Consider the following 164,689-nt stretch of genomic DNA (forward strand, 5'->3'; position numbering starts at 1 on the left):
TGGACCCGCGTGTCGAGGACGGCGGACACGGGAACCACCCGTCCCTACATGTCGGAAGGCACCGCCCGGTTATTCCAGCTGCCCTACATCGACGACGTCTTCAGATGATGGGGCGGTCGCCGAAACGGGCTGGTCGTAGTCGGTCAGCGTGAGATCGCCGGGCCCGTCCCCACCTTGCGTGACGACCCTGAGGATGTAGGGCTTGTCCTCCGTGGCGACGTAGGTGTCCGTGGTGGCCCCGTCCTCTTCCTTGGTCAACGTGATCGCTGGTTTGCCGTCGACCTCGGCTTCCCTCCCCTTGCTCACCCCGTCCCTGACGTACGTCTCGAGCTCCTGGACCAGGGCATTGATGTCGCAGAACTCGGCCATATCACCAGCGCCCTCTGTTCCAGGAGGCACCTTGAGCCAGCGGCCGTCGAGCAAATTGATCAGCTCTTGGGCGTCGACCCCTTCCTCTTCCGCGATCTTGGTCCAGAAGGCGTCGTCACCGTTCACGTACGTGATATCCCCGATGATGACGAGCCGACCAGTTCCACCGTTGATGCCCACCGTGCCTGCGCAGTCGCCTTCCTTGTCCACGGCGAAATCGATGCGGATCTCCTCCTGGTCGCTGCGCCCCGAGCCCTCTATCCGGAGGGAGTCCGCGCCCTTGGTGGCGTCGATCGCTTTTTCCGCGATCTCTTCAGGGGGGAGATCCTCGACGTTGTTCGGGTCCTGCTGGGTGCTGACGGCCGTGAGTCCAGCCATCACAAGCACGGTGGTGCAGGCTGCTGCCGCGACTCTCGACAGACGCCGATGCTGGGGAGCCATGGCTGTCTCCTGTCGTCGATCTGCCCCTTACTCCACGATGTGACCGGCCTCCGTACGGGTGCAACAGGAGGTGCGGAAGGTACCGAGGGAGCGGCACCGACCGGCGCCGGGTGTGAGGTGTCGAGCACCGGCCGTGACAGGTGGCCGAGAGTTTGAGCTGCGCAAGTGGCGGATCCTGCCGGTCATCTCCCGCAAGGCGCCCCGAAGATCCATCGGCCGGGAACTCCTGACACACCCCTGGTGAACTCCCGGACGCCTCTCCACCCGCCGCACTAGGGTGCGGCGGGTGACCGCCGAAAACCCCCGGACCCCCCAGAGCCCCGCGACCACCGAGTACGCCGACTTCCTCGCCGCCACCCGTACCTCGTACGACGCCATCGCCCCCGCCTACACGGAGGCCTTCTCCGACTGGCCGGCCGACAGCCACCCCCTGGACCGCTCCCTGGTGACCGCCTTCGCAGAACTGGCCCGCGAGCACGCCCCGGCCCCGGTCGCCGATCTCGGCAGCGGCCCGGGGTCCGTCACCGCCCACCTCGACGGCCTCGGCATACCGGTCTTCGGTGTCGATCTGTCGCCCCGGATGGTGACCTTGGCCCGCCGGGCGCATCCCGAACTCCGGTTCCATGTGGGCTCGATGACTTCACTGGACCTGCCGGAGGAGACGCTGAGCGGGATCCTGGCCCTCTACTCGATCATCCACATCCCGAACGATCACTTGACCGCGACCTTCGCCGAGTTCCACCGCGCCCTGAAGCCCGGTGCCCCGGTGCTGCTGGCGTTCCAGACCGGAGACACCGAGGACCGCCTGCACATGACCGAGCGCTTCGGCCAGGAGATCGCGCTCGACTACCACTGGCACACCCCGAACACCGTGACCGACGCCCTGACCAAGGCCGGCCTCCAGCTCCGGGCCCGCGTCCTGCGTGAGCCGGAGGGCGAGGAGAGGCGGCCTCGGGCGTTTCTGCTGGCGCGCAGGGCGGCGTAAGGGCGAACTTGACGCCATGTCCATCAGGCGTCGGTGGATGAGCTCGCACCAGACACGCTGCGCAAGCCATCGACAGGGCGCTCCGCGAGCTCTCCTACACGTCCTCCCTGTCAGCTGGGCCAGGTTGGCAGACGTAGGGACGAGTTCACGTCATATCCCAAAGCCTCGGCGGGAGCTCCTGGGCCCGTGTCAGTGCGATCAGTTACGGTCGGATTCGCACACGCGATGATCAATGCGAACGGCATCGCGAGCACGGCCTGAACGGGGAGGTTCACGGGGGATGGGCTACGTTCTGCCCGGTTGGCTGGACGAGATCCTGGACTTCATCGGGATCAACTGGCCGAACGTCGACGAGGACGACTACCGCGAGATGGCGGACGCGATGCGGCACGGCGTTCCTCGACTCCGAGGCCCAACTGGAGCACTTTCGAACGCTCTTCCGTAAGGTGAAGGAAGCGTCACTCTCCCCGGGACAGTCACGTGACCTCATCCACCAGTTGGCCAAGGAAATGTGAGGACCGGCATGACCAGCCCCACCCAGTGGAAGAAGTCGTCCTACTCCGGTGGCGGAGAAGGCAACGACTGCGTCGAGATAGCGAACTGCCCCCACCGCATATCCGTCCGCGACTCCAAGGTTCCGGCCGGGGCAGCCCTTACCTTTCCCGCCTCGGCCTTCAGCGTCTTCATCGAAGCCCTGAAGCCGCCTTCAGCCAAGTGATCACACGGCCGTAACCGCCGACAGCCGAGTGACATCCCGAGCCGTCCCCGTAACCCCCGACAAAAACCCCTGCGCCCGAGGCGAAGCATTCTCCGTCAGCCAAGCCGGATCGATGTCACACACCGCGACCCGCACCTCAGTACCGGTCAGCGCCAGCGGCAACGTATGCACGACCGTCGACGGGAAGCTCAGGATCGTCCGGCCGATGGGCCCGCGCCGCGCGATCAGCTCCAGGGGCAGATCCGGCCGTACGACCTCCAGCCCCGTCTCCACCGCGAGCCGGTGCAGTTTCTCCGCGCTCTCCCTCCGATGGGCGAAGTAGCGGGTGGCGCCGTGGGTCTTGGCCAGGGAGCTGACGGCCTCCAGGTAGCGGTCGCCGTCCACCACGCCCGTCTCGACCAGCGACGTACCCACCATGTCCGCGCCCTTGGTGATGCGGGGCGGGCCGAAGCGGTCGCGGGTCCAGGCGAAGGTGTTGGCGGTGACCGTGACGCCGTCCGGGGTCTGCTCCATCGGCATGGACGAGAAGATCTCGACCGTCCGCCGCTCGCTCGGCGTCAGACGCTTGCGGGCCGCCGACGACACCGGGGCGAAGACCAGGTCGCGCGGGCCGGGGCGGCCGCCCTTGCGGTGCCAGCGGACCAGGCGTTCGCCGCGGGCGAGCTGGGCGACGAACTCCATCGTGGCCGTGCCGTCGTCGACCACGACCAGGTCGCGGGCCTTGGTGATGGTCAGGAGGAGCTGGACGTAGCGGGAGAAGGGGTCGCCCAGGACTATCCGGGCCGCACGGCGGAGCAGACCCGCCAGGCCGCCGATCGTCTGGAAGGGGGCCGCCGCGCCGCCCCGCGCCTCCTCCCAGCGCACCTCGTGCCCGTCGTCGCGGGCCAGCTCGGCCATCCGGCGCAGCTGGCCGCGGGTCATGGGGTCGATCGGGGACAGGACGACGAGGGTGAGTCCCGCACCGTCGGTGTGCTGGTGGGTGTGCGCCCACTCCAGCACGTTCAGGAGCTGTACCGGGCTCTCGACGAAGGCGAGAGTGTGGGGGCCGGTGTTCCCGGCGCGGGTGCTCATCGACGTACGACCGTCCCGTCGTAAGGCGCTCATGCGGCGCTCGTATTCAGAAGTCGCTAGAACCGGCTCCGAGTCCGAGCGCCCGCACTGGGAGCACTCGGACCCGGATTCAGCAAGGTCTGTCAGGTCTGTCTCAGACCGAGACCGGCTCGCCCGCCGCCGCGGCGATCTCCGCCTCGGCGACCACACCGGCGACGCGGCGCAGCTTCTTCATCGGGCCGAGCTCCGAGTCGTAGACCTGCTTGACGCCGTTACCGAGGGAGGCCTCGATGGTGCGGATGTCGCGGACGAGGCGGGTCAGGCCCTGCGGCTCGACCGAGGCGGCCTGGTCCGAACCCCACATCGCGCGGTCCAGGGTGATGTGACGCTCGACGAAGGTCGCCCCGAGCGCGACCGCGGCGAGGGTGGTCTGCAGGCCCGTCTCGTGGCCGGAGTAGCCGATCGGGACGTTCGGGAACTCCTTCTCCAGCGTGTTGATCACGCGGAGGTTGAGCTCCTCGGCCTTCGCGGGGTACGTCGAGGTGGCGTGGCACATGAGGATGTTGTCCGAGCCGAGGACCTCGACCGCGTGGCGGATCTGCTTCGGCGTCGACATGCCGGTCGACAGAATCACGGCCCGACCCGTCGCACGCAGGGCGCGCAGCAGCTCGTCGTCGGTGAGGGAGGCCGAGGCGACCTTGTGGGCGGGGACGTCGAACTTCTCCAGGAAGGCGACGGCCTCGGTGTCCCACGGGGAGGCGAACCAGTCGATGTTCTTGCTCTTGCAGTACTCGTCGATCTGGCGGTATTCGTCCTCACCGAACTCCACGCGGTGGCGGTAGTCGATGTAGGTCATCCGGCCCCAGGGGGTGTCGCGCTCGATGTCCCACTGGTCGCGCGGGGTGCAGATCTCGGGGGTGCGCTTCTGGAACTTGACGGCGTCACAGCCGGCCTCGGCGGCCACGTCGATGAGCTTGAAGGCGTTCTCCAGCTCACCGTTGTGGTTGATGCCGATCTCGCCGCAAATGTAGACGGGCTTGCCCGGGCCGACCTCACGCGAACCGAACGAGCGCAGACGGGAGTAGGTGCTCATGGCAGAAGATGTCCTTACTTGCTGAGGGAGTCGAGAGAGGGGCCGAGGATCCAGCTGGCGATCTCTCGGATCGCGCCGTCGCCACCGGGGGTGGCGGTGACCGCGCGTGCGGCGCCGCGCACGACGTCGTGGGCGCTCGCGACCGCCACGGGCCAGCCCACGAGGGCGAAGCACGGGAGGTCGTTGACGTCGTTGCCGACGTAGAGCACGCGCTCAGGCGCGATGCCCTGCTCCTCGCACCACTGCTTGAGGGCGAGGTCCTTCCGGTCGATGCCGTGCAGCACGGGAATCTGCAGCTTCCGCGCGCGGGCGGCGACGACCGGGTTCTGCTCCGTGGACAGGATCAGCATCTTGAGCCTGCTCTTGCGCAGGGCCGCGATACCGAGGCCGTCTCCGCGGTGCACGGAGACGAACTCCTTTCCATCGGCATCGATCAGCACCCTGTCGTCTGTCTGGGTGCCGTCGAAGTCCAGTACGACCGCGTCGATGTCGTCGACGGTCGGGAGGGCGCCGGGTCGGTCCGCGTCGAACAGCGGCGCCAGCGCGCGGGCGCGGGCCAGGTCGTGCGGATCGTCGATCTCCAGGACCCGGGCGGGGTCGGTGCGCACCAGTTCGGTGCGGCCGAAGAAGCGGTGCTTGTGCTCGCGGAAGCCGCCGGCGGCCATCGCGTAGGCGGCGCCGGTCTCCAGGAAGTCCTGGGGGCGGTCCTGGCGGCGCGGGCGGAAGGACTTGTCGTGGTTGACGCCGTAGCCGCCGGTGGTGGCCGCGCGCTCGGACTCCGCGGCGGTCGCGTCGTCGTCGCCGTGGCGCCATACGAATCCGTGGAAGGGCGCGACGGTCAGGGAGGTGTCGGCGCCGTTGGCGACGATGGCCTTGACGACGCCGTCGATGTCCTCGCGGACGATGAACGGGCTGGTGCACTGCACGAGCAGGACCACGTCCACCGGCGCGCCGTGCTGCGCCTCGTGGGCGTCCATGGCGTGCAGTACGGCGGCCTCGGACGTGGCGGTGTCACCGGCGATGGCGGCGGGGCGCAGCACGACCTCGGCGCCGGCCTGCCGGGCGGCGGCGGCGATGCCCTGGTCGTCGGTGGAGACGACGACGTCCGTCACCAGACGGCTGGCCCGGCACTCGCGCACCGCCCGGGCCACCAGCGGTACGCCGCCGACGGGCATGAGGTTCTTCGCGGGCACGCCCTTGGAGCCGCCGCGCGCGGGGATCACGGCGAGCACGCGGGGCACCGAAGTGCCTTGACCTGCTTCCGGGTTGGACATGGGCTCCACTCCTTGGGCTCCTTGGAAAGGCTTCGGGGCGCGTCCCGGCGCCCCGGTCGGGTCGCTCACAGCTCCCCCATCCGCCGGATGACAGGGGCCACGCGCTGCACGCCGTGGCGGTAGGCGCCGCGTGCCGCCCGGCGCACTATCTGGCGGACCGGGCCGGGCTCCTTGTCATGGGCGGGGGCGCCGGGCAGCGGGCTGCCGTCCGGGCCGAGGTGGTGGCGGGCGAGGATGCCGGGCAGATAGCCGGGCGCGGTGGCCGGCGTGTAGTACGGCGTGAGGGCGGGCAGCCCGCCGGGCCGGTCCAGCAGCTTGGCGATGCGCTGGCGGGCGGCGTCGAAGGCCGTGGCGTACGAGCCGTCGGCGCAGACGCCCTGCCGGGACACCCACTCCTCGTCGGCCGTCGGGCTGTGCCCCTCGTCGAGCTGGTCCCAGGAGGCGAGGCAGCCGGAGCCCACGAAGTGGTGGTTGCCGAGCACCTCGCGCACGCCGAGGTCGCTGAGGACGACGGTGGGGATACGGCGGTGCAGCGACTCCAGCGCCGCCGTGGAGCTGATGGTGACCAGCAGGTCGGTGCGGTCGAGGACCTCGCCCATGTTCCCGTAGACCAGCTTGAAGTTGGCCGGCGGGTCGAGCGGCTGGACCAGCTTCTGGTACGGCAGCTCCTCGATGTGCGTGGTGTGTTCGCCCGGCTTGGACCGCAGCTTGAGGAGGACCTCGCGCTCGGGGTGCTTGCGGGCGTGCTGGATCAGCCGGTTCAGCAGGTACGTACGGTCCTTGCGGCTGTCCGGCACGGAGGGCTGGGCGGCGAAGACGACCGTGTACGGGTCGTGCGCACCGGTGTAGGGCTCCCCGCCTAGGAACGGCAGCGCCACCTCGGTCACGGACGAGGAGTCGGCGCCGACCCCCTCGTAGACCGCGCGGAAGCGCTCGGCGTCCTGACGGGAGTTGGCGAGGACGAGGTCCGCGCCGTGCCGCAGCAGCAGGCCGTCGGCGAGCTTCTCGTAGACGACGCCGACATAGCCGGTGACGACGACGGGCCGCTCCGGGCGTTCCTCCCAGACCCGTTTCAGCCCGTGCAGCATGGCCTGCACGCCCCCGCCGACGAGCGCGAGGACCAGGACGTCGTACGACTCCTGCGCCATGGTCCGCAGGAACTCGACGGCGGTCACCTCACGCAGGGAGTCGGCGTGGACGCCGACTTCCTGGAGCTGACGGGCTGTGGGGGTGGCCCGGCCACGCAGGAGGTATCCGTCCAGACGGATGTCCGAATTCTCCGGAGCGATACGGTTCGCGGTGAGCGCGCCCCATTTCCACCGGGTGTCGGAATCCGCGAGTACGGCCACTCGCCGGGTCTTCGTCACACTTGCTGGCACGTCGACGACGCTAGGAAGCGATTTCAAGGTTCCGCCCAACCAGAATGCAACAAACGGTTAACAGCACATCGACTAACGACGAATCGAGGCCAGAAGTCGTTGAAAAACAGCCTGGTTCACTGCATCGCCACGTGTCGTTCACCTGACATCAAGCTGCGAGTAAAGACGGATGCCGGACCGACCCCTAACGTCCCTCACGTGGTCAAGCTCTCCGTCATCGTGCCGTTCTACAACGTGCAGCAATACGCGCCAGACACCCTGAAGAGCCTGCGGGCGAACACACGTGGGGATTTCGAGTTCATTCTCGTCGACGACTGCTCGACGGACGGGACTCCGGACATCCTCGCGCGCGCGGAGCGCGAGCTGCCGGGTGCGGTGGTCGTCAGACACGAGCAGAACGGAGGGCTGGCCACCGCGCGGAACACGGGCATCGACAAGGCGCGCGGCGAGTACCTGACGTTCCTGGACGGCGACGACTGGCTGGCGCCCGGCTACTTCCCGCAACTCCTCGCCGCCATCGAGGAGTTGGGCTGCGACTTCGTCCGTACCGACCATGTGCAGTGCACCGGTCGGGCGCGCAGCATCCACCGGGTGCCGCACGGCCGGCGCTGGACGGTGATGAACCCGCGCGAGGCGATCCTGCCCGCCGACCGGTCGACGTCCGTGGACTACGCGTACGCGTGGGCGGGCATCTACCACCGCCGTCTGGTCGACCGCGGAATCCTGCACTTCACGCACGGGTTGCGCACCGCCGAGGACCGGCCGTGGATCTGGAAGCTGCACCGGGAGGCGGAATCCTTCGCCGCGGTGGGTCTGCTCGGTGTCTACTACCGGCGCGGAGTGGCGTCCTCGCTCACCCAGATCGGTGACGTACGACAGCTGGATTTCATTCGCGCGTTCGACCAGGTAATCGAGGAAACGGCGGCTGACCCCCAGGCCGATAAACTGCTTCCGAAAGCCGTGCGTACTTATTGCGCGATCATGGCTCATCATCTCGGACAAATCGAGAGGTTCGAACCCGCCGTGGCTCGAAAACTGCGCTCGTTGAGCGCCGCCGCCCTGAAAAGAATGCCGCAGGACGTGCTCGCGGAGGTCATGGACTCGATGGACGCGCAGCGAGCGGCCCGACTGCGGCGGGTGCGCCGCAGGGCGGTCGGGGCCCGGACGGTGGCCGCCTGATGCCTCGCACCACCCAGATCTTCTGCGCCTCGACGCTGTACGGCGCCGCGACCCTGGCCGCCGCGCTGGACGCCGGGCTCTTCGAACCGGCCGACCGCCGGCTGCTGCTGGTCACCAACAACGCGACCAACCCGGAGATCACCCCGTCCGTCGATGCGATGCCGGGCTTCGCCCAACTGCGCGAGCGCTTCGACGAGGTGCTGTCCTGGAACGAGACCATCTCCCCGTTCCATCCCAGTGGCTGGTCCCCGCGCGAGAACGACATCCCCATGTGGGAGCGGTACGTACGGCTGCTGTGGAATCTCGGCGACGACGAGATCCAGCTGGCCGTCGAGTCCGTCCAGGTCAATCCGGCGCTCGCGCTGTGCCAGTTGTTCACCGGCGCTCCCGTCGACGTCTACGCGGACGGCCTCATAAGCTATGGCCCCACGCGCGACAAGATCGACCCGCTGGTCGGCACCCGTGTCGGCCGGCTGCTGCACCTCGATCTCGTCCCGGGCCTCACCCCGCTGCTGCTCACCGAGTTCGGCGTCCCGTCCGAACTGGTGCCGTCCGAGGCGTTCCTGAAGGTGCTCGGCGAACTCGCCGAGGCGGAGACCGGGTTGCCCACCGCCGCCCCGGACGCCGACGACCGGCCCGCCCTGCTGCTCGGCCAGTACCTCTCCGCGCTCGGCATCCTCACCGACGCCGAGGAGGAGGACCTGCACCTCAAGATGGTGCGCGGCGCCGTCGCGCTCGGCCATCGCAGGCTCGTTTTCAAGCCGCACCCCGTCGCGCCGGCCCGCTGGTCGAAGCTGCTGGAGGACGAGGCGGGCAAGCTGGGCGCCGAACTCACCCTCCTCGACCGGCCCGTACTCGCCGAGGTGGCCTTCCAGCGGCTGCGGCCCGCGCTGGTCGTCGGCTGCTTCTCGACCGGGCTGTTCACCGCCGCCGGTCTGTACGGCCTCCCGGTCGCGCGGGTCGGCACCGACACCGTGCTGGCCCACCTCACGCCGTACCAGAACAGCAACCGCGTGCCGTTGACCATCGTCGACGCGCTGCTGCCGGACATCGCGGACGCCGCCGCGGTGAACGCCTGGGCGATGCCCTCGCGCGAGCGGGTGGACGAACTGGCCGCGCTGCTGGGGGCGGTCGGCTTCGCGATGCAGCCCAAGATCTACCCCGGGCTGCGTGGCACGGCCGAGGCCTACCTCACCAAGCACCTGAACCCGCACACCTGGCGCTACTTCAAGCGCAAGCGCCTGACCTCGCTGGCCCTGCCCGGCGCCGTACCCGCCCAGCTCTCCTTCATCCCGCGTAACGCGACCGTGCGCCGACTGGCGCGCCGGGCGCGGGCACTGAAGCAGGTGGCCGCCCGGAAGTAGCCAGAGACAAGGGGTGGTTGTTCATCCATGTGACACCTTTGCGCTCCCTGAGCGTCAGCCGTCACTCACCTTTCACCCGTCCGAGGGACATAGCGTTCGGTCGTCGTATTAAACGGCAACAGCCGTCACGTACGACTGAACGCACCTCGAGACTCCCAGTGGAAGGGCCCCAGGATGAGCGCGGCTGACCAGGCCACGGCACCGCCGGCACCCCCGGCACCCCGGCTGAACCAGGTCCTCGCCGAACGGCCCCCCGTCCGCCCACGGGGAGCAAGTCGGCTGCGCGCCCTGGACGGTCTGCGGCTCATGGCGGCGCTGATGGTGTGCATGTACCACTTCACCGGCAAGAACGGCGAAGTCGAGTCCTCCTGGCACCAGTCCCCCGGGGGCATGTTCCCGACGCTGTCGCAGTTCTCCACCTACGGCAGCCTGGGCGTGCAGTTCTTCTTCGTCATCAGCGGGTTCGTGATCTGCATGAGCAGCTGGGGCCGCAGCCTCGGCGACTTCTTCCGCTCCCGGATCTCCCGCCTCTACCCGGCGTACTGGGTGGCCATCGTCATGGTCACCGGCGCCGCGGTGCTGCTGCCGGTCGTCGTCCACCCGGTCCGGCCGGACGAGTTGCTGGTCAACCTCACGATGATGCAGCAGCCGCTGGGTGTGCCGCGGGTCCTGGGTGTGTGCTGGACGCTGTGGGTGGAGCTGAAGTTCTACGTCCTCTTCGCGCTGTTCGTGATCTGGAAGGGCGTCACCTACAAGCGGGTGGTCACCTTCTGCATCCTGTGGACGCTGGCCGGCGCCTTCGCCCGGGTCGCCGACAACCCGCTCACCGACGAGCTGGTGATGCGCGACCACGCCCCGTTCTTCATCGGCGGTCTCGCGCTGTACCTGATCCACCGCTTCGGCAGCGACCTGCTGCTGTGGGGGATCGTCGGCATGGCCTTCCTGCTGGGCCAGCGCTACTCGGTCACGGCGCTGTGGCACCCCGGGGCGCAGGGCGACTTCCACCGCAATCCGTACGTCATCCAGGCCATCGTCTTCCTCGCCTTCGCCGCCGTCGCGGTGGTGGCGCTGGGCTGGATGAGCTGGGCCAACTGGCGCTGGCTGACGGTGGCGGGGGCGCTGACGTACCCCTTCTACCTGATCCACGAGCACCTGGGCTGGTTCTTCATCCGCGTGCTGCACCGGGGTCTCGGACTGGGCTCCTACACGACGCTCGCCCTGTCCGTGCTGAGCCTGCTGGGGCTGGCCTATCTGATGAACCGGTTCGTGGAGAAGCCGTTCGGGCCGAAGTTGAAGCGGGCGTTGACGCTCCGCTAGGAGGGCCGTGATTCGGCTGCGGGCCGGTGGGGGCTGGTCGCGCAGTTCCCCGCGCCCCAAGCGGTTGGCGCGTCACCCCAGCCGGGGAGACGCGCCAACCGCGTTTTCGGAACCGTCCGCTACTTCCGCGTCGTCTGCCGCAGCTGCCGCACGGCCTTCCGCACCGCCGGGTGCCTGCGCAGCGCCTCCGCACGGACCGGGCTGCCGCCGGGGAGGCGGAGGCTGGTGAGGCGGCGGCGCTTGAAGTAGCCCTGGTACTGGGCCAGGTTGGCGCCGAGCCAGGCGGTCACCTCGTCGCGCAGGGCGTGGTGCTTGCGGGACTGCATGCAGTAGCCGACGCTGCGCACCAGCGGGGCCAAGTCCTCGGCCATCCCGGCGAGTTCGAGCGGGGAGCCGAGCTCGGCCTGCTCGGCGTCGGGCAGAGCCGCGTCGATGATGGTCAGCGGGATGCGGTTGCTGTTCTCGTACGGGGTGATGCGTTCGAGGAGCAGGTCGGTGCCGACGCGGGCGACCGGGATGCCGTAGAAGGCGGCGGCGGTCATCAGGGCCGTCGAGAAGCAACCGATCACGAGCTTCGGCTTCAGGAAGGCGAAGACGGTCTCGGCGAGGACGGGCTCGTTCAGCACCGTGAGGTTGACGCCGAGTTCCGCCGCAACCGCCTCGAGGGACTCGTTGAAGACGGCCGGCGCGCTCGGGTGCGGCTTGAACAGCACGTCCTGGTGGCCGGCCCGGGCGGCGGCGCGCAGGAAGCGGATGTGCAGCTGCTCCTCTTCGTCCTGGGTGATCAGGTCGATGGCCGAGAGGTACTGGCCGAGGAGGACGGCGGTGGGCGGGTTGTCGGCCGGGAGGCGCTCGGCGAGGATGCCGGCGCCGGACTCGCCGATCTGGGCGAGGACGTCGACGATCGCTTCGTTCGGAACGGCCTCGGGCGTGACGCCGTACTCGGCCAGGAGCATGGGCGTAAGGCCCGGCACCAGGTCGAGGTGCAGGACGCGCTTGATGCGGCTGCTCATGCCGTGCGGGATGCGGTTGCGGGTGGGGCCGTAGCTCATCAGGCCGTCCGCGTACACATGGATGGGGCTGTCCGCGAAGATGTCCGCGACCGCACGGGAGGGGTTGGCCTGGATGGACTCACAGGCGATCTCGACGGGCTCGTCGCCCAGGTTCCAGGCGAGGCGTACGGCCTTCTCCCACAGCAGGGTGTCCTGACCGCGGGGCGACCAGCCGGCCGGGTGGTGCGGGGAGATGAAGTCGTTCCAGGAGCGCACCTCGTCGAACTCGGGGCGCAGCTTCTCGAAGCCGGCCATGCGGTCCAGCGGGGTGCCGACCTCGGGGATGGCGGCGGTGTTGCTGACGACGAGGATGCGGCGGACGCCCTCGCGCGGGCCGAACCGGCCGGCCCGGATGGCGGCGGTGACGGTCGCGGCCGCGTACTGCGTGGCCGAGAAGAAGATCTGGATCATGCCGCCACTCCCTTCATGCCACCCCGTATCCGGCGCAGCATGTACACGCGTTCCTCGCCCATCCCGACGAGGGCCTCTTCCAGCTCGTCCTCCGACATCCTGCCCAGCGCCTCGGCGGCCATCTGCTTCAACCTGGCGGCGATGCTGCGTTCGAACCGGCCGCGGCTGAGCAGCTGGTGGGCGATGACGACGCAGTAGTTGCGCAGCGCCTTCTTGCGCAGCTTGCCCACCTCGGGGTCGTCGGCGAGCTCGGCGAGGACCAGGTCGAAGGAGCGGAAGAAGTCCAGCTGGCGGACGTCACCGATCTGGGTGAGCGAGCTGGCCACGCCCCGGCGGTAGAAGACGCCGCGCAGGCTGGCGACGGCGTAGGAGTCGGCCCTGCGGTGCAGGTCCCAGATCCAGGGGCGGTCCTCGGCGGTCTTCAGTCCGTCGTGGAAGCGCAGCATGCCCTGGTCGAGGAGGCGGCGGTGGTAGACACCGGCCCAGGCGTAGGGGTAGTCGACCATGGTCGTGTCGTCGACCGGGAGGATCGAGGTGCGCGGGTCGAGGGGGGTGTGGCGGCGGCCCTCGGGGGCCCGGTGCACGGTCCGTTCGATGCCCGTCACCTGGACGTGGTCGGTGCGTACGAAGTCGACGTCGAACCGCTCGATGGCGTCCACCAGATCCGCGAGATAGCCCGGAGCCAGCCAGTCGTCGCCGTCGAGGAAGGTGAGGTAGCGGCCCTCCGAGGCGTCGATGCCGGTGTTGCGCGCGGTGGCGAGGCCGCCGTTCTGCTCGTGCCGTATCACCCGGCTGTTCTTGAGTCTCTTCGTCAGCGTCAGCAGCGCTTCGTACGTCTTGTCCTTGGTGGACCGGTCCTCGACGAAGATGAACTCGAAGTCGTCCCGTTCGTTGGTGACCAGGCTGGTCACGGTCTCGGGTACGTACGACTCGATGTTGTAGCAGGGGACGATCACGGACAGTGTCGGGGGGCGGTTGGTCACGCGTACACCTGGGCTCTCTCCGGGGCGGATCCCTGCGACCGTAGGAGATGTTCGACGCCGGATCTCAACTCCCTGCCAACTACCAGGTGAACGAAAGGTAACCGGACGGCGCCCCCTTCTCCGCGGCCACCCGACCGCCATCTGAAGCGCTTATGATCCCCGCTCGGGTGTTCGATACGACTCGACGAACCCGGGGGGAATGTGTGCACACGACCGTTTTCCACAGCGCGGACCTGCCGCAGACCGAGCGACCGGCCCGCTTCGACGACTTCCTGCTCCACAGCGACCATCCGATGCGGGTCACGGAGACGGACCCGGAACCCTTCCAGGCCACGGCACGGGCGCTCGACCTCGGTCCGGTGAACATCGTGGAGCTGACCTGCTCGCCGTCCCTGGTGCGGCGCACCCCGGCGATGATCCGGCAGGCGGACCCGGAACTGTGCTCGGTCGTCTTCCCGCGGCACGGCGCGCTGGTGGTGGCCCAGGCCGGGCGCGAGGCCCTGCTGGGCGAGCGGGATCTCGTGCTCTACGACAGCTCGCGGCCGTTCAGCGTGCGGATGACCGGCCGGGGACCGGTCACGCTGGTGCGCGCACACGTCCCCCGCTCCCTGCTGCCGCTGTCCGCCCGCCACACCGACCGGCTGCTCGGGACCCGCTTACCCGGCCGGGAGGGCGTGGGCGCGCTGCTCACCCACTTCCTCGGCGACCTGGCCGCCGACCGGCTCCCCCGCACCGGCGCCGATATCGACCGGCTGAGCGCGGTGACCCTGGACCTGCTGGCCGCCACGCTCGCCCACCATCTGGACTCCCGCCCGCGGCTGCCGGACGAGTCCCGTCGAAGAACCCTGCTGCTGAGCGTCGAGGCCTTCGTCCAGGACCACCTGTCGGACCCGGATCTCTCACCCCGGGACATCGCCGCCGCCCACCACATCTCCGTCAGCTATCTGCACCGCCTCTTCCGGAGCCGCGACACCACCGTCACGGAGCTGATCCGCCACCGGCGCCTGGAGCGGGCCCGCCGTGCGCTCACGGACCCCGGGCTGCGGGATGTGCCACTGCACCGCATCGCGACCGACTGCGGATTCCGGGAGCACGCGGCCTTCACCCGTGCCTTCAACGCCGCGTACGGCATGCCGCCACGGGACTGGCGCCGCCAGGCCCTCCGGGCGCCTCGTGGCTGAGGGCCGGGACACCGTGGGAGGACTCATCCGGGGATACGGCCGACCCGCCGTCTCCATCCGGCAACACGTCCGGCTCGTCGAGCTCGGGGCGGCATCGGTGTGGTCGGTGACCTGCCCTCCGCTGTATTCCCGGGCCCTCGCGCCGGTCCGGCGGACGGCCACCCGCCAGTTCCACCTGGTCCTGCTCCTGGAGGGCGAGGCGGCGATCGTCCACGACGGGCGCGAAACGCCCCTGCGTGCGGGCGACTTCCACTTCGACGACCACTTACGACCGCTGCAGCTGCGCTCCGGCCCGATCCGGGCCGTCGGCATCGGGATCCCCGAGGCGCTGCTCCCCCTGCCCCCGGAGGAGGCGGACCGGATGCCGGGCCGCCTGATCACGGGCCGTACGGGTGCGGGCGCCCTCCTGGCCCGGCTGCTCACCCAGCTGACGGAGGACACCGGCACCTTCCAGCCCGCGGACGGACCGCGCCTGGGAACGGTCCTGGGCAACATGGTGGCGGCACTGCTGGCCCACTCCCCCGACGACGGTGACTGCGCCCCGCCGGAGACCCCGAGCCGGACGTTGCCCCCACGCATCAGGGGGTTCATCCAACGCCGCCTGTCCGACCCGGAGTTGACCCCGCGCGCCGTCGCCGCCGCGCACGGCATCTCGCTCAGCTATCTGCACCGCCTCTTCGAGGAGGAGAGCGAGACCGTCGCCGCGTACATCCGCCGCCGACGCCTGGAACGCGCCCGCTTCGACCTCGCCGACCCGGCCCAGGCGGCCACACCGGTCCACGCCATCGCCGCACGCTGGGGCTTCGCCCGGGCCACCGACTTCACCCGGGCCTTCCGGGCGGCGTACGGCATCCCGCCGACGGACTTCCGGCGGCACGCCGGCGTCCTCGGTGGACGGAATGCCACATGAGTGTGCTCTGAGCGCCAACGTCTCAACTGCCGCAGCCAGCAATGCTGTTGCTCGGTTCACTTCCCGCTCTTGAGAGAGAGGTTCGTGATGAAGAAGCTGCGACTTGCCACCGTCACCGCACTCAGCACGCTGGCTGTGGGAGCCGGCATGATCTTCCCGTCATCCGCACAGGCCGCCACCTACTGGACGTTCAAGAACGAGCGGTTCGGCACGTGCCTGACCGCCGGGGACAGCGGAACGGCGTACGCCACCCTCTGCCAGGGCTGGAACCGGCAGCAGTGGGACTGGGTCGGCGACGGGCCGGGCAACTTCATGCAGCTCAAGAACCGTGAGACCGGCAAGTGCCTGGTGACCGACAACAAGTCGGACGTCAACGCCGTCTGGCTGGGCACATGCAACGCCGTCAATGGCCAGTGGTGGTACTACGCCGCCGACACGCAGGGCATTTTCAACAACCTCGGCGGGCCCAACGACGGCCACCTCAGAACGAGCAACAACCCGGACGCGGTCTACGCCACCGACGCCGGCCAGGAGCCGGCCTCCTACTACACCTGGACCGGCACTCACAACTGAACACCGCTCAACTGACCCCGCACCGCGCCTCGATCCCCGCGATCACGAGGGCAAGCCCCTCTTCGAAGTGCCGGTCGTAGTCAGCGAAGATCTCCGCGCCCGCCTGAGCCGACAAGGGAAAGTCGGCCATCAGGCGGGCGCGTTCGGCTACGTCGTACCCTTCCCGGCGCTCGCCCGCCATGGGCTCGACGCCCTGCTCCTCGGTGACGAAGCCGAGGGTGTAGAAGTACGTCGTCGAGGTCGCGCGGACCGCGTCGGCGAGGGCGAAGCCGGCGGCCGTGAAGAGGCGCAGGTTGGCCTCCATCTGCTCGGCGTGCTCGATGCCGGTGAAGCGTGAGCCGCTGAAGACCTTCGCGCCGTCGCGGTAGCCGAGCAGCGCCGCGCGCAGCCCGCGGTTGGACTTGAGCAGCCGCTCCTGCCAGGTGTCGGCGGGGTCGAGGGGCGTCCCCGCGACCATCCGGCGGTACATCTCGGTCGCCATTTCGTCGAGCAGCGCCTGTTTGTCCTTGAAGTGCCAATACAGGGCCGGCGCCTTGACGTCCAGCTCCTTGGCGATGGCGCGCAGCGTCAGGCCGTCCAGACCGACCTCGTTCAGCAGCTTGAGGGCGGTGTCGGCGACGCGATTGCGGTCGAGGGGCGCTCGGCGTTCCGTGTTCACACTTGACAGCTTAACGGCGTTAAGGGCACGCTCATAGCCATCGGCACTTAACAGCGTTAAGGAGAATCACCCGATGAGTCCCACAAACACCGATATCGACGTCCTGATCGTCGGCGCGGGCCCGACCGGCCTCGCCCTCGGTGTCGACCTGGCCCGGCGCGGGGTGGACGCGCTGGTCGTGGAGCGGACCGAGGGGCTCTTCCCGGGCTCACGCGGCAAGGGCATCCAGCCGCGCACGATGGAGGTCTTCGACGACCTGGGCGTGCTGGACGCGATCCGCGCGGCCGGGGGCGGCTACCCGGTCGGCATGATCTGGCAGGACGGCAAACAGGTCGGCGAGCACCAGATGTTCGACCCGGCCGAGGCGACGGAGGACTCGCCGTACACCGAGCCGTGGATGGTGCCGCAGTGGCGGACCCAGGAGATCCTGTTCGCGCGGCTGACCGAGCTGGGCGGCAAGGTCGCCTTCGGCCGGGAGGTCGTGGGGATCACGCAGGACGAGGACGGGGTGACGGTCGGCTTCGCAGCCGGCGAGAGCGTCCGCGCGCGGTATGTCGTCGCGGCCGACGGGGGCCGTTCGGCGGTACGGCGAGGTCTCGGCATCGGCATGACCGGGGTGACGGTCGACCCGCACCCGATGCTGGTCGCGGACGTACGCCTGACCGGCCTGGACCGCGACCACTGGCACGTCTTCCCGCCGCACGGCGAGACCGACGGCTTCATGGCGATCTGCCCGCTCGCGGGCACGCGGGACTTCCAGATCGCCGCCCAGTTCCCGGAGGGCACGGCGGTGGACCTGTCCCTGGACGGCATCCGCAAGGTCGTCGCCGCCCGCTCGCACCTCGATGCCGACGCCGTGACCGAGGTCCGCTGGGCCTCGGACTTCCGCCCGCGGGCGGCTCTGGCGGACCGGTTCCGGGACGGGCGGGTGTTCCTCGCCGGGGACGCGGCGCATGTCCACTCACCGGCCGGGGGCCAGGGCCTCAACACCAGCGTCCAGGACGCCTACAACCTGGGCTGGAAGCTGGGCGCGGTGCTGACGGGCGGTGCACCGACGACACTCCTCGACACCTACGAGGAGGAACGGCGCCCGATCGCCGCGGACATGCTCGGCCTGTCGACCAGCGTCCACCGCGGGGAGACCCGACGCGGCGAGGCGACCCGCCAACTGGGTCTGGGGTACCGGGAGTCGTCACTAACGGAGGAGACGCGTACGGCGCCGGGTCAGGTACGAGCGGGCGACCGCGCACCTGACGGGACGCTGGGCGAGGTACGGCTGTTCGACGCTTTCCGGGGACCGCACTGGACGCTGGTGGCGGTGGAGGTGGAGGTGCCCGAGGTGCCGGAGACGGTAGGGGTGGTCCGGGGGCGGGCGCAGGAGTCGTACGGCTCCGGGCTGTTCCTGGTACGACCGGACGGCTACGTGGGGTGGGCCGCGGACCGGGCAACCGGGCTCATGGGCTACCTGGGCCGGTTCGGGCTTCGCTAGTCGTCGCCGTCGAGGAGGGTGTCGACGGAGAGGTCGAGGGTGACGCCGACGGATTCGGGGACGGGGACGGTCTGGCCTCGCTTGAAGCGGGCGGGGTCGGGGTATTTGCCGTCGGCGGGGCCTTCGTAGAGGAGGACCTCGTCGTGTTTGCGGTCGGCGATGAGGTAGACGGGAAGGCCGGCCTGGGCGTAGCACTCGACCTTGGGGCCGAGGTCGTCCGACCAGTTCGAGGACGTCACTTCCACGACCATGCGGAAGACGTTCGGCGCGTAGTAGTTCTTCGTGACATGGGCGTCGCGGAAGTCCGGGTCGACGACGGAAAAGTCAGGGATCGCGAAGTCCTCCGGCGATGTAGGCAGCCAGAGCCCGACGCCCTGGACCCACTCGTATCCCGCCTCCACGAGCCCCGCCCGATCGAATGCCCTGCCCAGTTTCGTCAGCGCCAGCGCGTGCGAACCATCCGGCGGCGGTGTCACCGTGAGCCTCCCCTGGAGAATCTCCACGCGGTGGCCAGGCAGTGCACGGGCAAGCTGGTCGGCAGCCTCGCCCAGGGTCAGCTCCTGCTGCAGTACGGCCATGGCGTCCTCCTTGTCGGGGCCCACTCTGCAATGAGCGTAACCGGCGACGAGAGGACTCATCCGATGATCACCCATAGGGAGTAACTTCCCAGCTCAGAAAGCATCGCTCGGCACGTAAGTCCCCCAAACCTCCCGCAACGCGCCGCACACCTCCCCCACCGTCGCCCGAGCCCGCAACGCCTCCCTCATCGGGTACAGGACGTTGTCCTCCCCCTCGGCCGCCTTCTGCAGCGCGGCCAGGGCCGCGTCCACCGCCGGTTGGTCGCGCCCGGCGCGGAGCTCGGCCAGCCGCTCCGCCTGCCGGGCCTCGATCGCCGGGTCCACCCGCAGCGGCTCGTACGGCTCCTCCTCGTCCAGCCGGAAGCGGTTGACGCCGACCACGACGCGCTCGCCGGAGTCGGTCTCCTGGGCGATCCGGTACGCGCTGCGCTCGATCTCGCCCTTCTGGAAGCCGTGCTCGATGGCCGACACCGCGCCGCCGAGGTCCTCGACCCTCCGCATCAGCTCGACCGCCGCCGCCTCGACGTCGTCGGTCATCCGCTCGATGGCGTAGGAGCCGGCGAAGGGGTCGACCGTCGCCGTCACGTCCGTCTCGTACGCCAGCACCTGCTGGGTGCGCAACGCCAACCGCGCGCTCTTGTCCGTCGGGAGCGCGATCGCCTCGTCGAAGGAGTTGGTGTGCAGGGACTGGGTGCCACCGAACACCGCCGCCAGGCCCTGAACGGCCACGCGCACCAGGTTCACCTCCGGCTGCTGGGCCGTCAGTTGGACACCGGCCGTCTGCGTGTGGAAGCGGAGCATCAGGGACTTGGGGTTCTGCGCGCCGAACTCGTCCCGCATCACCCGGGCCCAGATCCTGCGCGCCGCGCGGAACTTGGCGACCTCCTCCAGGAGCGTCGTACGGGCCACGAAGAAGAAGGACAGGCGGGGCGCGAAGTCGTCGACGTCCATACCGGCCGCCACCGCCGTGCGGACGTACTCGATGCCGTCGGCGAGGGTGAAGGCGATCTCCTGCACGGGGGACGCGCCCGCCTCGGCCATGTGGTAGCCGGAGATCGAGATCGTGTTCCACTTCGGGATCTCGGCCCGGCAGTACTTGAAGATGTCGGCGATCAGCCGGAGCGACGGCTTGGGCGGGAAGATGTACGTCCCGCGCGCGATGTACTCCTTCAGCACGTCGTTCTGGATCGTGCCGGTGAGCTGGTCGGCACGCACGCCCTGCTCCTCCGCGACCAGCTGGTAGAGGAGCAGCAGCAGGGCCGCGGGGGCGTTGATCGTCATCGACGTCGACACCTTGTCCAGCGGGATCCCGCCGAACAGCACCCGCATGTCGTCGATCGAGTCGATCGCCACGCCCACCTTGCCCACCTCGCCGTGCGCGATGGGCGCGTCGGAGTCGTGGCCCATCTGGGTGGGCAGGTCGAAGGCGACGGAGAGGCCCGTCGTGCCGTGGGCGATCAGCCGGCGGTAGCGGGCGTTGGACTCCGTCGCGGTGCCGAAACCGGCGTACTGGCGCATCGTCCAGGGGCGGCCGGTGTACATCGTGGGGTAGACGCCGCGGGTGAAGGGATACGAGCCGGGCTCGCCCAGCTGCGCCGAGGCGTCCCAGCCGGTCAGCGTGTCCGGCCCGTAGACCGGCTCGATGGGCAGTCCGGACTCCGACTCACGCGTCATGGTGGGTGCCTCCGCGTTGGTGTGCTTGCTGCCCGCCTGATGTGCCCTCGTCTCCAACCATGCCCCGTGGTTCGCAACCGGTCACGCGCGGGGAACATCTCAGGTGATGTCCGGCCGGTCGAGGGTGACCGCGGTGAGACGACGGGGGTCGGGATGCGTACCAAGGGCATGCGGAGATCATCTGCGGTACTCGCCTCGGGCGCCGTGCTCGCGGTGCTGTGCGGCTGTACGGTGCAGGCCTCCGGCGAGGAGCACCGCTCGCCGATCCGCGTCGAGCTGCCGAGCGGCACGCCGTCCCCGAAGAGCGCCCCGCCCGACGACAAGCCGAGCGCCGAGCCCACGCCTCCGCCACCCGCCGTGCTGTGGCAGCGGGGCGACGAGGGCCGCGACATCCGCGAGCTGCAGGCCCGCCTGCGGCAGATCGCCTGGCTCTTCGACGGGCCGACCGGGACGTACGACGACCTGACCGAGCAGGCGGTCCGGGGCTTCCAGGGCAAGCGGGGGCTGCCGAAGACCGGGAAGACCGACGAGGTCACCTGGCAGCGGCTGCTGAAGATGACGCGCGAGCCCGGCAAGTGGGACCTGTACCTGATGGGCGGGCAGCCGGCCGATGCGCCGGACGCGCGGTGCCTGACCGGTCGGGTGCTGTGCATCAGCAAGGAGAGCCGGACGCTGCGCTGGATGATCGACGGGCGGTCGGTCCTGACGGTGCCGGTGCGGTTCGGATCGGAGTACACACCGACGCGGGAAGGTGTGTTCAGCGTCTACTGGAAGTCACGGCACCATGTGTCGACGCTCTATGACTCGCCGATGCCGTACGCGATGTTCTTCAGCGGCGGCCAGGCGGTGCACTACTCGTCCGACTTCGCGGCCACGGGTTACGCCGGGGCCTCGCACGGCTGCGTCAACGTGGCGGACGAGCGGGCCATCGCGGAGATGTTCGCCCAGGTGAGGACCGGCGACAAGGTCGTCGTCCACTGGTGAGGGCAGGCCCTTGGGCGCAGGGCGCGGAGGGAAGTGGGGCGCGGGCGGGACCGGGGGAACGTGTCCCGCCCGCGCCGATGCACGAGCCGCAGGTACGGGGGGAACCCCGGCTCTGTGCGACGGCCGATGACCAGTCGGCTCACTCAGTTCAGCGCCACGACGGCTGAAAACGTCACTCGTAGCGCCAACTTTTTCGCCGCGATTTTCTCCGGGGAGCAAAACCGCAGGTCAGAGGCAGGTCAGAGACGTGTTCACGGCGTGTGACAGGAGTGGTGGACGTTGGCTCCGGTCAGCGGGCGGTGACGATCGCGCAGGAGCCGAGCGCAGCGGCGCCTGCCGCAAGCAGGACTACGACGAGGCGGGCCGTCCAGTTGTCCTTCTCGATGGCGACTCGGATCGTGCGCCAGAATTCCCGTCCCATGAGGCCTCCCTGATCCCGCGCGGGTTTGGACGCCCAGGACCAGTCGGCTCATCGATGACAGCGCTCAGACAGCGAAAAGAGTCACACCCGAGCCGCAGGTCCGCTCAGAGCGCCCTGAACGACGGACTCGGCACCAGGGGCGTGGGCAGCTGGACGCGGTCCGGCAGGAGGTCGGCCACGAGGGACGGGGCTTCTGTGGGGCCGTTCGTGCGGTGGCCGTTGTCGCGGCTCCTGTCGCGCGAACGGTCCTTGTCGCCCTTGCCCTTGTCTCTGCCCTTGCCGCCGTCCTGGCCGTCGTCGTCGCCTCGGCCCTTGCCGTCGTCCTCGTCGCGGCCGTCGTCGCCCTCGCGCTCGTCCCCCTGGGCACGGGTGCTCTCGCCGGCGCCGGTCAGCACGGTCTTGCAGTACGTCCACAGGCGTTTGGAACTGCCCGCCGCGCCCTCCAGGGCACGTCGGCGGTCGCGGGGCAGCTCCCTGCCGTCGCGCAGGTCGCGGCAGGCCTTGACGACCGTCCGCCAGCCGCCCGCCGGCTTGTCCCGGTCCGCGTCGGCGGTCTCGCGGTCCGCGGCGGGGCCACCGGGTGCGGAGCCCCGCGTGGCGCCGGGGGCGGTGGGGGCGTTCGAGGTGCCGTCGGGTGTGGGATCGTCCTGCGCGCCGATCTCCGGCGAGGGCGAGACGAGGGGACGCTCCGGCGGCGCCGCCTCCGAGACCGTGGCGGCGGGGCGGCCCGGCTCGTCTCCGCCGAACGGCGTCCGCAGCACTCCGGTTCCGGCCGCGACCGCGACTCCGCCGACCATGCCAACGGCCAGCGCGGCGGCGAGGCCGAGCCGCAGGGGACGGCCCCAGCGGGGGCGCCGGGCGGCGTGGCCGGGGGCACCGATCCGGATCAGCCCGGCGTCGGTGACCTGGGCGGCAGCGGAACCGGAGCCTTCGCCGACGGTCGCACGGGCGTCGTCCCGGTTCGCGCGCGCCGCGCGGAAGGCCGCCAACGCGGCGTCCTCTCCGGGGAGTTCCGCGCTGCTCAGCGGGGGTTCGGCGGTCAGCGCCTCAAGCGTCTTGGCGAGCTGTTCGGCCTGGTCTCGATGGGCCGCGTCGACAGCTTCGAGTGACTCTCCGCGCAGCAATCGCTCCGCCGTTTCGCGGTCCAGCCACCTGTACTGCTCGTCGGCCATCACACATCCTTCTGCGTCCGCGAACGCATATGCGTCACACTCGCAGACGTCACCGCACGGTCGCGGGGGTCTCGCTGGGGAGGCAGGGCGTCGAGCACCCCGGCCGATTCCGGATCGTCGCCGAGCAGCTCGGCCAGCCGCTTCAGACCCCGGTGCGCGGCGGTCCGTACGGCGCCCGGCCGCTTGCCGAGCGTCTCCGCTGCCGTCTTGGCGTCGAGCCCCACCACCACGCGCAGGACGACCGCTTCGGCCTGGTCCTGCGGCAGCCGTGCGATGAGGGAGAGGGTGCCGTCGGTGGCCAGGGCCTCCATGGCCTCGCCGGCGGTGTCGGACTCGGCGGCCTTCCCGGTCAGCTCCGTCTCGTCGCCGCCGATCGCGGGGCGGCGGCCGCGCATGCGTATGTGGTCCAGCGCACGGTTGCGGGCTATCCGGGCGGCCCAGCCACGGAAGCGGTCCGCGTCCCCGCTGAACCGCTCCAGGTCACGCGCTATCTGCAGCCACGCCTCCGACGCGACGTCCTCGGCGTCGGGATCGCCGACCAGCGTCCGTACGTACCCGAGCAGCCGCGGGTGCACGGAGCGGTACACAGTCCGGAACGCGGTCTCGTCCCCGTCCTGTGCCGCAAGCACCGCGGCGGTCAGCTCCGCGTCGTCCCCCAGCACTGGATGCCCCTTTTGCGCCTACACCGGCGCCGCTCTCGCGGACCCGGTTCTCGCCGTTGTGGTTGCTCAATGGATGGTTGCGGTTCCAGGACCGCTGGTCATGCGGTGGTCTCGTCTCCTCCGCCGTCGGCGCGAAAGGCACGTTACGGCCTGAAACCGCTGCTCGTCCATGTCCGTACAACATGCAACTACCTGGGAATCCGCGAAGTGGCCTCCCGGGTGTGACAGAAAACGCAGTCATGACGCTGTAGAAAGTACGGGCCGCCGCGCGGCCCGTGCCGCGCGACGGCCGGGGCCTCTCCTGTGGGGGGTGGCGGCCCCGGCCGTCTCCGCGGTCCACCTCTCCGACCGGCCACGATGCGCGGCACCGCCATTCGAGAACGCCGCGGACCCGCGCGCGTTCGGCGCGATGGGGATTGAGCGGGTGTACCAGAGGTCGGCAGGCCTTGCGGAACGCCTCCAGCGCCTGGTCAAGATCATGCATGTCGGGTGAACAAACACCTCTCCGCGCCCCCTACGGCCGCCCCGGCGCCCCCGCACGCAACCCGTCCATGACGATGTCCAGAAGCCGGGTGGCCCGAGCACGCCAGTCCCCCGTGGGGTCGACCTGGAAAAGGCCGGCGATGGCCAGGATGAAGTCGTCGGCGGTCACCCCGGGGCGGATGGTGCCGGCCTCATGGTTGGCGTCGAGCAGCAGCTCGATCGCGCCGACGACGAGCGAGTAGCCCGGCTTGGCAGGGCCGCCCGTCGCGCTGGTGGCCTGGCGCAGCGCGTCCGCCAGGCCGACGTTGGTGGCGGCGTAGCGGGCCAGGCTGTCCATCCATGCGCGCAGGGCGTCGTCGGGCTCCCGGGTCTTGAGCAAGTCCTCCGCGCTGTCGACGAGCTGCCGCACCTCGTGGCGGTGCACCTCCAGGACCAGCGCCTCACGGTCGGGGAAGTTGCGGTAGAAGGTGCCCTGCCCGACGCCCGCCTTCTTCGCGATCGCGCTGAGCGGGACGTCCGGGGAGCGCGAGAGTTCGGCCAGCGCGACCTCCAGGATGCGTTCGCGATTGCGCTGGGCGTCCGAGCGCTGCGGCGCGCCACCGCCCGGCCCCACGCGTCCTGCCGCCGACCCCATGCCCGCACCTCCCTGCCGAACCGGGACAGCCGGCCGCCGAATTCGCCCGTACCGGACTCCTGTCCGGTTGAACTCACTCTAGCGGGCGCCATACGGCCGGAGTGAGAGGCCGATGGCGCCGTGAGCCAGTGGCCGTCGCCTCGCCCGGGAGTCGCCCGCGGCCTCAGTTCTTCTTCTCGGCGTTCTCGGTGCTCTCGGCTTTCGCCGTGTTCTCGGCGCTCTTGCCGGACCCGCTCTCGCCGCTCCGGTCCTGGCCGTTCTCCGCCGGACCGCTCTCACCCTGACCGTTCTCCGCCGGACCGTTCTCGGCCTGACCGTTCCCGGCCGAACCGCTCCCGTCGGACTTCCCTTCCGCCCCGCTCTTCGCCGCCGCCAGCCGCTCGGCACAGTACGCGGCCACCTTGTCGGCGCCGCCCGCCTCCGTGACCAGCCGCTGCCAGGCCGTCGAGTCCAGCGCCTGGCCGCGGCCCGCCACCTGGTCGTAGGCGCGGCACTTGGCCTCGGTGTCCTGGGCGGTCGCCGGGTGGCCGGGCTTGCCCGATGCGGTGCCGGACGCGCCGGCGGAGGGGTCGGTGGCCGGTCCGCCGAGGGTGCCGGCCGTCGGGGTGGGCCTGCCCTTGCGGTCGGAGGCGTCGGGCGTGTCCGACGAGCCGATCGCCGCGTAGGCCACGCCGCCGAGCGTGAGGCTCGCGGCGAACAGGGAGAGCGCCGTCTTCACCGAGTGGGCCGGTCGCCATTGCCCACGGGGCCGCCAGTCGTCCCGGCGCCGGGTGCGCGCCCGGTGTGCGCCGGCGTCCCGGGCGGCCCGGAACGCGGCCACGGCACGCTGCTCGCCCTCCGTGTCCACGGGGTGCCCGCGCAGCACGGCGGCGGACAGCAACGCCTCCAGCCCACCACCGCTCCGCTGTTCACCCATGTCCGTTTCCCGCTCCTGTCCGATCCTGTCCGACCTGGCCTGTATGGGGATTGCGTGATGCACATGTCGTACGTGATCTACGTAACCCGCGTGACGGCTGCGCCGGTTTCGGCTCGCCTGCTCGTAGAGCCTGTACGTCTCTCACGCCCCATACGACTCACCGTTCACACCGCCTCGCCTCACCGAGGCGCCGATGTGCCGCCCTCGCCACCGCCGTCGCCCGCACTGTTCATTTCGATTCCCCCAGCGTCCGGGGGCCTTCATCCGTCACACCCGGGACGCCCAACTGCTTGGCCAGCCGCTTCAGCCCCCGGTGCGCGGCCGTCCGTACCGCGCCCGGGCGCTTACCGAGGACGCGTGCCGCGGTGGGGCCGTCGAGGCCGACGACCACCCGGAGCAGCACGGCCTCGGCCTGGTCCCGCGGCAGTCCGCTGACCAGCTCCAGGGCCAGCTCGGTGGAGATCAACTCCAGCGCCTGGTCGTGCGTGCTGTGCGGGCCGGGCAGGTCCAGTACGTCCTGTTCCAGCGCCGACGACCGCGGCCGTACCTTCTGCCTACGCAGATGGTCCAGCGCCCGGTGCCGGGCGATGGTCGCGGTCCAGCCCCGGAACCCGGCACCGTCGCCCTTGAACCGGCCGAGGTCCCGGGCGATCTCCAGCCAGGCGTCGGACGCCACGTCCTCCGCGTCGTCCCCGACCAGCCCGCGCAGGTACCCGAGCAGTCCCGGCTGCACCAGCCGGTACGCGGTCGCGAAGGCGATCTCGTCACCTTCCTGGGCCCGCGCGACGGCCGCGCCCAATTCCCCGTCGTATGCCTGCCCGCGACGGGGCTCCCCTCCGTGACCCAAGAACTGTCCTCGTCCGTACCGGTTCGTGACGATTCCGCACCTTGCGGCTCGCCCGCTCTGGCGACGCCCCTCCACGCTCAACAGCGCCCGGCCTCACAGAAGTGTCACAGGGCGGCCGTACGACACCCCGGCCCCGGCCCGCACCCCGCGACAGCGGGCGCACCTGCGGCGACCGCATACAACCATTGCGCCCGATCGGGAGTCAGAGACGCCGCCACCTGTGCACAGCCCCACCACAGGAGTGGCATACGATGCGCCCGTTCCGCATAAGGTTTGCATAAGGGGATGTACACGTCATGTCAATGCGCAGCCGATACCGCTCCGTTCGCGGCATTTCCACCGTCGTAGCCCTGCTCGCGATCGGCGCGGTGGGGTGCTCGGACGTCTCGGACGCCGTCGACAGCGCCAAGGACGGCGCGAAGAAGGTGGCCCGCCAGCGTTCGGTGTTCTCGCTGGCCATCGGGGACTGCTACAACCCGAACAACAAGGGCGAGGGCACGGAGGTGCTCGTCGAGATCGTGCCCTGCGCCGAGGCGCACACGGGTCAGGTCGTCGGCGATTTCAAGATCGACGAGGGGACGAAGTACCCCGGTGACGACGCGATCTCGGCCATCGCCGACGAGCGCTGCCCGGCCGAGGCGGAGAAGCTCGCCCCGGACACCTGGGCGCTCCCCAAGGGTGTCGCCGTCTTCTACTACACCCCGACCCAGGAGAGCTGGGCGACCGGCGACCGCGCCGTGACCTGCACGTACACCAAGGAATCGGGCACGTTCACCGGCGAGTTGAACGCGAGGTCCTTCAAGGCCGAGCAGACCGCGTACCTGAAGGGTTCGAACGCCGTCTACGAAGCGCTGTGGGTGAACCAGCCCGCGAAGGACACCGTCGAGGCCGACCTGCCCGGTTACAAGGCACAGGCCAAGGCCGTCGCCGCCGCCCTGGACGCGCACCTCAAGGGCCTGAAGGGCATCGAGGGCGCGGAGGTCGGCAAGCTCCGCGAGCAGCTGACGAAGACGGCCGGGCAGTGGAAGACGGCCGCGAACGCCGCCGACGCCGACGCGTTCTACATCGCCTACGACCCGGCCTTCACCGGCATCGACCCGAACAAGACGGTCGCCGCCCGCAAGGAACTGGGCCTGGCCACCACCGTCCCGGCGGACGACGCCGAGGTCTGGGCGGGCTGACGCCCCCTCCGGCCCCGCGGGGCCACGCTCCTTCCGGCAGGTGGGGCCGGGTCCGCCAAGGACCCGGCCCCACCTCCTCGTTGGGTGACAGTTCCCGGGACTCGTGCGCTGTCTGTAGGTGCCACCTGTGTGACAGGTGTTGCGACCGTGACCATTTCCTAGGGGTGGGACAGTTGAGTCCTCGCAGGACCCATGCGTACAAACCGCTCGGCCTCAAGAGACGTGCGTGGCTGACCGTCGGAGCCGTCGTGCTGAGCGCCGCGGGCGTCGTGACGTACGCCATCGCGGACCCGTCCGCGCCGGCCGACGCCGAGCCGGACGGCCGCAAGCCGTCGATCCACACGCTCAAGCTCAAGGACCGCGGCTCCGGCCGCAGGGGCCTGACCAGGCAGGGCACCGACCGCTTCAGCGCGGTCGTGCTGACCTGGAACGACCCCGAGGCGAAGGCCAAGGGGACGCCCGAGGTGCGCACGCGGGACATCGAGACCGGCGCGTGGTCCGGCTGGCAGAAGGTGACGGTCGAGCCGAGCCAGGCGGACGGCGCCGAGGGCGAACGGGCGGCCCTGCGCGGCGGTACGGAGTCGGTGTGGACCGGCGACTCCGACGGCATCGAGGTGCGCGTCGTGAACGCGGACGGCACCGAGGCGGGCGGCCAGCCGGCCGGCATGGACGTCAAGCTGCTCGACCCGGGCACGGACCCGGAGGGCGCGATACGCCCGGCCGCGTTCGTGGCGGAGGAGACCACGACGCCGGCCACGGAGCCCCCGGTACCGACGGAGACCGGCACGCCGACGGAGACCGGCACGCCGACGGAGACGGTCACGCCGACCGACACGGCCGCACCGACCGACTCCCCGACGCCCACGGACACCCCGACGGTGACCGAGACGCCCACCGCGTCCACGTCCCCGACCGCCTCGCCGACCGCCTCCCCCACGCCGACCCCCACGGTCCCCGCACCCCGGCCCTCGACGGTCGTCAAGCCGCCGGTCATCACGCAGGCCGAGTGGGGCGCGTCGACGGACTACGACGGCACACCGGAGTACGGCACCGAGATCAAGGCCGCCGTCGTCCACCACACCGGCGTCGACACCGACAACACCCTGTCCTGCGCCGAGTCCGCGGCCCGGCTGCGCACCATCCAGCAGGCGCACATCAGCCAGGGCTACTTCGACATCGGCTACAACTTCGTCGTCGACCGGTGCGGCCAGATCTTCGAGGGCCGCAGCGGCGGCACGGACCTGCCGGTGATCGGCGCCCATGACGCCGGGTTCAACACCAACACGGTCGGCATCTCGTACATCGGCAACTTCGAGAAGGCCACGCCCAGCCGCGCCGGCCTGGACGCCATCGCGCGGATCGTGGCCTGGAAGTTCGGGATGTACGGCGTCGACCCGACCGGCAAGGTCACGCTGACCTCCGGCGTGGACCAGGGCTACAGCGGCAACAAGATCCCCAAGGGCACGTCCGTCACGCTGCCCCGGGTCTTCGGCCACCGGGACACCAACTCCACGGCCTGCCCCGGCGCGGGCCTCTACGCCAAGCTCAGCCAGATCGCCCAGGTCGCCAAGACCCCGGGCATCTCGCACGCGTTGGCCACCTCGGACGTCAACCGGGACGGCGTCACCGACCTGGTCACCGGCACGCCCCGCGCGCTGAGCAACGGCGGCACCGTCACCGTCGTCCCGGGCGGCATCGACGGCCCGGTCACCGCCTCGAAGCGGACGCTCACCCAGAACAGCACCGGCGTCCCCGGCTCCCACGAGTCCGGCGACAACTTCGGCGCGGCCACGGCATGGGGCGACGTCAACGGCGACGGCTACGCCGACCTCGCGATCGGCGCGCCCGGCGAGGACGACACCAGCGGCAACGCCGACCGCGGCTCGGTCACGGTGCTGTACGGCCCGGGGCTCGACTCCGGCTTCACGTACACCACTTCGGGCAGTGTCACGGCGGCCGGCGCCAAGCTCGGCTCGACGGTCGCCGTCGGTGACTTCAACGGCGACGGCAAGGCGGACGTGTTCGCGGCCGGCACCGGCAAGGGCGGCAACTTCAGCGCCCGGCTGACCGGCGGCGCCACGGCCACCGGCACGCTCACCACGGCCACCGGCTCGGTCGCCTACCTGGACGCCGCGACCGGCGACTTCAACCGGGACGGCTACGCGGACGTCGCCCTCAACTACCGCGACACGGGCGGCATCGGCCGCGTGCTCCGCTTCGCGGGCTCGGCGACCGGCCTCACCAAGGCCGGGGTCATCTCCGTCAAGGGCGGCCGTTCCCTCGCCGCGGGCGACGTCAACGGCAACGGCTACGACGACATCGTCATCGGCCAGCCGGTCGCGTCCGAGTCGGGCGGTCTCTCCGGCGGCCAGATCACCATGGTCCCCGGCACGTCGACGGGCTTCACCACCACCGGCATGACGACGATCCACCAGGACACGGCGAACGTCGCCGGCGGCAACGAGTCCGGCGACCTGTTCGGCGCCTCCGTCTCGGTCGGCGACTACAACGCCGACGGCTTCGCCGACGCCCTCACCGGCGTCCCCGGCGAGGACTTCCCGCGCTCCGGCGTGAACCAGTCCAACGCGGGTGACGCACTCCTGGCCAAGGGCACGTCGACCGGCCTGACCGGCACCGGCTCCATCCGCCTCTCGCAGGACACGTCCGGTGTCCCCGGCGCCGCGGAGACCGGCGACCTGTTCGGCTCCGCCGTCTCGCTGACCGACCTGTCGGGCTACGGCCGCGCGGACCTGACGTTCGGCGCGGAGGGCGAGGACGGCACGGACGGCATCGTCCTGTACGTCCCGAGCAACAGCACGGGCCTCGGCTACACCCAGGCGGTCATCTACAGCAAGACCACGCTGGGCACCCCGACCGACGCCCACCTGGGCCAGACGCTGACGCCGTAATCCGGCGAGCACACCTGACCCGGCCGGGACCCCGCCCATTCACGGGGTCCCGGCCGGATCATGTCTCCTGCGGCGCCCCACCGGCACGCCCTACCCCCACGACTGGCCGTGGGTCGCGTCCCGGCACAGCAACCGCAGTGATCCGTCGCCCGCGAAGGTCCGCCGCGCCTCGTCGATCGGGTCCCACAGCCTGCCGTCGGGCGTACGGATCCAGTGGTCGCCGCCCGACGCCCACCACTCGGCGCCGGCCTGACGGACGATCACCTCACCGGCGTACGCACCGAGACCGCGCAGAGTGGTCTCCACGGCGGCGTACGGAGTTCCCTCGTCGCGCAGACTGTCGATCATCCGGTCGACCCGCCACAGGCTCTGCGCCGAGTAGTCGAGCCGCAGCCGCGCTCCCTCGCGCATCATGGCCACCGCGTCCGCCGCCCATCGCACCGGCTTCGCCGCAGCTGAGGGCCTGGTCTCCGCTTGAGTCGTCACATCCTGGAGAGCGTGGACGAACGCCTTTTCGTCACCCGGAATCGGCGGCTTCCCGGGACCGGTGCAGGACCGCCCCACCTCGCCCCCACGACAGTCACAGGACTCCCGCAGGAACCAGGTTTACGCGGCAGCCCACGTTGACGCGAGGGTGACACTTCGCCGCTCCCGTGCGCTCCAGTCACTGATGAGCATGTACTTCCATCTCCGCGCGGTGCCGCCCTCGGCCCTGCGCAACAGCGCGACCTGGTTCCAGCGCCTGTTCGAGGACGACTGGGACACCGTGCGGGAGCGGATCGGCCGGCATCGCGAGGAGGTGCTGGACAAGCGGTACGGCGAGTTCGAGCTCCTCTACTCCGGCATCCCCCCGAACCAAGCACCGGACGGCCCTTGCACCCAAGTGGTCCTCGGCGGCCGCCCGGTGACCGCCACCGACACCTCCCTGCCACCGTTCCGGCTGCTCACCGCGTCCCAGGTGACCGGGGTCGCCGGGTTCCTCAGGGCGGCCGACTTCGACGGCCTGTGGCGGCACGCGCGCGTGCGGCTGCTCCAGCCGTACGACGTACCGGACCCGGAACCCGAGGTGCGCGGCCTCTTCGCGGCGACGCACCGCGACCTGACCGCCTTCTACACGCGGACGGCCGAGTACGGCGACGCGGTGGTGAAGTGGCCGGTGCCGTGACAGCGAGAGAAGAGCGGGAGGAGATCCGGGCGCCACGAAGGAACTCCGGGCATCACGGAAGAAGATCCGGGCGCCACGGAAGCAGATCCGTCCGTCAGCCCTTCCCGCGGGCCCGCCGCGACACCACCGCCCGCAGCACCCGCCGCCCCTCCGTCGACACCTCGAGCGCCCGGCGCAGCCCGCCCGCGCCATGTCCGGCGAGGATTTCCAGCACGCTGACCTGACGGCGCAGTTCGGCGGCGACCAGCGGCGACATGCCCTCCGCTCGGCCCGCGACGGGTGCCCCACCCGCTCGCACGGAGTTGAGCGCCTGGGTCGGGGCGGCCGCCGAGGACGCGTCGCCCGCCGCGGGGTCGAGCAGCCGGTGTATCTGCAGCGAGGCGACCGAGCAGGCGTCGGCCCAGATCCTCGCCTCGGCGGCCGACCGGACGGCCGGGGCGGCGGCCAGCATCCGCCGGGCGAGCAGCGCGGCCTCGTCCTCGATGTCCTCGTCGTCCATGATCTCCGCGATGCCCAGCTTGGAGCGCGCCTGCTCCAGCAGCCCGCCCCAGGCGGCCGGGTCGCCGCCCGCCGCGAGGTTCGCCCACAGCGGCCGCAGCACCTCGTCGTCGCCGCCCAGCAGCGGCACACAGCGATCCAAACAAGCCAACCCGCTGGTGGCCAGTCCGCGTTCGTCGGCCTGAGCGATCAGTTCCACCAGGCTCATCCACGCCTCCCTAAGCGGGTCATTCACGAGGGTCGGGGTCCCCGCACAGGCCCCTGGCGAGCACCTTCCTAACGGAGCCCGCACTTCCCCTTACTGCGTGCGACGGCCCGTGAGTGTCACAGCGGCACGACTCCGAGCCGGTCGAGCAACCGGAAGAAGAGGTTTTCGGCCAAAGGGTCCGCATCAGCGGTGAGTACGTCGACGACCGACTCGGCGTTCACCTCGTGCCCGGCCTCGGCGGCCCAGGCAACGGCCCGCGCGGCGGCGTCAGGAGGTTCGAGGAAGTAGTCCTCCAGCGTGAGCCCCTCGTCCCCGGCGCCGAGGTACCCGGCCATCGTGGACCGGGCCAGACACGTCGTCCACACCCCGCTCTCCGGCGCCGCCGCCTCCACGACCACGGAGGCACTGTCCATGACGTACCCGAAGAGGGCGGGCGCGCCGGTCTCGCGGGCCAGGTCGTTCATGTTGCCGACCTCGCCGTCCCCGCTCGGGTACTCCCACACCTGCCAGCCGCCCGGCGCGGAGTCGCGCAGGGCCATGCCCTCGGCGCCGGCCAGCGCGTCCAGCTCCGCCAGCGGCCGCTCCGCGCGGCCCACGACGAAGTACCCCCAGTAGCCCATCCCGTTCCCCCTGGCTGTTCGGTTCGGCTCGGGCCGAATACACCACAGTCGTACGAGGGTTCGCAGCCTTATGGGCCAATCCACAGCCCGATCCGCAGCTCAACCCAGCTTGTCCGCGAGTGCCCTGAACTGCGCCCAGGACAACTCCGGCGTCCCCGGGTCCCACAGTTTCTGGGTCAGCGCCCGCAGCGGCATCCGGATCCCGGCGGCGACCTGCGCCTGCGTCTGCGAGTTCGCGAGATCGCACCACACCGCGAAGGACCCGCCCAGGATCTGGTCGTCGTACGTCGCCGGCACGGCCGTAGTCCCGCGCAGGACCCGCGGCGTCCACTGCTCGTAGATCCGCTGACCCGTCGGATAGACGAAAGTCTGCGGCTGCCCGAGCACGTAGTAGAGGAACTCGTCGTTGTAGTTGATCACCAGCCGCCCCTCGCGCAGGTACTCCACCGGCGTCCGGGCCCCGATCTCCTTGCCGGTCCAGTACGCCACCCGGATGTCCTTGTCCGGCCGGACGGACGTGTCCCGGAAGAACCCGTCGTTCCACGCCCGCGGCGTGCGGTCATGGGCGCGGACGGTGGCGGCGCGGTCGTTGAGCCATCCGGTGGCGAGGTCGGCGACCGTGCCGCCGGAGCCGTAGGCCGCCCGGGCTGCGGTGGCGAGCTGCGGGTAGGAGGCCTCGGGGTTCGAGACGACCAGGGCCTGGTACTCGTCGCCGCCGAGGTGCCACTGGCTCCCCGGGAAGAGGCCGGCGTACTCGTTCAGCAGATCGTCGACGATCTCGGCGGACTCGGCCTTGGAGATGTCGATGGCACCCCGCGTAGCGACCCCGTTCACGTTGCGCAGTTGCAGATCGGGGTGCGCGGCGATGACGGCCCCCAGATGGCCGGGCGAGTCGATCTCGGGCACGACGGTGATGTGCCGGCTCTCCGCGAGCTCGACGATCTTCCTGACCTGCGCCTTGGTCAGATGCTGCTGCGACACGATCTCGGGATGCGAGGTGGACTCGATACGGAACCCCTGGTCGTCCGAGAAGTGCAGCCCCAGCTCGTTGAACTTCAGGTCCCCGAGCTCCCGCACCCGGTCCTCGATCCAGTCCGCGGTGAAGTGCTTGCGGGCGATGTCGAGCATGAACCCGCGCACCGGCTTGGCGGGCTCGTCGCGCACGACGCCCTCCGGGGCCGCACCCGCACCCTGCACCTCCTGCTTCAGCGTCCGCGTCCCGTAGAAGACCCCCGCCTCGCCCGGCCCGCTGATCGCCACGCGCCCGTCGCGCACGGTCATGGTGTACGACTCCGGGTCCGCGCCCTTGGCGCCGCCGAGGGCCAGCCGCACGTCCCCGGCGCGCGAGTCCTCCTTCTCGCCCGCATACGTCAGCCCCAGCTCACCGGCGATGAGCCGCCCCTCGTCGGCGAGCCTCGCGTCGCTCACGACGACCCGCTCCCCGCTCGCAGGACGCCAGCCGGGCCCCCGGGCGGCGGTGTGGGAACTCACGGCCGGGATCGTCTGGGGAGCCTTTGAGAGCGGATACGACCGAGTGGGTGACGGAGTGGGCGCGGCCGGTTTTCTCGGGGCGGCCGGCGAGGCGGCCTCGGAGGTCCCCGGGGCGGACCGCCGCTGCTCGGACCCGCCCGGCGCTCCGTCGTCGCCGGTGGCCAGGAGCCCGAGGCTCACCCCGGCCCCGACCGTCACGAGGACCACCGCGACGATCAGCACCCAGGTCTGCTTCAGCGCCCTCTTCGCCGGTGCCCGGCGCCTGTGCTTGTGCTGGATCACCTCGCCAACGTAACTCCGTTGCCACGTTCGGGCGTCCACAGGACGTTCCGAAACTCTCCCGTTCGGCTGAAATTCGGGCATCCGTCAGACACGTCACGGCCACTCTCGATAACGTGAGCGCCACTCCTTTCCCAAATTCCCCTGCCGAAACCCACGTGACGCCCACACACCTTCCTGGCCGAGTCGCCATACCGTCGCTCCCCGAGCAGACGCGCACTCCACCGTCCCCGAACGCGCTGGAGTCCTTCAACACCGCTCCCACAGCCGAGGTCCACCAGACCCTCCTGACCTGCCTGCACAGCCCCCGCTGGGCCGACCGGCTCGCCGGCCACCGCCCCTACCCGGACCTGGACGCCCTCCTGGCAGCGTCGGACGAGGCCGCGTACGACTTGACTCCCGGGGATCTGGCAGAGGCCCTGGCAGCAGAAACGTTGCCGGTACTGCCGGAGGGGATCTACGGAGCGGCCCACATGGCACTCAATGCGGCGAATGCGGCATACGAGGCCAAGTTCGGCCATGCATTCATCATCTGCGTGGACGACCTGCCACCGGCAGAGGCCCTGGACCAGGTCCTACACGCCATCCGATCTCGATTGGCGAACGATCCGGACGACGAACGCGTAGTGACGGCAGAGGAACTCCGGCGCCTGGCGAAGGGACGGCTGACGCACGCCCTCAGGGGCGCGGGGCTGTAGTCGATTTGCGGCTCCGCCGCGCGGGCGCGACCAGCCCAACGGCGCCGCACCCGGCAACCAACAGGACACCCCACCCCATTAGCCGCCAATCACCCATCCGCGTGCCAGTTTGATCACACCGCCCGCCCCCCGCTCAGCCCAGCGGCAGCGCATCGCTACGATGCTGGGGGCCGGTGGACCGTACCCGGCCGGGCCCGACCGACAGCACAAGCCGGCGCGGCCCCAATCCCCGCTCCCGGAGGAACTTCCGTGCCGGCTGGAACGCTGTACCGCGGCCGGGAAGGAATGTGGTCCTGGGTGGCTCACCGAGTCACCGGCGTCCTCATTTTCTTCTTCCTGTTCGTTCACGTGCTGGACACCGCACTCGTCCGCGTCTCTCCCGAGGACTACGACAAGGTCGTAGCCACGTACAAGACGCCGATCGTCGCGCTGCTGGAGTACGGCCTCGTCGCCGCCATCCTCTTCCACGCACTCAACGGGCTCCGCGTCATCGCCGTCGACTTCTGGTCGAAGGGCCCGCGCTACCAGAAGCAGATGCTCTGGTCCGTCGTCGGCCTGTGGGTCGTGCTGATGCTCGGGGCCATCTACCCCGTCCTCGGCCACGCCGCTCGTGAAGTGTTCGGGAGCTGACGCGCATGTCCACCACTGAATCCACCGCGACCGGTATCGGCCCCGTCGAGGGCGAGTCCCTCTACAACGTCGACAACCCGGCCCCCCTCATCGAGGCCCCGCGCAAGCGCACCAAGAAGACCCCCAGGTCCACCCGGGGCAACTTCGAGATGGCCGCCTGGCTGTTCATGCGCCTGTCCGGCATCGTGCTCGTCGTCCTGGTCATCGGCCACCTGCTGATCCAGCTGGTGCTGGACGGCGGCGTGTCGAAGATCGGCTTCGCCTTCGTGGCCGGCCGCTGGGCGAGCCCGTTCTGGCAGGTCTGGGACCTGCTCATGCTGTGGCTCGCGATGCTGCACGGCGCCAACGGCCTGCGCACGGTCATCAACGACTACGCGGAGCGCGCGAACACCCGGCTGTGGCTGAAGGGCCTGCTCTACACCGCCACGGTGTTCACCATCCTGCTGGGCACGCTGGTGATCTTCACCTTCGACCCGAACATCCGCTAGGCACGGGGCTGAGGTAACCGACCATGAAGATCCACAAGTACGACACCGTCATCGTCGGCGCCGGTGGCGCGGGCATGCGCGCGGCCATCGAGTCGACGAAGCGCAGCCGCACCGCCGTGCTGACCAAGCTGTACCCCACCCGCTCCCACACGGGCGCCGCGCAGGGTGGCATGGCCGCCGCGCTGGCCAACGTGGAGGAGGACAACTGGGAGTGGCACACCTTCGACACGGTCAAGGGCGGTGACTACCTGGTCGACCAGGACGCCGCCGAGATCCTGGCGAAGGAGGCCATCGACGCCGTCCTCGACCTGGAGAAGATGGGCCTGCCGTTCAACCGCACCCCGAACGGCACCATCGACCAGCGCCGCTTCGGCGGTCACTCGCGCAACCACGGCGAGGCCCCGGTCCGCCGGTCCTGCTACGCCGCGGACCGCACCGGCCACATGATCCTCCAGACGCTGTACCAGAACTGCGTCAAGGAGGGCGTGGAGTTCTTCAACGAGTTCTACGTCCTGGACCAGCTGATCACCGAGGTCGACGGCGTCAAGAAGTCGGCGGGCGTCGTGGCGTACGAACTCGCCACCGGCGAGATCCACGTCTTCCAGGCGAAGGCCGTGATCTACGCCTCCGGCGGCACCGGCAAGTTCTTCAAGGTGACGTCGAACGCGCACACGCTGACCGGTGACGGCCAGGCGGCGGTCTACCGTCGCGGGCTGCCGCTGGAGGACATGGAGTTCTTCCAGTTCCACCCGACCGGCATCTGGCGCATGGGCATCCTGCTGACGGAGGGCGCCCGTGGTGAGGGCGGCATCCTCCGCAACAAGGACGGCGAGCGCTTCATGGAGAAGTACGCGCCGGTCATGAAGGACCTCGCGTCCCGTGACGTCGTGTCCCGCTCCATCTACACGGAGATCCGCGAGGGCCGCGGCTGTGGCCCCGAGGGCGACCACGTCTACCTGGACCTCACGCACCTCCCGCCGGAGCAGCTGGACGCCAAGCTGCCCGACATCACCGAGTTCGCCCGCACCTACCTGGGCATCGAGCCGTACACGGACCCGATCCCGATCCAGCCCACCGCGCACTACGCCATGGGCGGCATCCCGACCAACGTCGAGGGTGAGGTCCTTCTCGACAACACGACGGTGGTCCCGGGCCTGTACGCGGCCGGCGAGGTCGCCTGCGTCTCGGTGCACGGCGCGAACCGTCTCGGCACCAACTCGCTGCTGGACATCAACGTGTTCGGTCGCCGGGCGGGCATCGCGGCGGCGGAGTACAGCCAGAAGGCGGAGTACGTCGAGCTGCCGGAGAACCCGGCCCAGCTGGTGATCGACCAGGTGGAGCACCTGCGCTCCTCGACCGGCACCGAGCGGGTGGCGACGCTCCGCAAGGAGCTGCAGGAGACCATGGACGCGAACGTCATGGTGTTCCGCACGGAGCAGACGATCAAGACGGCGGTCGAGAAGATCGCGGAGCTCCGCGAGCGCTACAAGAACGTCTCGGTCCAGGACAAGGGCAAGCGGTTCAACACGGACCTGCTGGAGGCCATCGAGCTCGGCAACCTGCTCGACCTGGCCGAGGTCATGGCGGTCTCCGCGCTGGCCCGCAAGGAGTCCCGCGGCGGTCACTACCGCGAGGACTACCCGAACCGCGACGACGTCAACTTCATGCGCCACACCATGGCGTACCGCGAGGTGGGCGACGACGGCGCCGAGTCCATCCGTCTCGACTACAAGCCGGTCGTCCAGACCCGCTACCAGCCGATGGAGCGTAAGTACTGATGGCTACCCCTGTTCTGGACAAGGTGGAGGCAGAGTCCGCCGCGTCCCCGTACATCACGGTCACCTTCCGGGTCCGCCGCTTCAACCCGGAGGTCTCGGCGGAGGCGACCTGGGAAGACTTCCAGCTGGAGATCGACCCGAAGGAGCGCGTCCTCGACGGTCTGCACAAGATCAAGTGGGACCTGGACGGCACGCTGACCTTCCGCCGCTCCTGCGCCCACGGCATCTGCGGCTCGGACGCGATGAGGATCAACGGCAAGAACCGTCTTGCCTGCAAGACCCTCATCAAGGACATCAACCCCGAGAAGCCGATCACGGTCGAGCCCATCAAGGGCCTCACGGTCCTGAAGGACCTCGTGGTCGACATGGAGCCGTTCTTCCAGGCCTACCGGGACGTCATGCCCTTCCTCATCACGAAGGACACGAACGAGCCCACCCGCGAGCGCCTCCAGACCGCCGAGGACCGCGAGCGCTTCGACGACACGACGAAGTGCATCCTCTGCGCCGCCTGCACGTCCTCGTGCCCGGTCTTCTGGAACGACGGCCAGTACTTCGGCCCGGCCGCCATCGTCAACGCGCACCGCTTCATCTTCGACTCGCGCGACGAGGCCGGCGAGCAGCGCCTGGAGATCCTCAACGACAAGGACGGCGTCTGGCGCTGCCGGACGACCTTCAACTGCACGGACGCCTGCCCGCGCGGTATCGAGGTCACGAAGGCGATCGCCGAGGTGAAGAAGGCGCTGATCACGCGCCGGTTCTGAGGTCGTGTTCGGTACGGCTGTTCCGTACGGCTGTGAGGGCCCCGTTTCCGCTGGAGACGGGGCCTTTTGCGTGCGAGCACACGTTCGGGTGAACGTGATCGTGAAGGACGGGCGGGTGTTGTCCGGCCTACGATGATGGTCTCGGCACCAGCCCACAGGAGGCACGCAATGTCCGCTGCATCCGTCGAGCGGCCCCACGAGGCCCGTCCGCTGATCGCGCAGGCCAATCGGCTCATGGACCGCAATCCGGGCTACCGCGTCGAGATCATCGGAGGCCAGATCCTCGTGTCCCCGCCCCCCGACGGACCGCACGCCGCAGCCCTGACAGACCTCATGCTGCCCTTCATCTCCGCCGGCCTCCACGGCCCGGAATCGAAGGTCGTCCAGGGTGTCGGTCTCTGGCTGCCGGTCGGCACCGAGGACTATGCGATCCCCGATCTCTCGCTGGTCGACGCCGACTACCAGGACCACTACATCGAGAACAACTGCTACGACCCCGTCTGCTTCCGCCTGGTCCTGGAAGTCACCTCCAGCAACTACCGCGCCGACCTGCGTACCAAGGTCACCGCATATGCGGAGGCGAAGATCCCCGTCTATGTCATCGTCGACCGCAAGCATCAACGCCTGCACGTCCTCACCGAGCCCGCAGGGGACACATACGAGAACCACCGTCCCCACGTCCCCGGCGAGATCGTCGCCCTCCCCGACTCCATCGGAGCCAAGGTCACCCTGGACGTGACGGAGATCTTGAAGGCGGGCCGGCCGGCTACAACTGACTCAGAATCGTCGGGTCCGTGATCTTCAGGTCGTCGGCCAGCATCATCGCCTTGCTGAGGATCACCGCCAGCATCCGGTCGCCCTCGTACGGCAGGTAACCCGTCTGCGGGGCCGCGGGGTTGGACTTGGGGACGATGCACAGGTACTGGTCGTTCGGGGTCATGAGGATGTTGCCCGAGCCGAGGTGGATCTTGTACGTGTGGCGTGTGCCCTTCACATGCAGGAAGCGGCCCTCGATCGTGCATCGGTCGGCGATCGCCAGCCTCGGTATCAGGCGTTCGAGGAGGGCCCGGCGGGTCTCCGCGCTCGCGCCGAGCTCACCGAAGCCGTACGACGTCCAGTACTCCCGGAAGCGGCCACCGGGGCCGCCGTCCTGCCAGGTCGGGTCGTTGCCGACGCTCGCCACTCCGACGAACAGGTCGACGTCGCGCAGGACTTCGGACAGGACCAGGGGCGGGACGTCCGTCAGGGGCAGCGGGTCGACCGGGTCGACTCCGCCGCGCAGCCACATGCGGTACTCACCGCCGCAGCAGTGCGCCGAGTTCTGCGGGGCGTCGATCGGGTAGAAGCGGACCTGGTCGGTACGCAGCCGCAGGAAGCTGCCGGATTCGGTGATGTCCTCGTAGTTCTCGCCGCTGTCGCCCGCGATCCAGTACTCGGCGCGCAGGCCCCATTGAGGCAACTCCCGGACGGCGGGCGGCGCCTCGTCGTCGACGGCCAGGCGCAGCTTGTTGTGCCAGCCCCGGATCGCGGCCAGGGAGTGGAACTGGTGCTGGCGCAGGACGTGCGCCGCGAAGCGGTTGGAGTACGTCCCCGTCGTGCGCTCGGCGTCCGTCAGCAGGTACACCTCGCGGTGGGCCTGCTTGAAGGGCTGGGTGATGCCGTGCCGCTCCAGCCAGTCGCGCCACGCGACGATCTGGGCGGGTTCGTGGCCGACCGGGTGCCACAGCTCGACGTGCGTGCCCTCCGTCACCGGTGCGTCGGCCAGGGTGCGCAGCTCGCCGTCCGCGTACCCCACCGTCGTACCGTCGACCGTCCACAGGAGCCGGCGGGCGAGCGTGCCGACCAGCGGGTGGTCGAGGTAGCGCTCGCGCCAGGCGGGGTACGGCCAGGTGCGGCGGGCCAGGAACTGGCGGTCCAGGCGCTCGCTCTGCGCCGAGAGCATCTTGTCGATGTCCTTGACCGCACCCTTGAGTTCCTTGAGCTCGTCGGCGTGATCGCGTCGTACGGCGGCGGGCACGCTCTTCACCGCCTTGCCGTTCGCGTTGCACCAGCTCAACACGGCCTTGGGGCCGCGGACTTCGAGCAACGCCGTGACCTCGCCGAGCCGGTGCTCGGCGCGGCCGACCTCCGTCAGGCCGTACGCCGGTACGGCGAGTTCCTCGATCTCCTCGCGGCTCAGGCCCATCGCCTCCGCCCTGGCGTCCAGGCCGCTGTTCAGCAGCTTGAGCGTGCCCTTGAAGGTGACGCGGGTGGCGAGGCGGGCCAGTTCGGCGAGGGCGGCCTCACCGTCGATACGGGCCAGGGCGTTGACGGCGGCGTTGGCGACCTTGGGGTTCACCGGGCCGAGGCCCGCGACCTTGCGCAGGGCGGTCTCGACGAGGGCGCCCAGGGTGCGGGCGGTATCGGGGTGCGGGGGAAGGAGGGAGAGCAGCCAGGCGAGGCCGCGCAGGGCGTCGGCGTTGTACGGGTCGAAGACGGCGTTGACGTCCGGGCCGTAGCGCTGCTCCAGCAGCGGGCGGGTGCGCGGCCTGCCCACCAGCCGCAGCCAGGACAGCAGCCGCTCCCGCACCTCGTCGGCGCCGAGTGGCTCGATCAGCGCGCGGCCGGTCTTGTCCCACTTCGCGGAAGGTCGGGCGGCGGTCGCGGTGGCCGCGTGGGCGAGCAGTCGACGCCAGTCGTCGCCGAGCTCGTCCGCCTCGGCGAGGGCCCGGTCTGCCCATGCCTCGCCGGGGTTCACGACGGGGTCGTGCAGCCGTGCGACCAGCGCTCCCAGCTGTTTCCCGCCGTTCCACAGCACCAGGGACGAGCGGCGGACCACGGCGACGAACTCGCCGGGCAGTTCCCGCCCGTCGGCGTGCTCCAGTTCGGCGAGCCTGATGAGCTGATGGGTGTTGTAGTGCACGTCCTGCTCCGCGGCCAGGCGGATCAGCGCGGCCCGGGTGTCTGGCCGCTGCGTCTCGGCGGTCGGCTGCGTCCTCCCGATGTTGGCGAGCAGAACCACGATGCTGCGGCGCGCGGGCGCGCCTGGCTCCACCTCGTGGTAGCGGGTGGTCAGCCGGTGCACGAGCTCCGACTGGAACCGGTCGTCCGCGGCCACGGCCGCGTCGAGGACTTTGCGGCCCTCCCTGCCCCAGTGGTCGTAGACCATCTCGGCGAGCGCGAGCAGTTCGGGGACGAGGCCGTCGGCTTCCTCGGCGGCGATCAGGTCGAGGGCGGCGCGGACCCGGCGGGCGTGCTCGGGGGTCGACTCGGCCATCAGCCACCCACCAGGGCCACGAGCTTGAGAAACGTGATCTCGGTACCGAGCGCGAGGTCGATCTCCTCGTCGAGGTCGGTGACCTGACGGTCCCCCACGAGCACGAGGAAGCCGTTGCCGCCGAAGGCCTTCAACGCCAGCTCGGTCTGCGTCTCGGGGTCTATCCGGCGGGCCGTGCGCATCGCGTACCCGTTGAGCACGCGCTCGGCGTCCTGCGGCTGCACGAGGCCCTGGAAGACCTCCGGCGTGCGCGCGTTGTACTCGGCGACCTCCTGGAAGACCCGGCGCCGGATCAACTCACGCACGGTGAGCCGCTCCTCGGCGATCTCCAGCCCCCAGCCGTCGCTGCGGCTCCCGCTTGTCGTCTCGTCGACGAACTTCACGAATCCCATGCCGACGACAGTACGAGCCACCACTGACAATCACCGGATCCGGTCGATCATCCCCTTACCCTGACGGTATGTCAGATGATGAGTCGTACGAGCTGCTCGGGTTCGACAATCTGCTGCTGCCGGTCGGCGACCTCGGCGAGGCCGTCCGGTTCTACGAGCTCGCCGGGTTCGTGGTCGGGTTCCGGCTCGACGAGGCCGGGATCGCGCTGCTGAAGGTCGGGGGCGAGACGCCCGGGATTCTGCTGCGGCACGAGGAGACGCTGGGCCACCGGTCGCCTCCCTGGCTCTGCCCGCGGGTCTGGCTGGAGGTGCCGGACGCGCGGGCGGCGGCGCGGGCGTTGGCCGGGGTGGGCATCATGCCGCTCGACGAGCCCTTCTCCGGGGCCACCGGATGGACCGTCGAGATCGCCGATCCCTGGGGGAACGTCATCGGGCTCACGGACTACTCCAAGCGGCCGGCGCTCGGGCGCAGGCCCTGACCGGGGCCGGGGCGGGGACTGCGCCGGAGGTCGGGACGGAGGCCGCGGCGGAGGCGTGACGGAGGCCTCACGCAATTGAGTTGAACACGTTCAAAGTCAGGGTCTACAGTCATCCCTGTCAGCATTTTGAACGTGTTCAAGAAGGGGGAGGCCATGGACCGCACGGTCATCGCCTACGTCATCTACCTGGTCGTCAGCATCGCCCTCACCGTCTGGGTGGCCCGCACACTCAGCCGCAACGGACGGATCTTCCTCGCCGACGTGCTGCGCGGGAACGAGAAGCTCGCCGACGCCGTGAACCACCTTCTGGTGGTCGGCTTCTACCTCGTCAACCTCGGCTTCGTCTCGCTGTACCTGAGCGACGACGACACCGTCCTCGACACCCGCGGGGTCTTCGAGGCCCTGTCGACCAAGCTCGGCGTGGTGCTGCTGGTGCTCGGCGTGATGCACCTGGGCAACGTCTACGTGCTCAACAAGATCCGTCGGCGCGGCGTGATGGAGCGGGAGCAGGTGCCTCCGGTCGCTCCGCAGGACTGGGTCGCTCCGTCGGCCGGGGCGTGACCCGATGGCCGGCAAGACGGACGCCGTCGCGGCCGACAGGATCCACGCCCCGAGCACCCCGGTCCGCCGGCTGACCGTCCTCTACGACACCCGGTGCTCCCTGTGCACCTTCGTGCGCGACTGGCTGGCCAGGCAGCCCCAGTTGGTGCCGCTGGAGCTGGTGCCGGCCGGGTCCGAGGAGGCCCGGCGGCGCCACCCCGACCTCGACCACGGCGCCACGCTCGACGACATCACCGTCGTCGGCGACGCCGGGCAGGTCTACCGGGGCTCCACCGCCTGGATCGTCACCCTGTGGGCCCTGCGCGAACACCGGCCGCTCGCCCATCGCCTCAGCACTCCCTCGGGGGCGCGGCTCGCCAAGGGGGCCGCGCTCGCCGCCGCCAAGTGGCGTGGGGCACCGTGGCCACAGGGGGCACAGGGGGCACAGGGGGCACAGGGTGGCGGGTCGCAGTGGGGCGGGCGGGTCTATCACAGCGCGGAGGGGTGGTCGTACGACCCGAGTCAGGGCTGGACGTACACCCCGCCCGGTTGCGACGGCAGCACCTGTGCCAACCCGTCCTGAACGGCCCGCTTTCGGACTCCGTTTTGGCATGCGCCCTTCCAAAACGGTGCCGGGGTTGGCACGCTGCCTCCCGGTTCTCCACTTCTCCGCACTCGCACCGACTGTCTGTCAGCCGGGCGGCCCACCCGGTCGCCCGGTCCCCCCATCGCAGAAGGAGTACGCGTGAGAGGCACAGTCCGCATACCCCGCCCCGTCCTCGGCGCCCTGGTCGGCGTCACCGCGCTGCTCACGGCCGGCGCCCTGGTCACTCCCGCGAGCGCCGCGCCCAGGTCCGACAGTTCGACCGCCGTCAGCTCCGTCTCGGCCGGCGCGCAGCAGCAGGCCCGTGACTTCTGGACAGCCGAGCGCATGCGTGCGGCGACCCCGCTCGACCTGGTAGGCGTCAACGGCCACTTCGACGGCGGCTCGGCGCCCCTCAAGGGCACGGCGACCACCGTCGCGCCCACCTCCCCGGCCGCGAAGGTCGGCAAGGCCGTCGCAGATGTCGGCGTGCTGGCCTTCCCGAACAGCGGCGGTCAGTGGACCGGCGGCGGCTCGGTCGTGTCCACGGCGGGCCGGGTGTTCTTCAGCTACCAGGGACGTACGGCGTCCTGTTCCGGCAACGCCGTCACCAGCGCCAACAAGAGCACCGTCATCACGGCGGGCCACTGCGTGAAGCTGGAGGGCGCCTGGCACACCAACTGGGTCTTCGTGCCCGGCTACCACGACGGGCAGGCCCCGTACGGCCGGTGGACCGCGTCGAAGACGCTCTCCACACCGCAGTGGACGGCGAGCGAGGACATCAACTACGACGTCGGCGCCGCCGTCGTCGCCCCGCTGGACGGCAAGCTGCTGACGGACGTCGTCGGCGGGCAGGGGCTGGCCTTCAACACCGGCTACAACCTGCGCATGTACGCGTTCGGCTTCCCGGCCGCCGCCCCGTACGACGGCGAGAAGTTCATCTACTGCAGCGGCACCACCAACCGCGACTTCCTGCTGTCCAACGATCACGGCATGAACTGCAACATGACCGGCGGCTCCAGCGGCGGCCCCTGGTTCACCCAGTTCAACGAGTCCACGGGGACCGGCCTGCTGTCCTCGGTGAACAGCTTCAAGTACAACTTCCTGCCGAACCGGATGTACGGCCCGTACTTCGGTGCCGACGCCCAGAACCTGTACCAGACGGCACAGGCCTCCTGACGATCGGCGCAAACGCCACTCGTTAGGCTCTGTTTCCGTGTCCTCGAAGAACGACAGCCCTGAACAGGGCGATACGCCCACCAAGTCCGAGCAGACCCGTGCGCTGATCCTGGAGACCGCCATGAGGCTGTTCCAGGAGCGGGGCTACGACAAGACGACGATGCGGGCGATCGCCCAGGAGGCCGGGGTCTCCGTCGGCAACGCGTACTACTACTTCGCGGGCAAGGAACACCTGATCCAGGGCTTCTACGACCGGATCGCCGCCGAGCACAGGGCGGCGATCCGGGACGTCCTGGCCCGGGAGACCGAGCTGGAGGCGCGGCTCGCGGGCGTACTGAAGGTGTGGCTGGACATCGCCACGCCCTATCACGAGTTCGCGGTGCAGTTCTTCAAGAACGCCGCCGATCCCGACAGCCCGCTCAGCCCCTTCTCCGCCGAGTCGGAGCACGCGCGCGTGGAGGCCATCGACATCCATCGGGAGGTGCTGGCGGGCGCGACGAAGACCAAGGTGCCCGAGGAGCTCCGGGACGTCCTGCCCGAGCTGATGTGGCTCTCCCAGATGGGGCTCGTCCTGTACTGGGTCTTCGACCGCACCGAGGGGCGCGAGCGCAGCTACCGGCTCGCCGAGCGGGGCGCCCGGCTGACCGCGCGGGGCGTCTCGCTGGCGCGGTTCCGGGTGCTGCGGCCGCTGGTGCGCGAGGTGCACGACCTGTTCACGGACTTCCTGCCAGGGATGACGAACGCCATTCCGGATCCGGCGAAGGGGCGCACGCCGAAGGACGAGCGCCCCTGAAACCGCCTTCCGCGGGCGTCAGTTGACCGCGTCGACCTCACCCTCGGCCAGCTCCACGTCGTACACCAGCGGCCCCTCCGTCACGACCACCTGCCCCGCCCGGGAGCCGTACGACTCGGCGCTGGTCGCCAGCAGATACGCGCCCGGCGCCGGCACCGAGACGATGTACGAGCCGTCGGCCAGCGATGTCACCCGGTCCAGCTGGCGCCCGCCCTTCGTCAGCAGCGTCACCGCCGCGCCGTCGATCGGATCGCCGTCGGCGGTGCGGACGAAGCCGTGGACGACCGAGGACCTTCCCGCCGCGGCGACCGGCTCCTCCTCGTCCACCGCCGCCGCCGGCTCCTCCTTCGGCTCGACCGCCAGATGCGGCAGCCGCTTCTCCAGCCAGTCCGGCAGCCACCAGTTGGAGTTGCCGAGCATGTGCATCGCGGCCGGCACCAGGGCCGTACGCAGGATGAAGGCGTCCAGGGCGACGGCCGCCGCGAGGCCGATGCCCGCCATCGCGCCCTCCATGTCGCCGCTCAGCACGAACGCGCTGAACACACAGATCATGATCAGGGCCGCGGAGTTGATGACCCGGCTGGTCTCCGCGAGGCCGACGCGCACCGCGCGCGCGTTGTCCCTCGTATGCACCCACTCCTCGTGCATCCGGCTCACCAGGAACACCTGGTAGTCCATGGAGAGGCCGAACAGCAGGGACAGCATGATGACCGGCAGGAACGACGTGATCGGTCCCTCCTTGCCGACGCCGATCAGCTCCGTGCCCCAGCCCCACTGGAAGATCGCCACCAGGACGCCGAAGGACGCGGCCGCCGCGATGAGGTTCATCAGCGCGGCCGTCAGCGGAACCACCAGCGAGCGGAAGGCCACCAGCAGGAGCAGGAAGCCGAGCGCGATGATCGTCACGATGAAGTAGGGCAGACGCTCACCGGTCACGGACGCGAAGTCCTTGAAGACCGCCGTCACCCCGCCCACATGGGCCTCGGCGCCCGACTGCGGGATCACGTCGTCGCGCAGGCGGTCGATCAGCCGGTCCGTCTGCTCGGACTGAGGTGAAGTCGTCGGTACGACCTGGATGACGGTGACGTCGTTCGCGGGCGGTGCGGCGGCCACCTGGGCGACGCCTTCGGTCGAGCGGATCGTGTCGACCAGGCCGGCGGGGGCGTCGCCCTCGACGACCACCTGGAGCGGGCCGTTGAAGCCGGGGCCGAAGCCCTCGGCGAGCAGGTCGTAGGCCTGGCGGGTGGTCTGCGACTCCTGGTGGTTGCCCTGGTCGGTGGCGCCTAGGCGGAGCGACAGCACGGGGATCGCGAGGAGCGCCATGACGACGACGGCCAGCGCGGCGACCGGGCGCGGGCGCCTTTGGACGTACGACGACCAGCGCGCCGCGAGTCCGCTCGCCTCCGCCGGCTCCGGTCCCGTCGCGGCGAGCCGGCGCCGCTGCCGGCGGCTGAGCACCCGCATACCGAGCAGGCCCAGGAGGGCGGGCAGCAGGGTGATCGCGGCCAGCACGCTCAGGACGACGGTGAGCGAGGTCGCGACGACCACGCCGTCCAGGAACCGCATGTTCATCACCAGCATTCCGGCGAGCGCGATGCACACCGTGCCGCCCGCGAACAGCACCGCGCGGCCTGAGGTGTTGAGGGCGGTCACCGCCGACTCCTCCGGCTTCATGCCGCGCAGGATGCCGCGCCGGTGCCGGGTGACGATGAACAGGGCGTAGTCGATGCCGACGCCGAGGCCGATCAGCGAGCCGAGCAGCGGGGCGACCTCGGGCACGTCCGTGACATGGCTGAGCAGCATCGTGCCGATCAGACCGGTGCCGACGCCCGCGATCGCCACGACGATCGGCAGCAGCATCGCGAAGAGCGAGCCGAACGCGAGGAACAGCACGACCGCCGCCGCCAGGATGCCGACCGCCTCCGCCGTGCCCTGCGGGGGCTCCTGGGTGCGGGCGATGGCCTGGCCGCCCAGCTCGACCTGGAGTCCGTCGCGTTCGGCGGCCCGGGCCGTGTCGACGACGTCCTCGATCAGCTCCTTGGGGACGCCGTTCGCCTGCTCGGTGAAGGTGATCTGGGCGTAGGCGATCCGCCCGTCCCGGCTGATCTGCGCGGCCCCTTGTTCCACGTACGGGTCGGTGACCTCGCCGACCCCCTTCATCCGCCCGATCTCCTCCAGCGCGGGTTCGATCCGGGACCGTACCGACTCGTCCCGCACGCTCCCCTCGTCCGCCTTCCACACCACCGTGTCGGTGTCGCCCGCGCGCTCCGGGAAGGCCTTCTCCATCAGGTCGTACGCGGTCGTGGAGTCCGTGTTCGGGAGGGAGAAGACGTTCGCGTAGTTCGTGCCGGCGGCCGAACTCGCCGCGCCCAGGCCGAACAGCGCCCCCACCCACAGCAACAGGACCACCAGCCGGTGCCGATAGCACCACCGTGCCAATGCCGCCACGCTCAACGCTCCTTATTCGGTTCGGTCGGTCCCCCAGGTCCTGGGCAACAGGATTGGCGGCGCCGCGCGGGCGTGGCAGGCGACGGCCATGACTCTCAAGGAACTCCAAAGCGGACTCTCAAGGAACTCCAAAGCTGCCGACCCACCCGACTGTCAGTGGCCCCGCCGATACTGGGGGCATGACGACGGCTTCTGGCACCGTGCTGGTCGTGGAGGACGAGGAGAGCATCGCGGACGTCCTCGCGATCGCCCTGCGCTACCACCGCTTCGAGGTCATGATCGCGGGCACGGTCCGCGAGGCGCTCGCCCTCGCCGAGCGCACCCGACCCGATGTGGCGCTGCTCGACGTCATGCTCCCGGACGGCGACGGCCGCGCCCTCGGGCGCGAACTGCGCGAGCGGCGCCCCGACCTGGCGCTCGTGTTCCTCACCGCACGCGACGCGCCCGCCGAGATCGTCGGCGCCCTCGGCTTCGGCGACGACTACATCACCAAGCCGTTCGACGTCGATGTGGTCATCGCCCGGATCACGGCCGTCCTGCGCCGCACCCGCCCGGCCGACGTCCTGCCGCAGCGCCCGCCGCTCAGATACGGCGACCTGGAGCTGGACGACACGACGTACTCGGTGCGCCGCGCGGGCTGCACCGTCGAACTCACCCCGACCGAGTACGCGTTGCTGCGCTTCCTGGTGCGCAACGGCGGCCGGATCGTGCCCAAGGAGCAACTCCTGCGCCACGTCTGGCAGTACGAGCACGCCCCGCCCGAGTCAACGGTCGTCGAGACCTACATCAGCTATCTGCGGCGCAAGCTGGACGCCCTGGGCCCGCCGGTGATCACCACGCGGCGTGGCGTCGGATACGGGCTGGCATGAAGGTCTCAAGGATCTTCGACGTCTGCCGTCGGCGCGGAATCCACTCGCTGCGCGGCAAGCTGACGCTGGCGAACGTGGCGCTGCTGGCCGTCGGCATCGTCGTCGCGACCGCGGTCAGCCTGATGACCGCGCGGTTCTATCTGCTCGACAAGGTCGACAGCGAACTGAAGAGCGCCCGCACCACGCTGGGGAACGCCGGGTTCACGCTGCGGCAGATCGAGTCGCTGAGCGAACTCGGCGTCGCGATGGACAAGTTCACCGGCGGCGGCGCCACGGACACGGATCCGCTGCCGAGCCCGTCCATGGTGTACGTGGCGGTCAACTCCGCCGGGCGGCCCGTGGCCCTGGGCCCGCTGGAGCCGACAGCCCGCCAGCACGCGCTCGCCGCCGCCGCGCAGGACCCGCATGCCCTCGCCGCCGCCGAGGAGCCGCAGGACGTACGGGTCGAGGGTGACCGCTACCGGATGGTCGGCGCCCGGCTGTCCGACGGCACCGTCGTGCTGATCGCCGTCCCGACCGAGGGCCTGCACGAGGGCATGGGCAAGGCACTGAAGATGGACCTGGCCGTCGGCACCCTGCTGCTGGCGCTGCTCGGCTGTCTGACCATGCTCAGCGTACGCCGCCGGATGCGGCCGCTGGAGGACATGGTGGAGACCTCGTCGGCGATCGCCGAGGGCGATCTGACCCGGCGCGTCCCCTCCAGCCGTGACCCCACCCTGGAGGTCGAGCAGCTCCGGGTCGCCCTCAACTCCATGCTCCACCAGGTGGAGTCGGCGTACCGCACGCGCGAGCGCAGCGCGGCCCAGCTGCGCCGCTTCGTCGGCGACGCCTCGCACGAGCTGCGCACCCCGCTGTCCGCGATACGCGGCTACCTCCAGCTGTACGACAAGGGGATGCTGACGGAGCCGGCCGAGCGCAAGCGGGCCTGGGACCGGATGAACGGCGAGGTCGACCGCATGGGCCGCCTCGTCGACGAGCTGCTCACCCTCGCCCGTCTCGACCAGCGGCCCGAACTGCGCTTCCGCAACGTCGACTTGAGCCGCCTGGTGCGAGACGCCGCCGAGGACCTGCGGGTCCAGCAGCCGGAGCGGCCCCTCACGGTCGGCGCGGACGGCACGCTGCTCGTGCGGGCCGACGAGTCGGGGCTGCGCCAGGTGCTGGGCAACCTGCTGAGCAACGTCCGCACGCACACGCCCGCCGATGTGCCGGTGCGGCTGGGGGTGGAGCGGGCGGACGGCGTCGTACGGCTGTGTGTCGAGGACAAGGGGCCGGGGCTGTGCGAGGAGGACGCGGCACGCGTCTTCGACCGGTTCTTCCGGGCCGGCGGGGGTGCGGGCAGCGGGCTGGGGATGGCGATCGTGCAGGGGGTGGTGCAGGCGCACGGTGGGGAGGTCGCGGTGCGGACGGCGCCGGGCGAGGGGCTGGCGGTGACGGTGACGCTGCCGACGGGGGCGGCTTTACGGTCGTAACCGCTTCGCCGTGGCTCAGCTGTCGGCCGAGGCGTTGGCGAGGATCAGCACCCACACGGTCTTGCCGTGCCGTCCCCGGCTCCACACGCCCCACGCCGCGGCCAGGTGCTCCACCAGGTGCAGGCCTCGGCCGGTCTCCTCCCACTCCTCCACCGCCCGTAACCGTGGCTCCAGCCGGCCCTCGTCCGACACCTCGATCAGGCAGGACCCGTCGGCGAGCGCGGTCACGGCGACCTCGAACTCGCGCTCCAGGAGGGGGCCGTGGCGTACGACGTTGGTGGCCAGCTCGGAGACGAGCAGCACCGCGTCCTCCAGCGCCGGATCCCGTGGCCCGTGCCCCCAGTCGGCCAGGTGGTCCCGGACCCGGTGCCGGGCGAGACCGACGGACGCCGGGTGCCGGGGCAGCCGAAAAGCGTTGCGTCTCAACACGTTTGCCCCTCACCCCGCGCACACCTTCATCACATGGTGCAGCGCCGAGCGGCACCCTGGCATCACCGCAGGGAATGTCAAGGCCGCGAGAACGCGTCAGATCCAGGTGAGGCGCTAGATCCAGGTGAGACGCCAGAGCCGGAAGACACCGGTGCCGTCGGACAGATACTGGCCGCCGCCGACGTCCTCACTGGTGACGACGTACTCCTTGGCCTGCCACAGCGGGATGACCGGGACATCACGGGCGACCGTCTCCTGCACCGCGCGGAAGTCCCGCGTGGCCTCGCTGCGGTCGGCGTACTGCTGGCTGGCCGTGATGAGTTGGTCCACGGTCCTGTTGCTGTAGCCGGTGTTCATGGTGCTGCCGGTGCCGACGAGCGGGCCGCCGTAGGTGTCCGGGTCGGGGAAGTCGGCCACCCAGCCGACGGCGTACGCGTCGAGCTTGCCGCCCGCCCAGCGCTTCTGGAAGTCGGTCCACTCGTAGCCCTTGACCGTCACCTTGAACAGACCGCCCGCCTCCAACTGCCGCTTGAGCTCCGTGGCTTCCTCGGCGCTCGCGGCGCCGCGACCGGTGGCGTAGCCGTAGGTGAAGCGGACGGGCAGGCTCACGCCGGCCTCGGTGAGCAGGGCGCGCGCCTTGGCGGTGCTGAGCTTGGGATAGGCGTCGAAGAACGAAGTCGTGTGGCCGGTGATGCCGGTCGGGATCAGCGAGTACAGCGGGTCGACGGTCCCCTTGTACGTCGTGGCCGCCAGCCGCTCGCGGTCGATCAGCCAGGCCATGGCCTGCCGGACCCGGACGTCGTGCAGGGGTGAGCCCTTACGGGTGTTGAGGTACAGGTTGCGGATCTCGGAGCTGTCGGCCTCGGACACGCGCTGGCCGGGGTCGGCGGCGTTCAGGCCGGCGAGGACCTCGGGCGGCAGCGTGCGGGTGGCGACGTCGATCCGCTTCGCCTTCCAGGCGCTGTCGAGGGCGTCGGCGTCCGAGTAGTAACGCAGTTCGACGGGACGGCCGGTGCCGCCGAGGGCGCCCTTGTAGTGCGTGTTGGGGGCGAGGACGGCCTTCTCGTTCTTCGTGTACGTGGTGAGGGTGTACGGGCCGGTGCCGTCGACAGCGTTGTCGGTGCGCAGCCGATTGGCCGGATACGTCTCGCGGTCGACGATGGAGCCCGCCCCGGTGGCCACCTTGAGCGGGAACGTGGCGTCGGGCGACGTCAGATGGAAGGTGATCACACGTCCGCTCACGCTCACCGAGCGGAGCGTGTCCAGCAGGGAGGACGGACCGACCGCCGACTTGATCCGCTTGACCCGGTCGAAGGAGTACTTGACGTCCTGGGCGGTCATGGCGCGCCCGCTCGGGAAGGTGAGCCCGTCGCGCAGCTCGCATCGATAGGTACTCAGGTCGGTGCCGGAGAAGCCGCAGCTCTGCGCCGCGTCCGGAACGGGCGTGACGCCGCCCGGCTCGAAGGTCAACAGGGACTGGAAGACGTTGTTGAACAGCGCCCAGGAGCCCGCGTCGTAGGCGCCGGCCGGGTCGAGCGAGGTGACGGCGTCCGTCGTGCCGACCGTGACGGTCCTGTCCTGGTCGTCCCTCGACGGCAACAACTGCCAGCCGCCCACTCCCACGGCCGCCAGGACGAGCAGCGTCGCGAGAATCCGCATGCGAACCGAACGCACGGGTGCCCTCTCCCCAGGCCCTCGAAGGGCCCCCGCATGAGCAATGGATTGCGCCACTCCCCTTAGTGGCGCGCACACCTAATCACACGTGTTTCAGCAGGGGGAAGGGGATTCGGGCGACATGGGAAAGAACTTACCTACGGGCGTTTCCAGCAGGTTTCACAGGCTGTTCACAGAGACTGCGAGGCCTGTGCCGGGGCCCGTATCGCCGCCTGTCCCATCAGGCCTGACGGGACGCCAGCTCGATCACCGTGATGTCCGACTCGGCGCCCACGCGCGTCGGCGGGCCCCAGGCGCCCGCGCCCCGGCTCACATACAACTGGGTGTCGCCGTAGCGCTCCAGCCCGGCCAGGGTCGGGTTCGCCAGGTCCGCGATGAAGTTGCCGGGCCAGAGCTGGCCGCCGTGGGTGTGGCCGGAGAGCTGGAGGTCGACGCCGTGGTCGACGGCGTCATGGATCTGGACCGGCTGGTGGGCGAGGAGCACGCATGCGCGTGCCCTGTCCCGGTCGCCGAGGGCCTTGGTGAAGTCAGGGCCCTGGCCCTCGCTCTCGCCCGCGATGTCGTTGACACCGGCCAGATCGAAGTGGGGCAGTTCGGTGCGGGCGTTCTCCAGCGGGCGCAGGCCCAGGCGGCGTACCTCCTCGACCCACTGCTCGGCTCCCGAGAAGTACTCGTGGTTGCCGGTGACGAAGAACGCCCCGTGTCTCGCCCGGAGGCCGGCGAGCGGGGCCGCCGCCGGGCCGAGGTCCTTCACGCTGCCGTCCACCAGGTCGCCGACCACCGCGATGAGGTCGGGCTGGGTGCCGTTGATCGTGTCGACGACCTTCTGGGCGAAGCCCCGGCCCAGGACCGGGCCCAGATGGACGTCGCTGACGACCGCGATCCGGTAACCGTGCGCCGCGCGCGGGAGCTTGGCCAGCGGGACGGTGACCCGCTTCACCTTCGGACCGCGCAGCACGCCGTACGTGCCGTAGCCGACCGTGCCGACGGCGGCCGCGGCCGCGGCACCGGCGACGACTCGGGAGACGAAGAGGCGGCGGGTGGGGGTGGCGAGGGGGCGGGACGGGTCTGCGGAGTCAGGGGCGGGGGTGGTGGCCGGCGCCTGTTCGGGTGCGGACGCCCGGGACGCCGGGGGCGGGTCGGTGGTGAGAGCCGTGGACGGGCCCGACGCGGACAGGAGTGTCCGGTTCTCGGCCGACTTGGTGGCGGACGCCGTGGCGGGAGTCGTGGCGGTCGAGGCGACGGATGCCGAGGTGAGGGACGTGTCCGCGGTCACCCCCGCCGCCAACGGCTCCCGTACGGCTTCCGCGGCGCGCGCCCTGCGTTCGAGCCACCGCCGCAGCAGGGGTCGTACGACCTCGCCGGCCGCCACACCCAGCAGCAGGTATATCGACAGGGCCAGCCACAGGAAGCCCGGCCAGGCGAGGACCTGCTGGAGCCAGAAGGGCGCGCCTCCGCGTTCGGCGACCAAGGCCCCGATCGTCAGTGCCCAGCCGCCGGCGATCACCACCATGCCCGCGCGGCGCACGAACCCGGGACCACGGGTCGTGTCGCGGACCAGCCGACGCCACAGCCACCAGTTGCCCGCCACCAGGACGGACAGCACGAGCAGTGCGACAAGCACGAAGACGATGACCACGCCGACGTTCCCTTTCCTTTGCGTGCTGAGTGAACGCCCGGCGCCCTGGCCGAGTTCCTATGTCGTCCGGCGCAATGCGCGCACTCCACGCAACCCGATGACCCCGACGACCGTCCCCAATACGAAGGAGACGACAGCCAGCAGCAGGTGCACCCAGAAGTACGCCGTCGGGTGACCGTCGTCGAACGCGAGCCCGCTGCTGTCCTTGATCAGGTTTTTGACGAAAGTGACCCAGATGACCCAGCTCCACACCCCGAAGGCGAGCAGGAACCAGGAGACGGGGCGGCTGAGCTTCATAGGTCCAGTATCACCGTCGCGTGTCCGGTTCTCCGATTGGGGTGGGGGCCGAAGCGGGACTTCCATGGGAACGGCATGTACGTTCTCGCTCGTGCCCGCACCCAAGAAGACCGCCAGGCGCTCCCTGCTGGTCACTTCCGCCGTCCTGTCGTCCCTCGCACTGACCGCGCCCGTCTCCCATGCGGCCCCCGAGCCGTCACCGAGTACGAGCCCGTCGGCCACTCCCCCGGCGAACATGTCGACCGTGGGTGGCGAGCGGCTCGGACAGCCCGGCACGCAGGTGAATCTGGCGGGCGGAGTCCCCGTCCTGCCCAAGGACCTGACCGCCCGCTCCTGGGTCGTCGCCGACGCCGAGTCCGGCGAGGTGCTCGCCGCGCACAACGCGCACTGGCGGCTGGCGCCCGCGAGCACCATGAAGATGCTGTTCGCCGACACGGTGCTGCCGAAGTTCCCGAAGACCATGGAGCACGAGGTCGTCCCGTCCGATCTGGCGGACATCGGTGCCGGCTCCAGCATGGTCGGGATAAAGGAGGGCGAGACGTACTCCGTCCACGACCTGTGGCTCGGGGTCTTCCTGCGCTCCGGCAACGACGCCGTGCACGTCCTGTCGAAGATGAACCAGGGGATCAAGAACACCGTCAAGGAGATGAACGAGCACGCCGAGGAGCTGCAGGCCCTCGACACGCACGCGATGTCCCCCGACGGTTACGACGAGCCGGGCCAGGTCTCGTCGGCGTACGACCTCACCCTGATCGCCCGCTCCGGACTGCAGAAGAAGGACTTCCGCGAGTACTGCTCGACCGTCAGCGCCAAGTTCCCGGGCGAGACGAAGAAGAACAAGAAGGGCAAGTCGGTCCGCGAGACCTTCGAGATCCAGAACACCAACCGGCTGCTGGCCGGTGACAGCGACGTGCCCGTCTACCAGGGCATCGCGGGCGTCAAGAACGGCAACACCACGAACGCCGGCGCCACCTTCACCGGCGTGGCCGAACGGGGCGGCAAGGTGCTGCTCGTCACGGTCATGAACCCGGAGAAGAGCGAGCACAACGAGGTCTACAAGGAGACCGCGAGGCTCTTCGACTGGGGCTTCAAGGCGGCCGGCAAGGTCCAGCCGGTGGGTGAGCTGGTGCCGCCGAAGAGCGCGGCGCAGTCCAGCGCGCAGCCGGGCGCGAACGACTCCGGGGAGGCCGGTGGCAGCGGTGACGGCCAGGGATCCTCGAAGTCGGCGGTGGGTGCATCGGCCTCGGGCGGCTCGACCGGCGTCGGGGTCGCGCTCGGGATCACCGGCGGGGTGCTGGTGCTGCTCGCGGCGGGCGCGTTCCTGATCAACCGCCGCTGGCCGCTGCCCGACCTGGTGCGTCGTCGGGGCCGTTCCTGACGCCGGGTCCTTCGGACTCGCCGGCCGACTCCTCGGATTCGTCGGCGAGTTCGGTCTCCTTGCTCTGCGTCGCCGTCCAGGCGGCGCAGAACACGACCAGCTTCGCGGTGAAGTTGATCCACAGCAGCAGGGCGACCGGCACGCCGAACGCGCCGTACATGCTCTTCGTGGCCACGCCCTGCATATAGCCGCTGAGCAGCAGTTTCAGCAGTTCGAACCCGACCGCGCCGATCAGCGCGGCGACCACCAGCCGACGGCGCGGCGGCTCGACGCCGGGCAGCAGGGTCAGGACGTACAGCAGGAGCAGGAAGTCGGCGAGTACGGCGACGAGGAACGCGGCGACGCGCAGCAGGATCCCGCCCCAGCCGCCCTCGTCGATACCGAGCTGCCGGGTGATCCAGCCGACCATGGCGGACGCGGCCGTGGAGGCCGCGAACGTCACGAGCACGGCGCCACCGAAGCCGACCAGGATGCCCGCGTCCTTGGCCTTGCGCAGGACGGGGTTCTCCTCGTCGTCGGGCAGCTCCCACACGGCACGCAGACACTCGCGCATGTTGCCGACCCAGCTGACGCCGGTGAACAGCAGGGTGACGCCGGCGATGAGACCGATGGTGCCGGCGTTCTGGACCAGGGCGTCGATGTTGAGCTGGTCGGCGATGCCGGGTACCTGGTCGGTGAGCTTGTCCTCCAGCTTGTCCTGCTGCTCCTGGCTGAGCGTCGAGGCGGCGATCGCGGCGGCCAGCGTCAGCAGGGGGAAGAGCGCGATGAAGCTGATGAAGGTCATCGCGGCGGCCAGCCGTGTCCACTTCACCCGGTCCAGGCGCTCGTACGACCGCCACGCGTGCGTGGCCATCAGCCGGGTCACCGCGGGCCCGACGCCGGGGAGTTTTTTCAGCCAGTCCATGATCCGACTCTGCCCTCCGTTCGGAAGACCAATGTCCGGGTGCCCCAAAACCTCAGGACAGTAGCCAGCGCCATACCGATTCCGGCTCCGGAGACGGTGTCCGCACGCTGGGAGGTGAGGCCGAGGCCGTAGTGGCTCACGGTGAGACACAGCAGCTGTACGGCAGCCCCGGCGACGTTCACCGCGAGGAAGACGGCGCAGGGGCGCAGGCCCCTCGGCTGCGTGTGGCGATAGGTGCCGAGGGCGTTCCCGGCGTAGGCGACCGCACATCCGGCGACGAAGGAGAGCGCCTTGGCGGTGAGGGGGTCGAGGGCGGCGGGGCCGCGGAGACAGGTGAAGAGGGCGAGGTCCACGGCGTAGGCGAGCAGACCGACGGTGGCGAAGCCGAGGAGTTCGCGGCGGGTGGCTGTCGGGCCGGTGGTTGTCGGGCCGGTGCTCCCCCGGCTGCGCCACACGCGCGTGCCGACCCCCCTCCCCCAGCTCCGCCACACGGGCGCGCCTACCAATTGGCCACCGCCAACCCGTACATCGCGAGCCACACCACCCCGATGACGGCGAGCGCGCGGTCGCGCAGAACGACGTCCTCGGGTTCGCCCGCCGTGCCGCGGTCGGCGAAGACGGCGTAGCGCAGGATCGCGAGGATGAAGGCGACCATGGACAGCTGGCGCCAGGGCAGCATGCCGGTGTGCGGGACGCCGCCCTCCTCCATGGCCCACAGGCAGTATCCGAGGACGGCGACCCCGGCCGCCAGCTGCCAGACGAAGCGCAGATAGCCGGTGGTGTACTCGGTGAGCAACGCGCGCGTGGCGCCCGCCTTCCCGGCCATCTGCACGGCCTCGGAGTAGCGCTTGGCCGACACCATGAACAGCGCCCCGAACCCGGTCGTGATCAGGAACCAGCGCGACAGGGGGATGCCGAGGGCGAGCCCGCCGACCATCGCGCGCATCAGGAACCCGGTCGTGACGACGGCGAGGTCGACGACCAGGACGTGCTTGAGGCTGACGCAGTACGCCAGTTGCATGCCGATGTACGCCGCGAGCAGGGCCGCGACGGCGGGCGAGGTCAGCCAGGCCGCTACGGCCGGCGCGAGGACGGCGAGAGCGCCTCCGACGACGTACGCGACGGGCACGGGCACCTGTCCGGCGGCGACCGGGCGGCGACGCTTGGTGGGGTGGGCGCGGTCGGCCTCGACGTCGCGGGCGTCGTTGATCAGATAGACGGCGGCGGCACAGGCGGTGAAGAGGGCGAAGACGAGCGCGAGTTGGGTCAGGGCGTGGATCGAGAAGAGTCGGCCGGCGGCGGCCGGGGCGGCGATGACCAGGATGTTCTTGACCCACTGCTTGGGGCGCGCCGTCCTGAGGAGGCCGTTCAGAAGTGCGGGGAGGCCGCCTCTGCGGGGTGGTGGCACGGCCTGCCGTGGGGGCGTGCGCTGCTCGTGGAGCGCCGCCGGCCCGGTCTGGGCGGCACTCGTGGCGGGCGCGATCTCAGGCATGGGCGCCCCCTCTCCTCATCCAGCCCGCCCCTGCGCACGCCGCCAGCGCCCCCAGGGCCGCGCCTGCCGCCACGTCCGAGGGGTAGTGCACGCCGACGACCAGGCGCGACACGCACATCGCGGCGGCCAGCGGAGGGATCGCGTACGCGCCGAGCGCACCGTAGGCGACGGCTGCCGCCGCGGCGGAGGTCGCGTGGGAGCTCGGGAAGGAGTGCCGGCCGGCGGTCCGCACAAGGGGCTCGACATGCGCCGGACGTGGGCGGCGCACCACCCTTTTCACCGCCATGCTGACGAGGTGCGCACCCGCGGTGAGCGCCGTGCCCCGCAACCAGGCGCCGCGCCGCCCACCGTCCACGGCGGCCCCCGCGAGACCCGCCGCCAGCCACAGCGCGCCGTGCTCGCCGGCCCAGGAGAGGGCTCGCGCGGCGGAGGCGACGCGTGGATCACGGCCGCGGGCATGGAACGCCGAAAGGATGCGGCAGTCCGCGCCCCGAAGGGTTCGGTGGTCCTTGTCGTCGAGGTGGTCCATGTGGACTCACTGTTCACGTCACCGACGCAAGAACTACGGCAATATTGAACGACATCCCATTAATCACCCATTTCGGGGAGAACCTGAATGTTTCATAACTAACCGCCCGTAAATGGGCGCTACGGTCGCCGACATGCCTGCCGACACCGTCTCCGTCACGGGATGGGGCCGCACCGCCCCCACCACCGCCCGTCTGATCCGCCCACGGACGTACGAGGAGGCCGCTGCTGCCGTCCGGGGCTGCGGGGCCCGCGGAGGCATCCCCAGGGGCCTGGGGCGGGCGTACGGGGATGCGGCGCAGAACGCCGGGGGCGCGGTGTTCGACATGACGGGCCTGGACCGCATCCACGCCATCGACGCCGACGGCGGCACCGTGCTGTGCGACGCGGGGGTCTCGCTGCACCGGCTGATGGAGGTGTTGCTCCCGCTCGGCTGGTTCGTGCCGGTGACGCCCGGCACCCGCTATGTGACGGTCGGCGGCGCGATCGGAGCCGACATCCACGGCAAGAACCACCACGTCTCGGGTTCCTTCTCCCGCCATGTCCTGTCGCTGGAACTGCTGACCGCCGACGGCGAGATCCGCAGGGTCCGGCGCGGGACGCCCCTGTTCGACGCGACCACCGGCGGCATGGGCCTGACCGGCGTGATCCTGACCGCGACGGTCCAACTCCAGCCGGTGGAGACCTCGCTGATGTCGGTCGACACGGAGCGCGCGCGGGACCTCGACGACCTGATGGCCCGCCTGGTCGCCACCGACGACCACTACCGCTACTCGGTCGCGTGGATCGACCTGCTGGCACACGGCGCGGCGACCGGGCGGGCGGTCCTCACCCGCGGCGACCACGCGCCCCTGGAGGCGCTGCGCGAAAGCACGCGCGCGCGTAGGGACCCGCTCGCCTTCCGCCCCTCCCACCTGCCGGCCGCGCCCGCCTTCCTCCCGGAAGGCCTGCTGAGCCGCCGTACCGTGAGCTGGTTCAACGAGCTCTGGTACCGCAAGGCCCCACGCGCGCGTACCGGCGAACTGCAGAAGCTCGCCACCTTCTTCCACCCGCTGGACGGCGTCCCCCACTGGAACCGGATCTACGGCCAAGGCGGCTTCGTGCAGTACCAGTTCGTCGTCGGACGCGGCCAGGAGGAGACGCTGCGCCGGATCGTGCTGCGCATCTCCGAGCACCGCTGCCCGTCCTTCCTGGCTGTCCTCAAGCGCTTCGGGGACGCCGACCCCGGCTGGCTCTCCTTCCCCGTACCCGGCTGGACGCTGGCCCTGGACATTCCGGCCGCCCTCCCCGGCCTCGCCGCCCTCCTCGACGCGCTGGACGAGGAGGTGGCCACGGCCGGCGGACGCGTCTACCTCGCCAAGGACTCCCGGCTGCGGCCCGAGCTGCTCGCCGCGATGTACCCACGCCTGACCGACTTCCGCGCCCTGCGCGCCGAGATCGACCCACGCGGCGTGTTCGTGTCGGACCTGGCCCGCCGCCTCGGCCTGTAGAACCCGCCCGCCCAGCCCTTAGCCCCCGCCATCAGATCCCTCGGACTCTCGGATCTCTCGAACTCTCAGATCTCTCGGACTCTTCAGATCTCTAGGAGTTGTCGTGAAGGACGCCTTCGGCATCCCCCAGTCCCTGCTCGTCCTCGGCGGTACGTCCGAGATCGCGCTGGCCACCGTGCGCCGCCTGATCGCGCGCCGTACCCGCACCGTCTGGCTGGCGGGCCGCCCGTCACCCGCCCTGGAGCGGTCCGCGGCCGATCTGCGCGCCCTGGGAGCCGATGTGCGCACCGTGGCCTTCGACGCGCTGGACCCCGAGTCCCACGAGACGGTGCTCGGCAAGGTCTTCGCGGAGGGCGACATCGACATGGTGCTGCTCGCCTTCGGAGTCCTCGGCGACCAGGCACGCGACGAGCGCCGGCCGCTGGACGCCGTGCGGGTCGCCCAGACCAACTACACGGGCGCCGTGTCGGCGAGCCTGGTCAGCGCGAGCGCCCTCCAGTCCCAGGGCCACGGCTCGCTCGTCGTGCTCTCCTCCGTCGCCGGCGAGCGCGCCCGCCGCGCCAACTTCATCTACGGCTCCAGCAAGGCCGGCCTCGACGCCTTCTGCCAGGGCCTGGGCGACGCGCTGCACGGCACCGGCGTCCACGTCATGGTCGTACGCCCCGGATTCGTACGGTCGAAAATGACCGTAGGTCTGGAGGAGACCCCACTCGCGACCACCCCCGAGGCGGTCGCGACGGCGATCGAACTGGGCCTGCGCCGACGCTCGGAGACGGTGTGGGTGCCGGGCGCGCTCCGGCTGGTGATGTCGGCACTGCGGCACGTGCCGCGGGCGGCGTTCCGCCGCCTACCGATCTAGGGACGGCGTTGCGGTAGCGCCCCAAAGGGGCGCGGGGAACTGCGCGACCAGCCACAACGGGCGCCGCAGACGACCGACAACACGCGCGGCACCTCCGTAGTCGCGACCAAACCGGCGGAGCTAACTCGCGGGGATGGACCCACGCTCCGCATGCCCCGGCTGCGGCGGCACCACCGACCCCCCGAAGGCGAAGTCCCTCAGCTTGCGCCACACGCCGTCGGCGCCCTGTTCGTAGAGGGCGAAACCGGTGCAGGGCCAGCCGGCCTCGTAGTCGGCGAGTTCCTCGAAGGCGCGGTCCATCGACGCGTCGTCGATGCCGTGCGCGACCGTGACGTGCGGGTGGTACGGGAACTGCAGTTCGCGCGCCACGGGCCCGGAGGCGTCGCGGACCTGCTTCTGCAACCAGGTGCAGGCTTCGGCGCCCTCGACGACCTGGACGAAGACGACCGGCGAGAGGGGCCGGAAGGTGCCGGTGCCGGACAGCCGCATCGGGAAGGGGCGGCCGGCCGCCGCGACCTCGACGAGATGCACCTCGATCGCGGGCAGTGACGCGGAGTCGACCTCTGTCGGCGGCAGCAGCGTGACATGCGTGGGAATGCCGTGAGCCGCGGCGTCGCCGAAGCCCGCGCGCCGCTCCTGGAGCAGGCTGCCGTGAGGCTCCGGGACCGCGATCGACACACCGATCGTTACGGTCCCCACGTCGTCTCCTGTCGTCATGTCGGTGGGCTCGTGCCCGGTTGGTAAGCGTGAGTGACCGCCGATGCGGCCACTCGGCTATCGACTGTACGGCCACGGCTGTGCTGCGGGCAGGCGCAACCGTAGTGATGTGCAGCGCTATGCGGTGGTACGGCCGTGTTCCAGCCGTGTGCCGTGGTGCGGGCTCAGTGCTTGGCGGGCAGGAAGCCCACCTTGTCGTACGCCTGGGAGAGCGTCTCCGCAGCGACGGCGCGCGCCTTCTCCGCGCCCTTGGCCAGGATCGAGTCCAGCGTCTCCGGGTCGTCCAGATACTGCTGGGTGCGCTCCCGGAAGGGCGTCACGAACTCGACCACAACCTCGGCGAGGTCCGTCTTGAGCGCACCGTAGCCCTTGCCCTCGTACTTCTGCTCCAGTTCCGCGATTCCCGTCCCCGTGAGGGTCGCGTAGATGGCGAGCAGGTTGCTGACACCGGGCTTGTTCTCGGTGTCGTAGCGGATGACGGTGTCGGTGTCCGTGACCGCGCTCTTGACCTTCTTGGCGGTGGCCTTGGGCTCGTCGAGCAGGTTGATGAGGCCCTTCGGCGTGGACGCCGACTTGCTCATCTTGATCGACGGGTCCTGGAGGTCGTAGATCTTCGCCGTCTCCTTGAGGATGTACGGCTTCGGGACGGTGAAGGTCTGGCCGAAACGGCCGTTGAAGCGCTCGGCGAGATCGCGGGTGAGCTCGATGTGCTGACGCTGGTCCCCGCCGACCGGGACCTCGTTGGCCTGGTACAGCAGGATGTCCGCCACCTGCAGGATCGGGTACGTGAACAGGCCGACCGACGCCCGCTCCGCGCCCTGCTTGGCGGACTTGTCCTTGAACTGGGTCATGCGGGACGCCTCGCCGAAGCCGGTGAGGCAGTTCATGATCCAGGCGAGCTGGGCGTGCTCCGGGACATGGCTCTGGACGAAGAGCGTGCAGCGCTCGGGGTCGAGTCCGGCCGCGAGGAGCTGGGCGACGGCCAGGCGGGTGTTGGCACGCAGGTCCGCCGGGTCCTGCGGGAGCGTGATCGCGTGCAGGTCGACGACCATGTAGAACGCGTCGTGGGTCTCCTGCAGAGCCACCCACTGGCGGACGGCGCCGAGGTAGTTGCCGAGGTGGAACGAGCCTGCGGTGGGCTGGATTCCGGAGAGCACGCGGGGTCGGTCAGAGGCCATGCTCACCATTCTCTCAGGTCCCGGGGGCCGGTCCGGAACTGGTCGGAAACAGATGGGAACCGATCCGTCTCCGGCGGTGTAACAAAGGTGTGAGGACGCGGGAGGGGGGCCGCATCGTCGATGAGGCCGCGGTGATCGCACGCGTACGCGCCGGAGAGCCGGAGGCGTATGCGCAGCTGGTGCGGGCCCATACGGGCATCGCGCTCAGGGCGGCCGCTGCGCTCGGGGCGGGTGCGGACGCGGAGGACGTGGTGCAGCAGGCCTTCGTCAAGGCGTACTGCTCGCTGGGCCGGTTCAAGGACGGCGCGGCGTTCAAGCCGTGGCTGTTGGCGATCGTGGCCAATGAGACCAGGAACACAGTGCGTACGGCGGCCCGCCAGCGCACGCTCGCCGGCCGCGAGGCGGCGTTCGTGGAGGCGGAGCCGCTGATACCGGAATCGGCGGACCCGGCGGTGGCCGCTCTGGAGATAGAGCGCCGCGCCGCACTCCAGGCCGCGCTGGAGAAGCTGAGCGAGGAGCACCGCCTGGTCGTCACCTACCGCTATCTCCTGGAGATGGACGAGTCCGAGACGGCCCAGGCCCTGGGCTGGCCCCGGGGCACGGTGAAGTCCCGGCTGAACCGCGCGCTGCGGAAGCTGGGGCGCCTGCTGCCGGACTTTCAGCCTCGGGAGGGGGGTGAGATGAGTGATGAGCGTGGGTGACGAAGGGATGCCGTACGACGGCGACGGACGGACGCCGCTCAACGGCGACGGGCTCGGGGCGCACGGCGGGGACGGACGGCGTGCGTACGACCGCGACGGCACCAAGGGCGGCGAAGGCGCCGATCGGAACGACACCCCTGGCCGGGGTGCGGGCGCCGGAGGTCGCGGTAGGCACGGCGGCGGAGGCGGAACCGGTGATCGCGATCGGCGTTCGGAACCCGCGCGGCTGCCCGAGGAGCTGCGGGCACTCGGCCGCTCGCTGGACCCACCGGGGGCGGTGGACGGCGCCGAGACGATGGTCGAGCGGGTGCTCGCGCAGCTACTCGCCGAGCACGCGTCTGTTCCGCCGGCCGAGCCGCCGGGCGTCTCGGAGCGTCTGCGGGCGGTGCGGCGCTGGACGCGCCTGCGGTGGCGGTCGCTGACCGCGGCGCTGTGCGGCCTGCTTACGGTGCTCGTGCTCACGCCCCCGGTGCGGGCGGCGGTCCTCGACTGGTTCGGCTTCGCCGGAGTCGAGGTGCGGTACGACCCGTCGGCGGTCCCCTCACCCGGCGCTGAGGTGCCCGGCTGCGGCCACTCGGTGTCGCTCGGGCAGGCCGAGCGCCGGGCCGACTTCGAGCCGCTGGTGCCTGAGGAACTCGGCATGCCGGAGACGGCTGCCGTGACGGGCGAGCCACGGGGACGGTTCGCGGTGAGCCTGTGCTGGCGCGAGGACGGGCGCACGATACGGCTGGACGAGCGCCGAGCCAGCCTGGACATCGGCTTCGCCAAGACCGTGCGCGAACCGCCGCAATGGATCTCCCTGGGCACGGACGACTCGGACGGCGGCTCACCCGACCCCGCCCTGTGGTTCGCCCGGCCGCACCTGCTGACGTTATGGCTGGTGGACGCGGGCGGGGAGCGTTACACGCGTGAGGAGCGCACTGCCGGGCCGACGCTGCTGTGGACCAGCAGGGCCGGCGGCGAGACCGTGACGCTGCGGCTGGAAGGGGTGGCGTCGAAGGAGCGGGCGGTGGAGATCGCGCGGTCGCTGGAGAGGGCGTCCGAGGTGTCCTCGGAGTAGTCCGAGGCCGGCGGCGTGGACCCGCTGGAAGCACCCTCGGAGTATCGGATCGGAACAGTCGGTGGAGCCCTCGGAGCAGCCGGCCCGGACATAGCGGGACCGGGGTGGGAACCCAAGCGGGCCGGGCGGTGTACCAGAAGTGACACGCGGCTCGGGGACGGGCCGCACGGGGATCGCTGGGCTTGGGGGTTCGGATGGGACGACATGGGGTCGGCTGCTGGGGAGCCAGGTGGCGCCGGCAGGGACAGGGTGTCGGCTGCTCGGGAGATCGCTCGCGTGAGCACGACGCGTCGCGTGGCCCCGGGGCCGGTTGGAGGCACGGGTGGTGTCGTGAACTGGCGGCGCTGACAGGGACGTTGGCGGCGACCCTCGCCCTCCTGGTCTGGGGCGCGGCACCCGCGTCGGCCGGCGGACCGACGAGCGTGCTCCTGGTCTCGCCGGAGAGCACGCAGACGGCCTCGCTGTACTACTCCGACAAGGAGTACAGCGAACTGGGACGGCTGCTCGGCACACCGGGCACGGGCACGCGCGACAAGCCGCCCGAGGCCGACCTGACGGCAGCCCGCCAGGTCAATGTCACCTGGCTGATCCATGACGTGACGCCTTGGCGCCTCGACCGTGTCTTCCCGGTCGACGACGGGCGGGACGTCTGGATACACACGGCGGCCAACCTGGACAGGACGACGAACGGCACCTGGCACCGCGCCGATCACCCGACCCAGCTGCGCGCCCTGCTCAAGAAGCTGGGCCTGATGGGCCAGGCCTCGGCCGGGGGCAGCGCGGCGATCTTCCCGCAGGCCACGGAGGCGGCCGACGCGTCGCCGGGCCGACCGACGCGGTCGGGCGACGGAACCGACTGGTGGTGGGCACTGCCGGGCGCGGCGGCAGGGGCGGTGCTTGCGCTGGCCCTGCGTCCCTACGCCGCCCGCCTGCCGCTGGACCGACTGCGGGGCGAGCCGGGGCCGAGGCAGGAGCTACGCGATGTGTGAGGGCCGGCTCAGGGGACGGTACAGGCCGGTGGGGACGTGAGGGCTGATGAGACATGGAGGGGGACTGATGCGGGCACGACGCCCAAGGCGGAAAAGAGTGGGAAAGGCTCGGCTCCCCTTGCTCGTGCCGGTGTCGGCGGCGCTGGCCCTGTCCGGGCTGTCTGGGCTCTCCGGGCTCTCCGGACTCTCCGGGACGGTGACGGCCGTGGCAGCCGCGGCAGCAGCGCCCGCAGCGCCCACCCAAGGCCGGGACGTCCCGGACGTGGCGGTGGTCGTCGCGGGCGGCACGGGACGGACGACGGCGTTGCACTCCGGCGAGCCGACGTTCGCCCGCCTGTGGCAGCTGTTGCAGCCGACGTACGTCGGGACGGAGCGGGTGCCGGAAGACTGGGTCGAGGGGCGCCATCCGCCGATGCGGATCACGGTGATCTGGGGGCTGACCGGAGTCGGTGGCTGGCCGCAGACGGACCGGCCTCCGGGAGGGGACGTGGCCATCCAGCGGGAGGACCAGTTGTTCGTGGCCCAGGACGGCACACCATGGGTGCGGTCGGATCTCGCGCCGGAGGTGGAGGACGACGACATCCGCTGGCACCGGGCGCCGCGCTCCGTCTTCGAGCGGCTGAACCTGGCGAGGCTGCTCGGAGAGACGGAGGGCGGGGTAGTCGAGAACACTGCCGCCGGGGGTTGGCCCGGCCCGGCGCTGGATGACGCCGGGTGGGCGGTGGCTGGGTTGGCCGCCGGGTTCGCGACAGGCATCGGTGGCACGCTCCTGATACGCCGCGCGGCGGCCCGGCCGGAAGCCGGACCGCCGCGGGAGGAGCCACGACAGGTGTTGATCGACCTGGACGGGTGAGGGCTGCGGAGGCGTCGGCGCTTGGCGTCGACGACGGCCAAGGCCTCAGCCCAGGTCGACCTCCGGGTACAGCGGGAAGCCGGCCACGAGGTCGGTGGCGCGGTGGGAGATCTCGTCGGCGATCTTCGGGTCGAGGACGTGAGCGGCCTTGGAAGGGGCGCCCGACTTGGTCGTGCCCGCCTCGGTGGTGGTGAGGACGCGGTCGATGAGGGCGGCGACCTCGTCCATCTCGGCGGTGCCCAGGCCACGGGTGGTCAGGGCGGGGGTGCCGATGCGGATGCCGGAGGTGTACCAGGCGCCGTTGGGGTCGGCGGGGATGGAGTTGCGGTTGGTGACGATGCCGGACTCGAGGAGCGCGGCCTCGGCCTGGCGGCCGGTGAGGCCGTAGGAGGAGGCGACGTCGATCAGGTTCAGGTGGTTGTCGGTGCCGCCGGTCACGAGGGTCGCGCCCCGGCGCATGAGGCCTTCGGCCAGCGCGCGGGAGTTGTCGACGATGCGCTGGGCGTAGTCCTGGAAGGCGGGCTGACGGGCCTCGGCGAGGGCGACGGCCTTGGCGGCCATGACGTGCGGGAGCGGGCCGCCGAGGACCATCGGGCAGCCGCGGTCGACCTGGTCCTTGAGGGAGTCGTCGCACAGGACCATGCCGCCGCGCGGGCCGCGCAGCGACTTGTGGGTGGTGGTGGTGACGATCTGGGCGTGCGGGACCGGGTCGAAGTCGCCGGTGAGGACCTTGCCGGCGACGAGACCCGCGAAGTGGGCCATGTCGACCATGAGCGTGGCGCCGACCTCGTCGGCGATCTCGCGCATGATCCGGAAGTTCACGAGACGGGGGTACGCGGAGTAGCCGGCGACGATGATGAGCGGCTTGAACTCGCGGGCGGAGGCGCGCAGGGCGTCGTAGTCGATGAGGCCGGTGGCCGGGTCGGTGCCGTAGGAGCGCTGGTCGAACATCTTGCCGGAGATGTTCGGGCGGAAGCCGTGGGTGAGGTGGCCGCCGGCGTCCAGGGACATGCCGAGCATGCGCTGGTTGCCGAAGGCGCGGCGCAGTTCCGCCCAGTCGGCCTCGGAGAGGTCGTTGACCTGGCGGACGCCGGCCTTCTCCAGAGCGGGGGTCTCGACGCGGGCGGCGAGGACGGCCCAGAAGGCGACGAGGTTGGCGTCGATGCCGGAGTGCGGCTGGACGTAGGCGTGGCGGGCGCCGAAGAGCTCCTTGGCGTGCTCCGCGGCGAGGGACTCGACGGTGTCCACGTTGCGACAGCCGGCGTAGAAGCGGCGGCCGACGGTGCCCTCGGCGTACTTGTCGCTGAACCAGTTGCCCATCGCCAGGAGGGTGGCCGGGGAGGCGTAGTTCTCGGAGGCGATCAGTTTGAGCATCTCGCGCTGGTCGGCGACCTCCTGGCCGATGGCATCGGCCACGCGCGGCTCGACGGCGCGGATCACGTCGAGGGCGGAACGGAAGGCGGTGGACTCGTTGGAGAGGGGCTCGGCAGACATGGGGACCTCCGGACGTCGTGTGCAGCGTTCACGGTACGGCCCAGGCGCACGGCACTCGGTGCTGGACAAAAGGGTCCAGTGGGCCGCTCCCCGATGGTCGGTCCCATCCCAGCGCGCCAGTCACGGCCCGTCGATCAGCCTACCGGGCGCGCCGACGGAGCATGGTCCCGCGTCCACCATCCGAGCAACGATAGGAAGGGGCCGCAAAACACTCGATAGGCCAGAAATGGACAGTGGCCACGAGCCTCGTGACCGGCGGAGCGCGAGCCCTCGTGGTGGCGGAAACGGAGAGCCCCGTGAGTACGTCGAGCACCACCGAATCCCTGATCGCCGCGGCCGACGCGCACAGCGCGCACACCTATCACCCGTTGCCGGTCGTGGTGGCGACGGCGGACGGGGCCTGGATGACGGATGTGGAGGGGCGGCGGTATCTGGATCTGTTGGCCGGATATTCGGCGCTCAACTTCGGGCACGGCAACCGGCGGATCGTGGAGGCGGCGAAGGCGCAGTTGGAGCGGGTGACGCTGACGTCGCGGGCGTTTCATCACGACCGGTTCGCGGCGTTCTGCGAGCAGCTCGCCGAGCTGTGCGGGATGGAGATGGTGCTGCCGATGAACACGGGGACGGAGGCGGTGGAGACGGCGGTGAAGACCGCCCGGAAGTGGGGGTACCGGGTCAAGGGCGTACCGGCGGAGATGGCGAAGGTCGTGGTCGCGGGGAACAACTTCCACGGCCGTACGACGACGGTCATCAGCTTCTCCACCGACCCGGAGGCACGGGCGGACTTCGGGCCGTACACGCCGGGCTTCGAGATCGTGCCGTACGGGGATCTGACGGCGATGCGGGAGGCGTTGACGGAGAACACGGTCGCCGTGTTGCTGGAGCCGATCCAGGGCGAGGCGGGGGTTCTCGTCCCCCCGGCGGGTTATCTGCCGGCGGTGCGGGAGCTGACGCGGGAGCGGAACGTGCTGTTCGTGGCGGACGAGATCCAGTCGGGGCTGGGGCGCACGGGACGTACCTTCGCGTGCGAACACGAGGGTGTCGTGCCGGATGTGTATGTGCTCGGGAAGGCGCTCGGGGGCGGGGTCGTGCCGGTGTCGGCGGTGGTGTCCAGCGCCGCGGTGCTCGGGGTGTTCCGGCCCGGGGAGCACGGGTCGACGTTCGGCGGGAATCCGCTGGCCTGTGCGGTGGCGCTGGAGGTGATCGCGATGCTGCGGACGGGCGAGTTCCAGGCGCGGGCGACGGAGCTGGGCGGGCATCTGCACCGGGAGCTGGGGGCGTTGACCGGGACCGGGCGGGTGACGGCGGTGCGCGGGCGTGGGCTGTGGGCGGGGATCGACATCGCCCGGGCGTTCGGCACCGGGCGGGAGGTGTCCGAGAAGCTGATGGAGCGGGGTGTGCTGGTGAAGGACACCCTCCCCCACAGCCTCAGGGGCACGGGAGGCGCCCCGGCGGCGACGATCCGTATCGCGCCGCCCCTGGTGATCGGGAAGGAGGACCTGGACTGGGGGCTCGCCCAGTTGCGGGACGTGCTCGGGGTGTGACTCGGGACGGTCACCGACGTGGCGTTGCGCTGGGGTTTTGCGCATCTGGGGCGGTTCACCGGGCACCACTGGCAGATGTTCGGGGAGACCCCGCCTTCCCTGTACGGCCGTTACAGGATCACGTGCGGCAGAAAACGTGCGTACTCGTCCGTGATCAGGCCGGAAGACTCGCGGATGCCCAGACCCGCCGACTCGTCCTCGACGACCCAGGCGCCGAGGACGACGTGGTTGCCGTCGAAGGCGGGGAGGGGCGCCAACTGCTGGTAGCAGCAGGGCTCTTCGCGGACCACCGGTTCGGCGCCGGGTTCATGGATCGTCACGCCTGCGCCCTCCCGGCCCAGCAGGGGCTTGGCGACGTAGCCGGTCGTGCTCGCCAGCTCGCGTGGTCCGTCGAGATGAGCGGGGAGGAGGTTCGGGTGGTCCGGGTAGAGCTCCCAGAGGATGGCGAGGAGGGCCTTGTTGCTGAGGAGCATCTTCCAGGCGGGCTCGATCCAGAGGGTCGTGCCCGTGCCGCCGCCGTTGTCGAGGGTGCCGAGGACGTGGTCGGAGAAGCGGTCGGTGGTGAGCCACTCCCAGGGGTAGAGCTTGAAGCAGCTGCGGATGAAGCGGAGTCTGGTATCGACGAAGCGGCCGGAGAGACGGTCGAAGCCGATCTCCTCCATGGAGATCCAGCCGGTGTCCAGGCCGGCCTGTTCCGCGGTCTCCTTGAGATAGGCGACCGTCATCATGTCCTCGCCGAGTTCGTCGGCGGAGGAGTACGCGAAGTAGAGGGGGCCGCCGGGCGGGAGCAGGGCGGACTGTTTCTTCCAGGCTGCGATGAGGCGTTCGTGGAGGGAGTTCCACTGGTCGGCGCCGGGAAAGCGTTCCTCCATCCAGAACCACTGGGGCGAGGCGGCCTCGACCAGTGAGGTGGGGGTGTCGGCGTTGTACTCCAGGAGCTTGGCCGGGCCGGTGCCGTCGTAGCGGAGGTCGAAGCGGCCGTAGAGGGAGGGGAGTTCGGCGCGGCGGCGCCAGGCCTCGGCGACCGCGTCCGCGACGCGCGGGTCGGTGATGCCGAGGTCGGCGAAGCGGTTCTCGGCGACGATGTGTCCGGCCGCCGTCAGGCACATACCGTGGAGTTCCTCGACGACCTCCTCCAGCGCCTCGACCTCCGCCAGGGAGAAGACGTAGTGGGCGCTCTCGTCCCAGTACGGGCGCAGGGAGTTGTCGGGGTGGCGGGTGAGGGGGTAGATGAGCCCCTGTTCCTCGACGGTCTGCTGCCAGCCGGGGCGGGGCTCGATCGTGCGGCGTTCCATATCCGGTGTCCTGCTCAGCCGCCGCTGCTGCCCGAACCCGAGCAGCCGAAGCCGCCTCGGTCGACGGCCTCACTGCGGCTGAAGGTGCCGTAGTCGGCGCGGCCGCCGTCGATGTCGGCGTCGTAGTACCAGGAGGCGTCGGAGCTGCTGCCTGAGCCGGTCTTCTTGCGGCTCTTGCCGTAGGAGGAGCTGGAGGTGCTGGAGCCGGAACTGCAGTTCTTGTCGGCGATGACCTTGTAGCCCTCGTAGGTGTAGCTGTCGCGGTCCACGCAGCGGCGGTCGGGTTCCGAGCCGCAGGAGGTGAGGGCCGCGGCGATGACTCCCATGCCGCCGAGTACGACCGTGCTGGAGCGCAGCCGCCGTCGCGATTCCGCCATGTGTGTCTCCCCCGATGAGCCGGTTGTCGCCGGTGATCCCGTTTCTTGTCCGGCGGACAGCCTAGAGATCGTTGAGAGTGCGACTGTCGGCGGGGCTGATCTTCTCCCGCTCACCTACAGTCGCTTTGTGCTCATTGGGATGGTGTGTGCGCTTGGTGCGGCGGTCTGTTTCGGTACGGCCACCGTCCTGCAGGCGATGGCCGCGCGGGTGGCGAGCGCTCAGGGCGGTCGGGGCGGCGAGGCGGGGGTGTTGCTGCGGGCGCTGCGCCAGTGGCGGTATCTGGCGGGGCTCGCCCTGGACGGGCTCGGCTTTCTGCTGCAGGTCGTAGCTCTGCGGTCGCTGCCCATCTACGCCGTCGGGGCGGCGTTGGCGTCCGCTCTCGCGGTGACCGCGGTGGTCTCGGCCCGGTTGCTGCATGTGCGGTTGCGGCGGAGTGAGTGGGGCGCGGTGGGGGTGGTGTGTGCCGGGCTGGCGATGCTCGGGCTCGCTTCCGGGCCGGAGGGGGATCTGGAGGGGTCGGACGCGCTGCGGTTCTCGATGCTCGGGGCGGCTCTGGTGGTGCTGGGCGTGGGGCTGGCGGGCGGGCGGTTGCCGGAGCGGGGGCGGGGGCTGGTGCTCGGACTGGCGGCCGGGTTCGGGTTCGGGGTGGTGGAGGTGGCGGTGCGGCTGATCGACTCGCTCGCGGTGTCGGAGCTGGTGGGGAATCCGGCGACGTATGCGCTGCTGTTGGGGGGCGGGGCGGCGTTTCTGGCGCTGACGTCGGCGTTGCAGCGGGGGTCGGTGACCACGGCTACGGCGGGGCTGGTGATCGGGGAGACGATCGGGCCGGCCGTGGTGGGGGTGGTCTGGTTGGGGGATCGTACGCGGGAGGGGTTGGAGTGGTTGGCGGTGCTGGGGTTTGCGGTGGCGGTGGCGGGGGCGTTGGCGTTGGCGCGGTTCGGGGAGCTGCCGCAGGAGCCTCGGCCTCCGGCCGACCCCGGGATTTCCCCTAGGTCGTCCCGGAGGTCCGGGGCCTGACCGGTTCCCTAGCGTTCCGTTGTACGGCCGGAGGGGCCGGCCGGAGCAGGGGAAACAGGGGGTAGTCATGGGACCGAACGACGCGCAGGTCGTGCGGGTGTTCAGCCGTGAGCCGGGCTCGCCGATCTCGGATGTGACGCTGGATCCCGGTCAGAACGGCGAGATCGTGCTGGAGGCCGAGGCCGGCCGGACCCTGCACCAGAACGGGGGAAGGTACACGGTGACACTCGTCGTGCGTGACCTCAGCGACGGCAGCGCGATTCCCGTCACCGGGGCCACGGTGGTGCGGGGGAACTTCCTGGACGCCAACTGGCCGGGACTGGCGGCCCGCTTCACGTTCGCCATGAGCGACGTCACGCTCAAGGCGCACGCGGGGAGCATCGCGCAGGCATACGGCTCGGTGGTGTACGGCACCGGCGAGCCGGGCGCGACCTTCGCCCTCAGCCAGCCGTTCCAGATCCTGCCGCAGTAGTACCGACCCGGCCCACGAGTTCCACCCGCGACCGAATGCCCAGCTTGGCGTAGGCATGGCTCAGGTGGTACTCGACGGTCTTGGCACTGAGGACCAGCTCGCGGGCGATCTGACGGTTGGTCAGCCCGGTCGCCGCGAGCTGGGCCACGGCGTGTTCCTGCGGTGTGAGCCGCGCCCGGGCCCACGGGGCGGCGGTGCCGTCGGAGGCGACGCCGCAGGCGGCCAGCTCCCGGTCGCAGCTCTGGAGGAAGGGCACGGCGCCCAGCTCCGCGAAGATCGTCCGCGCCGACCGCAGGTGCTCCAGGGCGGGGGTGCGGCGCCCGGCACGGCGCAGAAAGGCACCGAAGTCGAGTTCGGTGCGGGCCCGTTCGAAGGGCCGGCCGACGCGGGAGGCGCGCTCCAGGGCTTCGGTGAAGGCGTCCAGGGCGTGCTTCGGCTCGCGGCGAGCCGCATACAGCGTGCCGCGCATCCGGCAGACGGCCGCCAGCGTCGAGGCACGCGCACGGTGTTCGGCACGCCGCTCCAGCGCGTTCAGGACCTCCTCGGCCTCGTCCGGGCGGCCCGCGGCGACGAGGGCGTCGACCAGTAGATCCCGCCAGGGGACCAGCGCCGGCTCGGCGGTGAAGTCGAGTTCCTCGTGGACGAGGAGGAGCCGCAGCTGCTCGACGGCGGCCGTGTGGTCGCCTCGGACGAAGGCGAGGAAGGCGTGGCCGTAGGCCACGAAGACCTCCAGCATCGCGGACTCCTGGACCACGGGGTTGCCGCGTGCGATCCGCAGGTGCCGCGCGGCACCGTCGTAGTCGCCCCGGGCGGCGAGCGGGAGCGCGGCCTCGGCGTGCACGACGGGGGCCATCCACCGCTGGCCGAGGTCCGCGGCGACCGAGGACGCCGCCTCCCAGCGCAGCATCGCCAAGTCCCATGCCCCGCCGAGGTATTCGGCCTTCGCCAGCAGGGCCAGGGCGATCACCCGCAGGGGCACGGGCCCGTGCCGGGCGAGTTCCACGGCCTGCTCCAGATCGCTGCGCGCCTGGGCGGTGCGGTCCGTGTACGCGTACAACACGCCCCTGCCCATGAGGAGTTCGATGTCCCGCGGCGCCACGAGGGGAGCCTCGGGCAGTCCTTCGGCCAGGTGGAACGCCTCGTCGTAGGCGCCCAGGTGGGCGAGGGCGGCCAGGTGCACGAAGCGCAGCGTCCCTCCGGAGCGGGCCCGGCCGTCGGCGTCCCGGGCCCGCTCCGCCCACCGGCCCACCTGGGAGGCACGGCCGCTCATCATGTGGACCATCACGTACTGTTCCGCGATCCGCGCCTCCAGTCCGGGATCCGCGCCGGGCGCGCGCAGCCGCCACGCCTCGTCCAGCAGCGTCCGGGCCTGTGTGATGTGCCCGGCGACAAGCGCGAGATGGCCGCGGGCGCAGCAGCGCAGGGCCTCATCGGTCGCCTCCGGGAGGACGCTCGCGACGCCCCGGGCCTCCTCTTCCCTGCCGTCGAACAGGTAGGCCTCCACGGCCTCGCAGTCCAGACGTCCCCGGTCCGCGGGCCGGGTGGCCAGCCGGGCCGCGTAGCGCAGTAGCGGCGCGGCCTCCACCCAGCGGCCTGCCGCGCCGCGTCGCCGGGCGCAGTCGGCGAGTTCGGCCGCCAGCCGGTCGTCGGGGCCGGGGGCGGCGAGTACCCGGTGGTGCAGTCGGGTGAACTCGTCGTCCGCGGCCTCGGCGGCACCGGTGTGCAGGACCGTGCGGCGTACCGGGCCCAGCCCGTGATAGACGGCGGCGCGGACCAGCGGGTGGGTGAACGCGATGCCCATCACCCCCTCGTACGGCAGCTCCTGGAGCAACCCGTGGTCCAGGGCCTCCCCGAGGGCGGCCAACGGGTCGGCGGCCTCCGCGAGACGGGCGGCCCGGGCCAGGGTGCAGTGGGTGCCGAGCACGGCGGCGGCACGCACCAGGTCACGGGCGGGCGGGCCGCAGCGGGCGAGCCGGTCGCGGACCAGGCGGGTGTACGACTGCGGGGCGGGCAGCGTGGTCTCGGTGGACCTCAGCGCCGCCGCGGGCACCTCCTCGAACAGGGCCCGGCAGTGCAGCGGATTGCCGTGGGTGTGGGTGTGCAGCCGCTGAAGGGCGGCCGGCGGCAGTGGCTCGGCCAGGAACCGCGCGCCGAGCCCGACGAGGTCCGGTAACGCGAGGCCGCCCAGCCGCAGCCGCACGGCGGTGTCGTCGGTGAGGATCCGACGCAGTCCCTCGGGCACCCTCCGGTCGTCGACGTCCCGCAGGGCGAGCAGGCACAGGACGCGGTCGGCGCCCAGTCGGCGCAGGGCGAAGGTGAGGGCGTGCAGGGAGGGGGCGTCCGCCCAGTGCGCGTCGTCCACGACCAGCACGACAGGGTGCTCGCGCTGCAGCTCGCCGAGGGGTTCGAGGAGAGCGGCCCCGGCGGTGAGGGGATCGGCGTGCACGGGCCGGCCGAGAAGCTGGGTCAGCACCCCGTAGGGCAGGGCCGCCTCGTTCTCCTCGCCGGCCGCCGTCAGCACGCAGCCTCGCACGGTGTCGGTGACGAAGCGCCTGACGAGCGCCGTCTTGCCGATACCGGCCGGCCCTTCGACGACGACCAGCCGAGGCCGTCCCGCGGCCGCCTCCTCGTACTGCCGGCACAGCTCGGCGAGTTCGTCCGTCCGTCCCAGGAACGCCGCCCCGTTGCCGCGTCCCCCGGGCATGGCAGCGTCCATGGCAGCCCCTCCCCCGAGGTCACCGCCCGGCGCACAGCGGCGACTTCCCTGAGGCGTCACCGGAGGTGAGCCATGGGCGGTGTCCCTACATCGACTCGGGTCCAGCATCCATACCGCCGGGCGGTAACGCGGTGAAAGCCGAGGAAATACGACGGGAGGGCAGGTTTCGCCCGCACTCGCGCCGACTCCGGCACGAGACGTGGTACGCGCGGAGGCGGGCGCCGGACGAGCCGCTGACGTACCTCCTGCCGATCAGGTCCTGGACCGGCGCTGCGCTCCTGGACCAGCGCTACGGCAGCACCCGGCACAACGCCTCCAACGCCCCCGCCCACGCATGATCCGGCGGCGTCCCGTACCCCACCACCAGCGCGTCCATGCGCTCCGTCGTCGTGGACTCGTGGCGGAAGGCGGTGAGGCCGTGGAGGGCCAGGCCCTGCCAGGTGGCTGCCTGGACCACGGACTGTTCCGTGCCGGGTGGGAGGCGGAGGAGGACGTGGAGGCCGGCCGCGATGCCGGTGACGTTGAGGTGGGGGGCGTGGGTGGCGAGGGCCCGGACCAGGGCGTCGCGTCGGCGGCGGTAGCGCAGGCGGGCGGCGCGGACGTGGCGGTCGTAGGCGCCGGACGTGAGGAACTCCGCCAGGGTCAGCTGGTCCAGCGCGCCGCAGGTGTCCACGTGGCCCTTCGCCGCCGTCACCTCCTCCACCAGCGTCGGCGGCAGCACCATCCAGGCGAGGCGCAGGGCGGGGGCGAGGGACTTGCTGGCGGTGCCCAGGTAGACGACGTGGTCGGGGTCCAGGCCTTGGAGCGCGCCGACGGGCTGGCGGTCGTAGCGGAACTCGCCGTCGTAGTCGTCCTCCAGGACCAGGCCGCCGGTGCTGCTCGCCCAGTCCACCACCGTCGCCCGGCGGTCGCGGTGCAGGGGCATGCCCATGGGGAACTGGTGGGCGGGGGTGAGGAGGACTGCCGCTTCGTCCGTCAACTCCCCCGGGTCCGTGCCGAGTTCGTCGAAGGGGAGAGGGGTCGTGGTCAGGTCCGCCGCCGTCAGTTGGTTCCAGTGCGGTGGCAGGCCGTACGACTCCACCGCCACCGTCTCCGCGCCGCGCGCCCGCAGCACCCTGCCGAGCAGGTGCAGACCGTGCCCGAATCCCGCGCACACCACGATGCGCTCGGGGTCGGCGCGTACACCCCGCGCGCGGGAGAGGTAGCCGGCGAGGGCGGTGCGCAGTTCGGCCCGGCCGCGCGGGTCGCCGTAGCCGAAGACCTCGTGCGGGGCGGCGAGGAGGGCGCGGCGGGCCGCCTTGAGCCACTCCGTGCGGGGGAAGGAGGCGAGGTCCGGGGAGCCGGGGAGCAGGTCGTAGGCGGGGCGGGGACGGGGGCGGTGCGGGCGGGGTGGGGCGGTGACGTAGGGGGTGGTGGAGAGGGTGGCGGAGGTACGGGGTGAGCCCATCCCCCTCTCCGCCACCCGCGTCCCCGACCCCTGGCGGGCCGTGAGCCAGCCCTCGGCGACCAGGTCGGTGTAGGCCTCGGCGACCGTGTTGCGGGCGATGCCCAGGTCGGCGGCGAGGGAGCGGGAGGACGGGAGTCGGGTGCCCGGGGCGAGGCGGCCGGTGCGGACGGCGTCGCGCAGGGCGTCGGTCAGGCCCCGGCGCAGGCCCGGACCGGCCGGTTCCAGGTGGAGGTCGATGCCCAAAGTGGCCCAAGGTTTCGGCATGAAAGTGGACCATACTCCTGGGCTGCTTCGCTCCTAGGGTCGAGATCATGACGACGACAACGACAGCGACGACGGCAGCTGCCACAACCCAGACCACCGCCGCCGTGGAGTACGCCCCCGAACACCCCGCCCGGCTGAACTGGGCCGCACACGCCCCCGAGGTCTACCGGGCGATGATCCGGCTCGACGCGGCCGCCCGGAAGGGGCTGGAGGCCAAGCTGTACGAGCTGGTGAAGATCCGCGCCTCGCAGCTCAACCACTGCGCGTTCTGCCTCGACATGCACACCAAGGACGCGCTCGCTGCGGGCGAGAGCGTCGAGCGGATCGTGCAGCTCAGCGCCTGGGAGGAGTCCGCGCACTTCTACACCCCCAAGGAGCTCGCGGCGATCGAGCTGACGGAGGCCGTGACCGTGCTGACGGACGGGTTCGTGCCCGACGAGGTGTACGCGAAGGCCGCCGCACACTTCGAGGAGGCCGAGCTGGCGCAGCTCATCGCCGCGATCACGGTGATCAACGCGTGGAACCGGTTCGGCGTGACCTGCCGTATGGCACCGGGCCACTACCAGCCGGGGCAGCACGCGTGACCGTCCGCACCCGGCTGCTCGACCCGGCGGTCGGCCAGGCCATGTCCAGGCTCAGCGCGACCGCCAAGAAGGGCCTCGGCGACCCGGCCCTCGCCGAGCTCGTGGTGATCCGCGCCTCGCAGCTCAACCACTGCGCGTTCTGCCTGGACATGCACCTCGACCTCGCCCGCGAGCACGGTGTCAGCGAGGCGCAGCTCGACCTGCTGGCCGCCTGGGAGGAGGCCGAGGACGTCTTCGACGAGCGGGAACGGGCCGCGCTCGCGCTGACCGAGGCGGTTACGGTCCTGACGGACGGGTTCGTGCCCGACGAGGTGTACGCGCGTGCCGCCGCGCACTTCGACGACGTTCGACTCGCCCATCTGATCGGGCTGATCGTCGCCATCAACAGCTGGAACCGGGTGATGGTCGGCCGACGTATTCCACCAGGGGGACATACAGCGTGACCCAGCCCGTGACCGAGACCGTGACCGTGACCGAGACCGTGACCAAGGTCGACACCTTCCGCGCACTCCACCGACGCCGCTCCCCCGACGACCCGCTCGTCCTGCCCGGCCCCTGGGACGCCGCCAGCGCCCGCGTCTTCGTCGAGGCCGGGTTCCCGGCGCTCGCCACGCCCAGCGCGGGGGTCGCCGCCTGTCTCGGGTACGAGGACGGGCAGACCCCGGCGGACGAGATGTTCGCGGCGGTCACGCGGATCGTCCGGGCCGTCGACGTGCCGGTGTCAGCGGACATCGAGGGCGGGTACGGGATCGCGCCCAAGGAACTCGTGGAGCGGCTGTTGGAGACGGGCGCCGTGGGCTGCAACCTGGAGGACTCCGCGGACGGGGTCCTCAAGGAGCCGCGCGCGCACGCCGAGTGGCTGGCCGAGGTGCGGCAGGCCGCCGGCGACCGGCTCGTCGTCAACGCCCGCATCGACACCTACATCCGGGGTGGCGCCGATCCCGGCGTCCGGGGCGGATCCGACCCCAAGCGGGCCGCCGAACAGGCCATCGAGCGGGCCGCGTTGTACGTCGCCGCGGGCGCCGACTGCGTGTATCCGATCGGCGCCCCCGTCGACGTACTGCCCCTGCTGCGGTCCGGGATCCAGGGGCCGATCAATGTGCACGGCACGGTCGCGGACGGCCCCTCGCCCACCGAACTCGGTGAACTCGGGGCCACCCGGATCACGTTCGGGCCGCAGCTCCAGCGCAGCGCCGCTCAGGCGCTGCGGGACATCGCGGCCGACCTCGCGAAGTGACCGTCAGGACAGCCACGCCTTCCACGTGGACTCGTGGCTGTCCGCCCACTTCTTCGCCGCCTCGTCGGGCGACAGCTTCTGCTCGGCGATCATCAGGGAGACCTCGTTCTGGTCCTCGGTCGTCCACTTGAAGTTCTTCAGCAGGGCCGCCGCCTCGCCGCCGTTCTTGGCGAAGTCCGCGTTGAGGTACTTCTGCAGCGAGGTGTGCGGGTAGGCGCAGGCGACCTTCTCGGGGTCGGCGTCGCAGCCCTCCTTGTACTCCGGCAGCTTCACCTCGGTCATCGGGACCTTCTTGAACAGCCACTGGGGCTCGTACCAGTAGGTCAGGAAGGGCTTCTTCTCCTTGGCGAACTGCTTGATCTGCGTGATCTGCGCCGCCTCCGAACCGGCGAACACCACCTGGTAGTCCAGGTCCAGGTTGCTCACCAGCGCCTTGTCGTTGGTGACGTAGGAGGGCGAGCCGTCCATCAGCTGGCCCTTGCCACCGGACTCGGCGGTACGCATCCGGTCGGCGTACTTGTTCAGGTTCTTCCAGTCGGTGACGTCCGGGTGCTCCTTGGCGAAGTACGTCGGGACGTACCAGCCGATGTGCCCGGTGACCCCGAGGTCGCCGCCGGGCACGATCGTCTTCTTGTCCTTGACGTACCGCTGCTCCTCCTCCGGGTGGCCCCAGTCCTCCAGGAGGGCGTCGACCCGGCCCTGACTGAGCGCGTCCCAGGCGGGCACCTCGTCGATCTGGACGGTGTCGACGCGGTAGCCGAGCTCCTTCTCCAGCAGGTACTGGGCGACGGCCACGTTGGCCTGCGCGCCGACCCAGGACTGCACGGACAGTGTCACGGTCTTGGCGCCCTGGGCGTTCGCGTACGGCGAGGCCTGCTTGGTCATGTCGGCGGCGCCGCAGCCGGTCAGCAGGGCCAGCGAGGACACGCCGGCCACTACGGCAGACGTACGGATACGGATACCGATACGCATACGCATGTCACGCTCCCTTCTTCGCGCGGCGTTCCGTCGGTTGCGTCACCCGGTCCAGCATCAGGCCGAGGCAGACGATCGCCGCGCCGGCCACCAGCCCGGTCGCCAGGTCGCCCTGGGCGAGGCCGAAGACAACCTCGTAGCCGAGCGCGCCACCGCCGACCAGGCCGCCGATGATGACGACGGCGAGGACCAGGACCACGCCCTGGTTGACGGCGAGCAGCAACGCCGGGCGGGCGAGCGGGAGTTGGACCTGGCGCAGCTGCTGGGCGGGGGTCGCGCCGAGCGAGCGGGACGATTCCAGGGCGGCCGGGTCGACCTGGCGCAGGCCCTGGGTGGTGATGCGGACGACGGCGGGCAGCGCGTAGACGACGGCCGCGGCGACCGCGGGTGCGCGGCCCACGCCGAACAGGGCCACCACCGGGATCAGGTACACGAACTGCGGCATCGTCTGGAAGACGTCCAGGACGGGGCGCAGCAGGCGTTCGCAGCGGTCGCTGCGGGCGGCGGCGATGCCGATCGAGAAGCCCAGGACCAGGGTGACGGCCACGGCCGCCAGGACCTGGGAGAGCGTGTCGAGCGACGGGGTCCACACGCCGAGTACACCGATCGCGGCCATCGCCAGTACGGCGGTCAGCGCGGTGCGCCAGGTGCCGATCAGCCAGGCCAGCGCGGCGACGATCAGCAGGACCGACCACCAGGGCAGCCACTGGAGGCCGTCGCGCACGGGGTCGAGGACCCAGGTGGTGAAGTGGCCCGCCCAGTCGGCGGTGCCGCCGATGACGGGGACGCCGGAGTAGAGGTGGTCGGTCATCCAGTCGACGGCGCGGTTGACCGGGTCGGCGATGTTCACGGCCCAGGCGTCGGGCCAGTCGAGGCGGCCCGCGAGACGTGCGGCGACGGCGACGGCCACGGTGGCGATGAGGGCGTACAGCCAGCGCGCCCGGCCGTTCGGCTGCGGCTCCTCGCCGAGGCGTTCGCCCGCCGCGCCGGTCACGCGGTCCAGTACGACGGCGAGCAGCACGATCGGGATGCCGGCCGCGAGGGCCGCGCCGACGTCGACCGTGGCCAGGGCCTGGTAGACGCGGTCACCGAGGCCGCCGGCGCCGATGACCGACGCGATGACCGCCATGGACAGCGCCATCATGATCGTCTGGTTGAGGCCGAGCAGGAGTTCCTTGCGGGCCAGCGGGATCCGGGCGGTCAGCAGGCGCTGCCGCGCGGTGGTGCCGAGCGACTCGACGGCCTCCAGCACCTCCTTGTCCGCGCCGCGCAGGCCGAGGGCGGTGAGGCGGGCCATCGGCGGGGCCGCGTAGACGACGGTGGCCAGGACGGCGGCGGGCACGCCGATGCCGAAGACCAGGACGACGGGGAGCAGGTAGGCGAAGGCCGGGAGCACCTGCATGGTGTCCAGGACGGGGCGCAGCATCCGGTCCATACGGTCGGACAGCCCGGCGGCGAGGCCCAGCACCACGCCCACGACGACCGAGGCGAGGACCGCCACGACCATCAGCGCGAGGGTCTGCATGGTCGGGATCCACATACCGAGGAACCCGCAGGCCAGGAAGGCGGCGGCCGTACCGGCGGCGAGGCGCGGGCCCGCGACGCGCCAGGCGATCAGGGACGCGGCGGCGGTGACGCCCGCCCATCCGGCCGCGAGCAGCACCAGGTAGACGGCGCGTACGGAGATCACGACCGCGTTGCTGATGTGCCCGAAGAAGTAGAGGAACAGCGGGTGGCTGTCCCGGTTGTCGATGATCCAGGTGCTGGCGTTGGTGAGCGGCTCGGTGACGTCGACGGTCAGCGCGGCCGGCCAGGTGCCGCTCGCCCAGCGGGCGTTGGCCAGCGGGACGAGGATCGCGGCGACGAGGGCGAGCAGCAGGAGCTTGCGAGCGGCCGGGCGTTTGAGGAAGCCGGGCAGGGCGGCGCGCGGGGCGGCGGCGGTGACGGTGGCCATCACGCGACCTCCTTGGGCTGCTCCGTCCCCGCTATGACTGGCTGCTCCGTCCCCGCCACGACGCCGAGAAGCCGCTCGTGGTCGACCACCCCGAGACAGCGTCCGCCCTCCATGACCCGGGCCGGCGCACCGCTGCGCGCCACGGCCTCGATCGCCTCGGACACCGTGGCGTCCGGCGCGAGGGCCGGGCCGTTGCCGGCCTCGTCCGCCGACGCGGCGCGCATGGCCGTACGGACCGTCATGACCTGCTCACGGGGGACGTCGCGGACGAACTCGCGGACGTAGTCGTCGGCCGGGGAGCCCACGATCTCCTCCGGGGTGCCCAGCTGGACCACGGCGCCGTCACGCATCAGGGCGATGCGGTCGCCGAGCTTGAGGGCCTCGCTGAGGTCATGGGTGATGAAGACCATCGTGCGGCCCTCCTCGCGGTGCAGGCGCACGACCTCCTCCTGCATGTCGCGCCGGATCAGCGGGTCGAGCGCGCTGAAGGGCTCGTCGAAGAGCAGGACCTCGGGGTCCACCGCGAGCGCCCGCGCGAGGCCGACGCGCTGGCGCTGGCCGCCGGACAGCTGGCCGGGCCTGCGCTGCTCCATGCCCTCCAGGCCGACCTTGGCGACGACCTGGGCGGCCCGCTCACGGCGCTCCGCCTTGCCGACGCCCTGGATCTCCAGGCCGTACGCCACGTTGTCGAGGACCGTGCGGTGCGGGAGCAGGCCGAAGTGCTGGAAGACCATCGCGGCGCGGTGCCGGCGCAGTTCGCGCAGGCGGGTCTTGTCCATGGCGCGGACGTCCTCGCCGTCGATGGCGATGGTGCCGGCCGTCGGTTCTATGAGGCGGGTCAGACAGCGGACCAGGGTGGACTTGCCCGAGCCGGACAGGCCCATCACCACGAAGACCTCGCCCTTGCGGACGTCGAAGGACACGTCGCGGACGGCCGCCGTGCAGCCGGTGCGGGTGCGCAGTTCGGCGGGCGTGAGCGCGGTCAGCTCGGGGTCGGCGGGTATGCGGTCCGCCTTGGGGCCGAAGACCTTCCACAGGCCCTCGACGGAGAAGACCGGCGTGGTCGGGGGCTTTCGGGTCTCGGGCGTCGCGCTCTCGGGCGTCGTGCTGTCGGTCGTCGTGCTCTGGTTCGTCATTGCCTTGGGCGTCGTACTCATCACGCCTCACCTCCGATCAGTTCGACGGCCTTCTCCCCGACCATGAGCACCCCGATCATCGGGTTCACGGCGGTCATCGTCGGGAAGACGGAGGCGTCGGCGATACGTATGCCGTCCAGGCCGCGGATCCTCAACTGCGGGTCTACTACGGCCAGTTGGTCGTCAACGGCACCCATTCGGCAGGTGCCGGCCGGGTGGTACACGGTGTGCGCGACCTTGCGCGCGTACTCGCTCAGCTCCTCGTCGCCCGTGACCTCCGGGCCCGGGCACACCTCGCGCTTCAGCCAGCTCGCCAGCGGCTCGGTCGCGGCGATCTCGCGGGCGATCCTGATCCCGTCGACGAGGGTCTGGCCGTCGTAGTCGTCCTCGTCGGTGAAGTAGCGGAAGTCCAGCGCGGGCTTCACGGACGGGTCGGCGCTGGTCAGGTACAGCCGGCCGCGGCTCCTCGGCTTGGGGATGTTCGGGGTCATCGAGACGCCGAACTCCGGCCGCCGGTAGCCGAGGCGCTCCGGGTTGTCCGTGAACGGGACCTGGTAGAAGTGGAACATCAGGTCGGGGCCCTGGTGTTCGGGGTCGCGGCGGACGAAAAGGCCCGCGTCGGAGTCCATCGCGGAGTTCTCGGGGATCGGGCCGTGGGTCTCCCAGACGATCACCGACTCCGGGTGGTCGAGCAGGTTCTCGCCGACGCCCGGCAGGTCGTGCACGACGGGGATGCCGAGCGCCTCCAGGTCGTCCCTGGGGCCGATGCCGGAGTGCAGCAGCAGGCGGGGCGAGTCGACGGCGCCCGCACACAGGACCACCTCGCGCCGGGCGCGGATCAGCTGTTCCTCGCCGTCCTTGGTGCGCACATGCACGCCCTCGGCGTGCGTGCCGTCGAGCTCCAGCCGGTACGCCCAGGTCTCCAGCAGGACGGTGAGGTTCTCGCGCTCGTCCATCACCGGGTGCAGATACGCCACCGACGCCGACGAACGCTTGTTGTTCTCGGGGTGGTAGGCGAGGTCGAAGAAGCCGACGCCCTCGGTGAAGGGCTGCTTGTTGAAGCCCTCGACGCACGGGACGTCGAGCGCGCTCTGCGCCGCGTCGACGAAGTCACGGGCGATGGCGTTCCGGTCCTGCTCGTCGACCGGGACGATGTTGTTCAGCAGCCGGGCGAAGTACGCCTCCATCGGCACCGCGCCCCAGCCCTTGGCGCCGGCCTCCTCCCACTCGTCCCAGTCGGACGGCAGCGGCTTGAAGGCGATCAGGGTGTTGTGCGAGGAGCAGCCGCCCAGGACGCGGGCCCGGCTGTGCCGGATGTGCGAGTTGCCGCGCGGCTGCTCGGTCGTCGGGTAGTCGTAGTCCAGCTCACCGCCGAGCAGGCCCATCCAGCGGCGCAGCGTCAGCACGTCGTCGCGTCCCACATCGCTCGGGCCGCCCTCGATGACGGCGACGGTGACGTCGGGGTTCTCGGTGAGACGGGAGGCGATGACGGAGCCTGCGGTGCCGCCGCCTATGACGACGTAGTCGTACTCGTGGGTCTTCTCGGGCATCGGGTGGTACTCCAAGGGGGGGTGATCAGGGCTGACTTGGGCGGACGGGGTCCGGGGTCGGTCGGGTCAGCCCGCGAACCAGCGCACCGGCCGGGGCGCGAGGTTCTGGTAGACGTGCTTGGTCTCGCGGTACTCGGCGAGTCCGGCGGGGCCGAGTTCGCGGCCCACTCCGCTCTTGCCGAAACCGCCCCACTCCGCCTGCGGGAGGTAGGGGTGGAAGTCGTTGATCCAGACGGTGCCGTGCCGCAGGCGGCCGGCGACCCGGCGGGCCCGGCCCGCGTCGGCGGTCCAGACGGCGCCCGCGAGGCCGTACTCGGTGTCGTTGGCGAGGGCGATCGCCTCGTCCTCGGTGCGGAAGGTCTCGACGGTGAGGACGGGTCCGAAGACCTCCTCGCGTACGACCCTCATCTCGCGGTGGCAGCGGTCGAGGAGGGTCGGCTCGTAGAAGTAGCCGTTCTCCGGCCGCTCCTCGGACGGCTCGGGGCGCTTGCCGCCGGAGCGCAGCACCGCGCCCTCCTGGAGCGCGGATTCGACGTACGCCTCGACCTTCGCGCGCTGCTGCTCGGAGACGAGGGGGCCGCACTCGACGCCGTCGGCGGTGCCGCGGCCGAGGCGGATCTTCTGGGCCCGGCGGGCGAGTTCGGCCACGAAGCGGTCCCGGATCGACTCCTCGACGATGAGGCGGGCGCCCGCCGAGCAGACCTGGCCGCTGTGGATGAAGGCGGCGTTGAGGGCCTGGTCGACGGCGGTGTCGAAGGCCTCGTCGGTGGCGCAGGCGTCGGCGAAGACGACGTTGGGGTTCTTGCCGCCGAGTTCGAGCGCGACCTTCTTGACGCCGGGCGCGGCGGCCTGGGCCACCTTGGTGCCGCTGACCAGGCCGCCGGTGAAGGAGACGAGGTCGACGTCGGGGTGCTCGGCGAGCCGGGCGCCGACCGAGTGTCCGGGGCCGGTCACGATGTTGGCGACGCCCACCGGGAGGCCCGCCTCGACGAGCAGCTCGATCAGGGCGATGGTCGTCAGCGGGGTGATCTCGCTCGGCTTGACGACGAAGGTGTTCCCGGCGGCGAGGGCCGGGGCGATCTTCCAACTGGCCTGGAGCAGCGGGTAGTTCCAGGGGGTGATCAGCGCGCACACGCCGACCGGCTCATGGACGACAACGCTGTGGATGTCGTTCGAGCCCGCGTCGACGACCCGGCCCGGGGCCTCGCCGGCGACGAGATCGGCGAAGTAGCGGAAGGCGTCCGCGACACAGTCGATGTCGACCCGGCCCTCCTCGACGGTCTTGCCCGCGTCGCGGCTCTCCAGCAGCCCGAGCGGCTCGCGGTCGCGCACGAGCAGGTCGGCGACGCGGCGCAGCAGGGCGGCGCGCTCGGCGACGGACGTCAGGGGCCACTCGCCCTGGCCGCCGTCGAAGGCGCGGCGGGCCGCCGCCACGGCCAGATCGGTGTCCTTCTCGTCACCCTCCGCGACCACGGCGAAGGGCAGGGCGTCGGCGGGGTCGAGGATCTCGCGCGTGGCCCCGGAGACGGCCACACGCCACTCGCCGCCCGCGTGAATGGTCTGCCCTGCCTGCCGCGCCTGCTGTCCGGTCATGATCGGTGTCGCCTTCCGTTCCTGTTCAGCGCCCCTGAGTGACACAGGTGTCACTCATGAGGACCGTCACCGCCTGCCCCGACCATCGGATTGCATGCGCGATCGGCGACGGAAAGTGCCGTGCGTCACTGAAAATATGACCAAACAGGAACAAAAGGGAAACTTCTACTGGTCGCACATCCGCGACGCGCGCCGCGTCCCGGGTGTGGCCGAGGACGCGACCTTTGACTAAAGTCAAAGAAATATGGAGCCAGTATCGACGGAACACGTGACGGCCCTCCGCCGCTTCAACCGTTACTTCACGCGCCGCATCGGCGTACTGGACGACCACTACCTCGGCCAGAACCGCCCGCTCGGCGAGGCCCGGCTGCTGTTCGAGATCGGGGACGGCGCGTCCCTGCGCGAGCTCAGGAGCCGGCTCGGACTGGACGCCGGGTATTTGAGCCGGACGGCCAAGGCACTCGAAGCCCAGGGCATGGTCCGGCTGAACGCGCACCCGCGGGACAGCCGGCTGCGCATGATCGAGCTGACCACGGCCGGGCGGGCGGAGCTGAAGGAGCAGAACCTGCGGGCGAGCGCGGTCGCCACCGGGCTTCTCGAAGGCCTCAGCGAACCGCAGCGCGCCCGGCTGACCGAGGCCCTGGCCACCACCCAGCGCCTGCTGCGCCTCGCGGCCATCACCGTCGACCTCGTCGACGGCGCCGCACAGGACGCCCGGCACTGCCTGGACGCGTACGCGGCCGACATCGACGAGCGGTTCCCCGAGGGGTTCGACAAGAGCGACCTCGTACGGCCCGAGGAGGTGTCCGGCGACGCCGGCGCGTTCTTCGTCGCCCGCGAGGAGGGCCGCCCCGTGGGCTGCGGGGCGCTACGGCGCCTGGAACCCGGCGTCGGCGAGATCCGCCATGTCTGGGTGCACCCCGACGCCCGCCGCCTGGGCCTCGCCCGCCGCCTCCTCGACGCCCTGGAACGCGAGGCCGCCGCACGGGAGCTGACCGTCGTACGCCTCGACACCCACGCCGCGCTCACCGAGGCGCAGTCGATGTACCTGGCCTGCGGATACACGGAGATCCCCCGGTACGACGACAACGTCTACGCCGCGCACTGGTTCGAGAAGCGACTGCCGCCGGCCTCCTGAGCCGCTCTCAGCCGGTGCCCTTCCGCTTCTTGTTCTTGCGCCGCTCCCACTCGGCCTCCCAGAGCCGCTGGAGCTCCAGCGTCCGTTCGTCGAGCTCGATCGGCCCGGCGGCTTCCTCTTCGTCTTCCTCCTTCCACAGTCCCTGTTCCTTGAGTTGGCGGGTCTGGACGTCGACGGGCGGTTCCGGGTCCCAGTCGGAGGTGCGGGGACCCTCGGGGCCGTCGGGGCCGATGCGGACGAGGCGTTCGACGCGGGTGACGCGGTACCGGACGCCCGCGACCGTGGTGACGTTGGAGCGGGTTTCGTCGAGGCGGTCGGCGATACGGGCGTACTCCGCGCGCTTGTCGTCGTCGAGGCGGAGGGTGAACGGGGCCATCACCCGCAGCCAGGAGGCCAGCGAGTCACGGGCCGCCTGAGGTGTGGTGTGGGCGGCGCCCGGGTCGAAGGACCGCCATCTGCCGTCCACCCGCTCGGAGATCATGAACACCGCCGGGAGCAGCACCCCGCCCGGATACTCCAGCCGGGCCCGCCGCGCGTCCTCGGTGACCTCCGGCGGCGAGTCGGGCGTCACGCCGACGAAGTCCACCAGTTCCAGCTTCAGGATGCCGTTGGACAGTCCGGTGCCGGTGAAGGGGTCGACCACGAAGCCCTTCGCGGTCGGGCCGAGCCGGTACGCCTCGCCCACCTCCGCCGTGTCGGGGTCGGACGGGCGGGGCGGCTCGGGGCCGTTCGGGCCCATGCGGACGAAGCGGCCGGCGCGGACGATCCGGAAGCGTTCGCCGCGCACCCGGACGTCGTCGACCACCTCCCGGTCCATCCGCCGCGCCGCCGCCATCCACTTGCGCCGGGCCGTCTCGTCACCCGCGTCGTCGGCGTTCTTCGCGGCCAGCCGGAAGTGCGATCCGAGCGAGTCCCGGGAGCCCTGCGGAGCGTCGGTGCCGGTCCCCAGCAACTCCCAGCCGCCCGCCTCGCATTCGCGCGCGTGGAAGAACTCCGGGAGACCCACCCCCATCAGCTCCGGGTACCGCGTCGTCGCCTCCCACGCCTCCTGTTCGGCGAAGGCCGCGATCGGCCCCTCCTGCTGGGTGACGCGGATCGTCAGATAGGCAGGTGTCTCTTCTCGGTAGTCACTCACACACCGAGAGTGCCCATCGGTCGCCGGTCGGCACACGGGAATTGACATATTCGCTTCCGGCGGAGCCGGTGTCCTGTAGACCGGCCCCCGAACGCACCGGTCCCCGGCCGCTGTCGCAGCGACCGGGGACCGGGAAGCGGATGCCGTTCGGCTCAGATGAGGCCGAGGGCGCGGACCGCCTCGCGCTCCTCCTCGAGCTCCTTGACGGAGGCGTCGATACGGGCGCGGGAGAACTCGTTGATCTCCAGGCCCTGGACGATCTCGTACTTGCCGTCCTTGGTGGTGACCGGGAAGGAGGAGATGAGCCCCTCCGGGACGCCGTACGAACCGTCGGACGGGATGCCCATGGAGACCCAGTCGCCGTCGGCGGTGCCGTTGACCCACGTGTGGACGTGGTCGATGGCGGCGTTGGCGGCGGAGGCGGCCGAGGAGGCACCGCGGGCCTCGATGATCGCCGCGCCGCGCTTGGCGACGGTCGGGATGAAGTCCTCGGCGAGCCACTTCTCGTCGCCGACGACCTCGGCGGCGTTCTTGCCCGCGACGCTGGCGTGGAAGATGTCCGGGTACTGGGTGGCGGAGTGGTTGCCCCAGATGGTGAGCCGCTTGATGTCGGCGACCGTCGAGCCGGTCTTCTTCGCGAGCTGGGTGAGCGCGCGGTTGTGGTCGAGGCGGGTCATCGCGGTGAACCGCTCGGCCGGTACGTCGGGGGCGGCGGCCTGCGCGATGAGCGCGTTGGTGTTGGCCGGGTTGCCGACGACCAGGACCTTGATGTCGTCCGCGGCGTGCGCGTTGATGGCCTGGCCCTGCGGCTTGAAGATGCCGCCGTTGGCCTCCAGGAGGTCACCGCGCTCCATGCCCTTGGTGCGGGGGCGGGCGCCGACGAGGAGGGCGACGTTGGTGCCGTCGAAGGCGACGTTCGGGTCGTCGGAGATGTCGATGCCCTGGAGCAGCGGGAACGCGCAGTCGTCCAGCTCCATGGCCGTGCCCTCGGCGGCCTTCAGCGCGGGGGTGATCTCAAGGAGCCGCAGCTTGACCGGCACGTCCGCGCCGAGCAGCTGGCCGGAGGCGATGCGGAAGAGCAGGGCGTAACCGATCTGGCCGGCCGCGCCGGTGACGGTGACGTTCACGGGAGTGCGGGTCATGGCGTTCTCCGTAGGACAGCTGGCGGTGAGGCATCCCTGCCCCGGGGTGCGGGACGTAGAGATGATCGATCTCTTGGCGTCGAGAGATCCACCGGTCAGGCTATCGCGCATCCGGGATCTCGCACGGCCGGGTCCGTGTGGCCCGCCCCACAGAATGTCGATCAACGGGGGAAACGGGCGGAAAAGAGCGGCCGCCCGGTCCGGGAGAGGGGGACGCGGGCGGCCGCTGGGTGGGGGTACCGATTGCCGGACTCCCGTGGGGGTACGGTGCGCGTGCCCACTTTGCCGACGGGCATTCCTGCCCCACCTCATTCTTTTTTCCTACTGCGTGCACCCCTCCTGACCCACCGCCAGCGTCGCGCACGCCGTCGCGTCGCCCGCGTCCTTCACGGCCACCATCGGGGTGTACGCGATCGTGTCGCCGGCGACGGTGATCGTGCCGGTCTGCTTCGTCTTGCCGACCGTCACCGCCACCTCGTCTCCCTGCGCGGCCTGCGTGATGCGTCCCCACGCCGCGCCGCACGTCTCGCTGTAGCGCACCTCGACCACGGCCGTGCCGACGGTCGCGGTCTTGGCGGTGGTCACGAGGTCGCCGCTGCAGCCCATGCTCTCCGCGTCCTTGCCGGTGCAGGAGTCACCGCTGCACTTCACCCCGGCCGGCAGGTCGGGGTCGGTCGTCACGGACGGCGAGGGCGACTTGCCGGCGTCCTCGTTCTTGTTCTTGTCGCCGCCGTCGGTGAGGAAGAACACCGCGGCGATCACCACCAGCACGCCGACGACCCCCGCGAGGAACATCGTCAGCCGCCGCTTGCCACCGCCGCCCCCGGTGGACCCGCCTCCCGGACGAGGCCCCTGCGGCGGCTCGCCGTAGGGATTGGGCGTCGCCGGCGACCACCCCGACGCCGCGCCGGAGGTTCCGGAGACCTCGGATGCCGCCGACACCGGGGAACCCGGGGACGCCGAGGATGTCGAGGACCCTCCCGACGACGACGGACCGGCCGTACGGCCATTCGTCGGCGACGGACCTCGATAGCCCGCCAGGCCCCATGAGTTGGCCCCGGAGGAGGAGCCGTCCCGGACGTCGCCCCCGGTGGCGTCCCGTACGGGCGAGTCCTGGACCGGAGCGTCCCGAACCGCCGAGTCCCGCACCTCCGGTGCCGTGGGCTGGGCCGGCACCGTGGGCGGAACGGTCGGGGCCACGCCCGCCGGCCCCGCCACTCCGGGCGTGGGCGCGGCCGTGGCGCTCCCGCCCCTGCGCGCGGTCTTCCCTGCCTTCGCGCCCCCCTTGGCATTGGGCGGCGGCGCCCCGAACTCGCTCAGGGCGGCGCGCGCCTGAGAGATCCGGATGGCCTCCATGGTCATGTCGTGGCGCATCTCCGAACGGCTCCACGCCCGTTCGGCGAGCTCCCACATCGTCGTCAGGTGGATCGGATTGGTGCCGGTGACCTCGGCGAGCGCCACGATCGCGCCCTTGGGCGCGAGCAGCCGCCCGTTCAGATACCGCTCCCAGGACGTCTTGCTGTATCCCGTGCGGTCGGCCAGCGCCGCGATGCTCAGACCGCTGCGGTCCACGAGCCGCCGCAGCTGGCTCGCGAACTCCCTGACCTGCGGATCGAGTTCATCCGGCAAGGCCCTCCAACGAGGCATTGCTTCCCCCCTCTTCCCCCCGGTTCGTGCTGGTGTTTCTCGCGTTTCCCCCGCGCGTGGTGCCCTCTGCCGAGTCCCCGTTCTGGCTACCCACAGGGATGCGCCCAGTAAGGATCTCAGTTCCCGGGGTGGGGGCGCACGGGAGCATTGTGGCCGTGGGCATGCACCGTTGCACGCCCCCGACAGCGTCCAGTGTTCCACCGGCTTCCCTCTCCGGCCGACGCAACCCTGGTAGTAAGCCCTTGCGACATACAGGACGCCCCGGACCCGTCCCGATCGCCCACGCTAGCCCGCTTACCGAACGACTTCCTTGCAAATCCGCGAACTTGTCAACACATCGCCACACAGAACGCACATAAACGATCACCTGCGCCACATGCGATGCATTCGGACAAGTCCGGCGCAGTCGTCACGCCCGGCTCAGCCCAGCGCAACGGCCCCGATCACCGCGATCACCGCCAGAGCCACGACGAGCAACACCGCGATCACCAGCAACCGCCGCGAGGGCGGCTCCGGTTCCTTCGGCGGCGCGTCCCACCAGGGCAGGGTGGGGTCGTCCTCGTACCCCTCGGCCCCCTCGGCCCGCGCAGAACCTTCCGACTCCCCGTGCGCCTCGCCCGTACCGCCCGGCTGCCCCGGCGACTGGGTCGGCACCGCCACCGGCTTCGGCCACGCCTGCACCGCCAGTTCCCACCGCGCCCCGAAGCGTTCCGCCTCCTCCTTGTCGGTGCCCGCCACCCGGCACAGCGCGATGACCGCCTGCCGGGGCGGGGGCTGGGTGGCGTTGAGGTAGCGCTGCCAGGAGGACTTGCTGTACGCGGTGCGCGCGCCCAGCGAGACCAGGCTCAGGCCCGTGCGGTCCTTGAGCTGCCGCAAGTGCTCCACGAAGTGCCGCACCTCCGGCGGCAGATCGTCGGGCAGCGGCTGCCAGGAACCCATCGCTCACCTCCGAACCAGAACCCGATCGGGTGACGACACGGAACGGCGCCTTGGTTCCCCGCCGGACCCGAAGTAGCGGAACGGTCACCTCCGTGCCACAGCGCACTGACAGGCGTTGAACAGCCCCTTCACCGTGCCCGAGGGTGGACGCAGACGGCGGCCCGTCCTTGCCCGGGGGAAAGGACGGACCGCCGTCCTGCGGAGCGTCAGCTGTCCACCGTGAAGTGCAGCGCGTCCTTCAGGAACGGCATCTTCAGCAACGGATCCGGCTGCGCCATCAGCGCCAGCAGCACGATCACGAGGCCCAGCACGCCGTACGTCGCGATGTCCGTGAAACGGGACCGTACGGCGAGCATGCCGACGCTCGGCAGGAACCACCGCAGCACCGCGCCGGCCAGCAGGGCGCCGCCGATCACCAGGGTGCCGACGCGGAACACGTCGAGCGCGGTGATCAGCAGGCCGACCCCGACCAGGCCGAGGACGAGAAGGACGGGCCACTGCCTCGCGGGCGCCGGCGCGTCACCGCCGGCTGCCCGGCCGCCGCCCTCGGGGCGGGCCGTGTCCCGGGTGAACAGCGGGAAGCGGCGGGTGGTGCGCCGGGGCACGCCCTCCGCGTCCGGGGCACTCACCGGGTCCCGGACCTCGATCTCCGCCACCTCGGCGGTGTCCTCGGCCATGGCAGCGTCATCCGCCCCGGCGGTGTCCTGCGCCCGGGCCGTGTCCTCCGCCCTTCCGGCGGTTCCCTCAACCGACACTGCGCTCCGCCGCCTCGACCACGTTGACCAGCAGCTGCGCCCGGGTCATCGGGCCCACGCCGCCGGGGTTCGGGGAGATCCAGCCGGCCACCTCGGCGACACCGGGGTGGACGTCGCCCACGATCTTGCCCTCGGCGTTGCGCGAGACACCGACGTCGAGGACGGCCGCGCCCGGCTTCACGTCCTCCGGGCGGATCAGGTGGGCGGAGCCCGCGGCCGCGACGATGATGTCCGCGTTGCGCAGGTGCGCCGACAGGTCGCGGGTGCCGGTGTGGCACTGGGTCACGGTCGCGTTCTCGCTGCGCCGGGTCAGCAGCAGCGGCATCGGGCGGCCGATGGTGACGCCACGGCCGACGACCACGACCTCGGCGCCCTTGATCTCGACGCCGTGCCGGCGGAGCAGGGTGAGAACACCGTTGGGGGTGCAGGGCAGCGGGGCCGGCTCGTTCAGGACCAGGCGGCCCAGGTTCATCGGGTGCAGGCCGTCCGCGTCCTTGGCCGGGTCCATCAGCTCCAGGATGCGGTTCTCGTCGATGCCCTTGGGCAGCGGCAGCTGGACGATGTAGCCGGTGCAGGCCGGGTCCTCGTTCAGCTCGCGGACGACGGCCTCGATCTCCTCCTGGGTCGCCGTGGCCGGCAGCTCACGCTGAATGGAGGAGATGCCGACCTGGGCGCAGTCGCGGTGCTTGCCTGCGACGTACTTCTGGCTGCCGGGGTCGTCCCCGACCAGGATCGTGCCGAGGCCGGGCGTGACGCCCTTCTCCTTCAGCGCCGCCACGCGGACGGTCAGATCGGACTTGATCGCGGCTGCGGTGGCCTTGCCATCGAGAATCTGGGCGGTCATGGCCCCCATCCTCCTTGATGACGCCCTCTCGGTTCCAATCCGGGTCCGCTCTGGGTCGTCCATGGCCTCGGCGGCCGTATCTCCACCCGTATCCACTCATGATCAATGATGTTGCACTTGCACAACACATACGGAATGCGGCTGGACAAGTAAGAGCAGACTAAAGAACGATGTGACGGCAGTACCGCGGGCAGTACCGGGGGGACGACCGCATCCGAAGACCTTCCTCCGAACACAGTGCCGCGCGTCCCCGCACTCGGACAACGGAGGAAAGACCGCCATGAGTTTCGGCGACCCGAACAACCCTTACGGCCCGCCTCCCCAGGGCCAGCCCGGCTACCCGCCGCAGCAGCCGCCCCAGGGCCAGCCCGGTTACGGCTACCCGCAGCAGCAGCCCCAGGCCCCCGGTTACGGCTACCCGCAGGGCGCTCCGCAGCAGCCCGCGTACCCCGGCTACCCGGGCGGCAACATGATGCCGGTGGAGATGCCCGGCCTCATGAAGACGGCCCGTGTGCTGCTCTTCATCCTCTCCGGCTTCCAGATCCTGATCGGCATCGTCGCCGGCATCGCCGTCGGCGCCGCCCAGGACGTCTCCAACGGCGTCGGCTCCGGTGACAGCACCGACGGACTGGCAGGCCTCGGCTTCCTGGTCGCGGCCCTGATGGTCGGCCTCGGCGCTCTCTCCATCTTCCTGGGCGTGAAGTTCAAGAACGGCGGCAGCGGCATCCGCATCACGACGATCGTGTACGCGTCGCTGATGATCCTCGGCGGTATCGTCAACACCGTGAACGGTGGGGGCGGCTCCGCCACCTTCGGCGGGCTCATCTCCCTCGCCATCGCCGGCATCATCCTCGCGTCGATGGTCAACAGCGCCGCCACCGCCTGGTTCAGCCGCCCGCGCTACTGAGCACCATCAGGGCTCAGTTCACGCCAATAGCAGCCGAGGGCCGTGTCTCACCCGTATGAGGGGGGCACGGCCCGGCCGCGTCGCCCTACTCTGACTCGGTAGCCGTCAGGCACGGGGAGACGCACCTTGTACAGCATCATCGTGGTACCTCCGCCGACCACGGAGGACGAGAACCACCCCACCCAGATCCGTATGGCGCCCGGCGAGCAACTGAGCTTCGGGCGTTCCGATTCCGACAACGACCTCACCATCGCGCACGACGGCGTGTCCCGCAGAGCGGGTCAGATCACCGCCCAGGGCGCCTTCTGGATACTCAGCAACCTCAGCCGGGAGCAGACGTACGTCGTCGAGAACCCGGAGGGCGCGGGCGAGCACATCAAGGTCGGGCCGGGGCGGCTGGACGCACCGGTCCCCTTCGAGTTCTCGCGGATCGTGCTGCCGGCGGCCGGTGATCTGCTGCCGATCGAGGTGTGGGCGCCGCGGCATGACTACCGCAGCGAGGACGGCCTGGACGGCGCCACCACCGCGCCCGCCTTCTCCGTAGACCGCACCAAGCGGTACTTCGCGGTGCTGGCCGCCCTCTGCGAGCCCCGCCTGCGCGGCGAACCGCACGCCGCACTGCCCACCGTCGACCAGGTCGTCGACCGGCTGCGCCCCAACTGGCCCGCCGCGTCCCGCACTTCCGTGCAGTGGAACATCGACTACCTCGCGGTGAAGCTGCGGCTGAAGCCGGGCCCGGAGGAGGCGGACACCGGCCCGCGCCTCAACGGCAAGAAGGAGTCGCTGGTCTCGCTTGCGCTGCGCTTCGATCTCGTACGGGAGAACGACCTCGTCGTCCTGACGGAGCCGGCGCCGCGCCGGGTGGCCCGGTGACCGAGCCGTACGCCGTGCCGGTACCGAAGGGGTACCGGGTCGGCGCGTGGGAGGTGCGGGAGCCGATCGCCACGGGGGCGTTCGGGAGTGTGTACGAGGCGAGGCGCGTCGCCGCCGACGAGAGCCCCTCGAAGCACGAGAACCTCCCGAAGTCGGCGGCCCTGAAATTCCTGCCCACCGGCACCGGAACCCCCCGCCAACTCACCCACCTGCGCGAACTCATCGACCGCGAGGTCGAGTTGCACCGCCGGCTGAAACAGCCGCGGCTGATCCGGATGTACGACACCCTCGTCGTCGACGATCCGGCCCGCCCCGCCCTCGACGGCGCCACCGTCCTCGTACTGGAGAAGGCCGAGGGCTCCCTGTCCGCGCTCGTCGCGGCCGAGCCGCGCCCCGCCGCCGGGCCTGCCCTGCTCGCGCAGATCTGCGAGGGGCTGGCGCAGCTGCACCACGCCGGCTGGGTGCACGGCGACCTGAAACCGGCCAACGTGCTGCTGATGGCGGACGGTTCGGCCCGGCTCGCCGACTTCAACATGGCGGCGGAGCTGGAGGGTACGCACGCGTACACGCCCGCCTTCTCCACGCCCGACTACACACCGCCGGAGCTGCTCTGGTCGGAGATCGGCGAGCGGGGCCGCCGGATCCGCCCCTCGGCGGACGTCTGGGCCTTCGGTGTCCTGGCACATCTGCTGCTGACCGACTCCTTCCCGCTGCCCGGCGCCACCCCGACGGCCCGTCGTGACGCCGCCGCCGCGTACGCCCGCGGCACCGACGAGCTGCGGCTGTCGCCCGAACTCCCCGACACCTGGCGGGAGATCGTGCGGGACTGCCTGACCCGCACGCACGCCGACCGCATCGGTACCCCGGACCTGCTGCGCCGGGTGGAGGCGACGGCCGGCACCGGCCGCTCCCCGCGTCTGCCCCGGGCCCTCCTCCCCCGTCGCCGCTCCCGCCGTACGACGGTGCTGGCCACCGTGACCGCCGTGGTGGCGGTGGCCGCGCTCGGATACGGCGTCAACAACTGGACGGACACCGACAAGGACGGGGGTGGCGGCGGGGTCGGGGTCGGCGCGTCGGGCACCGGGACCGCGAAGGTCACGGCCGCCGCCCGCTACGGCGCCTCCGAACTCCGTACGGACAAGGGCGTGCCCGTGGCCTACCGCCGGCTGATCGTCGACGCGGCCCACGACTGCGTCCGGCCGGAGGTCACGCCCGCGCTGATCGCCGCCCTGCTGAAGGCGGAGAGCAACTTCGACCCGAACCTCTCCGACCCGTCCGTGGGCGAGGAGGGCGAGTACGGCATCGCCCGCTGGACGCCGAGCCTGCTGCGCTGGTGGATCCGCGCGGACGGCGTCCCCGCGCCGGAGACCCCCAAGCCGCCCCTGTCCCCCGCCGATTCCATCCCGGCCGTGGGCCGCTACCTCTGCTACATGGAACCTCTCCTCAATCGGACCGGCTTGTCCGGCGACCGCCAGGTGCTGCTGGCGGCGGCGTACCGGACCTCGACCAAGGTGGTGAACAACGCGGGCGGCGTTCCCCCGAAGTACCGCGACTACGCCACCCGCGTCGCTCACTACCTCAAGGAGTACACGCCGCCGGGCGAGAAGTGACCCTGAGAGTTCTGAGGTACCGCCGGTGACGCCCCGGCGGCACCGTGGTCCTGTCCACCAACGGGGGTGGCAAGACCGGAAGGACACCGACCATGAAGCGCATGCTCGCCACGCTGGGCGCGGCGGCCGTACTGGCGACGGGCGCCGTGGCCCTCACGCCGTCGGGGGCCTCGGCCGCACCGAACGGCTGCTGGGGCAGCGGGCCGAACAACTCCCGCTACTGCCACAACTACCAGGGCGGCAACGTGCTGTTCAACGGCAACGTCGCGGGCTGGCTCAACGCGGGCGACAACTGGTTCGTCTGCCAGAAGAAGTTCCCGGGCCAGGAGAACCCGCCGGTCGGCGACGCCCGCAACGACTGGTGGCTGTGGACCCAGGCCGACACCAACGTCAGCAACGGCGGCTGGGGCTGGTTCCCGGCCAACAAGGTGTCGGGGGGCGTGAACTACGGGGCGATTCCGGGGCTGCGTACCTGCTGATCGACGCCGGCAACACGGCTGCGGCCTCCGGCTCCCTCGGGGGAGAGTCGGAGGCCGTGGCGCGTCGTGGCGCGCCGTGGCGTCTGAAAGCTTCGCAGTCGCGATCAGGGTTCCCTTACCCTTCCCTACGTTGAACGTTGAACTGGGGATGGAGGGGGAACGACTCCATGTACAGCGTCATCGTCGTGCCGCCGGAGTGCGGCAGCGTGGACGACCAGGTGAGGATCGCCACCGGTGAACGGCTCGCGTTCGGCAGAGCCGCGTCGGACGGCGGGCTGACCATCGCGCACGAAGGGGTACCCCGCGTCGCCGGGGAGATCACGGCACACCGGTCCTTCTGGCTGCTGAGCAACTTCAGCGAGGACCAGACCTACGTGGTGGAGAACCCGGAGGGTGCGGGAGAACACCTCAAGGTCCCGCCGGGCCGGCTGGAGGCCCCCGTACCGTTCGAGTTCGCGCGGGTGGTCCTGCCCGCCGCGGGAGACCTGCTCTCCTTCGACGTCTGGGCCCCGCGCCACGCCTTCCGCAGCGCGGACCGTCAGGGCCTCCCCGGCGCCGTCACCGCACCGGCGTTCGCCCTGGACCGCACCAGCCGGTACTTCGCGGTGCTGGCCGCCCTGTGCGAACCCCGGCTGCGTGGGGAGCCGCACGCGCCGCTGCCCGCGGTGGAGCAGTTGGTGGAGCGACTACGCCCGGCGTGGCCGACGGTCAGCCGCTCGTCGGTCTACTGGAACATCGACTACCTGGCCCTCAAACTCCGGCTGCGCCCCGGCCCCGACACCGCCGAACCCGGCCAGCGCGTCAACGGCAAGAAGGAGTCGCTGGTCTCGCTCGCGCTCCGCTTCGACCTGGTCCGCGAGGACGATCTGACCGTACTGGCCGTGGCCGTCGGCGGAGTGGCCCGGTGACCGGGCAGTCGTACGCCGTCCCCGTCCCGAAGGGTTACCGGGTCGGTTCGTGGGAGGTGCGCGAGCCCCTCGCGTCGGGCGCGTTCGCGACCGTGTACGCAGCCCGACTCGCCGAGGAACAGGGCCCTGGGCAGCACCCGACGCTGCCCCGCCGAGCCGCCCTGAAGTTCCTGCCCACCGGCACCCGCACCCCGCGCCAGCTGCGGCATCTGCGCGAACTGGCCGAGCGGGAGGTGGAGTTGCTGAAGCGCCTCAAGGCGCCCCGGCTGATCCGCATGTACGACACTCTGACCGTCGACGACCCGGAGCACCCGGAGCTGGACGGCGCCACCGTGCTCGTCCTGGAGCTGGCCGAGGGCTCCCTGGATGCGGCACTGGAACACGACCCGAAGCCGGAGTCGGGTCCCGCCCTGCTGGCTCAGATCTGCGAGGGCTTGCACCAGCTGCATCACGCCGGCTGGGTGCACGGCGACCTGAAACCGGCCAACGTGCTGCTTCTGGGGGACGGTTCGGTACGACTCGCCGACTTCAACATGGCGGCCGAGCTGCAGGGCACCCACGCCTACGCCCCCGCCTTCGCCACGCCCGACTACACGCCGCCGGAGCTGCTGTGGCCGGAGGTGGACGAGCGGGGTACCCGGATCCGCCCATCGGCCGACGTCTGGGCCTTCGGCGTCCTCGCCCACGTCACCCTCACCGGCTCCTTCCCGCTGCCGGGCGGCAGCACGGAGGCCCGCACCGACGCGGCGATGCGCTATGCGCGAGGCACCGAGGAACTGCGGCTGTCCCCCGAACTCCCGGCCGCCTGGCAGGAGATCGTCCGCGACTGCCTGGCACCCACACACGCGGAGCGCCTCACCCGGATCCCCGACACCGGTGCTCTCCTGCGCCGGGTCGAGGAGGCCGCGGGCGCCTCCCGCTCGGCCCGGCTGCCGAGGCTGCGGCCCCGGCGGTGGCGGCGTGCGGTGCTGGTCGCGGCAGTGACGGCGCTGGCTCTGGGGGCGACAGCGACGGCATCTACGTACGCCCTGCGCGACGAGGAGAGGCCGACCGCCTCGGCACCACCCAGCTGCGAGAAGCCCGCGGTGTACAAGGACGCCAAGTACGGCCGCGGTTACACCGCCAACTGGAACAGCACATGGGACTTCACGGTCAAGCAGGGCGAGGCCGGCAGCCAGGTCCGCGAAGTCCAGTGTCTGCTCCGGTACCTGCATGGCATCTCCGAGGTCGGCGAAGTGGACGGCATCTTCGGCCCACTGACGCACAAGGCGGTTGTCAGGTTTCAGGAGCGGGTGGGGCTGGAGGCGGACGGGGTCGTGGAGACGCGGACGTGGAGCGCGCTGCGGAAGGCCGGGGAGGTCTGACCTGAGGGGCGCTGGGTAATTGCGGTGATCTCAGGCGTGGTTGAAGGGAAGATGCACACACCGAACCTGACGCACACGACGAAGACAAGGAAGGTTCACACGTGAGACCGACCCGTGCCGCCCTGACCCTCGTGGCCACCGCCCTGACCCCGGCGCTCCTGCTGGCAACCCCGGCCTTCGCCGCCGACTCGGCCCCGTCGACCGCCACCACCGTCGCGACCGCGTCCGACGCGACCGACCCGGGCGTCGACGAGATGTCCGACGACGACGTCCGTGTCGCGATCATGCGCATCATCGCCGACTCCACCACGGGCAAGGCCGTCTACGCCGCCGCGCAGAAAGCCATGGACGGCACCATCGAGGACCAGCGGTACTTCCTGTCGACGGGCCGCTGGATAGCCCAGGCCGAGGACGACCGCGTCGCCATCGCCCGTATCCTCGCCACCGCCGATCCGAAGACCGACAAGGCGGTGATCAGGGAGGCCAACGAGGCCCTCGACGCCAACACCCCGGAGGCCCTGCGCGCCTTCCTGGAGACCGGTTACCGCCTGGCCGTCGCCGAGGACGACCGCGTCCGCGTCGCCCGCATCCTCGCCGACCCGACGATCAGCGACGCGCTGCGGGCCGCCGCGGAGGACGTGATCGACGGGACGCCGGAGGAGTTGCGGTACTTCATCGAGGTGGGGCAGTACGAGGTGGACGGCTAGGACCTGTCCCCAGGCCTGATCGCCGCTTCCGGGAACACCCCCAGGTACTTCAATTCGCTTATCTGACTTACGTAATTGATACGATTACAGGTAGGCGTCAATACGCACGGGGGTGTTCATGGGCGTCACCTTGCCCGGGTACCTGGACGAGGCCCTGGACCTGATCGGTGTCAGCTGGCCGAACGTCGACGAGGACGACTACCGCGAAATGGCCCAGGCCATGCGGGAGTTCGCTGACGACATCGATGACGGCGCCGCCGACGCCCACGCGGCGATCAGCGATCTGCTCGGCAGCAACGAGGGCTTGGCCGTCCAGGCGCTCGACAAACACTGGGGCAAGGTCAAGGGCACCCACCTGGCAAACCTCGCCGAGGGGGGCCGGCTCGCGGCGACCGCGCTGGACGGGGTGGCCGTCCTGATCGAGGGCGCCAAACTCGCCGCCATCACCCAACTCGGCATCCTCGCGGCCGAGATCGCGGCGGCCATCGCCGCGTCCACGGTCACCCTGGGGTTGTCCGCGCTGGGTGGTCTGGCGGCGACCCAGGCCACCCGGGTCGCGGTCAAACGCATCTTCCAGGAAGTGTGCGAACAGGTCGCCGAGCGGGTCATCGAGATCGCGATGGGCCCCGTTTTCGAAGCCATCGGCTCCATGGCCGGCGACCTGGTCGTGCAGTTGGGCGGCAACGCACTCGGCGTACAGAACGGCGTCGACCTCGGCCAGACCGCCAAGGCCGGCAAGGAGGGCCTGAACGACGGCATCGACGCCGCCAAGGGGGCGGGCGGCTCCATGACCCTCGCGAGCGCCGGAGGAGGCGGCGGGGGTGGCGGCGGAGGGGGCGGCGGGGGCCAGTTCAGCCTGGACCCGGAGGCCTACGACCGGGCGGGCACGAAACTCGCGGGCGCGGGCGGCAAGATCCGCGACGGGGCCGGCGGCAAGCTCTCCCGGGCCAAGTCCACGCACGGCCGCACCAAGGGCCGGGACGCGATCGCGGACGCCGCCAACGCCATGCTGGACCAGGTCATCGACGGCATCGAGAAGGGCGTGAAGAACTCCGCCAAACACCTCGACGAGAACATGACCAACGGCCTGAAGCGGATGGCCAAGAACCACAACGACAACGACCGCGGCATCGCCGACAGCCTGGACGGCATCCGCAAGGGCGACAGCGGCAAGGACACCCCGTCAGGCCCGAAGGGCACCTCGGGCGGCAATTCCGGACGGTCGCCGGGACAGGGCAGCGGCCGCGACCAGGTCCGCGACCCCCGTGAGGCGGGCCGTCCGCGGGACTCCGTCTGCCAGGGCGGTGAGCCCGTGGACATGGCGACCGGGCGGATGTTCATCGAGCAGATGGACGTGTCGCTGCCGGGCTCGCTGCCGCTGCTGTTCAAGCGCTCCTTCGAGTCCGGGTACCAGGCAGGGCGCTGGATGGGCCCGCGCTGGGTGTGCACCTTCGACGAGCGGCTGGAGATCGACGCCGAGGGTGTCGTCTATCTCAGCGCGGACCGGTTCACCCAGGCCTACCCGCACCCGGAGCCCGACGCACCCGCGCGTGCGACGGCAGGCGTACGGCAAGACCTGGCGGTCGACTCCGTGACGGGCGACTTCACGCTGACCGACCCCGCCACGGGTCTGGTCCGGGAGTTCACCCTCAGGCCCGACGGCGCGACGGCCCTGCTCACCCGTATCCGTGACCGGGCCGGTCATCACGTCGACTTCGCCTACGACACCGACGGCGCACCGGCGAGCATGACCCACTCCGGCGGCTACCGGCTTCTGGTCACCGTGGACGCGGGCCGCATCACCGCCCTGAGTCTGGCCGGCGGCGAGGGCGAGGACCTCCCGCTGACCAGGTACGGCTACACCGACGGCCACCTGAGCGAGGTGTACAACTCCTCCGGCCGGCCGCTGTCCTTCGCCAACGACACGCAGGGCCGGATCGAGTCCTGGACCGACCGCAACGGCACCCAGTACCTCTACACGTACGACGAGTCCGACCGGGTCGTCGAGGAGGGTGGCGCCGACGGCTCGCTCACGTTCCGTTTCACGTACGGCGATCCGGACCCGGCCACCGGAATCAAGGTCCACACCGAGACGAACGCCCTCGGCCACACCACCCGGTACCAGGTCAACGAGCACGCCCAGATCGTCGCCGAGACCGACCCCCTCGGGAACACCACGCTCTTCGAGCGGGACGAGTACGACCGGTTGTTGTCCCGCACCGACCGGATGGGCCGGACCACTCGCTTCGAGTACGACGACGCGGGCGAACTCGTCGCCGTCGTCCAACCCGACGGCGAGCAGTCCACGGCGGTCTATTTCGGCGACGCGCATCACCCGACGCAGATCACCCGGCCCGGCGGCCGAACCTGGCACCAGACCTTCGACGAGGCCGGTCGCCGCACCGCCGTCACCGACCCCACGGGCGCCACCACCCGCTACGGCTACGACGCTTTCGGCCATCTCGCCTCGGTCACCGACGCCCTCGGCCACACCACTCTCGTACGCTGCAACGCCGCCGGCATGCCCGTCGAGGTCACTGATCCGGCCGGGGCCACCAGCCGCTATGAGCGGGACGCCTTCGGCAGGGTCACCGCCGTCGCCGACCAACTCGGCGTCGTCACCCGGCTGACCTGGAGTGTCGAGGGCCTGCTGACCTCCTACACGGCCCCGGACGGAACCGTCCAGACCTGGAGTTACGACGACGAGGGCAATCTCCTCACACACACCGACCGGGCCGGCCGGGTCACCGGATTCGAGTACACGCCCTTCGAGACCATCGCTGCCCGCACCGACCCCGACGGCACCCGCCTCACCTTCGGCTATGACGCGCACATGCAGCTCATATCCGTCACCAACGCCCTTGGGCAGACCTGGAGTTACACCTACGACCCCGCCGGGCGGCTGGTCGAGGAGAGCGACTTCCACGGCCGGAGCATCAGCTACGAACTCGACGCCGTCGGCGATGTGGTGGCGCGGACCGTCCCGACCGGACAGCGCATCCGGTACGGCTACGACGTGCTCGGCCGCCTGGTGGAGAAGGACTGCGACGGCGCACGCACCACCTACGCCTACGACCCTTCCGGACACCTGATCCGGGCCACCGGCCCCGACGCCGATCTGCACCGCACCGTCGACCCCCTCGGCCGCCTGCTCACCGAGACCGTCAACGGCCGTACGCTCACCCACACCCTGGACGCCGCAGGCCACCGCGTGGGCCGCACCACGCCCGGCGGTCACCACAGCACCTGGACCTACGACCGGGCGGGCCGCCGAACCGCCCTCGCCACCACCGGCGGCCGGCTCGACTTCTCCTACGACGACGCCGGGCACGAACTCGAGCGGGTCCTGGACGGCCGCCTCACCCTGACCAGCGCCTGGGACACCGAGCACCGTCTCACCGGCCAGATCCTCCGCTCCGAGCAGACCGAGCTGCAGCGCCGCGCCTACACCTACCGTGCCGACGGTGCCCTGACCGGCGTCGAGGACGCGCTCAGCGGCCCGCGCACCTTCGACCTCGACACCGCCGGACGCGTCACCGCCGTCCACGCCGCCACCTGGACCGAGACCTACGCCTACGACCCGGCGGGCAACCTCACCGACGCGCACTGGCCGGCCACCGGCGTCGAGGCGGAGGCGGTCGGCGCACGCTCCTACGAAGGCACGCAGCTCGCCACCGCCGGCCGGATCCGCTACGAGTACGACGAGGCGGGCCGCACCACGCTCCGCCAGCTCACCCGACTGTCGAAGAAGCCCGCCACCTGGCACTACACCTGGGACGCCGAGAACCGCCTCACCCACGTCACCACCCCCGACGGCATCCGCTGGGCGTACCTCTACGACCCGTTCGGCCGCCGTATCGCCAAGCAGCGCCTGGCCGAGGACGGTGTCACGGTCGTAGAACGGACGGAGTTCACCTGGGACGGTTCGACCCTCGCCGAACAGACCACGCACGCGCCCGCTCTTCCCGGCCCGTACACGTTGAGCTGGGACCACAAGGGCCGACAGCCGCTGGCGCAGACGGAGACCATCACCACCCCGGCGACCGCCGACACCCCGCAGGACCAGATCGACCGCCGCTTCTTCGCGATCGTCACCGACCTCATCGGCACCCCGACCGAACTCGTCGACACCGCCACCGGCGCCATCGCCTGGCGGACCGTGCCCACGCTGTGGGGCCACACCGCCTGGTCGTCCGACAGCACCACGACCACACCACTGCGTTTCCCCGGCCAGTACTTCGACCCCGAGACCGGCCTGCACTACAACCTCAACCGCTACTACGACCCCGCCACCGCCCGCTACACCACCCCGGACCCGCTCGGCCTCAGCCCGGCCCCCAACCCCGACGCCTACGTCCACAACCCGCACACCTGGTGCGACCCCCTCGGCCTGATGCCGGACGACGGCGCCGACATCAAGAAACAGCTGATGGATCTGGGGAAGCAGCGGTCCCAGCAGGTCGCTGCCGGGCTGGGCGAGGGCGAGAAAGCCCCGGGTGCCTACACCGTGGGCCAGGACCGGACCACGGGCAAGATCTACTACGGTGAGAGCGGCCCTGAGACCGGTCACCATCAGTCCGTGGTCGAGGCCATGCCTGCCGAGTCGCAACGCGCCGATGACACGCGCCCGCCCGGAGTGTGTGGTGAGCCACGGATGTTCACCAACGCGATCAACGATGGCGCGGACCCGAAGAACATTGACTTGGTGACCGTCAACCCCAAGGGTAAGAAATTCAAGATGTGCCAGAACTGTGCCTCCTGGGTACCTGGCTTCGGAGGAGAGGTACTGACCGGATGAACGACACTCCCGATCGGCGGGCGATCCAGGAAGTTCGGGATGCCTTGTCAGGGACTGCCGAACTCGAGGTCCACCCCCTGGACATCGAGAACGCCTGCCGCCAGTACACCGAGGACGGGTACGAGGTCACCCCCCAGCTCCGACAGTTCCTCGAGGTCTATGGCGAGCTCACCGTGAGCTGGATTTCGCGGGAGTGGAAGTACGAGCTCACCACATCGGTCGAGAGAACACTGGAGTCCGCGCACGCCTTCCCCAGGACCCTGCGCATCCACGCCAAAGACCTCGGCTGCCCCGTCCTCCTGGTCGGCACCGTGTTCGACACCGAGGAGTCGGTGCTGCTCACCGAGAACGGCGACATCCTGTTCTACGGGGACGCCGGATTCCAGCGGGTCGCGAACGGCTTCGGAAACGCGGTACGAGCGCTCCTGACGGGCGACTGGGACAAGACCTTCTTCTGATTACCGGGGGCTTTGGAGCGAGTTGACGAAGAAGGCCCAGGCGGGGGTGGGGAACAGGAGGGCGGGGCCGTCGGGGTTCTTGGAGTCGCGGACGGGGACGGCGCCGGGGAGGTTGTCGGCGACCTCGACGCACTCACCGCCGGTCCCGCTGCTGTAGCTGCTCTTGCGCCACTGCACGGAGCTCAGGTCGATGTTGCTGTTCGGCTTCATTCCGATAGTCCTCTGCTGCTGCCTCGATCATGGCCAGGGACGCCTCCGGTGGCAGTGCGGCGGCCCTGAGCAGATCGTACGACTCCCGGTACTCCATCACGAGGGCCGGATAGTCGATGACTTGGCCGCTGTGCAGGCCCTCCGTGTACACCAGCGGTGGCGCGTCATGGAAGGTCATGATCCGCGTCAGCCCCATCATGAACGGGTGCACCGAGGTTTCCGGGACGATCTGCACAAGCGACCGCGTGGACCTGACCACCTCGCCGATGTGGTCCAGCAGTTCAGCCATCCCTGCAGGGGGCAGCGCACGCCGCCGGATGACCGACTCGTCGAGGATCGCCCAGAACTTCGGCGGCGACTCCCTCACAAAGAGACTCGCACGCTCCAGACGGGCTTTCACGACCTCCTCGACCTTGGCCTCCGAGGCTCGCGGCATCGCCGACCGAGCAATCACCGTCGCGTACGCCCTGGTCTGGAGCAGCCCGGGCACCAGCAAGGGAGCCCAGTCCTCGATGCTCCGTGCCTGCTTCTCCAGGTCGGCGACATCCGCGAAGTGCGGGGCGATGCCCACGCACCTTGCCTTGGCCGCGTCTTCACACCGCCGCTGGAAAAGAGCCGTCCGTGCCCAGCCGCTTGTCCACGTGCACGGCCAGATCCATCGGCATCCCCCGCTCGCCCCGCTCGATCTGGCTGAGGAACGAGATCCCCCGGAAGCTGCCCTCGGCCAACTGCTCCAGCGTCAGCCCCGCTTGCTCCCTTCGATAGCGCAACTCGGCGCCGTAGAAGCAGGGAACACTAGTCGACGCGTCAGGGTCCTTCTTCGCGGGCACAACCCACCACCGCCGTTTCTCTTGTTGCATGCGCACCCGAAACCCCTTTCACGGTACGCAACTCGACGCCAGCCTGTGAGTGATTCATTACAGAACGCACACGGAGGCGTACCCCATGCACCCCCAGACCCACCCCCACCACGAAACCGACGCCTGCGTCGAAGACCTCCGCGCCGCCCTGGAGGCGAACGGCATCACGCTCCCCTCCCTCGGCGTGGACCTGCCGACCTTCGCCGACTCGCTCCCCACACGCCCTCTCATCGCACTCGGCAACTGCAACCAGGTCACCGCCCGCGCCCTGATCTCCGCCCTGCGCAAGGCGGCCGGCCGGTGAACCGACCCCTCGTCCTCGAACTGCTCGCGCTGCCCAAGGCCGTACCGGAGGTGCGCCGTGCGGTCCGCGAGCACTTGGGCGCGTCCTTCCCCGAAGCCCAGCTCTGCGTCAGCGAGTTGCTCGCCAACGTGATCAACCACGTCGGCGAGGGGACCCCGGTGACCGTCCGCCTGTTCCGCACCCCGGACGGCCGTACGCGCCTGGAGGTGACCGACACCGACCCGCATGCCTGGCTCATCGCACGCCACCCGGGCGAGGACGACGAGACCGGCCGCGGCCCCCTCCTGCTCGACGCGATGGCCCGGCGCTGGGGGGTGTGGCTGACGCCGGCCGGCAAGACGGTGTGGTGCGAGCTCCCCTGACGGTTACTCCTCAGTCGCAGCTGAGGTAGTCGTATCCGGCCTGCCTCCAGTCGCCGTCGGAGTCCTTGAAGAGGTACTTGCCCTCGGTGTTGCGGCGCATGGGGAAGGAGTGGCTCCTGCCCCGGTACTCCAGGTACAGCGTCTCGCCCCGGTCGGTGCTGCCGCCGGTCTGGAAGTTGTGAATGTGGGCCTTGCCAAAGGTCTGGTTGCCGACCCTGCCGTCCACGTCGAGATGCCAGCGCTCCTGGAGCCACTTCGTGGCCGTCTGGGTGTCTTCTCCGAAGTAGCCGTTGATGAAGGCCTCCGGGAAAGGCCTTCCGGTGCTGGCCGTCGCGCCCTCCGCCCACAGGATCCGCTGCCACATGCATACCGCGTTGGACGGACTGTGTCCGCCGAGAAAGCTGCCGAGGGTCCCCTCGTCGTCGAAGTCGTCGATGTGCTTGTCGTACCCGCGCACCCACCCGTCGGACGCCTTCGCGGAGGCCGGTGAGGCCCCCAACCCCAGCGTGGCCGCCAGGGCGGCACCTATAACGGCCGCACCGACCCGTGAACGCTTACCGCTCAAGTTCATGTGATCCCTCTCTCCTGTGGTTACCGCGCACAGGATTGCCCAAAGGGACGCCAGGGGGACCCTGCACATTTACAGGTTCCCTGCGTCCCCTCCCTGGGCGACGGTCTGGCGGCGGGGGTGCCGTGGCACTCCGCTATCCAGGTCCGAACCGAACGGGGGAAATGTCGCATGGACGATCCCAACGTGCTCGCCGCCCAGAAATGGGTGAACGAGACCTACGACGGCGTAGCCGACCGATACGAGCGCTGCCCGCAGGACGGCAGCACCGGCTGGGCCACCGTGCTCAGCCTCACCCAGGGCCTCCAGCACGAGCTGGGGATCTCACCGACCGTACGGAACTTCGGTCCCGGCACGTTCGACGCGCTCGTGGCGCGCGGCGGCATCCGTCCGTCCGAGACGAAGACCAACCTGATCCGCATCATCAACTACGCGCTGTGGTGCAAGGGGTACTACGGCGCCTCGTCGGCAGGCCGGTGGACCTCGGTGACCACCGATTCGATGAACGAGTTGATCGGCGACGCGGGGCTGGCGTCGGTGGCCAACGTCTCCAACATCCCCACGCGGCTGCTGGTGCAGATCATCAAGGCGCTGCTGCGCATGGACCAGTTCCGGATCGTGCCCGGTGGATCGGCGGAGATCCGGCGGTTCCAGCGGCATCTGAACCTGACCTACGTCGTCGGTGAGGAGATCACCACCATGGACCTCAGTCCATGCGACGGTGTCTACTCGCGTGACGTGCAGCAGGCGGTGATGAAGGCCGTCCAGTTCGAGATCGGGATCCCGCGCGCCGACATCGGCGGGTACTTCGGCAGCACCACCAAGTCGAAGCTCCAGGCGCAGCCGTCCCTCGGGGTGGGCAGCGAGGGGGACATGGTCCACCTCTTCACGGCCCTGTGCGTGTTCAACTCCCCGGTGATCCTGAACGGCGAGCCCGTCTCCGCGGCGATCCGCCGCGAATACACCGACAACACCGCGGAGTTCGTCCGCGCCTTCCAGAGGTTCAGCCAGCTCCCCGTCACCGGCAAGTCGGACTACGACACCTGGGCACAGCTCCTCGTCTCCACCGGCAACGAGTTCCGGGAGACCACCGCCCTGGACGAGGCCGCGCCCCTCACCTTCGCCCGCGCCAAGGCACTGAGCGACGCCGGTTTCCGGGTGGTCGGCCGCTACCTCGACGAGCATCTGCCGCCGGACGACGAGTACTACCTCGGCAAGGCGCTCACCAGCACTGAGCTGAGCGAGATCATCCGTGGTGGGCTGCGCGTGTACCCGATCTTCCAGTGGAACGGCACCGTGCGTGAGAATTTCACGGAAGAGAAGGGCTTGGAGCAGGGCAACGTGGCCGAGCAACGAGCCCTCGAATTCGGCTTCAACCGCGGCACCTGTATCTACTTCGCGGTCGACTTCGACGCGACCCAGGCGGACATCGACGACCATGTGATCCCGTACTTCCGTGGGGTGCGCGCCGCGCTGGGGCGGTCGAACCGCTACACGTACGGGGTGTACGGCTCACGCAACGTGTGCAGCCAGGTGTCCAACCGCGTCGGCGCGACCTGGTCGTTCGTGTCAGGTTTGTCCTGGGGATTCTCCGGGAACCTCGGTTTCCCTCTCCCGCCGAACTGGTCGTTCAACCAGATCCGCCAGGGCCCCTTCAGTTACGGCAGCGGCAGTTTCGGAGAGACCTGGGACATCGACCGCAACGTCTGGCGCCGCAACTCCGATCCGGGCACGGCCGTACTCAATGCCGACAGGTCACCCGCGCAGGGTTTCATCGACCTCGTCCAGCGGCTGTACACGGCCGCCCTGGAGTACGACGCGGGAATCGACCCGACCATCCTCGTCTGCCACTTCTTCAGGCAGGAGGAGTACAACGGCCTCGAGTGGAAGGGGGCCTTCGGGGCGGTCAACCAGGGCTGGATAGCGGCGGCGGCAGAACAGGGGCTGACCCTCGACGGCAGGAGGTACCTCACCGATCCGGTGACCGGAACCGCCGTCGGTACGGAGCACCTCATGGCGACCCTGCAGGCTTGCCTCCAGTACCCCTCGACCACCGACCTCGTGTCGCTGGGCGACGGCGGTGGCTGGGCCGGCGATCTCGCGTCGTTCTATGCGGACTGGCGCCGGAACAAGGACCGGTATCCGAACCCCATGCTCTTCGCTCTGGATTACCTCGGAAAGCGGAACACCGCGTCGTCGTTCGACAACGTGGACTGGATTTCCGACGCCGACGGATTCAACATCATGCGGCTCATGAAGGAGAAGTCGCTCATCCTCCCCCAAGCTGTCGCCCGCTACTACGGCACCGACAGTCCCGGGGCCGACGACCGGGTCTGCCAGCGGCGGTACACGCTCTTCCAGGCCGACCGCTTCGACAGCGACAGTGCGACGACGCAGGTCCTCGCCAAAAATCTGCTCCTGGGTGAGAACTCCGACATCACGGTGATCGCAGGAAAGTGGCTTCTGGCCGGCGGCCCCAGCCTCGGTTCTGATGACCTTCCGGAGAACATCGACCCGGTCCAGCTCAACAATTTCGTGCTCGCGTACGCCTGGGAGCTCCAGGAACGCGTCGACGCCGAGGGGGGAAAGTAAATGGCACTGACACGACGGGCCGTGCTGCTGTCCGCCGGCGCCCTCGGCGTGGGCGCCACACTGAGTGACGTCCTCACCCGGCCGTCGGCCGCTGCCGACGGCTGGTGGAACTCACGACGCAGCGCCAACGGCTGGCCCATCGACACGGCCGCCATCGAGTCGTTCCGCGTCGAAGGCTCCCCGGCCACCGTACGCCTGCACCGCGAAGCGGCCCCGGTCCTCCTGCACCTCGCGAGACGCTGGCACTACGAGGTCATGCCGCTGCGCGGCTCACAGGACGTCCTGGGACACCGCACCGAAGGCGCCGTACGCCTCGCGTACGAGTCGAACTACCTCTCCGGCAGTGCGATCGCCCTGCTCGGGGCGGGCGACGGCCTGTGGCCGCTCCAGGAGGCGGTCGTCCGCGACATCCTCGCCGACTACGGCGGCGTGGTGCGCTGGGGCGCGGATCTCTCCCCCGCCGCCACCTGCCACTTCCAGATCGACGTCGGACCGAACGCGAAGCCCCTCACGCACCTCACGAAGACCTTCCGCGACCGCGCCGTGCACCACAACGGCCCGCGCCCCGGCGCGGTGGAAGACCCGGCCACGCCGGAACGCCGCACCAGGGCCCGCCGCCTGGCCAAGGACCAGAGCAAGAACTGACGACCGTCGCACAAGGAGGAAGAATCATGCCCACAAGACGTTGGAAGCCTGTCCTCGGCGTTCTCGCCGCGGGCCTGTCGACGGTACTGATCGCCGCCCCGGCACAGGCCGTCCCCGCCAACTCGGGGGCCTACGGCACCTCGTTCGTCGACGGAGCCGGCGGCCTCACCGACGACTTCGGTGACCACTTCTCCGAGCTCGGCCACTCCCTGTGCAACGGATGCGCCGACTCGAACACCGACATCGTGCTGATGTGGCAGGCCATCCTGGCTGCCGAGGGCCTCCTCGGCCTGTCCGACATCGACGGCCGGTTCGGGTCCGTCACCGCGGCCGCCACCAAGCAATGGCAGAGCCGCTACGGCCTGACCGCCGACGGATGGGTCGGCGACGGCACGTGGAGTGCGGCGGACAACCGCATGAAGTGGACGGGACAGGAAGGGCAGGAAACAGCCACCTACGACGCCACCGGTGACGGCTCGATCTCCTTCGAGCGCGGCAACAGCTACTCGTACACGGATTACGGCGACAGTGGCGCCTACCGCATCACCGGCATGCACCGGGGTTCCCACGGACGCTGGTTCGGCGGTGGCACCCGCATCCAGTTCCACAGCCGGACCGTCACGGTGACCGGTTCCTGGTGACCCGACCCGCCACCCAGGGCCGGCGGGATCGGACGAAGAGGGCCCAGGCACGGGTGGGGGACACCAGTGCCTGGCCCTCGGGGTTCATCGGGGCGGTCCCCGTGTCCGCGCGGCACTCCCCTGGGCCCCACGCGATAGCCTCTCGTCAACTTGCGTGACGGAAGCGCGCGTTGTGAGAAGGCAGCACATCGGGGGACCCATGTCAGACCAACAGCCGACACCGCCGCACCCTCCGGCGTCCGTGGACGCCGCGTTGCAGCAGGCCGGGGCACGTCCGTTGCGGTCCACGGACCCGGCGGTGATCGGCCCCTACGTCCCCCTCGGCCTCCTCGGCAGCGGCGGCATGGGCCACGTCTACCTGGCCCGCCCCACCGACAGCACCCCCGGCCTGGCCGCCGTCAAGGTGATCCGCCCCGAGTACGCCGAGGACGCCCGGTTCCGGCGGCGTTTCGAGCGCGAGGCCGCCGTGCACGGCCAGGTGCACACACCGCGCACACCGGACCTGCTCGGCACCGGGTTCGACGACTCGCTGCTGTGGATGGCGACGCAGTACCTGCCCGGCCTCAACCTCGCCGACGCCGTGCGCGAGTGCGGCAATCTGGAGCGCGCCGGAGTGTGGCGGCTGGTGGCGGAGCTCGGGCAGGCGCTCTCCGCTCTGGCCGCCGCCGACGTCGTCCACCGGGACCTCAAGCCGTCCAACGTGATCCTGTCCCTGCAGGGTGCGCACGTCATCGACTTCGGCATCGCGCAGGCCGCCGACAGCAGCGCGATCACCACGACGGGCAACCGGGTCGGCACGCCCGCCTTCATGGCGCCCGAGTATCTGCGCGAGGCGCGCTGCGACACCGCCTCCGACGTCTTCTCACTCGCCGGAAGCCTGATCTACGCCGCCACCGGGCACGCCCCCTTCGGCGACGGGACTGGCGTCGACGTGATGCACCGGGTCGCGTTCGAGGAACCCAAGCCGGAGATCATGGCCGAACTCTCCGCCGTGGACCCGGCGTTGGGCTCCCTCCTGTCCGCCTGCCTCTCCAAGGACCCCGCCGGGCGCCCCACCCCGAGGCAACTCCTCGACGCAGGCACGGCCGCCGGTCACGGCCGCTCGGCCTCCTGGCACGAGCCGCTGGACGCCCGGCTGCACACCCGACAGGAGGCGTGCGAGTCACTGGAGCGCCTTGTCATCCAGGAGACGGTCCAGTTGCGTACGCCGCCGCAGCTGCGTACGCCGACACAGACCCCGGGGCTCCCCGCCCCCGGCCCGGCCTTCGCCCCCACCGTCAGCCCGTCCACGCCGCCCGGTCAGTACGCCACCCCCGTGCAGACACCGGCCCCGGAGGACAGCGGCAGGCAGCGGAAGCGCAAGGCCTACCTCGCCGTCGCCGCAGGCCTCGCCGTGTGCGCCGTAGCCGTGACCGCGTTCTTCCTCACCCGCCCACCCCTCGACGAGACGGCCTCGACCGCGACGACGGCAACCGACAGCGCCGCCCCCGGCGACGTACCGACCTCCCGCCTCCCCAGCTCCTCCGCCTCCCCCTCCGGCGACAAGGACAGTGACAAGGAGAAGGAGTCAGCCTCCGCGACGCCAGACGCCGAGGCCTCGCAGAGCCCGGACTCCTCCGGAGGCGGTGCGGGCGGAACCCAGGCCACTCCCACCGACGAACCCTCCGCCACATCCGGCGGCAACGAAGGCGGCGCGGGCGGTGGCGGCAGCGCCCCGACCCCCGCCCCCACCAAGACCGCCACCACACCCGCCACCCCACCCTGGATCTCCGACTGCACCTCCTACTCCGGCACCGAACTCACCCAACGCGGCGACACGGGCCAGCGCGTCGTCCAGGTGCAGTGCATGCTCACCAAGCGCGGCTACAGCGTCGGGGGTTCGGGCGTGGACGGCGAGTTCGGCGCGGACACGGAGTCCGCCGTCAGGCTGTTCCAGAGCGACAAGGGGCTGGACGTCGACGGCGAGGTCGGACCCAACACCTGGGCGGGGCTGCGCAGTTCGACGTGACGTTCCGGTCACACCACCTGTGGCCTTGCGACGCCTGCGTCGGCGCCCGCAGAGCGTCAAGCATTCGTTCATCGGCTCCCGGGACGATGGTGGCGGACGCCACGTCCTGAGGGACGGGCAACGATGTGTGTCGGGGGACCCCATGACGCTGCGCATCCACTTCACGGCTGACGATCTCGCACGCACGACCGTGGCCGCCGGCCCGGACATGATGTGGGAACTCGTCAGCAGCCTGCACCGGTTACAGGCGCCGCGAGCCGCCGCCCGCTACGGGCCGTGGCTGCGGCACGCCCGCGCCCGCCTGGGTGCCCGGAACGTGAACGCCGCCGTGCGGCTGTTGACGGTCCTGGTGCCCCGGCGCGGCAGCTTCCCGGACTTCCTCACCCCGTCATGCCCGGGCGGCGACTTCGGCGAGTCCTTGGAACTCGTCCACGCCACTCCGGCCGGGCGGCTGCGGCGTGAACTCGCCGGAGTGTTCCGCCGCCGTAAGGCCTCGCACTGGGTGCGTCGGCTGGCCGGCGGCGACCGGAGCTGCCGGCAGGAGTTGCAGTCCGCGCTGACCGTGTACTACCGCGAAGTGGTCCGGCCGTACCGGTCCCAGTTCGGCGGCACGGTACTGACGGAGCGTGCGCTGTGCGGCCGCAGGCTCGTCGACGGCGGCGTCGACCGGCTCCTGCGCACCCTCTCGCCGTCGGTCAGCTGGACCGCGCCCGTGCTCAGCACCGGCTATCCGTCCGATCGCGACCTCCACCTGCGCGGACGCGGCCTCACTCTCATCCCGTCCTTCTTCTGCAGCGACACCCCGGTCTCGCTCATCGACCCCGAACTGCCCCCGGTGCTGCTCTACCCCGTCACCGACCCCGCCCAGCCGGTCGTGGTCCCCGACGCCCTGGCCGCGCTCCTCGGCCATACCCGCGCCCTGGCCATCCGCGCGCTGCTCCACCCCCGCTCCACCAGCGAACTCGCCCTCGACCTCGGCGTGTCCGCGGGCACCGCAAGCCGGCACGCCACGGCGCTGCGCGACGCGGGGCTGGTCACCAGTGCCCGGCACGGCAGCACGATGCTGCACGTGGCGACGGAGCTGGGCCGGGCGCTGGCGCGCTCGCACTGACCCTGCACATCGGTGCCGCGCCGACTGTTTGCATCAGCACGCAATCTCCTGGCGGGTGGCCCACCCCGGCCCGCACACTTAGTCATGGACACGACATAAGTCGTCGGCAACGGGGAGAACTCCATGAGGAAACACCTGGTCATGGTGCTGGGCGCGGCTCTGGCCGCCGTGGCACTGAGCGCACCGACCGCTTCGGCGGATCCTGACAACCCACCGGACTTCAAGCTGCCGTTCGAGTGCGGCCAGATCTGGGACATGTTCACCCGTGAAGGCCACGGGGACAACGCGACCGAGGACCAGCAGCAGCTCGACATGGTGCGGGCGGACGGCGAGACGGAAGGTGCCGCTGTACTGGCGTCCGCAGACGGTGAGGTCTGGTGGGAGATCGACGACGTCGGCGGCATCAACATCAAGCACGAAGGCGGCTGGTTCAGCCAGTACCTCCACATGAGCGACCACGTGCCGATGGGAACCAAGGTCAAGCGAGGGGACAGGATCGGCACCGCGAGCAATGTCGGCACCGGAATCCCGCACCTCCACTACCAGCAGATGTACGACTACGACGGCGACGGGTCGGGCGAAGAGAACGAGCTCATCTACCCCTGGCTCGAAGGCAAGGAGTACCGCATCACCCCGGCAGACGGAAACGTCCCCTTGACCAGCACCAACAACTGCGACGGCGGCGGCGACCCGGGCGAGCCCGACCCGGAGCCCGAGCCGGAGAAGACCAAGCTCGAATACACCGGCGACACCTCCCTCGCCGGCGGTGAACCCGCCGAGCTCTCCGCCACCCTCACCGAGGAGGAGTCCGGCGACCCGGTGGCCGACCAGAAGGTGAGCTTCGAACTCGGCGCCGAGGACAGCGTGCAGACCTGTGACGCCACCACGGGCGCCGACGGCACCGCGACCTGCACCGTCGATGAGGTGGACCAGCCCCTGACGGACGACGCCACCGTGCCGGTCAGCGCCACCTTCGCCGGCGACGACGCCTACGAACCGTCCGAGGCCACCGCCACCCTCGACCTGCGGTACGTGACCGGACGCGCCTACGGCCTGTCGGCACAGATCCCGCTGCCCCTCATCCCCATCGGCATCGACCCCACGCCGGACACCGGGACGGTGCGCACCGCGGGCGCGGAGTCCAAGTCTCCGCAGTGCGCCGAGCGCATCGAGGCGCTCGTGCTGTCCGCCGGACCCCTGTGCACCGAGGTCGTGACGAAGACCGGTCCGAACTCCTCCAGCGCGACCTCGACCGTGGCCGAGGCCAGGATCGGGCTGACGGGCCTGCCGGTCGTCGAGGTCTCCGGACTCACCGCGGAGTCCTCCAGCACCTGCTCCGCAACCAAGGGCAGCGTCGGTCTCGAACTGAGCATCGGTGGCACCCCGGTGAACGTACCGGACACACCGAACTATGAGATCGACCTCGGCGCGGGCGCGAAGCTCGTGGTCAACGAGCAGACACCGGTCGACGGCGCGGACCAGGGCCTGACGGTCAACGCGGTGCACCTCACCGCGCTGGGCGGCGCGGACGTGGTGATCGGCTCCAGCACATCCGGCGCGTTCAACTGCGGGTGATGCACGGCGATCCACAGTGACGGGGTGCCGTCGGACGGCCTGGACCGGCTGTCCGACGGCACACCCATGAGGTCAGTGGAAGAAGTGCCGCGTCCCCGTGAAGTACATCGTGATGCCCGCCTTCTTCGCCGCCTCGACCACCAGCTCGTCGCGGACCGAACCGCCGGGCTGGACGATCGCCTTGACCCCGGCCTCGCTCAGGACGTCGATGTTGTCCGGGAACGGGAAGAAAGCGTCCGAGGCGACGTACGAGCCCCGCGCGCGCTCCTCACCGGCCCGCTCCACGGCGAGCTTGCAGGAGTCGACACGGTTGACCTGCCCCATACCGACGCCGACCGACGCACCGTCCTTGGCGAGCAGGATGGCGTTGGACTTGACGGCCCGGCAGGCCTTCCAGGCGAAGGCCAGCTCGGAGAGCTCCTCGGCGCCGAGCGCCTCACCCGTCGCGAGGGTCCAGCCCGCGGGGTCGTCGCCGTCGGCCTGGAGGCGGTCGGTGACCTGGAGGAGGGCGCCGCCGTCGATGGGCTTGATCTCGACGGGGTTGCCGGGGCCCTCGGGACAGCGCAGTACGCGGATGTTCTTCTTCTTGGCGAGGGCCTCCAGCGCGCCGTCCTCGTAGTCGGGCGCGACGATGACCTCGGTGAAGATCTCGGCGACCTGCTCGGCCATCTCCTTCGACACCGGGCGGTTGACGGCGATCACGCCACCGAACGCCGACAGCGGGTCACAGGCGTGCGCCTTGCGGTGCGCCTCGGCGACGTCCGCGCCGATCGCGATGCCGCACGGGTTGGCGTGCTTGATGATCGCGACGGCCGGCTCGGCGTGGTCGTACGCGGCACGGCGGGCGGCGTCCGTGTCCGTGTAGTTGTTGTACGACATCTCCTTGCCGTGCAGCTGCTCGGCCTGCGCGAGGCCCGTGCCGCCGCCGTCGACGTAGAGGGCGGCCGGCTGGTGCGGGTTCTCGCCGTAGCGGAGGGTGTTCTCGCGCTCCCAGGTGGCGCCGAGGAAGTCGGGGAACTGAGAGTCGTCCACCGGGGCGTAGGAGGACGCGAACCAGGAAGCCACCGCCACGTCGTACGCCGCCGTGTGCTGGAACGCCTCGGCCGCGAGCCGCTTGCGGCTGGTGAGGTCGAAGCCGCCGTCGCGGACGGCCGCGAGGACGTCGGCGTAACGGGCGGGGCTGGTGACGACCGCCACGGACGGGTGATTCTTGGCGGCGGCGCGCACCATCGAGGGGCCGCCGATGTCGATCTGCTCGACGCACTCGTCGGGGGAGGCGCCCGACGCGACGGTCTCGCGGAACGGGTAGAGGTTGACGACGACGAGGTCGAAGGGGGCCACGCCCAGCTCGTCGAGCTGCTGACGGTGGCTGTCCAGGCGCAGGTCGGCGAGGATGCCCGCGTGCACGCGCGGGTGCAGCGTCTTGACGCGGCCGTCCAGGCACTCGGGGAAACCGGTGAGCTCCTCGACCTTGGTGACGGGGACACCGGCCGCGGCGATACGGCCGGCCGTGGAGCCGGTCGACACCAGCTCGACGCCGGCCTCGTGCAGCCCGCGCGCGAGGTCCTCCAGGCCCGTCTTGTCGTAGACGCTGACGAGCGCCCGTCGAATGGCCCGCTTGTTGCTCTCGGCGGTCACTGGATAACTACCTTTCGTCCCTCAATGCGATAGCCGTTGCGGGCGAGCCGCCCCACGACCTCGACGAGCAGCCTTCGCTCGACTTCCTTGATGCGCTCGTGCAGAGCGCTCTCGTCGTCCTCGTCCCGGATCTCCACCACGCCCTGAGCGATGATCGGTCCGGTGTCGACGCCGTCGTCGACGAAGTGGACGGTGCAGCCGGTGACCCGGGCGCCGTACGCGAGGGCGTCGCGGACGCCGTGGGCGCCGGGAAAACTGGGGAGCAGGGCCGGGTGGGTGTTCACGAACCGCCCGCCGTAGAGGGCGAGGAACTCCTTGCCGACGATCTTCATGAACCCGGCGGAGACGACGAGGTCCGGCTCGTGGGCGGCGACGGCCTCCGCGAGCGCCGCGTCCCACTCCTCGCGGCTGTCGTGGTCCTTGACCTTGCACACGAAGGTCGGCAGCCCGGCGCGCTCGGCCCGCGCCAGCCCCTCGATGTTCTCCCGGTCGGCTCCGACGGCCACGATCTCGGCACCGTAGACCTCGGGGCCGACGCCGGCGATCTCGTCCAGAAGCGCCTGCAGGTTGGTGCCGGATCCGGAGACCAGCACGACGAGGCGCTTGGCACGCTCGGCCACGGGCTTGGCGGCCACGGTGGGGCCCTTTCTCGGGGGTGCGTTCTTCGTGCGGGCGGCGCTTTGTACGTTTGTATATTCGTACGAATGCATCGCGCCCCGGGATACGGGGAAGTCTACGAAGCAGCCGACCGTCAGCAACGATACCGGCACTCCGGATGGGCCCCATGGGACGGGGGCGTGGCCGGAAGGTAGCGTCTGGGGGAGCTGGACCGGGAACGCGGTTGTGGTGCGGTGCGTTCACAAAGCGACAGCTCATGTCGGATCAGTCGTTCACCAAGGGGAAGACGCTCACTTGATGTCGGACCGCAGCCTGCGACTCCTCACACTCCCTCCGCAGTCCGCGCAGGGAGGGAAGCGTGGCGCCGTCCTGCTGCGAGAGCGGCCCGCCTCGCCTCCCGACGCGCCCTCGGACAAGAAGTCCGGCGACGGACAGAGCAGTGGCGCCCAGGACGACAACCCCTTCGCGCCGCCGGCCGAGGGCACGCCGGACCGCCCGTGGCAGCCGCGGCGCCCCTCGGGCGAGGAGGGCTCTTCGGGGTCGGACGAGGACAACTCGCCGTGGGGCAACCAGTGGAGCGACCGCCAGCCGGGCCGCTCCCCCGGCGGCTTCGGTGACCGGCCCCGCGGAGGCCAGGAGGGCCCCGGTGGAGGCGGCGGCCCCGGCACGGGCCTGCGCTGGGACCCCACCGACCCCGCCCAGCGGCGCGCGCGGTTCGCCCTGCTCTCCGGCATGTGGGCCTTCTTCTTCGCCCTGTTCAGCTGGCCGTACGTGGCCCTGCTGCTGGGTGCGCTGGCCCTGTACTGGGGCATCAGCAGCCTCCGCGCCAAGCCCCGCACCCCCGACCCGAACACCCCGGCCCCCCAGCAGACGGGCCGCCCCCAGACGACGGCCGCGGTGAGCGGGCTGGTCACGGCGTCCCTCGCGATCGCGGTGGTGGCCGCCGGGTTCACGGCGCAGATGGTCTACAGCGACTACTACACCTGCACGACTGACGCCCTGACCAATGAGGCGAAGCAGTCGTGCAACCAGCTGCTGCCCGAGGAGTTGCGAGGGGTTCTGGGCAGCACGGAGTGAGGCCGCTCGGGCAGGGTGGCGTTCACTGCGAGGGCGTGCCCTCGGGGGCGTCGGGTGGCTCCGGGTTGTCGGGCGACTCCGGGCTCTTGGGGGCGTCCGACGGGAAGTCGTCGGGCTCGAAGGTGGTGTCGTGGTCGTACTCCAGGTACGGGATTTCCTGGTCGTGAGCCTCGCTCGATGAGTCCTGGCCGGCCTCCGCGGACCGAGCCTCCTGGTGGTCGCCCTGCGGCGGAGCTGCTTGTTCCGGCTCGAACGCCGTGAACAGCGCGTCCTGGTCGTACACCGAGCGCCCCGTCCTCGATTCCTTGGCCGCGCCGTCGCCTTCCTTCGACGCCGCCCCGCGCGAGAACAACCTTCCGACCAACGGCAGCCGCTCCCGGAACCGGCGCTTGCCGGCACCGGGACCACTCTCGGCCGTGCCCGCCACACCCGAGCCGCTCTCCCCCGACGCGTCCAACGCCTCCAACGTCTCCACCCGAGGCTTCCCGATCCGCGCCTCCGGCGTCCCGCTCACCTGATCCGCCGCCACGCCCCGCCCCGACAGGCACCGCCACGCCCGCACCAGCACGGCCACCGGAACCGCCACCACCCCGACCCACCCCAGCGTCGCCGCCCCCACCTGCCACCACACGGGCCCGAACCGCGCGAGCGCCCCCACCCCCAGCGGCCCGCCCGACAGAGCGGCCAGCACCGCGAACACGACCCCGCAGAGCACGGACGCCTGCGCGGCAACCACCGCGGTCCGCCCACTCGACCAGACCACGACAGGCACTGGTGCCTCCTGATGGCCGACCGCCGACGGTGCCGCCCCGCCCTTGGACCGCCCCTCCTTGGAGGCCCGCCCGCCCCCCTCGGTCACTCCCCCGTCCTTGGCCCGCTCCCCTTCGGTCGCCATCCCGCCCCGAGTCCGACCCTCCGTGGAGGCCTCCTGCCCCCCGGACCGACCCCCCGCCGGCACCGCCACCCTCCCCACAAAGCACCCCAACACCACCGCCGCCGCGACCGGCACCGCCGCCATCCCCCACTGCACCGGCCCTCCGAACCCCGCCCCGGGCACGGCCTCCAGCAACGGAAACGGCGGCAGCAACGGCGCCGGCGCCGAGGACATCGGCCCCACCACATGCCCCGCCCCGAGCACGAACCCCGGCCCCAGGGCATACGAGGACGCCCACACCGCCGCGTTCGGCACGAGTGCCGCGCACAGCAGCAGCACCGCGAACCGCCCCGACCAGCCCTCCGTCAGCTGCAGAAAGGACGTCCGCGTCGCTTCGCCGTGCCACACCAGCGAGCCGCCCACCAGCACCGCCCCACCCCCGACGAGCACCGCCACCCCGGCCCCCGCGGCCCGCCCGGCGGCGCCGAGCCGGGCGCGTGCCGCCACCCCGGGCACCAGCCGCCGTACCCGTCTCGGCAAGGCGAGCATCGCGTTCTCCACGAGCTCGGGCGGCCGTCCGCACGCCGTCCACACCCCCACCCCCGCCGCCACCGTCACGACCACCGGCACCCACACCCCGGTCCAGATCCACTCCGGCCGCAGTTCGCCCCGCGCCGCGTACATCGCGGCCGCAGCCCCGACCCCGAGGTACCCGAGCACGACACCCGCCCACGCCGTGCGCCCCGGTACAAGCGGCGTCCCGTCACCTTCGTCCGCCGCCGCGTCCCGCGCCGCCCGGTGGACCAGCCACACCGGCAGCAGGAACAGCAGCAGTGGTGTCACGCCGACCGGCGCGGGGACACCGGTGAGGGTGTCGGCGCGGACCAGTTCGGCGCCGTGCGCCAGCAGCCACAGCACGGCGGCGATCCGCAGCGCACCCCCCGGCCCGCTGTCCGGATACGGCGAACTGACCCACAGCACCATCACCAGCACCGCGAGCCCGCCCAGCCCCAGCGCCGCCGCCACCGCCCCGCTCAGCAGGCTGGCGGCCAGCCCAGGCGTTCGGCCATGCATACGCGTGCTCGGGGACGACGGGGGCGTTCGACGAGCGGTCATTTCGATCACGCTCGCCATGCTCCCAACGACACGCGCCTTTCCCCCGTAACAGGCGAACCGCCGATGTGTCGCTCAATATATGTTTATGTGCTTTTTCGTGCGAAAGGGTGCCCGGTGACCCAGCGACCCGCAGCCCCGCTGCCCCCGCCCGACGAACGCCGACGCCTGCGCGAGGCCGGTTCATTGACGCAGGCTCAGGTCGCGGATCGGGTGGGCGTCACCCGCGAGACGGTACGTGCGTGGGAGAACGGCCGGACGACACCGCGCGGCCGGCGAAAAGAGGCGTACGCACAACTGCTCAGCTCTCTCGCGGAAGAGACGACGGCTCAGAAATGGGCAGGAGAGCCCGAGGTGACGGAGCGTCAACAGCCGCTGCCCGAACGCCCCCTCACCCCCGCCCAGGCCTTCGACGCGCTCTACGCCTACTGCGCCCCCGCCCTCGTACGGCAGACCTATCTGCTCAGCGGACGCCGCGAACTCGCGCGGGAATCGGTGGAGTGGTCCTTCCAACTCGCCTGGCAGCGCTGGCCGGAGGTGGCCCGTGACCGGGACCCGGCGAGCTGGGTGCGGGCGACGGCGTACGACTTCGCCCTCTCCCCCTGGCACCGGTTCCGCCCCCGCTACCGCCACCCCGAGCCCCCGCCGGCCGACGCCTGCGACCGCGCCCTGCTCGACGTACTCCTCGAACTCCCGCCGCCACAGCGCCGCACGCTTCTCCTGTACGACGGTGTGGGCCTCGACCTGCCCGAGACGGCGGCCGAGTCGGAGGCGAGCACTCCGGCGGCAGCGCGGCGCCTCCTGCACGCCCGCGCCACGATCGCCGACCGCCTCCCGGCCCTGTCCGACCCCGCCGAACTCCACCGCCGCCTGATCGAACTGGCCTCCGCGGAGCGCCTGCGCGCCGCCAAGCCCCCGCTGGTCCGCAGCGGCAGTGAACGCCGGGCGCGCTTTTGGACCCGGGCCGCGATCGCGTTCACGGTGACCCTGATCGGCACGACGGCCCTGACCGTACGAACGGCCCCCACCCAGTACGAGCCACCGGTTCCGCCCGGGGCAACGGTGCGCGGGGTGCCCCCGAGGGTGGCACCCGGACCGTTGTCGGAGGCGGAACTGAAGCTGAGGACGAAGCTGCGCTCACAAATGCAGAACAGGCCGGAGCGGCTGGCGCCACAGCCGCAGTGACCCTTGCGCTCGCCCTCCCTGCCTTCAGGGCGAGCGCAAGCGCCGGCGGGCCCGCCCCCACTCGGGGAACGGGCCCACCGGCATTCAGCCAAGTGCCGTGGCTACGGCGTTCAGCCGCCCAGGATCTCCCGGGCCAGCTTGGCGGTCTCGGTCGGCGTCTTGCCGACCTTGACGCCCGCGGCCTCCAGGGCCTCCTTCTTCGCCTGCGCCGTACCGGACGAACCGGAGACGATGGCGCCCGCGTGGCCCATGGTCTTGCCCTCGGGGGCGGTGAAGCCCGCGACGTAGCCGACGACCGGCTTGGTCACGTTCTCCTGGATGTAGGCCGCGGCCCGCTCCTCGGCGTCGCCGCCGATCTCGCCGATCATGACGATCAGGTCGGTGTCGGGGTCGGCCTCGAAGGCGGCCAGGGCGTCGATGTGGGTGGTGCCGATGACCGGGTCACCGCCGATGCCCACGGCCGACGAGAAGCCGATGTCACGCAGCTCGTACATCATCTGGTACGTCAGCGTGCCGGACTTCGAGACCAGACCGATGCGGCCCGGCTTGGTGATGTCGCCCGGGATGATGCCGGCGTTCGACTGGCCCGGGGTGATGAGACCGGGGCAGTTCGGGCCGATGATCCGGGTCTTGTTGCCCTGCGACACGGCGTACGCGTAGAACGCGGCCGAGTCGTGGACGGCGATGCCCTCGGTGATGACGACCGCGAGCGGGATCTCGGCGTCGATGGCCTCGACGACGGCGGCCTTGGCGAAAGCCGGCGGCACGAAGAGGACGGATACGTTCGCACCCGTCTTCTCCATGGCCTCGGCCACGGTGCCGAAGACCGGGATCTCGTTGCCGTCGATGTCGACCGACGTGCCCGCCTTGCGGGGGTTCACGCCACCGACGATGTTCGTGCCGTCGGCCAGCATGAGCTTGGTGTGCTTCATGCCCGTGGCACCGGTCATGCCCTGGACGATGACCTTGGAGTCCTTGTTGAGGAAGATAGCCATGGCTGTCTGAGTCCCTCTTCCTTACTTCGCAGCCGCGAGCTCGGCGGCCTTGTCGGCCGCGCCGTCCATGGTGTCCACGCGCTGGACCAGCGGGTGGTTGGCGTCGGAGAGGATCTGACGACCCAGCTCGGCGTTGTTGCCGTCCAGACGCACGACCAGCGGCTTGGTGACGTCCTCGCCACGGTCCTCCAGGAGCTTCAGCGCCTGGACGATGCCGTTGGCGACCTCGTCGCACGCGGTGATGCCGCCGAAGACGTTGACGAACACGGACTTGACGTCCGGGTCGCCGAGGATGATCTCCAGGCCGTTCGCCATGACGGCGGCGGAGGCGCCACCGCCGATGTCGAGGAAGTTGGCGGGCTTGACGCCACCGTGGTTCTCACCGGCGTACGCGACGACGTCCAGGGTGCTCATGACGAGACCCGCGCCGTTGCCGATGATGCCGACCTCGCCGTCGAGCTTGACGTAGTTGAGGTTCTTCTCCTTGGCGGCGGCCTCGAGCGGGTTGGCCGCGTCCTTGTCCTGGAGGGCCTCGTGCTCCGGCTGACGGAACTCGGCGTTCTCGTCCAGGGAGACCTTGCCGTCCAGGGCGATGACGTCACCGGAGGCGACCTTGGCCAGCGGGTTGACCTCGACGAGGAGCGCGTCCTCTTCGATGAAGGTCTTCCAGAGCGTGACCAGGACGTTCGCGACCTTGTCGGCGACCTCGGCCGGGAAGTTGGCGGCCTCGACGATCTCGCGGGCCTTCTCCGGGGTCACACCCTCGTTGGCGTCGATCGGCGTCTTGGCGACGGCCTCGGGGCGGGTCTCCGCCACCTCCTCGATCTCCATGCCGCCCTCGACGGACGCGATGGAGAGGAAGGTGCGGTTGGCACGGTCGAGGAGGAAGGAGACGTAGTACTCCTCCAGGATCTCCGGGGCCGTCTCGGCGATCATCACCTTGTGGACCGTGTGGCCCTTGATGTCCATGCCGAGGATGTTGGTCGCGTGCTCGACCGCCTCGTCGGCGGTGGCGGCGAGCTTCACGCCACCGGCCTTGCCACGGCCGCCGACCTTCACCTGGGCCTTGACGACAGACTTGCCACCGAGGCGCTCGGTGGCTGCGCGGGCCGCCTCAGGCGTGTCGATGACTTCACCGGCCAGCACCGGTACATCGTGCTTGGCGAAGAGGTCCCTCGCCTGGTACTCGAACAGGTCCACGCGCTTCCGTCCCTATCAGTGATCTCGCGGTTCGTTGGATGCGTGGGCGTGCCGCGAAGGGCAACGTGACGTCCGCATGTGTCACAAGGGAGGCGCACACGGTGTCCGAGCGCGCGGCATGTCCGTCTCGCAGGTTATCGCTGCTTGCGGAGGGCCCCTAAATCGAGGGTCACACCTGAGCGGTGATACCTGTCACATGATGCCGCGAACTGCGCGGATCACTGGCACGGCGTGCCGACTGTGAGGATTCGGCGGGGCCGCATGGAAGGACCTCACCGGGTTGGGGTTGACCCGGTGAGGTCCCTTGAACAGCCCGAAGGGGCACGAATGGGCCGCCCCTGTGGGCTCTGGGCCGGTGATCCCCACCCCAAATGGGGATCACCGGCCCTTCCGCGGGGTGCCGGAGGGAACAGCCGACGGATTTCGGCCGTCCGGGGCCGTCTGCCCCGCGGAGTCGGTGGGTCGCGACGGGAGGGGCGACCGGGCCCGCAGCCACGGCCCGTGCGACCGCCCTCGCCGTGGCTGCGGATGCGCCGTACGTGGCCCCGCCGGGGCGTCGTACGACATCTGGGGGCGGTGCGTCAGATGCGGTACGCGCCGCCGTCGTGGAGGTCCTGCACGTAGCCCGGCGTGATCGAGTCGGCGACACCCTGCACGCCGCCGAGGGCGTTGCCGGCCAGCGGGCCGCCCGACTCCCGGACCGTGCCGGTCAGGTCGCCGGCGAAGGGTGCGACCTGGCCCGCGACACCGTGGGCGAAGGGGTCGACCTGGCCGACGACACCGCCCGCGAAGGGCCGGACATCGCCGACGACGCCGTACGCCAGCGTCGTGGCGCTGCCGCCGACGCCCCGCACGACCGGGCCGACGGTGTCCACGACCTGGTCCACGACGGGCTGCACGGCGCCGGTGACGCCGTACGCGAACGGCCGCACCTCCCCGGTGACGCCCTCGCCGAAGGGGACGGCCTGTCCGGCCACCCCGTGCACGAAGGGGTCGACCTCACCGACGACACCGCCCGCGAAGGGCTGGACGTCGCCGGCCACGCCGTACGCCAGCGCACCCGCGTCCCCGACGGCCTGCCCGGCGACCGGCATGACGCCGTGCACGGCGGTGTCGGCGACGGGCGGCAGGACCGTACCCGTGACGTCCGCGGTGACCTGGCCGACCAGACCGGTGGCGTACGGGGGTACGTCGTGGGCGACGCCCTGCACGACCGGCTGGACGTCGGAGACGGCACCGTAGGCGATGGGTCGGACGTCGGCGACGGTGCCGTACGCGAGGTGCTGCACGTCACCGACCGCGCCGTGGGCCACCGGGGGCACGCCGTGGACGGCGCCGCCGACGACCGGCTGGACTCCCTGGACGGCACCGGCGACGACCGGCTGCACGCCGTTCACGGCCTGGCCGGCCACCGGCTGGACCTCGGCGACCACGCCGTACGCCAGCGCGGTCGCGGCGTCGACCGTGTGACCGGCGGTCCGGGCGACCCCGGCCACCGCGCCGTGGGCGACCGGCACGACGCCGTCCACCGCCTGGCCGACGACCGGCCGCACGCCGGTCACCGCGCCGCCGGCCACCGACTGGACGCTGTCCACCGCGCTGGTGGCGACCGGGGTCACTTGGCCCACGGTGTGGGTGGCGGCGGGAACCACGCCGTCGACGGCGCGCTGGGCGGCCGGGACGACTCCGCCGACGGTGCGCCCGGCGACGGGCAGCACGCCGTTCACGGCCTGCCCGACGACCGGCGGGACGACCGCGTCGGCGGTCTGCCCGACGACCGGGGTGACCGTGCCGGGGACGGCGCTGACCGTGCCGACGACCCGCTGCTCGACGCCGCCGACCGTGCCGGTGACATGGCCCAGTACTGCGGAGACGGAGGCCTGGGCGGCCGCCGTGACGGCGGTGGCCCTGCCGGTGGCGGTGGCCGTCGCGTCCGCTGCCGTGCCCGTGACCTGGCCCTTGGCGTGGGTGACGGCGGCCTGGGCGACATCCTGCGCACCCGCGCCGGTGCGGCCCGCGCCCGCGACGGCGTACTGCGCCTTCGTCCGTACGACGCCCTCGACGCCCTGCGCCTGCGCACGGGCCGCCGCCTGGGTGCCCTGGAGCTTCGTCTGCGTGGCGGCGAGCGCCTGCTCCAGCTCGGGGGCGAAGGCGGCGAGGGGGCCGAAGAGGTAGTCGATGGTGCCGGGGATGTTGGGGGAGTCGGGGAGCTGTGGGGCACCGGCGTTGCCGAGGCCGGCGACACCTGCGGAGACGGCGGCCTCGGCGTGGGCGGTGGCCTGCGCCGCGTGGTCCGCGCGGGCGGCCTTGGCGCCCTTGATGGCCTGGGCCGCGCCCTTCGCCTTGGTGGCCGACTTGGTGGAGGACGGGACCGTGATCTTGGCGTCGACGTAACGGCGGGCCTGATCGGCGGCGCTCGCGGGCGTCGTCCCGGCCGCGTCGGCAGCCGCGTCGGCCGTGTCGGCGACCGTGCTGTCGGCGCCGTCGGTGGCGCCGGAGACGGTGTCCGTCACGCCGGAGACGACGCCGTTGACGGTGTCGGTGACCCCGCCGAGCAGGCCGGGGGCGTCGGCGCTGTCGACGGCGTCGGTCGCGTCGGTGGTCGTGTCCGGTACGGAGAGGGTGGAGGCGGGCAGCTCGTCCGCGCTGGCGACGGTCGAGCCCAGCGCCCAGGCGCCGGTGACGCCGGCGGCTATGACGATCGAACGGCGGATGTTCTTGTTCATGCTTGCGTCGGATCCCTAGATCTTGGGGCTCCGAAGGCCTCCCGGGAAACGGAGATCGTGAAGAACTCCGAACTCCGAACTCCGGGGCTTCGGACGGTTTGGGGACATAGCGGCGCCGGTTCGGGTCGGGTCGCGGTCCGGGAAGTAGGGGACCAGCGGGACCGGTTACGGCTCCGGCGGCTTCCGTCCGGGAGGGCCGGGATGTCAGGGGGGACATCCGGGAACTGGGGTCCGGACGGACGGGCAGACCTGTTTCCGCCCCCGCGCGGCAGGTCTACGGCGGGGAGGGTCGGCCTACTGGCCCACTGGCCTACGCGGGGGAAACCGGTATGTCCCCGTGCCTGTCCTGGATCTCGTCCACGTCGGCACGGGCGGCGGCGCCGGGCACCAGCCGCAACGGCGCCCGCTGGCTCAGCGAGACGGCGTGCGCGTCCCCGTGCCGAGGCGAGCTGTTGTCGCCCGCCGAACGGCTGCCGCCGAGACCGCCGGGGTGATCGGCCGGCGCCTGCTGGACGGGCGCGTAGCCGGAGGGCGCGATGCGGCGCGCGTCGCCGGGTGCCGAGGTGTCGGGCGCTGCGGCACCGGCGACGGACCACGGACCGTAGATGACGGGAGCGGGTGCGGCGGTGCCGGTACGCCCCTCCTTGCCGCGTCCGTCACCCGAGGCGGGCGCCTCCGATCCCGGCTGCGGCGTCGTGGTGACCGGCGCGGGCAGGGTCTGGCCGGGGACAGCGGGGAGGGCCGGCAGGCCGGGGAGCCCCGGGAAGCTGGGCATGCTGGGCACTTCGAACCCCGGCAGGCCCGGCCAACTCGGCGACTCCGGCAGCACCGGCAACGAGGGCAACGACGCCAGCGGCGGCACCTCGGCCAACTCCTCGGTCACCGACTCGACGACGTCCTGGATCAGGTGGTCGCTCACGGGACGGAGGGGCTGGCGGTCGGTGTCGCCGGTGTCGCTGGTGCCGTCGGAGCTGCCCATGTTGTCGGCGGGATGCGGGGCCGGGGCACTAGGGGCTGCGGGCTGAGGAGTTGCCGGGTTTGCCCGGTTGGCCGGAGCCTGCGGCGGACGGGGCTCGGCCGAGGCCTGCGCACCCTTCCTGGCCGGCTCCCCCACCAACCGCTCGACCGCACCCCTCGTCGCCGCTCCGATCCCGTCGCCCTTCGGCACCGACGGAGCGACTCCGGAGGAGGCGGAGGGCGCAGCTCCGGAGGAGGCCGAGGGCGCCGAAACCGAGGACGTCGAGGTGCCCGTGCCCACCGACACCCCGTCCGCCGCATACGCCCGCTCGCCGCAGAGGAACCCGAGCGCGAACAGACCGCCCACCAGCAACGCCACCTGAAGCGCACGCCACCCGGCCGCCGTGCGCAGGACGCGCAGAGCGGTGACAGGCAGAGCGGCTGGCCAGGTCAAGACGAGGTGGGTCCTCCCGTGCGGCGGAACGGAGTACACGTGACGAGCGTCGCGTCAGCGCGACACGGTGCGGGCAAGCGGGGCGCGGCGCACCGCTGAAGAGGCGCGTCGATCCTCGCACGCCCCTCCCAAGTTCGCGCAAGCCCCCCGCCACCGATGGGCACTCATGTCCGTTTTGCTGGCCCAAGCCGGTCGTCACCAGGTCGACAAATCACCGGCAAATCCTCGCCCTTGCCCTCCTCATTCCGCTGCTCGCTCCTCTCCTCGTCGCCCTCCGCGTTCCTCTCCTCATGCGGCGTCCGGCACCGGAATCGGTCGCTTCTCGATGGCCGCCGCCATCACCTCCGGGAACAGGTCGGGCGTGCACGCGAAGGCCGGTGCGCCCAGCGCCGCGAGAGCCGCCGCGTGTTCCCGGTCGTAGGCGGGCGCCCCCTCGTCCGACAGCGCCAGCAGTGCCACGAACTGCACGCCCGACGCCTTCATCGCGGCGACCCGCTTGAGCATCTCGTTGCGTATGCCTCCCTCGTACAGGTCGCTGATCAGCACGACCACCGTCTCCGCGGGCCGGGTGATCTGCGACTGGCAGTACGCGAGCGCCCGGTTGATGTCCGTACCGCCACCGAGTTGCGTACCGAAGAGGACGTCGACCGGATCGTCGAGCTGGTCGGTGAGATCGACGACGGATGTGTCGAAGACGACGAGCCGTGTGCTGATGGAGCGCATGGACGCCAACACGGCCCCGAACACCGACGCGTACACCACGGACGCCGCCATCGACCCCGACTGGTCGATGCAGAGGATGACCTCCTTCTTCACGGACTGGGATGCCCGCCCGTACCCGATGAGCCGCTCCGGCACGACCGTCCCGTACTCCGGGAGGTAGTGCTTGAGGTTGGCCGCGATCGTGCGGTTCCAGTCGATATCGTGGTGGCGTGGCCGGTTGATACGGGCGCTGCGGTCCAGAGCGCCGGTGAGAGTGGCCCGGGTGCGGGTGGCGAGCCGCTTCTCCAGGTCCTCGACGACCTTGCGCACAACGGCCCGTGCCGTCTCCTTCGTGGTCTCCGGCATCGCCCTGTTCAGCGAGAGCAGCGTGCCCACGAGGTGCACGTCCGCCTCCACCGCCTCCAGCATCTCGGGCTCCAGCAGCAACGTGGAGAGCCCGAGCCGGTCGATGGCGTCCCGCTGCATGACCTGGACGACGGACGACGGGAAGTACGTCCGGATGTCCCCGAGCCAGCGCGCCACCGAGGGTGCCGACGCCCCGAGCCCCGCCGAACGGTCCTTCCCCGACTGTGCCTTGTCCCCCTTGCCGTAGAGAGCGCCCAGTGCCCCGTCCATCGCGGCGTCCCTCCCGGAGAGCGCGCACCCGGTGCCGTCGGCGTCGTCCCCGCCCAGCACCATCCGCCACCGTCGCAGTCGCTCCCGCGCCGGATCCATCGCCTCGCTCGTCGAACTCGTCATCGGCGTGCTCCCTCACAAGGTCGTTCCCACAACGGGATCACCGGCACGGTCGTCGTCGCGGGCCGACCCAGCGCCGACGCCCCCGGCGGTTGCCTGACGGCGCCCACCTGCACGCCCCGCGTCCTCGGCTCCGTCACTTCGCCAGTCGTCATCCCGTCGTCCCCACAAGGTTGTTCTCGCCTGAGTTGTCGCCGCGCAGGCGGTTCCCGACGCCCTCTGCCACCCGGTCCAGCCCCAGCAGCAAACGCACCACCGGCATCACGGCATCCGCCCGCGCGCCGTCGAGTTCGGCGGCGAAGCCGGGTATGCCGGGGCCACCGGCCCCCGCACGCCCCCGCTCCCCGGGCCCACGCCGGACCAGCTCGCCCAGGGTCCGCCGCACCCCCGGCTCATATGCCGAGAAGGTGCGCCTCAGCAGCGGCAGCACGTCGGTGAACGCATCCGCCGAGACCCCCGTCAGCCACGCGTCGACCAACCCGAGCAGCCGCTCGTCGTGCACGAGCAACATCCCGCCGCCGGATCCCCCACCGACGAACCCCTCGATCCACGAGGCCGCGTCCGCCGGCGGCGTCCCCGGCGACAACGCGAGCCCCATCAGCCGCGCCGCCTCCTCCTGCACCAACTCCCCATCGTCCAGCAACAACCGCACGCCCCGCCCCCGGATGACGCCGGGCACGGTGTCCCGGAGGGACAGCACCCGGAGCACCCCATGCCAACGGTTGCGCAGGTCTCCATGACCGAGGGCACGCGACGGGTTGCCCGGGGCGGAGCCTTCGCGCCCCGTGTCGCTGTCTTCTCCCGATACGGATGCCGAGCCCCGTGCGTCTCCGTCCGATCCGGATGCCGAGCCCCGTGCGTCCTCGTCACCGCCCTCACCCGATCCGGATACGGAAGCCCGTGCGCCCCCGCCCGAACCCACCGCGTCGCCCAGCAACCCCACCGCTCCATGCACCGCGTCCACACGGCGCCGCATCTCCTCGGCCGCGTCCGCGTCAAGGGCGGCGCAGGCCGGGGGCAGGCCGACGAAGACGCGCTCGGCGAGACCCGCGGCGACCTCCGCCAGCGCGCCGGTGTCGGTGCCCCGGACGTCGCCGTACCGCAGGGAGCGGACCAGCGCGGGCAGGGCCTGGGCGAGATGGCCGACGTCGGTGTCCAGGGCGGCACGGTCGGCGAGGATCCGCATCACCACGGGCAGCGCGCCCGGCAGTTCGGCCAGCAGGCAGCGCTCGGCGAGTGCGGTGACGTCGGCGAGACCCTGCGCGGCAACGGCGTCCGTCTCCGCCTTCGCGGTCGCCGCGGCGAACACGGTGGTCCCCCACACCCCGGCCTCCGCGACCCGCACGGACAGCTCGGGCTCCCACCGCAGCCGCCACGTCTCCCGGAACGTCCCCGTACTGCCCCGCGACGCGACCGGCTCCCCCCACTCCACGCCCAGCAGCCGCAGCCGGTGCAGCAGCCTGCTGCGCTCGGCGTCGTTCTCCTTGCGCAGGTCGAGCTCCAACTCCCGCTCCAGCGCCTCCGGTTTGAGCCGCAGCCGACGCTGGATCCGGTCGAGGTCCCGCTGCAACGGCACCGCCGGCGCCGACGACGGCACCTCCCCGAGCACATCCCCCACGACCAGCCGGTCCCGCACCAGCGCCAACGGCACATCCGAGCCGTCGCACATCACCGCTCGCACCGCGTCGGTCGTCTCGCTCAGGCCCGGCAACGGGCGCCCACGCATCACCGCCAGCGTCTCGGCCAGCCGTACCGCCTCGATGACATGGGCCGAGGACACAATCCGGTCCTCGTCCCTCAGCAACCCGGCCACCTTGGTCATCCACCGCTCGACCGGCCGGTCCGGCGCACCGAAGAGATGCCCGTACCACCCCGGCGAATCGATCCCCGCCCCGTACCCGCTGACCCGGGCCAACCGGCGATACGTCCACGGCACCCAGGTCATGTCCGCCTTGACCTTGGGCAGCCCCTTCAGCAACACCTTGTCGGCGGCCACGGTGCTCTTCTGCCGCAGCGCGGGCACATGCCACGCCCCGCAGACCACGGCCACCTCGTCCCCGAACTCCCGCTGAGCGGCCCGCACCTGGAGCCGCATATACGCCTCGCGCACGAGATCCCGCTCATGCCCACCGCTCCCGTACGCCTCCCGCAACGCCCCCATGGCCTCCTCAAGCCCCAGAAACGGCGCGAACACGTCCCCCTCCCCCAGGCCCCGGTGCTCGACGACGTCCTCCCACCACCGCTCGGGATCGTCGTAACCAGCGGCATCGGCCAACACGGCGAGCGGGTCGACCCGGACATCAGCACCGGACCCGTTCCCATCGCCCCGCACCCCGCCAGGCTCGGCGAGCCGCTCATCGGCAGACTCCCCAGCCTGCCCTCCGGCAGCCTCACCACCCTGCCCTCCGCCGCTCTCCCCGACCCGTTCCCCGCCAGGCGCACCAGCCCGCTCATCGGCAGGCTCCCCGACCCGCTCTCCGACAGGCTCACCAGCCTGCTCTCCGCCGATCTCCCCGGCCCGCTCCCCCGCACTCCTTCCAGCAGACTCGCCGGCGCCCTCCGCAGCAGCTCCACCGACCGGCTCATCGGCAGACTCGCTTGCCTGGACTCCGGCAAGCTCTCCGGCCCGCCCTCCCGCACTCGCTCCGCCAGGCTCCCCGCCCTGCTTGCCGACAGGCACCGGCTCCCCGTCCTTGCCCCACGCCAGCGTGTGCGTGGCCGGCAGGTCGATGAAGCGGGCCGGGACCCCGTGTTCCAGGGCCCAGCGGATCGCCACCCACTCCGGGGAGAACTCGGCCAGTGGCCAGAAGGCCGAACGACCCGGCTCGTCCACGGCGTGGGCGAGGAGAGCGACCGGCGGCCGCATGGCGTCGTCGGCGGCGAGCGGGATCAGGGCATCCGCCTCGGGCGGTCCCTCGATCAACACGACCTGCGGCCGGGCCGCCTCCAACGCCGCCCGCACGGCCCGCGCCGACCCGGGCCCGTGGTGCCGTACGCCGAGCAGCAGGGGCCCCGGCGGCTTCGGCACCGGAGCAGATGCGGCCAAGGCGTCCGGGCATCCCGTCGGCACGTCACTCGCCCGGTGGGCACCCGCCTCCAGGCCCTCGCTTCCAGCCCTGTCGATGCCCGTCACTCGGTCCCCCTCGATCCCAACCGTCCGACCACGACGTCGATCACTCCGCCACCCTCGCCCCGCAGCCGACGCATCCCGTCACCCCTCACAGCCCACTCCCCACTCCCCCACTCCTCCGCAGCCACCCGACGGCAGCGCCATCGGCCACGCCTTCCTGATCCCGCCCATGACCAGGAAGGCGTCGCCACCACTCACCGTCCCGACCTCACCCGTCCGTCACGGTCCGCTCACCGCGAGGCCTCATTCATCCGCGGCGGGCCGCTCACCTCGCGGCCTCATCCATCACCCGCCGACCGCTCACCACCGACCGCGCCCATCCACTGACGGCCGCTCGACTCCGACCGCGCCCATCCCCACCGGCCGCTCACCGCCGACCTCACCCATCCCTCAAGGGCCACCCGCCGGGCACTGCCACCCCGCCTCGCCGCCCGATCTACCCCACGACCACCCCGGCCACAGACCCACCCGACTTCGATCCCCCACTCGGCCGACCCCACCCCAGGTCATCGCTCTCGCCGTTCACGCGCTCACCTCCCGGCACGCCCGGTAGAAGTCCGTCCAGCCGTCCCGTTCGCGCACGACCGCCTCCAGGTACTCCTGCCAGATGACCCGGTCGGCCGCCGGGTCACGGACGACGGCGCCGAGGATGCCCGCGGCGATGTCGCCGGGCCGCAGCACTCCGTCGCCGAAGTGGGCGGAAAGAGCGAGGCCGTTGGTGACGACGGAGATCGCCTCCGCCGTCGACAGCGTGCCGCTCGGCGACTTCAGCTTCGTGCGGCCGTCGGACGTCACCCCGTCGCGCAGCTCGCGGAAGACGGTGACGACGCGGCGGATCTCGTCGATTCCGTCGGGCGCGGCCGGCAGGTCGAGGGAGCGGCCCATCTGGTCGACGCGGCGGGAGACGATGTCCACCTCGGCCTCGACGCTCTCCGGCAGCGGCAGCACGACCGTGTTGAAGCGGCGGCGCAGGGCGCTGGAGAGGTCGTTGACCCCACGGTCGCGGTCGTTGGCCGTGGCGATGAGGTTGAAGCCGCGGACCGCCTGCACCTCCTGCCCCAACTCCGGTATCGGCAGCGTCTTCTCCGACAGGATCGTGATCAGCGTGTCCTGCACGTCGGCCGGAATACGGGTCAGCTCCTCGACGCGGGCCGTCATCCCCTCCGCCATGGCCCGCATGACGGGGCTGGGCACGAGGGCGTCGCGGCTCGGTCCGTGCGCGAGCAACTGCGCGTAGTTCCAGCCGTACCGGATCGCCTCCTCCGGCGTGCCCGCCGTGCCCTGCACAATCAGCGTCGAGTCGCCGCTGACCGCCGCGGCCAGGTGCTCGGAGACCCATGTCTTCGCGGTGCCGGGCACGCCGAGCAGGAGCAGCGCGCGGTCGGTGGCGAGCGTGGTGACGGCGACCTCGACGATGCGGCGCGGGCCGACGTACTTCGGTGTGATCACCGTGCCGTCCGGTAGCGTGCCGCCGAGCAGATACGTGGCCACGGCCCACGGCGACAGTTTCCAGCGGGCCGGGCGCGGGCGGTCGTCCTGCGCGGCCAGCTCGGCGAGTTCATGGGCGAAGGCGTCCTCGGCATGCGGACGCAACGCCTCGGTCGGTTCCGTCTCCCCCGCTTCGACGGATGTCGGGCTTACGGACACAGGCATGGCGAAGTCCCCCTCCAGCTCGGCTGGTTCAGCCGGTTTCGGTTCTGGTGTCCACCGTGCACCACACCACTGACAATGCGTTCCGACCTGCGAAAACGTGCTCACGACACCGCCGCCCGGACCTTCGCCCCGACCGATTGTCAGTGGTGGGACCTACCTTCGATGACATGACTCAGCAGGGGGTGCGCTGGACCGCGGACCAGGTGCTTGCCTTGGCGCCTGACGCCGCATCACGCAAAGCGGGCAGCAAACTCGGCGCGGCAGGTCCGTGGTCCGAGGCGGGGAGTTCCGACGAGGGGACGGTGTGGGGACTGTGCAAGGGCAGTGGCAGCAAGCCGTATCAGACGGTCATCGACATCGCGGACGCGTCCGGGCCCGCGTACAAGTGCAGTTGCCCGAGCCGGAAGTTCCCGTGCAAACACGCGCTCGGACTGCTGCTGCTCTGGGCGGAGGGCGACGGCGCGGTGCCGTCCGGGCCGCCGCCTGACTGGGCGGGGCAGTGGATAGAGGGGAGAAGGCAGCGCGCGGAGGAGAAGCGGACGGCGGGCACGCCCGGTTCCGCATCCGGGTCCGGTGACCCGGAGGCCGCGCGCCGCAGGGCGGAGCGCCGGGCCCTGCGGGTCACCGCGGGGGCGACGGAGCTGGAGCAGCGCCTCGCGGACCTGCTGCGCGGCGGCCTGGCCGGCGCGGAACAGGCGGGGTACGGCCTGTGGGAGGAGACGGCGGCCCGCATGGTCGACGCCCAGGCCCCCGGACTTGCCGCGCGGGTGCGGGAGCTGGGGGCGATCCCGGCGTCCGGCCCCGGCTGGCCGGTGCGCCTGCTGGAGGAGTGCGCCCTCCTCCACCTCCTCGACCGGGGCTGGCTGGGCCGTGAGCGGCTGCCCGACGGCCTGACCGACACGGTCCGCTCCCGCATCGGCCTGCCCACGTCGGCGGACGGCCCACCGGTCCGGGACCGCTGGCTGGTCCTCGCCCAGTACGACACGGCGGATGTGAAACTGACGACACGCCGGATATGGCTGTACGGCGCCGACTCGGGCCGTACCGCGCTGCTCCTCTCCTACGGCGCCGCCGGCCGCGCCCCGGAGCTGGCGCTGCCGGTGGGGCTGACCCTGGAGGCGGAGGTGTCGGCGTACCCGGGCGCCGGGCAGCTGCGGGCTGCTCTGGGCGAGCAGTTCGCACCGCCCGCGCCTGCGGCGATACGGCCACCGGGTGTGACCACGACCGAGGCGACCGCCCGCTACGGCGAGGCGCTGCGCGACGACCCGTGGCTGGACTCCGTCCCGGTGACCCTGGACCGGGTCGTGCCCGCCCCGGACGGCGACTCGTGGCAGCTGGCGGACGCCGACGCGGATTCGGCCCTGCCGCTCACCCCGGCCGCCCGGGCCCGCCCGGGCCTGTGGCGCCTGGTCGCGCTGTCGGGCGGCGCCCCGGTCAAGGTATTCGGCGAGTGCGGCCACCGCGGCTTCACTCCGTTGACGGCCTGGCCGGAGGACGCGGGCGAGCCGGTGCAGCTGTGCTGAGCGACGCGCCGCGCGACGACAGCGCGACGACCCCGCTGCAAGGCACCCAGCACGAAGGCAGAAAGGAAGGAACCCCATGAACAGCCCGTCCGTTCCTGTGGACTCGCCTCCTGTGGAACCGCCTCCTGTGAATGCACCTGGGCCGGGCGCCTGGGAGGAGCTCGTCACCGCGGCACTGCTCGGGACGGACCGCCGCACGCCCCCGGGCTGCGAGCCGGGCCGGGAGGCGCCGCTCGCGCTGCTGGACGCGGCGGCGATGGAGACCGTACGACGGCGGGCCGGGCTGCGCCCGACGCGAGCGGCGCAGCGGCCGGAGCCGGCCCCCGAGGACGGCCGCCCGGCCCTGCCCTCGGCGGCGGCCCGGAGGCTGGCGATGCTGCTGGCCGACCGTCCCGGCGCGGCCGGCGGCGGCCGGAGAGGCACGGCACCGGATCTCATGGAGCTACTGCCCCAGTGGCTGGCGACGGCGAACGACCGTGGGTACGCACCGCCCCCGCAGTCCCTGCCCGCCCTGCTGGACGCGGCACGGGGACGCACGGATCTGCGGCCGTCGGCGCTGGCCTTCGCCGGCCCACGGGCGGTGTGGCTCGCCCGGCTGAACCCGGACTGGCGCTTCGCCCTGCGCGCGACACCCGGCGGCGGCGCGTCCCTCCCGCACCTCGACGACACGGCCGCAGTCCAACAGCTGTGGCAGGAAGGGTTGTTCGCCGAGCGGGTCGCCCTGCTCTCCGCGATACGGGCGCACGAGCCCGTCGCCGCGCGCGAGCTGCTGAGCACGACATGGGCGACGGAGCGGGCCGAGGACCGGCTGATGTTCCTCGACTCGCTGCGGGCCGGGCTGGGCGCGCGGGACGAGCCGTTCCTGGAGCAGTCCCTGGCCGATCGGAGCCGCAACGTCCGGGCGACTGCGGCGGAGTTGCTCTCCGCACTGCCGGGTTCGGCGCTCGCCGGGCGCATGGCGGCACGCGCCGGGGCGTGCGTGGCGCTGGACCACACACAGCCGACACCGACGATCAGTGTCGAGGCACCGCACCAGTGCGATACGGGCATGGAGCGCGACGGGGTCGTACCCAAACCGCCGCCGGGGCGAGGTGAACGATCTTGGTGGTTCGGCCAGTTGGTGGAGGCGACACCGCTCAGCACATGGCCGGGGCGGCTCGGGGGACGCCCGCCCGGAGAGATCGTGGCACTGCCGGTGGCGGACGACTGGCAGGGCGAGCTGCACGCGGCCTGGTGCCGGGCGGCGGTGCGGCAGCGGGACGCCGAGTGGGCGCGGGCACTCCTCGGGTCGCCCTCGGCCGCGGAGGCGGGCGGTCCGGGCGCGGTGTCCCTGGCCGAGCGGGCGAAGCTGCTCGGCACATTGGGCTCCGCCGAACGGGCCGAGTGGGTCGCCGGATTCATCGCGACGCACGGTCTGTCCGAGGCGTTTCAGCTGCTCGGGGTGTGCGCGGTGCCATGGGCTCCGCCGCTCGGGCGGGCGGTGGTCGACGCGCTCAACATCGCGCGGGACGCGGGGAGTTATCCATGGAGTTTCAGTGGAGTGATGGGCCTGGCCGAGCGCTGCCTCGACCCGTCCGAGGCAAGCCGCCTCGACGGCCTGCTGGCGGTACCCGACGAGCCGGAGGACGCGTCACCGGGGGCCGGGGGTTACTGGGCGGAGGCGTTCCAGCGACTGGTCACGACGCTGCGGCTGCGGGCAGCCATGATCAAGGAGCTGGACAGCACCGGCCCAGCTCACCCGCACCGCGCAATGACCTACGCCCCGGCCGGCTGACGGACGTTCGTACGGACCCAGTCCACGATCGCCTGTGTCGTCGCCCCGGGCGTGAAGATCTCCGCGACGCCCTTCTCCTTCAGCGGGGGAATGTCCGCCTCGGGGATGATCCCGCCACCGAAGACGAGGATGTCCTCCGCGTCGCGCTCCTTGAGGAGCTCGATCACCGCGGCGAAGAGGGTGTTGTGGGCGCCGGAGAGGATGGAGAGCCCGATCGCGTCGGCGTCCTCCTGGATCGCGGTGTCGACGATCTGCTCGGGTGTCTGGTGGAGCCCGGTGTAGATGACCTCCATGCCGGCGTCACGCAGCGCCCGCGCGATCACCTTGGCTCCCCGATCGTGGCCGTCGAGCCCCGGCTTGGCCACCACCACGCGGATCGGACCGGCTGCCACACCCATCACTGCCTCCATGAAGCGACTACATCCATCCGTACCGACGACTACCACTCATATATGAGTTATGCCGCACACCGCACACATGTCATACATGGTGCGTGTATCGCACTTTTCCGCTGCTCACCACGGCGGACGCGCCCTCACGGCACGGACGCCCGGGCCACACCGCCCGGGGAAGTGAACGAACGTTATCGCCAGCATCCCGCAACCGGCAGTTTCGCGGCACAGACCGAGGGGGAAATCACACGGTGGGACACGTTCGCCGCGCACCGTTCCACATCACTGCGGCACACGGGCCGCAGCGGATTGCGGCACACGCGTCGCAGCGGGACCACGCGCAACGGGAGCCGTAACGAGGTCGCCGCACCACCGCGCCGCAGGGCCGCGCGACGGGGCGGTGCGGCGCACCGACGGGGACACGAAGGGCACGTAGGGCAGGTAAGGCACGACAGCGGGGAGCCTCGTCGCCACACCGGCAGGGAGCCTCGCGGGGTCACCGGTGCACCAAGACCGACCGGACCGACCCACGTCACGTGCCTCGCTTGCCCCATGCGTCCTCCGCTCGCCCCGCCGGTCACCTCCGCCGCGACTTCCCACGAGGGCACACGGGGGCCGGAGCCGTCCTCCTGCGTGCCGCAAGGAGGTCGGCCATGAAGGTCACCGGGGCAGCACTCCCCTTTCTTCCGCTCTGTCGGCGCCTGCTCCCGAGCAGACTCGCCGGCCTCTCCCTGGCCCTGCTGAAGGCGACCGCCCTGGAGATCGCGATCCTCGCCGGACATCTGCTGCTCTACCCCTCCGGCATCGCCCAGGAGCGCCGGACCACCCCCGCGCTCCCCCCACCGGACTCCCCGGACTCCGCGGACTCCCGGGGGACCACCCACCTGCCGACCGAGACCAACCCCCCGGTCGTCCTGCTGCACGGCTTCATAGACAACCGCTCGGTCTTCGTCCTGCTGCGCCGTAACCTCGCCCAGCACGGCAGGCACCAGGTCGAGTCGCTCAACTACTCCCCGCTGACCTGCGACATCCGCACCGCCGCGGAGCTGCTCGGCCGGCACATAGAGGAGATCTGCGAGCGCACCGGCAGCCGGCAGGTCGACATCGTCGGGCACAGCCTCGGCGGGCTCATAGCGCGTTACTACGTGCAGTGCCTCGGCGGCGATCTCAGGGTCCGTACGCTCGTCACGCTCGGCACACCGCACTCCGGCACCAGCGTCGTCCCGCTGGCGAACGCGCACCCCATCGTGCGTCAGATGCGCCCCGGCTCACCGGTCCTCGAGGAGCTGGCCCGCCCGGCGCCCGGCTGCCGTACGCACTTCGTGAGCTTCTGGAGCGATCTCGACCACCTGATGGACCCGCTGGAGACGGCCTGCGTCAACCACCCGGATCTGATGGCGCAGAACGTCCGCGTGACCGGCATCGGCCACCTCGCCCTGCCGGTGCACCCCGCCGTGGCGACCGGAATACGGCAGGCGCTCGACTCCGCAGGGACGGGGGCCGAAACCGCCACCCGGTCCGGCGGCCTGACCGTGGCCTAACAGTCGTTCTTCAAACTCGCCGCACAGCCTCGGGACAGCCGAGCGACATCGAACAATCCTCGAACACAAGGCCAAACTCGCGCCCGCAGTCCGCCAAAACACGGCCGAATGCCCGTTTCCTGCGCGCGCGAAACCTGCCGAAGATTGTCGTGCCCGCATACCGCCGGGTACAGTCGCCGCACTGCTCTGGCAGCCCCTGTTGTCGAGGCGAGAGAGAAGTTGGTGAACGATCGTCACCCGTCGGGGACCATGACCTCCCCGGCTTCGGCTTCCGATGCCGCCTCGGCGCACTACGCGTCCTACGGCGCCCAGGAAGCCCAGTACGGTGACTCCACCACGTACGGCACTTACGACGCCACCGGATTCGACGCCGCCGGCCACACCACCGCGACCTTCGACGCGGACCCCCTGTTCGGCAGCCTCCCCGGCGAGAACACAGGCGCGTACGACGCCACGCAGTGGTCCACGGGCAGCCAACAGACCCTGAACTACGACGCCTACGCGGCCCAGCACCACGCGGCCTACGACTCCGGCGCGTACGACAGCACCGCCTGGACGACCGGCCACCAGCAGCTCCCCTTCGTCCCGCACCAGGCCACCGGTCACGACACCTCCGGCCAGTGGGACGCGAGCGCCTGGCTCCAGCCGGACCAGTCCGGCGCCCCGGCCGACCAGACCCAGCACTGGGAATGGGGCACGCAGACCTTCGAGACCGGGACCTACGACGCCACGCAGTGGAACTCCGACGGAGGCACCACGCAGGCGGCCGACGGGTACGAGCAGGCAGCAGAATCCTTCGACCACCAGGCGACCGCCCACTTCGAGCAGATCGAGCACGGCGTCCCCACCGCGTACGACGACCCCTCGGCGTACGCCGATCAGACCGGCTACGACAGCCCCGGCCAGCACGACGCCGAGCTGACCGCCCCCGGCGAACTCCCCGACGCGGCCCCGCTCCTCGACGATCAGGAGGAGGCCACCCCGGCCCCCTCCCCGCGTGCCGCCTCCCGCAGCGGAGCCCGCTCCCGTCGCCGTACGCCTCCCAAGCGCTCGGCGCTGCTGACGGTCGCCGTGCCCTCGGCGTGTGTGATGGGTGTCGCGGGGATCGCCGCCGCCTCCGTCGGCACCCTGACCGACGACAAGGACACGGCGACGACCGCGTCCGACGCGACCTCCGTCAAGCCGTCCACCGCGAACAACAAGCTGGACTCCCAGCTGGAGAGCCTCTCCGCCGGCGCCGACGACTTCGCCGACCGGGCCAGCCGGACGCAGGAGCGCATCGACCTCAAGGCCCAGCAGGCGGCTGAGAAGAAGAAGGCTGCGGAGGAAGCGGCCCGCAAGGAGCGGCTGCGCCCGAAGTTCGCGATCCCGGTCGCCAACCACGGCCTCAGCGCCTACTTCGGCCAGTCCGGCATCAACTGGATGTCCGTGCACACCGGCATCGACTTCCCCGTGTCGTATGGCACGACGGTGATGGCCGCGACCGACGGCACCGTCCGCACGCAGTGGAACAGCGCCTACGGCAACATGATGATCGTGACCGCGAAGGACGGCACGGAGACGTGGTACTGCCACCTCTCCAGCTACCGCGTCGCCTCGGGTACGACGGTCAAGGCCGGCGACCCCATCGCGTACTCCGGCAACTCCGGCAACTCGACCGGCCCGCACCTGCACTTCGAGGTCCGGCCGGGCGGCGGTGACGCGATAGACCCGCTCGCCTGGCTGCGCAGCCACGGCCTCGACCCGACGTAGGCCGGCCAATCAACTTCCTTGTGCGCCCCCGCCCTTCATTGAGCGGGGGCGCACATGTGCAAGCGCTACAGCTTCTCCACCGGCGCATACCGCAGCAGCAGCCGCTTCGGCTTGGCCTCCCCGAAGTCGACCGTCGCCTCGGCGTTCGCGCCCGTGCCCTTGACCGCCATCACGGTGCCGAGCCCGAACTGATCATGCGTGACCCGGTCCCCGACGGCCAGCGCGACGACCGGCTTCTCGGAACCCCGTCGCGTCGCGAACCCTGACGCGCCCGACGCCGACGAACGAGAGCGGGACGACGACAGCGAGGCCGCCACCCCGGCCGCGGGACCGGAGGACACGGGCGCGGTCGCCCCCGTCCGCTTCCAGTCCACGTGCGCCGCCGGGATCTCCTCCAGGAAGCGGGAGGGCGGGTTGTACGACGGCTGCCCCCACGCGCTCCGCATCGACGAGCGCGTCAGATACAGCCGTTCACGCGCGCGCGTGATGCCGACGTAGGCCAGCCGCCGCTCCTCCTCCAGCTCCTTGGTCTGGCCGAGGGAGCGCATGTGCGGGAAGACGCCGTCCTCCATGCCGGTGAGGAAGACGACAGGGAACTCAAGGCCCTTGGCGGTGTGCAGGGTCATCAGGGTGATGACGCCGGAGCCGTCCTCGTCCTCGTCGGGGATCTGGTCGGAGTCGGCGACCAGGGCGACCCGCTCCAGGAAGTCGGCGAGCCCGCCGGAGGCCTCGCCCTCGCCGGACTCCTGCTCGAACTCCAGGGCCACGGCCGCGAGTTCCTGGAGGTTCTCGATGCGGGTCTCGTCCTGCGGGTCGGTGGAGGCCTGCAACTCGGCGAGGTAGCCGGTGCGTTCGAGCACCGCCTCCAGGACCGTCGCCGGTCCCACACCGGACTCGACGATCGTACGGAGCTCCTCCATCAGCGTGTTGAACCGCTTGACGGCGTTCGTCGACCGCGCGGCCATGCCGTACGCCTCGTCGACCCGCTTCAGCGCCTGCGGGAAGCTGATCTTCTCCCGCTGGGACAAGGCGTCGATCATCGCCTCGGCACGGTCGCCGATGCCCCGCTTGGGGACGTTGAGGATCCTGCGCAGCGGCACCGAGTCCTCCGGGTTGGCCAGAACCCGCAGGTAGGCCAGGACGTCCCGGACCTCCTTGCGCTCGTAGAACCGAACCCCGCCGACGACCTTGTAGGGCAGGCCGACGCGGATGAAGATCTCTTCGAAGACTCGGGACTGGGCGTTCGTCCGGTAGAAGACGGCGACGTCGCCGGCCTTCGCGTCGCCCGCGTCCGTCAGTCGGTCTATCTCCTCGGCGACGAACTGGGCCTCGTCGTGCTCGGTGTCGGCGACGTAGCCGGTGATGCGCGCGCCCGCGCCCGCGTTGGTCCACAGGTTCTTGGGACGGCGGGACTCGTTGCGCTCGATGACCGCGTTGGCGGCGGAGAGGATCGTCTGGGTGGACCGGTAGTTCTGCTCCAGCAGAATCGTGGTCGCGTCCGGGTAGTCCTCCTCGAACTGGAGGATGTTGCGGATCGTCGCGCCGCGGAAGGCGTAGATCGACTGGTCGGCGTCACCCACGACACACAGCTCGGCGGGCGGGATGTCGGACTCGCTGGGCGGCACGTCCACAGGATGCTCGCGGTTGCCGACGAGCTCGCGCACCAGCGCGTACTGGGCGTGGTTGGTGTCCTGGTACTCGTCCACCAGCACATGGCGGAAGCGGCGGCGGTAGTGCTCGGCGACGTCCGGGAAGGCGCGCAGCAGATTGACCGTCGTCATGATCAGGTCGTCGAAGTCGAGGGCGTTGGCCTCCCGCAACCGCGACTGGTACAGGACGTACGCCTGAGCGAGGGTCTTCTCGAACCCGTCCGAGGCCTGCGCGGCGAAGTCCTCCTCGTCGATCAGCTCGTTCTTCAGATTGCTGATCTTGGCGCTGAAGGACTTGGGCGGGAACCGCTTGGGGTCGAGGTCGAGATCCCGGCAGACCAGCGCCATCAGCCGCTTGCTGTCGGCGGCGTCGTAGATCGAGAACGACGACGTGAACCCGAGCTTCTTGCTCTCCCTGCGCAGGATGCGCACGCACGCGCTGTGGAAGGTCATCACCCACATCGCGTTCGCGCGCGGGCCGACGAGCTGCTCGACCCGCTCCTTCATCTCGCCCGCGGCCTTGTTGGTGAAGGTGATCGCGAGGATCTGCCCCGGATGCACATTCCGCTCGGCCAGCAGGTGGGCGATGCGATGGGTGAGCACACGCGTCTTGCCGGACCCGGCACCGGCCACGATGAGCAGCGGGGTGTCCGAGTGGACGACGGCCGCCCGCTGGTTCTCGTTCAACCCCTCCAGCAGCGCGGCGGCGTCGAGGGCCGGCCGCGGGGCGCCGTCGCGGTAGTACGCGTCCCGGTCCGGAGGCACGTCGAACTTCCCGCCGAACAGATCGTCCGGAACCGGCTCCGGAGCGTGATCGTCGTCGGGCGGCGGCGGGGGTTCTTCCTCGTGGGCCCGTGGGGCCTGGAGGTCCGCCAGGAAGCTGTCGTCAAAGAGGCTGCTCATCGCTCTCCGAGTCTAGGGCGCCCCACTGACAGCCCGCCGCCGCCCCGAGAACATCACCCGTTCCAAATCCCGATGATCTTCCGGCGCCACCCACCCGAGCGCCCCTCTCACCCTCCATGACAGCCCCGTCACAGCCTGCGATCAAAGACAGACAGACGGCGCATCCACCCAAAAGGAACCCAAGTCACCCCAGACACTCCCCAACCGACCGCCCTCCACGGGAAACCGCGCCAAGGTCACGAAAATGTATCGGGCATATCGAACATCAACCTTCACAGGGGCCACACGAGTTGGCTACCGTGCCGGACAGGCCGCACGACCCCCTCCGGCGAACGTCGCCGGGCCGCGCGGCCTCCGCCGAGTCCGGAGCGCCGCCGCGCAGCCGGAGCCGGGGACCCACCGAACTTGGGGTGAATCGGCCCGACTTCCCTCCCGGGAACGGCCGTAGGGCAACCCTTCCGAACCACGCGCCCGAACCCGACAGCTAACTCGGTAGGCGGAGCATGGAAGGAGTCGCCTCCCTTGGCGTCGCACCGCAAGTCGCGTCCCGCCGGTACGCGCGTAGCAGGCATACGGACCCCCGCCCTCGCCACGGCGGCCCTCACCTCCGTGGCCCTGCTGTCCCAGACGGCCACCGCAAGCCCATCGACCGACGACAAGCCGAGCCTCGAAGAGGTCGAGAAGAAGGTCGACGACCTCTACCGCCAGGCGGAGTCGGCGACCGAGAAGTACAACGCGGCCAAGGAGAAGACCGCGAAGCAGCGCAAGCGCGTCGACACCCTCCTCGACGACGTCGCCGAGCGCACCCAGAAGCTGAACGAAGCCCGCGAGGAACTCGGCCGCAACGCCGCCGCGCAGTACCGCACGGGAGCCGCGGCCCCCGACACGGCGACCTTCCTCCTGGCGGACACCCCGCAGGACTACTTCGACCAGACCCAGCTGATGGACCGCATGACGGGCCGTCAGAAGGAAGCGGTCGACGAGTACTTCACCGAGCAGTCCGCGACGATGAAGAAGCGCCAGGAGGCCACCCAGAGCCTCGAGACGCTCACCGAGTCGCAGAACGACCTCCAGACCGCCAAGACCACGGTCCAGACGAAGCTCTCCGACGCACGCGAACTCCTCTCCAAGCTGACGGCGGAGGAGAAGGCGCGCCTCGCCGCGATCGAGAAGCGCAAGCAGGAGGAGGCCGCCCGCAAGGCCGCGGAGCTGGCCCGGCAGCAGGCGGAGGCCGAGGCCGAGCGCAAGCGCCAGGAAGCCGCCCAGCAGCAGGAGAGCAGCGAGTCGTCGTCGGACTCGAGCTCCTCGGACTCCTCGGACTCCTCCGCGTCGGACTCCTCGTACGCCACCAAGGCCGAGAAGGCCCTGGCCTTCGCCCGCTCCCAGATAGGCAAGCCGTACGTCTGGGGCGCCACCGGACCCGACTCCTACGACTGCTCCGGCCTCACCCAGGGAGCCTGGAAGGCCGCCGGCGTGGACATCCCCCGCGTCACCTACGACCAGGTCAACGCCGGCACCACGGTCTCCCTGGCCAACGCCCAGCCCGGCGACCTGGTCTTCTTCTACGAAGACGTCACCCATGTGGGCATCTACATCGGCAACGGCATGATGATCCACGCCCCCAAGCCCGGCGCGTACGTCCGCGAGGAGTCGATCTACTACGACGGAGAGTCGTCGATCCACAGCGTGGTCCGCCCAGCCTGACGCATGCACGCGCGCGTAGGGCAATGTCGCCGCACGCGCGCGTGAGGGCCGGCCACCCCGGGTGTACCCCCCGAGGCGCCGCAGTCGCCCACGGCCCCGACCCACCCACCACACCGCAGGCGATACGCGACCCCCCACCGAGGCCGCACAGGCCGCCGCAGGCATCCCCGCCCAACCGCCGAAGGCAGTCGCGCGTATTTCGCCCCCACGCGCGCGTGCCCCACCGGCAACCCCCACCCCGCTCCCTAGCATCGCCCCATGCCCGCCACCACCACCAAGACCACCCCCACATCCCCCCTCCACACCTGGTGGTCGCAACGTCCCCCCACAGCCGGCGCAGCCGTCATGGCCACCGGCATCCTCTCGGTGGCCCTCCACCAGACGCACCATGAGACGCTGTCCCGAATCGCCCTGGCCCTCGCCTGCGCAGCCTGGCTCGCACTCGCCGCAGACTTCGTCGCACGGCTCCTGTGGGACCGCGCCAGATGGGTGAAGGAGGCGGCCACCCCGGCCGCGCTGACCGCCATCGCCGCGACGACGGTCCTGGGCACCCGCTTCACGACCCTCGGCTGGCACACCCTCGCCAAGGCCCTCCTCGCCCTGTCCGCCCTCCTGTGGCCCGGCCTCCTCGTCGCCGTCGTACGCCACTGGCACCGCCGTATGCCCGGCGCGGTGTTCCTCGGCTGCGTGGCCACACAGGGCCTGGCCGTCCTGGCGGCGACACTCGCCGCGACCGAGACCACGGCATGGCTCGCCCACGCGGCACTCGCGCTCTTCTGGCTCGGCCTGGTGCTCTACGTCGTCGCCCTGACCTGCTTCGACCTACGCCAAGTGGCCCACGGCGCCGGCGACCAATGGGTGGCGGGCGGCGCCCTCGCCATCTCCGCACTCGCCGGATCGAAGCTCATCGCCGCCGACAGCGCCGAGCTCTACCTCTGGAACAACGACGACAGCGGCGTCCTGCGCACGGTGACCGTCGCTCTCCTGGTACTCGACCTGGCCTGGTACGCCGTCCTGCTCATCGCCGAGATCGCCTGGCCCCGGCCGCACTACGACGTACGCCGCTGGGCAACCGTGTTCCCGATGGGCATGACGGCGGCGGCGACCCTCTCCGTCGCGACCGCCGTGGACGTCCCGTGGCTCGAGACCCCCGGCGAGGTCCTGCTGTGGATCGCGGTGGCGGCATGGCTGGCGGTCGCCGCGGGCGCGGTGCTGGCCTACGCCGGCCCCTGGTCCGGCAGGGTCACGTCCACAACACGGCGATAAAGACGTTCGCCGTGGTCAGCAGCCCCACCACGCCGAACAGACTCTTGTCCACCTGCTCCTCGTCCCGCTTCACGTACACGAGCCCGAGGATCACGACCAGCAGCGCCAGCTTCACGCCGATCTTGATGTTGTTGACGGGCTGATCGTCCGCCTGGTTGAGCCCGACGAGGATCACCCCGGTGACCAGCATGGTCAGCGCACCGTGCAGCATCGCGGGGACGAAACGGGCGGTGCCCTGGCCCATCGCCTTCATCTGGGTGAAGAAGCCGCCGAGCAGCGCGGCGATACCGATGATGTGCAGGCCGACGAAGAGATGGATGAGTACGTCCATGGGGCCGGAGCCTAATCAGCGCCGAAGAACCACCCGACACCGCCCCACTCCCACTCACACTTCGCACTCCCCGCCCTCCCTCGCTCCCACCCCACTTTCGATCTTGCATATATGCGCCTCATAGCACCCCACCACCGCCACGAACCCCGAAACCGCCCACTCGGTCATCACCCCGCGTGAACCAGACGCTCGCATCCGGGGATCACGGTCACTTACGGTCATCTCCCGGTCCGCTCCCGGCACTTCCGCACAACGCGTTACCGACCCGACACACAGAGGTTTAGCGTCCTCCACCAGGTGACCGGCTCCCCACCGCCGCCCGGGCCAGGGGCGGCAGTCGGACACCACCGCCGAGAAAGTCCGGCGGCGGCCCGCTCCCCCTGTGTGGGCCGCCGCCGGACGCGCACCCCGCCCCGGTGCGGTCGTACGTCCGCTTCCCCCAGGCGCTCTTACGTCCGCCGCTCTCCCGGGGCGGTCATAGGCCCTCCGCCCCGGCGGACGTGGCAGGACGAGGCGGTCGTACGAAAGGACGTGCAGTCCACGTGGCAGCGCACCGAAAGCCCCGTCAGCGCTCAGTCGGCGGCAACACGGCCCGCACGGCATGGACGATCGCCCTGGCAGGCGCGGCGAGCGCGACCGGCTTCAACGGGACCGGACACGCCGAACCGCGGCTGACACCCGCGCAGGTGAAGGCGAAGGTGGACAAGCTGTACCAGGAGGCGGAGGTCGCCACCGAGAAGTACAACGGCGCGAAGGAGAAGGCGGACACGGCCGAGCGGCGGATCCGGACTCTGCAGGACGAGGCCGCGCGCAGGACGGAGGAGCTCAACTCGGCACGTGAGGCGCTGGGTTCGATGGCCGCGGCACAGTACCGCGACGGCGGCCTCGACCCGGCCCTTCAGCTCGCCCTCTCGAACGACCCCGACCGCTACCTCGACGGAGCCGCGTTCGCCGAACGCGCCGGCAACCGGCAGGCCACGTCCGTCGCCGGTGTCCGTCGGCAGCTACGGGAGATCGAGCAGCTGCGCGGGGCCGCACGCGTCGAACTGACCTCACTGAAGTCCCGTCAGGCCGAACTGCGTCGGCACAAGGACACGATCACCGGCAAGCTGGACACGGCCCGAAGCCTGCTCGCCCGGCTGACCGCCGAGGAGCGCGCCCGGCTCCAGGGAGACTCAGGCCGCGCCGCACGCTCCTGGGCGGGCGCCCGCGACGCTCTGGCGCCCGGCTCCGCCACAGCGCAGGCCCCCAACTCCCGGGCCGCAGCCGCCATTTCGTACGCCCACTCCAAGCTCGGCAGCCCCTATGTCTGGGGCGCGACCGGCCCGGACGCCTTCGACTGCTCCGGCCTCACCCAGGCCGCCTTCCGCTCGGCCGGCCTCTCCCTGCCCCGCACCACCTACGCCCAGATCGACGCGGGCCGCCGGGTCTCCCGCTCCGAACTGCTCCCGGGCGACCTGGTGTTCTTCTACTCCAGCATCAGCCATGTGGGCCTCTACATCGGCAACGGCCAGATGATCCACGCCCCCAATCCGTCGGCACCGGTCCGGGTGGCCCCGCTCGACGAGATGCCGTTCGCGGGGGCCACGCGGGTGGTGTGAGCGAGGGAGCGGGGGCGAGATCCAGACCCGGGACCCCGGACCGGGGACCGGGATCCAGGACCTGGGGCCTCAGACCAGACGCCGTGCCGTCGCCCACCGCGTCAGCTCGTGCCGGTTGGACAGCTGGAGCTTCCTCAGCACCGCCGAGACATGGGACTCGACCGTCTTCACGGAGATGAACAGCTGCTTGGCGATCTCCTTGTACGCGTACCCTCGCGCGATCAGCCGCAGCACCTCCCGCTCGCGCTGGGTGAGTCGGTCGAGGTCCTCGTCGACCGGCGGCGCGTCCGTCGACGCGAACGCGTCCAGGACGAACCCGGCGAGGCGAGGCGAGAACACCGCGTCGCCTTCCTGCACCCGGAAGATGGAGTCGACCAGGTCCGTGCCGGTGATCGTCTTCGTCACGTACCCGCGCGCACCGCCCCGGATCACTCCGATCACATCCTCCGCCGCGTCCGAGACGGACAGCGCGAGGAAGCGGACGGGCTGCTCGGCGTCCGCCATCAACGGGGCGCAGCGGCGCAGGACTTCGACGCCGCCGCCACCCGGGAGGTGCACGTCGAGGAGGACGACCTCGGGCCGGGTCGCGGTGATGACCGTGACCGCCTGGTCGACGTCCGCGGCCTCGCCGACGACCTCGACGCCGGTCTGCTCGGTCCGGCCGATCTCGGCCTGGACTCCCGTACGGAACATGCGGTGGTCGTCGACGAGGACCACGCGCACGTGCCGCTCGCCCGCGCTCCCGCCGGTCGACTCCACGGGTTCGTTCGCCTCGGTCGGGTCGCTCATGACGTCTTCTCCGCCCTCTCCATCTCCAGCTCGACCTCCGTGCCGCCGCCGGGTACCGCCCGGAGCCGGGCCGTACCGCCGTTGCGCTCCATACGGCCGATGATCGATTCTCTAACGCCCATGCGGTCGGCGGGTATCGAATCGAGGTCGAAGCCCGGACCGCGGTCCCGGACGGACACGAACACGGTCTTCCCCTCCACCTCGGCGTAGACCTGCACGGCGCCGCCCTCGCCACCGTACTTCGCGGCGTTCACCATCGCCTCGCGCGCGGCCTGCATCTGGGCAGCGATCTTCTCGTCGAGCGGGCAGTCGCCGACGACCACGACCTCTATGGGGACGCCGTGCTTGTCCTCGATCTCGGCGGCGTTGCGCCGGACCGCGTCGGCGAGGTCGATGGGTTCGTCGGCCTCGTCCTTGCCGGTGCCCTCGGGTTTGTAGAGCCAGGTGCGCAGGTCGCGCTCCTGGGCGCGGGCGAGACGGCGGACCTCGTTCGCGTTCTCCGCGTTGCGCTGTATCAGGGTCAGGGTGTGCAGCACCGAGTCATGGACATGCGCGGCGACCTCGGCGCGCTCCTGGGCGCGGATGCGCATCAGGCGCTCCTCGGAGAGGTCCTGGGTCATCCGCACCAGATAGGGGCCCGCGAGCAGCGTTATACCGACGAGGACCGCCAGGGCCGCCTGCAGGACGGAGCCGAGGTGGGCGGCGGAGCCCTGCAGGACGAAGATGCCGGAGACGCCGGCCGTGACCAGGACGACGCCGCCGGCGGCGCGCAGCAGAGTAAGGGTGCGCCGACGCCGCCCGACCTCCATCCAGCGGGCCCGGCGGGAATTGTCCGCCTGCCGCCAGACCAGGGCGACGCCGGCACCGACGAGCACGGCGGGCAGGAGGTAGGCCTTGGCGCCGTTGCCCAGATCAACGCTGCCGACGAAGACCATCGCCACGACGACCATGAGGAGCAGCGCGACGATCTGCCCCTTGTCCGGCTTGCGGGCGACGAGTCTGCGGCGGCCGTCGGCGGCGGTTTCGGTGGCGAAGGGAGACGGCCGCTGTGCGTCGACACCGCCGACGCCGAGCGGCACGAAGAACCAGAACGCGGCATACAGCAGCGCGCCCAGGCCGTCCGCCATGAACAGGCCGACGAAGACGAGCCGCACCCAGATGACGGGCAGGCCGAGATGCCCGGCGAGCCCCCGCGCCACGCCCCCGAGCCAGCGTCCGTCACTGCTGCGGTAGAGCTTGCGCGGCGGCCGCGGTTCGACGAGTGGCGCTGCTGCGGCTTCCGGCATGCCATCGATGGTCACACGGTCGGAGCAGCGAGGCATCAGGGTCGACCCCCTAGAGTCCCCTGATCTTCGAGGCCCGCCGCGTCGAACGCTTCCCCGGCCCCCGCCTCAGGGCGGATATCAGGGTCCGACCAGGGTCATTCCGACTCCCATCACGCCGACCCGCCCGTCACCATGGACACATGACAGATCACCAGCACGCCGCGGACTCCGTGCCCGAGCCGGACACGGTGCCCACCGCGGGCACCCCGTCCGACGCGGCACCCGCGAGCGCCGCGGGTGAGGAACCGCGCGCACACGCGGGCGCGGAAACAGAAGCGTCGGCGGAAGCGGGCGTACTCGCACCGCCGCACAAGTTCCGGCGCGACCGACGGCACAAGATGCTGGCCGGTGTGTGCGCAGGGCTCGGGCAGCGGTGCGACATGGACCCGGTGATCTTCCGGATCACACTCGCGGTGCTCTCCGCGACCGGCGGCATCGGCCTCATCTTCTACGGCTTCGCCTGGCTCTTCGTCCCGTACGACGACGAGGACGAGAACGAGGTGCGCAAGCTGCTGACCGGCCGCGTGGACGGCCAGGCACTGACGGCCGTGCTGTTCGCGCTGGTCGGCTGCGGAGTGTTCCTGACACTGCTGAGCAACGGCGGCGTGCTGGCCTTCGCCGTCGTCGTGTCCCTCCTCCTCGCGGGCGCCGGCTACTGGTCCCGGCACCGCGGCGCCCCCGACCCCGACCCGCTCGCCGCCCAGGCCGTTGCCGACGCGCCACCGGAGGCCCAGGCACCGCCGGTCCCCACCGCCTACCCCTCCTGGTGGCGCGACCCCATCGTCAAGGACGGCACCCACGAGGGCGGCACGGGCTATCTGTGGGGCCCCCGCGACTCCCGCGACCGCGACATCGAGGCGGCCGTCAACATCAGCCTCGGCACCCGCTGGAACAGCCGCCAGGACCTACGTGCCAGAAGCCCCCGTCCACCGAAGCAGCGCGGCCCACGTTGGATCGGTGGCTGGGTGTTCCTGCTGGCCCTGCTCGCGGGCGCCGTGGGCATGGGCGCGACCTGGGAGGACCACGCCCTCGGTACCAGCCTGCAGACCGGCCTGGCCTGCGCGCTGCTCGTCCTGGGCCTGGGCATAGCGGTCAGCGCGTTCCTGGGCCGCACGGGAGCGGGCTCCATATTCCTGGCGATCATCACGGCGGGCCTGCTGGCCGCCTCGGCGGCGCTGCCCAAGGACATCAGCACCCACTGGATCGAAAGAAACTGGCGGCCGGCGGCGGTGGCCGACGTCCAACCGCAGTACGACCTGGGCACCGGCGTCGGCACCCTGGACCTGACCCGCGTGGAGTTCGCCGAGGGCCAGACCGTGACCACCAGGGCCGACGTGGGCGTGGGCCAGCTGAAGGTGATCGTCCCCAAGGACGTGACCGTGAAGGCGAGCATCGACGTAGGGGTGGGAGACATCCAGTTGCCGGGCGACGACAAACGGGACGTGGACGTGGCACCGGGCAAGCACAAGGAGCTGACCCTGACACCACCCGCGGGCACCGAGGCGACGGGCACGCTGGACCTCGACCTCAGCGTCGGCGTGGGACAGGCGGAGGTGACCCGTGCTACGTCATGAGTTCCAGCCCGGCAGGCTGGTCGCCGGCACCTTCCTGACCCTCACGGGCATCATCTATGTCGGCGACGCGGGCGACGCCTGGGAGACACCGTGGTTCGTGGTGATTCCGCTCGTCGTGGGCGGCCTGTTCCTGGCAGGCGTCGCAGGGGCGGTGACCCGAGGCATACGCAGACGCCGCCACGCCCACGGCCCCACCACGACACCCCCGTCCCCACAACCGAAGGCACCCCACTGACCGTCTGACCGACCCGCCAACCCGCCGACCGGAACTACCGGTAGCCGCCCAACCGCTGCCGTCGCCGCGCACGGATTGCGGCATCCACGGAGAACATGGGGGCGCCCGCAAGCACGAGGGGCAGCCAGGCCATCAGATAGGGCAGGTCATTGCCGTAGTAGTACGGATCGGAGGCCCAGCTCACCGTCAACCACAGGCTCAGTGAGATGAGCGCACCGCCGAGTGCCGCCAGACGGGCGAGCAGCCCGATGAGTGTGCCGATCCCGACGGCCAGTTCACCGAAGGCAATCGCGTAACCGAAACCGACGGGGCTCTCCAGAGCCATGTCGACCATCTGCGGGATGGCCGCGGAGTCACGGACGGCGCGCATCATGTCGCCGACCGACCCCGAACCGGAGTCCTTCAGGAAGGCGCTGTCGGTGAGTTTGTCCAGGCCGGCGTAGATGAAGGTGACGCCGAGGAAGACGCGGAGCGGAAGGAGTGCGTAACGGGCAGCGCTGTCCCGCCAGTCCCGGCCGCCGTCGAGATAAGGGGGGTGCGTGTCCGTGTGCATACCGTGAGTCATCGCCCGTAGCCGCCTCTCGCCCGCCGTGCCGTGACCCCTCAAAAAACGATACGTACGCAGTGGCTGCGCCGCTCAATCCAGTACCGCCCCCGTATTTTCCGACGCACCCCGCCGGAAGGAAACCCTCCGGCGAGCGGGGTCTCCACCACGTACCGCGCGTTTCCAGTACCCGGGCGTTGGTGCCGGACGCACCCCTACGGGCCTGCGGTCGCCCACGGCGGCAAGGGGACGTGTCGGGGGGGGCCGCCCGCAGTGGCCGGCGTCCACACGCGGCACTTCCCGGCATAAGTCCAGCCGCCGGTCCGAGGACGGGCACCCCCCGACGCGGCCCCGAAGCACCACACACCCGCAGGCGCTACGCGCACCCCCACCCAACCCGCACAGGCCGCCGCAGGCACCCCCGCCCAACCGCCGGAGGCAAGACGCACTCAACCGCCCAGGCCCCGTCAATCAGTCACATCGATCACGTACCGATTGGTCTCCACCCCCGCCGCAGTAACCACCTGCACCTCCACCCGCCCCGGCTCCACATCCGCAGGCACCGGCACCGTCAGCACCGCATCCGTCGGATTGCTGAACCCCCCGGCCACCGGCACCAACGGCACCCGCACATGCACCGCCCCGACCCGCACCACCATCCGCGACAACCGGTCCGCCCCCTGCGCACCCGGCGGCACAAACCCGGCGCCCCGGATCTCGACGTCGTCCCCCGTACGGATCGGCGCGTCCAAGTCCCCGGCCTCCCGTGCCCGCACCACCGAGAGGATCACCGGCCGACCCCCTTCCGCGTACTTACCGGCGAGGTACGTCGCCGCGGAGATCAGCACCACCACCGCCAACCCCCACGGCAGATCCGGCAACTGATCCGGCCGCCGAGCCAACCGCACCGCCGCGAACAGCAGCGCGACCCCGCCGATCACGACGTACTGGATGTCCGCGAACGTCCCCCGCCCCGCGTCATCCGTCAGCAGATCCGCCGCCCGGGGCCGATCCGCCCGCACCTTCTGCAGCCGCTGTCCGAGGACCCGCACCCCGACCACCCGCCGCACCAGCACCGCGATCGCACACACCACGGCGAGCACGGTCACCACGCCCGCGCCCCGCCCGAGGTCGAGCCCGGCGATCAGCGCATCGCGCTCCTCGTGCCCGGACGCCGCAGCGAGCTGCCCCACCAGTACGAGGACGGCGTACGCCACGAACAGCACCCACGCCGCGGCGACCGCACGCGACGTGGACAGCCGGTTGTCCTCGCCGATGACCGGCGCCAGCGCCCCACCCCGAGCCCGGTGGAACCACGACGCCGCGGTGAGCGCCCCGGCGGTCACAAGCGCCGCCAGCAGCCCGGCCGTACGCGCCGACGTCCACCCCGCCCCGATCGCCGTGAGCGCCTGTACGAGAAGCAGCGTCACGACCAGGGCCCAGACCGCCCCCGCCGTACGAAGCCACAGTCGCGCCAGCCACGCCTCGCTCTCGGCCCGGCCCCGCTCGGCGACCAGTTCCGCGGACTGTGTCAGCTCCTCGGAGACCCACTGCCGGGAGGCCGAGGCCGAATGGGCCACGGCAGCCGGAAGTCCCTGCCCGGCCGCGAACTCGTCCCGCTTCAGCAGGAATTCGGCGACCGCTCGCCGATGCCCCGCACGCGCCCCGTGCGGGCAGTCCCCACAGGTACAGCCACCCCCGTGCACGCCCGCTCCCGAGCCGCCTTGCCCAGCCTCCTGCACCGCCACGCCCGACGCCCGCCTTCCCCTACGACCTCACGCCCCACCGGCCGCACGACCAGTGACCCGAACAACCAGTAGCCCGAATGGCCAGTGGTCCGATGACCAAATCACCTCATGGCCTCATGGCCTTATAGCCTCACGGCCCCACTATCGGCAGCCCGTCTCAGATACCGGCCACCACGGATTTCGGCCACCCGTCGGGCGAGGCACCCGCACCACCGACAACTCCCGTGCAACGACAGCGAATTGTGCCCTACATCACCCGCCCGACACCCGGCAGGTCCGCCGCCCCACACCCCCGGCAGGCCCGGTCGGCGCGGGTGACGAGCGGCTCCCGTGTTGACCCCCCTGCGAGAATTCCCTTATGGCCGAGATCATCCAGCGCGACGGGACCTGGGCCTTCGACGGCACAACGGTCCGGATCACGCCGGGGCTCCACCGCTCCGTGCCCCTGCTGAGGCAGACGTACGGAGAGATCGCCGTACCCCTCGAAGCCGTGGCAAGCATCGTCTTCGAACCCGAACGCAAACGCGGACGCCTGCGCATGCGGCTGCGCGAGGGCGCCGACCCGCTGCTCCAGGCGACGGGCGGCCGGCTGCCCGACACCGCGGATCCTTACCGGCTGGCGGTGGACATCGATCGGGCCGGGGTCGCCGAGTACGTCGCCGAGGAGATCCGCCACGCACTGCTCCTGGACCAGATCCCCAAGGAGGCGACCAAGACCTACCTCCTGCCCGGCCCGCCGGTCCCGGTCTCCGTCCGCTCCTCCGACGGCACGGTCTCCTTCGACGGCACCGAGGTGCGGATCGACTGGTCCGACACCTCCGACCGGGTCAAGCGGGCGACCGGCCCCAGGATCATCAACGTCGGCGATCTCGTCCAGGTCGAGTGGCTGCCCAACTCCGGCTACGAGGACGGCTTCCTGCGCTTCGTGACCCGCGAGACGGTGTTCTCCAAACTGCCGCCGGAGAAGGACCCGTACGCCCTGGACCTGTGGGGCAGCGCCCGCCGTGACCTGCTCACCGCCCTGGTCGCCACCGCCGTCACCGCCCGCCTGCCGCACCCGTCCACCCGCACCGGCGTCGACCACGCCGACCGCCCCCACCTGGCGGCGTCCGTCCCACCCCCGGCCGACCACCACGACGTACTGCTGCGCAGGCTGCGGGAGCTGGGCGAACTGCACCGGGACGGGATCCTCACGGACGAGGAGTTCGCGATGACGAAGGCCGTGGTCCTCCGGGGCTTCTGAACTCCGGGGTGCGCACGTCAACTCAGCAGATCCGGCTCGCTCCGGCTGATGTCCTGCCACAAGGGTTGGTAGTTGATCCACGCCACCAGGTCCCCGCCCAGTTGCTCCCGCGTCGCCACCGCCAGCTTGTGCTCGATGAGGACCGGACGCCCCGCCGCCTGGGCCGTCAGCTGCACCTGGGAGGACCGTTCCATCGACAGGAACCACCAGGCCGCCGCGTCCACCGAGTCTCCGACGGTCAGCAGCCCGTGGTTGCGCAGGACGAGGGCCTTGCGCGAACCGAGCGCGCCCGCGATCCGGCGGCCCTCCACCGCGTCGACGGCCACCCCCGAGTACGCGTCGTAGAGCGCGTGGTCCTCGTAGAAGGCGCAGCTTTCCTGGGTGATCGGATCGAGCAGTTCGCCCAGTGCCGCGAGCGCGCGCCCGTGCACCGAGTGGCAGTGGGCGACCGCGACGACGTCGGGGCGGGCGGCGTGGACCTGGGAGTGCACGGTGAAGGCGGCCTGGTTGACGTGGTAGCGGCCGTCGATCACCTGGCCCTCGGAGTTGGCGAGCACCAGGTCGCTGACGGTGACGTGCTTGAACGGCATCCCGAACGGGTTGACCCAGAAGCAGTCGCTGAACTCGGGGTCGCGCGCGGTGATGTGCCCCGAGACCCCGTCCTCGAACCCGAGCCGCCCGAAGATGCGCAACGCGCCCGCGAGCCGTTCCTTGCGATGCCTGCGCTCGTCCTCGACTGACTCGTGCATCGGCGGCATCGCGAACTGCAACCGGTCGGTGGGCAGCGGCGGGGGCGGAGTGGACCCGAGGGGCGTCCCGTGCATGTGTCCTCCAGCACTGGGTGGCTTACGGGGCGGAAGTTACCGTCGGTCAGCGCAGGAGAACAGAGATGTTCTGTAAAGATCCCGCCCATCCGGCCGTCGCATCCGGCCGCCGAAGGCCCTGGAAACCAGACAGCGGATGTCGGGTATCGGCGCGACACTCGCCGTATGACAGCGAACTGGGCAACCTTCACCGAGGCGGAACCGGACCTCGCCCGCACCACGGAGGAACGCTTCGGCGCCTTCACCCACCACATCCTCGCCACCCTCCGCAAGGACGGCTCCCCGCGCACCACCGGCCTGGAGGTCCGTTTCCTGAACGGCGAGCTGTGGCTCGGCATGATGCCGGACTCGCTCAAGGCCCTCGACCTGCGCCGCGACCCGCGCTTCGCGCTGCAGGCGAACCCCGGCGAGGGGCAGTCGATGGGCGGGGGCGACGTACGCGTCGCCGGGCGGGCGATCGAGGTCGAGGATCCGCAGGTGAAGGCCGCATACACCGAAGAGGTGGAACCGCCGGAGCCGTTCCACCTCTTCCGTACCGAGCTGACGGAGGTCGTGAGGACCTACGTCGAGGACGAGAAGTACCTCGTCGTCCAGATCTGGCAGCCCGGCCGGCCCCTGCGCACGATCAAGCGCACCTAGGGCCGAATCGCCTACGGGCCGCCTACTCCCACTCGATCGTCCCCGGCGGCTTCGACGTCACGTCGAGGACGACACGGTTGACGTCGCTCACCTCGTTGGTGATCCGGGTCGAGATCCGCGCCAGGACGTCGTACGGCAGCCTCGACCAGTCGGCGGTCATCGCGTCCTCGGAGGACACCGGGCGCAGGACGATCGGGTGGCCGTACGTCCGCCCGTCACCCTGCACACCCACGCTGCGGACGTCGGCGAGCAGCACCACCGGGCACTGCCAGATGTCACGGTCGAGGCCGGCCGCCGTGAGCTCCTCACGGGCGATGGCGTCGGCCTCGCGGAGCAGGTCGAGACGCTCCTTCGTCACCTCGCCGACGATCCGGATGCCCAGGCCCGGGCCCGGGAACGGCTGGCGCTGGACGATCTCGTCCGGCAGGCCGAGCTCCTGCCCGACCATCCGGACCTCGTCCTTGAACAGCTTGCGCAGCGGCTCGATCAGCTGGAACTCGAGGTCCTCGGGGAGGCCGCCCACGTTGTGGTGGGACTTGATGTTGGCGGTACCGGTGCCGCCACCGGACTCGACCACATCGGGGTACAGAGTGCCCTGGACGAGGAACTCCACCGCCGGACCCTCGTCCGCGATGATCTCGGCCTGCGCCTGCTCGAAGACCCGGATGAACTCCCGGCCGATGATCTTCCGCTTCTCCTCGGGGTCGGAGACGCCCTTCAGAGCGGTGAGGAAGCGCTCCTCCGCGTCCACGACCTTCAGCTGTACGCCGGTCGCGGCCACGAAGTCCTTCTCGACCTGCTCGGTCTCGCCCTTGCGCATCAGGCCGTGGTCGACATAGACGCAGGTCAGCTGGGAGCCGATGGCCTTCTGGACCAGCGCCGCCGCCACGGCGGAGTCCACGCCGCCGGACAGCCCGCAGATGGCGCGCCTGTCGCCGACCTGCTCACGGATGGCCGCGACCTGCTCCTCGATCACATTGCCGGTGGTCCAGTCCGGCTTCAGGCCCGCACCCCGGTACAGGAAGTGCTCCAGCACCTGCTGACCGTGCGTGGAGTGCATGACCTCGGGGTGGTACTGGACGCCGTACAGCTTCTTGTCGTCGTTCTCGAAGGCGGCGACCGGGACGACGTCCGTGGAGGCCGTCACGGAGAAGCCCTCGGGGGCGGCGGAGCAGGCGTCGCCGTGCGACATCCAGACGGCCTGCTCGGCGGGGGTGCCCTCGAAGAGGGTGGAGGACGACTTCGATACGTGGAGATCCGTACGGCCGTACTCGCGGGCGCCGGTGTTGTCGACGGTGCCGCCGAGGGACCGGGCCATCAGCTGGAAGCCGTAGCACATGCCGAAAACGGGGACGCCGGCCTCGAAGAGCGCGCGGTCGAGGCTGGGGGCGCCCTCCTCGTACACGGACGAGGGGCCGCCGGAGAGGATGATCGCCGCCGGGTTCTTGGCGAGCATCTCCGCGACGGGCATGGTGCTCGGCACGATCTCGCTGTAGACCCGGGCCTCGCGGACGCGGCGGGCGATGAGCTGGGCGTACTGCGCACCGAAGTCGACGACCAGGACGGTGTCGGGGGCGGCGGCAGCGGGGGTCGCTGGTGACACGGGTTGCCTTCCGGCGGCTGGGCTGGGGTCTGTGGTGCCGATTCTACCGGGGTGGCCGTGGGGGCGGTCCCGGCCGCCCGGGGCTGCCTGCCGTCTCAGGATGCGAACCGGGTTGGACGTCCCCGACCGGCCCGGCATACTGACCCCATGCTCACGCACCCGACCTTCGTCTTTACCTATGGCACCCGGCCCGCCGGCTGCCATGGTCGTGCTGCTTGAGCAACTGACAAGCGACTTCCCAGGCGCCCCGGGCCGACAAGGTCCGGGGCGTCTGGCGTTTCCGGGACCTGTCGGTACCGGGGCACCGCCCCCGCCCACGAGGAGCCCCGAAATGACCGCCATCGACGTGACCGGCGCCCGCACCACCGAGGCCGCGGACGTGATCACCGGTGCCCGTGAACGCATCGACGCCCTGGACGACCGGATCATCGGGCTGATCCACGAACGTATGGCCGTCTCGGCCGTCATCCAGGAGGCGCGGATCAATTCCGGCGGCCGGCGCGTGAACCTCTCCCGCGAGATGGACGTCCTCAACCACTACAGCGAGGCGCTGGGCAAGCCGGGCACGTCCCTCGCCATGACCCTGCTCGAACTGTGCCGCGGTCGCATCTGAGTTCGGCACCCCTCTCACCCGGACGGAGCGTGACGCCTCCCGGAACCCTTCGTTGGTACCGGTGTCCGTGCCAGCCAGGGGCGGGCCCGAAAGAACCACGCGTGGCTCACTGGAGCGATGAGGCGAACGGATCACGCCGTACGCCGTGGGACCTCGCTCCAGGTAAGTGACCGGACGGCAGGGGACAGCAGCCCGGTCACCCAAGAGGGTCGGCTCCGGGGACGCCCGGGGCCGACCGGCGGAAGTACAGCAGTTGCGGTGGCCGCATCCATCAAGCACGATGCGGAGGAACCACCGGGTCCCGCCATGGGCAACCGCATCGCCATCGGCCGAGACCCTCCTGACCAGCGGCGCAACCCCCCGGCGCCGCTCCTCAGGCACCGACGCTGCCCTGACGTCGGTGCTGACGGAAGAAGGGCCCCGCAGCTACTGCCTGCGGGGCCCTTCTCATGCCGTTCCTACCAAGGACCGTGACGCGTGAAGGCCCGTCAGGTGCGTGAGACGGTGCCGCACTCCTTCGTCCCTTCCTTCTCCCCCGCCGCCCCGTCCAGCTCCCTGCTCCGGTCGTACGGATCCACCACGTCACCGGACGGCTCGGGGCTGGCGTACAGGTCGGCCTGGAACCTCGGATGGATGAAGCCGTCACCCTGTCGGCAGCTGTCGTTGCCGATTTCGCTGCTGAGGTCGTGCAGCCAGATGCGGCCCTCCGTCGCCTGGTACCTGACGGGGTCGACGACCTCCACCTCGACGGCCCGGCGGACGATCGTGCGCGTGACCTCCTCGCCGCCGGCGGCCCTGGCCACCGGGTACACGAAGGTGTAGTCGGCCCGGATCAGCGCTCTTCCGCCGTTGCCCTCACCGGGTTCGACCGTCATACGGCCGCGCACCTTCACCTCGGCGCCGACGAGCTCGATCTCGTCCGGGTCGAAGCGGGTGACGTTCCACTTGGGGTCGTTCTCGACGGTGGGTCGGTGCAGGCCCGCGCGCAGGTGGGCGACGTACTCCTTCGACAGCGGGTCGAGGAGCGCCAGTGCCGTCTTCGGCTCGGCGCCGTACAGCACGTCGCGGTCGAGGTTGGAGGCGACGAGGAACTCCTTCGTACGCCGCAGGGCCGCCTCGATCCGCGCGGCGGGAACCCCGCTGACCGCCTTGGCCTTCGGCACCTCGATGGCGTCCGCGCCCGCGGACCAACGCTCGGCCGGGGAGCCGGCGAACGGCCGCTTCCTCGTGGGCTGACCTGCCGCGTCACCGGGCGCACCGCTGGGCCGGGTCGACTCCGCCGCCAGCGGTGACGCCGACGGCACCTCGGCGTCGGAGCCGCCGGGCAGCAAGGACAGCGCGGCGGACGGCTTGAGGGCGATCACTGCCACGGCGACGGCGAGCAGGACGCCGAGCGCGCTCCACACCTTGCGTCGACGCGGGGACCGGCCGTTCATCTCCTGCCAGGCGGGGCCGGTGCGCCAGCCGGCGGGCAGTTCCCCGCGGGCGTCCTGTTGGCGCAGGCGTTCGGTGACCATGCGGGCGCGGGCGGAGGGTTCCTTCGGGGCGGCGGAGGCCCGGTCGCGTTCGGCGTCCCGGACGAACTTCTCCCATTCCTCGTCCGGTATGGACGAGCCCTCGGACGGCTTATCGGTCACGGCGGTGTGCGCTTCCTCTCAGTGGGCTGATCGCCGGCTGAGCGTACGTCAGCTCCGGACCGCCCAGCAGAGGCTCCCGGGTACCACACAGGTGTGATGCAGGCCACATAAGAAACCTGTTAGTGCAGGCACAACCATTCACAGCAGTCACGGATCAAACCCTGCGAACCACGGGCCACACCCGCGCCCCACACGCGGAGGCCTCCCTGCCATTCGCGTGTTGCGAGGTCGCAGCACTCCGGACTTTCGAGGTCTTCATGAAGCTTCGCCGTGCACTGGCCGCCGCGGCCACGACAGCTGTCATAGCGCCGATCGCGCTGCTGTCCGCGCCGGTCGCGTTCGCCACGGACGAGACCAACCCGTCGCCGACGGTGACGGAACCCACGCCGGCTACCGAAGAGCCGACGCCCACCGAAGACGCCACCACGCCGGCCACCGAAGAGCCGACGCCCACCGAAGACGCCAC

General features: G+C 70.9%; 143 protein-coding genes, 2 pseudogenes and 2 riboswitches. Of the genes and pseudogenes, 73 read left to right on the top strand and 72 right to left on the bottom strand.

Features of this window, described 5'->3' with window-relative positions; genetic code table 11:
- Window positions 1-69 precede the first annotated feature (69 nt).
- Window positions 70-810, bottom strand: a complete 741-nt coding sequence (locus BLU79_RS08680) for a hypothetical protein (protein ID WP_093905078.1) — start codon at window positions 808-810, stop codon at window positions 70-72.
- Window positions 811-1,096: 286 nt separating this feature from the next.
- Between BLU79_RS08680 and BLU79_RS08685 the strand changes: the two genes are divergently transcribed.
- The 3 genes from BLU79_RS08685 (at window position 1,097) to BLU79_RS08690 (ending at window position 2,513) form a co-directional block, all read left to right on the top strand.
- Window positions 1,097-1,795: a class I SAM-dependent DNA methyltransferase gene (locus BLU79_RS08685; protein WP_093905079.1), complete on the top strand. Its 699-nt coding sequence runs from the start codon at window positions 1,097-1,099 to the stop codon at window positions 1,793-1,795.
- A gap of 280 nt (window positions 1,796-2,075) precedes the next feature.
- Entirely contained in the window at window positions 2,076-2,240 is a 165-nt protein-coding gene (locus BLU79_RS48140) for a hypothetical protein (RefSeq protein ID WP_177000939.1), read from the top strand.
- Window positions 2,241-2,318: 78 nt separating this feature from the next.
- Window positions 2,319-2,513, top strand: coding sequence for a DUF397 domain-containing protein (locus tag BLU79_RS08690; protein WP_093905080.1), 195 nt, complete (start codon window positions 2,319-2,321; stop codon window positions 2,511-2,513).
- On the opposite strand, the gene BLU79_RS08695 is transcribed toward BLU79_RS08690, so the two are convergent.
- The 4 genes from BLU79_RS08695 to BLU79_RS08710 all read right to left on the bottom strand — a co-directional run bounded on the left by BLU79_RS08695 (window position 2,514) and on the right by BLU79_RS08710 (window position 7,309).
- On the bottom strand, window positions 2,514-3,584 hold the full coding sequence (locus BLU79_RS08695; RefSeq protein ID WP_093905081.1) for a hypothetical protein: 1,071 nt from the start codon (window positions 3,582-3,584) through the stop codon (window positions 2,514-2,516).
- A gap of 133 nt (window positions 3,585-3,717) precedes the next feature.
- The gene (locus tag BLU79_RS08700) at window positions 3,718-4,656 is read right to left on the bottom strand and encodes an N-acetylneuraminate synthase family protein (RefSeq protein ID WP_093905082.1); all 939 of its coding nucleotides are present in this window, start codon (window positions 4,654-4,656) and stop codon (window positions 3,718-3,720) included.
- A 14-nt stretch (window positions 4,657-4,670) separates the two neighbouring features.
- Window positions 4,671-5,930, bottom strand: a complete 1,260-nt coding sequence (locus BLU79_RS08705) for an acylneuraminate cytidylyltransferase (RefSeq protein WP_093905083.1) — start codon at window positions 5,928-5,930, stop codon at window positions 4,671-4,673.
- A gap of 65 nt (window positions 5,931-5,995) precedes the next feature.
- Entirely contained in the window at window positions 5,996-7,309 is a 1,314-nt protein-coding gene (locus BLU79_RS08710; RefSeq protein ID WP_093905084.1) for a DUF6716 putative glycosyltransferase, read from the bottom strand.
- A 198-nt stretch (window positions 7,310-7,507) separates the two neighbouring features.
- On the opposite strand from BLU79_RS08710, the gene BLU79_RS08715 reads away from it, so the two are divergent.
- The 3 genes from BLU79_RS08715 (at window position 7,508) to BLU79_RS08725 (ending at window position 11,169) form a co-directional block, all read left to right on the top strand.
- Window positions 7,508-8,488 carry a glycosyltransferase family 2 protein gene (locus BLU79_RS08715; protein ID WP_093905085.1) on the top strand — a complete coding sequence of 327 codons (981 nt, stop codon included), beginning with the start codon at window positions 7,508-7,510 and terminating at the stop codon, window positions 8,486-8,488.
- Window positions 8,488-9,852 carry a polysialyltransferase family glycosyltransferase gene (locus tag BLU79_RS08720; protein WP_093905086.1) on the top strand — a complete coding sequence of 455 codons (1,365 nt, stop codon included), beginning with the start codon at window positions 8,488-8,490 and terminating at the stop codon, window positions 9,850-9,852. The genes BLU79_RS08715 and BLU79_RS08720 overlap by 1 nt, the downstream gene beginning before the upstream one ends.
- A gap of 174 nt (window positions 9,853-10,026) precedes the next feature.
- Window positions 10,027-11,169 carry an acyltransferase family protein gene (locus BLU79_RS08725; protein WP_177000940.1) on the top strand — a complete coding sequence of 381 codons (1,143 nt, stop codon included), beginning with the start codon at window positions 10,027-10,029 and terminating at the stop codon, window positions 11,167-11,169.
- 119 nt (window positions 11,170-11,288) lie between these two features.
- On the opposite strand, the gene BLU79_RS08730 is transcribed toward BLU79_RS08725, so the two are convergent.
- Window positions 11,289-12,632, bottom strand: a complete 1,344-nt coding sequence (locus tag BLU79_RS08730; protein WP_093905087.1) for an alpha-2,8-polysialyltransferase family protein — start codon at window positions 12,630-12,632, stop codon at window positions 11,289-11,291.
- Window positions 12,629-13,615, bottom strand: coding sequence for a glycosyltransferase family 2 protein (locus BLU79_RS08735; RefSeq protein ID WP_093905088.1), 987 nt, complete (start codon window positions 13,613-13,615; stop codon window positions 12,629-12,631). The genes BLU79_RS08730 and BLU79_RS08735 overlap by 4 nt, the downstream gene beginning before the upstream one ends.
- Window positions 13,616-13,818: 203 nt before the next feature.
- Here BLU79_RS08735 and BLU79_RS08740 point away from each other — a divergent pair, with 203 nt between their 5' ends.
- From BLU79_RS08740 to BLU79_RS08750, 3 genes are all read left to right on the top strand, one after another.
- On the top strand, window positions 13,819-14,796 hold the full coding sequence (locus BLU79_RS08740) for a helix-turn-helix domain-containing protein (protein ID WP_256333213.1): 978 nt from the start codon (window positions 13,819-13,821) through the stop codon (window positions 14,794-14,796).
- A gap of 13 nt (window positions 14,797-14,809) precedes the next feature.
- Complete coding sequence (locus BLU79_RS08745; RefSeq protein ID WP_177000941.1) at window positions 14,810-15,706, top strand: helix-turn-helix domain-containing protein; 897 nt, start codon at window positions 14,810-14,812, stop codon at window positions 15,704-15,706.
- 87 nt (window positions 15,707-15,793) lie between these two features.
- Entirely contained in the window at window positions 15,794-16,279 is a 486-nt protein-coding gene (locus tag BLU79_RS08750) for an RICIN domain-containing protein (protein ID WP_093905091.1), read from the top strand.
- Window positions 16,280-16,286: 7 nt separating this feature from the next.
- Here BLU79_RS08750 and BLU79_RS08755 read toward each other — a convergent pair whose 3' ends face one another.
- On the bottom strand, window positions 16,287-16,937 hold the full coding sequence (locus tag BLU79_RS08755) for a TetR/AcrR family transcriptional regulator (RefSeq protein WP_093905092.1): 651 nt from the start codon (window positions 16,935-16,937) through the stop codon (window positions 16,287-16,289).
- Between the two features lie 73 nt (window positions 16,938-17,010).
- Here BLU79_RS08755 and BLU79_RS08760 point away from each other — a divergent pair, with 73 nt between their 5' ends.
- Window positions 17,011-18,426, top strand: a complete 1,416-nt coding sequence (locus tag BLU79_RS08760) for an FAD-dependent oxidoreductase (RefSeq protein WP_093905093.1) — start codon at window positions 17,011-17,013, stop codon at window positions 18,424-18,426.
- Here BLU79_RS08760 and BLU79_RS08765 read toward each other — a convergent pair.
- Both BLU79_RS08765 and BLU79_RS08770 read right to left on the bottom strand, forming a co-directional pair.
- Window positions 18,423-19,004: a Uma2 family endonuclease gene (locus BLU79_RS08765; protein WP_093905485.1), complete on the bottom strand. Its 582-nt coding sequence runs from the start codon at window positions 19,002-19,004 to the stop codon at window positions 18,423-18,425. The genes BLU79_RS08760 and BLU79_RS08765 overlap by 4 nt on opposite strands.
- 93 nt (window positions 19,005-19,097) lie before the next feature.
- Window positions 19,098-20,678: an acyl-CoA mutase large subunit family protein gene (locus BLU79_RS08770; protein ID WP_093905094.1), complete on the bottom strand. Its 1,581-nt coding sequence runs from the start codon at window positions 20,676-20,678 to the stop codon at window positions 19,098-19,100.
- Between the two features lie 153 nt (window positions 20,679-20,831).
- On the opposite strand from BLU79_RS08770, the gene BLU79_RS08775 reads away from it, so the two are divergent.
- On the top strand, window positions 20,832-21,662 hold the full coding sequence (locus tag BLU79_RS08775) for a L,D-transpeptidase family protein (RefSeq protein ID WP_256333215.1): 831 nt from the start codon (window positions 20,832-20,834) through the stop codon (window positions 21,660-21,662).
- Between the two features lie 289 nt (window positions 21,663-21,951).
- Here the strand turns inward: BLU79_RS08775 and BLU79_RS48920 are convergent, their stop codons facing one another.
- The 6 genes from BLU79_RS48920 to BLU79_RS08805 form a co-directional block, all read right to left on the bottom strand.
- Complete coding sequence (locus BLU79_RS48920; protein WP_256333216.1) at window positions 21,952-22,083, bottom strand: hypothetical protein; 132 nt, start codon at window positions 22,081-22,083, stop codon at window positions 21,952-21,954.
- A 104-nt stretch (window positions 22,084-22,187) separates the two neighbouring features.
- Complete coding sequence (locus BLU79_RS08780) at window positions 22,188-23,255, bottom strand: hypothetical protein (RefSeq protein WP_177000942.1); 1,068 nt, start codon at window positions 23,253-23,255, stop codon at window positions 22,188-22,190.
- Window positions 23,255-23,917, bottom strand: coding sequence for an RNA polymerase sigma factor (locus BLU79_RS08785; RefSeq protein WP_093905095.1), 663 nt, complete (start codon window positions 23,915-23,917; stop codon window positions 23,255-23,257). Before BLU79_RS08785 ends, BLU79_RS08780 begins: the two co-directional genes overlap by 1 nt.
- Window positions 23,918-24,431: 514 nt before the next feature.
- Complete coding sequence (locus tag BLU79_RS08795; protein ID WP_093905097.1) at window positions 24,432-25,034, bottom strand: TetR/AcrR family transcriptional regulator; 603 nt, start codon at window positions 25,032-25,034, stop codon at window positions 24,432-24,434.
- Between the two features lie 163 nt (window positions 25,035-25,197).
- Window positions 25,198-25,950: a hypothetical protein gene (locus tag BLU79_RS08800; protein ID WP_093905098.1), complete on the bottom strand. Its 753-nt coding sequence runs from the start codon at window positions 25,948-25,950 to the stop codon at window positions 25,198-25,200.
- Between the two features lie 229 nt (window positions 25,951-26,179).
- Complete coding sequence (locus tag BLU79_RS08805; protein WP_093905099.1) at window positions 26,180-26,797, bottom strand: RNA polymerase sigma factor; 618 nt, start codon at window positions 26,795-26,797, stop codon at window positions 26,180-26,182.
- 296 nt (window positions 26,798-27,093) lie between these two features.
- Here BLU79_RS08805 and BLU79_RS08810 point away from each other — a divergent pair, with 296 nt between their 5' ends.
- Together BLU79_RS08810 and BLU79_RS08815 are read left to right on the top strand one after the other, a co-directional pair.
- Complete coding sequence (locus BLU79_RS08810; RefSeq protein WP_093905100.1) at window positions 27,094-27,978, top strand: septum formation family protein; 885 nt, start codon at window positions 27,094-27,096, stop codon at window positions 27,976-27,978.
- Between the two features lie 173 nt (window positions 27,979-28,151).
- Window positions 28,152-30,887 carry an FG-GAP-like repeat-containing protein gene (locus tag BLU79_RS08815; RefSeq protein ID WP_093905487.1) on the top strand — a complete coding sequence of 912 codons (2,736 nt, stop codon included), beginning with the start codon at window positions 28,152-28,154 and terminating at the stop codon, window positions 30,885-30,887.
- 90 nt (window positions 30,888-30,977) lie between these two features.
- Here BLU79_RS08815 and BLU79_RS08820 read toward each other — a convergent pair whose 3' ends face one another.
- A complete protein-coding gene (locus tag BLU79_RS08820; protein WP_093905488.1) occupies window positions 30,978-31,373 on the bottom strand; it encodes a hypothetical protein in 396 nt (131 codons plus the stop codon).
- A gap of 184 nt (window positions 31,374-31,557) precedes the next feature.
- On the opposite strand from BLU79_RS08820, the gene BLU79_RS08825 reads away from it, so the two are divergent.
- Complete coding sequence (locus tag BLU79_RS08825) at window positions 31,558-32,052, top strand: DUF1877 family protein (RefSeq protein WP_093905101.1); 495 nt, start codon at window positions 31,558-31,560, stop codon at window positions 32,050-32,052.
- Window positions 32,053-32,146: 94 nt separating this feature from the next.
- Here BLU79_RS08825 and BLU79_RS08830 read toward each other — a convergent pair whose 3' ends face one another.
- From BLU79_RS08830 to BLU79_RS08840, 3 genes are all read right to left on the bottom strand, one after another.
- On the bottom strand, window positions 32,147-32,758 hold the full coding sequence (locus tag BLU79_RS08830) for a hypothetical protein (RefSeq protein WP_093905102.1): 612 nt from the start codon (window positions 32,756-32,758) through the stop codon (window positions 32,147-32,149).
- Between the two features lie 116 nt (window positions 32,759-32,874).
- Window positions 32,875-33,378 (bottom strand): hypothetical protein, encoded by a 504-nt coding sequence (locus tag BLU79_RS08835; protein WP_093905103.1) that lies wholly within the window; start codon window positions 33,376-33,378, stop codon window positions 32,875-32,877.
- A gap of 99 nt (window positions 33,379-33,477) precedes the next feature.
- The gene (locus BLU79_RS08840; RefSeq protein ID WP_256333252.1) at window positions 33,478-35,091 is read right to left on the bottom strand and encodes a beta-N-acetylhexosaminidase; all 1,614 of its coding nucleotides are present in this window, start codon (window positions 35,089-35,091) and stop codon (window positions 33,478-33,480) included.
- Between the two features lie 215 nt (window positions 35,092-35,306).
- Here BLU79_RS08840 and BLU79_RS08845 point away from each other — a divergent pair, with 215 nt between their 5' ends.
- The 6 genes from BLU79_RS08845 to BLU79_RS08870 all read left to right on the top strand — a co-directional run bounded on the left by BLU79_RS08845 (window position 35,307) and on the right by BLU79_RS08870 (window position 40,301).
- Complete coding sequence (locus tag BLU79_RS08845) at window positions 35,307-35,846, top strand: 2-oxo-4-hydroxy-4-carboxy-5-ureidoimidazoline decarboxylase (RefSeq protein WP_093905105.1); 540 nt, start codon at window positions 35,307-35,309, stop codon at window positions 35,844-35,846.
- A gap of 249 nt (window positions 35,847-36,095) precedes the next feature.
- Window positions 36,096-36,476 carry a succinate dehydrogenase, cytochrome b556 subunit gene (gene sdhC, locus BLU79_RS08850; RefSeq protein ID WP_093905106.1) on the top strand — a complete coding sequence of 127 codons (381 nt, stop codon included), beginning with the start codon at window positions 36,096-36,098 and terminating at the stop codon, window positions 36,474-36,476.
- A gap of 5 nt (window positions 36,477-36,481) precedes the next feature.
- Window positions 36,482-36,964, top strand: a complete 483-nt coding sequence (locus BLU79_RS08855; protein ID WP_093905107.1) for a succinate dehydrogenase hydrophobic membrane anchor subunit — start codon at window positions 36,482-36,484, stop codon at window positions 36,962-36,964.
- Window positions 36,965-36,987: 23 nt separating this feature from the next.
- The gene (gene sdhA, locus BLU79_RS08860) at window positions 36,988-38,742 is read left to right on the top strand and encodes a succinate dehydrogenase flavoprotein subunit (protein WP_093905108.1); all 1,755 of its coding nucleotides are present in this window, start codon (window positions 36,988-36,990) and stop codon (window positions 38,740-38,742) included.
- Window positions 38,742-39,503, top strand: coding sequence for a succinate dehydrogenase iron-sulfur subunit (locus BLU79_RS08865; protein ID WP_093905109.1), 762 nt, complete (start codon window positions 38,742-38,744; stop codon window positions 39,501-39,503). Before sdhA ends, BLU79_RS08865 begins: the two co-directional genes overlap by 1 nt.
- 168 nt (window positions 39,504-39,671) lie before the next feature.
- The gene (locus tag BLU79_RS08870; protein WP_093905110.1) at window positions 39,672-40,301 is read left to right on the top strand and encodes a Uma2 family endonuclease; all 630 of its coding nucleotides are present in this window, start codon (window positions 39,672-39,674) and stop codon (window positions 40,299-40,301) included.
- Here BLU79_RS08870 and BLU79_RS08875 read toward each other — a convergent pair.
- Complete coding sequence (locus tag BLU79_RS08875; protein ID WP_256333217.1) at window positions 40,270-42,759, bottom strand: DUF4132 domain-containing protein; 2,490 nt, start codon at window positions 42,757-42,759, stop codon at window positions 40,270-40,272. The two genes, BLU79_RS08870 and BLU79_RS08875, sit on opposite strands and share 32 nt — an antisense overlap.
- Window positions 42,759-43,151 carry a hypothetical protein gene (locus BLU79_RS08880; RefSeq protein ID WP_093905111.1) on the bottom strand — a complete coding sequence of 131 codons (393 nt, stop codon included), beginning with the start codon at window positions 43,149-43,151 and terminating at the stop codon, window positions 42,759-42,761. Before BLU79_RS08880 ends, BLU79_RS08875 begins: the two co-directional genes overlap by 1 nt.
- Before the next feature lie 68 nt (window positions 43,152-43,219).
- On the opposite strand from BLU79_RS08880, the gene BLU79_RS08885 reads away from it, so the two are divergent.
- The 5 genes from BLU79_RS08885 to BLU79_RS08905 all read left to right on the top strand — a co-directional run bounded on the left by BLU79_RS08885 (window position 43,220) and on the right by BLU79_RS08905 (window position 46,725).
- Window positions 43,220-43,630 (top strand): VOC family protein, encoded by a 411-nt coding sequence (locus BLU79_RS08885; RefSeq protein WP_093905112.1) that lies wholly within the window; start codon window positions 43,220-43,222, stop codon window positions 43,628-43,630.
- Between the two features lie 153 nt (window positions 43,631-43,783).
- Window positions 43,784-44,191, top strand: coding sequence for a hypothetical protein (locus BLU79_RS08890; protein ID WP_093905490.1), 408 nt, complete (start codon window positions 43,784-43,786; stop codon window positions 44,189-44,191).
- A 4-nt stretch (window positions 44,192-44,195) separates the two neighbouring features.
- A complete protein-coding gene (locus tag BLU79_RS08895; protein WP_093905113.1) occupies window positions 44,196-44,753 on the top strand; it encodes a thiol-disulfide oxidoreductase DCC family protein in 558 nt (185 codons plus the stop codon).
- Between the two features lie 162 nt (window positions 44,754-44,915).
- Window positions 44,916-45,932 carry a trypsin-like serine peptidase gene (locus BLU79_RS08900; RefSeq protein ID WP_256333218.1) on the top strand — a complete coding sequence of 339 codons (1,017 nt, stop codon included), beginning with the start codon at window positions 44,916-44,918 and terminating at the stop codon, window positions 45,930-45,932.
- A 37-nt stretch (window positions 45,933-45,969) separates the two neighbouring features.
- Window positions 45,970-46,725 (top strand): TetR family transcriptional regulator, encoded by a 756-nt coding sequence (locus BLU79_RS08905; RefSeq protein WP_093905114.1) that lies wholly within the window; start codon window positions 45,970-45,972, stop codon window positions 46,723-46,725.
- A gap of 18 nt (window positions 46,726-46,743) precedes the next feature.
- Here BLU79_RS08905 and BLU79_RS08910 read toward each other — a convergent pair whose 3' ends face one another.
- Window positions 46,744-49,164 (bottom strand): MMPL family transporter, encoded by a 2,421-nt coding sequence (locus BLU79_RS08910; RefSeq protein WP_093905492.1) that lies wholly within the window; start codon window positions 49,162-49,164, stop codon window positions 46,744-46,746.
- 188 nt (window positions 49,165-49,352) lie between these two features.
- Between BLU79_RS08910 and BLU79_RS08915 the strand changes: the two genes are divergently transcribed.
- Entirely contained in the window at window positions 49,353-50,042 is a 690-nt protein-coding gene (locus BLU79_RS08915) for a response regulator transcription factor (protein ID WP_093905115.1), read from the top strand.
- The gene (locus BLU79_RS08920; protein WP_093905116.1) at window positions 50,039-51,511 is read left to right on the top strand and encodes a sensor histidine kinase; all 1,473 of its coding nucleotides are present in this window, start codon (window positions 50,039-50,041) and stop codon (window positions 51,509-51,511) included. Before BLU79_RS08915 ends, BLU79_RS08920 begins: the two co-directional genes overlap by 4 nt.
- Window positions 51,512-51,526: 15 nt before the next feature.
- Here BLU79_RS08920 and BLU79_RS08925 read toward each other — a convergent pair whose 3' ends face one another.
- The 4 genes from BLU79_RS08925 to BLU79_RS08940 all read right to left on the bottom strand — a co-directional run bounded on the left by BLU79_RS08925 (window position 51,527) and on the right by BLU79_RS08940 (window position 55,550).
- Window positions 51,527-51,940, bottom strand: a complete 414-nt coding sequence (locus BLU79_RS08925; RefSeq protein WP_093905117.1) for an ATP-binding protein — start codon at window positions 51,938-51,940, stop codon at window positions 51,527-51,529.
- Between the two features lie 114 nt (window positions 51,941-52,054).
- Entirely contained in the window at window positions 52,055-53,599 is a 1,545-nt protein-coding gene (locus BLU79_RS08930; RefSeq protein WP_093905118.1) for an ABC transporter substrate-binding protein, read from the bottom strand.
- A 235-nt stretch (window positions 53,600-53,834) separates the two neighbouring features.
- Window positions 53,835-55,253: a metallophosphoesterase gene (locus tag BLU79_RS08935; RefSeq protein WP_093905119.1), complete on the bottom strand. Its 1,419-nt coding sequence runs from the start codon at window positions 55,251-55,253 to the stop codon at window positions 53,835-53,837.
- A 57-nt stretch (window positions 55,254-55,310) separates the two neighbouring features.
- Complete coding sequence (locus tag BLU79_RS08940; protein WP_093905493.1) at window positions 55,311-55,550, bottom strand: SCO4848 family membrane protein; 240 nt, start codon at window positions 55,548-55,550, stop codon at window positions 55,311-55,313.
- 91 nt (window positions 55,551-55,641) lie between these two features.
- On the opposite strand from BLU79_RS08940, the gene BLU79_RS08945 reads away from it, so the two are divergent.
- The gene (locus BLU79_RS08945) at window positions 55,642-56,928 is read left to right on the top strand and encodes a D-alanyl-D-alanine carboxypeptidase family protein (RefSeq protein WP_371131833.1); all 1,287 of its coding nucleotides are present in this window, start codon (window positions 55,642-55,644) and stop codon (window positions 56,926-56,928) included.
- Here the strand turns inward: BLU79_RS08945 and BLU79_RS08950 are convergent.
- The 4 genes from BLU79_RS08950 to BLU79_RS08965 are packed head-to-tail and all read right to left on the bottom strand — an operon-like array spanning window position 56,876 to window position 59,853.
- A complete protein-coding gene (locus BLU79_RS08950; RefSeq protein WP_093905121.1) occupies window positions 56,876-57,832 on the bottom strand; it encodes a YihY/virulence factor BrkB family protein in 957 nt (318 codons plus the stop codon). The two genes, BLU79_RS08945 and BLU79_RS08950, sit on opposite strands and share 53 nt — an antisense overlap.
- A complete protein-coding gene (locus tag BLU79_RS08955; RefSeq protein ID WP_093905122.1) occupies window positions 57,820-58,287 on the bottom strand; it encodes a GtrA family protein in 468 nt (155 codons plus the stop codon). The genes BLU79_RS08950 and BLU79_RS08955 overlap by 13 nt, the downstream gene beginning before the upstream one ends.
- A gap of 44 nt (window positions 58,288-58,331) precedes the next feature.
- Window positions 58,332-59,324: a decaprenyl-phosphate phosphoribosyltransferase gene (locus BLU79_RS08960; protein ID WP_093905123.1), complete on the bottom strand. Its 993-nt coding sequence runs from the start codon at window positions 59,322-59,324 to the stop codon at window positions 58,332-58,334.
- Window positions 59,317-59,853, bottom strand: coding sequence for a phosphatase PAP2 family protein (locus BLU79_RS08965; RefSeq protein WP_093905124.1), 537 nt, complete (start codon window positions 59,851-59,853; stop codon window positions 59,317-59,319). Before BLU79_RS08965 ends, BLU79_RS08960 begins: the two co-directional genes overlap by 8 nt.
- A gap of 133 nt (window positions 59,854-59,986) precedes the next feature.
- Here BLU79_RS08965 and BLU79_RS08970 point away from each other — a divergent pair, with 133 nt between their 5' ends.
- Window positions 59,987-61,342 (top strand): decaprenylphosphoryl-beta-D-ribose oxidase, encoded by a 1,356-nt coding sequence (locus tag BLU79_RS08970; RefSeq protein ID WP_093905494.1) that lies wholly within the window; start codon window positions 59,987-59,989, stop codon window positions 61,340-61,342.
- A 103-nt stretch (window positions 61,343-61,445) separates the two neighbouring features.
- Window positions 61,446-62,201: a decaprenylphospho-beta-D-erythro-pentofuranosid-2-ulose 2-reductase gene (locus BLU79_RS08975; protein WP_093905125.1), complete on the top strand. Its 756-nt coding sequence runs from the start codon at window positions 61,446-61,448 to the stop codon at window positions 62,199-62,201.
- A 120-nt stretch (window positions 62,202-62,321) separates the two neighbouring features.
- On the opposite strand, the gene BLU79_RS08980 is transcribed toward BLU79_RS08975, so the two are convergent.
- Both BLU79_RS08980 and trpS read right to left on the bottom strand, forming a co-directional pair.
- On the bottom strand, window positions 62,322-62,900 hold the full coding sequence (locus BLU79_RS08980; protein ID WP_093905126.1) for a 2'-5' RNA ligase family protein: 579 nt from the start codon (window positions 62,898-62,900) through the stop codon (window positions 62,322-62,324).
- A 182-nt stretch (window positions 62,901-63,082) separates the two neighbouring features.
- Window positions 63,083-64,096 (bottom strand): tryptophan--tRNA ligase, encoded by a 1,014-nt coding sequence (trpS, locus tag BLU79_RS08985; RefSeq protein WP_093905495.1) that lies wholly within the window; start codon window positions 64,094-64,096, stop codon window positions 63,083-63,085.
- An 89-nt stretch (window positions 64,097-64,185) separates the two neighbouring features.
- On the opposite strand from trpS, the gene BLU79_RS08990 reads away from it, so the two are divergent.
- The 4 genes from BLU79_RS08990 to BLU79_RS09005 all read left to right on the top strand — a co-directional run bounded on the left by BLU79_RS08990 (window position 64,186) and on the right by BLU79_RS09005 (window position 67,699).
- On the top strand, window positions 64,186-64,797 hold the full coding sequence (locus BLU79_RS08990; RefSeq protein WP_177000943.1) for an RNA polymerase sigma factor: 612 nt from the start codon (window positions 64,186-64,188) through the stop codon (window positions 64,795-64,797).
- Complete coding sequence (locus BLU79_RS08995; RefSeq protein ID WP_256333220.1) at window positions 64,790-65,857, top strand: hypothetical protein; 1,068 nt, start codon at window positions 64,790-64,792, stop codon at window positions 65,855-65,857. Before BLU79_RS08990 ends, BLU79_RS08995 begins: the two co-directional genes overlap by 8 nt.
- A gap of 356 nt (window positions 65,858-66,213) precedes the next feature.
- A complete protein-coding gene (locus BLU79_RS09000) occupies window positions 66,214-66,846 on the top strand; it encodes a hypothetical protein (RefSeq protein ID WP_093905128.1) in 633 nt (210 codons plus the stop codon).
- 97 nt (window positions 66,847-66,943) lie between these two features.
- Complete coding sequence (locus BLU79_RS09005; protein ID WP_371131834.1) at window positions 66,944-67,699, top strand: hypothetical protein; 756 nt, start codon at window positions 66,944-66,946, stop codon at window positions 67,697-67,699.
- A gap of 45 nt (window positions 67,700-67,744) precedes the next feature.
- Here the strand turns inward: BLU79_RS09005 and BLU79_RS09010 are convergent, their stop codons facing one another.
- Window positions 67,745-69,193, bottom strand: coding sequence for a glycine hydroxymethyltransferase (locus tag BLU79_RS09010; protein ID WP_093905129.1), 1,449 nt, complete (start codon window positions 69,191-69,193; stop codon window positions 67,745-67,747).
- A gap of 31 nt (window positions 69,194-69,224) precedes the next feature.
- Window positions 69,225-69,327: riboswitch (ZMP/ZTP riboswitch) on the bottom strand.
- Window positions 69,328-69,489: 162 nt separating this feature from the next.
- On the opposite strand from BLU79_RS09010, the gene rocD reads away from it, so the two are divergent.
- Window positions 69,490-70,737, top strand: a complete 1,248-nt coding sequence (gene rocD, locus BLU79_RS09015; protein ID WP_093905130.1) for an ornithine--oxo-acid transaminase — start codon at window positions 69,490-69,492, stop codon at window positions 70,735-70,737.
- Window positions 70,738-70,847: 110 nt separating this feature from the next.
- Here rocD and BLU79_RS09020 read toward each other — a convergent pair whose 3' ends face one another.
- Window positions 70,848-72,032 carry a glutathionylspermidine synthase family protein gene (locus BLU79_RS09020; RefSeq protein WP_093905131.1) on the bottom strand — a complete coding sequence of 395 codons (1,185 nt, stop codon included), beginning with the start codon at window positions 72,030-72,032 and terminating at the stop codon, window positions 70,848-70,850.
- A gap of 14 nt (window positions 72,033-72,046) precedes the next feature.
- The gene (locus tag BLU79_RS09025; RefSeq protein WP_093905132.1) at window positions 72,047-72,409 is read right to left on the bottom strand and encodes a hypothetical protein; all 363 of its coding nucleotides are present in this window, start codon (window positions 72,407-72,409) and stop codon (window positions 72,047-72,049) included.
- Between the two features lie 139 nt (window positions 72,410-72,548).
- Between BLU79_RS09025 and BLU79_RS09030 the strand changes: the two genes are divergently transcribed.
- The gene (locus BLU79_RS09030; protein WP_093905498.1) at window positions 72,549-73,427 is read left to right on the top strand and encodes a DMT family protein; all 879 of its coding nucleotides are present in this window, start codon (window positions 72,549-72,551) and stop codon (window positions 73,425-73,427) included.
- A 67-nt stretch (window positions 73,428-73,494) separates the two neighbouring features.
- On the top strand, window positions 73,495-73,899 hold the full coding sequence (locus BLU79_RS09035) for a hypothetical protein (RefSeq protein ID WP_093905133.1): 405 nt from the start codon (window positions 73,495-73,497) through the stop codon (window positions 73,897-73,899).
- Here BLU79_RS09035 and BLU79_RS09040 read toward each other — a convergent pair.
- Together BLU79_RS09040 and BLU79_RS09045 are read right to left on the bottom strand one after the other, a co-directional pair.
- The gene (locus tag BLU79_RS09040) at window positions 73,868-76,615 is read right to left on the bottom strand and encodes an ATP-binding protein (RefSeq protein ID WP_177000944.1); all 2,748 of its coding nucleotides are present in this window, start codon (window positions 76,613-76,615) and stop codon (window positions 73,868-73,870) included. The genes BLU79_RS09035 and BLU79_RS09040 overlap by 32 nt on opposite strands.
- A gap of 289 nt (window positions 76,616-76,904) precedes the next feature.
- Window positions 76,905-78,326: a MocR-like pyridoxine biosynthesis transcription factor PdxR gene (locus tag BLU79_RS09045; protein WP_093905135.1), complete on the bottom strand. Its 1,422-nt coding sequence runs from the start codon at window positions 78,324-78,326 to the stop codon at window positions 76,905-76,907.
- Window positions 78,327-78,373: 47 nt separating this feature from the next.
- On the opposite strand from BLU79_RS09045, the gene BLU79_RS09050 reads away from it, so the two are divergent.
- The 3 genes from BLU79_RS09050 to BLU79_RS09060 are packed head-to-tail and all read left to right on the top strand — an operon-like array spanning window position 78,374 to window position 80,147.
- Complete coding sequence (locus tag BLU79_RS09050) at window positions 78,374-78,910, top strand: carboxymuconolactone decarboxylase family protein (protein ID WP_093905136.1); 537 nt, start codon at window positions 78,374-78,376, stop codon at window positions 78,908-78,910.
- A complete protein-coding gene (locus tag BLU79_RS09055; protein WP_093905137.1) occupies window positions 78,907-79,353 on the top strand; it encodes a carboxymuconolactone decarboxylase family protein in 447 nt (148 codons plus the stop codon). The genes BLU79_RS09050 and BLU79_RS09055 overlap by 4 nt, the downstream gene beginning before the upstream one ends.
- A gap of 38 nt (window positions 79,354-79,391) precedes the next feature.
- On the top strand, window positions 79,392-80,147 hold the full coding sequence (locus BLU79_RS09060) for an isocitrate lyase/PEP mutase family protein (RefSeq protein ID WP_093905499.1): 756 nt from the start codon (window positions 79,392-79,394) through the stop codon (window positions 80,145-80,147).
- A 3-nt stretch (window positions 80,148-80,150) separates the two neighbouring features.
- On the opposite strand, the gene BLU79_RS09065 is transcribed toward BLU79_RS09060, so the two are convergent.
- From BLU79_RS09065 to BLU79_RS09085, 5 genes are all read right to left on the bottom strand, one after another.
- Window positions 80,151-81,125, bottom strand: coding sequence for an ABC transporter substrate-binding protein (locus BLU79_RS09065; protein ID WP_177000945.1), 975 nt, complete (start codon window positions 81,123-81,125; stop codon window positions 80,151-80,153).
- A 1-nt stretch (window position 81,126) separates the two neighbouring features.
- Complete coding sequence (locus BLU79_RS09070; protein ID WP_093905138.1) at window positions 81,127-83,076, bottom strand: ABC transporter permease; 1,950 nt, start codon at window positions 83,074-83,076, stop codon at window positions 81,127-81,129.
- Window positions 83,076-84,212: a quaternary amine ABC transporter ATP-binding protein gene (locus tag BLU79_RS09075; protein ID WP_093905139.1), complete on the bottom strand. Its 1,137-nt coding sequence runs from the start codon at window positions 84,210-84,212 to the stop codon at window positions 83,076-83,078. The genes BLU79_RS09070 and BLU79_RS09075 overlap by 1 nt, the downstream gene beginning before the upstream one ends.
- A gap of 20 nt (window positions 84,213-84,232) precedes the next feature.
- Window positions 84,233-85,762, bottom strand: a complete 1,530-nt coding sequence (locus BLU79_RS09080) for a GMC family oxidoreductase (protein ID WP_093905140.1) — start codon at window positions 85,760-85,762, stop codon at window positions 84,233-84,235.
- 66 nt (window positions 85,763-85,828) lie between these two features.
- Window positions 85,829-87,355 carry an aldehyde dehydrogenase family protein gene (locus BLU79_RS09085; protein WP_093905141.1) on the bottom strand — a complete coding sequence of 509 codons (1,527 nt, stop codon included), beginning with the start codon at window positions 87,353-87,355 and terminating at the stop codon, window positions 85,829-85,831.
- Window positions 87,356-87,599: 244 nt separating this feature from the next.
- Between BLU79_RS09085 and BLU79_RS09090 the strand changes: the two genes are divergently transcribed.
- Window positions 87,600-88,493 (top strand): bifunctional helix-turn-helix transcriptional regulator/GNAT family N-acetyltransferase, encoded by an 894-nt coding sequence (locus BLU79_RS09090; protein WP_093905142.1) that lies wholly within the window; start codon window positions 87,600-87,602, stop codon window positions 88,491-88,493.
- A gap of 7 nt (window positions 88,494-88,500) precedes the next feature.
- Here the strand turns inward: BLU79_RS09090 and BLU79_RS09095 are convergent, their stop codons facing one another.
- From BLU79_RS09095 to BLU79_RS09120, 6 genes are all read right to left on the bottom strand, one after another.
- Window positions 88,501-89,628, bottom strand: a complete 1,128-nt coding sequence (locus BLU79_RS09095) for a DUF5954 family protein (protein WP_177000946.1) — start codon at window positions 89,626-89,628, stop codon at window positions 88,501-88,503.
- Between the two features lie 152 nt (window positions 89,629-89,780).
- The gene (locus BLU79_RS09100) at window positions 89,781-90,770 is read right to left on the bottom strand and encodes a malate dehydrogenase (RefSeq protein ID WP_093905144.1); all 990 of its coding nucleotides are present in this window, start codon (window positions 90,768-90,770) and stop codon (window positions 89,781-89,783) included.
- A 321-nt stretch (window positions 90,771-91,091) separates the two neighbouring features.
- Window positions 91,092-92,417 carry a helix-turn-helix domain-containing protein gene (locus BLU79_RS09105; RefSeq protein ID WP_093905145.1) on the bottom strand — a complete coding sequence of 442 codons (1,326 nt, stop codon included), beginning with the start codon at window positions 92,415-92,417 and terminating at the stop codon, window positions 91,092-91,094.
- A gap of 420 nt (window positions 92,418-92,837) precedes the next feature.
- Window positions 92,838-93,356 (bottom strand): helix-turn-helix domain-containing protein, encoded by a 519-nt coding sequence (locus tag BLU79_RS09110; RefSeq protein ID WP_093905146.1) that lies wholly within the window; start codon window positions 93,354-93,356, stop codon window positions 92,838-92,840.
- Window positions 93,357-93,562: 206 nt separating this feature from the next.
- Window positions 93,563-94,033, bottom strand: a complete 471-nt coding sequence (locus tag BLU79_RS09115) for a DUF3017 domain-containing protein (protein ID WP_177000947.1) — start codon at window positions 94,031-94,033, stop codon at window positions 93,563-93,565.
- 67 nt (window positions 94,034-94,100) lie between these two features.
- Window positions 94,101-94,955, bottom strand: a complete 855-nt coding sequence (locus BLU79_RS09120) for a bifunctional methylenetetrahydrofolate dehydrogenase/methenyltetrahydrofolate cyclohydrolase (RefSeq protein ID WP_093905148.1) — start codon at window positions 94,953-94,955, stop codon at window positions 94,101-94,103.
- Between the two features lie 280 nt (window positions 94,956-95,235).
- Between BLU79_RS09120 and BLU79_RS09125 the strand changes: the two genes are divergently transcribed.
- From BLU79_RS09125 to BLU79_RS09165, 9 genes are all read left to right on the top strand, one after another.
- Window positions 95,236-95,862: a hypothetical protein gene (locus tag BLU79_RS09125; RefSeq protein WP_093905149.1), complete on the top strand. Its 627-nt coding sequence runs from the start codon at window positions 95,236-95,238 to the stop codon at window positions 95,860-95,862.
- A gap of 126 nt (window positions 95,863-95,988) precedes the next feature.
- The gene (locus BLU79_RS09130; RefSeq protein WP_093905150.1) at window positions 95,989-96,735 is read left to right on the top strand and encodes an FHA domain-containing protein; all 747 of its coding nucleotides are present in this window, start codon (window positions 95,989-95,991) and stop codon (window positions 96,733-96,735) included.
- The gene (locus BLU79_RS09135) at window positions 96,732-98,345 is read left to right on the top strand and encodes a protein kinase domain-containing protein (RefSeq protein WP_093905151.1); all 1,614 of its coding nucleotides are present in this window, start codon (window positions 96,732-96,734) and stop codon (window positions 98,343-98,345) included. The genes BLU79_RS09130 and BLU79_RS09135 overlap by 4 nt, the downstream gene beginning before the upstream one ends.
- Before the next feature lie 92 nt (window positions 98,346-98,437).
- Window positions 98,438-98,824 carry a hypothetical protein gene (locus BLU79_RS09140; RefSeq protein ID WP_256333221.1) on the top strand — a complete coding sequence of 129 codons (387 nt, stop codon included), beginning with the start codon at window positions 98,438-98,440 and terminating at the stop codon, window positions 98,822-98,824.
- A gap of 167 nt (window positions 98,825-98,991) precedes the next feature.
- Complete coding sequence (locus tag BLU79_RS09145) at window positions 98,992-99,732, top strand: hypothetical protein (RefSeq protein WP_093905153.1); 741 nt, start codon at window positions 98,992-98,994, stop codon at window positions 99,730-99,732.
- Window positions 99,729-101,096, top strand: a complete 1,368-nt coding sequence (locus tag BLU79_RS09150) for a serine/threonine-protein kinase (RefSeq protein ID WP_093905154.1) — start codon at window positions 99,729-99,731, stop codon at window positions 101,094-101,096. The genes BLU79_RS09145 and BLU79_RS09150 overlap by 4 nt, the downstream gene beginning before the upstream one ends.
- 101 nt (window positions 101,097-101,197) lie before the next feature.
- The gene (locus BLU79_RS09155) at window positions 101,198-101,803 is read left to right on the top strand and encodes an ALF repeat-containing protein (protein WP_093905155.1); all 606 of its coding nucleotides are present in this window, start codon (window positions 101,198-101,200) and stop codon (window positions 101,801-101,803) included.
- 118 nt (window positions 101,804-101,921) lie between these two features.
- Window positions 101,922-106,601, top strand: a complete 4,680-nt coding sequence (locus BLU79_RS09160; protein WP_143052476.1) for an RHS repeat-associated core domain-containing protein — start codon at window positions 101,922-101,924, stop codon at window positions 106,599-106,601.
- A gap of 44 nt (window positions 106,602-106,645) precedes the next feature.
- The gene (locus BLU79_RS09165; protein WP_177000948.1) at window positions 106,646-107,059 is read left to right on the top strand and encodes an SUKH-3 domain-containing protein; all 414 of its coding nucleotides are present in this window, start codon (window positions 106,646-106,648) and stop codon (window positions 107,057-107,059) included.
- Here BLU79_RS09165 and BLU79_RS09170 read toward each other — a convergent pair whose 3' ends face one another.
- Both BLU79_RS09170 and BLU79_RS09175 read right to left on the bottom strand, forming a co-directional pair.
- Window positions 107,060-107,269 (bottom strand): DUF397 domain-containing protein, encoded by a 210-nt coding sequence (locus tag BLU79_RS09170; protein WP_093905158.1) that lies wholly within the window; start codon window positions 107,267-107,269, stop codon window positions 107,060-107,062.
- Window positions 107,193-108,099, bottom strand: a pseudogene (locus BLU79_RS09175) (helix-turn-helix domain-containing protein). Before BLU79_RS09175 ends, BLU79_RS09170 begins: the two are co-directional and overlap by 77 nt.
- A gap of 115 nt (window positions 108,100-108,214) precedes the next feature.
- Here BLU79_RS09175 and BLU79_RS09180 point away from each other — a divergent pair.
- The gene (locus BLU79_RS09180; protein WP_093905159.1) at window positions 108,215-108,433 is read left to right on the top strand and encodes a hypothetical protein; all 219 of its coding nucleotides are present in this window, start codon (window positions 108,215-108,217) and stop codon (window positions 108,431-108,433) included.
- Window positions 108,430-108,795, top strand: coding sequence for an ATP-binding protein (locus tag BLU79_RS09185; protein WP_093905160.1), 366 nt, complete (start codon window positions 108,430-108,432; stop codon window positions 108,793-108,795). The genes BLU79_RS09180 and BLU79_RS09185 overlap by 4 nt, the downstream gene beginning before the upstream one ends.
- 10 nt (window positions 108,796-108,805) lie before the next feature.
- Here the strand turns inward: BLU79_RS09185 and BLU79_RS09190 are convergent, their stop codons facing one another.
- Window positions 108,806-109,366 carry a peptidoglycan-binding domain-containing protein gene (locus BLU79_RS09190; protein ID WP_093905161.1) on the bottom strand — a complete coding sequence of 187 codons (561 nt, stop codon included), beginning with the start codon at window positions 109,364-109,366 and terminating at the stop codon, window positions 108,806-108,808.
- A 168-nt stretch (window positions 109,367-109,534) separates the two neighbouring features.
- Here BLU79_RS09190 and BLU79_RS09195 point away from each other — a divergent pair, with 168 nt between their 5' ends.
- The 6 genes from BLU79_RS09195 to BLU79_RS09220 all read left to right on the top strand — a co-directional run bounded on the left by BLU79_RS09195 (window position 109,535) and on the right by BLU79_RS09220 (window position 117,935).
- The gene (locus BLU79_RS09195) at window positions 109,535-111,955 is read left to right on the top strand and encodes a glycoside hydrolase domain-containing protein (RefSeq protein ID WP_093905162.1); all 2,421 of its coding nucleotides are present in this window, start codon (window positions 109,535-109,537) and stop codon (window positions 111,953-111,955) included.
- A complete protein-coding gene (locus tag BLU79_RS09200) occupies window positions 111,956-112,600 on the top strand; it encodes a hypothetical protein (RefSeq protein WP_093905163.1) in 645 nt (214 codons plus the stop codon).
- A gap of 26 nt (window positions 112,601-112,626) precedes the next feature.
- Entirely contained in the window at window positions 112,627-113,241 is a 615-nt protein-coding gene (locus BLU79_RS09205) for a peptidoglycan-binding domain-containing protein (protein ID WP_093905164.1), read from the top strand.
- Window positions 113,242-113,440: 199 nt separating this feature from the next.
- Entirely contained in the window at window positions 113,441-115,249 is a 1,809-nt protein-coding gene (locus BLU79_RS09210) for a serine/threonine-protein kinase (protein ID WP_093905165.1), read from the top strand.
- A 142-nt stretch (window positions 115,250-115,391) separates the two neighbouring features.
- Window positions 115,392-116,360, top strand: a complete 969-nt coding sequence (locus BLU79_RS09215) for a winged helix-turn-helix domain-containing protein (RefSeq protein ID WP_093905166.1) — start codon at window positions 115,392-115,394, stop codon at window positions 116,358-116,360.
- A 123-nt stretch (window positions 116,361-116,483) separates the two neighbouring features.
- Window positions 116,484-117,935 carry a choice-of-anchor P family protein gene (locus tag BLU79_RS09220; protein ID WP_093905167.1) on the top strand — a complete coding sequence of 484 codons (1,452 nt, stop codon included), beginning with the start codon at window positions 116,484-116,486 and terminating at the stop codon, window positions 117,933-117,935.
- A 72-nt stretch (window positions 117,936-118,007) separates the two neighbouring features.
- Here BLU79_RS09220 and purH read toward each other — a convergent pair whose 3' ends face one another.
- A complete protein-coding gene (purH, locus tag BLU79_RS09225) occupies window positions 118,008-119,573 on the bottom strand; it encodes a bifunctional phosphoribosylaminoimidazolecarboxamide formyltransferase/IMP cyclohydrolase (protein ID WP_093905168.1) in 1,566 nt (521 codons plus the stop codon).
- Entirely contained in the window at window positions 119,570-120,208 is a 639-nt protein-coding gene (purN, locus tag BLU79_RS09230) for a phosphoribosylglycinamide formyltransferase (protein ID WP_093905169.1), read from the bottom strand. Before purN ends, purH begins: the two co-directional genes overlap by 4 nt.
- A gap of 280 nt (window positions 120,209-120,488) precedes the next feature.
- Here purN and BLU79_RS09235 point away from each other — a divergent pair, with 280 nt between their 5' ends.
- The gene (locus BLU79_RS09235) at window positions 120,489-121,268 is read left to right on the top strand and encodes a hypothetical protein (RefSeq protein ID WP_093905170.1); all 780 of its coding nucleotides are present in this window, start codon (window positions 120,489-120,491) and stop codon (window positions 121,266-121,268) included.
- 22 nt (window positions 121,269-121,290) lie between these two features.
- Here the strand turns inward: BLU79_RS09235 and BLU79_RS48580 are convergent, their stop codons facing one another.
- Window positions 121,291-123,276, bottom strand: coding sequence for a cell division protein PerM (locus BLU79_RS48580; RefSeq protein WP_256333223.1), 1,986 nt, complete (start codon window positions 123,274-123,276; stop codon window positions 121,291-121,293).
- A 96-nt stretch (window positions 123,277-123,372) separates the two neighbouring features.
- Between BLU79_RS48580 and BLU79_RS09245 the strand changes: the two genes are divergently transcribed.
- The gene (locus tag BLU79_RS09245; protein WP_093905171.1) at window positions 123,373-124,440 is read left to right on the top strand and encodes a helix-turn-helix domain-containing protein; all 1,068 of its coding nucleotides are present in this window, start codon (window positions 123,373-123,375) and stop codon (window positions 124,438-124,440) included.
- A gap of 110 nt (window positions 124,441-124,550) precedes the next feature.
- Here BLU79_RS09245 and sucD read toward each other — a convergent pair whose 3' ends face one another.
- The 7 genes from sucD to BLU79_RS09285 all read right to left on the bottom strand — a co-directional run bounded on the left by sucD (window position 124,551) and on the right by BLU79_RS09285 (window position 137,013).
- Complete coding sequence (gene sucD, locus BLU79_RS09250; protein ID WP_093905172.1) at window positions 124,551-125,435, bottom strand: succinate--CoA ligase subunit alpha; 885 nt, start codon at window positions 125,433-125,435, stop codon at window positions 124,551-124,553.
- Between the two features lie 21 nt (window positions 125,436-125,456).
- Window positions 125,457-126,635: an ADP-forming succinate--CoA ligase subunit beta gene (gene sucC / locus BLU79_RS09255; protein ID WP_093905173.1), complete on the bottom strand. Its 1,179-nt coding sequence runs from the start codon at window positions 126,633-126,635 to the stop codon at window positions 125,457-125,459.
- Window positions 126,636-127,216: 581 nt separating this feature from the next.
- Window positions 127,217-129,361 carry a hypothetical protein gene (locus BLU79_RS48925; protein ID WP_256333224.1) on the bottom strand — a complete coding sequence of 715 codons (2,145 nt, stop codon included), beginning with the start codon at window positions 129,359-129,361 and terminating at the stop codon, window positions 127,217-127,219.
- Window positions 129,362-129,671: 310 nt separating this feature from the next.
- Complete coding sequence (locus BLU79_RS47830; protein WP_143052477.1) at window positions 129,672-130,772, bottom strand: hypothetical protein; 1,101 nt, start codon at window positions 130,770-130,772, stop codon at window positions 129,672-129,674.
- Between the two features lie 288 nt (window positions 130,773-131,060).
- Entirely contained in the window at window positions 131,061-132,233 is a 1,173-nt protein-coding gene (locus BLU79_RS09275) for a VWA domain-containing protein (protein WP_177000949.1), read from the bottom strand.
- A 148-nt stretch (window positions 132,234-132,381) separates the two neighbouring features.
- Complete coding sequence (locus tag BLU79_RS09280) at window positions 132,382-135,237, bottom strand: DUF5682 family protein (RefSeq protein ID WP_177000975.1); 2,856 nt, start codon at window positions 135,235-135,237, stop codon at window positions 132,382-132,384.
- Window positions 135,238-135,882: 645 nt separating this feature from the next.
- A complete protein-coding gene (locus BLU79_RS09285) occupies window positions 135,883-137,013 on the bottom strand; it encodes an ATP-binding protein (protein ID WP_093905176.1) in 1,131 nt (376 codons plus the stop codon).
- A 167-nt stretch (window positions 137,014-137,180) separates the two neighbouring features.
- Here BLU79_RS09285 and BLU79_RS09290 point away from each other — a divergent pair, with 167 nt between their 5' ends.
- Together BLU79_RS09290 and BLU79_RS09295 are read left to right on the top strand one after the other, a co-directional pair.
- Complete coding sequence (locus BLU79_RS09290; protein WP_093905177.1) at window positions 137,181-138,536, top strand: SWIM zinc finger family protein; 1,356 nt, start codon at window positions 137,181-137,183, stop codon at window positions 138,534-138,536.
- 76 nt (window positions 138,537-138,612) lie between these two features.
- Window positions 138,613-140,310 carry a DUF5691 domain-containing protein gene (locus tag BLU79_RS09295; RefSeq protein WP_093905178.1) on the top strand — a complete coding sequence of 566 codons (1,698 nt, stop codon included), beginning with the start codon at window positions 138,613-138,615 and terminating at the stop codon, window positions 140,308-140,310.
- On the opposite strand, the gene BLU79_RS09300 is transcribed toward BLU79_RS09295, so the two are convergent.
- Window positions 140,292-140,708, bottom strand: a complete 417-nt coding sequence (locus BLU79_RS09300) for a coenzyme B12-dependent isobutyryl CoA mutase small subunit (protein WP_093905179.1) — start codon at window positions 140,706-140,708, stop codon at window positions 140,292-140,294. The genes BLU79_RS09295 and BLU79_RS09300 overlap by 19 nt on opposite strands.
- A 647-nt stretch (window positions 140,709-141,355) precedes the next feature.
- Between BLU79_RS09300 and BLU79_RS09305 the strand changes: the two genes are divergently transcribed.
- Both BLU79_RS09305 and BLU79_RS09310 read left to right on the top strand, forming a co-directional pair.
- Window positions 141,356-142,243 carry an esterase/lipase family protein gene (locus BLU79_RS09305; RefSeq protein ID WP_093905180.1) on the top strand — a complete coding sequence of 296 codons (888 nt, stop codon included), beginning with the start codon at window positions 141,356-141,358 and terminating at the stop codon, window positions 142,241-142,243.
- A 249-nt stretch (window positions 142,244-142,492) separates the two neighbouring features.
- The gene (locus tag BLU79_RS09310; protein WP_256333225.1) at window positions 142,493-143,995 is read left to right on the top strand and encodes a M23 family metallopeptidase; all 1,503 of its coding nucleotides are present in this window, start codon (window positions 142,493-142,495) and stop codon (window positions 143,993-143,995) included.
- A 65-nt stretch (window positions 143,996-144,060) separates the two neighbouring features.
- Here BLU79_RS09310 and pcrA read toward each other — a convergent pair whose 3' ends face one another.
- Window positions 144,061-146,547, bottom strand: coding sequence for a DNA helicase PcrA (gene pcrA / locus BLU79_RS09315; protein WP_093905182.1), 2,487 nt, complete (start codon window positions 146,545-146,547; stop codon window positions 144,061-144,063).
- A gap of 345 nt (window positions 146,548-146,892) precedes the next feature.
- Window positions 146,893-147,061, top strand: a riboswitch (cyclic di-AMP (ydaO/yuaA leader).
- Between the two features lie 8 nt (window positions 147,062-147,069).
- Here pcrA and BLU79_RS09320 point away from each other — a divergent pair.
- Together BLU79_RS09320 and BLU79_RS09325 are read left to right on the top strand one after the other, a co-directional pair.
- On the top strand, window positions 147,070-148,251 hold the full coding sequence (locus BLU79_RS09320; protein ID WP_093905183.1) for a C40 family peptidase: 1,182 nt from the start codon (window positions 147,070-147,072) through the stop codon (window positions 148,249-148,251).
- 258 nt (window positions 148,252-148,509) lie between these two features.
- Window positions 148,510-149,517, top strand: a complete 1,008-nt coding sequence (locus tag BLU79_RS09325; protein ID WP_093905184.1) for a tellurite resistance/C4-dicarboxylate transporter family protein — start codon at window positions 148,510-148,512, stop codon at window positions 149,515-149,517.
- On the opposite strand, the gene BLU79_RS09330 is transcribed toward BLU79_RS09325, so the two are convergent.
- Window positions 149,495-149,848 (bottom strand): hypothetical protein, encoded by a 354-nt coding sequence (locus BLU79_RS09330; protein ID WP_093905185.1) that lies wholly within the window; start codon window positions 149,846-149,848, stop codon window positions 149,495-149,497. The two genes, BLU79_RS09325 and BLU79_RS09330, sit on opposite strands and share 23 nt — an antisense overlap.
- A 542-nt stretch (window positions 149,849-150,390) precedes the next feature.
- Here BLU79_RS09330 and BLU79_RS09335 point away from each other — a divergent pair.
- Window positions 150,391-151,449, top strand: a complete 1,059-nt coding sequence (locus BLU79_RS09335; RefSeq protein ID WP_093905186.1) for a C40 family peptidase — start codon at window positions 150,391-150,393, stop codon at window positions 151,447-151,449.
- Window positions 151,450-151,518: 69 nt separating this feature from the next.
- Here the strand turns inward: BLU79_RS09335 and BLU79_RS09340 are convergent, their stop codons facing one another.
- Entirely contained in the window at window positions 151,519-152,238 is a 720-nt protein-coding gene (locus BLU79_RS09340; protein ID WP_093905187.1) for a LuxR C-terminal-related transcriptional regulator, read from the bottom strand.
- Window positions 152,235-153,524, bottom strand: coding sequence for an ATP-binding protein (locus BLU79_RS09345; protein ID WP_093905504.1), 1,290 nt, complete (start codon window positions 153,522-153,524; stop codon window positions 152,235-152,237). The genes BLU79_RS09340 and BLU79_RS09345 overlap by 4 nt, the downstream gene beginning before the upstream one ends.
- 179 nt (window positions 153,525-153,703) lie before the next feature.
- On the opposite strand from BLU79_RS09345, the gene BLU79_RS09350 reads away from it, so the two are divergent.
- Entirely contained in the window at window positions 153,704-155,137 is a 1,434-nt protein-coding gene (locus tag BLU79_RS09350) for a PspC domain-containing protein (protein ID WP_093905188.1), read from the top strand.
- Window positions 155,124-155,372: a hypothetical protein gene (locus BLU79_RS09355; RefSeq protein WP_093905189.1), complete on the top strand. Its 249-nt coding sequence runs from the start codon at window positions 155,124-155,126 to the stop codon at window positions 155,370-155,372. The genes BLU79_RS09350 and BLU79_RS09355 overlap by 14 nt, the downstream gene beginning before the upstream one ends.
- A 34-nt stretch (window positions 155,373-155,406) precedes the next feature.
- Here BLU79_RS09355 and BLU79_RS09360 read toward each other — a convergent pair whose 3' ends face one another.
- The gene (locus BLU79_RS09360) at window positions 155,407-155,937 is read right to left on the bottom strand and encodes a DoxX family protein (RefSeq protein ID WP_093905190.1); all 531 of its coding nucleotides are present in this window, start codon (window positions 155,935-155,937) and stop codon (window positions 155,407-155,409) included.
- A gap of 446 nt (window positions 155,938-156,383) precedes the next feature.
- Window positions 156,384-157,664, bottom strand: a complete 1,281-nt coding sequence (locus BLU79_RS09365; RefSeq protein ID WP_093905191.1) for a hypothetical protein — start codon at window positions 157,662-157,664, stop codon at window positions 156,384-156,386.
- A gap of 358 nt (window positions 157,665-158,022) precedes the next feature.
- Between BLU79_RS09365 and BLU79_RS09370 the strand changes: the two genes are divergently transcribed.
- On the top strand, window positions 158,023-158,907 hold the full coding sequence (locus BLU79_RS09370) for a DUF4429 domain-containing protein (RefSeq protein WP_093905192.1): 885 nt from the start codon (window positions 158,023-158,025) through the stop codon (window positions 158,905-158,907).
- Between the two features lie 17 nt (window positions 158,908-158,924).
- On the opposite strand, the gene BLU79_RS09375 is transcribed toward BLU79_RS09370, so the two are convergent.
- Window positions 158,925-159,731: a class II aldolase/adducin family protein gene (locus BLU79_RS09375; RefSeq protein ID WP_093905193.1), complete on the bottom strand. Its 807-nt coding sequence runs from the start codon at window positions 159,729-159,731 to the stop codon at window positions 158,925-158,927.
- 165 nt (window positions 159,732-159,896) lie between these two features.
- Here BLU79_RS09375 and BLU79_RS09380 point away from each other — a divergent pair, with 165 nt between their 5' ends.
- Window positions 159,897-160,370 (top strand): pyridoxamine 5'-phosphate oxidase family protein, encoded by a 474-nt coding sequence (locus tag BLU79_RS09380; RefSeq protein ID WP_093905194.1) that lies wholly within the window; start codon window positions 159,897-159,899, stop codon window positions 160,368-160,370.
- A gap of 22 nt (window positions 160,371-160,392) precedes the next feature.
- Here the strand turns inward: BLU79_RS09380 and guaA are convergent, their stop codons facing one another.
- The gene (gene guaA / locus BLU79_RS09385; RefSeq protein WP_093905195.1) at window positions 160,393-161,973 is read right to left on the bottom strand and encodes a glutamine-hydrolyzing GMP synthase; all 1,581 of its coding nucleotides are present in this window, start codon (window positions 161,971-161,973) and stop codon (window positions 160,393-160,395) included.
- A gap of 331 nt (window positions 161,974-162,304) precedes the next feature.
- On the opposite strand from guaA, the gene BLU79_RS09390 reads away from it, so the two are divergent.
- Window positions 162,305-162,586 carry a chorismate mutase gene (locus BLU79_RS09390; protein WP_093905196.1) on the top strand — a complete coding sequence of 94 codons (282 nt, stop codon included), beginning with the start codon at window positions 162,305-162,307 and terminating at the stop codon, window positions 162,584-162,586.
- 488 nt (window positions 162,587-163,074) lie between these two features.
- On the opposite strand, the gene BLU79_RS09395 is transcribed toward BLU79_RS09390, so the two are convergent.
- Window positions 163,075-164,223 carry a hypothetical protein gene (locus tag BLU79_RS09395; RefSeq protein WP_093905197.1) on the bottom strand — a complete coding sequence of 383 codons (1,149 nt, stop codon included), beginning with the start codon at window positions 164,221-164,223 and terminating at the stop codon, window positions 163,075-163,077.
- A gap of 257 nt (window positions 164,224-164,480) precedes the next feature.
- Here BLU79_RS09395 and BLU79_RS48930 point away from each other — a divergent pair.
- Window positions 164,481-164,689, top strand: a pseudogene (locus BLU79_RS48930) (hypothetical protein); the annotation flags it as partial.

It is taken from the genome of Streptomyces sp. cf386 (assembly GCF_900103585.1).
Lineage (GTDB): Bacteria > Actinomycetota > Actinomycetes > Streptomycetales > Streptomycetaceae > Streptomyces.

What these genes read in the sequence shown, in the direction of transcription:
- BLU79_RS08835 (WP_093905103.1), bottom strand. Translation starts at nt 33,378, where the DNA reads ATGGGCTACTGGGGGTACTTCGTCGTGGGCCGCGCGGAGCGGCCGCTG.
- BLU79_RS09125 (WP_093905149.1), top strand. Translation starts at nt 95,236, where the DNA reads ATGAGTTTCGGCGACCCGAACAACCCTTACGGCCCGCCTCCCCAGGGC.
- BLU79_RS08695 (WP_093905081.1), bottom strand. Translation starts at nt 3,584, where the DNA reads ATGAGCACCCGCGCCGGGAACACCGGCCCCCACACTCTCGCCTTCGTC.
- BLU79_RS09030 (WP_093905498.1), top strand. Translation starts at nt 72,549, where the DNA reads ATGGTGTGTGCGCTTGGTGCGGCGGTCTGTTTCGGTACGGCCACCGTC.
- BLU79_RS08875 (WP_256333217.1), bottom strand. Translation starts at nt 42,759, where the DNA reads ATGGCCGAGTCGACCCCCGAGCACGCCCGCCGGGTCCGCGCCGCCCTC.
- BLU79_RS08885 (WP_093905112.1), top strand. Translation starts at nt 43,220, where the DNA reads ATGTCAGATGATGAGTCGTACGAGCTGCTCGGGTTCGACAATCTGCTG.
- BLU79_RS08730 (WP_093905087.1), bottom strand. Translation starts at nt 12,632, where the DNA reads ATGATCCAGATCTTCTTCTCGGCCACGCAGTACGCGGCCGCGACCGTC.
- BLU79_RS09210 (WP_093905165.1), top strand. Translation starts at nt 113,441, where the DNA reads ATGTCAGACCAACAGCCGACACCGCCGCACCCTCCGGCGTCCGTGGAC.
- BLU79_RS09190 (WP_093905161.1), bottom strand. Translation starts at nt 109,366, where the DNA reads ATGAACTTGAGCGGTAAGCGTTCACGGGTCGGTGCGGCCGTTATAGGT.
- BLU79_RS09300 (WP_093905179.1), bottom strand. Translation starts at nt 140,708, where the DNA reads ATGGGTGTGGCAGCCGGTCCGATCCGCGTGGTGGTGGCCAAGCCGGGG.
- BLU79_RS08915 (WP_093905115.1), top strand. Translation starts at nt 49,353, where the DNA reads ATGACGACGGCTTCTGGCACCGTGCTGGTCGTGGAGGACGAGGAGAGC.
- BLU79_RS09065 (WP_177000945.1), bottom strand. Translation starts at nt 81,125, where the DNA reads ATGCGTATGCGTATCGGTATCCGTATCCGTACGTCTGCCGTAGTGGCC.
- BLU79_RS08825 (WP_093905101.1), top strand. Translation starts at nt 31,558, where the DNA reads ATGAGCATGTACTTCCATCTCCGCGCGGTGCCGCCCTCGGCCCTGCGC.
- BLU79_RS08760 (WP_093905093.1), top strand. Translation starts at nt 17,011, where the DNA reads ATGAGTCCCACAAACACCGATATCGACGTCCTGATCGTCGGCGCGGGC.
- BLU79_RS08765 (WP_093905485.1), bottom strand. Translation starts at nt 19,004, where the DNA reads ATGGCCGTACTGCAGCAGGAGCTGACCCTGGGCGAGGCTGCCGACCAG.
- BLU79_RS08855 (WP_093905107.1), top strand. Translation starts at nt 36,482, where the DNA reads ATGTCCACCACTGAATCCACCGCGACCGGTATCGGCCCCGTCGAGGGC.
- BLU79_RS48140 (WP_177000939.1), top strand. Translation starts at nt 2,076, where the DNA reads ATGGGCTACGTTCTGCCCGGTTGGCTGGACGAGATCCTGGACTTCATC.
- BLU79_RS09010 (WP_093905129.1), bottom strand. Translation starts at nt 69,193, where the DNA reads ATGTCTGCCGAGCCCCTCTCCAACGAGTCCACCGCCTTCCGTTCCGCC.
- BLU79_RS08960 (WP_093905123.1), bottom strand. Translation starts at nt 59,324, where the DNA reads ATGCCTGAGATCGCGCCCGCCACGAGTGCCGCCCAGACCGGGCCGGCG.
- BLU79_RS09310 (WP_256333225.1), top strand. Translation starts at nt 142,493, where the DNA reads ATGACCTCCCCGGCTTCGGCTTCCGATGCCGCCTCGGCGCACTACGCG.
- BLU79_RS08930 (WP_093905118.1), bottom strand. Translation starts at nt 53,599, where the DNA reads ATGCGGATTCTCGCGACGCTGCTCGTCCTGGCGGCCGTGGGAGTGGGC.
- BLU79_RS09195 (WP_093905162.1), top strand. Translation starts at nt 109,535, where the DNA reads ATGGACGATCCCAACGTGCTCGCCGCCCAGAAATGGGTGAACGAGACC.
- BLU79_RS09160 (WP_143052476.1), top strand. Translation starts at nt 101,922, where the DNA reads ATGGGCGTCACCTTGCCCGGGTACCTGGACGAGGCCCTGGACCTGATC.
- BLU79_RS09050 (WP_093905136.1), top strand. Translation starts at nt 78,374, where the DNA reads ATGACGACGACAACGACAGCGACGACGGCAGCTGCCACAACCCAGACC.
- BLU79_RS09370 (WP_093905192.1), top strand. Translation starts at nt 158,023, where the DNA reads ATGGCCGAGATCATCCAGCGCGACGGGACCTGGGCCTTCGACGGCACA.
- BLU79_RS48925 (WP_256333224.1), bottom strand. Translation starts at nt 129,361, where the DNA reads ATGAACAAGAACATCCGCCGTTCGATCGTCATAGCCGCCGGCGTCACC.
- BLU79_RS08970 (WP_093905494.1), top strand. Translation starts at nt 59,987, where the DNA reads ATGCCTGCCGACACCGTCTCCGTCACGGGATGGGGCCGCACCGCCCCC.
- BLU79_RS09235 (WP_093905170.1), top strand. Translation starts at nt 120,489, where the DNA reads ATGTCGGACCGCAGCCTGCGACTCCTCACACTCCCTCCGCAGTCCGCG.
- BLU79_RS09020 (WP_093905131.1), bottom strand. Translation starts at nt 72,032, where the DNA reads ATGGAACGCCGCACGATCGAGCCCCGCCCCGGCTGGCAGCAGACCGTC.
- BLU79_RS08680 (WP_093905078.1), bottom strand. Translation starts at nt 810, where the DNA reads ATGGCTCCCCAGCATCGGCGTCTGTCGAGAGTCGCGGCAGCAGCCTGC.
- BLU79_RS08870 (WP_093905110.1), top strand. Translation starts at nt 39,672, where the DNA reads ATGTCCGCTGCATCCGTCGAGCGGCCCCACGAGGCCCGTCCGCTGATC.
- BLU79_RS08965 (WP_093905124.1), bottom strand. Translation starts at nt 59,853, where the DNA reads ATGGACCACCTCGACGACAAGGACCACCGAACCCTTCGGGGCGCGGAC.
- BLU79_RS08940 (WP_093905493.1), bottom strand. Translation starts at nt 55,550, where the DNA reads ATGAAGCTCAGCCGCCCCGTCTCCTGGTTCCTGCTCGCCTTCGGGGTG.
- BLU79_RS08700 (WP_093905082.1), bottom strand. Translation starts at nt 4,656, where the DNA reads ATGAGCACCTACTCCCGTCTGCGCTCGTTCGGTTCGCGTGAGGTCGGC.
- BLU79_RS09115 (WP_177000947.1), bottom strand. Translation starts at nt 94,033, where the DNA reads ATGGCCGAGGACACCGCCGAGGTGGCGGAGATCGAGGTCCGGGACCCG.
- BLU79_RS08690 (WP_093905080.1), top strand. Translation starts at nt 2,319, where the DNA reads ATGACCAGCCCCACCCAGTGGAAGAAGTCGTCCTACTCCGGTGGCGGA.
- BLU79_RS09120 (WP_093905148.1), bottom strand. Translation starts at nt 94,955, where the DNA reads ATGACCGCCCAGATTCTCGATGGCAAGGCCACCGCAGCCGCGATCAAG.
- sucD (WP_093905172.1), bottom strand. Translation starts at nt 125,435, where the DNA reads ATGGCTATCTTCCTCAACAAGGACTCCAAGGTCATCGTCCAGGGCATG.
- BLU79_RS09035 (WP_093905133.1), top strand. Translation starts at nt 73,495, where the DNA reads ATGGGACCGAACGACGCGCAGGTCGTGCGGGTGTTCAGCCGTGAGCCG.
- BLU79_RS09340 (WP_093905187.1), bottom strand. Translation starts at nt 152,238, where the DNA reads ATGAGCGACCCGACCGAGGCGAACGAACCCGTGGAGTCGACCGGCGGG.
- BLU79_RS08830 (WP_093905102.1), bottom strand. Translation starts at nt 32,758, where the DNA reads ATGAGCCTGGTGGAACTGATCGCTCAGGCCGACGAACGCGGACTGGCC.
- BLU79_RS09170 (WP_093905158.1), bottom strand. Translation starts at nt 107,269, where the DNA reads ATGAAGCCGAACAGCAACATCGACCTGAGCTCCGTGCAGTGGCGCAAG.
- BLU79_RS08780 (WP_177000942.1), bottom strand. Translation starts at nt 23,255, where the DNA reads ATGGCCGACGAGCAGTACAGGTGGCTGGACCGCGAAACGGCGGAGCGA.
- BLU79_RS08880 (WP_093905111.1), bottom strand. Translation starts at nt 43,151, where the DNA reads ATGGGATTCGTGAAGTTCGTCGACGAGACGACAAGCGGGAGCCGCAGC.
- BLU79_RS48580 (WP_256333223.1), bottom strand. Translation starts at nt 123,276, where the DNA reads ATGGCGAGCGTGATCGAAATGACCGCTCGTCGAACGCCCCCGTCGTCC.
- BLU79_RS08720 (WP_093905086.1), top strand. Translation starts at nt 8,488, where the DNA reads ATGCCTCGCACCACCCAGATCTTCTGCGCCTCGACGCTGTACGGCGCC.
- BLU79_RS09040 (WP_177000944.1), bottom strand. Translation starts at nt 76,615, where the DNA reads ATGGACGCTGCCATGCCCGGGGGACGCGGCAACGGGGCGGCGTTCCTG.
- BLU79_RS08725 (WP_177000940.1), top strand. Translation starts at nt 10,027, where the DNA reads ATGAGCGCGGCTGACCAGGCCACGGCACCGCCGGCACCCCCGGCACCC.
- BLU79_RS08895 (WP_093905113.1), top strand. Translation starts at nt 44,196, where the DNA reads ATGGCCGGCAAGACGGACGCCGTCGCGGCCGACAGGATCCACGCCCCG.
- BLU79_RS09180 (WP_093905159.1), top strand. Translation starts at nt 108,215, where the DNA reads ATGCACCCCCAGACCCACCCCCACCACGAAACCGACGCCTGCGTCGAA.
- BLU79_RS09145 (WP_093905153.1), top strand. Translation starts at nt 98,992, where the DNA reads ATGTACAGCGTCATCGTCGTGCCGCCGGAGTGCGGCAGCGTGGACGAC.
- BLU79_RS09075 (WP_093905139.1), bottom strand. Translation starts at nt 84,212, where the DNA reads ATGACGAACCAGAGCACGACGACCGACAGCACGACGCCCGAGAGCGCG.
- BLU79_RS09285 (WP_093905176.1), bottom strand. Translation starts at nt 137,013, where the DNA reads ATGCCTGTGTCCGTAAGCCCGACATCCGTCGAAGCGGGGGAGACGGAA.
- BLU79_RS09380 (WP_093905194.1), top strand. Translation starts at nt 159,897, where the DNA reads ATGACAGCGAACTGGGCAACCTTCACCGAGGCGGAACCGGACCTCGCC.
- BLU79_RS08810 (WP_093905100.1), top strand. Translation starts at nt 27,094, where the DNA reads ATGTCAATGCGCAGCCGATACCGCTCCGTTCGCGGCATTTCCACCGTC.
- BLU79_RS08890 (WP_093905490.1), top strand. Translation starts at nt 43,784, where the DNA reads ATGGACCGCACGGTCATCGCCTACGTCATCTACCTGGTCGTCAGCATC.
- BLU79_RS09295 (WP_093905178.1), top strand. Translation starts at nt 138,613, where the DNA reads ATGAACAGCCCGTCCGTTCCTGTGGACTCGCCTCCTGTGGAACCGCCT.
- BLU79_RS09390 (WP_093905196.1), top strand. Translation starts at nt 162,305, where the DNA reads ATGACCGCCATCGACGTGACCGGCGCCCGCACCACCGAGGCCGCGGAC.
- BLU79_RS08705 (WP_093905083.1), bottom strand. Translation starts at nt 5,930, where the DNA reads ATGTCCAACCCGGAAGCAGGTCAAGGCACTTCGGTGCCCCGCGTGCTC.
- BLU79_RS09290 (WP_093905177.1), top strand. Translation starts at nt 137,181, where the DNA reads ATGACTCAGCAGGGGGTGCGCTGGACCGCGGACCAGGTGCTTGCCTTG.
- sdhA (WP_093905108.1), top strand. Translation starts at nt 36,988, where the DNA reads ATGAAGATCCACAAGTACGACACCGTCATCGTCGGCGCCGGTGGCGCG.
- BLU79_RS09350 (WP_093905188.1), top strand. Translation starts at nt 153,704, where the DNA reads ATGACAGATCACCAGCACGCCGCGGACTCCGTGCCCGAGCCGGACACG.
- BLU79_RS09025 (WP_093905132.1), bottom strand. Translation starts at nt 72,409, where the DNA reads ATGGCGGAATCGCGACGGCGGCTGCGCTCCAGCACGGTCGTACTCGGC.
- BLU79_RS09330 (WP_093905185.1), bottom strand. Translation starts at nt 149,848, where the DNA reads ATGGACGTACTCATCCATCTCTTCGTCGGCCTGCACATCATCGGTATC.
- BLU79_RS09080 (WP_093905140.1), bottom strand. Translation starts at nt 85,762, where the DNA reads ATGCCCGAGAAGACCCACGAGTACGACTACGTCGTCATAGGCGGCGGC.
- BLU79_RS08800 (WP_093905098.1), bottom strand. Translation starts at nt 25,950, where the DNA reads ATGGGTGAACAGCGGAGCGGTGGTGGGCTGGAGGCGTTGCTGTCCGCC.
- BLU79_RS09275 (WP_177000949.1), bottom strand. Translation starts at nt 132,233, where the DNA reads ATGACGAGTTCGACGAGCGAGGCGATGGATCCGGCGCGGGAGCGACTG.
- BLU79_RS08750 (WP_093905091.1), top strand. Translation starts at nt 15,794, where the DNA reads ATGAAGAAGCTGCGACTTGCCACCGTCACCGCACTCAGCACGCTGGCT.
- BLU79_RS09070 (WP_093905138.1), bottom strand. Translation starts at nt 83,076, where the DNA reads ATGGCCACCGTCACCGCCGCCGCCCCGCGCGCCGCCCTGCCCGGCTTC.
- BLU79_RS09085 (WP_093905141.1), bottom strand. Translation starts at nt 87,355, where the DNA reads ATGACCGGACAGCAGGCGCGGCAGGCAGGGCAGACCATTCACGCGGGC.
- BLU79_RS08950 (WP_093905121.1), bottom strand. Translation starts at nt 57,832, where the DNA reads ATGGACTGGCTGAAAAAACTCCCCGGCGTCGGGCCCGCGGTGACCCGG.
- BLU79_RS09100 (WP_093905144.1), bottom strand. Translation starts at nt 90,770, where the DNA reads ATGACCCGCACTCCCGTGAACGTCACCGTCACCGGCGCGGCCGGCCAG.
- BLU79_RS09045 (WP_093905135.1), bottom strand. Translation starts at nt 78,326, where the DNA reads ATGCCGAAACCTTGGGCCACTTTGGGCATCGACCTCCACCTGGAACCG.
- BLU79_RS09205 (WP_093905164.1), top strand. Translation starts at nt 112,627, where the DNA reads ATGCCCACAAGACGTTGGAAGCCTGTCCTCGGCGTTCTCGCCGCGGGC.
- BLU79_RS08865 (WP_093905109.1), top strand. Translation starts at nt 38,742, where the DNA reads ATGGCTACCCCTGTTCTGGACAAGGTGGAGGCAGAGTCCGCCGCGTCC.
- BLU79_RS09215 (WP_093905166.1), top strand. Translation starts at nt 115,392, where the DNA reads ATGACGCTGCGCATCCACTTCACGGCTGACGATCTCGCACGCACGACC.
- BLU79_RS09110 (WP_093905146.1), bottom strand. Translation starts at nt 93,356, where the DNA reads ATGGGTTCCTGGCAGCCGCTGCCCGACGATCTGCCGCCGGAGGTGCGG.
- BLU79_RS09375 (WP_093905193.1), bottom strand. Translation starts at nt 159,731, where the DNA reads ATGCACGGGACGCCCCTCGGGTCCACTCCGCCCCCGCCGCTGCCCACC.
- BLU79_RS09325 (WP_093905184.1), top strand. Translation starts at nt 148,510, where the DNA reads ATGCCCGCCACCACCACCAAGACCACCCCCACATCCCCCCTCCACACC.
- BLU79_RS09360 (WP_093905190.1), bottom strand. Translation starts at nt 155,937, where the DNA reads ATGACTCACGGTATGCACACGGACACGCACCCCCCTTATCTCGACGGC.
- BLU79_RS09220 (WP_093905167.1), top strand. Translation starts at nt 116,484, where the DNA reads ATGAGGAAACACCTGGTCATGGTGCTGGGCGCGGCTCTGGCCGCCGTG.
- BLU79_RS09090 (WP_093905142.1), top strand. Translation starts at nt 87,600, where the DNA reads ATGGAGCCAGTATCGACGGAACACGTGACGGCCCTCCGCCGCTTCAAC.
- BLU79_RS09105 (WP_093905145.1), bottom strand. Translation starts at nt 92,417, where the DNA reads ATGCCTCGTTGGAGGGCCTTGCCGGATGAACTCGATCCGCAGGTCAGG.
- BLU79_RS08770 (WP_093905094.1), bottom strand. Translation starts at nt 20,678, where the DNA reads ATGACGCGTGAGTCGGAGTCCGGACTGCCCATCGAGCCGGTCTACGGG.
- BLU79_RS08795 (WP_093905097.1), bottom strand. Translation starts at nt 25,034, where the DNA reads ATGGGGTCGGCGGCAGGACGCGTGGGGCCGGGCGGTGGCGCGCCGCAG.
- BLU79_RS08775 (WP_256333215.1), top strand. Translation starts at nt 20,832, where the DNA reads ATGCGTACCAAGGGCATGCGGAGATCATCTGCGGTACTCGCCTCGGGC.
- BLU79_RS09140 (WP_256333221.1), top strand. Translation starts at nt 98,438, where the DNA reads ATGAAGCGCATGCTCGCCACGCTGGGCGCGGCGGCCGTACTGGCGACG.
- BLU79_RS08920 (WP_093905116.1), top strand. Translation starts at nt 50,039, where the DNA reads ATGAAGGTCTCAAGGATCTTCGACGTCTGCCGTCGGCGCGGAATCCAC.
- trpS (WP_093905495.1), bottom strand. Translation starts at nt 64,096, where the DNA reads ATGGCCTCTGACCGACCCCGCGTGCTCTCCGGAATCCAGCCCACCGCA.
- BLU79_RS48920 (WP_256333216.1), bottom strand. Translation starts at nt 22,083, where the DNA reads ATGGGACGGGAATTCTGGCGCACGATCCGAGTCGCCATCGAGAAGGAC.
- BLU79_RS09345 (WP_093905504.1), bottom strand. Translation starts at nt 153,524, where the DNA reads ATGCCGGAAGCCGCAGCAGCGCCACTCGTCGAACCGCGGCCGCCGCGC.
- pcrA (WP_093905182.1), bottom strand. Translation starts at nt 146,547, where the DNA reads ATGAGCAGCCTCTTTGACGACAGCTTCCTGGCGGACCTCCAGGCCCCA.
- BLU79_RS09305 (WP_093905180.1), top strand. Translation starts at nt 141,356, where the DNA reads ATGAAGGTCACCGGGGCAGCACTCCCCTTTCTTCCGCTCTGTCGGCGC.
- BLU79_RS09200 (WP_093905163.1), top strand. Translation starts at nt 111,956, where the DNA reads ATGGCACTGACACGACGGGCCGTGCTGCTGTCCGCCGGCGCCCTCGGC.